Source organism: Methanosarcina sp. Kolksee, from assembly GCF_000969945.1.
In the GTDB taxonomy this organism is placed as follows: Archaea; Halobacteriota; Methanosarcinia; order Methanosarcinales; family Methanosarcinaceae; genus Methanosarcina; species Methanosarcina vacuolata.
On sequence record NZ_CP009524.1, the window covers coordinates 4,151,749 to 4,382,434 of the forward strand.

Annotated in this window: 201 protein-coding genes, 4 tRNA genes, 1 other RNA gene and 3 pseudogenes (1 of these 209 cut by a window edge); 100 read left to right on the forward strand and 109 right to left on the reverse strand. The window is 40.4% G+C overall.

Features of this window, described 5'->3' with window-relative positions; all coding sequences use genetic code 11:
* Positions 1–43 precede the first annotated feature (43 nt).
* Complete coding sequence (locus tag MSKOL_RS20550) at positions 44–220, reverse strand: hypothetical protein (RefSeq protein WP_156151133.1); 177 nt, start codon at positions 218–220, stop codon at positions 44–46.
* A 2,339-nt stretch (positions 221–2,559) separates the two neighbouring features.
* Between MSKOL_RS20550 and MSKOL_RS17065 the strand changes: the two genes are divergently transcribed.
* The 5 genes from MSKOL_RS17065 (at position 2,560) to MSKOL_RS17085 (ending at position 8,342) form a co-directional block, all read left to right on the forward strand.
* Positions 2,560–3,264 (forward strand): ABC transporter ATP-binding protein, encoded by a 705-nt coding sequence (locus MSKOL_RS17065; RefSeq protein ID WP_048157878.1) that lies wholly within the window; start codon positions 2,560–2,562, stop codon positions 3,262–3,264.
* A gap of 12 nt (positions 3,265–3,276) precedes the next feature.
* Positions 3,277–4,518: a COG1361 S-layer family protein gene (locus MSKOL_RS17070; protein WP_048157880.1), complete on the forward strand. Its 1,242-nt coding sequence runs from the start codon at positions 3,277–3,279 to the stop codon at positions 4,516–4,518.
* A 41-nt stretch (positions 4,519–4,559) separates the two neighbouring features.
* The gene (locus MSKOL_RS17075) at positions 4,560–5,774 is read left to right on the forward strand and encodes an ABC transporter permease (protein ID WP_048122968.1); all 1,215 of its coding nucleotides are present in this window, start codon (positions 4,560–4,562) and stop codon (positions 5,772–5,774) included.
* Positions 5,775–6,053: 279 nt separating this feature from the next.
* Positions 6,054–6,920 carry an ABC transporter ATP-binding protein gene (locus MSKOL_RS17080; protein WP_048157882.1) on the forward strand — a complete coding sequence of 289 codons (867 nt, stop codon included), beginning with the start codon at positions 6,054–6,056 and terminating at the stop codon, positions 6,918–6,920.
* A 165-nt stretch (positions 6,921–7,085) separates the two neighbouring features.
* The gene (locus tag MSKOL_RS17085) at positions 7,086–8,342 is read left to right on the forward strand and encodes a COG1361 S-layer family protein (protein WP_048157884.1); all 1,257 of its coding nucleotides are present in this window, start codon (positions 7,086–7,088) and stop codon (positions 8,340–8,342) included.
* A 201-nt stretch (positions 8,343–8,543) separates the two neighbouring features.
* Here the strand turns inward: MSKOL_RS17085 and MSKOL_RS17090 are convergent, their stop codons facing one another.
* The gene (locus tag MSKOL_RS17090; protein ID WP_231592673.1) at positions 8,544–9,866 is read right to left on the reverse strand and encodes an ATP-binding protein; all 1,323 of its coding nucleotides are present in this window, start codon (positions 9,864–9,866) and stop codon (positions 8,544–8,546) included.
* An 837-nt stretch (positions 9,867–10,703) separates the two neighbouring features.
* Between MSKOL_RS17090 and MSKOL_RS17095 the strand changes: the two genes are divergently transcribed.
* The 4 genes from MSKOL_RS17095 (at position 10,704) to MSKOL_RS20560 (ending at position 12,739) form a co-directional block, all read left to right on the forward strand.
* On the forward strand, positions 10,704–11,261 hold the full coding sequence (locus MSKOL_RS17095) for a flavin reductase family protein (RefSeq protein WP_048157886.1): 558 nt from the start codon (positions 10,704–10,706) through the stop codon (positions 11,259–11,261).
* 338 nt (positions 11,262–11,599) lie between these two features.
* Positions 11,600–12,325 (forward strand): flavodoxin family protein, encoded by a 726-nt coding sequence (locus tag MSKOL_RS17100; RefSeq protein WP_369799552.1) that lies wholly within the window; start codon positions 11,600–11,602, stop codon positions 12,323–12,325.
* 79 nt (positions 12,326–12,404) lie between these two features.
* Positions 12,405–12,563 carry a hypothetical protein gene (locus MSKOL_RS20555; protein WP_156151134.1) on the forward strand — a complete coding sequence of 53 codons (159 nt, stop codon included), beginning with the start codon at positions 12,405–12,407 and terminating at the stop codon, positions 12,561–12,563.
* Entirely contained in the window at positions 12,560–12,739 is a 180-nt protein-coding gene (locus MSKOL_RS20560; RefSeq protein ID WP_156151135.1) for a hypothetical protein, read from the forward strand. Before MSKOL_RS20555 ends, MSKOL_RS20560 begins: the two co-directional genes overlap by 4 nt.
* Positions 12,740–12,871: 132 nt before the next feature.
* On the opposite strand, the gene MSKOL_RS17105 is transcribed toward MSKOL_RS20560, so the two are convergent.
* From MSKOL_RS17105 to MSKOL_RS17115, 3 genes are all read right to left on the reverse strand, one after another.
* Entirely contained in the window at positions 12,872–14,626 is a 1,755-nt protein-coding gene (locus tag MSKOL_RS17105; RefSeq protein WP_048157890.1) for an ABC transporter ATP-binding protein, read from the reverse strand.
* Between the two features lie 483 nt (positions 14,627–15,109).
* Positions 15,110–15,853 (reverse strand): geranylgeranylglyceryl/heptaprenylglyceryl phosphate synthase, encoded by a 744-nt coding sequence (locus MSKOL_RS17110; protein ID WP_048157892.1) that lies wholly within the window; start codon positions 15,851–15,853, stop codon positions 15,110–15,112.
* Positions 15,854–15,859: 6 nt separating this feature from the next.
* The gene (locus MSKOL_RS17115) at positions 15,860–16,009 is read right to left on the reverse strand and encodes a 50S ribosomal protein L40e (protein ID WP_011305703.1); all 150 of its coding nucleotides are present in this window, start codon (positions 16,007–16,009) and stop codon (positions 15,860–15,862) included.
* A 597-nt stretch (positions 16,010–16,606) separates the two neighbouring features.
* Between MSKOL_RS17115 and purB the strand changes: the two genes are divergently transcribed.
* Positions 16,607–17,953, forward strand: a complete 1,347-nt coding sequence (gene purB, locus MSKOL_RS17120; protein ID WP_048122983.1) for an adenylosuccinate lyase — start codon at positions 16,607–16,609, stop codon at positions 17,951–17,953.
* Positions 17,954–18,208: 255 nt separating this feature from the next.
* Here the strand turns inward: purB and MSKOL_RS17125 are convergent, their stop codons facing one another.
* Positions 18,209–19,834 carry a methylamine methyltransferase corrinoid protein reductive activase gene (locus MSKOL_RS17125; RefSeq protein ID WP_048157894.1) on the reverse strand — a complete coding sequence of 542 codons (1,626 nt, stop codon included), beginning with the start codon at positions 19,832–19,834 and terminating at the stop codon, positions 18,209–18,211.
* Positions 19,835–20,148: 314 nt separating this feature from the next.
* Here MSKOL_RS17125 and ffs point away from each other — a divergent pair.
* Together ffs and MSKOL_RS17130 are read left to right on the forward strand one after the other, a co-directional pair.
* An RNA gene (ffs, locus tag MSKOL_RS19615) (signal recognition particle sRNA) lies at positions 20,149–20,463 on the forward strand.
* A 145-nt stretch (positions 20,464–20,608) separates the two neighbouring features.
* A tRNA-Ser gene (locus MSKOL_RS17130) sits at positions 20,609–20,693 on the forward strand.
* Positions 20,694–21,594: 901 nt separating this feature from the next.
* Here MSKOL_RS17130 and MSKOL_RS17135 read toward each other — a convergent pair.
* Complete coding sequence (locus tag MSKOL_RS17135; protein ID WP_048157896.1) at positions 21,595–23,496, reverse strand: tetratricopeptide repeat protein; 1,902 nt, start codon at positions 23,494–23,496, stop codon at positions 21,595–21,597.
* Positions 23,497–23,894: 398 nt separating this feature from the next.
* On the opposite strand from MSKOL_RS17135, the gene MSKOL_RS17140 reads away from it, so the two are divergent.
* Positions 23,895–25,886, forward strand: a complete 1,992-nt coding sequence (locus tag MSKOL_RS17140) for a cation:proton antiporter (protein WP_048157898.1) — start codon at positions 23,895–23,897, stop codon at positions 25,884–25,886.
* Between the two features lie 363 nt (positions 25,887–26,249).
* Entirely contained in the window at positions 26,250–26,507 is a 258-nt protein-coding gene (locus MSKOL_RS17145; RefSeq protein ID WP_156151136.1) for a hypothetical protein, read from the forward strand.
* A gap of 679 nt (positions 26,508–27,186) precedes the next feature.
* Here the strand turns inward: MSKOL_RS17145 and MSKOL_RS17150 are convergent.
* On the reverse strand, positions 27,187–29,262 hold the full coding sequence (locus MSKOL_RS17150) for a hypothetical protein (protein ID WP_048157902.1): 2,076 nt from the start codon (positions 29,260–29,262) through the stop codon (positions 27,187–27,189).
* Between the two features lie 466 nt (positions 29,263–29,728).
* Here MSKOL_RS17150 and MSKOL_RS17155 point away from each other — a divergent pair, with 466 nt between their 5' ends.
* The 6 genes from MSKOL_RS17155 (at position 29,729) to MSKOL_RS17175 (ending at position 31,950) form a co-directional block, all read left to right on the forward strand.
* Positions 29,729–30,112: a DUF2178 domain-containing protein gene (locus MSKOL_RS17155; RefSeq protein WP_048122995.1), complete on the forward strand. Its 384-nt coding sequence runs from the start codon at positions 29,729–29,731 to the stop codon at positions 30,110–30,112.
* A gap of 241 nt (positions 30,113–30,353) precedes the next feature.
* Complete coding sequence (locus MSKOL_RS17160; RefSeq protein ID WP_048122997.1) at positions 30,354–30,578, forward strand: helix-turn-helix transcriptional regulator; 225 nt, start codon at positions 30,354–30,356, stop codon at positions 30,576–30,578.
* A 94-nt stretch (positions 30,579–30,672) separates the two neighbouring features.
* Complete coding sequence (locus tag MSKOL_RS17165; RefSeq protein WP_048122999.1) at positions 30,673–30,891, forward strand: hypothetical protein; 219 nt, start codon at positions 30,673–30,675, stop codon at positions 30,889–30,891.
* A 198-nt stretch (positions 30,892–31,089) separates the two neighbouring features.
* Positions 31,090–31,269 (forward strand): MM0924 family protein, encoded by a 180-nt coding sequence (locus MSKOL_RS17170; protein ID WP_048123001.1) that lies wholly within the window; start codon positions 31,090–31,092, stop codon positions 31,267–31,269.
* 199 nt (positions 31,270–31,468) lie between these two features.
* Positions 31,469–31,645 carry an MM0924 family protein gene (locus MSKOL_RS20815; RefSeq protein ID WP_197078787.1) on the forward strand — a complete coding sequence of 59 codons (177 nt, stop codon included), beginning with the start codon at positions 31,469–31,471 and terminating at the stop codon, positions 31,643–31,645.
* A gap of 95 nt (positions 31,646–31,740) precedes the next feature.
* Positions 31,741–31,950 carry a hypothetical protein gene (locus tag MSKOL_RS17175; protein ID WP_156151138.1) on the forward strand — a complete coding sequence of 70 codons (210 nt, stop codon included), beginning with the start codon at positions 31,741–31,743 and terminating at the stop codon, positions 31,948–31,950.
* A gap of 51 nt (positions 31,951–32,001) precedes the next feature.
* Here the strand turns inward: MSKOL_RS17175 and speB are convergent, their stop codons facing one another.
* From speB to MSKOL_RS18970, 6 genes are all read right to left on the reverse strand, one after another.
* On the reverse strand, positions 32,002–32,877 hold the full coding sequence (gene speB, locus MSKOL_RS17180; RefSeq protein ID WP_048157905.1) for an agmatinase: 876 nt from the start codon (positions 32,875–32,877) through the stop codon (positions 32,002–32,004).
* An 82-nt stretch (positions 32,878–32,959) separates the two neighbouring features.
* On the reverse strand, positions 32,960–33,346 hold the full coding sequence (locus MSKOL_RS17185) for a translation initiation factor IF-5A (protein ID WP_048123005.1): 387 nt from the start codon (positions 33,344–33,346) through the stop codon (positions 32,960–32,962).
* Positions 33,347–33,999: 653 nt separating this feature from the next.
* Positions 34,000–35,787 (reverse strand): aldehyde ferredoxin oxidoreductase family protein, encoded by a 1,788-nt coding sequence (locus tag MSKOL_RS17190; protein WP_048158447.1) that lies wholly within the window; start codon positions 35,785–35,787, stop codon positions 34,000–34,002.
* A gap of 167 nt (positions 35,788–35,954) precedes the next feature.
* A complete protein-coding gene (locus tag MSKOL_RS17195; protein ID WP_048157907.1) occupies positions 35,955–36,305 on the reverse strand; it encodes a hypothetical protein in 351 nt (116 codons plus the stop codon).
* A gap of 118 nt (positions 36,306–36,423) precedes the next feature.
* A complete protein-coding gene (locus MSKOL_RS17200; protein WP_048123009.1) occupies positions 36,424–36,702 on the reverse strand; it encodes a PKD domain-containing protein in 279 nt (92 codons plus the stop codon).
* Positions 36,703–36,892: 190 nt separating this feature from the next.
* A complete protein-coding gene (locus MSKOL_RS18970) occupies positions 36,893–39,271 on the reverse strand; it encodes a hypothetical protein (RefSeq protein WP_052725589.1) in 2,379 nt (792 codons plus the stop codon).
* Positions 39,272–39,938: 667 nt separating this feature from the next.
* Between MSKOL_RS18970 and MSKOL_RS17210 the strand changes: the two genes are divergently transcribed.
* On the forward strand, positions 39,939–40,376 hold the full coding sequence (locus MSKOL_RS17210) for an NUDIX domain-containing protein (RefSeq protein ID WP_048123011.1): 438 nt from the start codon (positions 39,939–39,941) through the stop codon (positions 40,374–40,376).
* A 521-nt stretch (positions 40,377–40,897) separates the two neighbouring features.
* On the forward strand, positions 40,898–42,622 hold the full coding sequence (locus MSKOL_RS17215) for a PGF-pre-PGF domain-containing protein (RefSeq protein WP_052725592.1): 1,725 nt from the start codon (positions 40,898–40,900) through the stop codon (positions 42,620–42,622).
* A 316-nt stretch (positions 42,623–42,938) separates the two neighbouring features.
* On the opposite strand, the gene MSKOL_RS17220 is transcribed toward MSKOL_RS17215, so the two are convergent.
* The 11 genes from MSKOL_RS17220 to MSKOL_RS17270 form a co-directional block, all read right to left on the reverse strand.
* Complete coding sequence (locus MSKOL_RS17220; protein ID WP_231592306.1) at positions 42,939–43,592, reverse strand: matrixin family metalloprotease; 654 nt, start codon at positions 43,590–43,592, stop codon at positions 42,939–42,941.
* A 420-nt stretch (positions 43,593–44,012) separates the two neighbouring features.
* Positions 44,013–44,480, reverse strand: coding sequence for a carboxymuconolactone decarboxylase family protein (locus tag MSKOL_RS17225; RefSeq protein WP_048123015.1), 468 nt, complete (start codon positions 44,478–44,480; stop codon positions 44,013–44,015).
* Positions 44,481–44,622: 142 nt separating this feature from the next.
* Positions 44,623–45,555 (reverse strand): methanogenesis marker 7 protein, encoded by a 933-nt coding sequence (locus MSKOL_RS17230; RefSeq protein ID WP_048123018.1) that lies wholly within the window; start codon positions 45,553–45,555, stop codon positions 44,623–44,625.
* A 1-nt stretch (position 45,556) separates the two neighbouring features.
* Positions 45,557–46,156 (reverse strand): methanogenesis marker 17 protein, encoded by a 600-nt coding sequence (locus tag MSKOL_RS17235; RefSeq protein ID WP_048157912.1) that lies wholly within the window; start codon positions 46,154–46,156, stop codon positions 45,557–45,559.
* Between the two features lie 7 nt (positions 46,157–46,163).
* A complete protein-coding gene (locus MSKOL_RS17240; RefSeq protein WP_048123022.1) occupies positions 46,164–47,411 on the reverse strand; it encodes a methanogenesis marker 15 protein in 1,248 nt (415 codons plus the stop codon).
* Positions 47,408–47,920, reverse strand: coding sequence for a methanogenesis marker 5 protein (locus MSKOL_RS17245; protein ID WP_082091185.1), 513 nt, complete (start codon positions 47,918–47,920; stop codon positions 47,408–47,410). Before MSKOL_RS17245 ends, MSKOL_RS17240 begins: the two co-directional genes overlap by 4 nt.
* Positions 47,917–48,360: a methanogenesis marker 6 protein gene (locus MSKOL_RS17250; RefSeq protein ID WP_048123024.1), complete on the reverse strand. Its 444-nt coding sequence runs from the start codon at positions 48,358–48,360 to the stop codon at positions 47,917–47,919. The genes MSKOL_RS17245 and MSKOL_RS17250 overlap by 4 nt, the downstream gene beginning before the upstream one ends.
* A 281-nt stretch (positions 48,361–48,641) precedes the next feature.
* Positions 48,642–50,198: a methanogenesis marker 3 protein gene (locus tag MSKOL_RS17255; protein ID WP_048123026.1), complete on the reverse strand. Its 1,557-nt coding sequence runs from the start codon at positions 50,196–50,198 to the stop codon at positions 48,642–48,644.
* Between the two features lie 41 nt (positions 50,199–50,239).
* Complete coding sequence (gene atwA, locus MSKOL_RS17260) at positions 50,240–51,853, reverse strand: methyl coenzyme M reductase system, component A2 (protein WP_048123029.1); 1,614 nt, start codon at positions 51,851–51,853, stop codon at positions 50,240–50,242.
* Positions 51,854–52,229: 376 nt separating this feature from the next.
* Positions 52,230–53,030, reverse strand: coding sequence for an HAD family hydrolase (locus tag MSKOL_RS17265; protein WP_048123031.1), 801 nt, complete (start codon positions 53,028–53,030; stop codon positions 52,230–52,232).
* Between the two features lie 99 nt (positions 53,031–53,129).
* The gene (locus MSKOL_RS17270; protein WP_048123033.1) at positions 53,130–54,017 is read right to left on the reverse strand and encodes a presenilin family intramembrane aspartyl protease PSH; all 888 of its coding nucleotides are present in this window, start codon (positions 54,015–54,017) and stop codon (positions 53,130–53,132) included.
* Positions 54,018–54,774: 757 nt separating this feature from the next.
* Between MSKOL_RS17270 and MSKOL_RS17275 the strand changes: the two genes are divergently transcribed.
* The 4 genes from MSKOL_RS17275 to MSKOL_RS17290 all read left to right on the forward strand — a co-directional run bounded on the left by MSKOL_RS17275 (position 54,775) and on the right by MSKOL_RS17290 (position 57,793).
* Entirely contained in the window at positions 54,775–55,098 is a 324-nt protein-coding gene (locus tag MSKOL_RS17275; RefSeq protein WP_048123035.1) for a hypothetical protein, read from the forward strand.
* Positions 55,099–55,594: 496 nt separating this feature from the next.
* Positions 55,595–55,897, forward strand: coding sequence for a hypothetical protein (locus MSKOL_RS17280; RefSeq protein WP_048123036.1), 303 nt, complete (start codon positions 55,595–55,597; stop codon positions 55,895–55,897).
* A gap of 520 nt (positions 55,898–56,417) precedes the next feature.
* A complete protein-coding gene (gene fen, locus MSKOL_RS17285; protein WP_048157914.1) occupies positions 56,418–57,434 on the forward strand; it encodes a flap endonuclease-1 in 1,017 nt (338 codons plus the stop codon).
* A 149-nt stretch (positions 57,435–57,583) separates the two neighbouring features.
* Positions 57,584–57,793: a hypothetical protein gene (locus MSKOL_RS17290; RefSeq protein ID WP_048157916.1), complete on the forward strand. Its 210-nt coding sequence runs from the start codon at positions 57,584–57,586 to the stop codon at positions 57,791–57,793.
* Between the two features lie 291 nt (positions 57,794–58,084).
* On the opposite strand, the gene MSKOL_RS17295 is transcribed toward MSKOL_RS17290, so the two are convergent.
* Positions 58,085–59,041, reverse strand: a complete 957-nt coding sequence (locus tag MSKOL_RS17295; protein ID WP_048123044.1) for a beta-ribofuranosylaminobenzene 5'-phosphate synthase — start codon at positions 59,039–59,041, stop codon at positions 58,085–58,087.
* 119 nt (positions 59,042–59,160) lie between these two features.
* Here MSKOL_RS17295 and MSKOL_RS21450 point away from each other — a divergent pair, with 119 nt between their 5' ends.
* The gene (locus MSKOL_RS21450) at positions 59,161–59,283 is read left to right on the forward strand and encodes a hypothetical protein (RefSeq protein WP_255351946.1); all 123 of its coding nucleotides are present in this window, start codon (positions 59,161–59,163) and stop codon (positions 59,281–59,283) included.
* 138 nt (positions 59,284–59,421) lie between these two features.
* Here the strand turns inward: MSKOL_RS21450 and gpmI are convergent, their stop codons facing one another.
* Positions 59,422–60,966 carry a 2,3-bisphosphoglycerate-independent phosphoglycerate mutase gene (gene gpmI / locus MSKOL_RS17300; RefSeq protein ID WP_048157917.1) on the reverse strand — a complete coding sequence of 515 codons (1,545 nt, stop codon included), beginning with the start codon at positions 60,964–60,966 and terminating at the stop codon, positions 59,422–59,424.
* Positions 60,967–61,212: 246 nt separating this feature from the next.
* On the opposite strand from gpmI, the gene MSKOL_RS17305 reads away from it, so the two are divergent.
* Positions 61,213–61,815, forward strand: a complete 603-nt coding sequence (locus MSKOL_RS17305) for an acetate uptake transporter (RefSeq protein ID WP_048123048.1) — start codon at positions 61,213–61,215, stop codon at positions 61,813–61,815.
* 550 nt (positions 61,816–62,365) lie between these two features.
* Complete coding sequence (locus MSKOL_RS17310) at positions 62,366–63,289, forward strand: UbiA family prenyltransferase (protein WP_048157919.1); 924 nt, start codon at positions 62,366–62,368, stop codon at positions 63,287–63,289.
* A 171-nt stretch (positions 63,290–63,460) separates the two neighbouring features.
* Here MSKOL_RS17310 and MSKOL_RS17315 read toward each other — a convergent pair whose 3' ends face one another.
* The gene (locus MSKOL_RS17315; RefSeq protein WP_048123052.1) at positions 63,461–64,246 is read right to left on the reverse strand and encodes a winged helix-turn-helix domain-containing protein; all 786 of its coding nucleotides are present in this window, start codon (positions 64,244–64,246) and stop codon (positions 63,461–63,463) included.
* A gap of 1,295 nt (positions 64,247–65,541) precedes the next feature.
* Here MSKOL_RS17315 and MSKOL_RS17320 point away from each other — a divergent pair.
* The 5 genes from MSKOL_RS17320 (at position 65,542) to MSKOL_RS17340 (ending at position 71,179) form a co-directional block, all read left to right on the forward strand.
* Positions 65,542–65,614: transfer RNA gene (locus MSKOL_RS17320), tRNA-Gln, on the forward strand.
* 669 nt (positions 65,615–66,283) lie between these two features.
* Positions 66,284–67,141 (forward strand): DUF5803 family protein, encoded by an 858-nt coding sequence (locus MSKOL_RS17325; protein WP_231592674.1) that lies wholly within the window; start codon positions 66,284–66,286, stop codon positions 67,139–67,141.
* Positions 67,142–67,239: 98 nt separating this feature from the next.
* Positions 67,240–67,926 carry a type IV pilin gene (locus MSKOL_RS17330; protein WP_048124301.1) on the forward strand — a complete coding sequence of 229 codons (687 nt, stop codon included), beginning with the start codon at positions 67,240–67,242 and terminating at the stop codon, positions 67,924–67,926.
* A gap of 825 nt (positions 67,927–68,751) precedes the next feature.
* On the forward strand, positions 68,752–69,027 hold the full coding sequence (locus tag MSKOL_RS17335) for a hypothetical protein (protein WP_048123054.1): 276 nt from the start codon (positions 68,752–68,754) through the stop codon (positions 69,025–69,027).
* Positions 69,028–70,774: 1,747 nt separating this feature from the next.
* Positions 70,775–71,179 carry a hypothetical protein gene (locus MSKOL_RS17340; RefSeq protein WP_048123056.1) on the forward strand — a complete coding sequence of 135 codons (405 nt, stop codon included), beginning with the start codon at positions 70,775–70,777 and terminating at the stop codon, positions 71,177–71,179.
* Between the two features lie 523 nt (positions 71,180–71,702).
* On the opposite strand, the gene MSKOL_RS17345 is transcribed toward MSKOL_RS17340, so the two are convergent.
* From MSKOL_RS17345 to MSKOL_RS17380, 8 genes are all read right to left on the reverse strand, one after another.
* Positions 71,703–71,942, reverse strand: coding sequence for an MTH865 family protein (locus MSKOL_RS17345; RefSeq protein WP_048123058.1), 240 nt, complete (start codon positions 71,940–71,942; stop codon positions 71,703–71,705).
* Between the two features lie 108 nt (positions 71,943–72,050).
* A complete protein-coding gene (locus MSKOL_RS17350) occupies positions 72,051–72,812 on the reverse strand; it encodes a class I SAM-dependent methyltransferase (RefSeq protein ID WP_048157921.1) in 762 nt (253 codons plus the stop codon).
* The gene (locus tag MSKOL_RS17355) at positions 72,809–73,516 is read right to left on the reverse strand and encodes an ABC transporter ATP-binding protein (RefSeq protein ID WP_052725596.1); all 708 of its coding nucleotides are present in this window, start codon (positions 73,514–73,516) and stop codon (positions 72,809–72,811) included. The genes MSKOL_RS17350 and MSKOL_RS17355 overlap by 4 nt, the downstream gene beginning before the upstream one ends.
* On the reverse strand, positions 73,492–74,433 hold the full coding sequence (locus MSKOL_RS17360; RefSeq protein WP_048123062.1) for an ABC transporter ATP-binding protein: 942 nt from the start codon (positions 74,431–74,433) through the stop codon (positions 73,492–73,494). The genes MSKOL_RS17355 and MSKOL_RS17360 overlap by 25 nt, the downstream gene beginning before the upstream one ends.
* Positions 74,430–75,332 carry an ABC transporter permease gene (locus MSKOL_RS17365; protein ID WP_048157923.1) on the reverse strand — a complete coding sequence of 301 codons (903 nt, stop codon included), beginning with the start codon at positions 75,330–75,332 and terminating at the stop codon, positions 74,430–74,432. The genes MSKOL_RS17360 and MSKOL_RS17365 overlap by 4 nt, the downstream gene beginning before the upstream one ends.
* A gap of 4 nt (positions 75,333–75,336) precedes the next feature.
* The gene (locus MSKOL_RS17370; protein WP_048157924.1) at positions 75,337–76,278 is read right to left on the reverse strand and encodes an ABC transporter permease; all 942 of its coding nucleotides are present in this window, start codon (positions 76,276–76,278) and stop codon (positions 75,337–75,339) included.
* 111 nt (positions 76,279–76,389) lie between these two features.
* The gene (locus MSKOL_RS17375; protein ID WP_048157925.1) at positions 76,390–78,033 is read right to left on the reverse strand and encodes an ABC transporter substrate-binding protein; all 1,644 of its coding nucleotides are present in this window, start codon (positions 78,031–78,033) and stop codon (positions 76,390–76,392) included.
* Positions 78,034–78,061: 28 nt separating this feature from the next.
* A complete protein-coding gene (locus tag MSKOL_RS17380; RefSeq protein ID WP_048157926.1) occupies positions 78,062–78,829 on the reverse strand; it encodes a class I SAM-dependent methyltransferase in 768 nt (255 codons plus the stop codon).
* Positions 78,830–79,226: 397 nt separating this feature from the next.
* Here MSKOL_RS17380 and MSKOL_RS17385 point away from each other — a divergent pair, with 397 nt between their 5' ends.
* The 8 genes from MSKOL_RS17385 to MSKOL_RS17425 all read left to right on the forward strand — a co-directional run bounded on the left by MSKOL_RS17385 (position 79,227) and on the right by MSKOL_RS17425 (position 88,275).
* The gene (locus tag MSKOL_RS17385; RefSeq protein WP_048157927.1) at positions 79,227–80,339 is read left to right on the forward strand and encodes an iron ABC transporter substrate-binding protein; all 1,113 of its coding nucleotides are present in this window, start codon (positions 79,227–79,229) and stop codon (positions 80,337–80,339) included.
* A 728-nt stretch (positions 80,340–81,067) separates the two neighbouring features.
* A complete protein-coding gene (locus tag MSKOL_RS17390; RefSeq protein ID WP_231592675.1) occupies positions 81,068–81,679 on the forward strand; it encodes an FmdE family protein in 612 nt (203 codons plus the stop codon).
* 18 nt (positions 81,680–81,697) lie between these two features.
* Positions 81,698–82,738: a 4Fe-4S dicluster domain-containing protein gene (locus tag MSKOL_RS17395; RefSeq protein ID WP_048123074.1), complete on the forward strand. Its 1,041-nt coding sequence runs from the start codon at positions 81,698–81,700 to the stop codon at positions 82,736–82,738.
* Positions 82,739–84,493, forward strand: coding sequence for a formylmethanofuran dehydrogenase subunit A (locus MSKOL_RS17400; protein WP_048157928.1), 1,755 nt, complete (start codon positions 82,739–82,741; stop codon positions 84,491–84,493).
* A gap of 4 nt (positions 84,494–84,497) precedes the next feature.
* A complete protein-coding gene (locus MSKOL_RS17405; protein WP_048157929.1) occupies positions 84,498–85,403 on the forward strand; it encodes a formylmethanofuran dehydrogenase subunit C in 906 nt (301 codons plus the stop codon).
* A 10-nt stretch (positions 85,404–85,413) separates the two neighbouring features.
* The gene (locus MSKOL_RS17410) at positions 85,414–85,803 is read left to right on the forward strand and encodes a molybdopterin dinucleotide binding domain-containing protein (RefSeq protein ID WP_048123080.1); all 390 of its coding nucleotides are present in this window, start codon (positions 85,414–85,416) and stop codon (positions 85,801–85,803) included.
* A gap of 2 nt (positions 85,804–85,805) precedes the next feature.
* Positions 85,806–87,107 carry a formylmethanofuran dehydrogenase subunit B gene (locus MSKOL_RS17415; RefSeq protein WP_048123082.1) on the forward strand — a complete coding sequence of 434 codons (1,302 nt, stop codon included), beginning with the start codon at positions 85,806–85,808 and terminating at the stop codon, positions 87,105–87,107.
* Between the two features lie 415 nt (positions 87,108–87,522).
* The gene (locus MSKOL_RS17425) at positions 87,523–88,275 is read left to right on the forward strand and encodes an SIMPL domain-containing protein (RefSeq protein ID WP_048157931.1); all 753 of its coding nucleotides are present in this window, start codon (positions 87,523–87,525) and stop codon (positions 88,273–88,275) included.
* Positions 88,276–88,745: 470 nt separating this feature from the next.
* Here the strand turns inward: MSKOL_RS17425 and MSKOL_RS17430 are convergent, their stop codons facing one another.
* Positions 88,746–89,858, reverse strand: coding sequence for a phosphoserine transaminase (locus MSKOL_RS17430; protein ID WP_048124309.1), 1,113 nt, complete (start codon positions 89,856–89,858; stop codon positions 88,746–88,748).
* A 591-nt stretch (positions 89,859–90,449) separates the two neighbouring features.
* Here MSKOL_RS17430 and purN point away from each other — a divergent pair.
* On the forward strand, positions 90,450–91,064 hold the full coding sequence (gene purN, locus MSKOL_RS17440) for a phosphoribosylglycinamide formyltransferase (RefSeq protein ID WP_048123088.1): 615 nt from the start codon (positions 90,450–90,452) through the stop codon (positions 91,062–91,064).
* A gap of 109 nt (positions 91,065–91,173) precedes the next feature.
* Here the strand turns inward: purN and MSKOL_RS17445 are convergent, their stop codons facing one another.
* The 4 genes from MSKOL_RS17445 to MSKOL_RS17460 all read right to left on the reverse strand — a co-directional run bounded on the left by MSKOL_RS17445 (position 91,174) and on the right by MSKOL_RS17460 (position 94,553).
* Entirely contained in the window at positions 91,174–91,920 is a 747-nt protein-coding gene (locus MSKOL_RS17445; RefSeq protein ID WP_048157932.1) for a class I SAM-dependent methyltransferase, read from the reverse strand.
* A gap of 476 nt (positions 91,921–92,396) precedes the next feature.
* Entirely contained in the window at positions 92,397–92,900 is a 504-nt protein-coding gene (locus MSKOL_RS17450; RefSeq protein WP_231592307.1) for a cytochrome b5 domain-containing protein, read from the reverse strand.
* A gap of 369 nt (positions 92,901–93,269) precedes the next feature.
* Positions 93,270–93,779: a hypothetical protein gene (locus tag MSKOL_RS17455; RefSeq protein WP_048157933.1), complete on the reverse strand. Its 510-nt coding sequence runs from the start codon at positions 93,777–93,779 to the stop codon at positions 93,270–93,272.
* Between the two features lie 468 nt (positions 93,780–94,247).
* A complete protein-coding gene (locus MSKOL_RS17460) occupies positions 94,248–94,553 on the reverse strand; it encodes a DUF190 domain-containing protein (RefSeq protein WP_048123092.1) in 306 nt (101 codons plus the stop codon).
* A 419-nt stretch (positions 94,554–94,972) separates the two neighbouring features.
* Here MSKOL_RS17460 and MSKOL_RS17465 point away from each other — a divergent pair, with 419 nt between their 5' ends.
* Positions 94,973–95,986, forward strand: a complete 1,014-nt coding sequence (locus MSKOL_RS17465; RefSeq protein ID WP_048157934.1) for a hypothetical protein — start codon at positions 94,973–94,975, stop codon at positions 95,984–95,986.
* 133 nt (positions 95,987–96,119) lie between these two features.
* Here the strand turns inward: MSKOL_RS17465 and MSKOL_RS17470 are convergent, their stop codons facing one another.
* Positions 96,120–97,472 carry a right-handed parallel beta-helix repeat-containing protein gene (locus MSKOL_RS17470; RefSeq protein ID WP_048158450.1) on the reverse strand — a complete coding sequence of 451 codons (1,353 nt, stop codon included), beginning with the start codon at positions 97,470–97,472 and terminating at the stop codon, positions 96,120–96,122.
* Positions 97,473–98,010: 538 nt separating this feature from the next.
* On the opposite strand from MSKOL_RS17470, the gene MSKOL_RS21255 reads away from it, so the two are divergent.
* Positions 98,011–98,529, forward strand: a complete 519-nt coding sequence (locus MSKOL_RS21255) for an N-acetyltransferase (protein WP_048157935.1) — start codon at positions 98,011–98,013, stop codon at positions 98,527–98,529.
* 63 nt (positions 98,530–98,592) lie between these two features.
* Here MSKOL_RS21255 and MSKOL_RS21455 read toward each other — a convergent pair whose 3' ends face one another.
* The 10 genes from MSKOL_RS21455 to hisG all read right to left on the reverse strand — a co-directional run bounded on the left by MSKOL_RS21455 (position 98,593) and on the right by hisG (position 107,065).
* Positions 98,593–98,727: a hypothetical protein gene (locus tag MSKOL_RS21455; protein ID WP_255351948.1), complete on the reverse strand. Its 135-nt coding sequence runs from the start codon at positions 98,725–98,727 to the stop codon at positions 98,593–98,595.
* A gap of 17 nt (positions 98,728–98,744) precedes the next feature.
* A complete protein-coding gene (locus tag MSKOL_RS17480) occupies positions 98,745–99,659 on the reverse strand; it encodes a Rossmann-like domain-containing protein (protein WP_082091186.1) in 915 nt (304 codons plus the stop codon).
* Positions 99,660–99,699: 40 nt separating this feature from the next.
* On the reverse strand, positions 99,700–100,491 hold the full coding sequence (locus MSKOL_RS17485) for a nicotinate-nucleotide pyrophosphorylase (RefSeq protein WP_048157936.1): 792 nt from the start codon (positions 100,489–100,491) through the stop codon (positions 99,700–99,702).
* Between the two features lie 251 nt (positions 100,492–100,742).
* Positions 100,743–101,804 (reverse strand): ATP-binding cassette domain-containing protein, encoded by a 1,062-nt coding sequence (locus MSKOL_RS17490; RefSeq protein WP_048157937.1) that lies wholly within the window; start codon positions 101,802–101,804, stop codon positions 100,743–100,745.
* On the reverse strand, positions 101,801–102,607 hold the full coding sequence (locus MSKOL_RS17495) for an ABC transporter permease (RefSeq protein ID WP_197078789.1): 807 nt from the start codon (positions 102,605–102,607) through the stop codon (positions 101,801–101,803). The genes MSKOL_RS17490 and MSKOL_RS17495 overlap by 4 nt, the downstream gene beginning before the upstream one ends.
* Positions 102,595–103,413 carry a molybdate ABC transporter substrate-binding protein gene (gene modA / locus MSKOL_RS17500; RefSeq protein ID WP_048157938.1) on the reverse strand — a complete coding sequence of 273 codons (819 nt, stop codon included), beginning with the start codon at positions 103,411–103,413 and terminating at the stop codon, positions 102,595–102,597. Before modA ends, MSKOL_RS17495 begins: the two co-directional genes overlap by 13 nt.
* A gap of 163 nt (positions 103,414–103,576) precedes the next feature.
* Positions 103,577–104,218, reverse strand: coding sequence for an NAD(P)H-dependent oxidoreductase (locus MSKOL_RS17505; protein ID WP_048157939.1), 642 nt, complete (start codon positions 104,216–104,218; stop codon positions 103,577–103,579).
* A gap of 307 nt (positions 104,219–104,525) precedes the next feature.
* Entirely contained in the window at positions 104,526–105,101 is a 576-nt protein-coding gene (gene hisB / locus MSKOL_RS17510; RefSeq protein ID WP_048157940.1) for an imidazoleglycerol-phosphate dehydratase HisB, read from the reverse strand.
* Between the two features lie 136 nt (positions 105,102–105,237).
* Positions 105,238–105,975: a 1-(5-phosphoribosyl)-5-[(5-phosphoribosylamino)methylideneamino]imidazole-4-carboxamide isomerase gene (gene hisA, locus MSKOL_RS17515; protein ID WP_048157941.1), complete on the reverse strand. Its 738-nt coding sequence runs from the start codon at positions 105,973–105,975 to the stop codon at positions 105,238–105,240.
* 220 nt (positions 105,976–106,195) lie between these two features.
* Positions 106,196–107,065 (reverse strand): ATP phosphoribosyltransferase, encoded by an 870-nt coding sequence (gene hisG, locus MSKOL_RS17520; RefSeq protein ID WP_048123115.1) that lies wholly within the window; start codon positions 107,063–107,065, stop codon positions 106,196–106,198.
* A gap of 472 nt (positions 107,066–107,537) precedes the next feature.
* On the opposite strand from hisG, the gene MSKOL_RS17525 reads away from it, so the two are divergent.
* The 5 genes from MSKOL_RS17525 (at position 107,538) to MSKOL_RS17550 (ending at position 111,711) form a co-directional block, all read left to right on the forward strand.
* A complete protein-coding gene (locus MSKOL_RS17525) occupies positions 107,538–108,734 on the forward strand; it encodes a methionine adenosyltransferase (protein ID WP_048157942.1) in 1,197 nt (398 codons plus the stop codon).
* Positions 108,735–109,175: 441 nt separating this feature from the next.
* Positions 109,176–109,291 (forward strand) — tRNA-Tyr (locus MSKOL_RS17530).
* 112 nt (positions 109,292–109,403) lie between these two features.
* Positions 109,404–109,476, forward strand: a tRNA-Asp gene (locus MSKOL_RS17535).
* Between the two features lie 927 nt (positions 109,477–110,403).
* Positions 110,404–110,955 (forward strand): tyrosine-type recombinase/integrase, encoded by a 552-nt coding sequence (locus tag MSKOL_RS17545; RefSeq protein ID WP_048157944.1) that lies wholly within the window; start codon positions 110,404–110,406, stop codon positions 110,953–110,955.
* 510 nt (positions 110,956–111,465) lie between these two features.
* Complete coding sequence (locus MSKOL_RS17550) at positions 111,466–111,711, forward strand: hypothetical protein (protein ID WP_229394561.1); 246 nt, start codon at positions 111,466–111,468, stop codon at positions 111,709–111,711.
* A gap of 192 nt (positions 111,712–111,903) precedes the next feature.
* Here the strand turns inward: MSKOL_RS17550 and MSKOL_RS17555 are convergent, their stop codons facing one another.
* Positions 111,904–112,254 (reverse strand): hypothetical protein, encoded by a 351-nt coding sequence (locus tag MSKOL_RS17555; protein WP_048157945.1) that lies wholly within the window; start codon positions 112,252–112,254, stop codon positions 111,904–111,906.
* Positions 112,255–112,292: 38 nt separating this feature from the next.
* A complete protein-coding gene (locus tag MSKOL_RS17560) occupies positions 112,293–112,571 on the reverse strand; it encodes a hypothetical protein (protein WP_048157946.1) in 279 nt (92 codons plus the stop codon).
* A 296-nt stretch (positions 112,572–112,867) separates the two neighbouring features.
* Between MSKOL_RS17560 and MSKOL_RS17565 the strand changes: the two genes are divergently transcribed.
* Positions 112,868–114,562 (forward strand): hypothetical protein, encoded by a 1,695-nt coding sequence (locus MSKOL_RS17565; protein ID WP_052725598.1) that lies wholly within the window; start codon positions 112,868–112,870, stop codon positions 114,560–114,562.
* A gap of 510 nt (positions 114,563–115,072) precedes the next feature.
* Here MSKOL_RS17565 and MSKOL_RS17570 read toward each other — a convergent pair.
* The gene (locus MSKOL_RS17570; protein ID WP_048157947.1) at positions 115,073–115,582 is read right to left on the reverse strand and encodes a hypothetical protein; all 510 of its coding nucleotides are present in this window, start codon (positions 115,580–115,582) and stop codon (positions 115,073–115,075) included.
* An 864-nt stretch (positions 115,583–116,446) separates the two neighbouring features.
* On the opposite strand from MSKOL_RS17570, the gene MSKOL_RS17575 reads away from it, so the two are divergent.
* From MSKOL_RS17575 to MSKOL_RS17595, 5 genes are all read left to right on the forward strand, one after another.
* Positions 116,447–117,079 carry a hypothetical protein gene (locus tag MSKOL_RS17575; RefSeq protein WP_048157948.1) on the forward strand — a complete coding sequence of 211 codons (633 nt, stop codon included), beginning with the start codon at positions 116,447–116,449 and terminating at the stop codon, positions 117,077–117,079.
* Between the two features lie 38 nt (positions 117,080–117,117).
* On the forward strand, positions 117,118–118,287 hold the full coding sequence (locus MSKOL_RS17580) for a Xaa-Pro peptidase family protein (protein ID WP_048157949.1): 1,170 nt from the start codon (positions 117,118–117,120) through the stop codon (positions 118,285–118,287).
* A 277-nt stretch (positions 118,288–118,564) separates the two neighbouring features.
* Positions 118,565–119,455, forward strand: coding sequence for a type II methionyl aminopeptidase (gene map, locus MSKOL_RS17585; protein WP_048123126.1), 891 nt, complete (start codon positions 118,565–118,567; stop codon positions 119,453–119,455).
* Positions 119,456–119,651: 196 nt separating this feature from the next.
* Positions 119,652–120,467 (forward strand): hypothetical protein, encoded by an 816-nt coding sequence (locus tag MSKOL_RS17590; RefSeq protein ID WP_231592308.1) that lies wholly within the window; start codon positions 119,652–119,654, stop codon positions 120,465–120,467.
* Between the two features lie 16 nt (positions 120,468–120,483).
* Positions 120,484–120,771: a YunC family protein gene (locus MSKOL_RS17595; protein WP_048157950.1), complete on the forward strand. Its 288-nt coding sequence runs from the start codon at positions 120,484–120,486 to the stop codon at positions 120,769–120,771.
* 1,604 nt (positions 120,772–122,375) lie between these two features.
* Here the strand turns inward: MSKOL_RS17595 and MSKOL_RS17600 are convergent.
* Positions 122,376–122,630 (reverse strand): DUF2892 domain-containing protein, encoded by a 255-nt coding sequence (locus MSKOL_RS17600; protein ID WP_048123137.1) that lies wholly within the window; start codon positions 122,628–122,630, stop codon positions 122,376–122,378.
* Positions 122,631–122,895: 265 nt separating this feature from the next.
* On the opposite strand from MSKOL_RS17600, the gene MSKOL_RS17605 reads away from it, so the two are divergent.
* Together MSKOL_RS17605 and MSKOL_RS17610 are read left to right on the forward strand one after the other, a co-directional pair.
* Complete coding sequence (locus MSKOL_RS17605; RefSeq protein ID WP_048157951.1) at positions 122,896–124,170, forward strand: YcaO-related McrA-glycine thioamidation protein; 1,275 nt, start codon at positions 122,896–122,898, stop codon at positions 124,168–124,170.
* Positions 124,155–124,826: a TfuA-related McrA-glycine thioamidation protein gene (locus tag MSKOL_RS17610; RefSeq protein WP_048157952.1), complete on the forward strand. Its 672-nt coding sequence runs from the start codon at positions 124,155–124,157 to the stop codon at positions 124,824–124,826. The genes MSKOL_RS17605 and MSKOL_RS17610 overlap by 16 nt, the downstream gene beginning before the upstream one ends.
* 129 nt (positions 124,827–124,955) lie before the next feature.
* On the opposite strand, the gene MSKOL_RS17615 is transcribed toward MSKOL_RS17610, so the two are convergent.
* Both MSKOL_RS17615 and MSKOL_RS17620 read right to left on the reverse strand, forming a co-directional pair.
* Complete coding sequence (locus tag MSKOL_RS17615) at positions 124,956–125,213, reverse strand: hypothetical protein (protein ID WP_048123143.1); 258 nt, start codon at positions 125,211–125,213, stop codon at positions 124,956–124,958.
* Positions 125,210–126,193, reverse strand: coding sequence for a hypothetical protein (locus MSKOL_RS17620; protein ID WP_048157953.1), 984 nt, complete (start codon positions 126,191–126,193; stop codon positions 125,210–125,212). The genes MSKOL_RS17615 and MSKOL_RS17620 overlap by 4 nt, the downstream gene beginning before the upstream one ends.
* A gap of 293 nt (positions 126,194–126,486) precedes the next feature.
* On the opposite strand from MSKOL_RS17620, the gene MSKOL_RS17625 reads away from it, so the two are divergent.
* The 3 genes from MSKOL_RS17625 (at position 126,487) to MSKOL_RS17635 (ending at position 128,695) form a co-directional block, all read left to right on the forward strand.
* Entirely contained in the window at positions 126,487–126,981 is a 495-nt protein-coding gene (locus MSKOL_RS17625; RefSeq protein ID WP_048123147.1) for a universal stress protein, read from the forward strand.
* 677 nt (positions 126,982–127,658) lie between these two features.
* Entirely contained in the window at positions 127,659–128,153 is a 495-nt protein-coding gene (locus MSKOL_RS17630; RefSeq protein ID WP_255352013.1) for a universal stress protein, read from the forward strand.
* 44 nt (positions 128,154–128,197) lie between these two features.
* Entirely contained in the window at positions 128,198–128,695 is a 498-nt protein-coding gene (locus MSKOL_RS17635; RefSeq protein ID WP_048158454.1) for a ferritin, read from the forward strand.
* Between the two features lie 84 nt (positions 128,696–128,779).
* Here MSKOL_RS17635 and MSKOL_RS17640 read toward each other — a convergent pair whose 3' ends face one another.
* Positions 128,780–129,298, reverse strand: coding sequence for a DUF134 domain-containing protein (locus tag MSKOL_RS17640; protein WP_048157954.1), 519 nt, complete (start codon positions 129,296–129,298; stop codon positions 128,780–128,782).
* A gap of 106 nt (positions 129,299–129,404) precedes the next feature.
* Here MSKOL_RS17640 and MSKOL_RS17645 point away from each other — a divergent pair, with 106 nt between their 5' ends.
* Positions 129,405–130,148, forward strand: coding sequence for a terpene cyclase/mutase family protein (locus MSKOL_RS17645; RefSeq protein WP_048123153.1), 744 nt, complete (start codon positions 129,405–129,407; stop codon positions 130,146–130,148).
* 137 nt (positions 130,149–130,285) lie between these two features.
* On the opposite strand, the gene MSKOL_RS17650 is transcribed toward MSKOL_RS17645, so the two are convergent.
* From MSKOL_RS17650 to MSKOL_RS21705, 12 genes and pseudogenes are all read right to left on the reverse strand, one after another.
* Positions 130,286–131,254, reverse strand: a complete 969-nt coding sequence (locus MSKOL_RS17650) for a DUF1638 domain-containing protein (RefSeq protein ID WP_231592309.1) — start codon at positions 131,252–131,254, stop codon at positions 130,286–130,288.
* Between the two features lie 44 nt (positions 131,255–131,298).
* The gene (locus tag MSKOL_RS17655) at positions 131,299–132,096 is read right to left on the reverse strand and encodes a DUF1638 domain-containing protein (protein ID WP_048157956.1); all 798 of its coding nucleotides are present in this window, start codon (positions 132,094–132,096) and stop codon (positions 131,299–131,301) included.
* Positions 132,097–132,241: 145 nt separating this feature from the next.
* A complete protein-coding gene (locus MSKOL_RS17660) occupies positions 132,242–132,811 on the reverse strand; it encodes a TetR/AcrR family transcriptional regulator (RefSeq protein WP_048157957.1) in 570 nt (189 codons plus the stop codon).
* Positions 132,812–132,974: 163 nt separating this feature from the next.
* On the reverse strand, positions 132,975–133,604 hold the full coding sequence (locus MSKOL_RS17665) for a DUF3786 domain-containing protein (RefSeq protein WP_048157958.1): 630 nt from the start codon (positions 133,602–133,604) through the stop codon (positions 132,975–132,977).
* 276 nt (positions 133,605–133,880) lie between these two features.
* Positions 133,881–134,672 carry a 3-methylornithyl-N6-L-lysine dehydrogenase PylD gene (pylD, locus tag MSKOL_RS17670; RefSeq protein WP_156151140.1) on the reverse strand — a complete coding sequence of 264 codons (792 nt, stop codon included), beginning with the start codon at positions 134,670–134,672 and terminating at the stop codon, positions 133,881–133,883.
* 209 nt (positions 134,673–134,881) lie between these two features.
* Positions 134,882–135,973 (reverse strand): 3-methylornithine--L-lysine ligase PylC, encoded by a 1,092-nt coding sequence (pylC, locus tag MSKOL_RS17675; RefSeq protein WP_197078790.1) that lies wholly within the window; start codon positions 135,971–135,973, stop codon positions 134,882–134,884.
* A gap of 1 nt (position 135,974) precedes the next feature.
* Complete coding sequence (gene pylB, locus MSKOL_RS17680; protein WP_048157961.1) at positions 135,975–137,027, reverse strand: methylornithine synthase PylB; 1,053 nt, start codon at positions 137,025–137,027, stop codon at positions 135,975–135,977.
* A gap of 586 nt (positions 137,028–137,613) precedes the next feature.
* Positions 137,614–138,873 carry a pyrrolysine--tRNA(Pyl) ligase gene (pylS, locus tag MSKOL_RS17685; protein WP_048157962.1) on the reverse strand — a complete coding sequence of 420 codons (1,260 nt, stop codon included), beginning with the start codon at positions 138,871–138,873 and terminating at the stop codon, positions 137,614–137,616.
* A 709-nt stretch (positions 138,874–139,582) separates the two neighbouring features.
* Complete coding sequence (locus tag MSKOL_RS17690; RefSeq protein ID WP_048157963.1) at positions 139,583–141,205, reverse strand: methylamine methyltransferase corrinoid protein reductive activase; 1,623 nt, start codon at positions 141,203–141,205, stop codon at positions 139,583–139,585.
* 635 nt (positions 141,206–141,840) lie between these two features.
* Positions 141,841–142,527 (reverse strand): annotated as a pseudogene (locus tag MSKOL_RS17695) (IS630 family transposase); the annotation flags it as partial.
* 206 nt (positions 142,528–142,733) lie between these two features.
* A pseudogene (locus tag MSKOL_RS17700) lies at positions 142,734–143,138 on the reverse strand (helix-turn-helix domain-containing protein); the annotation flags it as partial.
* Between the two features lie 17 nt (positions 143,139–143,155).
* The gene (locus MSKOL_RS21705) at positions 143,156–143,491 is read right to left on the reverse strand and encodes an acyltransferase family protein (protein WP_369799553.1); all 336 of its coding nucleotides are present in this window, start codon (positions 143,489–143,491) and stop codon (positions 143,156–143,158) included.
* A 379-nt stretch (positions 143,492–143,870) separates the two neighbouring features.
* On the opposite strand from MSKOL_RS21705, the gene mtbA reads away from it, so the two are divergent.
* A complete protein-coding gene (mtbA, locus tag MSKOL_RS17710; protein WP_048157966.1) occupies positions 143,871–144,890 on the forward strand; it encodes a methylcobamide:CoM methyltransferase MtbA in 1,020 nt (339 codons plus the stop codon).
* A gap of 133 nt (positions 144,891–145,023) precedes the next feature.
* On the opposite strand, the gene MSKOL_RS19625 is transcribed toward mtbA, so the two are convergent.
* On the reverse strand, positions 145,024–145,227 hold the full coding sequence (locus tag MSKOL_RS19625) for a pentapeptide repeat-containing protein (RefSeq protein ID WP_082091188.1): 204 nt from the start codon (positions 145,225–145,227) through the stop codon (positions 145,024–145,026).
* Positions 145,228–146,031: 804 nt separating this feature from the next.
* Between MSKOL_RS19625 and MSKOL_RS17715 the strand changes: the two genes are divergently transcribed.
* The 6 genes and pseudogenes from MSKOL_RS17715 (at position 146,032) to MSKOL_RS20575 (ending at position 150,601) form a co-directional block, all read left to right on the forward strand.
* On the forward strand, positions 146,032–146,685 hold the full coding sequence (locus MSKOL_RS17715; protein ID WP_048158455.1) for a methyltransferase cognate corrinoid protein: 654 nt from the start codon (positions 146,032–146,034) through the stop codon (positions 146,683–146,685).
* A gap of 18 nt (positions 146,686–146,703) precedes the next feature.
* Positions 146,704–148,080, forward strand: a pseudogene (locus MSKOL_RS20570) (monomethylamine:corrinoid methyltransferase).
* 294 nt (positions 148,081–148,374) lie between these two features.
* Complete coding sequence (locus MSKOL_RS17730; protein WP_048157967.1) at positions 148,375–149,778, forward strand: APC family permease; 1,404 nt, start codon at positions 148,375–148,377, stop codon at positions 149,776–149,778.
* Entirely contained in the window at positions 149,765–150,034 is a 270-nt protein-coding gene (locus tag MSKOL_RS17735) for a hypothetical protein (protein ID WP_048123186.1), read from the forward strand. Before MSKOL_RS17730 ends, MSKOL_RS17735 begins: the two co-directional genes overlap by 14 nt.
* A gap of 12 nt (positions 150,035–150,046) precedes the next feature.
* Positions 150,047–150,283, forward strand: coding sequence for an efflux RND transporter permease subunit (locus MSKOL_RS17740; protein WP_048123188.1), 237 nt, complete (start codon positions 150,047–150,049; stop codon positions 150,281–150,283).
* A 174-nt stretch (positions 150,284–150,457) separates the two neighbouring features.
* Complete coding sequence (locus MSKOL_RS20575) at positions 150,458–150,601, forward strand: hypothetical protein (protein ID WP_156151141.1); 144 nt, start codon at positions 150,458–150,460, stop codon at positions 150,599–150,601.
* 333 nt (positions 150,602–150,934) lie between these two features.
* On the opposite strand, the gene MSKOL_RS17745 is transcribed toward MSKOL_RS20575, so the two are convergent.
* The 3 genes from MSKOL_RS17745 to MSKOL_RS17755 all read right to left on the reverse strand — a co-directional run bounded on the left by MSKOL_RS17745 (position 150,935) and on the right by MSKOL_RS17755 (position 154,632).
* Complete coding sequence (locus MSKOL_RS17745) at positions 150,935–151,957, reverse strand: AAA family ATPase (protein WP_048157968.1); 1,023 nt, start codon at positions 151,955–151,957, stop codon at positions 150,935–150,937.
* 69 nt (positions 151,958–152,026) lie between these two features.
* The gene (locus MSKOL_RS17750; protein ID WP_048123191.1) at positions 152,027–153,727 is read right to left on the reverse strand and encodes a preprotein translocase subunit SecD; all 1,701 of its coding nucleotides are present in this window, start codon (positions 153,725–153,727) and stop codon (positions 152,027–152,029) included.
* Positions 153,724–154,632 carry a protein translocase subunit SecF gene (locus tag MSKOL_RS17755; RefSeq protein WP_048123193.1) on the reverse strand — a complete coding sequence of 303 codons (909 nt, stop codon included), beginning with the start codon at positions 154,630–154,632 and terminating at the stop codon, positions 153,724–153,726. Before MSKOL_RS17755 ends, MSKOL_RS17750 begins: the two co-directional genes overlap by 4 nt.
* A 408-nt stretch (positions 154,633–155,040) precedes the next feature.
* On the opposite strand from MSKOL_RS17755, the gene MSKOL_RS17760 reads away from it, so the two are divergent.
* Positions 155,041–155,520 carry a cytidine/deoxycytidylate deaminase family protein gene (locus MSKOL_RS17760; RefSeq protein ID WP_048123195.1) on the forward strand — a complete coding sequence of 160 codons (480 nt, stop codon included), beginning with the start codon at positions 155,041–155,043 and terminating at the stop codon, positions 155,518–155,520.
* A 258-nt stretch (positions 155,521–155,778) separates the two neighbouring features.
* Entirely contained in the window at positions 155,779–156,102 is a 324-nt protein-coding gene (locus MSKOL_RS17765; protein ID WP_048157969.1) for a cupin domain-containing protein, read from the forward strand.
* 275 nt (positions 156,103–156,377) lie between these two features.
* On the opposite strand, the gene MSKOL_RS17770 is transcribed toward MSKOL_RS17765, so the two are convergent.
* The gene (locus MSKOL_RS17770; protein WP_048157970.1) at positions 156,378–157,145 is read right to left on the reverse strand and encodes a coenzyme F420-0:L-glutamate ligase; all 768 of its coding nucleotides are present in this window, start codon (positions 157,143–157,145) and stop codon (positions 156,378–156,380) included.
* Between the two features lie 504 nt (positions 157,146–157,649).
* Between MSKOL_RS17770 and MSKOL_RS17775 the strand changes: the two genes are divergently transcribed.
* Both MSKOL_RS17775 and MSKOL_RS17780 read left to right on the forward strand, forming a co-directional pair.
* Positions 157,650–158,045 (forward strand): hypothetical protein, encoded by a 396-nt coding sequence (locus MSKOL_RS17775; RefSeq protein ID WP_048157971.1) that lies wholly within the window; start codon positions 157,650–157,652, stop codon positions 158,043–158,045.
* Between the two features lie 258 nt (positions 158,046–158,303).
* A complete protein-coding gene (locus MSKOL_RS17780) occupies positions 158,304–159,299 on the forward strand; it encodes a cation diffusion facilitator family transporter (protein WP_048123202.1) in 996 nt (331 codons plus the stop codon).
* Positions 159,300–159,485: 186 nt separating this feature from the next.
* Here the strand turns inward: MSKOL_RS17780 and MSKOL_RS17785 are convergent, their stop codons facing one another.
* Both MSKOL_RS17785 and MSKOL_RS17790 read right to left on the reverse strand, forming a co-directional pair.
* Positions 159,486–159,947 (reverse strand): Hsp20/alpha crystallin family protein, encoded by a 462-nt coding sequence (locus MSKOL_RS17785; RefSeq protein ID WP_048157972.1) that lies wholly within the window; start codon positions 159,945–159,947, stop codon positions 159,486–159,488.
* A gap of 224 nt (positions 159,948–160,171) precedes the next feature.
* Entirely contained in the window at positions 160,172–161,368 is a 1,197-nt protein-coding gene (locus MSKOL_RS17790) for a cofactor-independent phosphoglycerate mutase (RefSeq protein ID WP_048158456.1), read from the reverse strand.
* Between the two features lie 402 nt (positions 161,369–161,770).
* On the opposite strand from MSKOL_RS17790, the gene MSKOL_RS17795 reads away from it, so the two are divergent.
* The gene (locus MSKOL_RS17795) at positions 161,771–163,189 is read left to right on the forward strand and encodes an aspartate kinase (RefSeq protein ID WP_048157973.1); all 1,419 of its coding nucleotides are present in this window, start codon (positions 161,771–161,773) and stop codon (positions 163,187–163,189) included.
* A 22-nt stretch (positions 163,190–163,211) separates the two neighbouring features.
* On the forward strand, positions 163,212–164,213 hold the full coding sequence (purM, locus tag MSKOL_RS17800) for a phosphoribosylformylglycinamidine cyclo-ligase (RefSeq protein WP_048124326.1): 1,002 nt from the start codon (positions 163,212–163,214) through the stop codon (positions 164,211–164,213).
* A gap of 92 nt (positions 164,214–164,305) precedes the next feature.
* On the opposite strand, the gene MSKOL_RS17805 is transcribed toward purM, so the two are convergent.
* Both MSKOL_RS17805 and MSKOL_RS17810 read right to left on the reverse strand, forming a co-directional pair.
* Complete coding sequence (locus MSKOL_RS17805) at positions 164,306–164,680, reverse strand: DUF1894 domain-containing protein (protein ID WP_048123209.1); 375 nt, start codon at positions 164,678–164,680, stop codon at positions 164,306–164,308.
* On the reverse strand, positions 164,677–165,135 hold the full coding sequence (locus MSKOL_RS17810; RefSeq protein ID WP_048123211.1) for a DUF1890 domain-containing protein: 459 nt from the start codon (positions 165,133–165,135) through the stop codon (positions 164,677–164,679). The genes MSKOL_RS17805 and MSKOL_RS17810 overlap by 4 nt, the downstream gene beginning before the upstream one ends.
* 757 nt (positions 165,136–165,892) lie before the next feature.
* Here MSKOL_RS17810 and MSKOL_RS17815 point away from each other — a divergent pair.
* Complete coding sequence (locus MSKOL_RS17815) at positions 165,893–166,195, forward strand: DUF1894 domain-containing protein (protein WP_048123213.1); 303 nt, start codon at positions 165,893–165,895, stop codon at positions 166,193–166,195.
* 142 nt (positions 166,196–166,337) lie between these two features.
* On the opposite strand, the gene MSKOL_RS17820 is transcribed toward MSKOL_RS17815, so the two are convergent.
* Complete coding sequence (locus MSKOL_RS17820) at positions 166,338–166,904, reverse strand: hypothetical protein (RefSeq protein WP_048157974.1); 567 nt, start codon at positions 166,902–166,904, stop codon at positions 166,338–166,340.
* A 111-nt stretch (positions 166,905–167,015) separates the two neighbouring features.
* Positions 167,016–168,110 (reverse strand): hypothetical protein, encoded by a 1,095-nt coding sequence (locus MSKOL_RS17825; RefSeq protein WP_048157975.1) that lies wholly within the window; start codon positions 168,108–168,110, stop codon positions 167,016–167,018.
* A gap of 354 nt (positions 168,111–168,464) precedes the next feature.
* On the opposite strand from MSKOL_RS17825, the gene MSKOL_RS17830 reads away from it, so the two are divergent.
* The 5 genes from MSKOL_RS17830 (at position 168,465) to hisC (ending at position 173,438) form a co-directional block, all read left to right on the forward strand.
* On the forward strand, positions 168,465–168,947 hold the full coding sequence (locus MSKOL_RS17830; protein ID WP_048157976.1) for a PUA domain-containing protein: 483 nt from the start codon (positions 168,465–168,467) through the stop codon (positions 168,945–168,947).
* Positions 168,948–169,278: 331 nt separating this feature from the next.
* Positions 169,279–170,481, forward strand: coding sequence for a polymer-forming cytoskeletal protein (locus MSKOL_RS17835; protein WP_082091190.1), 1,203 nt, complete (start codon positions 169,279–169,281; stop codon positions 170,479–170,481).
* Between the two features lie 7 nt (positions 170,482–170,488).
* Positions 170,489–170,761: a hypothetical protein gene (locus MSKOL_RS17840; RefSeq protein ID WP_048123221.1), complete on the forward strand. Its 273-nt coding sequence runs from the start codon at positions 170,489–170,491 to the stop codon at positions 170,759–170,761.
* Positions 170,762–171,247: 486 nt separating this feature from the next.
* The gene (locus MSKOL_RS17845) at positions 171,248–172,357 is read left to right on the forward strand and encodes an acetylornithine transaminase (protein WP_231592677.1); all 1,110 of its coding nucleotides are present in this window, start codon (positions 171,248–171,250) and stop codon (positions 172,355–172,357) included.
* On the forward strand, positions 172,338–173,438 hold the full coding sequence (gene hisC / locus MSKOL_RS17850; RefSeq protein WP_048157978.1) for a histidinol-phosphate transaminase: 1,101 nt from the start codon (positions 172,338–172,340) through the stop codon (positions 173,436–173,438). Before MSKOL_RS17845 ends, hisC begins: the two co-directional genes overlap by 20 nt.
* 141 nt (positions 173,439–173,579) lie before the next feature.
* Here the strand turns inward: hisC and MSKOL_RS17855 are convergent, their stop codons facing one another.
* From MSKOL_RS17855 to artA, 4 genes are read right to left on the reverse strand one after another with little or no spacing between them, the layout of a single operon-like run.
* Complete coding sequence (locus MSKOL_RS17855) at positions 173,580–173,975, reverse strand: dihydroneopterin aldolase family protein (RefSeq protein ID WP_197078792.1); 396 nt, start codon at positions 173,973–173,975, stop codon at positions 173,580–173,582.
* 26 nt (positions 173,976–174,001) lie between these two features.
* Entirely contained in the window at positions 174,002–174,793 is a 792-nt protein-coding gene (locus tag MSKOL_RS17860) for an archaetidylserine synthase (protein WP_048157979.1), read from the reverse strand.
* Positions 174,794–174,795: 2 nt separating this feature from the next.
* Positions 174,796–175,419, reverse strand: coding sequence for a phosphatidylserine decarboxylase (locus MSKOL_RS17865; RefSeq protein WP_048123232.1), 624 nt, complete (start codon positions 175,417–175,419; stop codon positions 174,796–174,798).
* Positions 175,420–175,424: 5 nt separating this feature from the next.
* A complete protein-coding gene (gene artA / locus MSKOL_RS17870) occupies positions 175,425–176,294 on the reverse strand; it encodes an archaeosortase A (protein ID WP_048123234.1) in 870 nt (289 codons plus the stop codon).
* A 630-nt stretch (positions 176,295–176,924) separates the two neighbouring features.
* Here artA and MSKOL_RS17875 point away from each other — a divergent pair.
* The 5 genes from MSKOL_RS17875 to MSKOL_RS17895 all read left to right on the forward strand — a co-directional run bounded on the left by MSKOL_RS17875 (position 176,925) and on the right by MSKOL_RS17895 (position 181,218).
* A complete protein-coding gene (locus MSKOL_RS17875) occupies positions 176,925–177,341 on the forward strand; it encodes an NUDIX hydrolase (protein ID WP_048157980.1) in 417 nt (138 codons plus the stop codon).
* Positions 177,319–177,633, forward strand: coding sequence for a transcription factor S (locus MSKOL_RS17880; protein ID WP_048108514.1), 315 nt, complete (start codon positions 177,319–177,321; stop codon positions 177,631–177,633). The genes MSKOL_RS17875 and MSKOL_RS17880 overlap by 23 nt, the downstream gene beginning before the upstream one ends.
* A 297-nt stretch (positions 177,634–177,930) precedes the next feature.
* Positions 177,931–178,668, forward strand: a complete 738-nt coding sequence (locus MSKOL_RS17885) for a DNA polymerase sliding clamp (RefSeq protein WP_048123238.1) — start codon at positions 177,931–177,933, stop codon at positions 178,666–178,668.
* A 1-nt stretch (position 178,669) separates the two neighbouring features.
* Positions 178,670–179,758 (forward strand): DNA primase regulatory subunit PriL, encoded by a 1,089-nt coding sequence (priL, locus tag MSKOL_RS17890; RefSeq protein WP_048157981.1) that lies wholly within the window; start codon positions 178,670–178,672, stop codon positions 179,756–179,758.
* Positions 179,759–180,054: 296 nt separating this feature from the next.
* Positions 180,055–181,218, forward strand: coding sequence for a Coenzyme F420 hydrogenase/dehydrogenase, beta subunit C-terminal domain (locus MSKOL_RS17895; RefSeq protein ID WP_048157982.1), 1,164 nt, complete (start codon positions 180,055–180,057; stop codon positions 181,216–181,218).
* A 213-nt stretch (positions 181,219–181,431) separates the two neighbouring features.
* Here the strand turns inward: MSKOL_RS17895 and MSKOL_RS17900 are convergent, their stop codons facing one another.
* The gene (locus MSKOL_RS17900) at positions 181,432–182,022 is read right to left on the reverse strand and encodes an OsmC family protein (protein WP_048123245.1); all 591 of its coding nucleotides are present in this window, start codon (positions 182,020–182,022) and stop codon (positions 181,432–181,434) included.
* A gap of 761 nt (positions 182,023–182,783) precedes the next feature.
* Here MSKOL_RS17900 and gatC point away from each other — a divergent pair.
* The 3 genes from gatC to gatB are packed head-to-tail and all read left to right on the forward strand — an operon-like array spanning position 182,784 to position 185,993.
* Positions 182,784–183,065: an Asp-tRNA(Asn)/Glu-tRNA(Gln) amidotransferase subunit GatC gene (gatC, locus tag MSKOL_RS17905; RefSeq protein ID WP_048123248.1), complete on the forward strand. Its 282-nt coding sequence runs from the start codon at positions 182,784–182,786 to the stop codon at positions 183,063–183,065.
* 12 nt (positions 183,066–183,077) lie between these two features.
* Positions 183,078–184,505: an Asp-tRNA(Asn)/Glu-tRNA(Gln) amidotransferase subunit GatA gene (gatA, locus tag MSKOL_RS17910; RefSeq protein ID WP_048157983.1), complete on the forward strand. Its 1,428-nt coding sequence runs from the start codon at positions 183,078–183,080 to the stop codon at positions 184,503–184,505.
* Positions 184,506–185,993, forward strand: coding sequence for an Asp-tRNA(Asn)/Glu-tRNA(Gln) amidotransferase subunit GatB (gene gatB / locus MSKOL_RS17915; protein ID WP_048157984.1), 1,488 nt, complete (start codon positions 184,506–184,508; stop codon positions 185,991–185,993).
* Between the two features lie 189 nt (positions 185,994–186,182).
* On the opposite strand, the gene MSKOL_RS17920 is transcribed toward gatB, so the two are convergent.
* Together MSKOL_RS17920 and MSKOL_RS21460 are read right to left on the reverse strand one after the other, a co-directional pair.
* On the reverse strand, positions 186,183–186,983 hold the full coding sequence (locus MSKOL_RS17920; protein WP_048157985.1) for a carbon-nitrogen hydrolase family protein: 801 nt from the start codon (positions 186,981–186,983) through the stop codon (positions 186,183–186,185).
* A 735-nt stretch (positions 186,984–187,718) separates the two neighbouring features.
* Positions 187,719–187,853 carry a hypothetical protein gene (locus MSKOL_RS21460; RefSeq protein WP_255351950.1) on the reverse strand — a complete coding sequence of 45 codons (135 nt, stop codon included), beginning with the start codon at positions 187,851–187,853 and terminating at the stop codon, positions 187,719–187,721.
* Between the two features lie 253 nt (positions 187,854–188,106).
* Between MSKOL_RS21460 and MSKOL_RS17925 the strand changes: the two genes are divergently transcribed.
* Complete coding sequence (locus MSKOL_RS17925; RefSeq protein ID WP_048123254.1) at positions 188,107–189,018, forward strand: nitroreductase family protein; 912 nt, start codon at positions 188,107–188,109, stop codon at positions 189,016–189,018.
* 43 nt (positions 189,019–189,061) lie between these two features.
* Here MSKOL_RS17925 and MSKOL_RS17930 read toward each other — a convergent pair whose 3' ends face one another.
* Positions 189,062–190,165, reverse strand: a complete 1,104-nt coding sequence (locus tag MSKOL_RS17930) for a hypothetical protein (protein ID WP_048157986.1) — start codon at positions 190,163–190,165, stop codon at positions 189,062–189,064.
* Positions 190,166–190,355: 190 nt separating this feature from the next.
* On the opposite strand from MSKOL_RS17930, the gene MSKOL_RS17935 reads away from it, so the two are divergent.
* The 7 genes from MSKOL_RS17935 (at position 190,356) to MSKOL_RS17965 (ending at position 200,936) form a co-directional block, all read left to right on the forward strand.
* Positions 190,356–191,270: a restriction endonuclease gene (locus MSKOL_RS17935; RefSeq protein ID WP_048123260.1), complete on the forward strand. Its 915-nt coding sequence runs from the start codon at positions 190,356–190,358 to the stop codon at positions 191,268–191,270.
* Between the two features lie 559 nt (positions 191,271–191,829).
* Complete coding sequence (locus MSKOL_RS17940; protein ID WP_048157987.1) at positions 191,830–192,687, forward strand: zinc metalloprotease HtpX; 858 nt, start codon at positions 191,830–191,832, stop codon at positions 192,685–192,687.
* Positions 192,688–193,223: 536 nt separating this feature from the next.
* On the forward strand, positions 193,224–193,877 hold the full coding sequence (locus MSKOL_RS17945) for a thymidylate synthase (RefSeq protein WP_048123264.1): 654 nt from the start codon (positions 193,224–193,226) through the stop codon (positions 193,875–193,877).
* Positions 193,878–194,179: 302 nt separating this feature from the next.
* Positions 194,180–195,472, forward strand: a complete 1,293-nt coding sequence (gene aroA / locus MSKOL_RS17950; RefSeq protein ID WP_048157988.1) for a 3-phosphoshikimate 1-carboxyvinyltransferase — start codon at positions 194,180–194,182, stop codon at positions 195,470–195,472.
* A 391-nt stretch (positions 195,473–195,863) separates the two neighbouring features.
* Positions 195,864–196,844, forward strand: coding sequence for a 50S ribosomal protein L11 methyltransferase (locus MSKOL_RS17955; protein WP_048157989.1), 981 nt, complete (start codon positions 195,864–195,866; stop codon positions 196,842–196,844).
* A 544-nt stretch (positions 196,845–197,388) separates the two neighbouring features.
* On the forward strand, positions 197,389–199,656 hold the full coding sequence (locus MSKOL_RS17960; protein ID WP_048157990.1) for a nitrogenase component 1: 2,268 nt from the start codon (positions 197,389–197,391) through the stop codon (positions 199,654–199,656).
* On the forward strand, positions 199,653–200,936 hold the full coding sequence (locus MSKOL_RS17965; RefSeq protein ID WP_048157991.1) for a nitrogenase component 1: 1,284 nt from the start codon (positions 199,653–199,655) through the stop codon (positions 200,934–200,936). Before MSKOL_RS17960 ends, MSKOL_RS17965 begins: the two co-directional genes overlap by 4 nt.
* 200 nt (positions 200,937–201,136) lie before the next feature.
* Here MSKOL_RS17965 and mcrA read toward each other — a convergent pair whose 3' ends face one another.
* Genes mcrA through mcrB form a run of 5 tightly spaced genes read right to left on the reverse strand, consistent with a single transcriptional unit; the run spans position 201,137 to position 206,081 of the window.
* A complete protein-coding gene (gene mcrA / locus MSKOL_RS17970) occupies positions 201,137–202,852 on the reverse strand; it encodes a coenzyme-B sulfoethylthiotransferase subunit alpha (RefSeq protein WP_048157992.1) in 1,716 nt (571 codons plus the stop codon).
* A 10-nt stretch (positions 202,853–202,862) separates the two neighbouring features.
* Entirely contained in the window at positions 202,863–203,609 is a 747-nt protein-coding gene (gene mcrG / locus MSKOL_RS17975; RefSeq protein WP_048123272.1) for a coenzyme-B sulfoethylthiotransferase subunit gamma, read from the reverse strand.
* A 1-nt stretch (position 203,610) separates the two neighbouring features.
* Entirely contained in the window at positions 203,611–204,231 is a 621-nt protein-coding gene (mcrC, locus tag MSKOL_RS17980) for a methyl-coenzyme M reductase I operon protein C (RefSeq protein ID WP_048124332.1), read from the reverse strand.
* A gap of 5 nt (positions 204,232–204,236) precedes the next feature.
* Positions 204,237–204,752, reverse strand: a complete 516-nt coding sequence (gene mcrD / locus MSKOL_RS17985) for a methyl-coenzyme M reductase operon protein D (protein ID WP_048123274.1) — start codon at positions 204,750–204,752, stop codon at positions 204,237–204,239.
* A gap of 24 nt (positions 204,753–204,776) precedes the next feature.
* Positions 204,777–206,081 carry a coenzyme-B sulfoethylthiotransferase subunit beta gene (gene mcrB / locus MSKOL_RS17990; protein ID WP_048123276.1) on the reverse strand — a complete coding sequence of 435 codons (1,305 nt, stop codon included), beginning with the start codon at positions 206,079–206,081 and terminating at the stop codon, positions 204,777–204,779.
* Positions 206,082–206,500: 419 nt separating this feature from the next.
* On the opposite strand from mcrB, the gene mmp10 reads away from it, so the two are divergent.
* Positions 206,501–207,736, forward strand: a complete 1,236-nt coding sequence (gene mmp10, locus MSKOL_RS17995) for a methyl coenzyme M reductase-arginine methyltransferase Mmp10 (protein WP_048157993.1) — start codon at positions 206,501–206,503, stop codon at positions 207,734–207,736.
* Positions 207,737–208,245: 509 nt separating this feature from the next.
* Here the strand turns inward: mmp10 and MSKOL_RS18000 are convergent.
* The 13 genes from MSKOL_RS18000 to MSKOL_RS18060 form a co-directional block, all read right to left on the reverse strand.
* Positions 208,246–211,686: a DNA polymerase II large subunit gene (locus tag MSKOL_RS18000; protein ID WP_048157994.1), complete on the reverse strand. Its 3,441-nt coding sequence runs from the start codon at positions 211,684–211,686 to the stop codon at positions 208,246–208,248.
* Between the two features lie 29 nt (positions 211,687–211,715).
* A complete protein-coding gene (locus MSKOL_RS18005; protein ID WP_048157995.1) occupies positions 211,716–211,946 on the reverse strand; it encodes a hypothetical protein in 231 nt (76 codons plus the stop codon).
* 148 nt (positions 211,947–212,094) lie between these two features.
* Positions 212,095–213,249 carry an L-threonylcarbamoyladenylate synthase gene (locus tag MSKOL_RS18010; RefSeq protein WP_332310031.1) on the reverse strand — a complete coding sequence of 385 codons (1,155 nt, stop codon included), beginning with the start codon at positions 213,247–213,249 and terminating at the stop codon, positions 212,095–212,097.
* A gap of 82 nt (positions 213,250–213,331) precedes the next feature.
* Complete coding sequence (rbcL, locus tag MSKOL_RS18015; protein WP_048157996.1) at positions 213,332–214,618, reverse strand: type III ribulose-bisphosphate carboxylase; 1,287 nt, start codon at positions 214,616–214,618, stop codon at positions 213,332–213,334.
* A 421-nt stretch (positions 214,619–215,039) separates the two neighbouring features.
* Positions 215,040–216,152, reverse strand: a complete 1,113-nt coding sequence (locus MSKOL_RS18020) for a DUF1646 family protein (protein WP_048157997.1) — start codon at positions 216,150–216,152, stop codon at positions 215,040–215,042.
* A gap of 1,001 nt (positions 216,153–217,153) precedes the next feature.
* Complete coding sequence (locus MSKOL_RS18025) at positions 217,154–218,266, reverse strand: DUF1646 family protein (RefSeq protein WP_048123286.1); 1,113 nt, start codon at positions 218,264–218,266, stop codon at positions 217,154–217,156.
* Positions 218,267–219,765: 1,499 nt separating this feature from the next.
* On the reverse strand, positions 219,766–220,263 hold the full coding sequence (locus MSKOL_RS18030; RefSeq protein WP_048123288.1) for an Hsp20/alpha crystallin family protein: 498 nt from the start codon (positions 220,261–220,263) through the stop codon (positions 219,766–219,768).
* A 56-nt stretch (positions 220,264–220,319) separates the two neighbouring features.
* A complete protein-coding gene (gene hsp20, locus MSKOL_RS18035; RefSeq protein ID WP_048157998.1) occupies positions 220,320–220,847 on the reverse strand; it encodes an archaeal heat shock protein Hsp20 in 528 nt (175 codons plus the stop codon).
* Between the two features lie 384 nt (positions 220,848–221,231).
* Positions 221,232–223,496, reverse strand: coding sequence for a CDC48 family AAA ATPase (locus MSKOL_RS18040; protein ID WP_048157999.1), 2,265 nt, complete (start codon positions 223,494–223,496; stop codon positions 221,232–221,234).
* A complete protein-coding gene (locus MSKOL_RS18045) occupies positions 223,493–224,179 on the reverse strand; it encodes an ArsR family transcriptional regulator (RefSeq protein ID WP_048158000.1) in 687 nt (228 codons plus the stop codon). Before MSKOL_RS18045 ends, MSKOL_RS18040 begins: the two co-directional genes overlap by 4 nt.
* Before the next feature lie 369 nt (positions 224,180–224,548).
* Positions 224,549–225,214 (reverse strand): hypothetical protein, encoded by a 666-nt coding sequence (locus MSKOL_RS18050; RefSeq protein ID WP_052725602.1) that lies wholly within the window; start codon positions 225,212–225,214, stop codon positions 224,549–224,551.
* A gap of 330 nt (positions 225,215–225,544) precedes the next feature.
* The gene (locus MSKOL_RS18055; protein ID WP_048123302.1) at positions 225,545–225,982 is read right to left on the reverse strand and encodes a Zn-ribbon domain-containing protein; all 438 of its coding nucleotides are present in this window, start codon (positions 225,980–225,982) and stop codon (positions 225,545–225,547) included.
* A gap of 613 nt (positions 225,983–226,595) precedes the next feature.
* Positions 226,596–227,270: a phosphoribosyltransferase gene (locus MSKOL_RS18060; protein ID WP_082091191.1), complete on the reverse strand. Its 675-nt coding sequence runs from the start codon at positions 227,268–227,270 to the stop codon at positions 226,596–226,598.
* Positions 227,271–227,781: 511 nt separating this feature from the next.
* On the opposite strand from MSKOL_RS18060, the gene MSKOL_RS18065 reads away from it, so the two are divergent.
* A complete protein-coding gene (locus tag MSKOL_RS18065; protein WP_231592311.1) occupies positions 227,782–228,528 on the forward strand; it encodes a winged helix-turn-helix domain-containing protein in 747 nt (248 codons plus the stop codon).
* Here the strand turns inward: MSKOL_RS18065 and MSKOL_RS18070 are convergent.
* The gene (locus MSKOL_RS18070; RefSeq protein WP_052725604.1) at positions 228,516–229,472 is read right to left on the reverse strand and encodes a methionyl-tRNA formyltransferase; all 957 of its coding nucleotides are present in this window, start codon (positions 229,470–229,472) and stop codon (positions 228,516–228,518) included. The genes MSKOL_RS18065 and MSKOL_RS18070 overlap by 13 nt on opposite strands.
* A gap of 845 nt (positions 229,473–230,317) precedes the next feature.
* Between MSKOL_RS18070 and MSKOL_RS18075 the strand changes: the two genes are divergently transcribed.
* Positions 230,318–230,686 carry the 5' end (the start) of a protease inhibitor I42 family protein gene (locus tag MSKOL_RS18075; protein ID WP_048123307.1) on the forward strand. Its footprint extends 498 nt past the window's final position, so the window shows 369 of its 867 coding nt (coding positions 1–369); it begins with the start codon at positions 230,318–230,320; its stop codon lies off the right edge, out of view.

Here is a 230,686-nt window from a genome sequence, read left to right on the forward strand (position 1 = left end):
ATCATTTAGAATGGTAACTGATTAATAAACACTGAGATCTACTTCACCTGGAGAACCTTCCAAAGCTACCAAAGCCCTGACCGCTAAAGTACATCATCTTAAACCTTATAATCTCTAGAAAAATGGTAATTTTAGTATAACTCAAATAAAACATTGACATTATAAGTCCCTCCACTTCTCTACTTTCAAAACTATCTCTTTTCAATTCATCTTCCTTCAATTAATTGAGTATCTTCTGCCAATTTAACTTGGTTCACGGACCACTCCAGATAGATGTGTTTTCGCCAAACCCCCTTAGACATCCATATTATATCATATTCCCAAGCTATACTCCCAGGAATTTACTTTTGGAACTACAGCTAAGTATAAACAATCTTGAAGATTTCCAGCTAAAACATTTAGGGATTTAAAGGATATTATGTTTGATAGCTGGGCCATATATCAATATATATTAATTAATAGTATCAAAATTGAGTATACTAAAAACCAATATTTCCAATAATAAATTACAAGGGAATATCAATACCAAAGTATACTTCAAATTTATATATAATGTGAAGAACGAAAACTCCTTACAAATAATAGTCTTTTAGTATTTAGAGATAGAATCTTTTGCTACAATAATTGCATAGGAGTCCCAAGCATCTCGTTTCTTTAATTTCCATTTCAACTTCCCGGAGGTGAATACCCTTTTAGGGAAAGTCACAATGTTCAAAAAAGATTATACTTTTTGGATTTTCGGCTTTTTAAAAACAATTTTAAATTATAGACTGTTTCTTATCTCATATTTTAAAAAGTATATTTGAAACGGTAGAAACCTTCGAAAGAATGAATATTAGGAAAATAAAAAAGAAGTAAAAAAATGTTAATATTGCGTTTCTTTTGTAAAGAAGAAGTTACCTGAAAAACAGGCAACTTCATATGTTAGTATTATCTCTTAATCAGCATTATTGCTTAATCACAGTAGAAGAATTTAAAGCATTCAGCTATATATGTATAGGAGACCTTTGAATAGAAAATGCTGAAGGTCATAATCGAACTTCCCCCAATATATCAGTTAGTTTGTTTATTTCCCGTTATACCCTGGCTTTCTGCGATCGGGAAATATAAGACTTTATGGCCATTCCCTGCAGAAACCGCCTAATTTACAGCTTAATTAGCATTCCTACTTAGTCGCAGTAGAAGAATTTGAAGCATTCGGCCACATAGGAATAGCAGATATTTGAATAGAAAATGCTAAAGGTCATAATATCAGTTCCTCCAATTTTTCTTGATTGTTCATCTCCCGTTATACCCTGGTTTTCTGCGATAGGGAATATAAGCCCTTATGGCCATTCCCTGCAGAAACCGCCTAATTTACAGCTTAATCAGCATTCCTGCGTAGTCGCCCTGCTTAGTCGCAATAGAAGAATTTGATGCATTCGGCCACATAGGAATAGCAGATATTTGAATAGAAAATGCTGAAAGTCATAATATCATTTCCTCCAATATTTTTCTGATTGTTCATCCCCCGTTATACCCAGGCTTCTGCAGTCTGGACATAGAATATCGTTGTCGTTCTCTGCAGAGACCTCTTCTATTTCTGCTTTAGAAACTCATTTAACAGAACTGGAAAAAGAAGCCAATGTTGTTTGTAAATGTAAAGAACTGGCCAAGGCTGAATCCAAAGACAATTGCTGGTAATGTCATGGTTATTTCCTCCATAGTTTGTATTTTCGAAATCGATACTTGCATACTGTAGATAGCAATTTTATTTGCAACCGCTGTTCAATTTTGATATAATTTTCGACTATCAAACCTCCAAATCACACGGCTACTGTCAGCCACTTAATAAGATTCATGGGGCGGATTTCCTCTTAGTTCAGGATTTACCGTTAAAAATTTTAGCTAACAGTGACTGTATATAGCTATATATACTAAATTATATAAACTCAATAGAAAATCATCTCCTTATAAATAATACTTCTAAAATGTTTAGAATAAATATTTCACATACATGTATATGTTTTTTTAACTTATATAATGTTTAGAAGTTTAAAATTTACTACCACTTAGATCTAAATATTAAATTGTCTTCACCGGTCCAAAGAAGAAATTCTCTAAAATGTCTGGTGCAACCATCTGAATTCTGCCATAGTCTTTTTAGAAAAGATGTAATATAAAAGCAGTATAAATTAATTAGAACAAATACTGGAAAAAGATTATAAATTTTCTAAGAAATGTCTCTAATCTCATTAAATAGTTACAGCTATCTGTTTTCACTGCTTCTATTTTAGTGGATTCCGGTTACAGAAATTTTTAGTAAAGAACAGCGCTTTATACTGAAAAATTTCGTCAAAATGTCCAAAATAACATATCGAACTTTTAGTTTGAAAATATAGTTTTAATCTCTTGTTTTCAAAGACAGAAATCAGCAGCTACATACCTTCAAATTGGCTCTTTAGGCGAAAATTAAGAAAGCATAAGTTAAAATGGACTGTTTTACATAATGAGTAAAAACGTTGAAATTATTCAATGTAATCCATTCATCACATTTCAGTAACTTTGGGGAAGGGGGATATGAATATTATCAAAAATAGTTTACCTGAGGATGGATTCCCGATTGTCGACGTTTCCAATGTCAGGGAAAGTTATGTACTTGGGAGTCTGGAAATTCCCGTGCTCTCAGACGTCAATCTCAAAACGGAGAGAAGAGAATTTCTGGCTATAATGGGCCCATCAGGTCCAGGAAAAAGTACTCTTGTGAACCTTATAGATTACCTTGACAGGCCTACTGCAGGTCAAGCTCTTGTAAAGGGTCATGACCTCAATAGAATGCCAGATCAAGAGCTTGCCCACCTGAAGGAGCTTGAAGTTGATTTTGTATTTCAGACTTTTAATCTTGTTCCGTGCCTGACTGCCCTGGAGAATGTTTTGCTCCCAACCTTTGCTAATTCGAGAATTAATATTGATCCAACAAGGCGTGCAAGGGAACTTTATGAAGTTATAGGAATTCATAACCACATGCATCACAGACCAGGAGAACTTTCAGGAAAGCAGTCCCAGTGGATTTCAATTGCACCGCATATTAATGATCCTGCAATCCGTCTTGCGGATGATCCTACTGGAAACCTTTACCTCAGAAAAGGGGCCGAAGTCCTTCGTATATTTAAGGGTTTGAATAACGAAGGGGGAACAGTAGTAATCGTCACACACGACCCCGAAATTGCAAAATATGCTAACAGAGTCATCCTGGTAAAAGATGAAATAATTCAATACAATTGAAGGTGAAAGTATATGGAAATGATTAAGAAGCTTACTGTAACAATTCTTTTTCCTTTGCTTTTGATTTCCTTGCTTTTTGCAGTTCCTGCCTCTGCAGCTGTTGGAGGAGCCAATCTGAAAGTTACAATAGTCGAAACAAATCCCTATCCTGCAAAAATAGGAGAATACCTGACTTTAACCGTTCAGGTAGAAAACATAGGAGGGGACAAAGCTGACAACGTTGATATCGAAGTGGTACCTCAATATCCTTTCTCTATTGATTCAGAGGCAAATGCCCTGCAGAATGTTGGAGTCCTCAATCCTGGTAGAACTGCTACAAAGGAATTTTACCTTTTTGTAGACAAAAATGCGCAGAAAGGAATCCGTTCCATTGATATCAGAACAAAAACAGGTAAAAACAGTCCCTGGAGTGAGAAAAGCTTTGACATACGAATAGGCACTGAGACATTTAACAGTAAAGGTACAGTTGAACTTAAAGAATTTGTCTCGGATCCCGAGGTTTTCATGCCCGGAGACAGGGGTACTGTCACGGTAACTCTTAAGAACACTGCAAGTAATCCTACTGTTACTATTGGTGGGAGTGACTTTGATACCAATGCCAGGATTCAGGCTGCAGTTTTAAGACCTTTATCTGATGGGATAATCGTCCTTGATGCTCCTTACGGAGATATGGGTCTTCTGGGGCCCGGAGATAGCATCAAATTGACTTTCAATGTTAAAGTTGCAGAAGACGCTCCGGAAGGAACTCACAACTTTGAACTTGCAATAGAGGGGAACTCCTTCGATTACAACAGCAGAAAGAATATTCCTCTCAAGGTCGATTCTTCAAACATAAGAGTGATTCCTTCAAAAGAACTTCAACTGACAAATGGTGAATCTACAATTGAGTTCGACGTAGCGAACACTCATCCGAACGAGTTTAGCTCGGTAAGTATAAAACCTGAAGCTGAGGGCATCACCTTTTACCCTGTAGAATATTTCATAGGGCCAATGAATCCGGACGAACTTTTTACGATTGAATTTAATGCCGTTGCAGACGATTCATGGAGTGCCAGTAAGGAAGGAGAGATAAACATGAACCTTACCGCAAACTACAACAACGGGATCAATAGACATGCAAATACGGTAGGGGACCTGAAATTTATAAATACTTCAGAGTCACCTGAGTCTAATTCAACAGCCGTACTGGCAGGTGGACTTATTATAATCTCTGTTCCTGCAGCTTTCTTGTTTTACAGAAGAAGGAAACAATAATTAAAGAAAGGTTAGCTGACATCATATTTGTGGGGGAAAATATGATAAAACTTACACAGGCAGCTCGTATAGCCGTTGGAAGTATAGGTAGTGCTAAGCTAAGGTCTGCACTTACAACACTGGGGATAGTAATTGGCATAGCTGCAGTAGTTGTTAATGCATCTCTTGGTGCCAGTTTTAACCAGTTTTTTACTGATGAGATCTCTTCTGTAGGCTCTAATTTTATAATTGCAGCTAGCGAACAGCCAAATCTCTTCTTTGATAACGAGTATAATCTAATAAAGAATACGCCGGGAATTTCCGGGGTATCTCCAAGAAAATCAATGAGTGGGGATCTCACATATCTTTCTGAAACTAAAAATGTGAATATTGCAGGAGTTAACAAAGATTTTCAGGAAATTCAGGGACTTCAAATGGAAGAGGGTACTTTCCTGACGGACAAAGATAGTGCTGCGGCTGTCCTTGGATATGACATTGCAAATGATGAGTTCAGTAAGAATATTTCCCACAGGAGCACTGTAGAGATCGCTTTTCGACAGGAAAACGGTACGGTTGTGACGAAGAGTTTTAAGGTAAAAGGAATATTGAAAAATTCCAAGCCAACTGTTGTGAGTGAGGACAGCGACTATGATTTGACAGTTTTCATTCCCGTTTCTACAATGAATGAAATGATCGGGGAAAAAGACTATGGGGCTTTCCTTGCGATGGCAGACAGTCCTGAGAAAATTCGTGATATTTCAGATGACGTGGATAGCAGATTAGCCAGGAACTTCGGAGTCCCGGAAAGAGATATTGATGAGGAGGATTTAAAACCCTATTACGTCTTTAACCAGGAGGAAGTTCTTGAACAGACTGGAAAAATTGGAGACGCTTTGAGTTCTTTCCTGCTCGTTCTTGCCCTAATATCTCTATTTGTGGGCTCGATAGGAATTATGAATATTATGCTTGTAACCGTAACTGAAAGAACCAGAGAAATTGGGATAATGAAATCCGTAGGCTATAGCAATTCTAATATTCTATCACTTTTCTTGCTGGAATCTGTAATGGTCAGTTCCTTTGGGGGGCTCGTAGGTACTGTAATCGGTGGTCTGGGAGCTTACGCTCTTGAAATCACCCTTAAGCTTCCTCCTGTTTTCCCCTTAGCATTGATTGAAATAGGGATTGCAGTTTCGGTTCTTGTGGGGATAACTGCTGGTCTTTATCCTGCAAGAAAAGCTGCACGCATGAATCCTGTTGATGCTTTAAGATATGAATAAGAATCTGTCCCTTTAATAGGGCTACTCTACCTGGAGAATGGCCCTTTTTCTTTTTCAATCCTTTCTTCGTGATCAGCTCGATTAGATATTGATTGGCTAAAAATAGTTTCAAAATACCTTCATAAAGAGTAGCTCCACGGATCCACTTAACAAATTTAGCGCAGTGGAAAATCACTCTACTGTTAATATTTAAAACATAAAAATCAGAATAGACTATATTTTAGGAAATAAAGAATATATAAGAATTAATTTGGATATTTGAAAAACAAGGGAGTAAATATGAAAACAAAGATTTCGATTAAAGACGTTTCTGTTCCCGGGGATTTACTCTTGGAGACAGAAACCGCAAATTCCACACTTGAGGTAGAACTGCCCTCTCGAGAAGGCCTCGTTAATCCAAATGAAGAATCGTTTAAATGTAAATTGGGCCATTCGAGATATCTACAAAGTGACGAAACACATAAGACAGCGACTCCCATCATTCAAGTTATTGATATCAAAAAGAGCTATATTCTTGGAGATCTGGAAGTTCCAGTTCTTCGTGATATCAACCTTAAAGTTCGGGAGGGAGAATTTCTTGCCATAATGGGGCCCTCTGGATCAGGTAAGAGCACACTTATGAATCTTATAGGTTTTCTTGATAGGCCTACTGAAGGGACAATCATAATTAAAGGCCTGGATATCAATAAACTATCTGACAAGGAAGTTGCCAGGCTCAGAGGGTTAGAAATAGGTTTTGTTTTTCAGACATTCAACCTGATCCCCAGGCTTACAGCTCTTGAAAATGTTGAGCTTCCCACCTATGCTAACACAAGAAGTGGAATCGATACTCATGAAAGAGCAAAGGAATTACTTAAACTCGTGGGTCTTGAGGATCGAATGCACCACAAGCCAGGTGAACTTTCAGGCGGTCAATCCCAGAGAGTTGCTATCGCCAGAGCTCTTATCAATGACCCTGCGATCCTCCTTGCAGATGAGCCCACTGGAAATCTGGACTCGAAAACAGGCTGTGAAATTCTAAATATATTTAGAAAACTCAACGAAGATGGAAGAACAATTGTAATGATTACTCATGATCCGGAAATTGCAGGATATGCAAACAGGATAGTGCTCGTAAAGGATGGAATAATTCAAAATACGGAATAATATAGGGTGTTATTACGGAATAATATAGGGTGTTATTACGGAATAATATAGGGTGTTATTACGGAATAATATAGGGTGTTATTACGGAATAATATAGGGTGTTATTACGGAATAATATAGGGTGTTATATCTCCAAACTCAAGCTAATCGGGGTGTGGAATTAGAATGATAAAAATCAAAAGTTTACTTGTCCCTCTCGTATTGTCTTTGCTTTTAGTTTCCTCTTTTTTTGTAGCCCCCGCCTCTGCATCTGTCAGGGGGGCCAATCTGAAAGTTACAATAGTCGAAACAAATCCCTATCCTGCAAAAATAGGAGAGTATCTGAATCTGACTGTTCAGGTGGAAAACATAGGAGGAGATAAAGCTGACAATGTCGACATCGAAGTTGTACCTCAATATCCTTTTTCTCTTGATTCAGAAGCAAATGCCCTGCGGAATGTGGGGGTTCTCAATCCTGGCAGGACCGCTACGAAGGAGTTTTACCTTTTTGTAGACAAAAATGCGCAGAAAGGAATCCGTTCCATTGATATCAGAACAAAAACAGGCAAAGACAGCCCCTGGAGTGAAAAAAGCTTTGATATACGAATAGGCACTGAAACATTTAACAGCAAAGGTACAGTTGAACTTAAGGAAGTTACTTCGGACCCAGAAGTTTTCATGCCGGGAGACAGGGGTACTGTCACGGTAACTCTTACAAACACTGCAAGTAATCCTACTATTACTATTGACGGAAGTGACTTTGATACCAATGCCCGAATTCAGGCTGCAGTTTTGAGACCATTATCTGATGGGATAATCGTTCTTGACGCTCCTTATGAAGATATGGGTATCCTGGGGCCTGGAGATAGTATCAAATTGACTTTCAATGTTAAAGTTGCAGAAGATACTCCAGAAGGAACTCATAACCTTGAACTTGCAATAGAGGGGAACTCCTTTGATTACAACAGCAGAAAGAATATTCCTCTTAAGGTTGATTCTTCAAATGTCAAGGTAATTCCCTCAAAAGAGCTCCAGATAGTAAATGGTGAATCTACTCTTGAATTCGATGTAGCCAATACACACCCGAACGAGTTTAGCTCGGTAAGCATAAAACCTGAAGCTGAAGGCATTAAATTTTACCCTGCTGAGTATTTCATAGGGCCAATGAATCAGGACGAGCTTTTTACGATCGAATTTAATGCAGTAACAGACAATTTATCTAATGCCAGAAGGGACTTCTACGAGCCTATAAATCTAACACTTTCCGCAAATTACGGCAACGGAATAAATAAGCATGAAAATATAGTAAGCAATATGTATATTCAGTCCATTGATGAAATTCAGGGGGATAGTTCGGGTATACTTGTTCCAGGCTTACTACTTGTTGTCATTGCCATTGCAGGTATGCTAGTTTACAGAAAGAAGAAACAGAACAGAAAATGAACATTTAGAGAAACAAAAACTTCCGGGAAATTAATGTTTAATATTTTAAAAAAGGGTGGAAGGTGGTGCAGATCAGATAGATCCCCTGAAACATATGGGCAGTTTCAGGCTGCACTCGACCTTTTTGGTTCTATCCGGATAAAGTGTGCAAACGATTACCAGTCCTGGTTTTAGCCACTCTCTTTTCAAAGTATGCCTTTACTATTTTATTGGAAGAGTAAAGATAAACGTGCTGCCTTTTTCTCCCTTTGATTCCACCCAGATTTTTCCTCCATGAAGATCTACGAAGTTTTTAGCAATATAAAGTCCAAGTCCAGTTCCACCGTATCCCCTAGTTGTGGAAGAATCTGTTTGAATAAAAGGCATAAGCATCCTTTCATGATCCTCCTTTGATAACCCTATTCCGCTATCAGAAACTTTAATCTCGAGCATCCCTCCTTTTTTGAGGGCGCTGACGGTAACCTTTTTCTTTTCAGGAGTGAGTTTTATAGCGTTATTCATTAGACTGTACAGGATCTGTCTCAGCTTTGTCCTGTCTGCCCGGATGTTCTCAAGAGAGGCATCAACCTTTACCTCTACACTGACTTTCTTACTTGAGGCAAATGAGAGGAGACTCATTCTTACCTCTCCTAAAAGGCTGGCAATATCCACATCTTCATAATTAAGGTTATTTTCCCCGGCTTCGAGCCTTGATATATCAAGTAGATTACTGATGATTTCTAGAAGGTTCTTCCCGCTTATGAGAATATTACTTACATATTTTGATTGCCTCGTGTTCAGGGACCCAAAAGCCCCTTCCAGCAGCAAATCGGAGAAACCTATTACCGAATTAAGAGGAGTCCGAAGCTCATGGTTCATATTAACTATCAGCCCACTCTTGGCCCAGTTTGAAACTTCTGTATCTTTTTTTTCTTTGAGAAAATTATTATTCAGCTCTATTTTTTCGTTCAGACTTTTCAAACTCTCCAATTTCCCTTTTCTTTTGGCAAAAAAGTTGCTTTCCTCCATTAATTCGAGCAGGACTCTACCTGAAAGTTCGTCAAGAGGAATGGTATAGAGAAGTGTGATGCTTTTATTCTTTTCCAAAGCCATTGTTTCAACGGCCTTTCCACACGTCTCAAGACAGGGCTTGATAGAATTTCCAGCGTTTTTAATCTCAAAATTTGTTCTAAACCCTGAAAATCCTCCAGAAAGAGTTTTTAGATATCCTTTTTCTGCGAGTTCTTTTACTGCTGAAGCAAGAAGAGTAAGATCTTCCGGGAGCGGATTAGCCGGCAGAAATTCTAACTGAGAGGAAGCGAGATAATGCTCAACATCCACTCCTGCCTTCATAAGTTCATTTTTTGCCCCTTCAGCGGCCATTTTATCCGGGGAAAACCATAAGCAATATTCTCCCCCTTCAAGTCCTTCCTTAAAATAGGTAACAAGTAATTCTATCAATCCTTCGGTATCTTCATACACGGCAGAGATCTGGTGACTCTGCGGAACTTTTAAAGAAGGTCCGGAGTCTTCAGCAATATTCATCCTCAAAATCTTTCCCCTCCATATTCTAATTGCGTTTCAGCATTATGCAACTGGGCTTGAATAGGGTATGAGATAGAGTCTAAAGAGGCAAATTTTAATGTTCAGCAATTTCAGGCAACTTAAGCGCTTTAAATCATTTAAAGAATTCAGGGCAACACAATCCTCTTTCTAAACTTATGATACTTATACATACTCTTCATTTTTTATAAGTATATTGCTATCATATATAAGAATCCGCGTTTATACTGTTCTTTTAAAAGCAGTTTATCGTATATTCGGGAATTAGTATTTACTGAGATTGCGGAAACCTTACAAAATGGAACCGGACAAAATGGAACCAGAAAAAATGGAACCAGAAAAAATGGAATCATACAATATGGGACCAGAAAAACGAAATCTGAAAAAATGAAAAACGAAGAAACACGTTTTTTAATTTAAACTATTCGCAACTATTCGCAATTGTTCGCAACTGTTCGCAAACGTATTCTGTATTTCCCTACTGCAGCTGAAGATTGAAGCTCGACTTGTGAAGTTTTAAACAGAGCTACGGCATCAAGGGTGGAAACTCCCCTTTCATAATTATTTCATCCAAAATTATACTGGGAATGTATTTCTCGGGAGAATTATGCCTTAATTAATATATTAATAAAAACCGGAATACTAATTATGTATCTTGGAAATAAATAAAGATAGGATTTTTAATTTAATTTTTCCGGCAGAATTCATACTATTAATTTAAGCCGGTGCTAAAAGATTTATCTGCGCAGCTTTGAGGAGGACTAAAATACGGAGATTGGAGAGAAAAGGGCTATTGGAGCCAGAAATTTTCTTTACCCTATGCCTACTACCCTCGTAGGGGCTCGTGTAAACGGAAAGCCGAATTACCTGACAGTCGCTTTTTGCGGAGTCGTACAGGCAAGCCCTCCCATGATCGCGGTGACCCTTGGGAAAATTCACCATACAAATGAAGGAATAAGAGAAAACCAGTGCTTCAGTGTAAATATTCCTTCTCAGGACATGGTGGAAGTTACGGACTACTGCGGCATAGTCTCTGGAAAAAAAACGGATAAATCCGAAATTTTCGAAACCTTCTACGGAAAACTTGAAAAAGCCCCAATGATCCGGGAATGCCCTGTAAATCTCGAGTGCAGGCTTATAGATATTCTGGATCTCAGAGGCGCAAGTGAGGTTTTCATAGGGGAGATTGTTGAAGGTTATGCAGAGGAAAAATATCTCTGTAATGAAATTCCTGATATCGAGAAGATCAAGCCTATAGTTTTTTCCATGTATGATAATAATTACTGGGGAATAGGTGAGCACCTGGGCAAGGCCTGGTCCATCGGGAAAAATTTTGCTGAAGGCGGTAAAGAAAAAAAAGCTGAAAACGATAGATGATATGCTGTAGTAAAACTCCAATACGAGCGAAAGGAAAATAAATCTTATTGCAAGCGTGACCGGAAGGAAATAAGTAAAAACGCATAACTGCACAATTAGCCTAATAAAGATATAGTTAGCCAAATAAATGCATAATTAGTTTAATAACTGTATAATTAGCCTAATAGCTGTATAATTAGCCTAATAGCTGTATAATTAGCTTAATAGCTGTATAATTAGCTTAATAGCTGTATAATTAGCCTTTCATTAGAAAAGCTATTGGAAATATTCTGTTCAGCTCAAAGGTTTTTCAGCTCAGAGGTTATTTATTCAATGGGAAAGGGGGATTACAAATAAAAATAACAGTATTCAGCGGGAGCCATAAGGGCAGGGAAGGAAACACTCTAATTATGGTAGAGGAATTCCTGAAAGGAGCAGAAGAAGTCGGGGCAGAAACCGAAAACATTTTCCTGATCGAAAAAAGAATTGGATATTGCAGGGGAAAATTCGAGTGCTGGCTCAAAACCCCTGGAAGTTGCACAATCAGGGACGATATGGATGCCCTGCTTCCCAAATTTGTAGCTTCAGATATTGCAGTATTCGCATGTCCCGTGTATTTCGATAATATTCCGGCTGTTATGAAAAACTTTATAGATAGACTTACTCCTGTGCTTGTGCCTCATTTTGAAGAAGACGAAATGGGAGAGTACAGGCACGCAAAACGCTATGAAAAACTTCCAAAACTTGCCGTGATATCAAACGCTGGGTTGCCGGGCCAGACTAACTTTGAGGTTGAAAGCCTTTTTTTCAAGCGGCTTGCAAGAACGTTTCACACTGAACTCGTTGCTGAAATTTACAGAGGAGAAGGAGAAATCTTCAGGGGCAAAAACAATATCATGCTAAAACCTCTCCTGGGGAAGTATAAAAAAGCTCTCAGACGCGCAGGAAGAGAACTTGTAGAGAACCAGACACTCTCAGAAAAAACCACAACAGAACTCGAAAAACCAATTGTACCTGAAAGCCTGTACATAAAATTCGGGAACGAAGAATGGGACCGGCTGTGCGAAGAAAATAAGGTTGACTGAACAGTGCTGCAAAGATATGAAGAAATTGCAGACCTATGGATACTAAACTGGATTAAAAACAAGCCTTTTCAAAAAAAGCTTGACCGCAACCCTTTTCAAAAAAGGTTTAACCGCAACCCTTTTCAAAAAAGGCTTGACCGAAAACCATGAGCCAATATTTGGGTTTGATGAACTTATCCCCAAACCCTATCGGCGTGATCACAACCCTTTTCAAAAAAGGCTTGACCGAAAACCATGAGCCAATATTTGGGTTTGATGAACTTATCCCCAAACCCTATCGGCGTGATCACAACCCTTTTCAAAAAAGGCTTGACCGAAAACCACGGACCAAAATTTGGGTTTGACGAACTTATCCCCAAACCCTATCGGCGTGATCACAACCCTTTTCAAAAAAGGCTTGACCGAAAACCATGAGCCAATATTTGGGTTTGATGAACTTATCCCCAAACCCTATCGGCGTGATCAACCGGCGCAACGGTTGCGGGTCAACGGTTGCGGGTCAACGGTTGCTAAAAAAGCCTTCTGGCTGTTCTTACTGGTTATTTATTACTTAGTTTCCAAACCGCCTTCCACAAGGTCTTCCAGGCTGTGTTCCATGTAAGGGGCATTGCTTCTGTTGATCAGTTCCTGACAGACTTCTGCCGGATCTCCATCCATTGCAAGGGCTCCGTTATCAATCAATATAGTCCTGTGAGCAACTTCCCGAACAAAGTCCATGTGATGGCTTACAAGCACAATGGTCGTGCCAAAGCGCTCGTTGATTCTTTTTAAAGAGTTTGTGACATCCCTGAGAGTTACAGGGTCAAGGTCTCCAAAGGGTTCATCAAGCATAAGATATTCGGGAGAGGTTGCAAGGCTTAAGGCAATGAAAGCCCTGACATGCTCGCCCCCGCTGATCTGGTAAGGAGTTTTGTCAAGAATTTCCATTGGCAGGTCAAGGGCTTCGAATACCGGCCTTGCATAGGTATCAACATCAGTTATCGGGATCTTCGGAAAGAGTTCAAAATAGATTGTGTCATTCAGATCGAGTTCCCGCAAAGCGGTTTCTTTCTCTTCTTCTGGCATGTCAGGCAGGCGGTATATAGTATCAAGGGTCTCATCCGACAGCCCTATTTCCCTAGCTTTACCCCTTGCGTGTTCAATTGCACCTTGCTTTTTCATGCTTAGCCTGAACCGAATCTGATCCCTTACCGTGGAATTCACAGACATAGAGAATTCCTGGTTCATAATACTCATGATCCTACGGAGTTCCATGCGTTTTTCGCTATACCTGGTGACATCTACCCAGTCTCCACTGCAGAGATATTCGACGGTTCCACTCTTTGGCTTTACAAGCCCTTCCATGAGTTTCATAAGGGTTGTTTTTCCAGCTCCCGAGGACCCGATGAAAGCCAGAATTTCTCCTCTGTAAATATCGAGAGAAAAATCTTTGATATTCAGGACTTCTCCCATCCTGATGAGGGAATAGCGTTTTGAAATGTCCTTAACTTTGATGCAGACCTCTTTCTTCTCGGGTTCCACAAGCTTTTCCTTTGGCTTCATATCCCTTAGGAAATTTTTAAGTACCAGAGAAGGTTCTCCGTCGGCTGCAATTTTCCCGTTTTCAAGGAAAATCAACCTGTCGGCAAGATAAGCGTGAATTTCCGGAAGGTGAGAAACTACTATAATTGGGATGTTCAACTTCTTTTTCAGGCTTTTTATTACATCAAGAACTTCCTGCTTTGTATCCGGCCCGGTCATTGTAACAGGTTCATCGAGAAGAAGGAGTCTCGGCTTTGCGGCAAGCTGCCTTGCCATTACAACTCTCTGTTTTTCTCCCCCGCTCAGGAGATTGGTGGAATGAAGCGCCTTATCCTCCAGGCCCACCAGTTTTAGATACTCCATTGCTTCTTTAAACAGCTCGTCGTAATCAGTATCTACACTATGCGGGAGATATTCATTCCGTGGAAGGGATTCATACCCCACTCGGAGGTAGTTCAGCTTTCTTATAACATTTTCAATCGCAGGCCCGTTCCAGAGCCCGAAGTTTCGCTGTAGGTGTATTGCGGTTACGCTCTTCAGAAATTTTTCCCCTTCAATCCCTGAAGCAGGCGTTATAATTTCTCCATCTACTTCCACAGTTCCCTCCTGAAAGGGCTCAACTCCCCGGACGATGCGCAACAATGTCGACTTTCCGCTTCCGCTTCGACCTGTTATCCCGAGGATTTCTCCATCCTCCACCGTGAAGTCGATATGGTCCAGCACTCTTATCTTTTCGGAACGTACCTCATAATCTTTAACCAGGTTGGAAACTCTGAGCATAATCATACCTTTTAGTGTTAATCGTGTAAGTTAATGCCTGACCCGAAATATATTCTGCAATTCTGCCAATTGCGCGTGATAACTTATCTTTATCACTGCAATTTTCGGATGCTTTTGCGCCAGTATAATTTATACTAAAATAGGAGTCAAATATTACCTTCTAACTATTTATTACAATCGGCTGCTGTAATTTAACACGAACAGTCTTAAAAACTAATTAGGAAAACTCAAAACTTTCTGAGACATACCACACATCAATTTAAAGCTAAAACCTTAGAGCTAAAACCTGCGCTCCGAAGAAAAGTACCCTGAAAAAAGAAGTAATTTAGAAGAGTAGTAGAACTAAATAAGTCTTAAATAATCTTAGACAAGATTTAATAATCATATATATAATTTAATAATCTTAAATAAGTTCTATAAGTCTTAAATAAGTTCTATTATACTTAAAAGCAGGCAGCATATCCTGAATCATTTTTTCAGGGTTCATCTTTTTATTGCTGATACAAGCTCAGCCACTTTTACAGTAACATCCCTTACTTCTTCAAGAACGGTGCCGGTAACTATCATATCCGCACCTGCCAATGCACAGAGTTTTGCAGCCTCTGCGTCTCTAATCCCACCGCCAACAATGAGTTTGTTTTCCCCTAGAACTTGCTTGACAGCTCCTATCATCTCAGGGTTGATGGGCTTGTCAGCTCCGGACCCGGCTTCAAGGTAGGTATAATGCATGCCAAGGTATTTGCCTGCAAGGGCATATACTGCGGCAAGTTCAGGTTTCTTTCTGGGAATCAGTTTTGCGTCCCCTACCCAACCAACAGTCCCTCCGGGTTCAACTATGAGGTATGCCATGGAGATAGGTTCTATCTGACTCTGGTATACAAGCGGAGCTCCCAGAACCTGGTTTGTGATCACATACCCTAGATCTCTTGAGTTCAGAAGACTCATGAAAAATACGGCATCTGCATACCTGCTAAGCCCGGCTGAACTTCCCGGGAAAAGAATGATTGGGACATCTACCTTTTCTTTGATCTTTATGACGGTTTCATCAAGCAGGGTTCCCGACGCTCCGGTTGAGCCCCCTATCATGATGGCATCAGTGCCCCCCTTGACTGCTGCAAGGGCGATTTCAGCGGCTCGTTCAGGTGTTTGGGAAGCGGGATCGATAAGGGTAAGATGAACTTTTCCTTCCTGATCAATGATTTTCTGAAGGTGTGCTTCCACCTGCAAAAAAGATCATGCTCCCTTGGATTCCTTGGATTTTACCCGAAGAGCACTGTAGCCGCATTTTCTGCAGCGGGTTGCCCTTATTGCATTCCTTGCATTGCATCGCATGCAAATTTTTTTATTTAATAATCTTTCTTCTGCTTCTGGAAAACGACCCATTTTTGTCACCTGCTATTATTTTTCAATATTGATAAGGTATATAGCCCGCTTAATGGATGTTAAGGGATATAACGTTTTTCATCAAAAAAGCCCGTCTTTTATTGAGTTTGCAAGCTTCCTTTCTTTTATTTTTAGAATAACCATCGTTTTTCTTATTCTGAGAACTCAAAGCTTATTTATTGCTTACGTTGTTTATTCTCTGCCCTGTGGCTTAACCAGGCTGAAGCTGTAATTAAGTTGACATTGGACTGTGTCAAAGTTAACATTGAAATTATATAACGATGATAATTAGTTACAGATAAAATCGGCATTTAATGCTAAAATCAGTATTTAAAGCTAAAATCGGTATTTAATGTTAAAATCGATATTTAAAGCTGAAATCGATATTTAAAGCTAAAATCGGCATTTAAAGCTAAAATCGGTATTTAAAGCTAAAATCGGCATTTAAAGCTAAAATCGGCATTTAAAGCTAAAATCGGTATTTAAAGCTAAAATCGGTATTTAAAGCTAAAACCCTCAGGTTTTAAGTATAACTCCATGTTTAATTTAACCTTTTAGGGTCTATTTAATTTCTTTGTCTTATAAATGGTGATTTATGTGTTGATTCATCCTATAGACTATCGGTATGGTACAGCAGAAATGAAACATGTGTGGAGCCAAAAAAATAGACTTAATAAGCTCCTTCAAGTCGAAGCGGCCCTTGCCCGCGCCGAAGCGGATATGGGTTTGATCCCTGCAGATTCGGCTGAGATTATATCTGAAAGTATCTCTTCCGTAAAAGCTGAAAGGGTTGACGAAATTGAAGCCGAAATTCATCATGACATGATGGCTGTGGTCACTGCGATTTCTGAACAGTGTAGAGATGATGCTGGAAAATGGGTACATTTCGGAGCCACTTCAAACGATATTCTAGATACGGCAACAGCTCTCCAGATTAAGGATGCAATCGACCTTATGGAAGATAAACTCAAAACTTTTCTCGGAGTTCTGCTTGACAAGGCCGAAGCCCACAAGAATACGGTCTGCTGTGGAAGAACCCACGGACAGATAGGGGTTCCGACAACATACGGCCTGCGTTTTGCCATATGGGCTTCGGAGATTTCAAGGCATCTGGACCGTCTCCATCAACTCACTCCAAGAGCAACTGTAGGGCAGATGACAGGAGCAGTAGGGACCCAGGCTGCGTTTGGAAAAGCCGGAATTCTTATCCAGAAACTTACAATGCAGCACCTTGGAATTGGCGCTGTTGATGTTTCCAACCAGATAATTCAGAGGGATAGGCACGCTGAATTTGTAATGTGGATGGCAAACACGGTCACGACTCTGGATAAGATAGGTATAGAAATAAGGACCCTCCAGCGCAGTGAAATTGCCGAGATTGAGGAAAGTTTTGGAAAAAAACAGGTCGGCTCATCTACTATGCCCCATAAACGTAATCCCATAAAGTCCGAGCAGATATGCGGACTTGCAAGAATTGTAAGGGCCATGGTTGAACCCGAACTCCTTAATAATACCCTGTGGGATGAAAGGGATCTGACCAATTCTTCTTCCGAGCGGGTAGTTTTCCCTGAAGCCTGTGTGCTTACAGACCATATCCTCAAACTAGGGATAAACGTAATTGAACACCTGAGATTCTATCCTGAAAATATCCGGAGGAATCTGGAACTGCTAAGAGGCCTTAATATGGGAGAGGCCGTAATGATTGAGCTTGCAAAAAGAGGAGTAGGCAGGCAGGAAGCCCATGAGCTTGTGCGGACTGCAGCGATGAAAGCCCACGATACGGGACAGCACTTCAAAACTGTGCTTCTGGAAACTCCTGATATTGCAAGATATTTAACTGCTACAGATATAGAAAATCTCGTAAATCCCGATAAATATATAGGAACTGCAGTGGAACAGGTTGAAGTACTTGTTGCAAAACTTCGTGAGGCTTATTCTCTCTAACGTACTTTATCTAACCTTTGTGAAGTTTTCTTCTAACCTTTGTTAAGGTTTTCTCTAATCTTTTTTAAGGTTTCCTCTAACCTTTTTAACTTTGTAATTATTTAAACAAGTGAACGATATTGTTTTCTCTAGCCAGCGTGATCTCTTTTTATTTCTTATAATTTCCTTGAAAATCTGCATAAGCTACTTATTGCCCTATATTTTTAGATATCATTGAGGATTTAGAAGCCGCCTGACCAGAGATCCTGAGCCATTTTATTCCTGCAGATTCTGTTTGAAAACCTCAAGATTTTCCCAGTTAAATTTTTCCGGAGGGCAGGCTCGGATACATTTCTGGCAATGGGCACCTTCACAGAGGTCAGTGCTTATCATAACCCTGTTTTCGTCGTCAATTGATATGGCGCCAGTTGGGCAGACTTTAATACACTTTTTGCACTCGGGGCAATCGACAACCATCGTCATGTAGGTTCCGACTCTTTCAAGTACATGAAGTCCTTCTTCTCCAAGAACTGGAATATCTCTCTCCACACGTTTATCAATAATGGGATTCTGTATCGGGTCTCCCAGACCTGGAAGCTCTTTCTTTTTGAGATATTTCTTGAACATTTTAAAGGGCATGCCTTCCTCCCAGTATGCAAGTTCAAGAACATATACGTCCCGGAATTCCGGAGAAGTCGCAAACATTATATGTGTACCTATTATCTGACTTGCAATATCCTGAAGTTCCCATAACCTCTTTTCCGACAGCAAAATTTCACGGGCTACTGCAAGTGAAGTGTTTCCAAGCTGGGAGATCTTTCCTGTTGCGTAAGGGATCAAACCGATTTTCTGGGCTTTTGCCGCATCCATATATGTACCGGCAGCACCTGCCATATAAGCCGCATCGATGTCTGCCATTTCGATACCTGCGGTGGAACAGAGAGTAATATGCCCTGCACGAATTGCGCCTATAGCTTTTCCGGCTTCCTTCAGGTCTTTTTCAGAGAAAGTCATCCGGTTTTGAAGATGAATATGCCCGTCTGGGGTTTTAATCCTCGGAAGCTCTATAAGGCCACGTTCAATTCCTTTCTCTATCAGAGCTATGACCCCGGTACCTGTGATTCCTTTGGCTTTGATCTGACCTTCCTCAAGGATTTTCCCAGTTGCCGGATCTATTATATCTCCGGGAACTGGTTTCATTTCTTCACTCAGGATATAGTTCCTTAGTCCCCCATTCTCGAATTCAAAATCTGATATGGTGTACGGAGATGCAAGGTTTCCATGCTTTATCTGCTGTCCTTCAAGGGCAGGACCAGCAGCTGCAGATCCCGTATAAATGATATCCTTCACTTTAAGGGCCATTTCTGCATTTGTTCCGTAATCCGTGGCAATTGAAATCGCATCACTATCTAGCATTCCGGATTTTATTATCAGAGCAAGGGCATCAGCCCCAACTTCATGCTTAATTGCAGGAGGAACTATGACTTCACAGTCGTACTCATCAAACCCGGGAATTTTGCTGCTATGAACGATTCTTGCGCTCCTATCCTGTTCCTGTATATTGTACTTCTTTTTCTTCCGTTCTCCTGCATAGGCGAGGTCTTCAATGCTTATCCCCTGGAAGATGGATAGCTGAATTGGATTTCCACAGATTGAAAGTCTTTCAAGTTCTTCGCTTTTCACATCAAGAGCCTGGAATAGGTTCTTTACTGCATTTATAGAAAGTCCGTGTGCGAGATCCTGGCCATAGTGAATTGCGAAATCCATATGATCCATCACGTTCGCTCCGGGAAGAGGATTCCTTAAAGTTATCACTGTTCTTCGGATCTCCTCTGTATCAAGATCGATTTTTTGAGCTCGATACCCACTTGTTCCAAGGTCAATTGCAACTCCACATCTCATAGAAATTCCCCAAATTCTCCCCATTTTATCGGTACTTTGGTATGCTAAGCTGTTTCAGATTTATTTACACATTATTTTGAAAAATAACGTATAAATAAATAGGGTGATTTATTCCTCCCTACATATTTTAAGCCTCTTTGAATTTATCTCACTACTTTTTTAAGCCATTTAAAAAATAATCTCACTAAATAGTCCCACTCTCTTTGCTTTTGTCTTTAAAGGTCGATTGAACATTCACGTCCCATTATGAAAAACAGACATCGGGAGGGATATGAATGGCATATCTTTATATATTACAAGTGACTTTGTATAGCTGATGAGCTAGTCCGGGTAGCCCGGCGTTACCTGTAACCCGAAATCGCCGATACGCGGGGGACGAAGCCAATGGAAGATGCGTCGAAGAGACTCCAGCCTGGAATCTCAACGGAGAAGCCCCGTCCTGCTGGGATGGTGCAGGTATGCGGGTTTGCTGGAGAGCAGGTCTTCATACCCTAACTGCAGAAACCGGTCGAGGCCCGGAAGGGAGCAGACTTACTGTGGGCAACTATCGCTTGCGGGGCTGCGGGGTGGAGAAGAGGTTCCAGTCTCCTGGTATCTCCAAGATTCAACGACCTGAGGTGTGCTCATCGCTTTACACAAAATGATTCAGAATAGATCAGGTGATTCAGTTTTATAGCATAACTATTATTGAATAGTTTCTGTGAAACCCTTTCCCTGGAAAAGATTAAATACATAAAATGCGTTTAAGGGGACGCGCTTCTTGAAGTCCTTTGTGACGAGATAGCCAAGCCCGGTATGGCGCGGGATTGCTAATCCCGTGATGTTCTGCATCCCGGGGGTTCGAGTCCCCCTCTCGTCGTTCTTTTTCTTAAAGTTTTGTCAACATAGAGTTTATTTCTTGTTACTATTCAGGTGCCTTAAATCGACATCAAAAGCCGTAATTTAGAATATTTGGCACTTACAATATATTTCAGTCGGTTTTGTAGACTGATGCCAAATGATATCATTTTTAATTTTGCTATAAATCCCTTATTAAACAGGTTCCTATGACCAAATTAGTTTAACGATGGTTTTTCAAAACATCATTAGGACAATCTTACTACCTAGATTCGGCAGATCAACATAAGGAATTTAAATAGTTTTTTTGATATCGTTTTTGAACATTTGATAAATACCCTAGGACTTACGCAGTTGAACTAAAGAATCAACAGCATTAAACCGTTAACTGTCTAGAACATGATTTTAATCCACAGTCTTTGATGTAATTGATTTTGGTTCTTAAGTGCGTAAGTCCTATACACATTAAATTTAAAACTGATTAATGTGTGGTTCAACTCCCACGACATATATAAACACTTAATCATTTTTCCATTAAAGTTTAGTATGAGAGATTATGTTTGGATCATATGTAAACCTCACAACTGAACACAATAAGGACCCATCATTTCAAAATCGCCATCAATAAAAAGTATCAAAAATAAAATGTCGACCTGCCGAACCTAGATTACTACCCAAGTTAATGACGAAATCGAGATTCAAAAAAGGGTAAGGTGAAAAGTACTTTTATTTATTTGTGCCTGTTATTCAAAGAATATCATGTGCGTATATTACATTTCATTCGTCATCGGTTAAAATATGATCTGTTAGAAACATGTTACTATATCATGTTTTTCTGTAAATCTGTAAAGTAAATCCAGATGCTTAGATAATTGTAGTAGTCATATTATGGTTAACTGATTCCTTAACCGAAGACGCATGTATTACGTTTTTCTTCCAAGATTTGTTTTCATGTAATTAAGTTCAGAAAGATATTTGAATTCAGCTTCTACAAATTTTGGTTTTGATTTTTGAACAGAAGCCAGATATTTTACTCCTTTTATGGGCCAGAATGACTTACATATAGCTCCAGGAGCAGCTCTTTTTTTCTTTTTAGTACAATAATAATCCTCATATTTAGCACACTTTACACAGCAGAAAGTAAAATCATTCAACTTTAACTGAATTTGTTCGATTAAGGAGTCTCTAAATCCCTGGTTTACCTGATACTTAAACAACCCGTAATTAATATTTTTGATCCTAGTATAGATAGTACTCGGAGCAGGGGGATCCCAATCATCATAAGGCTCAATTGGCAGATTTCTATGCTCAATTTTCTCAATTAAAGTCTTGGAGCAGACTGGACAGCAATGATAAATACTCGTGAATTCTTTTTTGCACTCCGGACAGATTCTCACTTTTTTCCTGTATTCTTCATAACAACTTCTAGCAGCTTCATGTTGTCTAATGTAGTCAAGAACAAGTCTTTTATTGTTCCAGAGAAGAGCATTTTCGGAGTCTAGAGTTAGAGCTTTATTAAAGCATTCAAGAGCGCTGTTATATTCTCCTTGTTCCTTATAGACAAGCCCTTTATAACATAAAATTTCTGGATTATTAGGGGATATACTAAGAGCCCATTCAAAGAAGAACAGTGCTTCTTCATATAATCTCAGATGTTTACAGGCAATTCCGCTGTGAATAAGTATTTCTTTGTTGTTTTTTGTAGCAGTGAGTATTTCTTTTCTATTTTTAGTGGCAATCTCTAGTGCTTTGTTAAAATAATCTATTGCATCATAATTTCTTCCGGCCTTGACAAGTGTAAAGCCTTTACTGTCAAGAGCATAGGTATTTTTTGGAGATGTTCCCAAGACTCGGTCTACGATATTAATCGAATCTCCATAACGGCCACTATTGGAAAGTGCATTAGCTTTATAGATTAGTACTTCATGGTTGTCTGGTTTGAGACTCAAACATTGGTCAAAATATTGAACTGCTTCGTTTGATCTTCCTACAGAATCAAGTGCGAGTCCCATATTGCTGAGAGCACTCAAGTTATTTGATCTGAGGCTTACAGCTTCTTTAAAGCAGTTAATTGCCTCATCATATTTGCGAAGTTTTACGAGAGCTTCACCTTTATGATTCCATAATTCTGCATTTGACGGCTCAAATCTCAAGCCCTTGTCAAAATTTTCTATTGCTTTGCGATACCTGCCCACTCTACTCAAAGTGAGCCCCATAAATTTTCGGAGTTCTGAGTCATCAGGAACAATTTTAAGGACTTCTTCATAACAAGATAATGCCTTCTGATGCTCTCCCTGCTGCTCTAGAACATTTCCTTTGAGTTTTAGAATATCAGTATCGTTAGGTTTTAACTCAAGGGCTTTTTCATAACACTTAAGGGCATCTACGTAGTCTCGAATAGCTACAAGAGAAACTCCTCTCTTTTTCCATGTATCAAAATGCTCAGGGTTGATCTCAAGTACCTTCTTGTAAATAAACAATGAGTCCGTATAATAACCAAGTTTAAACAGAGTTTCTCCTTTTCGACTCAACGCACTGACAAAATCAGGTTTAATTAATAAAGATCTTTCATAAATTTTTAAAGCTTCGTTGTATCTTTTAAGCCCAAAAAGAGCATTTCCTTTGTAAAAAAGGGCCTCAGCATCATTGGAAGTGGTTTCTAGAACCTTATCATAAGATTCTATAGCACTCTCAAACTCTCCAAGCTCTAAAAGAACACCTGCTTTATAGTACCAAGATTCAGTGTCTTTTGGATCTTCCCTAACCTTGCTTTCATACTTTTCTAGTTTGAGAATTAAATCTTCTATGTCTGAATCCATTTTCATAATTTTAGTAGCCTCTTCTGAGAAAACCTGGTTTAGATAGTTTAGTGGGTTAAAATATATAAACTGAGGACAATTTTTAAAAATAGATATGTTTTAATAGTTAAATTCTAGAGTTAATTATCCGATTTTTATATTAAATATTATCTTAAATGTATTTTAGAATTATAAGATGATTAAAGTGAAGCTGATTTTAAAAAAATGTCACATAAAAATAAAATAAAAAATAAATTTAACAAAAACTCACTTCGTTTTTTATATTGTTTAGAACCATTTTCTAAGATTATCTGAAACCCAGATTTTCTAATCTTAACTTCATTTAGCATCAGTTTCAGTCTCCGGTATTTTAGGCAGTTTACAATATAATAACATTTATATTATTTAAAAATTAATTTATATTGATGGCAACGAATCTTTTAACCGACCTTCTAATCATTTTCGGACTTTCTATTCCTGTAGTTTTTACTTTCTCAAAATTAAAAATAGCTCCACTAATTGGTTTTCTACTTGCAGGCATTCTTGCCGGACCTTTTGGTTTTGGACTTATTCGAGAGATCGAAAACATCGAATTTTTGGCTGAAATCGGAGTCGTACTCCTGCTTTTTACCATAGGTATAGAGTTTTCACTGCGCGACCTTTTACAGCTTCGCAGAATTGTAATTTTTGGAGGCGGTTTGCAGCTTTCCATAACTTCAGTTATCGTTGCTCTTATATTCCTCTGGTTTGGAAATTCAAGAGAATCTTCAATTTTCCTCGGGCTTTTAGTAGCGTTAAGCAGCACTGCAATTGTCCTTAAACTCTTACAGGAAAAAGGAGAAATCTATAGTCTTCACGGTCGGACTTCCTTAGGAATACTGATTTTTCAGGATATCGCAGCAGTGATAATTATTCTCTTAATCCCGGTCCTCGCAGGCACCCCAGGAACTGAAAAGTCCTTTTTAGAGCTTATCCTGCAGGGCCTCGGACTCATTGTGTTCACCTTTCTAAGCGCCAGGTATGTCGTTCCTTTTATCATGTACCATGTGGCAAAGACACGAAATAACGAGCTTTTTCTCCTATGCGTTATAGTGATAGGGCTTTCCGTCGCATGGTTGACTTCCATTGTAGGGCTATCTCTGGCACTGGGAGCTTTTCTTGCCGGCCTGATTATCTCGGAGTCTGAATATTCGGTTCAGGCTCTTGGGAATATAATTCCATTCAGGGACATGTTCATGAGTATTTTTTTCATTTCGATAGGAATGTTGCTTGATCTCGATATATTAAGAGAACACTTACTCTTGATCCTGGTTGCTACCCTGGCTGTGCTGCTCCTGAAAGTTTTAGTAAATAGTTTGAGCACCTTTCTCATAGGTTTTCCTTTGCATACAATGATTCTGGTTGGATTTTCTCTTTCACAGGTTGGGGAATTTTCCTTTATTCTTGCAAAAGTAGGTCTTGCAAATGGATTGGTTTCTTCTCTAATGTACCAGGAATTTCTGGATGTGGCAGTGCTTTCTATGGTACTTACCCCTCTACTTATGAGTATAGGGTATAGAACTACGACTTTTGTTGATTCGCTGCATTTCCCTCCCGTATTAAAACAGGGCTGGTACAGTAAATTTAAAGAAAAAGAATATGAAGAGAAACCTGAAAACCATGTAATTATAGTAGGATTTGGGATAAACGGTAAAAATGTCGTGACTGCTGCAAAGGAAGCTTCAATTCCCTACATAGTAATTGACATGAATCCTGAAGTAGTAAGGATAGAGAAACAGAGAGAAGAGCATATTTTTTACGGTGATGCTGCTCAGAGTGCTGTGCTGGAACATGCCGGCATTTATACTGCGAAATCCGTTGTTGTGACCGCAGGCGATCCTCCGAGCACCAAGAGGATAATTGAAGCTGCTCGCAGGCTGAACCCTCAAATTCACATTATTGCCAGAACACATTTCCTGCGTGAGCTGGATAAATTTTATGATTTTGGAGCAGATGAGGTCATTTCTGATGAATTTGAAAGTTCAATAGAGCTTTTCACAAGGGTACTTCACAGATATCTGGTGCCCAGCAGTGAAATCAATTCCCTGACTTCAACATTACGTGCAGACCATTATAAGATGCTTCGAAATCCTAGCATTCGCAGGAAAAAATTCTGCGACTTAGCTCTCGATTTTGCAGATGTAGAAATCCGGAGTATCAGGGTTGGAAAGCTCTCCAAAGGTGCAGGAGTTACTCTTGGAGAACTAAATCTTCGGAAGAATTATGGAGTGTCTGCACTTGCAATCTCACGTAGTCATAAAATCATTCCCGGGCCGGAAGCTGAAACTAAAATTCTTGCTGATGATATTCTGCTTGTGATCAGCCCACCGGAAAATTTCGATGAGGTTAGAAAGCTTTTTGAGAATAGTAAAGAATAACTATTCTCTTTTACTCCTTTTTTATATATCGGTTATAAAAATTCTCAAGTCTTTAGTTGGGAAATAAGCGTTAACTTATGCTTATAATTCCTTTGTAGTCGATATAGCAGTTGCTGTTAGAATGAAGGATCGTCTATAGAATTCCTTTCTGTAATTACAGGACAAATCATAAGCCATAATTTTAACAGTAAGCTTGATGAATAAGTAAAACAGTGGTTTCTATTAAGGGAGAAAGAATTATGAAAGACTTAATGGAAAAAAACTGATGAAAAACTCTTTGAGGAATTTAACCAAAAAACATACATGATATTCTTAGAATAACATGCCCCAAAAATAACAGATTTGAAGATGGGAGGCTCTAAAGTGTTTGAAATACTTCTTGACATTCCCGCTCAAGCCTTTTTGAAAATGACAGACGAAATGACTTATTTCAGAGTTAAAGAAATTCTTGACGAGCTTACCCTCGATCCAGTCCCACAACGAGCAAAAAGAATAATTGAGAGTAAGGAAAAGCTTTTCAGACTGCGGTCCAGGCATTTAAGGCTGCTTTATAGAATTAATTATGAGAACCAGACCCTTGTAGTCATAATGATTGAGCCTGTAAATCGTATGTATCATTGAAGAGAATAAGAATTTAAATTCTATAGCCATTAAGTGCTACAGCAGGAAATTAGAAAAAGTATGACCAGGCAAACACAAAATATAATTTCAAGATTTCTTATGAAATTATCTTTCATAGTTAATAATATGCAAGACTAGTATAAATTATTTTTCAGGTTTGCTTTATAATACATAGAGTTTTCTATAAAATATAAAAACTTTTTAATATTTCGATTGGATTTTTAAATTATAGATTAAAGTTTTAATTTTTAGATAAGATTTATAAATTTTAGATTAAATTCTTCAATTTTAGGTTAGATTCTTCAATTTTAGATTAGATTTTGGATTTTGAAAGTGTTCTTCTGATATAGCACGACAGCTTAGACTATAGATTATAAAAAAGTGGGACTAAAACATTGTGACCTATTAAAAACTTAGTTTGACTATTTTCCCACTTTCCACAAAGGTCCTTTCAATTTTCATAATTTTTCATGCTATCGTTTTTTCTGAAAATAGCCCTGGTTACTCAAACATGTATTTTTGAAATTTTCCAGAATTTTCGACCTTTTCGTCTTCATTGAAAACTTCTAACAAACATTTCCCGACGCTTCAGTTTAGATGACAACCGCAGGTTTTTGAATAATTCCCCAAAAAAATAAAGAGAAAGATATTATATAGTTATGAAGAGCTTTACGAAAAATTAGTGTAGCCGCCTTTTATTACTTCCTTTTATGCAGAATACAGCTAGCAGGCTAACAACCTCACAAATTATTTCAAATCCGGGAGTTTTTTTGCTTTCTTTTTCAGGAGTGCTTGTCTCATTTTTCTGCCCAGGCATCTGCTTAACATTTGCTACCGTCGTTCCATTTTCTTGTTTAAGGATCTGAGTGTTATTTTCGAGTTGTGTTACACTTAAATTCACAACAGAAGTTACTGGCTGTTCTAAGTCGAGTTTTAATATCTCAATACCATTATTGGAATTGGCTACATAGATACTATCGCCGGAAATTGAAACGTCCAAAATTCCCCAGGGAGACTCGAATCCTCCTTCTACAATTGGGGAAGAAGAATTGCTGATATTAACAATCACAAGACCAGAATTAGCAATATAGGCGTAATTACCTGAAACTGAAATGTCCTTACAAATGCCAATATGGCGGCTTTCGCTTCCTTTGCGAATTGGAGAAGAAGGATTATTGATATCAAAAATCACAAGACCATCGGAATCTTCGACTAAATAAACGTAATTGCCGGAAACTGCAACGCAGTCAGCATATCCAGTTTCGTACTTTCCTTTAAGGATCGGAGAAGAAGGATTGCTAATATCAAAAACCAAAAAACCATTATCACCATCAGCTACATAGGCATAATTGCCTGAAACTGCAACACTACGAGCACGTCCGGCGGTATTATACTTTCCTTTGATATTTGGAGAAAAGGGATGACTTATATCAACAATCTCAAGACCTTCTTCACCAACAGCTAAATAGACATAATTGCCTGAAACTGCAACATCTTCAGCAGATCCTTCAATAGTGCAACTTCCTTTTCGAATTGGAGAAGAAGGATTGCTGATATCAACAATCTCAAGATCACTAAATCCGGTTACATAGGCATAATTGCCTGAAACTGCAACATCCGTAGAAAAATCCTCAGGACCACAACTTCCCTTAAAAATAGGGGACGAAGGGTTGCTGATATCAATAATCGCAAGACCCATAATACCGGCAGCTACATAAGCGTAATTACCTGAAACTTCTATATTGTCAGCATATCCAACCGTATCGTAGCTTCCTTTAAGGATTGGAGAAGAGGGACGCTTTATATCAATAATTTCAAGACCACGATATACGGTTATGTAGGCGTAATTACCTGAAACTACTATACCATCAAGGTCTACATCATTGTAACTTCCTTTGAGAGCTGGAGAAGAGGGATTGCTAATATCAAAAACCAAAAGACCCTTAGTAAAATCGGCCGCATAGGCATACTTGCCTGAAACTGCAACACCATAAACACTTCCAGAGGTATAGTACTTTCCTTTAAATGTTGGAGAAGAAGGATTGCTAGTATCAACAATCACAAGACCATTATCCCCATCAGCGACGTAGGTGTAATTGCCTGAAACTGCAACACTACAAGCAATTCCACGAGTATCGCAGTTTCCTTTAAGGATTGGAGAAGAAGGATTGCTAATATCAACAACCAAGAGACCGTTATCACCAGCAGTTAAATAGGCGTAATTACCGGAAATTGCTACATTGCTAGCATATCCAGAAGTATTGTAATTTCCTTTAAGTATTGGAGAAGAAGAATTGCTAATATCGATAATGTCAAGACCATTATAGTCATCAGCTACATAGGCGTAATTGCCGGAAATTGCTAGATTGCTAGCGTATCCAGGCGTATCGTAGCTTCCTTTAAGGATTGGAGAAGAAGGATTGCTAACATCAACAATCACAAGACCATCATTACCAACAGCTACATAGGCATAATTGCCAGAAATTTTTACTCCAGATACTAAGTTTTTTGTCGTAACCCGGCCCACTGAAACAGGTGAAGAAGAATTAGCAATATCCAGTATCACAAGATCCTGGCCTTGCCCGATGTAAGCGTAATTGCCAACAACATCAACGGTTTCTATATATCCTCCGAAATGTCCCACAGGTTTCACTTTAACTTCAGGAACGGATGCTGCCCCAGCAATTGTGACTGTAATTGATATCAACAAAACAACAAATATAAATGGATAAATTATTTGTCTATTTATTCCCATTAATAATACTCCCTGCTCTCCAATCGATATTCCAGATATATACAAAAATACCACCCATTTTCTCAATAGGGCAGTAACTTAAACATGCATTCTGCTTTTAACGGATAATATTAGACAAACTGGTAAATAAATTCTACATCTGTGCACAATATCTACAAAAAGTGAATTTTTGTACGTTTTTAACTTGCTCTCTAATGACTCTCTACTTTCTACCCATCCAATCTTGAAATTTTATTTCTTTTACTTTTCTTACTTATCTAATTCTCTCCTCTATCAGCTCGTATTTTTTTGTTCTGAACTACTCTTCAATAACTTTATATAATGTAAGTATCTATTTACCATATGTAAAGATACTTTTACATATTGTATACAAATGAACTCAATTTGTTTCTAAAACTGTACATCAGAACGTTACGAATAAAATTTGGACTTAAACTGAAAAAATGTACTCAAGGGAGTTACGCAGATGAAGCAGAAACAATTTCGGATAATTATGTTCCTGATTGTAATGTTAATGGGATCAGGTTCAAGTATTTCTATTTTAGTAGGAAGTCCAGCACTTGCCATAAGCGTTTTCTTAGCAGGAATAACTGTGATATATCTTTTAAAAAACAGAGTGGAAGAGGTTGTGGAAGATGAACGTGTTCACCAAATTAGCCAGAAAGCCTCCTGGATTACCTTTCAAATAGTAATACTTAGTTTCGCTCTTGGAGGAACAACTCTTATAGCAATGAGAAACACTTATCCAGGCTATACTAATCTTGGTTTTTTCATGGCACACATAAGTTGTGCAATTATGGTGCTTTATGGTTTGCTTTATATGTATTACAACAGGGAATATGGTGGCTGAGCAGAAAGTCAAATTGCGTCTTGTAGGGACAATAAAACCAGGTTTTATACAGAGGGCTGGTGAGTAGAGCCTGGTAAAATGGGACTTCATTAATTTCAGAACCACCCATACTATCCCAAAACATACATACTGTCCCAAAAAGAAATATTTCAGTTACAGTTTCTCAACTGACTTATCTAAGTTGAGAAATCTTCGTGACGGACACCCTTTAAATTTTACTTAATAAAATATGGAGCCTGAGATGAAGAACAACATTAAAGTTTACAGGGCAATGAACGACCTTACTCAGGAAAGCCTGGCTGAAAAAGTAGGGGTGACAAGGCAAACCATACATGCAATTGAAAAAGGAAAATATGATCCCTCTCTTGAACTTGCATTCAAGCTTGCCGGGCTTTTTGGCGTCCGCATTGAGGATATTTTCCTCTATGAAAACCGTGAAGCCAGAAATTCAGAAAGAAAAGGTTGATTCGCTTAATTATGAGATAAAGGATTTACTGATTTAATATTGAGAAATTTTAAGGGAAAATTTCCCAGATAGTTTCGAATTTGATTCGTATAGCATGAAAATGCTGACATCTGCAAGCAGTTTCATTGGTTGTGCATGTTATTCAAAGAATATCATGTTTGTTTTCATTGAAAGCCAGGCTTATGAGATATTTCCAGATAAACTTAGCTTTCCCGGATTCCCTGAACAAGTAAACCCAGAGAAAAGAAGCCATATAACCATGTTTTTATTTCCGGAAAAACGAGAACTGAGAACTATACAGGCTCTGGGATAAGTAAGCTGATTTTCCTTGTATAAATTAACGGCACCGGACTCCAAAAAGCAATTTTAGTTTCTAAATATATTTATATGAAATGAAAAGATAGTTACAATTAACGGACATCTGTGGATGGACAGACCGCCAGTTTCTGTCATCAAAAAACTAACAAGTAAATAAACAAGTTACAAAGAAAATAAGAAGGAGCAAAAATCTATGATGCAATCGTTTATAGTGGAACACTATCTCAACAAGGATGTAGATGTTTACTGCGGCGGGCCTGACGTATTCAGAGGAAATGTAAAAGCCTGTGCCGATAACGTTTTGACACTCAACAGCCAGGGAAAACTTACCCATATAGCCATTGACAAAATAATAGCTCTCTGGGTCCAATAAGCTCAAAGTTTCATATTCCAATTACTCCTTATAGAGGACAAATCAACTAAGGAAAGATCTTGAGGATCTTCTCCTAAATCTGATTAAAACTGGAAAGCACTCTGGAAGCTGGATTAGTGTCCTGGTTTTCCGGGAAATAAAGGCCATTCAAATTAGCGACCAGAGTTTGATACGTGAAAAAATACCGAGGTGCAAAGAAATGCAGCCGTTTATAGTAGAACACCTTTTAGGCGAAGTCGTAGATGTTTACTGCGGGGGCCCTGATGTATTTAACGGAAGAGTAGAAGCCTGCGCAGACAATGTGCTCACTCTCGAGCAGAATGAAAAGTACACGCACATAGCAATCGACAAGATAATAGCCATTTGGCCCGCTTAACTGATACAAACAGTTCGTCAAATAAAAAGGGTACTGAATCCTGAGCATATCAGTATTGGACGTAATGAACCCTGGACGTAATGAGTCCTGAGGTATTGAATCCTGAGGTATTGAATCCTGAGGTATTGAATCCTGAGGTATTAAATCCTGAGGTATTGAATCTTGAGGTATTGAATCTTGAGGTATTGAATCTTGAGGTATTGAATCTTGAGGTATTGAATCCTGAGGTATTAAATCCTGAGGTATTGAATCTTGAGGTATTGAATCTTGAGGTATTGAACCCTGGGAAAGTTCCGAAGCTTTAATACTTCGCCTTTTCCAGCAGTTTTTTTGTTAAAAATTTCTGTTTTCTCAGCTTATGCTTTCCTGCAACTCTTTGCATGAGAAGCAATAAATTCCCTCATCAATTTTGCCCCAAGCATGGCGGTTTGCCCGGAATCGTATTCAGGGGCGATTTCTACGACATCAAAAGCCATTGAAAAAGGAGCAAGCGTCCTTATTGCAGTCCTTACATCTCGCGCACTCAGGCCAAAAGGCTCAGGCGTCCCGAGACCAGGGGCATAAGACGGGTCTATTGCATCCATATCAAGGGAAAGATAGATCTGGCTGCAGTCAAGCCACTCGAGGGCTTCTTTGAGGATCTCTACCATGCCAGTGGATTCCACATCATCAGCTGTATAATACTTCAGGTTATTTTCCCTGGCAAAAACCCATTCTTCTTCCGGGCCGCTTCTTATGCCTATGGAAACAAGATTCTTAGTAACCTCACGGAGGATATTTCGGGACACACAGGCATGGTTATGCTTAAAACCCCTGTATTCTTCCCTGAGGTCAAAATGGGCATCCAGGACAAGGACCCCGAAATCTTCTCCTGCAAGTTCGGCGCAGGCTTTCACCATAGCGAAGGTCAGCGAATGCTCTCCGCCAAGCATAATGGGAAGCTTTCCATCATTCAGGAGGTCTTTTGTAGCTTCGTAGAGGTTCTGCAGAGTCTCGTCAACAAAAGCTGAAGTTTCCAGGTTTCCGGCATCATAGATCGGAAGATCGACAAGGTCTATGTCGAAAGTCGGGTTGTAACTCTCAAAATTCGCAGAAGCCCGCCGCATAGCGTCAGGAGCCCAGCGGCTGCCTGCCCTGTAAGAAGAGGTATTATCAAAAGGCACGCCGAAGATAACATAACGTGCAGATTCATAGTCTGCAAGAGCGTCTATAAAGGAATTGGGTAAAAACATAATTTAGCCTGATATAAAATTATTTGCTTAAAAAAAGAACGACTCAGGTTCTTGACCTGAGTTTCACTTTAGTTTAGGAAGTTTATGTCCGTATATCGAGCTTGACCTTGCTAAGAGCTGTAATGTAAGAAATCTCTTCGCCCTCTTTGACCTTATCCTTGTATTCCTCAGGAACTACGATCTCAAAGGTTGAGAAGTCTCCCATGTCCATAAGCTGGGCAATGTCGCCGGTAATCGAGATTACCTGTGCAGTCTTTCTTTCCACAATCGGGACGTATACTTTGGTTGCAACTGAGCCTATGAAGGAGCGCTTCTGGCCGTCAAAGAGTCCGATAGCCTCTACTCTTGCCTTTGCAGCCCCGTGTTTTCCCGGTTTGGACTTGGTAATGCTTTTTATGACACATGCTTCGTCATCAATGATTACATATTTCCCTTCTTTGAGTTCCTTAACTTCTACCTGCTGTTTCATAATGATTCTCCCATACGTTTTTAGATGTTTATAAATAAGCTGTAAACGCCATTCCGGATTTGCCAGAAACTTTCCACGGCTCCGGTAAAGTAGTATAAGAAGGCTTTTCTAATTTTTAAGCCTGACTCTTATTTTACCAATACATTACTTAAGATCTGCATAGAAAAACTGGAAAATATTCCGAGCTTGGAGTGACTGCAGAGCTAATCTACAGATCGAGAACTAATACGATTAATTTATCCTTGACTATATAACGCTTGTGCGAGATTTTACGTCTTTTGACTGGATTTCGGGGAAAACTGACTGAAATCTCCGAAAAAATCCGGAAAAATCCAGATTAAAGGAATACTGGATTAAACGAAATACTGGATTAAACGAAATACTGGATTAAACGAAATACTGGATTAAACGAAATATTGGATTAAACGAAATACTGGATTAAACGAAATACTGGATTAAAGGTAATATTAGGTTTCAAAGAGAAGATTCTTTACTCAATAAGAGTTATTATTCTCTTGAAGCGTGCAGTATAGTAAATTTACCTGGAAATTTTTCCTTTTTTGGATTACAGGCGTTTTAGGACTCCGTTCTGCAATTCTTACGCCATCCACACTGCCTTTCCGACTTTCATCTTAAAAGCTGATCCCAAGCTCCTAAAAGTTGATCTCAAGCTCCTTTAACTTTTCCAATCCGGGAACTCCTTCTTCATTCCATCCGCGGTAGTGGTAATATTCCTGAAGTGCAGCTTCGAATTCCTGCCTGGGAAGCCCGTACCCTTCGTTTTCGCCCTCGTTTTCAAACAACCTTTCAGGAAGGGTATCGTCTTTTCGTGTAAATCCTGCTTTAAGGTTATACATTCTCTCCAGATTATAGATTCTTTCTCCGATTTTCAGAAGCTCAGCCGGTGATATCTCCATACCTGCACCCGAAAGCAGGAGAGACGAACCGAGCTCTTCGTTAAGGGCAAAACCCGAGTAGGGGCAGAATACAAAAGAATCCAGAACTGCAGTCAGGTTTTCAAATACCTGAAGGATGCCTGCTTTTCCTTTAAGGCTCAGACGGTTGAGACTTACAGGCTTTCCAAGTACTTCTGGCCCGACCATGAAAGCAGTCAGATAGTCCCCCCCGTGGCTGGAAGTAGCATAAGCCAGAGCCTGTCCCCTGATTCCTCGCGGATCAAAACCTCCGAGTTCTAGCCCCTTTACATCCATGCTCAGGTCTTTTCTCCCAAAGCCTGATAAGTATCGTCTGGCTCCATTTCCTAGTTTGCCGCCTTCCCCGATTTCAAAGAGCCTGGATTCCATTTCATTAGCCTCGGTTATTCGTTCTTTGAGTTCTGCATATGCCCCGAGTACGGAACCTGCCGAGATTGGATCAAGCCCGTAGTCCTTGCATATCCTGTCAGCCTTAAGCACGGAAGTGAGATCAGGGTTTTCAAGGTTAAACCCAAAGGCCCAGAAGGAATCATAATCAGGCAAAATCTGTCCTTCAGGTAAAATCGCCCCTTCAGGTAAAATCTGCCCTTTCTCTTTAAACATCTGCCCTGCTCCTTTAATTCTCTTCTTACAACCCAGAGGACAACCAGGGCAACTCTTATTTTCAAGCTCGAAAGTGGATTTGATACGCTCTCCTGAAAGCGCATCTGCAAATGGAGTTTTCTTTCCGGTAAAGTTCCTGCTGGGAATGAGATTCATATAATCCAGCAGTTTTACAAGCGCAGACGTGCCGTAATTTGCAAGGCCTTTTGAAAGCACAGGGCTTGCATCAAAGAGCTTTAGTAGTTTTACCTCAAGTTCCCGGAATCTCTCAGGATCGGAAGGAGAAAGTTCTTTTTCTCCTTTCGCAACCACGGCTTTGAGCATTTTTGAGCCGGCAACCGCACCCAGGCCTCCTCTTCCGCTATATATGGAATCAACAACAAAGGAGGAGATGAGGACCTGTTTTTCTCCTGCCCTGCCAATACAGGCCACACTACCTTTCACATTACCTTTGTTTCCGAGGGCTTCGGTACATTCTCTGACATTCTTTCCCCAGAGATGTTCTGCGGGCACAACTTCAATGTTTCCGTCCGTGATTTCCACATAGGAAGGCCTGTTTGCCTTTCCGGTAACTACCAGAGCATCAATTTCAGCTTTCTTCAGTTCGCTTCCAAAGCCCCCGGTCATGTTCCAGCTAAATATTGTGCCTGTTAGAGGCGATTTCGATGTGAGGACTGCACCTGAAGCCATCGGGGCAAGGCCTGAAAGCGGACCTGAGGTAAAAATGAGAGGATTGAGAGGGCTAAGAGGATCGATATCGGGGGCTGTCAGCTCAGAAAGAAGTTTTACTCCAAGTCCTCTGCCTCCAAGATATCTGAAAATTAACTTTTCATCAGTTTCGACGATATTAACTGATTCAGTGCCAAGGTCTACATATACTGTTTTTCCTGTCCAGCAAGTCATATTGAGTCCTTCATTTCTGCTCTGATCCAAGCTTTCAATCCTGTTTTTATAATCATTTCACTTATACCTTATTTAAGTTGATATTCCTTTTTTTCTTTGAAATATATACCATCAGGAAGAAAACTTCTTAGCCGGTAACCAATGAATATATTACGGACAGGTCAGAATTATTTACTTTCAGCCTGCCTGTCCAATAAACCGGATACAGAATCTATAGCCTCAATGACAATTATCCCTATAAACGCCGTAAGCATACCATAAAAAGTAGCCATTATATAAGGAACAAAAGGTGACGCAGCTACTATATCTATGCACGCAAGGTGCCATATAATAGACTCTCCATCCCTCAAAGGGATAACATATGCAAGCACGAAAGCAAGTGGCAGTCCGATAATCGACCCCACAATACTCAGTTTTTTATTTTTGAGGATTACGTATAAAAGAGCAAATGAGATGCTAACAGGTATTAACAAGTAAAATACCGGAAACATTAGAACAAATCCTAATCCTTCATCCAATTAATTCATCTCCTCAGTGATTGTTTCATACTGAACCTGAATTCTGGCTGTGCTGCTGGCTTCTCATATTTATTTTCAAATTGACTTTTTACACAAATAGAACACTATCATTGAAAAATTAAAAAATTGAATCCACAAGGGCATTATGGGAAAAACTTAGTATGTTTGTCTCGCTTATTTTCGTATCAGTTCCATTTGCATTGCTTGCTGTAAGCGTCACTGTATAATTTCCTGCTGCTGAACAGGTATGTGTCGGATTTTGCTCGGTTGACTTAGTTTCGTCTCCAAAATTCCTGTCACTATAGATAGAAAGGTTTACTTTAATTGATTCATTAGTGGTTATCCGGGTTTTCGTGAGAGTGAGTTGACCATCTACACACTGTGAAGAAGCTGCCAACGCTGCAGATGAAACGAAATTAAAAATACAAAGATGAAGGCTATTTCAAAAAGCATTTTTTTCTTTTTCATTTGTTTCATCCTTCTCCCTTTCATGCAATAATCTATCAAAAAAAATTAATGAATAAAAGTGGAGAATGTTATTGATTTTCTTTATCGCCTCCTGACGGCTGTAAACTTAATCCTCACTCTTAATTTGGTTCTATCTGCTCGATAATTTCCTTTGCTTTCCTGACCATGTAATCTGCTTCATCAGCCGAAACCTGTTCACATAGCTTCATTTTCTCAACGAGATGAATGAAGGAATTAAGCATGAAAACAGATTCTTTATTCTCACCCTTTTCATAGTAACATTTAGAAGTATCAAGCAGATCTATCAGGCCTGTTTTTGTTTTTACGTTGCACCTGTATGTAATTTCCACATACTCCTTAAGAGCCTGTATCCCGTCCAGAGGCATTAGCTCCGAAGAACAATTGTCAGAAGGCTGGGTTCCGTTTTCATATCCCTCATCCCCATCCGTATAGTTGTCATCCAGAGGAGGTACTTCAGCCGAAGAAAGAGTAAACATATAGATATCGGGGTTTCCATTGCGGGAATCATGCCAGACTATTCTGTCCCCATAAATATCAAGTACCCCAGAATTTCCTCCCCATTCATCATCATTATCGCCTGCAAATATCCAGACTGATCCACTGGTAGTAATTCGGGTTTCCTTAGAAGTGGAAAGGTTGTACATGTAAATATCGGGCCTGCCACTGCGATCATCTACCCATACAATTCTGTCTCCATAGATCGAAGGTGACCCTTGATTATATTCATTAGTAGTTATCTGAGTTTCCGTGGAAGTGGAAAGGTTATACATATAGATATCCCAGTTTCCATTTCGATAGTCTTCCCATACTATCCTGTCCTCATAGATATCAGGAACTCTTTGAATTGAGTTATTTGTGGTTATCTGGGTTTCCGTAGAAGTTGAAAGGTTATACATGTAAATATCCAGATTTCCGTCACGACTATCCGTCCACACAATATTGTCTCCGTAGATTGCAGGATAGTCCTGATATGACGTGTTGTTGCTTATCTGGACTTCCGTAGAAGTGGAAAGATTGTACATGTAGATGTCATTGATTGACCACACTATCCTATCCTTGTAGATACAAGGATTATTTATTACATCATCATGTATCTTGGTTTTATTAGAAGTAGAGATGTTATAAGTGTAGACCTCTGGGTTTCCATTCGGCCATTCATACCACACTATCCTGTCCCCGTAGATATCAGAAGATACTTGATCTGAACTATCATTGGTGATCTGAATTTCTTTGTGGGCGGAAAGATCGTACATATAGATGTCATAGCTGCCAGTAGGATATCCAGATTGATCAATGTTTTCTCTGTTGCGAGCATCCTGCCATATTATTTTATCATCGTAGATCGTCGGTTCGGTCTGAAATGATCCATTAGTGGTAATCTGTGTCTCAGTTCCATTTTCCCCGTTATCCACAGGCAATCCCGCAGAATCAAGAGTGAACATGTAAATACCACCATGCGAAGGTACCCATACAACCCTGTCCCCATAGATAGCAGGGTAACTTCCAGAACCCGCGTCGTATACTCCCTCGGCAGTCAACTCGGTTTCAGTAGAAGTGGAAATATTATACATTAAAACATGACTTCTGAAATCCCAGAAGTCTTGAGTCCACACTATTTTATCCTCATAAATATCGGGACTGCCAGTTCTTTCATAGGCTATAAGCTCTCCTGTGGAAGTGGAAAGATTATGCATTACAATCATTTCATTATTTCCTACATAATCTTCCTGCTCCCATACGACAACGTCCTTATAAATTGAAGGGTTCCAGCTCCTTAATCCCGCAGAAAGCGGGGTTTCCGTAGAAGTGGCAAGATCGTATACACATATATTATTATTTATAGAAAAATACGGATCTATGGCATCATCTATTTGCACTTCATCTACCCACACTATTTTGTCCCCATAAATCGCAGGATCACTCTGATTTGATTCATTAGTGGTTATTTGAGTTTCCGTGGAAGTCGATAGGTCGTACATGTAAACGTCCAGATTTCCATTTCGATCATCCTGCCATACTATTTTATCATCGTAAATAGCAGGTAAAGTCTGGTTAGAATTACTGGAAGTTATCCGGGTTTCCGCGGAAGTGGAGAGGTCGTACATGTAGATGTCCCAGTTTCCATTACGCAGATCCTGCCATACCATTTTATCATCGTAAATAGCAGGATTGGACTGTGTTGAGTTGTTACTGGTTATCTGTGTTTCCATGGAAGTGGAGAGGTCGTACATGTAGATATCCCAGTTTTCATCATGGTTGGAATAGAAGCTTAAGTTATCTACCTGATCTTCTTCATTCCGAGCATCGGCCCATACAATTCTGTCCCCATAGAAATCCAGAGACCTTACTTGTGCGTCACTGATGTTGATCCTGGTTCTCGTACCCTCTGCAGGAACTGCAGTTGCGTTCCCGATGGTCATTAAAAATATAACAAAAAATATTCCAAAAAAAATTGCTGCTCTTTTATCAACTTTCATCTAACTTACACCTCAACCTAAAATGAAATTTTTAATCCAGACTTTCTTTTTCCTAAACTTAGTCATTCGATATTCGATTATTAAACTAAACTCTAAATTTGAGGAAAGATCCATTTGTAATCGAATCAATATTCGAGACTATAGCTTTCAATTCAGAGGTAAATTTAGGGACTGCACTCTTCAAACTTTGTGGTTTTTAACCTGTATTAAGCACTGAGTTCTGGAGCCTACTCATGAGATTTAATTAAAAACAAGTCTCAAATTTCGACTTTCCCCAAAACCCAAACTTGAAGAATAAATGTTCAATTCCTACTTTATAAAATATATCCAAGAAAGAATATAAATATTTCTATAAGAACTAAAATAGAATAGTTTATTATATACTATTTCAGAAAAAGGATAAGATTAACATGTGTTAACTTTTTTGTTCAGATTTAATGATAATTATGTATCTTATATCATTATTTTGTTAATAGCGTTTTTTAAAGCCTTATTTTCAATAATTTCAGTATAGTTGATTCTTAACTCAAATCCGCGGTTCTTTAAAATATGTCATTGAAAATATGGTTTTTAAAAAGTGTTATTGAAAGATAGTTTTAAAAAGTTATATCCAGAAGATCTTAAAAGAGCCAGCCTTTAAGACAGAGAAATCTCACATATATATTGTATGAACCTGGAGAAACCTTACATCGTTTCTGTTTATGCCGTTCTACGGAACGAGAAAGGCGAATTCCTGCTTCTCAGACGGTCGGAAAATTCTCACAGCAATCCGGGAAAATGGGATCTTCCGGGTGGAAAGCTTGGCCTTGGAGAACTTCTAAAAGACGCGGTTGTTAGGGAGGTCTGGGAGGAAACCGGGATTTCAATTGCGCTCGGAGAGATTGCAGGGTATGCTACCTTTGAGCTTCCGGACAAAAAAGTAATTGCCATAATATATGACGGAGGATATATCATTGCTAATGTAAAGTTGAGCTATGAACATGTGGAATATGCATGGAGCTCTCTTGAGCATATTCTGGAAATGGATGCTCTTCCGGATCACTTTAAGGAATTCTTTAAAAGATTCGCTGCCGAAAATAAAGAACCTCCAGAGCTGCCGATTTAAAATATATCAGAAAATGGATTACCTGCTGAGCCTGTCACAAAACCAATTTTTATTTTCATAATTTATAAGAGTTATAGAATTACTTTCCTGGTCAGAATCTCAATTGATGATTTTAAAAATGAGTTTCAAAAAAGTAGATTTTGAGTTTTTGAATCAGCTCTTTAAGTAAAAATCCGAAAGAAAAATTAGTGACTTACACTAAGGCCATTTGTAAGCTGATAATAAAGAACTTTTTTGCCTTTTTTAAGAATGTTTTTAATGCATCTATAATTATGATCTCAAGAAGTATTCCCTTAGTTATCACCCTATTGTGGTTGTTTTCACGAAATTGCGGATTAACTGAACTTTTTTTACAAATTAACTTTACTAATAATTTCATTCAAAAAAGTAAGCTTATATCTAAGAACAAATTTTTTGGTCATTATCCAGTTAACAGAGTGAAAATAACTAGGACTTACGCGACTAAATTGAAGGATTGTAGAATTTACATCTTAATTGAATTTGTCCTAAGGAGGACTTACATGAAAAAATCTTTTTCATCTATGGTTTTATTAGTTATACTATTCTTGCAAGTAACTTTAGCTATTATACCATCAATTGGAGTGGTTTCAGCTTCAGGCAATGTAACAATTAATGATTTTACTTGTAACATTACTAAAGGGACTGTTCCTTTTGATTCAAGGCTAACTGGTAACGTGACTGGTCAAGTTACCAGCTGGAAATGGGAATTTTATAATCCGCAAATTAACCATTGGTCTTACAGCAGTAGAAAAGGAAACTCGGTAACTACATCTCATAGGTTTGGAAGAGCTAAAGCTTATGGAGTTTTTAATGTTACTTTGATTGTAGTTGGGCCTAATGGAAGTGATTCACTTAAAAAGATAGATTATGTTGTAGGAAATAAAAACACTACAGGTCTGCCAACTGCTAATTTCTCTGCATCGACCACTTCTGGATATGCACCATTGAATGTAACATTTACTGACAAGAGTAAAGATGCAACTACAGCTTTATGGTATTTTGGACTGACAAATACTTCAAAAGAAAAGAACTCAACATATACTTTCAATTCTCCCGGAACTTATAGAGTTGTTTTAGAAGTGAGCAATGGAAGAGGTTGGGATGCGACAGCTCAAGAAATAACTGTTCTGGGGCAACAGAAAATTCTTCCAGAAGCAGGTTTTGACGCCGATACTTCCAATGGCCTCGATGTGCAGTTTGCAGACACCTCACAAAACGCAAATGAATGGAACTGGGACTTTGGAGATGGAACTAATTCAACCGATCAGAATCCGTCACATACCTATTCAACAGCAGGAAACTATACTGTCAATCTTGCAGCAAACAATGAAAACGGAACAAGCTTAGCAAACAAAACAATATATGTGGAAGAAATGAGCAGCTCAAGTGGTGGAAGCGATAGTGAAGACAGTAGCAGCGGTGGAGATAGCGTGGGAACCGTTACTGTATCAGATAGCAGCGATAGTAGTAGCGATAGTAGTAGCGATAGTAGTAGCGGTAGCAGTGGCAGCAGTAGCAGTGGTAGCAGCGGAGGCGCCGGTGGTTCGCCCGAACTTCAAAGCAATGTCGCAGCTAAAGAAATCTCACAGACTTCTATTACATACGGGAACTCTGTAAATTTCAATTTCCCACAAAATGCCACTCCTGTAACTAATATAAGTTTTGATTCAAAAAAGACTGTTGGCAAAACTACAGCTATAGTTGAGATGCTAATAAATCAGTCCACTCTGGTTTCTGAACCACCTTCTGATGAAGTATATAAATTCGTAAACATCTGGGTAGGAAATAGTGGATTTGCAACGCCCGATAATATTGAAAATGCAACAGTATATTTCAAGGTTGAAAAATCCTGGTTACAAGATCAAAATATAGACAAGTCTTCTGTTACATTTAATAGGTACAATGATTCACAATGGAATCCTTTACAAACCACTCTTGCAGGAGAAGACAATGAGTACCTGTATTTCATAGCTGAAACCCCAGGATTATCTTCTCCTTTTGCGATAACTGGCAAGACAGCATCAAACGCAACTCTGAACGAAACAAAATCTGAAACTCAATCTGGATCTAATAGTAGTCTTGAAAACAACGCAAGTAATGCAACAGATGTTAAACAGACACAAAGTCCAACTACTTCTGGAAATGAAGACAAAAAATCTCCAGGTTTTGAATCAGTTTTTGGAATCGTTAGTTTGCTTGCTGTGTTTTTGTATAAAAGAAAGTAAGAATACGTAATTAAGAAAGAATATATGATGAGGATTCAATATCCTCATCTAAGTCTTTTACATACGTTTTCGGTTAAGTGAAGACTCATGATAAATTGCGTCAATTTTTAAACATGTATTAAATAATTTAATAGTTTGTGAGCTGGAACAGAGTATCGATTTCATGTAAATAGGCCAAAATTTAAGGCCGGCTTCTAATATAAAATCGATAATTTTCAGGCAAGAAAATTTCTTAACCGATGACCAATGAAACCAATTTTGATTTTTAGGATAGAGTTTCAACTTGGATTTACTCCGAGGCACTTTAAATAAATTTTTACTTGAAGTACTTATCCTCAAGTTTTTTTCTTTTTTTCCTGCTGCGCTGCCAGCTTACCCCGAGGTACAGGAGAACTGCAAAAGCTGCAAGAGCTGCCATACGCAGTATGGGCCCGTACTTGCTCAGGAGGAGAGGGTTTAGATCTTCTCTTTGCTCGTATTCAGGATACATGATATCCCTTCTGTTGCTGCTGTGCCCCAGGCCCAGGGCGTGCCCGAATTCATGTTTTGCAACAGAAAGCATTGTCCCGTCCCCATACTGGCGCCAGGCTTTTCCCTGATAATTTCCTACCTCAAGCACTATGTCGACCTTTACATATCGATCATCAGATACCATGGGACTTGCATAGCCAGCAACGCCTGGGGGAGCCCCTTCAACGATCTCCAGATTTTCAACCCATTTTATCCTGATATCAGCTTCTTTCGAATCCACAAGTTTGAAAACAGGCGTAAACTCAAGGTTTCCGTTTCCTCCCTCCTCCCAGTATTTCATAGCCTTTTCTATTTGTGCATAATAGGTAGGGCTGTAGTGCTCGGGAACATTGCTGTCATCAATATATACAGTAATAGGAGAGTGGTCCCATGGATAATCCAGAATTCTTTCCGGATTCGTTTCAGATGCAGCTGAGACAGTAGGTAAAATAAGTACCATCAGTAACAGCATAAAAGAAAATCTAACTCTGTACATATGGTCTCGACTTATATAAATCGGACTACCAAATAAATATTATTAACCCTGAAACCCAACGTAAAAGTATCTATCTCCTGCATCCAATATGCATCCCGCATATACTCTCCACACTTATCACACATGTTCGCATAAAACCAGTGCGAAAAGGCTGGTTTGTATCGGTGGATGGTTATTGATGGAAGAACTCTCAGAGATTAGCTTTTGGTCAGGTTTGGTCAGGGAATTAATTTTTCAAAATTAAATAAGGTCTTGATGAACTGAATTTATAATATCACAAAAACGAATTTTGATAGTGAATTTCTATGTGAATTTCTATGTGAATTTCTATGCGAATTTCTATGTGAATTTTTATAACGAATTTGGATCTACTGAATTATCTGTTTACTTAAAAGTGGCTTTGGAGATATTACATACCTCACAATTCGAGTCACAGCAGTATTCTTCTTCATTTCCTTCATCCGGAAATTCGGATGTAAGTGCTCTTGTGCTTTCAGCGAGTACCGCGGCATTGGAGATGGATGCTCCTATCATAATTGCATAAAATATTTTTTCTTTGCTAATTCCTTTCCGTTTTGCGACTCTAATATGCATTTTCAGGCAATGCTCGCAGCGAAGGGCAGAAGCTACACCTATCGCGATAAGTTCAACTGTCTCTGGGTCGAGGTTCTTGAATCCCCTCATTATAGAGTTTTCGTAAAGCGTTTTTGGGATGAAAATCTCCGGGAGATCTTTCATGAAGTTCATTATATATGGGACTTCACCATACTGATTCCGGACATCTTCAAGGAGTTCAGGAACAGCTTTCTCAGGGTCCTTTTTCAAAATTTCCACAATATCTTCAAGTTCCATACGAAACCACCAGCGTAGATTAACGTGGAAAAAGGATTCAGACTCCGTTTTCTGTGTCAGGCTTTACAATATAAAGGATAAGTGAAAAACACGCACCCAGTAAAATGTAAAGCAAATAACTCTTCATGCAACAGAACCCGGGTCAAATTGCAAAACCAACGTCAGACTTAGATTTGATTTTTATCAATATATAATTTTTCATTTTTGATTTTGAAATATTTGCAAGTTCGGAAAGAGTAACCCCTTCATCAAATTCCAGTTTTTCAAGTCTTTCATGGAATTCATCATAGGGTAACTTGACTCTGAGCCCATTAAGCTGGAGGGTCAGTGGAGCAGGCGAAAGTACAGTTCGGATTTCCGGGACCTGATTTTCAATCTCCTTCATAACTCTAGCAGGAAGCACTGCGAGGGGGTCTTTTGCTTGCTGTTTACGAATGTTATCAGCAATCTTTCCAACCTCTTCATTGAGTTTATCAAGGGCGCTAATCTCCTCGGTTTTCCTTAACCTGTGAGAAGTCCTTCCAATATTCCCAACATAAAGGTCTGCTCCGGGAACTTCCTCGGTCTTAAGGTCAGGTCCGCCTGTAACTACAATTGGAATTTCTACGCCTTCAAAAAGCTTTGGCTTCTTGTTTATTATGCAGTCACTGAAAGACCCAAATGTGAAAACTGCAATATCATGTTCGTTAATAAGTCTTCTTTCATAGTCCATGGACAGAGATACCCTTCGCCCCATTCCTCTTGCAAGTCCTATCATGTTTGTATTGGCTCCGGGGTGGCGGAGATACTCTGCAATGTCACATGCTGAATGCGGGAGGTGGTGAGAAGCAAGAGTCGGTGAAACAACTGCAATCTCAACTCCAGTCAGGGGAGCTTCTACCATAACTCCAAGCAGTTCATCAGATTGCTTTTTCACTATTGGGACATCTTTTTCCGGAATAAGCATAATAAGGTTGACTTCAGTCCCTGTAACTACTTTTTGGACTATGTAGCCTCCAAGGTCTTCCAGCAGCTCAATTAAAAGTCCATGCTTGTGGACGCCACCGGTATAAAGATAGGGTCGGAGTACAGCCATCTTAGTTTTTCCCTCCTTTCATCAGTTCTTCGAGCATCGCTCCTGCTTCTTCGATCCACTCATGTTTTAGTGCTTCCTCGGACGCCACAAAAATAAACTGGTTACCTTTATACAGGTGATACCGGACCCTGAAACCCTCAGGGGTGACACGGATTGCAAAATCAACAAGATTTTCGTGAAGCCTGTGCTTTGGATCTGCAACCATCATATCTTTAAGAAAAGCTGCTTCTTCCTTTGGGTTCTCCGTACTTATGGCTACAGTCCATCGGTCCGGCTGGCTGATATTTGCTTTCCCGTAGCGCTCCCAGAGTATTCCCAGTAATTCTGGAATATACTGCTCTTTTTTTATAGAAATTATTATCTCACGGGCAATCGGTTTTGCGTCCACATCGGCAATATCAGTTGTTGTAACCCTGGTGCCCACGTCCCTCAGGAGAATTGCCATCTGAAAAAGAGAATCTTCAGGTCTCAACACTACCTTTATTCTCCCTATTGCCGGGGCAAGCTTGAGACTTGAAAGATTGTCCTCGATAATCTTTCTATAAAATCCCTGCTCCGGAGCGATTGCGGACTCGACATCAAAGACTTCAAGCGAATCCATCTTTTCCTCACTCCTCCACAAAGCCCGAAGCAAGCAAAGCTGCTCCTACTGCTCCTATCAAGTGTGAGTTCTCGGGCACAAGGACATCGATCTTTAGAAGTTCTCCAAGGGCTTTTGGTACTCCTGCAATTAGGGAAGATCCGCCCACAAGAATCAGAGGCTCTTTAACATCTACTTCCTGCAACTGCTGCTCATAGATCTGTTCTACCACACTATAACAGGCTGCAGCAGCCACGTCTTCAGGAGTAGCACCTCTTGCAAGGGAATTTACAAGGGATTGAGTTCCGAAGACTATGCAGTAGCTGTTCATAGATACATGTTCATGCATCCCTTTAACTGCCAGGGCTCCGAGTTCGGTGATATCTACACCAAGCCGCTTTGAGATCATTTCAAAGAAACGTCCTGAAGCGCCTGCGCAAATCCCGCCCATTGTAAACATTCCGGGAATCCCGTCCTGAACCGAGATTGCCTTATTGTCCATACCGCCTATATCAATAACTGTTGCATTACCTTTCTGCTTGTCAGCAAGATAGACGGCTCCTTTTGAGTTAACAGTGATTTCTTCCTGGATAAGCTGAGCTTTAAAATGAGCACCTATAAGAAATCGTCCGTATCCGGTTGTACCCAGAGCCTGAACTTCTTCCCTGGAAACGCCGGCCTCTTTCAGGGCAATAGAGTAAGCTTCTTCAGCACTTTCAAGGACTTTTGTTGTGGGCACCCAGCCCTTGCCTATAATTTTGTTGTCCCTCATTACCACGGCTTTAGTGGTTGTTGACCCTGAATCTATTCCCGCGGTCAGTCCGGTCTGAACTTCCCTTGTAAGAAGGTGCCTGCGCCTGACAATTGTAGTAAGAGCTTCCAGGCGAGTAAGAAGTGTACCTGCACTGGTGCTTTCGGTAAAAGAATAACTGATTACCGGGATTTTGGAGTGCTCATGGATATATCTTCTGACCTCATTTCGTACAATAGCCCCTTCAGCACAGCGGAAACAGGTGGTAATGAAAACTCCATCCGCATTGGCGATACCTTCAACAACAGCTTTTGCCCGGGCCATCATAAGCCTCAGGTCTCCACTCGCAACCTCAAGCCCAAAATCTCTGCCTATAGTATCTATGGATGCAACATCAATTTCAGGGAAAATAAATTTTGCATTTACTTTGGCTGCGGCTTCTTCAAATTCGGGTTGAACTCCGGCATACTCAGAGCCGCAGGATACCAGTGCAATCTTGACAAGTGCAGATTCCTCTGTGCTCATTCCTTGTCCTCCTTGTCTGCCGATTCTGTCTCTTTCGCCTTTTCATCTTCCTCAGGCTTTTCCTTAGGCAACGACTCCAGAAATGCTACTATCTTGTTTACGAAGTCGCGGGCTTCGTCGTCGGATTTCGGGTATTCTACTTCAAGTACAGGGACACCTTTTGAGCGGACCAAATACTTCGTCAGCTCATTTGTACGGTTACAACCCACACAACCAAAGTCCGTGGGTGGGTTTTCAACTATAATTGCAGCTTCTGTCTGTTCGATAAGAGGGCCTATCAACGCCATCCTTCCCCTTACTCCAGCCGGCACTTCAATTGCAGCATACTTAAGACCCAATTTAGGGTCTTCAGGAGTAATATTTAGAGGAGGAGAATCAAGGCTGAGGCTTGTAACTTTTTCTCGGATCTGGTTCATCATGGTAAGGGGTTTGTGCCCGAAACGTTCAACCAGGTCGGCCAGAATAAGACTATTTATAGGGTAAATGAAAACCTTTGCCAAAAAACTCACCTCGCAAGCTCCTCTTCAATAACTTTTTCCAGATCCGAAGTTGTAAGCCTGCATTTCTTTTTGCGTTTTTCTGTTACACATTCCTTTGCTTCCAGTTCGTCAAGTGCAGCCCCTATGGCAGGAAGCATCTCCACTTCTTCCCTCAAAAAATGGAATCCCGGCCGTGGGCCTCCACCCCTGCTTGCGCGGCAGCGCCTTTCATCTCCTGGAGGGAATCCCCTATCCTTTACAAAAATATGATTTTTATCAAGCTGCCGGATTTGTTCAACGAGGATCTGGACATCGTCTTTGGCTCCTGATACGATAAGTCCAAAACAGGTCTCCTTTACCGTAACTGGAAACTCTGACTCATAGATCTTCATAGCTGCATCTGAAGGCAGCACTTTATCCGAACTGATTACAATGTACTTTGTAATCTCTTCTTTTTTCGTTTCCGTCATATTTCGTCTCTCCTTAGCCTCGGGAGACTTTAAATTTCGATAAATTAATGTGAATCCGCTTAAACATCTGGATTCATTAAAGCGGACACGTTATAATGAGCTGACTAATTCGTTAGCAAGATTTAATCTGACCCAGCAAGCTGAAAATCATCTTGAGCTACTAACCGGGTACTTATACGTCTATTTACTTATTATTGTGCTTATGTGTATTACTTTTTTTATATATTAAGAATAGTATGTACGCCCATTATCCAATTGTATTATAGTTTATACTTTTAAGTTTACTTGCGTACAATTTCAGTTACGTATATCACATCTCCTTCTTTGACAGCAAGGAGCTTTTCAGGATTTATTATCCGGCCAACAATATTGGTTGAGGAAAATCGTTCTCCTGTGGGGCCGAAAAGTTCGTCGTCTCCAAGTCTTATACCTATAGTCCCCATCCTCTTTGCAGACTGGTTTGTGATCCCTATTTCCCCTCCAAGTACTTTGTCCGTGGGGGTATTTTCTGGAAGGATTTCCTTGTACTTCACAACTTCCTTTTCTGTCTTAAAAAGGTAGGTGTCGTCATATATCATATAAACAGGCAGTTTCCCAACAGTTTTTGTTTTAAGTTCAAGACCATGGCGGAAGAAATCCACAGATTTCGGGGCTTTTTCAGAGTAAAGCTCAATCTCAATCAGTTTATCTATGGGTACTGCATACGCAGTCACCTTTGCTTCCCCAAGGATCTCAAGGGTTGTTGGAGGGTTCTGACTGACAATTACGGCATCCTTTCCGGTGTATCCGTCTTTTACCAGTTCAACCCCTATGGAAGAAAGTACAGGCTCGGCCTCCTCAAAGCTATGTCCCAGAAGCACTATCTGGGGAGGCAGACTCTCAACCGAAAGATTCTGTCCTTCTTCTGCGAGTTTAATGAGTTCGATGCCTTTCGTTACCTGCCCTACAACAGAATGAACAAGGCTTGAAGGACGCTCGTCTCTTGAGATATATATTCTGCCCAACCCATATCCGACTGTACGGACAGAAACTGCACCTTCTCGTCTTGGATCGAAATTTTCATAAGGAGCAGGTATTCCCTTCAGGTCATCATCTGAGATAAACGAACTGGTAGTAACATCTACATTGAGAGTTCCTTCACGAGTAAGGGCATAGAAATGTTCTGCTCCCCCTGGAGCATTCCTGGAAAGTTCAACTTCAAAATAAGTAAATATGCTGTCCCCATCTTCAAGCGGAACAGAAAGATCAGTTGTGCAGGTCTTTTCTGAGATTTGTTCCCATTCTATAATTGGCTCAATACCAAGAATTGTATCTTCTCTGGAAAGCCTGGACAAAATTTTTCTTCCGGTCACAACTTCTGCAAAGACCCCATCTTCAGGAGTCCCATATTCCGCAGTATGTCTTTTAAGTGAAAAAATAAGATGAGTGTTACGGGGATCAAAACCTCCTGCTCCAAACATCACCTCAAAAGCTTCAAAATTTCCTGTTTCGCGCGAAGGTTTAATTTCGGCTTCAAAAGGCCCGAAAGCTAGAGCTTCAGGACTTGCCCAGTGGATAGATTTTCCTTCGTACTCTTTAAAATGCTCAGCCCATAATTTTCCTGAAGGCGACTCAGGATTTCTTATTTCTATCCTGAATTCTCCTCTGGGAGTATTGATAGCGTATTCGGTGACTGTTTCGATCTTTTCCTCAGCGACCTCTTTCAGAATTCCGACCGCTGTACCGGCTATATAAGGGGCTCTGGAAACTTTAAGCGCATCTTCAAGGATAGAGCCTGCAGGTAAGGTATATTGTTGCCCATTCACCTCTACGCTGACCTCATTACTCGTAATCGGCACCTCATTTAGTATTTTTCTATACTACAGAGGTGGCAGCATATTTATATCTCTTCTGCAGCTTGGATCCTTTCATCTTCGGTGAGTTGAGATAGTATACTCTTCGGCTCACCTATGTCTACAATCTTACCATTGCGCATAAGTGCAACACGGTCACATATCTCGTTTACGAAGTCGATATCGTGAGAAACTACAACAAATGTTTCCCCTATCTCTTCTCTAGCTTTCAGGATGGAATTCGTCACCGAGACCTTGGTAATCGGGTCCATAGTCCCTGTTGGTTCATCCATAATGACGATTCTCGGTTCCTTGATCAGAACCTGTGCAAGTGCAATCCGGTGCCGCTCCCCTTCACTCAGCTCATCAGTCATTTTGGGCAAAATAGCTTTTGCCTTGTTTTCCTCAAAACCTGCAGCTTTGAGAGTAATTACAGCTTTTCTGACCCCGAGTTCAAAAGGCAAATCAAGACTAATAGACTCGGTAAGATTATCTATTACTGAGCTATGAGTGTAAAGGCCGTATTCCTGGTGCAAGAACCCCATATATTTGGTTGCTCTTCCTTTATTATCCACCCCCAGCTTTGTCATGTCAACCCATTCGTCTCCCACACGAACCTCAACTTCTCCGGATGTGGGTGGTAATATTCCCATTAAAATTTTGGAGGTTGTAGTCTTGCCTGCTCCGCTCACTCCGACTAGCCCGAAGATTTCTCCTTCATTTACATCAAAAGAAATCCCGTCTACAGCTCTAACCACGCCTCGGTCGACTGAAATATAACGCTTTGATAGGTCTCTTACCCTGATTATAGGTTCCCCTACCATGACATTCTTTTCCTGCCTCACAATGGATACACTTTGCATAAAGATTGCAGAAACCTCAAGTGGATCCCCTTCCTTGACTACCTCTCCGTTTTCAAGCAGGATAGCTTTGTTCGCCATCTGTTCAATAACTTCAGGCCAGTGCGAAGTCAGGACCATGCTCATATTATAATTCTTGACTGCCCTTATCATAGCATCGTGTACCAGCTTTGCAGTCATGGGATCAAGGGTACCTGTGGGCTCGTCAGCTAACAGGAGCAAAGGATTTCTCACAAGCTGCCTTGCAAGCACAACTCTCTGTTTTTCTCCGCCTGAAAGTTCTCTTGCAACATGCATCATGCGGTGACTCAGGTTTACTTCTTCCAGCAGTTCGATTGCTTTTCTCATGGAGTCTTGCCCGGCATATCCTATTTCATTCAGGGAGTTTATGACGTTTACAAGAACCCTTTCGTCTCCGTAAAGTGCAAAGGTGCGCTGAAGCATGATAGCTATACGCTTTGTAATATCTTTCCTTATAGGTTCATAAAGTGAAAGTTTTACAAAATCAGCTTCGAAAGCTTCCAGTACTTCTCCACAGACCGGACACTTCTGGCCTGTCTTGCTGGGGCGTTCTATGTATCCACATTTCGAGCAACGTGATAGATGATAAATTACTTCACCTGAAATGTTCTCAAAAGACTCTGTGCCGCGCAGTACATGCATCAGGATTGTTTTTCCGGACCCGCTTTTTCCCAGAATTCCAACTATTTCCCCTTCATTGATACTTAAGTTTACGTTTTTCAGGGCCTTATGACCGTCGAAATCTACGGTTAGATTTTTGACTTCAATAAATACTGGCATGGATTTTCCTCCGCAATTATGAGCTGCAATACTTTCTGGTGGCTTTTGCCTGCCTGAGCATATCGCTCAAGAGTGAAAAGCAATTACTATAAATGAATAACACAATAGTACAAACAACGAATTTCACACGCTTAATGAATTTCACACATTTGGGCAACAACTACATAAGAGTAAAGATTACATAAACATAACGCATTATTTTTTCACTGTTAACATTTAAAGCACATTTACAGTTAAGTCAAGTTCATCTGACGAACCTTGCTTAATCAGTACTTTTATCTTGTCCTGTATGTGACTCGATGTATTATATTGATTTGTCTTATTATCGCCGTCGTGTTATATAGATTCGTTTATATAATAATTCTCTTTACATCCTTTACAGCGCTTTTACCACATCTACAACTTTGATAATATCGTCAATAACCACGTCTGCTGCTTCTCTTAGTTCTTTGGGCCTTTTGTCGCCCTGCTGCGTTGTCATTACTCCTAGATCTGCTGCTCTGAATGCCAGTATGTCGTTAATCCCATCCCCTACCATAATTACTTTGTCATATTTTTGTTTTAGCTCAAGCACTACTTTTTCCTTCATCAGAGTGTTTGAAAAAGCAAAGACTCTTTCCTGAGGAATGTTTATGAACTCAGCCAGTTGCATGAGAGCAAATAAACTATCTCCGGATGCTATGTACGTATCTACTTTCATGGAATGGAGAGCCTGAACTGTTTGTAACGTGGTACTGAATACATGCCCTCCTGTACTCAGTACATATGGCACGCTTCTAGCTTGAGAGTCAACTATCAGGCCTGCTGCCAGATAAAAAACATTTGGACAGTGGGAGGTAACTGCTTCCAGCACATCATGTATATCACCCATTCTTGGGGACGTTCCCCTTATGATATCACATGCAATCTCCTGAGTAAAAAGTCCTTTTGAACAGCTTATACCTATTGAAACTCTGTACTCTTTTATAAACTCAAACAGAGGCATTTCTTTTCTTGAGCTCAGGAGTATATCACTTTCAGCGTTCAGAACGACAAGCCCGCATCCATTCTTTTGCGCGACAATAGCAGTGCTCTCTATGTTTTCAAGGATATCCCCGGTACTGACTTCCTTTGCAACCCTGTACATATGTAGAAGGGTTCCGGCACTGTCAAAGACCACTGCAATTCTTTTGGACATATCAAGTGATTAAGCTATTAAATAAAAAAATCTTTGCGAAAATCTGAAAACAAAAATAAGAATTTGTAAATAATAGAAGTTTGTGAAGAAAAGTTAACTTCACAGGATTGAGGCCCCTGAAATAAGGACACCAGCAAGGAACCCCAGGATTACTCCGGAATTCAAAAAGGGAAGGCCTGCCTGCGGGTTCCCTTTCATTACCTGGATGGAAAGTACGGCGTGACCTATAAGCGTGCCCAGTATGGCCCCAAGGACCGGATAGAAATTATTTGTCATGAAGACGTTTGCCGAGACTACCAGCAGGGTAGGCATAACCGCATCTCCGAGCCCCATGAAAAAAGCCTCATGCTTTTCTCCCTTTTTGAAGTCTTCTTTTAAGAAAGAATATTTCAGGTGTTTTGGAATTACAAACATGATTGGAAGTTTCAGATCCATTATCCCCTCGGCCATATCTACCATATGCTTTGTTTTGTACACTGAGATAGCGTCATATATTGCAAGAAGAACCAGAAGCACTATTACTGGGACAACTGAGAGGGAAATTCCTATCAGGGCACTGACCCCGGCTGCAATACAAACTCCCACAATGTCAACAACATACCATTCTGGATATTTATAGAGCAGCACTGTTATTACGATGGATAGCACAACTGAGGCAATGGACGCAAATCCTGAAAGAGAAGGAATGAGGACAAACAGAGCCAGGACTACGTAATATATAGTGCTTATTATGGCCAGATAAATAGTGAAGCTGATTACCCACTTCATATTTTTCTTTATTGCCAGAAGAACAAACAGGGTAAAAGCCAGGATCATTATAATATAATATATAGAATTGGACACCTGGGTTGGGTCCTCAAAAGCCTGCATTCCACTAACTTCCATTGGCGTGGACAAAAAGAGTGCAAGAACCTGCACTATAAGAATTAGTCCTCCCATGGAAATAATAGGTAAATAATCTTTAATTGATTGTTCGATGGAACTCAAGTGCTAAACTCCTTAATTCTTAACAGTATGCCTTTTCTATTCCTTTATTATACTTACTGTACTTTCATCTCCGACTTCTCCTGACTGTTTATATATAACTTTACCTGGGAAATATTATTTTTCTGATATTGTCTTTAAAATATAGTGTTTTTTCACGAAATGTCTCCAGGATACATCTCTCCTATACTGGCTCTTTTTTCATAGGAGCGATAATTAAAAGTAAAGGAATAAATCGATAAACATGTGTTTGTGAAAAATTAGAGATTACATCTCTTAAAAATAAAACTGCGGGCGTCCAACCTACCATAAAGACAAGGTATGTTTTGGGCCGCCCGCCCGGTTACTTAGAAACAGATGATTATGTATCCTTTAACAAGATTTCTTAACATAAGTGATTGAAATTTTGACCTCGGTTTCCTATCAGATTTGATGTATCTATAAAAGGAAGCTATGGTTTAGCATGAAAGTACGGAACAAAACTGACTCACGATGCTCCAAAACGAAGAGGTAAGGGTTCACTTCACCCCATCAAAAGAATGGGATATTCGTGACCTCTGCGCTTCCATTGTAATAAACAAAATAGAAAAAAGTAAAAAATAGAAAATCGTAAAGATAGAAAAGCAGTAAATACTTTAAGGAATAGTCCGCTTGATAATTTTGAAACAAGCTAGATTACATAACGCGTGTGTATGTGCTTGTGCTTGCGTGTATGTGCTTGTGTATGCGGAACAATTTTTACAGGTGTTAGAGGTATACGATGGAGACTAGAGATACAGTATTTCTTGTTGTGATGGTTCTGTCATCCTTTCTTCTATCCTTTGAGTGGCTTAGAAGATTTGCATATAAATCCACAAATCCCCTGATTATTCTTTCAGTTATGGTTCTGGTCGGAACATTAGCTGTTATGCTCATCTCTGTTAACAATAGGCTTCAGGAACTCGAAAACAAAATGGAGGCAAAAGATCGTACCCTCAAGGTCAACATGGAGAGTACAGAAACAAATATTGAAGAACGGATGAATGAGCTATCAAGCAAAATTGATAATGCAGTTTACGAATTCAACCGCAGAAAATACCACTAATCTCATCTATAACTTTTTATTTTAGGGCAAACATTTAATTTCTTATTTTTAAAAAGCATAGCTTGAATCCACGGTATTTGCTAACAATCATATTTAATTTTTTTACCCATGGGTACATAATATTTTATAAGTGTGTCCTTTATAGGGCAGGAATCTTCTATATATGCGGTGTTAATTGAAAGAAAAATGGCCCAAGTACTTTTTGAACGGATTCTCAGGCTTCACTCAGTTTTGAATTTAAGTTATTAACATTTATCCAAATTTTAATCCGAATGTATGTTAATTTTTCTAATCTAATTAATACCCGATCAGGACATTTCGGGCACAGAGTCCATGATTCAGTAAGTTATATATACTTGTTCTTCTGTAGAACAGAGAATATCTGAAGTTTAACAATTACAAAATAATGCATCAGATATTTTGTATCGCAAGTTATTATTACTCAGAGTTAGTATTATTTGATTACTTGTGTAAGCAGGTAAAGAAGGAAAGCTATATGCACCTTAGTCTGGAACCGATTGGAATTATTACAAAGGTTGCAAATAAGTCGGAAATTTTGATTTATTCTGATTTTGAACAGGTCATACGAAATATCGTGTCCAAAATAGGAGAAGGGGCTGAGAAAGGACAGAAGCTCCTGGTCGTCCATAAAAATAACAATCAGAAACAGGCGGATGGTCACCAGGTTCAGGTCACGAAAGCGACTTTACTGGAAAGAAAAGGTAATTTGCTGACAATATCCAAAATAGAAGCAAATGAAGATTCAGTAATCGATGTTCGACTTGACCTTACTGCTTGATTTTCTGAGGTGTATGTACAGGCTATAAAACCCATTAAATTCTCGTCTCTTTTCTATTCTCTTACTGGATAGCTTTGATTAGGCCTCAGGAAGAGCTAATGAGGTTAAATTCAAGATAATAGATAAAAAAATCGATATTCGCTATCTAAAGACTTGAATCACTAAGTTGTATAACACTGATAATAACCATTTACAAAGTCTAGTGATTTTGAATTTTACATTCATCACTAGATTTTGGTACTGAGCCGTAAAATCTCCTGATATGTCTTTTGATATTTACTTTCTATATAATAGTTTGAGGTTAAAAGAATAAGAAAAGACTAAGGAATGATTCAAATAGAATATCAAAGGTTTTTGTTGCCAAAAATGATTATTTCGGGGAATAGAACTATAGATAAATTCCCAAACTGAAAATTTGAAGTTATATTTTTATCATTTCTCAAAGGAAAGTAATAAAAGGGAAGAAAGGTAGTGAAAGCGCTGAAGCTTTCTGGTAAGTTTTAAACATTCGAGGGAAAATATGGGCACAGATATAGGCGACCTGCTCCAGAAAAGAAAAGTTGAGCTTTCGGATCTTACAAATCAGGTAGTTGCAATTGATGCGTTTAATACTTTACACCAGTTTTTGAGCATTATTCGCCAGCGGGATGGAAGTCCTCTGGTTGATTCTGCAGGGAGAGTGACCTCACATCTCTCAGGCCTGCTCTACCGGACAGCGAGCCTTGTAGAAGCCGGTGTCAAGCCTCTTTTTGTTTTTGACGGCAAACCTCCGGATCTCAAGTCCGAAACCCTGGACCGAAGAAAAGAAGTCAGGGAATCCTCCAGGGAAAAGTGGGAGAATGCAAAGGCTGTCGGGGATCTTGAATCGGCATATAAGTATGCTCAGGCTTCTTCGAAAGTAAACCAGGAAATTGTTGAGGACTCCAAATATCTCCTTGACATTATGGGAGTTCCCTTTGTTCAGGCACCCAGTGAGGGCGAAGCCCAGGCTGCACATATGGTCCTCAAAAAAGATGCAAACTGCGTTGCTTCTCAAGATTACGATTCATTTCTTTTCGGGGCTCCTATTGTTGTCCGGAATCTGGCCGTAACAGGAAAACGAAAGCTTCCGGGAAAAAACGTTTACGTTGACGTCGAACCCGAAAAAATCGAGCTGGATGAGACACTCAAAGCCCTAGAAATTACAAGGGAACAGCTCATAGATATCGCTATCTGTGTGGGCACGGATTATAACAAAGGGCTGGAGAAAGTAGGCCCCAAAACAGCCCTTAAACTAATAAAAAAGCATGGGGATATTTATGTCGTACTCCGCGAAAAAAAGGCAGAAATTGATGCTGTAGACCAGATAAGAGATATCTTTCTCCACCCTGAAGTAACGGATGATTACAAGATAAGATGGGGAAAACCTGATTCTGAAAAACTTCTTGAATTTCTCTGCGAGAGCCATGATTTCTCAATTGATAGGGTGGGAAAAGCTGCAGAACGGCTTAAAGCTGCCTCAGGAGCCAGACAAAAAACTCTTGACCAGTGGTTTTAAGAAATTTTTGTTCAAAATCCTTATTTTCCTAATTTTTTTATTTATGTTATATTTTATCCTTAACTATTCAGTCAAGGAAATCTGATACTGACAAGAACAGGCCTGAACTCTTCCCAGAAAGAACATTCACACGCCCTACGTATGGAGTTGTGGGTCCTGAACTTATCTCCACATCTGAGGGCTTTGTGCAATCAAATAGTATTTTGCCGGACTTATGGCCCACAGCTTTTTCAGACCCTCATTGCCTGGGCTTCGGAAAGTGTAGTCCTTTCGCTGATACAGTCCATAATTTTGGAGATGCCGCAACCGCAGTTCCTCTGGGTATAGCTTTTTTTATTTTCTGGAAAAAAACCAGATAAGCATTTCACTTATGTCTCGGGGCACCTGGGACCTGATTGGATTATCCGCTTGCAGATCTCCTAATATCTCCTAATAGAACTTTTTATGACTATCGTAATTCTCAGGATAATCCACGATACGGGAAAATCAGTACTCTTCTGTATTTGGTGGTGTGGCCCCAGGTATTGTTGACAAAATCCAACAGGTAGTCAATAAAATAAAAAAAGTAAAAAAGTTATTAAAGTAAGGATTCGCTTGTTAGGGCAAAGGCTGTATGCAGAATTCCGTCTCGCTCACTGAATATAAGGCTTTCAAACCCGGGATATTTCGGCACCGTGGTTTCTTGCCCTAGTAAGCATGACAGTCCCGCCAACTGAGTCGTCAAGCATTTTCTGGACTTCCGCTTGAAGCTGCCTGCCATCTGATTTGTTATCTACAAAAGAATATACTACAGGCCCAAAGGAACTTACCCCGGCTCCATAGCTCCGGCTGCGCATAAAAGAAGCAATATTTTTCACAAAGTCAGGCCAGATAAAGCTCTCCCTTTTGTTAAAGCCGACAGTCTGGACATGATTTACTGCGGCCCCGAAACTCACTATATCATTTTCTATCACGGCAGGCATCATCTGCATGAGCACGACATGGGAAATTTCTCTGACTTCTTCTACAGGGAGGGGACAGAATTTCTTGAAGGTCTCGACTTCCTCCTGGTCATACATTCCCTTGTCGTTGGGGATTGCTACCACCATGTCCCATTGAGGAAAATCCTCTCTGAAGAGCACTGGGCCAGGCGGTACTTTACTGGCAGCTGACGGCATAAAACCACCTTTATCTTTGAATCGGTGTCCTCCGTCAACTATAAACCCGCCTTTCTCAAAAGCAGTTACTCCGATACCCGAAGTTCCTCCTCTTTTTACTGCAAGTGCAAGTTCTCTAACGCTCTTCCCAAGTCCATACAGTTCATTAACAGCTGCTGCCGCGGCCAGAGAAGACTGGGTCCCTGATCCGAAACCTACATGGGCTGGGTACACTTCCTGTACGTTGATCCTGATCCCTTTACCCTCAGGAAGCAGGGATTCTGCAGCTCTTTTCATTCGATCGGCAAAACCCTGCAGACCTTCGATATTGACTCCATCGGCTTCTTCAGCCGTAATTCTGATATTGGGAGAGGAAAGGGTTAGTCCTGCTCCTCCATCGACTCTTCCGATCTCCGCATTCATATCAATAAGCGTCATATGAATGCGGCAAGGAGTGGTTATTTTGATCATTCCTGTTAAACTCCAAAAATATACACTTAAAGCTTTATGACTTCCGAAGTCCGGTGCTCCTTTTATTGTAGCTGCTGGTATTTAATCTTTTAAAAATTATCTTTTATAATCTCAATTTTATGGATGTAATAAAAATAACAACAGAAGTGAAGCATAAGGAGAGCAGGAACAGAATGGAAAAATTAAAAAGGAAAAATTTGAATGGAAAAATTAGAAAGGAAAAATTAGAAAGGAAAAATTAGAAAGGAAAAATTAGAAAGGAAAAATTTGAATGGAAAAATTAGGGTTTCTGGAATTTCCGGCTGCTTTTCCCGTTCGTGAGTAATTTTCAGATTATTTATCCTTCTGTAATAATTCCAGATTTTTTCCTTCTTAAATTATTATTTTATAATAAGAGATTCTCCTGTCATCTCCTCAGGTTTTTGGATCTTGAGAAGTTCCAGAAGGGTTGGTGCAAGATCACACAGTTTTCCGTTCTTAAGTGCTTTAACTTCATCATTTCCGAAGTAAATACACTTTACCGGATTTGAAGTATGTGCGGTATGCGGTTCTCCCGTTGTCGAATTTTCCATCTGTTCGGCGTTCCCGTGGTCTGCAGTTATAATTGCTACACCTCCTGCTTCTTTCAGAGCCACTGCAATTCTGCCCACGCAGCTATCTACGGTTTCCACTGCCTTTACTGCAGCCTCAAAAATTCCGGTGTGCCCGACCATATCCATATTTGCGAAGTTAAGGACAATCACATCATACTTTCCTGACCGAATCCTCCCTATTACTTCCTCCGTAACCTCATATGCACTCATTTCGGGCTGAAGGTCGTAGGTAGCAATCTTTGGTGATGGGATAAGGCAGCGGTCCTCTCCTTCATAACATTTTTCCTGCCCTCCATTCAGGAAAAAAGTCACATGGGCATACTTTTCGGTTTCGGCAATCCGAAGCTGAGTCAGTCCCTGCTTGCTCAGTACTTCTCCAAGCACATTTTCAAGTTCTTCCGGCGGGAAAGCTATAGGCAAATCCAGAGTTTCATCGTACTGAGCCATACAAACATAGTAAACTTTCGGATGTTTTTCTCGAGGGAAGTTCTCAAAGTCTTGATTTACAAAAGCCCAGGTAAGCTGCCGTGCTCTGTCAGGTCTGAAATTGAAAAAGATTACAGAATCATTATCCTTTATGACTGCCTCGGGCTTTCCTTCTGAATCTGTGATCACAGTCGGTTTTATAAACTCGTCCGTTTCTCCTCTTTCATAAGCTTCAGAAACTGCAGTTTCTGCATCAGGAGTTTTGTAAGGCGCAACTCCTATGGTAAGAGCATCATAGGCGAGTTTTGTTCTATCCCAGCGCTTATCTCTGTCCATTGCATAATAGCGCCCTGATATAGTTGCGATTTTAGCATTTCCATTCTCCTTACAAAAAGCATCAAGCTCCGTTATGTCTTTGAGGCCGGCTTTAGGAGGCACGTCTCTGCCGTCCAGAAAAGCATGTATATATACTTTTTTCAACCCTTCCTGCTGCGCGAGTTTGATAAGGGAATGAATATGGGTCATATAGCTGTGAACACCTCCATAGGAGACAAGTCCCATGAGATGAAGGCTGGAATCGTTGGCTTTGGCATTTGAAATCGCACTCAAAAAAGCCGGATTCTTGAAGAAGTCACCTTTCCTTATGGAGAGATTTATTCGGGTTAGATCCTGGTACACAATTCGCCCTGCTCCTATATTCAAGTGCCCGACTTCGGAGTTTCCCATCTGGCCTTCCGGGAGACCTACAGCTTCTCCTGAGGCTTCTAAGAAACACCAGGGATATTCTTCGATCAAGTGGTCAAGTTTTGGAGTTCTGGCTGCCAGGATAGCGTTTCCTTCTTTTGCTTCCCTGTAGCCCCATCCATCAAGAATAATGAGCATAAGAGGTTTTTTTGCCTGAGTCATATGAAGCAAATTCCACACCCGTTAATAAATAGCTTATTATGAAAATTCCTAACAGTTCTTATGAATTTTTATATTATACATTTATATTATATTGAAAATATATTTACTGTCCTTAATTATAAGTATTAACAATTACATATCTCCGAAATGTGAAAAATGGACCTTAAAAACAATTGATAATCTTAATGTGGTTTTTATTGGAAGTTCAGGTTATATTTCCGGTAACGGGAAGGAGGATTTAATTTTATGAGTCAAAATATTAAAGACATCACGAATATTCGTGATATAAAAATAACGGATTTATCCGCAAACCCTGCTCCTCTGGGTTTGATGGGCTTCGGAATGACAACTGTGCTTTTGAATATACACAATGCGGGTTTCTATCCGATGAATGCGATGATCCTTTCGATGGGTATCTTTTACGGCGGATTAGCTCAGGTCATTGCCGGACTCGAGGAATGGAAGAAAGGAAATACCTTTGGAGCCACGGCTTTTACCTCATTCGGGTTTTTCTGGCTCTCTCTGGTAGGGATTGTCCTTATTCCTAAGTCTCCAGACTACGCAGGGCTGGCCACAGAGTCACTCCCGTTTGCTGCATACCTGTTCATGTGGGGAGTTTTCACCCTTTTCATGTTCATAGGCACGCTCAAAGGTTCAAGGGCTCTCTCCGTTGTTTTCCTGACCCTTACAATTCTGTTCTTCTTGCTCGCAGCAGGAAATTATCTGGGAAGCGCCGGAATCCTGAAAATAGCTGGTTATGAAGGAATCCTTACAGGACTCTCCGCAATATACACAGCTCTTGGTCAGGTATTAAATGAAGCATATGGAAAGAAAGTGGTTCCTTTATAATATTTGTAATCTTTTTTTCTTGGGCTTTATTGCCCTCTATTTTTAATGGTTCTTCGTCATTTCCTGTGGATAAGATGATTTTCAATTCAGAGCTGTATTGTTTTTAATGAGTACATTATGAAAATATCCACACAAAACAACGAAGACCTCTGGCTCTTTGCTGTTTCGAGTGAGTATTTTATATCTATTTCTTACTACGAAAACCACATGGGTAACTCTAAAAGACGGTTATTGTTGAAAACACAGTCAAGCTCAATAGTTTTCATTTTGGCCAGCCAACTTTAAAAATAAAATTATAGATATCCATGGTAAAAACAAAGAAAATCCTCAATATTATTTTTAAGAACTGTAATTATTTAGATGCTTTCCATGATACACGCGAATCTTTTAAAGGATAGCGATAACATGATTCTCTTCTAAAATAATCGTTAGTTTACTCAACTAGTGTTCGTTTATTTCTCTAAAACATAGACGATTCCTTATATATTACAAACATTGTAAAATCTTATACAGAATAAATAATATTTAAAAGTGCTCCAATATTATTTTTATGAATTCCAATGTATTTTTCGGAAGTTTTGAACGTATTCTCAGGTACAGACGAAAGAATGCTCAAGAGTTTGGGAAAAAGAATGCCACACTAGAACTCTTAAAAAGTTCCATATTAGTTGCATTTTCAGGTGCACTAAGGATTCATATTGCTTTCCTCCTGCTTCAAATTCATTCAAGTATATTCACCTGTATTGCGGGAGGACTCGTAATTTACAGCGTATACACACTCGACAGGGCCCTTGGATCAGAAGAAGATGTTATAAACCGAAAAGAGTTAAGTGGATCAAGAAAGGAAATAGGACTTGCAGCCTCTATGATTACCTTCGTGATAGGAAGCTATATACTGGCAAAAGAAGGAATGCTAGCACTTGCATTCTTACCTCTCGTAACCGGCTTCCTTTATAGTAAAGGTATTAAAATCGGAAAATTCGCTCTAAAACTCAAAGGTGGGCTTGGAGTCAAAAATTTTGTTGTAGGACTCACCTGGGGGGCTTTCATTTCAGGGCTTGCAGGCAGTACCTGTAGAAGCATGCTCCCCATACTTTTAGTTTTTACTTTCTTTGGGGTTAAGCTCTTCATCAATTCTACTATATATGACTTCAAAGACATCAAAGGAGATACTCTCGCAGGTATCAAAACCCTTCCTGTAAGCCTTGGAGCACAAAATACCCGTAATTTCCTTCTCGGGTTGCACCTGCTCTCCCACTTAATTCTCGGAATTTCTCTAATTAATGGAATTATTGCTTTTGAACCTATTATTATCCTCTACAGCTTTATATGTGGGCTGCTCTGCATCCATAATTATACCAAAACTTGTGACGTAGAGTCTCGTTCCCGCAAGTTCGAAAGAACAATTCTTGTGGATGGCGAATCAACCTCAATTGTCGGACTGAAAACTATTGCAAGTGCCTTTCTGGCATAAAATAGAGTTAACATTAAATTTACGTGAATGTGTGAAAACAATGACAAAACAAGAGAAATATTAGGGAATAGTTGCCCGTCTATTCGGAGATTTATCGGGAAAAAACAAATTCTGCAATCCCGATTTCTCTCTCCAGTTTTAAGGTTTCTTTCAAGAAACCTTCAATAAATTTTAGAGATTCTTTATTTCAATAGAGTTATCTTTATAATACTTAAAAAGATCCTCACCCCATTTTATTGAAAACGAATCAAAACCTATCAGGTCATTTCGGGGATCAAAGGTTCCATTTTTAAAAAAGAGCGACAGGGATATGAAACGGTCTGTCACCACAAAGGCTATTTTTGCATTGTCATATACATAGAGACCCGTGTGCTTGAATTTAAGAAATTCTTCAATCTCAGCACTATGCTCACTTTTTATTTTAAAAAATACATTCGGTGTGAGAATTATTGAAATAGGAATATTCCTGCGGGCTAAATCTAAAAACATCGTGGGATGGCTTGGAAGAAAAATAGATGAAAAGCCCACAAAATGGGTAGAAGCCCGTACATTCTCCATAAATGCCTTATGAGTATCATAAATATGTTCCTGTTCATCTCTTACGACTCTGCAATCTTTAAGTTCCTGAATCCTGTTCAACAATATCTCAGGAATCGAAGCGAGGTCATGATCTTTCCAGAAAATTTCGTTTGCTTCTATAGCTGTAAGAGTATCCAGTAAGGGCTTGTAATGCATGGCTGAAACTTTTCCTATAGGTGTCAGCCGATACATTCCCTCTTGCCTGATAATCAAATTTGAGCCTTCCATTTCTTTAAGGCGAGGCAGGATTTCAGGTGACCTTACATCAAAATAATCTTTAATTTCGGAAAGAGTTCTTGGATTCTCCTGAAGTAAAAATAGAATATCCTTCCTTTTTTCTGAAAAGGTGAGAATACTTAAGAGTCCGCTAGCTTTCACTTTATCAACCCACTATTTTATTGCGTTTCGGGAGCTGATCGGGGATTAATATCCAAAGTAGGATTTTGCTTCTGGTTTACAATATATAAAATTTAAGTATATACCCCTCTCATTTTTTAACCAGATTAAAGATTAGCAGTTCTATTCAGATGTTATAGCATTGCTAAAATGTTATACGAATTCAATATATATTATCTTTTTCAAAAGTGTACAAGTAATTAATAATTTTTTTCATCTATTCCGGATTTTACGCAGCAGTATTTCGAAAACATAATATAACTTCCAAAATAACGTTTTTTAATATTGAAATAAATTTTATATGTTAATGATCTCAGATTATTTTATTAATATAAGCTCAGTATTGATTTCCCTGAAAATAGGACGAAAATCATAATTAAAAAATTAATAATTATTGGTAATAAAAGCCATAATTAATTTAAAAAAGTAAAAGCCATAATTAATTTAAAAAAGTACATAAGGACCTAAATAAGAAGTGCGTTCAATAGACTCAGTACCAAAATCTAGTGATGAATGTAAAATTCAAAATCACTAGATTTTGTAATTGGTCACAATCCTTGTAATACAACTTAGGGATTGACGTCTTTAGATACCGAATATTGATTTTAGTGAAAACCGAATTTTTCTTGCTAATTCAGATTTTCAATCAAAAAATGCAAAAATCACTGGATTTTGGACCAGAGTCGTTCAATACGAGGATAAATAAATATATTTGGGTTCTTCGTTGTTTTGTGCGGATATCCTCATAATATTCTCATAAAAATCAATGTGGTCTTGAATTGAAAATCGTCTTATCCATAGGGAATGGCGAAGAGCCTTGCATTATTTGGCCTCGTGACTATAAGTAAGAAGAAGCCCGAGAGCAATTCAATCCGTTTGCTGTATCCCCCAATACAGTCGCTTCAGGAGTATGTTCCCATCTAACATATTCTAAAGCAAGAACCCCCAGCTCCCGGGCAATTCTGTCACAATCCACTACTTCGCTATTCAACCATACCTTTTCTCTTCCAGCTCCACAATATAGTAATGAAATAAATTATTTTAAATTAATTATATGAAAAATTACCCATTAACGAAAAATAGTTTCATGGAAAATATTTCAAAGCCAAAAAAGGACTGTATCGAAAAATATAAAGATATATAAAGTCCTGACAAAAAATTATTGAAAATAGGATAGAGAAGAAAGGGATATTTCTGGAAAATTAACAAAAAATAATCTCTATCTGGCACAAAAATTAAGTACAAGAATTAATCTATTAGTAAAAGCTTTAACATGCAGTCCTGTAGGGTAGTGGTCAATCCTTCGGGCCTTTGGAGCCCGGGACAGCGGTTCGAATCCGCTCAGGACTATAAAAATATTGTTAATAGTTTAGGGAAATATTATTTTTAAACTCTGTTTTTTATGCCTTTCCAGATGGGGTTTATCTTAACTCATATTAGGCTTTTTTAACCTCTGGGCGCGCCCCTTGGTCATTTATTGAGTTAGGACTTACGTAAAGCACTATGGGAGGAAGTAAAAAGTTATGTCAAGCTTGAAGAAGGCTTTCTAATTGTTGACGATTCAATATTAGATTAGGATTTACGCGGTTGAACTGAGAAATCAATAGCGTTAAACCTTCAATTGTCTAAAGCACTAAACAAGGTACAATGTCCAGAGTGCTTGATTTTAAACTTCAAGTTCGTAAGTCCTATAAAAAACGCACATGAAATTTTCCAAATAGCAGGCACAAAAAATGAAAGTACTTGAAAGCACTTTCGTGCCAAAATAAATTACAGAATTTTTCCGGAAAGTTCAGTATCTGAACTTGTTACCTGCCGAGCCTACTCCTTTTATATGATAAAGTGATCTTTATGTCATACTTCTTAGAGACGCCTATCCGTGTTGTTTATTAAGAAGAGAGAGCATAAGGTAATGTTAACCTGTTCCAGACCCTGTATAGGCTTTACCTCGAAAGCGAAGGAAATTGCCGCAGGTTGAAAAGAGACCGCTTCGAGCTAAGGGAGAATTTGTCTGTGAAAATGAGAACGAAAATCGTGTTTATGCTCCTTGCCCTGATGGTGGTCTTGGTATCGGGCTGTATGGAGCAAAAAAAGGAAATTGTCATAGATAAACCTGGCAATATATCTAGTTATGAATTTGAAATTTTTCAGAATGAATCGAGCAATCAAACGCTTGCAAATACCACTACCTACTACCTGCTGGAAAACGATACAAAAGTACAGGTTGTCTATATTTTAGTAAATACTAGCAAGCTTGAAATCTATCCTCCTGACATCCTGAGCGGCAGTTCCGAGGAGAATCCGATTCAAAATTTCGTACAGCTTGTGGGCCCGGCAAACGAGACTGCAGCAAACACGAAAACATTTGAAGAACTTTCCAGCAGAAATGAAACTTCGGCTATTAATTATACTCTGACTCAGGAAGTTACTCAGGGTATGAAAGTTATAAACCTGGAGTTTAAGGAACCTGTTACAGGTTTTATCGCATATACGCTTGATAATTCGGGAGAGCAGAGTTTTACATTTGTTAAACCTGATTCCGAATTCATCCGTGTAGTACTTCCAGAAGGATATGTTACTGGCAACAGGGTATTCGGGATAGCAAGGCCTGAGCCTTTGAGTGTAACCTATGATGAAAAAGAAAGGCAAACGCTCCTGTGGATTTCCTCGAAGATGGGAGACCGAGAAGAGACCATTCAGGTGAAATACTATACCCAATCAGCACCCCTGCTATTCTCAGCCGCAATTATAGCCCTGCTCTGCGGAGTTGGCTTTGTACTTTTACATTATGTTAAAAGTAAAAGGGAACTTGAGGCTGTTAGAGGAATCCTCGATCTCGAAAAAGAATATGAGAAGAAACAACAAAAAAAGAAATAATCATAGGAGGGTATTTTTCCTCCAGATTTTATTCCTGAATAATAACTCTTTTTGAAGTTAATAAATTATTTATGACAGTTTGCCGTATTTCCTTATTGATGAAAACCTGGAGAAAAATACGAGCTAAAGAGTTCGTTTCATCAGAATCAGTATCTGATGCCGTAACTCCTATTATAGGTTCTCTTCTTATGTTGATTGTTCTGGTCGCACTTGCAGGTGTGGCTGTTATCAGTTTTTCCAATATTGCCAATGAAGGAGAAAGCACTCAACCACTGATGGCAAGGATTTCACTTGAATCATGCGAAGGAGGACTTTTTAATGATGGACCTGAAAATGAGAGGGCCACGCTTGAGAATAACACAATTGTGCTTTTGCATGAAGGAGGCAGTTCTCTTCCTGTTGACACCATTTCCATAAAGATCTCAGGATATGGGAACTCTTACCAAGGTGTTGCTGATGGAAATGGAACAAAGATTGTAGGAAACGCAGAGGTATTTTACCAGAACCTTAGCCCGACAGGAAAAAATCACAAGTATGAACCTCAGAATAAAGAAATCCTGAAAGATAATTTGTGGAGTGTTGGGGAGAAACTGGTACTCAATGGAAAGGACAGCATTGGGGGATCTACTGTTTCCACTGTAAAAGTAAGTGTCAATGAGAACAGTGACACCTCCAATAATTACGGATTCAAAGTAGGTTCTGAAATTACCCTTAAGATTATTGACACAAAAAGCAAAAACGTCATTGCTGAACAGAGAGCTATTGTAAAACATTATGAAGGCTAAAATTGAAAGAGAGAGTTCTCCTCTTTTAGAAAATCCCTTTTTAATTTTAAGTCGTTTTCATTACCGAATATTGGATTTTTAGTCGATTGATTTGACTTTTATGAGAACCATTTCTGAAATTCATTATTCCATAGGTTATAGAAATCTCCGGGTTACTGCCGATAACCTTGATATTTAGCATCAAGGAAACACTTGTTTTTAACTTAAAAAGGAGAATAAAGGATTAAAAAGACAAATTTAAAGGTAAAAATATAGATAACAGCTTATAATTTGATTTAATAGGTAAATGTAAGAGATTTTCATTAAATAATTTATTATAAACATTTATTTTCAAGATAAACAATAAAATTATAATTAAAGAGAAAGAACAATAGTTAATAATAGAAATATTCAGGGAATATATGGGCTAAATTTTATAAATTGAAAAATGAAAGCTAAACATAATTGTTTTTAATATATAACTCCCTTATGGCTTCTAATAAGTATTAAACACATAATTAGTATATTTTTTTGAGATTAAATATCAAATAAAGTGTGTTTAAAAATACGATTTCTATAAAGCTTTACATACACAAGTATGGTTATATTTTATTTAGCCTATTTAGAAGCTGTTGACACAGAGTCAACGGCACTATGTTGGTCAAAATAGAACTTATGCAATTGAACTAAAAAGAATTATTGGTGGCTGTATTTACTCTATCGCTTCAACTGCATAGTTCCAAACTGATCAACAAAAAATTTCGATAAAACTACAGCCGTTTATATAGAATATATAAACAACCAGCTGAAAAATGGAAATTTATCGAAATTTATAGAGGCTAAAAAATGTTACAAAAAATGAAAAAGGCATTAGCAATTCTACTTGCAGTCTGTTTTCTGGCTACAGTAACAGCTGGAGCAGTAAGTGCAAGTGAAAATAACAATGGAAATTGTGTAGTGCATGAAGATCATAACAAACAAGTTATCAAGAAAGTAATCAAACCAGTCCAGAAACCAGTAACTAAGAAAGTAGTTACACCAGTCCAGAAACCAGTAACCAAGAAGGTAGTTACACCAGTCCAGAAACCAGTAACCAAGCCTGTAACAAAGACCAGGCTATAACTGTCTTGAGTTACAAAATCGATAAAAACTTGATACATTCTTTACCTAAAAATATATGGTAAATTTCGGATATGGCTTATAGGACTTAAGAACCATTTTTTAGGTTCTATAAGGGTTCTATAAGCCATGTCTAATTCTTGAATAAACGGCAATATAACTAATAAACCAAAAAGCATTGAAACATCAAAGCATTGAAACATCAGTTCTCTAATTAAGTGTTATTAAACTAAAGATCGCATTTGATTTTACCCTCAAATCAAAAGCACAAAACCTTTGCCAGACAGCAATATTTTAACTTAAAATATTGCTATTTTTCTACTTTTCGATCTTGCTTCCTTCATTCTTTGATACCTGCGAAACTAATTATGAGCTCAACCCAAAACCAATTTTACTCTCAAAAATCAGTAAAGTTTCATACTATTTTCCTGATCTGAAACATAACTGCCCTAGTTACTCAAACGCTTATTGTTGAAATTTTTCAAAGTTTTGGCCTTTTGCCTTTATTGAAAACTTCCAGCAGGCCATTTTCCTAATCTTCGGTTGAGATAATAACTGCAAATATACGAATCATTTTCCAAAAACGATAACAGGAAAAAATGTTGTTTTTTGAAGGCATATACGAAAATCAGTTGATGGCAAAGGCTCATGAAATGTAGGGGCAAGGCTTGTTCTCTAAGGGCAGGACAGCCCTGAAGGATCTATTGTTTCCAGTGTTAAAGTAAAGAGGCAACGGGAAAAGCGACACTTCAGATAATTATGGCTTAAGGTCGGTTCCAACATTATTCTTAAGGTCATTGAAACTAAAAGCAGCAAGGCTATTGCTGAACAAAGAGCTTTGCTGAACAAAGAGCTACTGTAAAACATTATGAAAGCTAAAACTGGAAGAGATGGCTCTTCGTCATTCCCTGTGAATAAGACGATTTTCAATTTTAACCCGCATTGATTTTTATGAAAACATTACGAGGATATCCACACAAAACAACGAAGACCCAAAGAGATTTCTTTTCATACGTCTTCGGTGAAGGAATTTTCTTTCCAGAAAGCTATCGATTTTGCATTAGAAACCAGCTTTCAATTTTGGCCTTTTTACATGAAATCAATACCCTGTTCCATTTCACAAATTATTCAAATATTCCCAAATGTTGAGGAAATAGACTCAATTTATCACGATTTCTTACTTAACCGAAGACGCATGGATTTCTTTTTAATTTTAAGTAATTTCCATTACCGAATACTCTTTTCGCAGATCAAATAACACTGGTAGTTGAAAGCTACCGGTTCCCGGAAAAATTCTCTGTTTTTTAAATTACATGAGTTTTAAGGATTCTAATATGAATCAATCCTGAAATTAAAGGTTATATTTCAAATTAAATGCCTTATAAAGCTTCTTTTATAAATAAAAGTATTATAATATCTTGGAATATGTAAGTATTTTTATATTTTTCCCAGCTAATTCAAGACATGTCAACCGTTGATGGTTGGCAGGAAATAAGAAGACAATAAAACGATAGGACTTATGCTATTGAACTGAGAAAACAATAGCAGGAATCTTCTGTCATTCATAATAAAGTACATCTGACAGATTTATTCGCGCTTTATTTTGAACCTCATATGCATGAGTTCCGTAGGAAAAAACAAAATTGTATCAAAGTATATTGAAAATTATATTAAAAATCATATTAAAACGTATTAAAAATAAATCAAAATATATAAATTATTGAATTAAAACAAAAAGAGGATTCGTATTATGGGAATAAAAACATTTGACGGAATAAAAAAGCTCATGTGTATGTTTACACTTGTCTTTTTTGTAATGTCATTGACAGTTGCATCAGTAAGTGCAGGGTCAAATGATACATATAAAGTAGAGAAGGCAAAGTTAGATGCAGAGAAGACTAAATTGGAAAAAGAAAAAATAGTAATATTAAAAGAGAAGGCTACATTAGAAAAAGAAAAAAAGACATTGGAAGCACAGAAGAAGAAACTGAGCACGAAAAATAAAACTGACAAAGAATACCAGAACTGGCTCAAAAATTACAACAACTTTTTAACCAAATATAACAAATGTCTGAGCAAATATAAAACATGGGAAACAAAATACAACACCTGTGTAAAGAACTATAAAGTTCTGGAACAAAAATACAAGAAATAAAGGCAGTGAGAACCGGCTATAAAATAAAAATATAAAAGGTGGCTATAAAAGACAGTGCGCCAATTTTCTGTAAAATCATAAGTTTTTGGATGTTGTTGGATAGAAGATTCGATATGTGCAGATAAATTTCATCCATAGCGTACAAAAACTTAAGTTGAATTTACAGCAAACTTGCGACACTGCCAGGTAATTTCCTACCAGGATTTACGCACTTGAGGGACAAATAAAAGCATGTATTGATCTGTCAGGAATATTTATATTCAGGCATTTCAATGCTTCATGCTATTGATTTTTCAGTCCAGGTGCGTATTCCTGCCTAAATATAAGCTCTTTTATTATAAATATATTCACAATTTCTCATCATATTCCTGCTACGCACATCCACCATATTCCCGTTACACACATATTATTGGAGTTGTATTTTGGGTCTATCGTTCGTTTTGGATTTGGAAGACAGGAGCTTATTTCTATAGAGTTTATTCTCATTATCGATTTTTGCCTATTTGGACCTAAAGAAGTCAGGTCAAAGCCCGGCTCTTTCGATCAGCAGATCTGCCACATGTTTTGCATCTTTGAACGGAAAATCCTTTTCAGTAATCAGGCCTTCCGCCTCTCTTGCAGTAACCTCAACATCACCGATTCTGCCTGTAGTGTCAAGCCCTTCAGGCAAGGCAGCAATCAACTCATCCATTGTGTTTATGGGAAATTTTGCATCTTTAAGAATTTCAATGATCTGTTCGTAAACCTCTTCCTTTACGCCCATCTTTTCCCTCCGATACGGTTCTCTTTAGTTCTCACTTTAAAGAGCCTATAAGTATTGACTCCTGCCCATAAATCCTGTTTTCATTTTATTTCCACATTTCCTTCAGGTTCACTTTTCCCCATAGATTAAGTGGTACTTGTAATTATAAGCTATCCGTTTCCTGAACGGCATGTCCTCTTTCTGAAGGTCCATAATATCTTTCAGGTCGATGTCTTTTATATTATTGAATCCCGCAACCCTGAAGTATTCAAGCATTTTTTCAGGAGAGACTCCATGCCTGTTTGGAAGTTCACTGTCTATCTCTCTGGAGTAATGCCCTTTTCTGGGATTCCTTCTTTCAACAAGCAAAGTGCAGAAATCACTTACAAGCCTCCTTGCGTTTGTTTCTATTGAACCATCATTCCAGACTCCATCAATAACAATAAGCTTTCCTCCTTCCACAAGCACCTTTTTCCAGTTCTGGACCGCAGTATCAGGGTGAGGAAGGGTCCAGAGGAGATGTCGGTTGACAACTACATCAAATGAACCTGCCTCAAAAGGAGGAGCTTCAGCATCCCCTTTTTTGAAGACACTATTAAACCCTCTTCGGGAAGCTTTTTCCCTGGCTTTTGCAAGCATTTTTTCTGAAAGGTCAAGGCCTGTAACGTGATGCCCCATTTCAGCAAACAGCAACCCAATTTCGCAGGTCCCGCAACCTACGTCAAGCACCTTTAACCTGCCTGGAGGAAGAAGGTTTTTAAACACGTTTTTCCAGGCTTCTCTTTCGGCTTCACTCGTGATCCCATGCCCTTCATGGCTGTCATAGGTCTCGGACGAAACGTCCCATATGCGGGCAATATTCTGTTTGATCTGGTTTTCCTGAATGGTCATATATTAACAACTCTCTTTATATTTTCAATTGAGGTGATGGTTCCGTTATCGAGATAGGCAATCCTGTGGCAAACCTTCCTTAACACTTCAAGGTCATGGGAGATCAGCAAGTAGGAAACGCCTGTCTCCCTCTGAAGCTTCTGCATAAGGCGCAGGATCTGTGCCTGCACTGAAACATCAAGCATAGAAGTCGGCTCGTCAGCAACGATAAAATCAGGAGATAAAGCCATGATCCTTGCGAGCACTATCCTCTGGATCTCCCCTCCGCTGAGCTGAACCGGATAACGAGCAAGATGTTCAGGGCGCAGCCCTGTAAGTTCTGCCAGTTCCTCTCCCCGCTTCAGTAGAGCATCTTGTTTTAGCCCGGAATGAAGTTTGAGGGGCTCTATAAGGTTCTCAAAAGCTTTCATACGAGGGTCAAGAGAAGTCTCAGGATGCTGGAAAATCATCTGGATTTTAGGGCGCAGTTTCCTGAACTCTTTTTTACCCATATTCAGTATATTCGCTCCCTGAACCCGGATTTCTCCGCCTGTGGGTCTTTCAAGCCCTACAATACATTTGCCGATAGTGGTCTTTCCTGAACCGCTTTTTCCGAAAAGTCCAAGGGTTTCTCCGCGAGATACTGAAAAACTGACGTTTGTGAACACATCCAGAGTCCCAAAGTTCATTGCCAGTTCGTTTACTGAAAGGACTGGAAGTGACACCTGATCCAGCCTCCTTTATGGTTTTTCATCTCAGGATGTTTTCTGAAGCACTCAATACTCGAGTACCTGCACCTCTCATGGAAAAGACAGCCATCAGGAAGGCATATCCTGCTTGGGCTCTGCCCGCTCAGGGGAACAAGCCCGTTTCTGGGTTGAGCCCGGATAAGCCCTTTTGTATAAGGATGCAGGGGTGTGTTCAAAACTTTTGAAGCCTCATCCAGTTCCACAATCTCTCCTGCATACATCACGGCTATTCTGTCGCAAACCTCAAGAGCCAGATCAAGGTCATGAGTGATCAGGAGCATTGTCTTCCCATATTCTTTTTTTATTTTAGTAAAAAGCTCCACTGCCCCTTCCTTTGCTTCGGGGTCCAGCCCTTTTGTAGGTTCATCCGCAATCACAAGCTCGGGCTCAAAAGAAAGAGACATGCAAGCGATCAACCTCTGCCTCATGCCTCCAGACAACTGGTGCGGATAGAGGTCACAGAGTTTTTCGGGGTATTTCAAAAGGAGTTTTTTCATAAGCCTCAGCGATTTTTTCATCCCCTCCTTTTTGTCAACCCCTCTTTCTTCGAAAACTTCCTCTATCTGAAGCCGGTTTTTAAGAACAGGGTTCAGGGCTCCGGCAGGGTTCTGGGGCATGAGAGAAATGCGTTTTCCCCGGATTTTCCGGAGCTCTGAAAGTTTAAGGGAAAAAAGGTCCTGCCCACGAAAAAACACCGTTCCTGAAACATTCGCATTTGTCGGAAGAAGCCTCAGCAGGGAAAGGCCGATAACAGATTTTCCTGACCCGCTTTCCCCGATTATCCCGAAAGTTTCTCCTTCCCTGATCTCAAAGAAGACGTGAGAAACTGCTTTTACAGTATTCTCACCTGCAGGAAACTCAACCGAAAGGTCTCTTATTTCAAGCAGACTCAATCGATTTCGCCTCCTTCGTGATTTGGGTCAAGGATATCCCTCATACCGTCTCCAAGGATACTGAAGATAATCACAATGGAAGTTATGGCAAGCCCTGGAAAGATCGTCTGGTAAGGAGCTGTCCTCATGAATTCCTTTCCTGCGGAAAGCATTGCCCCCCATTCAGGCACATCGGCAGGCAGCCCTATTCCGAGAAAACTCAATGTGGCAATAGAGAGAATTACGTGTCCGAAATCTATTGTAGCCAGCACGAGGAGAGTGGCTATGGCATTGGGCACAATATGCTTGCGTATTATGTAAAAATCTCCGGCCCCACCCGTTATGGCAGAAAGGACAAATTCCTGTTTTTTGATTGAAAGGACCTGCCCCCGCATCATCCTGGCGTACTTTGCCCAGTGGACTATCGAGAGGGCAAGCATCAGGTTGAAAACCCCGGCCCCGAGTGCCCCCATAATAGTGAGGGCAAAGATAACCGAAGGAAAAGAAAGGAAGATATCTATAACCCTGGAGATACTTTCATCCACAAGGCCCCCATAATAGCCTGCTGCACAGCCCGCCGCAGTTCCCAGAAACAGGGAAATCAGCACTACTCCTGCTGCAATTGAAAGGGAAGTCCGGGCCCCTATAAGGATTCGGCTCAGGAGGTCCCTTCCAAGGTAATCCGTACCCAGGATGTGCTCCTCTGAAGGACTCAGATTCTTATTCTTCAGGTCAATTACATTGGGGTCGTAAGGGGAAAGCAGTGGAGCAAAAATGGCAAGCACGGCAAAAAGCAAAAGGACTGCCAGTGCAAAAAGCATATCTTTCCTTTGAAAAACTCTTTTTACAAATTGACTTCCGTAAGCTTCCGGAAGCGAGAAACTCTTTTTTCTTAACTTATTAGCAAATACATTGTCCATAATATCAGCCGTACCTTATCCGTGGGTCCAGATGCGTATAGAGCATGTCCACAAAGAAATGCACAAAGAGGAACATCGTAACGATTGCAAGCACACAGCCCTGGACCACAGGCAAATCCCTGGCAGAAATTGAGTCCACGAGCAGGCTTCCTATCCCTGGCCAGGCAAAGATCTTTTCAATCACAACAGCCCCTCCAAGCAAGCTTCCCATCTGAAAACCAATGACTGTGATAACAGGTAGCATTGCATTTTTAAGGGCATGCCTGCTTACGATTTTCCATAAAGGAAGTCCTTTGGCTTTTGCAAACCTGATGTATTCCTGTCCCAGGGTCTCAAGCATGCTTGTCCTCGTAACTCTCATAACCGCAGCAATGGAATGAAGAGAAAGGGCTGCGGCGGGCAAAAGCAGATTTTCCAGGCTCCCGTAACCCGTCACAGGAACGAGTTTCAGCTTCAGGGAAAATATCAGGATAAGAAGCAGGGCTACCCAGAAACCGGGCATTGAAACTCCAAAGAGAGTCACGATCCTGAGAATGTGATCCGAAATCTTGTTTTCCCGTAGGGATGAGTAAATTCCCAGGCTTACTCCCGCAAGTATTGCAATTAACATACTCACCAATGCGAGCTGGATAGTTGCTGGGAGGCGTAAAGCCAGAAGATAAAGGACTGGCTTTTTGAAAACATAGGAAGTTCCGATGTCCCCTTTAAATACTGCTTCTTTAATCCACCTGAAAAATTGCAGGTAAAGAGGGTCATCCAGGTCATATCTATCTGAAATCTGGTTAAGCTGTTCTTCGGTAACGCTTTCTTCCAGGCCCACAAATGTGTGCTTGAGGACTAAATTAGCCGTGCCTCCCGGAATTACGTTCATAAGGAAAAAAGTCAAAGCACAAACTGCAAAAAGCGTAAGTGCCATGAAACCTGCCCTTTTTATGAAATATTTCATGTTTTCGCCTCAACCCGGACAGAAAGAAAGCCTATCTATCCGTACTACTTTGAGTGAATATGGACCCAGGGTTAGAGTCTGAAAAATTCAGACCCTTCCCTGAAAATCCCTTCAGCTTTTATTTTCCAGATACATGTCCGCATTTATCCGGTAGTCATGGGCTGTCGGGTCGAAAACATATCCTTTTACATAATCTTTTTTCACGATTGCACAGCCGTAGTAAGCCACTATGATCATGGGCTGTTCATCATAAACGATAGATTCTACCTCATTGAACTTTTTATAGCGTTCATTCAGATCCGTGATTTTTCTGGCTTCCGTTATCAAAGCATCTACTTTCGAATTGGAATATCCAGGTCCATTATCAGTGCCATTTGTCATATACCAGTTCGTAAGAATATATTCCGGATCAGGAACCATTGCGATATTGTAAGCTGCAAGGTAGATGTCCCAGTCTCCTTTTTCTCTTCTGTCATCTATTGACCCCATTTCCATAACTTCTGTCTCTATGCCTATTCCTGCCTCCTTTAACTGGGCAGCCATAGCTTCAGCCATTGGAGGGAGACCAGGCCTTGCAGCATAAGTCATAAGGTTGAGCTTGAGGGGTTTTCCGTCCTTATCCCTTATTCCGTCCCCATCAGTGTCAACCCAGCCCGCAGCTGTCAGGAGCTCATCAGCTTTCTCAAGGTCCTGGCTGTAGGGCTTCAGGCTCTTGTTTGCCCAGACCATTGTGGGCAGGAAAGGACCTGCAGCAGCTTCTCCTACATTGTATAGCACATTTTCTGCGATATCAGACCTGTTTATGGCATAGGACATAGCCTGCCTGACTCTGACATCTTCAAGAGGTTCATGCTTCAGGTTAAGGTCAAGTTTGTAGACTCTGGGAGTTTTGTACTTCTCTACGTTAATGCCGTCTATGGCGTCAATCCTGTCAGTTTCACTATAGGGTACATCAACGGTGAAGTCAACTTCTCCATTTTCGATTGCCATTGCCCTTGTGTTTGGATCAGGTATCCCCTTAAGGATCATTTTATCAAGCCCTACTTCTCCTCCCCACCAGTTTTCGTTCTTAACGACTGTCAGAACTCTGGTCTGTTCGTCAAAGGATTCGAATTTATGCGGGCCCGTTCCAACAGGTTTTACAAATTCTCCGTTTTCATCATAAGAAGAGGGACTTATTATAGCAGTATCAGGATAATGGAGAACTCCAGGAAGGATAGGGTTGATTTCTTTGGTTTTGATTTTAAGAGTATAGTTGTCAACTATTTCTATAGAATCTATTTTTAGCATGGAAGCAACTTTCGCATTTTCTGAAATGACTTTTTCCAGAGTGAAATTTACGTCTTTTGCAGTCATTTTACTTCCGTCATGGAAGGTAACATTATCTCTTAGCTTAAATTCCCAGGTATTTTCATCAAGTTGTTCCCAGGAAGTTGCAAGCCCAGGCTTAAGCGAGAAATTTTCATTGGCACCAACAAGAGTTTCGGTTATTGCAGCTTTCTCGCAGATAAGGGTACCATCCCCATTAATTGGATCAATCGATTCGATATTCCACATCTCACCAAGTACAAGTGTATTAGTTTCAGAATCTCCTGCTGGTTGGGAAGCATTATCTGATCCTGAGTTAACCTCCGTCCCGGAGACTGCGTCTTTTGCTCCACTTTCTTCTGTACTGCTGCACCCGGAAGTAGTCAGGATGGCGCAGGTTAGCAGGAAAATTAATAATATAATCAAGGGGGAGTTTTTATTTTTCATTTTGGAACACCATCTTTTTTAATGAATTTTATTTTCGACCGCAGATGAGATAGTACTGATAACTGCGTACAACCCGTTCACCTAACGGCATCTTCTCTTTCTGGGCCGCTTTTACTTCTTTCAGGTCAAAGACCTGGATATTTTCAAAGCCCGAATTAGACAGATACTCCTTTACTTTTTCAAGCGGAGCTCCTCCGGAATGCGGGAGCCGGGCTTTGAGTTCATCTGAATAGTCAGAGTGTCCTTTTCGGGGGTCTTTTCTTTCAAGGAGCAGTGTCAAAAGAACACCTGCGTTTCTTCGAATCCTGGACTCCAGAGTCCCGCTGTCCCATACTCCATCGATAATCACAACTTTTCCATTTTTCCGCAGGAGCTTATTCCAGTTCTCCACGGCTGTTTTTGGATTAGGGAGTGTCCAGAGAAGATGACGGCTGAACACAATATCAAAAGAAGATGTATCAAAAGGAGGGTTTTCTGCATCTCCCTCCCTAAAAATTATTTCAGTTCCGCAGGACTCAGCCTTTGCTTTTGCGATTTTCAGCATTTGTCCGGAAATGTCAATTCCTGTAACCTCATGCCCCATTTCAGCAAACAGTAAGCTTAATTCTCCTGTCCCGCAGCCAACGTCAAGAATTTTCAAACTTTTTTCCGGAAAAACCTTCAAGAAAGCACGCTTCCAGGCGTCTCTTTCTTTTTGACTCTGTATCCCATGTCCTGCATGAGTATCAAAAGTCCCGGATGCAAGGTCCCATTTATGGGCTACCATCTCTTTTATCTGGATTTCTGAAGAAGACATTAACAGGTACTTAATTATCTTATGATTAATAATTTTCTATTTTGTAACACTATTTGTAATAAAGAGATTTTTTAATAACATTAAGTATAGTTGGAGTTTAAAAGAATACAAAAAAGAATATATTTTTGTTTATTTTTTACTTAACAGCAATCTTCTTAACTGAAGCCCAGGGGAAGAGATGGAGTAAATAGAAAATTATATATAGATGTACTAGGAAATAGGTAACCTCTTTCCATAGATATTTTTTAGTTCAAAATTAGAATAAGACCACAAGCGTTCTGCAATTATTAATTATACTTATCCTGCGACTGTGTATTTTTACGGGATAAAACCTCTATATGCATTATGTTTGTAGGAACATAACAACCAAATATTAAAAAGTGTGCCAGGCGTTTCTATGAATCAAAAAATATATAATATATTGCTTCTCCCCCTTCTGCTTCCAATTGTTATGCTCTCTGGATGTGTAGAAAATACGAATCAACAGGCGGTCCCAACCTCAAGCACTGAGCTTCAGAATTCAAGTACAGTGCAAATCACCGATATGATGGGAAGACAGTTAACTGTGCCTGCGGAAATATCCTCGGTTATAGGTACTTCTTCGCCTTCCGCCATCCTTGTGTATATGCTTGCGCCGGACAAACTTGCAGGCTGGAACTCCAAACAAAATTTCACCCAACCCTTCATGGATGAAAATTACTCAAATCTACCTGTAATAGGAAACTGGTTAGGAAGCAAGACCGGAAATTATGAAACTATAATTGAGATGCATCCTGACATTGTTATTGAAAGCACAGCCACGGATGGAGAAACTAATGAAGCCATAGAACGCAGGCAGGAAAATCTCGGCAGCATTCCGGTGGTGGCTATTAATGATTCTATTCTTTTTGTGACACAATCCGATTCTACTATCGAATATGTGGGCAAGCTGCTTAATTGCGAAGCCCAGGCAAAAAAACTGATTGAATTCCGCAGTTCAATTCTTAATGAAATCAACAGTACTGTAAAAGACATCCCCGAAAATGAAAAAGTACGGGTTTACTATGCCGAAGGCCCTGAAGGCCTGATGACCGACCCTTCGGGATCGCAACATTCCCAGGTAATTGATATCTGCGGAGGTATCAACGTTGCCGACTGTCCTCTCACGCCTGTAAGCGGCATGACCCAGGTCTCAATAGAACAGGTCATGAACTGGAACCCCCAGATAATTATCACTTCCAATCCACAGTTCTATGCAAGCGTATATTCAGACACTCTCTGGAAAAGCGTGGATGCCGTCCAGAACAAAAGGATATATCTCGCTCCTCAGAATCCTTTCTGCTGGATTGACAGACCTCAGGGCCCTCACCTTATCCTGGGAACTGCCTGGACTGCAAAAATGCTGTATCCTGATCTTTTCGCAGATATGGACCTCTCCGAACTGACCCGCAAGTTCTACTCGGAATTCTTCCACTATGACCTTAAGGATGAAGAACTTAACACGCTCCTTAACCCTGCAACTAAAACCTGAACATGGGTGAAAATTCCTCTCCAGTAATTGCATGAAATTTACATTTTTTAGTGGGGCAACGCGGACAAATTTCGATTTTTGCCCTCGTTTTCCTCTTATTAATTATTTGCCTCTGTCCCATATCTGCTTTAAATATGTACTCTTTAAAACATAATGTATATCGAGCACGTATTTTCTAAACTTTAAAAAAAGAATTTATCTATATTGTCTTTTTTTTAACAGGAGATTCCTATTTTCATCGATAATTTTATAAAATATATGTTTATATATATTGAGCGCGAAAGTCCTGTCTTCCGTATTTATAGATATGTTGAGCTTTACATATCTGGAAGCTGCATAGCTTTGGCTGGTGTTTTTTTCTGTGGCCGGCCAATATTAGGGTTCTCTCCCTTATATTGGAATTTCGCCCCGGTATAACATAAAAAATAAGTAAGTTCCTGTAAAAAAGTTACTTATAAAAAGTTACCTATAAATACGCTGTATCCTTCTGCGTTATATTGGAATTTAAAGAATTAGGACTTGTGCACCTGCAAGCAGAAGTCACACACAACAAAACTCATAATTATATGAAAGTTAGACAGTTTAAAGTTAACGCTATCCACATTTAAACCGCGTAAGTCCTGATAAAATAATTCCGCCAGATAACCTGACTGTCTTAAATTCATCCTGTTAATACTTGACATCTTTAGCGTTATGTTTATTTAAACATAACGGTGAAACCCACGGTGGTGTACAAATTGCACAAAAATTCAGATGAAGAAAAACACCAGATGGAGACGATTCTGAAGCAAGTAAAGGATCCAGAACTACTTTCACAGATCGAAAAAGTAGTCCCCTTTCACGGCTTCCTGACCTCTGGGGCATTAATCGGCATCCAGATGCTCAATATCGCAAGACGGGAGCTCGATGTCCGGGACGGGGAACGCATATACGTGACCTGCGAAACAAAAAGCTGTATGCCTGACCCATTCCAGATCCTTGCCGGAGCTACCATCGGAAACAATGGGTTGAAGATCATGAACTTTGGGAAGATGGCGGTCACGGTAAACAAACAGGCGCCTGAAGGAGCTAACAGCATAAAAGGGATACGAATCCTCCTCGACCCTGAGAAAACAAAGGATTATCCCAAACTTCACGCCTGGTTCCTGAACACCGAAAAACTTCCTCATACGGAGGTTTTACCAATCCTCCTGGCTGCAGGAGAAAAAGTGTATTCCTGGAAATTTGTGGACCTTGAAGTTCCGGTTCGAATGAAAAAGAGGATACAGTGCTGTAAAAATTGCGGTGAAATGTTCATTCAACATGATAACGAGCTGCTGTGCGGCGGTTGCACAGAATAACGTTGAGAGGTAAGCAAAATGCAAGAAGATATGCGATTGTCTGTCTTTGCCGAAAAAAAAGACAAGCAGCTGATCTATTCCCCCGAAAAATGCATTGGCTGCGGGACCTGCGTACAGGCATGCCCCAAAGGTAACCTGGCCATAGGGGCTGTTGGAGCTATAACAAGAGGGTTGGTAGATGCGGATTTCCTGGAAATGAAAGAAAGTGAAGCCTGCCTGGTCTGTGGAATTTGTGCGAAAGTTTGCCCCACAGGTGCTCTTGAAATGAAGCAGGAAGGAAAAACCCTCACTGACATTTCTTATCTTTTCAGGGCTATGAAACCGACGTCAGTAAACGAAAGCTGCGTCCACTGTGGGCTTTGTGAGGATATCTGCCCTCAAGGCTGTATTGAGGTAACACGGGATATTTCAGCGGATGGAAAACTGAAGCTTGTCGGAAAAACCAATATTGATACCGAATGCTGTGTCCACTGCGGCTGGTGTGCAGCAGTCTGTCCGGTTAATGCTATTTCTGTAGAAAAGCCCTTTGAAGGGCGCTGGACCAGGGATGAGGATGTCTGCCAGACCTGCCACACCTGTGTGGAAGTCTGTCCTGCAAATGCTATTTTCAATAAAAAAGCTAAACCTGGAGAAAGAGTCGAAAAGATCAGTCACCGCCCCGATGCCTGTATTTACTGTGGAGCCTGTGCAGTTGCCTGCCCTGTTAACGCCATAGATGTCAGAAAAACTGCAATTCTCCCGGAAATGGAGAAAAAGGGCGTTCTTGAGAAGAAGCTGCTTGAAACCCCTGCTCCAGAGGCTATGCTCCGTACTCGCCTGGAAACCGATGAAGCTGCATGTCTGGGCTGCGGAAACTGTGTAATTGTCTGTCCGGTAAATGCCTATTCTGACCGTGAACTTGCAGCCGGGCACCTGAACAACATGGACGAAAAAGCTCTTCTTGGGGTTAAGAACGGGAGAATTTCAGTCATAGACCAGGACCGCTGTGGAGCAGATGGAGCCTGCGCCATGATTTGTCCTGTTGACGCTATCAGGCTTGTAAAAAAAGAGGTGGAATAAATGGCAGGAACAATTGCAATTAAGAACGGATACGTCTTTGATCCCCTCAATGAAATAAATGGGGAAATTATGGATGTCTTCATCAAGGACGGAAAAGTTGTAAGAGAGCTTTCTGCAGCCGACCTAAAAGACGCAAAGGTTATTGATGCCTCTGGTATGACGGTTATGCCCGGAGGGGTTGACTCCCACTCTCACGTTGCAGGGGCAAAGGTTAACGCCGGCAGGTCGATGCGTCCTGAAGACCATTATAAAGCAAATCTCCAGAAGACTTCACTTACTCATTCAGGCTCAGGTTACACTGTTCCCTCTGTTTACAAACAGGGATACGATTACACAGCAATGGGTTATACAACTGTTTTTGAGGCTGCGATTCCCCCTCTTGAAGCACGTCACACTCATGAAGAGATGCGTGCTACTCCGCTCCTTGACATGGGTGGATATCTGATACTTGGAAACAACTTCTTTTTGATGCGCTACCTCAGAGATGGAGATATCGAAAAGGCTGCGGCTTATGTGGCCTGGATGATGAAAACTCACAAGTCCTATGGAATTAAGTGTGTCAACCCTGCAGGAGTCGAAAACTGGGGCTGGGGTAAAAACGTACACTCTCTTGATGAAGCCAACATCCATTTCGAAATTACCCCAAGAGAAACTATAAAAGGGCTTAGCGAGGTCAATGAACTTCTCGGCATGCCTGTACCTCTTCACCTGCACGCAAATAACCTGGGACATCCCGGCTGTTATACAATTACTAAAGATTCCCTCAAAATCCTCGACGGCATAAAACCCAGGCAGGATATGGATGTGGAATGGGCTGAAACCAAAATTGACCCTTCAAGGGACCGTTCCGTATACCTCGCCCACATGATGTTCAACAGTTTTGCAGGCACTACCTGGGGAGACTGTGAATCCGGGGTAAAAGATATTGCAGAATATATCAACAACAAAGACCATGTAGTAATCGATAGTGGATGCACGCCCTTCGGAGAAGCCACGGTTATGACAGGAGATGGGCCTGCCATCCAGGATATGTACAAGCTTACAGGAAACAAGTGGTCGAATACTGACGTTGAGATGGAGGGTGGGTCAGGTGTTATTCCCTTCACTTACTTAAAAGCTAATCCGGTACACAGCCTGCAGTGGGCAATGGGACTTGAATGTCTCCTGCTTATCAATGACCCCTGGAAGACAATTATGACCACTGACAGTCCCAACGGTGGGCCGTTTACGAAATATCCGGAAGTTATGACCTGGATCATGTCCGAAGCTTTCAGGAAACAGACCTTTAGCGAATGCCATAAATGGGCAAACGATAGGAGTGAACTCGGAAGCATAAACCGGGAACTTTCCCTCTATGACCTTGCAATCCTGACCAGGGCAAACCCGGCTAAAACAATTGGCATGGCCCACAGGAAAGGTTCTCTTGGATTGGGCGCTGATGGAGATGTCACAGTCTATAACATAAATCCACAGCAGCTTGACACAAACAACTATGAGGCTCTACTTCAGGCTTTCAGGAAGGCAGAATACACTGTAAAGGGTGGCGAAATTGTATCTGTTAAAGGAGATATTGTTTCCGTACCTGAAAAGCGGACCTATTATTCCGAAGTACATGTAGAAGACGAGCGGGAAAAGGAGATGCTGGTCGACGTGAAGGAATGGTTCAGGTACTACACCCTGGGCTTTGCTAACTATCCAACTCCAGAAAAGTATCTGAAAAATCCGACTCCCATACAGGTTAACGTGGTGAGGTGAGGTAATGACAGAGGGAGTTCTTATTAATAAAAATGAAGTTGAAAGTAAACTTGAGGCAGTTATAAAGCCGGGCTCATTTGCTGGCGAAAGCGCTGAAAAAATAGCAGAAGTAATGCTTATTCCTAAAAAAGAGATTGACATTAAACTGGAAGCCGACGTTATAACTCCTGACGCCTTTGCAGGCAAAAGTGCCGAAGAAATTGGAAACCTGGCAATCTGGCAGGGGCCAAAGACCTATCCTCTCTCCGAGTTTTTTGAAGTAATAGGCAACGGAGGAAGTTCTGCAGCCGAGACCCTCATCCGCATAAAAGGTGACGCAATAAGAGTAAAAAGAATTGGTGAAGGCATGAGCGCAGGAAAAATCGAAATTGAAGGTTCTGCTGGCATGCACGTAGGCACCGGGATGAAAGGGGGAGAGATCGTCGTTTACGGAGACGCAGATTCCTGGGCAGGTATGGAAATGACAGGCGGACTCCTGAACATAAAAGGCAATGCAGGAGACCACGTGGGCTGCGCTTACAGAGGAAAATGGCACGGTATGAAAGGTGGACGGATCGTTATTGAAGGCTCTGCTCGCCATCAGCTTGGAGGCGGCATGGACGGCGGAGAAATTCTTGTAGAAGGCAATGTTGAAAGCTTCTGCGGAATCCGTCAGAACGGTGGGCTAATCTTCGTAAAAGGAAACGCTCTTCGTGGAGTCGGTGCTGAAATGGCAGGAGGCACCATAGTAGTTGGAGGCAAAATCGAGCGCTTCTCCCCGGGTTTCGAATTTGTATCCATGGAAAACAGCGTCACATCCGGAGAGGTTGAACTAATAGGCGAATTCAAGAAATTTACAGGAGACTTTGCGATCAGCAAGCGGGCAAAAGGAGCGCTTTACGTGGTTGCAGATACAAACCCTGAACTCTGAGGTGAGAACTATGGAAGTAATACTCATTAGCGGAAGTACGATTAATGAAGGCAGGCTTGCCAAAGGCGGGGACAAGTTTACAGACGAGTACACTATAGAGTGTGCATCGTGCTGGATTTCACCTGTAGATTTTGCATCACTTTGCTCTCCTTCTAAAGTAAAAGTAACAAGCCGGAACGGAAAACATTCGATTGTTGTTTACACAAAATGTACGGATGCAGTCCAGCCAGGACAGGTGTTTATGCCAAGGGCCATCTGGTCGAATGTTATCATTGATCCTGATACTCTTTCCACGGGTTCTCCCCTCTATAAGGGTGCCCCGGTAACAATTGAGCCCACTGAAGAAGAGGTCCTTAGTGCCGAAGATGTAGTATTGAAAATTTATATCGGAGGGCAGTGAGTATGATTTACAAAAACATAGTCTGTCCGGTCTGCGGGGCATCCTGTGACGATATCCAGGTTGAATTCGGAGACGGAAAGATTGAAGCTAAAAACGCATGTAAGATGGGAAATGCCAAATTTCAGGAAGTTGTAAGTTCCCACAGGCTCAGGCAGCCCCTTATAAAGAGCGAAGGAAAATTAACCCCTGCCGCCTGGGATGAAGCTCTTGAAAGAGCAGCCGATATCCTTGTTTCGGCAAAGCGCCCCCTACTGTTCATGGGCAGTGAGACCTCCTGTGAAGCACATGAAATAGGGCTCAAGATAGGGGAATACCTTGGTGCAATTGTTGATTCCAATGCCACTATCTGCCACGGGCCAACAGCTATGGGAATTCAGGAATCCGGGAAAGTCGGTGCAACTGAAGGTCAAAAGAAAAACAGGGCAGACCTCCTGGTTTACTGGGGAACCAATCCTCTTGAATCCATGCCGAGACAGATGTCAAGGTACGCAGTTTTCCCGAGAGGTTACTGGACAAAACGCGGACGTTTCGACAGGACAGTTATCACTATAGACCCGAGAAAAACTCCAACTGCTGAAGCATCCGACCTTCACGTACAGCTAAAACCCGGCTCGGATTACGAACTGATTAGCGCACTTATGACCCTTCTTCACGGAAAAACTCCCCATCCGTCGGTAGAAGAGATCACAGGAGTTCCCATTCCCGTCATGGAAGAAATGCTCGATATGATGAAGAACTGCACCTTCGGAGCCATCTCAGTGGGGCTCGGGCTTTCCTCATCCATCGGAAAACACAGGAATGCCGAAATTGCCATGAATTTTGTAAAGGAGCTGAATAATTTCTCCAAGTTTACCCTCGGAGCTCTACGTGGCCACTGTAACGTTGCAGGTTTTAACCAGGTTGCTTCCTACATGTACGGGTACCCCTTCGGGCTTGACTTCATGCGTGGACATCCACGTTACAACCCTGGAGAATTCACAACCGTAGATTTGCTTAGAGAAAAGGACGTGGATGCAGCTCTTGTAATGTGTGCTGACCTTGTCTGTCACATCCCTGCAGATTGCGCTTCTTTACTCGCTGAGATGCCCATGATCTGCCTTGATATCGCTCCCTGCCCGACCGTGGCTGCTTCGGATATTGTACTTCCGGGAGTCATTGACGCTATGGAATGCGATGGGACTTTCTACAGGCTCGACGACGTTGCTGTGCACTTCGAACCTTTCACAAGCTCGCCTTTCGAGTTTACGAAGAGCAATGAAGATACCCTGAAGCAGCTCTTTGAGAAAATCAAGGCACGAAAATAAGTTAAACCTGTTTTCACGGATTCTTTTAAAGGATAGTGCAAAACAAATAGATGGTGTGAGAGTGATTAAAGCTCTCACTTTTTTTCTTTTCATTTTCCTGTGGGCAGAAGGCCAAAATTTGGCGATAAAGGTCAAATTAAAAATCATTTTATTTTGAATATTTTGAAGAGTGTCAAAATTTTTTAATATTGCCTGCTGTTTGATGCCGTAAGGTCTCAACTTCTTATTTTTCAACCCTTTCCCTTTCTTCTTTCCATTACTTTAGTATATTTTTTTCTTCAATATCGGGAAGCTTTCATAACTGCGACCGTAGTTGAAGTTTAAGTAATTATTTAATATGTGCGGGTACATCTATGACTTGCTAGAATTGTCTGAATAGCCAGTGAACAAAGTATTGAAAAAGGAGTAGGTGAAAATGTCACAGGAAAATAAAAACGATAAGCTTTATTACGTTATCGTTGCGCTATCCGTTGTTCTGGTGTTGATGTCAGCAACGATATACGCCATTTCACAGAGTGGGTCCGAAGATAATACGGAAAATACTATTTCCATTAGTGGATATGCTGAACAGAAAGTTATCCCTGACACGACAACAATGAACATCGGTGTTGTAATTCAATCTGAAACTGCAAAGGAAGCGACAGATAAAAACGCAGCCCTTATGAACGCTGTAATAGCAGAACTCAAAGCAATGGGATTGCAGGACAAGGAAATACAGACATCGTATGTTTCCGTATACCCAGTATACAACTATGATGCAAATGATACGCAAACAATCAAAGGTTACTCTGCATCCAATAGTGTGCAGGTCACAACCAAAAATCTCGACAACCTGAGTGAGATCATTGATAGGTCCACAGCCGCAGGCGCTAATAATATTGGAAGCGTTTCATTCTCAGTATCAGATGACAAGCAAAAACAGCTTCGTGAAGACCTGATGAATAAGGCAGTAGCAGATGCATCCTCTAAAGCCACTACGCTTGCTAAGAGCCTGGGTGTTGAGATAAACGGCGTGCAGACGTCATCTGTAAGTGAAACCGGCGTCTCCGGAGTAGATTCCAAATACGACATGCAAACCGAAACAGCAGCAGGAGCAGTGTCCACTCCAATTCAGCCAGGCGAGTCTACCGTCTCAATGTCAGTACAGGTCACTTACTACATTGAATAAGGATTTAGACAAGTGGTTTGAGCACTGAAGTATATAAATGATCAGGAGTTGCAGATAAAGAAGGTTATTTGCAACTTCTCAGATCAATGCGTCTTCTTGTATAATCTATCGATTGACGCCTATGGGCTTCTTTTTTTACTTTTTATATGTGATTTTATGGGAGCTGGAATGTATTTTATCCTGAAATTTATCCTGAAATAATTTCGCCTTAAAACTCTCTTTGATATACACGGATTTGTAGTAAAACCTGTATATTTTTCCTATTCAATATACGAACTTTTAGTTCAAAAGATTCGTATTTTGAAGATACGAGAATACAAGTCTTGTAAGAAAATCTAAATATTATTAGATAGTGGCGTATATCTTTAAAAAGTAAAATTATTTTGGATAAAACATTCTCTTGCTATCAGCAAAAAAGATATTAACGATCTCTCACGAACCCTTCTTTGCTGATAACAAAAAGGATTTTATTATTTAACCAGATTGTAAGCCCATTCGATCCATTCACAGAGGCATTGTAAATCCTCTTTCTCGACGGTAGCACCGCACCAGATGCGCAAACCCGAAGGGGCATCACGGTAAGAACCGATGTCATAAGCAACTTTTTCTTTTTCAAGCGTTTTAATCAGTTCTTTAAGCTTTTCATCGGATAAATCAACTTTAAAGCAGACACTGGTACTGGACCTTATCTCTTTTGTTTCCGCTAAGAAATGAATCCAGTTGTTTTTAGCAACAAATGCCTCAAAGACCGCCAGATTATCATTTGTCCGCTGGATAAGTGGCTTAAGCCCTCCGACAGACTCTGCCCATTTTAGTGTTGCCAGCCAATCTTCATTAGCCAGCATAGATGGGGTGTTAATAGTAGAGCCTTCAAAAATCTCCTTATTCAGTTTATCACCTTTGGTCAGTCGGAAAATCTTGGGTAATGGCCAGGCAGGAGTATAGCTTTCTAACCGCTGAACAGCCCGCGGGGATAAAATCAGCATCCCGTGTGCACCTTCCCCACCTAAAACCTTCTGCCATGAGAAGGTAATGACATCCAGTTTATGGTAAGGTATATCCATAGCAAATATAGCAGATGTGGCATCGCAAAGCGTGAGCCCTTCCCGGTCATCAGGAATCCAATCGCCATTGGGTACTTTGACTCCGCTAGTAGTTCCATTCCAGACAAAGACGACATCATTCTTGAAATCGACCTTCTTTAAATCTGGTAATTTCCCGTATTCTGCCTCAAAAACTCTGACATCTTTTAATTTTAACTGCTTAGTGATGTCGGTTGCCCATCCTTTACTGAAAGATTCCCAAACAAGGACATCAACCCCGCGGCACCCTAGCATGGACCACAAGCACATTTCAAAAGCGCCTGTATCGGAAGCCGGTACAATACCTACCAGATAATCATCAGGAAGTCCAAGCATATCTCTTGTTCTTTTAATTGCTTCAGCTAATTTTTCCTTACCAGGTTTGCTCCGGTGTGACCGGCCAAAAGGTGTATCCTTCAACTCTTCAACAGAATAACCTGGATGTTTGGCACAAGGCCCAGACGAAAAACAAGGATTATTAGGAACTCGTGTTGGTTTCATTTTATCATTTCCTTTTTTGGTACTGTTAAGTCTTAGGGGGATAAGACATTTTCTAGCTATATGTGAACATGCAATTATAACCATCCCCCTAAGACTTAACAGTACCGCTTTTCGGATAAGAACTAAGAACACATCGAGTTAGAAAACCAACCATTCCTATTTACATTCTCCATGTTTTTAGAATTGGATTCCTTAACACCCCAGGCCCTCTACTATTTAAAGACGTTTTTATTTATCTTTTCGTGCTACTTTTGCACGGTCAAAACCGATGTTCTTAACCACCAAGCCTGTTGAAAACAAAGGATTCTTCGAGGGACGGAAGGATTTACCTGCTAGAGTTCACCGATAAAGGAAAAAAGGTGGTTGAGATCGGAAACTGGGTAGATATGAAGTTTTTTGAGAAGATTTAGTAAATTCTGAACGAAGAAGAACTTGAAGTTATGGAGAGAATCTGTAAAAAAAATCGCTGCTGGGCTTGAAGAGAAAAAAGATGATTGATGAACGACGAATTAGACACATATATGATACCTGCCGCAAATATGACCGTAATGTCCTGACAATAATTAAATTTCACCGCCGGAGTTACAGATTATGGAAAGTGAAAATACAAAGAAATTACATATCGCAATATTTGCTTCCCACAGAGGAACTAATATGCAAGCGATTATTGATGCTTGCAAAATAGGAGATTTGAACGGGGAAATATGTGCTGTTATAAGCAATAACTCAAATTCGCAAGCCCTGGAAAAAGCAAGAATAGCAGGGATTCCTGAATATCACCTAAGTAATAAAACACATCCAGAAGAAGAAGAATTAGATGAAGCAATATGTAAAGTCCTAACTGAAAGTGGCGCAGATATAGTCGCCCTTGCAGGATATATGAAAAAACTAGGACCTAAGGTTTTAAAACAGTACAAAGGCCGTATACTTAACATTCATCCTTCACTCTTGCCCAAATATGGTGGCAAAGGAATGTATGGAATCCACGTACACAGAGCGGTTATTGATGCAGGAGAGAATACAACGGGGGTTACAATTCATTTGGTAGAGGAGGAATATGATGCAGGGAAGATAATTCGGCAATGTGAAATTGAAGTTCTGGAGGGCGATACAATAGATACATTGTCAAAAAAGGTACTTGAAAAAGAAAACTCCTTCTATGTGGAGACCTTGAGATTAATAAGCGAAGGTGTAATTAAATTGTAATGGCAGAGACGGCAACGACAATATAGAATAGAGTATATAACGGAATTTAAAGCGGTGACATGGACATATCCTGTTGCTTGAAGCAGACTGCGCCAGAGCGAGATGATCATTAAAATTCCTGAGCCTCTGAAGTTCGAAATATTATTGCATGATATTTGTATTCGTAATACATTGATTTTACAAAAGTAGTTTCAAAATTATATTTATCGGCTATTTTTTTAATTGCACTTGGATTATGAGAAAATCCGAGAATATCTCTTGGGTGACTATTCAAGCTTGCCGATAATATAACTTTAAATTCAAAAGCGATTTTGCGCAAAATACTTAAGAAGTTTGCGTCTTGTGAAAACAGTCCTATTTTCCATAATGGATATAATCGAGGGTCCAGTATGTCGAATAACACTATTTTACCCCCTTTATTAAGATAATTTGATGCATTAAAGATAAAGCTATCAATTTCTTGCAATGTCAAATACTGAATCACTCCAGCTGCAGTTATTCGATCAAAGGAGTATTCCAGTTTGTCCCAGACAGTTTTATCATCAGCCTGAATTAACAATATATTCCCATATTTTTTTCCCCTGATTTTTTTGCTTGCTTCATCAAGCATGGATGCGGAAAAATCAACTCCTACAAGCTGTTCATATTCCGGCGCATAGTAAACCAGGAGCTCGCCTGCACCGCATCCAAAGTCAAGCAGGGTTTTGCCCCCACCAAGGTGGAATAGTTTTTCCCTGGCTTCCATGGAAATAAATTCATCATCTGAAAATCTGTGGCCACCGTCTCTCCGATCTGCAAAAAATTCTACCCAAAACTCCTTTAGTTTGGATACGTTTTTTTCACTCTCCCCAAACATTCTTCCTCTACCCCAAATCCCACTTTTTTCTATATATTCCCATAATATCAAAAATGAGTTATTATTTAAGAGCTTATATGCATTTGGCGGCTTAAATATATCCTTATTGATTTCCTACTAAAAAGACAATATTTCAATCAGTGATATCTTATTTAAATTATTAATGACATTTAATTTTTATGTTTACCAGTTTATATTCCTTATTTTTCTGTGTTCGACCTAAAATCTTAAAAATATAACCCTATTTATTTCTTTATTTGGGAAAGGCTTATGATTCCCTCTTAAATACCATAGTAATTTACAGCCATCTCTACAATTATTGGCCTAAATCGAAATTTAGGTCTAAATTAAGATATAATTCAGATATAATTCTTTTAGAGAACTTATTCACCTTAATTAATGGAAAAAAAGAAATAATGTCTAGTTTGATAGTAAGTCTAATAGAACCCTGGTTATACTCAGATTCCAGGATTAGGTTATTTTTTCAAAGTCCCGACAACAGGATAACCCTTTAATATTTTAGCCCCGTGAGGCGTCTTGTCCATTTTTCCAGTGAGGTCTGTCCCAGCATCGCATCCTTTATGAGTGCCATTTTTCCAAATATCACTATCAGATACATTATAGACCTGGCCTTGATAGGCAACGTATACCGTCCCATTTTTACCGTTGTACTCTGCAAGTTCTTTAAGTGTATATTCTTTTAGTTCCGATACTCCTGTCACATTCTGCATTTCAGTTGCATTCTGTCTTTCAGTTGTATTTTTTAGAGTTGAAGTAACTGCTTCAGCAGGACTTATTTCTGTAACAGGAGTTTCCTTTACGACTTCAGTTCCAGTTACTACTTCGGCTGAAGTTACAGCCCGTTCAGAGGTTCCTGTTTCATTTGGAGTTACCGGTTTATTTCCTGCACATCCTATTGCAAGGAATATGCCGAACAACACTACCAATACAATCAGCGCTTTTCTCACTATTTCACCCATACAACATAAGTGTTGTATCCTGAAATGATTTTGCAGATTCAAAACCAGTTGAAAGTTTACATAAAATACAACAGCAGGCAAAGAAAAAGTTAAACGTTGAATAAATTCCAGTTACCTCTTGACACTGTAGATTATTTTGTAAATTCCATGTAATTACATATCACCGTTATGATTACGTATCACCGTTATGATTACGTATCACCGTTATGATTACGTATCACCGTTATGATTACATATCACCGTCATGTGGTGTATGTCCAGAACTGCTGATCCCTGCATCTTTATTCCTTCGATATCGAAAGCCAGATAGGAGGCTTACTTAGTTGCTAAGCCTCCAAAGAAATTTCTGTGACTTTTTGTTCCTTATCCTTAGATTTCGCCCCAAAGCTCACGTTCCGTTTCATGTTCATAAACTATCTCTATCCACTTTTCACGCAGCATACTGATCCAGTTGGGATGTTCAACGCCTTCATATTCGAATCCTAAAAACTTGTCTTTGCCAAAATGACTAAACGAAAGTGAAGCGACCTGTTCGAGTGAGAGGTCATCAAGAGGCATTAATCCAAAAATTCCATATGTTGGACATGTAGCTGGCACAACACCAATTACAGTTTCCTCATCTTTGATGTGGGTATCCACACCGTAGATATCACTACCTGAGCCATCCTGATAAACTGGATTTGATTTAACAAACTTCTTCGTGATTTCCCTGTTGTCTAACCCCTTTTCTGTGACTGTATACTGGACAATTGCATATCCAACTAAAACGCTCTTCGTAATGTACTCAGAAATTCCATCTATGCCCTCAAAGCCAATCTTCATCGGAATAGCATTAACAGCTTCCCTGATTTCATTATACAATTGCTCATTCTCTACCATGCTAATCACTCCCCTGAATAAGCGTTAATATTGCCTTTAGTTATTATATGGTCTTTTTTATTCATAACCGTGAGTACATATTCTCCATTGGATTAGCCATGTGGAGAGCAACAGGACAGAAAATACTAGAGAACAGGCAAAAAATAACAAAAAGCAGGACAGAAAATGACAAAGAGCAGGACAGAAAATGCAGTCGTTTTTCCCGTAAAAAGGTTGGCAAGAACTAAAATATTTTTCCGACTGCTGAATCTACGAAATTTCTAGCCCTCGTCAACTCGATAAAAGTAAATATAAGTGATGAGCTCATCCCAAAACCAATTCTAATTTCAAAAATTAACAAATTGTTGGAATTATTTTCCAAATTATTATCCATAATCGGAAGCTCGATTAACTGTTTAGAATATGGAATTCAGAGAAATAAATTTGAGTTTTGGTCAGCTCCATTCATATTTCATTTTATGAATCCGATCAAACAATTTCTACTTTTTGAATCGTCATAAGCTCGTTTCCAACAATCTCTCGCAGTTGAGGAATTAAGGATCTTAGTTTTTCTTCATCGTCAATTACTTCCATAACTACCGGAAGGTCATGGCTTAGCTGTAAGACCTTTATGGTATGGATCTTTTTATCCGCTCCATAACCTTCAATTCCTCTGAGAAGAGTTGCGCCATTAATACCTGAATCAAGTAAAAATTCGATAACCTTCTCATAAATGGATTTGTCATGAAAGGTTGCGTTTTGCTTTAGATATATGCGAAGAAGTGCGGAAGGCATGAAATCACCTGGTATTCTTTAATTAAGTGTAATTTTATAGGTTATACAGCCAGCATGGAAAATCAAAGTTGCGCTAGCGTACCCCACTGTAAGAACAGGGTATTTTCGTACCAACGCTCCAAATTTCCATTCCCGCAGCAAGCTAGTGGGGTATTTGACTTAGCAGGGGATTCAACTGAAAAAATATTTTTAAAATTCTCGTTTTACGCTGCGTCATATAAAATTTGAAAAGTATTTTATGCTCTGACACTATCTTAGTTAAAGAAATAGTGCAGTTGAGCTATGAGACCAGTCGCATAAAAGCTCTGTCTACTGATTTAGATTTCACTTTGCACAAACTCGAAGCTGCTCGATTTTAAGACTAATTTAAGACAATAATAGAAGTTACGATTATAAGTAACTGATAAGGTCTGATTAAAATGCCCAAAAGAAGGAATATTTGTAAATGGCTAATGCTTATCACTTTTGTTTCTCTTTTTGTATATAGTTCTGCAAGTGCAGATGATAGCGGGTTTAACGATTCCAAATCTAATGAGATCTCTGAGCCTTCTATAAAGGAATTTGCAAGTGATCCCTCGTTTATAGCATACAGAGGAACCTTACCAGAAACAATTGATCAGAAGTGGGAAAATTCAATTGTAAATTGCTGGTCAAATCTTACACGAATAGGACCGTCATATTCCGAATTTGACAACTCTATAAAAAGCGTCGCTTCCAATAACGAAATGCTGATAATTGAATTGGGCTCCGTCTATAAAGAAGAAGTAAATGACTCCAGAATTGACGAGATCTATCAGAAAATTGAGGATTACTGCGAACAGCAGGGAGGCGTAAGTGAGGTTCCTGTGGTCTTTATGTGGGCACAGGATGAGGAGGATCTCCCATTACCGGATTATGGCCCTCAGATTTTCGACGAAGTTAAAAATGAACCCGGATTCATAGCTAGTCGGGGAACAATGCCTGTTATTACAGACGCTAATAAAAAAGTGGGATGGGAAGAAACAGCAGGGAATTGTATTCATAGCTTCAGAGCTGAACTTGGTCATTATATGCTAGAAAATGGTGGACCAGTTGTTAGTTATGGTTATGACTATAGGGGATACATATTTGTGGAGTTTGATAAAAAATCTCCTGAAAACGTTAATGAGTCAATAATTGATGAAATTTACCTAATAATTGACGACCACTGTAAACAAGAAGGCGTAAGTGAAGCGCCAGTAGTTTTTGAATGGGGAGAAGTGCCAACAGTATGTGAAGAACTTTTACCAGCAGATGAGATACCAGATGTGAATGAAAGTAATGACATCAACTCCTCAGGTAATGAAGAAGAGACTGCTGGTAATAAAACAACCAATCAAATACCTGGCTTTACTTCAATAATGGTTATTTTAGGGCTTTTATCATTACTGGTTTTCAAGCGTTCATATAAATAAGCAAGGTCATCATTCCCACCATACAAAGGTTTCCTCAAAATATAAGAACAGTAACCAAAGAACTGTGGAAATTGGATTAGTCCAGAAAAAAGTGTAGCCTTTTAAGGCTACAAGAATAGTTTTTATTCAGGCATTACTGCGAAACTGTCACAGGAGTTAGCTGACCTCCATCAGTCAGGGTGTAAGTTTTGCCTTCAAGCCAGCTATTTGTGCTGGAATTTGAGTCATAATATATGGTATTTCCATTGTCCTTGATATTAGACAATGTGGAATCTTCATCTGTGAAACTTGTCAGGTATGAAGTTCCTGTCACATTCCAGGTACTGGTTGAATCCAGGGTCATGTTCATCGAGCTTGCCGTATTGTTTGCATTAATTGCTCCGGTCAGGGTAGTGTTATTCTGCAACATGGCTGTGACTGAACTGATATTATCGCAGGTAATATTACCATTGAGAGTCTCATTTTCTGCCTTAAAGGTTACAACACCGCCGTTTGATCCTGTATTGCCCCACCTGTCAGCGCTGGCTGTCAAAAGTGTACCAGATGCTGCACTCAAGTTAGCATCTTTTAGCTCTATTATGGATTCTGTATTTGTAATATAGAATAGAGGACCTACTGTCGCATTGAGTGAGCCTCCGTTCATCGTAAAGCTGCTGGTACCTACTTCGGCATCACCTGAGAAACTCTGGTAGAGCATAGCTCCACATTTTTTCTCACCTGAAATGGTGACATTCGTCAAAGATATGGAGTTCTTTCCTTCTATTACGACAGCTTCCGATCCTGTAGCTGTAATAACGGAATCAGAAACTGTAATATTGCCTGTAGAATAGATTCCTGGAGAACCGTCTCCGGCTGTGTTCATAGTCCCGCCTGTAACATTAATATTTCCGTTTCCACGGTCTGTTGCAATGGCTGCACAGTATTGCCCGACTGTGGTGATATTTACATCCGTACAGGTTATGTTACCGGTCTGGGTTGCATCCACACCACGGGAGCCGTCGGCAGAAGTATTGATCGTAACATTGGACAGAGTTACTGAAGAACCCGATCCCGTAGCAAAGACACCATTGGCGCCATTGGCGTTTGTAGTTACTGTACAATTGGTGAGCTCTATTGCACTTCCGGACTCTGCCAGTACACCAGCATTGAGGCCGTAAAAGTCGCTATTATCATTCGAAGAGGTGTCTCCTGTTTTTGTCACCGTCGAATTTGAAAGAGTGAAAGTACCACCATTAGTAACTTTGATTCCGTTTTCATCGGTATTAGAGGCAATAAAAGCCTGATTTGAGCTGGTTTCAGTTCCTCCGCTCTGCGTGTACGCTTCACTTGCCGTAGAAGTAGTATTGGTATTATTAGTCGTATCGGTGGTTGTACTCGTCGTAGCTTCGCTCGAAGTTTCCGATCCGGACACGCACCCACAAACTGCCAGGGTAACCAGACTGGCTAACAGTACCAGTGTGGCTATGCCTCGAAATTTAAAGTGCATATTCATTTTATCTCCTTTATTCAAGCCTATAGCTGTGTGCCCGCTAAATTGCCAGAAAAAGAAATAAAGATACTTGCAGGATAAGAGGGAAAAAACGAATTTATTTTAAATTTAAAGATCAATTATACAATTTTCATAGAAATAAAGCTTAATTTTTATATATAAGCCTTAATAGCTTTGTTTTAAAGCTTTATTTTGCAGGATATATTCGAGAACGTACCGAAAGTTCTGGAAATAATATTACTCCCTTTATATACAGTTTTAATGGTAATGGAGATTGCTTATATTATGAACAAGTTGCAAATGAAGGATAGAATGATACGTAAACAGCGGGATGAGGGCAAACGATTAAAGAAAGCGATTCTATGAGACACACTTACTGATAATGTTGCATGCTTTACTGTTGTGGATAAGCTAGATAATTTGCTTGAGCTAAGAATTCAGACGACATGTAGCGTTATAAGTATTGATATCTGGTATTGATATCTGGTATTGATATCTGGTATTGTTTAAATTGAATGGTTAAGCCGGTATTTTTATGATCACTGCAGAACAAAGCAATACTGATAATATATATATCCGAGAAGTCTCTTCTGAAAGTGATTTAGAAGAAAGCTTGCGGACTGTAAAGACTTCTTTCATAACGGTCGCAAAGGATTTTAACCTTACAGAAAAGGATAATCCTTCAAACCCTGCCTTTACTAATATTACTAAGCTTAAAGAAATGAAAGTAAATGGCGTAAAGATGTACGGTTTATACGCTGGAATTAAACAGGAAGGTTTTGTGGCAATTGAGAAAGCAAACGATGAGATTTTTTATATGGAGAGATTAGCAGTTCATCCGACTTCGCGACACAAAGGCTACGGAAGAAAACTGATAGACTTTGTAGTTGAATATGCTAAACAAAGTGGGGGAAAGAAAGTCTCAATTGGAATCATAAATGAGAATGAAAAGCTAAAGAACTGGTATAAGAGATATGGGTTTGAGGAAACGGGATTAAAAAAGTTTGAACATATGTTTTTTACTGTTTGTTTTATGGAGAAAGTTCTTCTATAAATATACGGGATCACTTGCTATTCAATACATTGGTGTTTCCCTTCCCGCTTCGCTCAAAAGGACTCATTCTTGTTCGTTTCTTCTGAACGCTACCTTTTCCCCACAATACTTGTGAAGTTTTTTCGTTCCTCCTGCTTCGCTGCCAGAGTTTCGCTTCGGGAGCACGGTGTCTGTTTCGCTACGCTTTGCTTCGCTCAAGCAGACTTATTTTTGATTTATTTGTTTTTTTTAAATGCCACTTTCTCTCCACAGTACTTGTGAAGTTTTTTCGTACCTCCTGCTTCGCTGACAATGGTAAGCATAGTTATAGGATCAAAGATTCGGGTTCCCATTACTGCAGTAATTCCTCTCTCAAAAAACGGGGCAGGGTAAAGAGGAGAGCTTGGGCCTAGCAGGACAACTTCCCTTGCTGCGCCCCCCAGAGACAGTAGTTCATCAAAAGTCCTGTTGGCGAGAGTACTTGCACTGAGAATGATTACATCCGATACAGGGAGAACTTCTCTGGCTTTTTCCGATGGCAGAGTCAGGGTTTTCGGAGATTCGATTTCACGCTTTTCGAGGATCGTAAGTTTCTCGGTTATTTTCAGGATTTTAGGGACAAGGGGACCAAAATATCCTACCATTGCAACCCTGTCTTCGGGTTTTATGAGGTCAAGGATATCCACGTTTGATGTCGGGAAGTTTTCAGGTTTTGTATCCAGCAGCATGTGAGAAAGAGCATTTGCAGTTGCAATTCCTACCGCAGCTTCAAGAGGATTTTTGGAAAGGGCAAGTTCAAGCACTTTATCCGCAGTTTTACCTTTCAGAGAGCCCGCAAACCCGAGAGCAGGACAGCCTGAAAACTCGTAAAGCGGGGTACAGGCAACGCCCCCATAGTTTTCAGAAAGCAGGACTCCGATATAAGCGAGCCCTATCCTTACATCCTTTACTTCTATGTCCTTAAGAGCAGAGCCCAGGTCATTTTTGAGAGCATTCACCAGGGTGGGCAGAATTTCAGTTTCTTCTTTTTTTCTTTCCCCTTTATTTACTTCCCCTGTTTTTCCTTTTCCTATTCCTTTCAGTCCATTTTTTTCCTTTTTTTCTTCAGTTTCCGGGAATTTTCTTTTTTCGGGATATTCTGTTTCTGGCATGCTGCCACCTTTTTACCTTTTTATCTCTATAAATCTCTGTTCAAATTCTTTCGATTTTTGTTGAAAAGTCAAGTGGATTTGCGTAATAGGGAGCGCTTATAACGATAATATCTACAAAAGGAGCATATTCAGGAATCATGGGCCCTTTAATTCCTCCCACTGCAAGTTCAAGCTTTGAATTTAGTTTCTTAAGTTCGGGCCCGAGTTCCCGCAGTTCTTCCGGAGAAATGTGGTCAAGGAGCATAATATCCGACATTCCGGCATATTTGAACGCTTCTTCTCTCGTTCTGGGTTCTATTTCTATCTTTTTAATAGCCTTGAGCTTTCCCAGTTCGCCTGCAACTTCCAGATGGTTCTGGCTTAACTGAATGGAATCGCTGAGGGAGTTTCTATGAATGTCTCCTCCGCCTGCTCGCACGGCTTTAATCTCAAATATCCTCGATCCGGGGTGGGTCTTACGACTTGTTGCAATAATAAGGTCAGGGTTTGCCTTTCGTCCTGCACTAACGAGAGATGCCGTCTTCGTGGCAATTGCACACATGATGGTGAGGAAAGTCTGGGAAACCCTCCAGTACCTGAACAGGAGTTTAAGGTCTCCTTCGGCTTCGAAAATTGCCTCCCCGGGCTTGAAAGTATCTCCATCTCGAAGGTAATTCAGGGTCTTCAGGTTTTTTCTTTCATAATACTCTGCCAGGTCGCCGGCACAGGCACATATCCCGTTTTCTCTTGAAACAATCCTCATTTTTCCCCTGCCTTCAAGCCTGAGCAGTTCTGCGCTTTCATCCTGATAAGGACAGTCTTCATAAAAATACAGATCAAAAAGGTCTATCATGTTTTACCTCAGAGATTTTCGTTATAAATTCCTTGCTTTTATGGTTCAATGTTCTTCGCTGCCGGTTTTTATATTAATCTCGTATCGACCTCGTATCAATTTCTTTGCTACCGGCGTATTTTCATTTTACTTCTGACTCTGTTAATCTTGTTTCCAATATGCGTTAGTTCATTCCGACTTCAAATTTTCCTTGTCCTGTGAATTTTCTTGTGAATTTTCCTGTGAATTTTCCTGTGAATTTTCCTGTAAATTCACCTTATTATCCTGGCATTTGAAGCTTTGAACACAGCATATATTTCCCTGCCTGGTTCGAGCCCGAGCATTTCACATGAAGTCGGCGTAACCACGACTTTAATTTCTGCATGTCCCATATCCATCTCGACCACGACAAGATGTTCCTTTTTGAAAACTCCTGAAACTTTTCCCTTCAAAGTGTTTCGGGCCGAACTTTCCATAACCCCTCTGGCAAGAATAACCTCTTCCGGGCGGATAGAGACAGCAACCTCTTCTCCGGGTTCGGCAGGGTCTGATGAATAGATTTTCAGTCCTTCGGCTTCAATCACTGTAAGTTTTCCTTCGAGAGCCTTTACCTTTCCCTTAAGCACATTGGTGCCCAGAAACTCGGCCACGAAATCAGGAGAAGGTCGCCTGAAAACCGATTCAGGGTCACCTGACTGCATAACTTTCCCTTTCCTTAATACGACCACGCGGTTCGCCAGAGCCCAGACATCTTCAAAATCGTGGGTCACATGCAAAACAGTAGTACTGTACTCACTGATCGCTTTTTTCAGCATCTTCCTGAGCTTTTCTTTTGTTCTTGCATCAAGGGCGCTGAAGGGTTCGTCCAGAAGGAGCAGTTTTGGTCTGACTATAAGGCTCCTTGCAATGGCTGCCCTTTGCTTTTCTCCTCCGCTCAAAGTAGCTGGTTTTCTGTATAGCAGCTCACCTATCCCGAGGACTCCGGCAATCTGACTTACTTCAGCTTCGATCTGCTTTTTGTCTCTGAGCTTTTTTCGAATTGCATATGCTATATTTTCGAAAACGTTCATGTGAGGAAAAAGCATGTGGTCCTGATACACTATACTTATCTGCCTCATATCAGGAGGAAGATCGGTAATATCTTTTCCTTCGAGGATAATCCTGCCTTTTTCAGGACCGTAAAACCCTATTATCGTTTCAAGGAGAAGGGACTTCCCGCTTCCAGTAGGACCTATCAAAGTCAGATAATCTCCTTTTTCGGCTTTGAGCCCTATCCTGTCGAGTTCAAAACCCCCTACATCAAGGCAGAGGTCCCTGACTTCAAGAAAACTCACAGCCTCCCTCCTTCAAACCTTTCAAAGCTGAGGATTGCAAGAAAAGCAATTCCCATGAGCAAAATTCCACTTGTGATTGCCATTTCCAGATTTCCATAGGAAATGTTCAGGTAAAGGGTCACAGGCAGAACTTCGGTATACATATATGATCCCCCTGCCAGCACCAGCACTGCTCCAAAAGCCCCTATACAGCGGGCAAAAGTGATCACTCCTGAAGCAAAAAGCCCACTCTTTGCCATTGGAAGAGTCACGTGCCTGAAGGTTTCGAATTCCCCGTACCCAAAGCTCCTTGAGACCAGTTCGTATCTTGGGTTGATGTCTTCAAAGGTAGAGTAAATAATCCTTATAGCATAGGGAAAGGCTACAAAAAACTGGGCAATTATTATCCCGAGCTTGCTGAAGGTTACCTTTATCCCCACAGCTTCAAGCGCAGGCCCGAGAAAGCTCTGCCCGAAAAGAAGCAGGAGGGCAAGGCCCATTACCAGTTCAGGAAATGCCATAGGAAGCCCGAGTACGGTTTTTATAATGCTTTTTCCTGGAAAGGAGAAACGTGAAAGGGCATAAGCTGTCGGAATTGAACAGCACATTACAGAAAATGTTGAGATTGAAGAGGTCAGCACGGAAAGTTTCATTGAATAAAGCATTTCTTCCGAAAGCAGGGCTGAAAAGATTTCTGATGGACTAAGGACGAAGAACAAGGTTCCTATGGATAAGAAAAGCAAAAAAGTGAAGAACAGGGCAATGCCCACTGTGAGTTTCCTGAACCAAGAGTATTTCATACCCGGGTATTTTAAGAACTGCATGGCTCAAAGCCCCATTTTTCCCAGGTGGCCTTCGCTTCATCTCCTGCAATGTAAGTGTTAAATGCTTCTGCCAGTTCAGGGTCTTCTGTATATGTGGAAACTGCTGTGGGTATGGTCTGTATTTTATTCTGTTTTTCAGGGATAGAGATTACTTTGAGTTTTCCACTGGCTTCACTCCAGTTTGCCATATCTTCCCATATAATTGCTGCATCCGCATCTCCGGACGTGAGGTAAATAAGGAGCTGATTTACTGTTGCAGTCTTGACAATTGTGTTATTCTGTACTTCAGGAAGGATTCCTGCCTGTGTACAGATCTTTTCCGAGACCCTGCCTATTGCAGGCCCATTCGGGTCTCCAAGAGCCAGCTTTACTCCGGGTTTTGCCAGGTCCTCGAGTTTGCTTATGTTTGCAGGATTTCCCGCAGGTACTGCGATAACCGGGATATGTCGGGTCAGGTTTTCCACACTGTCATTGAAAACATAATTCCTTTCCATAGCCTGTTCAGTGTAGTGATAGTCTCCGGGAATGAAGACATCGCACTCCTTAGAGGTCAGAAATCCGAAGATTTCAGCACTTCCTCCATAACGAACCTCGATATCTGCTCCAGTTTCGTTTTCAAAATTCCCAATCAATTCATTCATGGGCTTTATAAGTCCTGCTCCGGCACAAACAGTGAGCTTCTGTCCCTCAAATTCATTTTCCGAATTATTAGAAGCAGGACCAGGAGACATTTTTTCAGTACATCCGGAGCCAGCCATAACCATAGCCAACAACATGATAATTATGAATGCGCAGACCTTTTTCATGCAAAACCCTCACATGGAATTTAGACGATATGTCTGAATATGCATAACGATTAATAGGACTTATTATAAAAACATTTTATATAAATATAATTGGAGAGTGGTAAAAAATATTATTGTTCTCCGGACCAAGAGATAAAAAAGTAAAGAAGTATATTTTTTTTATTTAAAGGTCAAGTATTCGATGCCTGTAATCTTCTAATTCTTCAGCTCCCCTTTCCCTGGACATAAGGCTCACTTCGTAAATGATATGAGATGGAAGCACGTTCATCCCCATATATTCAAAAATGCAATGGGTTATTGACTCCAGATGCTTATTCAGGTCTCCGTGGGCTCCTCCCTCAGAATACATTGCTTTTGGAGCTCCGGTAGTTGCAACAATCATTGCGGATTTTCCTTTAAAGAGCCCGGTATCGTAGGCATTATTCGTAACCGGGTTGAACCCAAACCCAGGAGCCAGAACGCGGTCGATCCATCCTTTCATTATAGCTGGCATGAAAGTGAAATAAATAGGGAACTGGAAAATCAGAAGGTCTGCCCACTTTACTTTTTCCATTTCCTCTTTAATATCAGGCGCAAAAGCCCCTGTTTTAGAGGCCTGTATCGCTTCAAAGAAAGGCTTGAAAACGTCCTGCTTTTTTCGTTCAGGAAAATCCGAAGCTTTCAGGACAGGATGAAACTTCATTGCATAAAGGTCCGAAAGCTTTACTTCATGCCCTTTCTCCTGCAGGGCAGCAAGTGCTGTTTCCTTTAAAGAGCCGTTAAAAGACTTCGGTTCCGGGTGTGCGTAAACATAAAGAACTTTCATTTCATTCCCCCAAATTATATATTAAATTCATTTTCCGGAATAAAAAAGTAAGGTTACTTAACTTTTGAAGCGACAGGAAACGAAAAACTACGCATCTGAACCTGCGGAATCAGATAAGATTCAAACGAATCTCATCATCCTGGGTTGAGTGCAACTGTTGACCCTCAATAGTTACGCCGGTTGATCATGCTGACCACCTTGTTGCTTGAACGCCTGGGTTTTCGGTCAAGCCTTTTTTGAAAAGGGTTGAGGGCAAGCAGTTTTTTGAAAAGGGTTGAGGGCGAGCAGTTATTTCAAAAGGCTTGCCTCACAGAGTACCTTTAGTGCTTTTTACCTCATTACCCTCGATTTTTACAGCACGTTTCATTGCATAGGCAAAAGCCTTGAAAAGAGCCTCGATTTTGTGATGGTCATTATCGCCATAGACACTCGCATGGATGGTAATTTTTGCATTTGAGGCAAGCGTTTCAAAGAAGTGCTTGACAAGCTGGGTACTGAATTGGCCTACCTGAGGAGATGAAAACTCGGCTTTCAGGACAAGATAGCTGCGTCCGCCTATATCCAGGGCGACCTCGGCAAGGGCTTCGTCCATTGGAATTCTGGCCTCCCCAAAACGGGCAATTCCTGCCATATCTCCAAGCGCCTCTGCAAGCACTTTTCCGAGAACTATTCCTGTGTCTTCCACAAGGTGATGCTCGTCCACGTACAGGTCGCCGTCCGCACGTACTTTGAGGTCAAACTCTGCATGCCTTGCAAAAGAAGTAAGCATATGGTCAAAAAACCCGATCCCTGTGTTAATATCGGCAATCCCAGTGCCGTCAAGGTTCAGCTCAAGCTGGATATCGGTCTCTTTTGTTTTGCGAGACAATTTACCTGTTCTCATACAGCATCACATTCTCTTTAAATTTATAAATACTTTTTATCTGGCTACCGTGAATTCCTTTCTATGTTTTTCCGGAAGATTGAAAAAGTGGAATTATGCCTAAGGTCTCTGCCAGGAAGTAAAAATAAGGTTCAGATCACTCATGCCGGATTATTTCAATCGCTGCTTCAAGTGTGAACCTGCCTGTATAGAGAGCACTACCTACCACCACTCCTGCTGCTCCGGTTTTCTTCAGGACCTGAAGGTCTTGAAGGGAACTTACTCCTCCAGATGCAATTACCGGAATGCTGACAGATTCCACAAGTTCTTTTGTAGGGACAGGATTTACGCCCTGCATAAGGCCTTCGGTATCGATATTTGTAAAAAGCAGGCTGCCTGCACCCAGTTCTTCAAACTTCCTTCCCATTTCTACAGGAGTTTGTGAGCATTCCTCAGTCCAACCTTTGATGGATATTTTTCCGTTTTTTGCATCCAGGGCAACGGTCACACGTTCGCTTCCAAAGGCATTTGAGAGCTGTTTTACAAGGTCCGGGTTCTGAAGCGCAGCCGTTCCGAGAATCGCCCTCGAGACTCCCAGTTCAAGCAGAGAAGCTGCGTCCTCAAAACTCCGAATGCCTCCTCCAACCTGAATCTGTACTCCTTTTTCCTGGCATTCACTCACTATTTTTTCGATTATAGGGGCGTTTTTACGCTCTCCTTCAATTGCTCCGTCCAGATCTACCAGATGCAGGGTCTTTGCCCCTTTTCGAACCCAATCAAGAGCAGCTTCAACAGGATCGTCAAGGGACACAATCTCACTGCCAGGCACTCCCTGCACAAGCTGAACGCACTTTCCGCCCCTCATATCCACTGCAGGAATTACTTCAAAAACCAAAGTCACATCTCCGACACGTCTTTGAGAAATCTCATTCTATCTTTGAGAAATCTCATTCTATCTTTGAGAAATCTCATCCTATCTTTGAGAAATCTCATTCTATCTTTGAGAAATCTCATTCTATCTTTGAGAAATCTCATTCTATCTTTGAGAAATCTCATTCTGTTAAATCTCATTCTGTTTGTCTTGCCTGAAAACCCATTTTCCGGATTTTTTCCTTTCAGGGCATTATTCTTTCGATAGGTACGACAAGAACGTCACGCGCACCAACCTTCTTCAACTTATTTACAATGGTAAAAATCAGGTCTGCGTCCACAACAGCATGAACTGCAAGGATGGATTCTCCGGGCAATTTGCTGGACTCGACCTTCATAACCGTCGGGCCTGACATTCCTGGAAGGACTTCTTTTACTGCTTTGAGGGAAGACTCGGGAACATTCATCATAAGATAACGCCGATGCTTTGCATTTAGCACGCTTTCCAGTGCAGTTTTGATGTCCAGAATTTTTTCCTTTTTCTTGAGGCTTTCCTTATTTGCGATCAGATAGACTGTGGAAGAAAAAACGGTGTCAATAGGCTTTAAATGATTAATCAACAGAGTGGTTCCGGAACTTGAGATGTCCACGATTGCATCCGCTATTCCCACATGTGGAGTCATTTCACAGGCTCCACTAACCTTTATAACCTCAACATTGATTCCAAGATTGTTGAAGTACTGGCGTGTGATTTCCGGGAACTCGGTTGCAATCTTTCGGCCTTCAAGATCCTCAGCTTTCTGGAAATCAGAGTCCTCAGGGACAGCCAGAACAAGGCTAGCCTTTCCGAATTTAAGGTCCAGAAGAGTTTCAACCTTTGCTCCTCTTTCCGTAATCAGATCTATGCCTGTAATACCTACGTCTGCAGCCCCATCCTGTACGTACTCAGGAATGTCAGCAGCCCTGGCAAAGAGGATATGGATATCCGGATCGGTAGTTTTTGCAAAAAGTTTTCGACTTTCGGCCCCTCCACTTATTGGGAGCCCTGCATCTTTGAAAATAGAGATTGTGGGTTCGTAAAGGCGCCCTTTATTGGGTATTGCAATGCGAATCATCTGTTATGTCCTCTATAAATAATCTGCCGGGAGGTGTTTTCCCGGGTAAGCTCATCAAAGTAAAAACATTTATCCAGAATACTCTAGTATAATATAGACTTCACGGTAAGATCTCATAGAAGTTTTCCTTTAAGAAAGGCAAGTCCATAGATAAAAAGCCTACTCATTACGAATTAATTTTGATGACAAATCAGTAAACTTCCAGAATTGAAGGTAAAAAATCGTTTTTAGAGTAATTATTACCTTTAGTAATTAAGGAGGGGGAAAAATTATATAGTCATAGTAATTTAATAGGGAAATGAGTTTTGAAGTATATATTAGAAATTATTAATGTCAGAGTAACAAAAGAATTAATCACAACAGAGTGCTAAGTATAGCAGACTGATGGTACAACTGACCGAAAAATAGTAAATCAATAACATTCCCATTTAATAATAAAAACTATTATCGATTTTGAAAAAAGAGGATCTAAATGGCCCGAAATATCAAAGTGGAGGAGCTCTTCCAAACTCCTATTGAGAAACAGAGGATAGAGCTTGTAGAACGCAAAGGGATAGGGCATCCTGATAGTATATCAGACGGACTGGCCGAAGCCGTAAGTCGCGCACTATGCAGGGAATACATAAGCAAATGTGGAGCCGTACTCCACCATAATACTGACGAAACCCAGATTGTAGCCGGGAGGTCCAGCCCAAAGTTCGGGGGCGGAGAAATACTGCAGCCTATATATATTCTACTGGTAGGCAGGGCAACAAAGGAGTTTGAGGGGGTAGATCTTGCTACCGAGTCTGTAGCTCTACAAGCTGCCAGACGCTATCTTAAGAATACCCTTGTAAACATGGATCTCGAAAGAGATGTCATAATGGACTGCAAACTCGGGACAGGGTCTTCAGACTTGAGAGATGTCTTCAAAAGAGACAGGATTCCGGTTGCAAATGATACCTCATTCGGGGTTGGACATGCTCCATTTTCCGAGCTTGAAAACCTCGTATATAACACCGAAAGGCAACTGCTCACAGACCTTAAGTCACGCATGCCTGGAATCGGAGAAGATATGAAGGTCATGGGACTCAGGGATGGAGAGGACATAACTCTTACAATATGCAGCGGCATGATCGGGAGATATATTGACGACCTTGACAGCTACATAAATATGACCCAGGAAATGCAGACTTATGTTGAGGAGATGGCAACCAGGTATACTGAGCGCAATGTAAAGGTCTGCATCAACACAGGAGATGACCTGAAAACCAGCTCTGTTTTCCTCACAGTTACAGGCACTTCAGCTGAAATGGGGGATGACGGCTCGGTAGGGCGCGGAAACCGCTGCAATGGGCTGATCACGCCAAACAGGCCTATGAGTATGGAGGCAACCAGCGGAAAGAACCCGATTAACCACATCGGTAAAATCTACAACCTCCTCTCGACCCAGATGGCCCGTGATATTGTAAAGCAGGTTCCGGAAGTCCAGGACGTTTACATAAGGCTGCTTTCCCAGATCGGAAAACCAATTGACCAGCCACTCGTAGCAAGTGCGCAGATTATCCCCAGAGAAGGCACTTCTTTTGCAAAGGTCAAAGCCGAAGCCGAAGTTGTCATGGATGACTGGCTTTCCAATGTGACAAAGATTACCGAAATGGTAATTAAAGGAGAATTGAACACTTTCTAAACAAGGAAAATATTATCGAGAAGAACCTTTGGGTTCTTTTCATAATACTTTTATTAGGACTATTTTTAATATTAGCTTATAAATTAATGAGAATTTGCTCATTTTTAATGTAAAATTTGGTGCTTTAAGTTTAAAGCCGATTGTTTTTATGCATAATCAGGTTATTTTTAGGTCAAGCGTGGGCATTTATTGGAAAAATAGGTTTATTTTTAAGAACTGGAGAGTAACATCGAGTTATGAAAACACTCCAGAGAACTCGTAAGAGAGCTCATGAGAAAACTCTTAAGAGTTAGGAGTAAAGTAGGCTATAGAATGAGTTTACATGCTCAAAATATTCATAAAAATGCCCCTATAGCCCATATATAGCGTAAAACATATATATCATCACCATATATGAGATGGTGCACTCAAGCAGTGCAACAGTGGAACAATAAACATTGTCCCGCCTTAACTCAGTGGTAGAGTGCGCGGCTGTAGTTCGGCTCGTGCGGGTAAAATTACCCGTACATTTCCGCGCAGGCACCGCGATGTCCCCGGTTCGAGTCTGGGAGGCGGGACCTAAACAATTTCCAGAATCGAAAAGCTTCAACGGGAACATTTATATATTAAAAAAGCGTTTATGTTTTGCTCGCAACGCGGGTGAAAAACAATAGCAAAAGACACCGAAGTGTCCGGATAGTGTAGAGGCCTATCATGGAGCCCTGTCGAGGCTCCGACTCGGGTTCGAATCCCGGTCCGGGCGTTATTGACTAAATTAAAGCTCGATTGTCACTAATCGAGCGAAAACTTTTTTATAATTCTTTTCTTAAAATTAATTCATTTTATACAACTTTTTTCATAAAATTAATTTTTAGGCAGCGCCTTCAACACAAGTAAAAAAGCTTTTCAAAACTATTTCATATTAACATTATGAATATTTTATTTTCAGTTTTTGACGCTTCTCTTCGAACTCTTCATTACGATCAGCGAAACGAACAGGAGAAAAAAAGATTGAATGAAGTCAATGATTTGATTCGCACATTTATTTTGATTTTGATATTTTAGGAATACAAAATTAAGCCGTTTCCATTTTGTGGACTCACCTGAATCATCCACCAAACCCCTATTATTTAGCACTCTGGAAATATCATTACCATTTCCACATCCTCCAAGCAATTGCGCCAATGCTTGAATTTGACCTTCTTGAAAGGAAGGAAAAGTACTCATATCATATTTCTAAGAGGAATTAAAAATATATTGAACTGTATATTTGTAGTAACTCATACTGATACACTATTCATGTAAATTTGTGGAAAAGGGAAAAGTATCATATTTTTCTACAAATTCTTTTCTCATTTCTAATATCTCAGAATAAGTGGAGGTAATAGTATTACTTTTAATATATTTTTTTAATTTTTTAGCTACATTATACACCGCTAGTTCTGTTGAAATCATGCGTGGAGGTTTTCGAAATGTCTCGGTGACTTATTAAACTTGCTTTATATTTCTGCGATCAACACTTAGAAAAAGAAGTTATTTGAAAATTCGATAGCAGAATGCCTGAAAAAAGGATTTAAGCAAAATTTGCTTAATCTTTACGGTGAGCCTTCACATACTGTTTTTGAATTTTATACTTTAAAAGTAGAGCCTATCCCAAAAGCTCATTTACTCTAATTATTGCTGCTACTATTTGGAAAATGGTTTGGTTACAGCTGATGGTACGAAGGTGTTAATAGTTGCTGAATATGATAAGTTTGTAAATTTTATTCCTATAAAGTTCAAGCCTATTTTTGAAGTGAATACCATTACAGGTCTCAGGTATGTAGAGCTTCAAAGGCTACACGATCACGAGGAATGGTATTACACAGAAAGAAACCAGATTATACTTCCAAAGGAGGCACAAAGGAAAGTAAAGCAAAAACTAGTGAAACGTACCATTGACAAACTGCCTGCAACTTTCCCTTATATCTTCAAGGTCTTTGTTGAGGGGAGAAGACCGCCAGAGCGTACAACATGGTTTGAGAACTTAGAAAGATGGAGCAAGAAAGCAGGAATAAGCCCAAAGGTTAATCCAAAGACTCCTAGGAAAACAATTGAATCATGGATGTTGAAGGCAGGGATTCCAGAGATTGAGATTTACTCTCGTCAGGGACATGCCCACATTACAAGTCTTAGGCATTATCAGAGCTTGTCTTTTACTGATTACGAAATGAGATATATAGAAAAGAGACTCATTGAATGAGGAATTCTTAAAAGGAGAATTTGAGTGAATGTTGCCCCATAACATTAGCCCTAAGTCGGGTACTGTAAAGTCTTGGGGAGCTATGAATATCTCTCAATTAGCATTGAACCTATGAAATATCATCTTCCTAAGACTTTACAGTGCCTGTTTTGTGAGGAACTTTAAAATACGAACATTCTATAGTAAAACCAGTGTAGTAATAAAACGAATTCACAGAAGATTATACACTACTTTAATATCTAACAGAACAAAACAAACACCAGGGACAACTAAAGCTTAATGGAAAGAAATCAATTCCTAAACCACTGTGTCCAAAGCATAGTGAATATCTGAAAAGAATCTATAAAAGAGAGAGAATAAACAGTAAGTGGCGATATTCCCCGTATGGATGGGCTTGCCCTTCGTCATCCTGCGATTACATAATAAAAGATTTTGTGGTGCTAAAAGAAGAAACCGAATCCACGAACGAGCTAGAAAACTATTGAATTACGGAAAAGGATGAATAAAAGCATGACTGAAATGACAATAATTGAAGCACTTGAAAAACTCGCAGAGCTCAACAACTACGAAGAAATTTTAGTAAAAATCAAAGATGATGAACCTACTTTAATTGATTTAGAAATTGATGATATCCGAAAGTTCGCGGATGATCCGGACCAAACTTTTAATTTGATAGTCACAGAGTACACGATACGAGAGCTAGATGAAAACGGAAATGAAAAGTTAGGAGAACCTCTGTATAGAGTGGTTAAATAATCTATTCTTTTTTCTTTCCTTTTTGTGCCATAATAGAATGCCTGCAGCTGTCAGGCATTGATGTGTTGGCAGTGCATTGAGTTTTCTGTAAATTTGCTTCGTAGTTTATTCATATGTTTCATGGTAAAACCTGTCCATCAATGAAAATGTGAATTGACAAGTTTACAAAACAGAATTATTTTGATAAAACATTTAATTCTTGTATCCGAATATCTTATTATATTTTCGATGATTGACCAAATCGACTACAATTACTAAAGTTTCGTCACCTGAATTCCCATCCATGACCGTGTAAAGCATTCTCCAATAAAGTGGAAGTTCTACACGAAAAAGGTTTGTAATCCCATACTTCGTTCTATAATCAGGAGGAATGAGATTTTTTGCAATTGGTTGCCCGTACTGAAAATTTCTTTTTAGTAATTCCACTTTTTGAAGGAATGCGTTAAGGAGTGTTTCTTCCTGTTTTGAGTCTGGAGCCTTAATTTTAAGAAATTGATAGACCTCTTCCGCTTCCGGAGTCAATCTTATAACTACTCGCTTCATACTGAACCTGGATCAAAGTAAGTTTAACGTCTAAGGTATCACAGTTCAAGCCCATGAATCGCCACGTTTCTTAAATTTTTATTATCGTTTTTTATCCAGGTTATACCTCTTAACCCCACAGCAATTTTATTACTTTTTTCAAGATATTCCAAAATAGTCATTAAAGTATTGTGATTTACCTGCTTTGGAAGTGCTCTTTTTAGCTCCGCTATGGTTATTACACTGTTTTGGGAATTTTGGATAGTATCTTCTACCATGAGAATAGTATTGAGTGTCGGAGAAGGTTTTGTTTTATCGCAATGTAGGGCTTCTGTCATGACTCCACGTCCATATTTTTAATGAAAACGTAATAAATAGTTATTAGTTAATAAACTATTGTTATTCATACATAAATATCTTTTCTTACCAATTATCTAATACAAAACAGAAACAAGGGATTGAATAAAAAAGAAAAAAGACAAAGACATTACTTAAGTTTGAAGATAGTAACATTTTAGGATTATACACAGTTTCCATTTAAATCTGTGTATTTCAAATAAAAGAGAATACTTTAATGTTTACTAAAAACATTCATACATCACTAAATAAATCACCTTAAGTCTCAAGGGATCTTATGCTACAAATAATTACAGGAAAATTCTTTAAAAAAGATGTCCCTCTTCGTACTTATGATGGAAAAGGAATTACATATTCAAATTATTCATGGATGGAGCCTATAAAAACAAGTGTTGCAACTCTTGAACCAGTCGAGATATATAGTACATCGGTTTCCTCGTTTGTAATAAGCTATGTGAACAAAATAGAAAAAATGGAGGGACCTGGTTCTATTGTTAGGATTGGGGACTACGAAATTGTTCACCAGTTCGAGCTTCTTTCTTTTTTTGGACTAAAGTCTTTTTTTTCAAATGATAGGCCCACTGTTGAAATAAATTGTAGAAACCAGCCTAAGACATTTGGGGATCAATTTCTGCCTTCTAAATTTGTATATCGATTTTTCCAATCCAATATAAGTGGAAGCATGGATGAGATTCAATATTTTATGACTTTCGTGGATAAAGTTGTAGGGTTACCTAGGAAAGAATATTCAGCATTTATTAACTGTTTAGAAAACTTTTATAATGCTTTGCAAGTACTTAATTATAATATAGACTTATCATATTCAATGCTGGTTTTTTGTCTGGAATCGCTAAGTCAAAATTTTGAGAACTTTGAACCGACTTGGGATGATTATGATCCAAAAATAAGAACAAAATTAAATGATTATTTTTTTCAGATAGAACCAGAAGTTGCAAACGGTATTCAAAAGGTACTAGTTGAATCACAAAATTTGAAGTTGCAGAAAAGATTTGTAGATTTTTGTGAAAAGTACATTTCTGATAGTTATTTTTTTAAAGAAGCAAAAGGTGTAAGAAATGCAACAAGGAAATCTCAATTAAATAGAGCCTTAAAAAATGCATATAGTACAAGATCTCTATATGCACATCAATTGAAACCGATTAGGGAACAATTAAAAATTCCTTATATTGCAGAAGCTGACATATTCGTTTGGGAAAAAGAACCATATTTCACCTTTAATGGTTTAGTTCGATTGACTCATCATATTCTCACTAATTTTGTGCATATTCAAAACAATCTAGACACTGAAGAATTTGCATGGAAATATGATTTACCTGGAATTGTTGAAGGAGAAGTAGCCCCTCAATACTGGGTTCACATTTCAGAAAATTTTGAACCAGCGATGGCAATTAAACGGCTTTCTGGGTTTCTAGAAATATTACAGAGCGGAATCATTGAAAATCAACCAATTCCAAATTTAAACGAATTGCTGGAAAAATACGAATGTTTGATTCCTACAAGTAAAGTAGATAATAGAATCCCTATGTTGGCTCTCTATTATTTATATAATTATTTTATTGAAGAGAAAGACAGGATAACAAACTATTCCAGATTTACTCAAAAATATTCAACTGATTTCCAATGTTGCTGTATTGAGATGATGGTTGTTAGCTCATTTGAAGATGAAAACTGGCCGTGGGAACTTGAAAAATGTGTCTCTGTATACAGAGAATACGACAAAAAAAGATTTTCGAAAAATAATCTCAAAATACCCTTGTTTATAGAAATAAGAATAATATTAAAAATAGCGAATGCTTATCTGTATAGAAAAATGATTGAGGAATACGAGGAATGGATGGATATAGCTTTTTTTGAATTGGCTGGAAGAGATGATATTCAAATATTAATTAATGATCATAAACTCCAGAGAGAACCCATAAATTTAAATTTAATTATGAAGACAGTAATCTAATAATCACAATTATAGCACAAATACTAATATTTTTGAATGATATGCGAGTGTTTATTTTCAATAGTTATTGATTTTTGTTTACTCTTTTCAGAATGTCAGCTTTTATCCTAAAGCCTTACTGTGGATACGAACGTATTATATCATAAAGTTCGGACATCAAACATTCTGAAAAATTAAATTTAGTAAATCTCATTCATAATATTTTTGCAACAGAACCATAAAAGTTTCTTAATTATATTTTCATGGCAAGAAACCTGATTAATCATTCATAATTTGAGATTATGGAAACCAATTTTGAGTTTTGGGATCGGCTCGTAGATAATAAAAATTCGATACCAAGATACCCGAAAAATGGTTTAAACAAAATTTGCTTAATCTTTACGCTGAAACTCCTCATACTGTTTTTGAATTTTATATTTTAAAAGTCGATAATAAAAATTCAATAAAAAGAAACGAAACGCATCACATTCTGATGAATGTCATGCTCTTTTTAAAGGTTAGACGGTACAGTTATCCACGCCTATATTTTCGGAAACTGATGCCTTTTGCATAGAGTTTCCTGGCAATATCATCAACCGATGCAGGATAGACCTCAAAGAGCAGCTCACTCTGGGAGAGCTTAACCCTGACATGCTCCAGCTCTATGCCCCAGTACTGCATGACAAGATCCTTGTAGAATTCCCTGGCCTGCTCTGTGAAGTCCCGCAAGGCCTGCACAAGGCCAAGGACAGTGAGCTTTGAGTCAATAGGCAGAAAATTGTCGTCATAAATGACGTTTGTTGGCCTGATGTCGTGCAGACTTTGCAAATAATGAATCACGTTGACATGGAAGTACATTGTCCTTGAACCGCGCAGCTGCAGCTCCCAGGCCGAGTACTCAGATTCTTTCCTGAGGACCTGTTCAAACCTGCCTTTTTTTATCCTTGAACGTTTGACGTGCTGGATGAAACGGTCTCTGAGTTCTTTGTCAAAAAAATGGTCCTCAAGCGCATATTCTTCATCATAGACAACAAAAAACACCTTGTCTATGCAGATACGTTCCAGGTCAAAAGTCTCAAAATACGTTTCATCCAGAAGATGACCTTTTTTCCGGTATCGACCTGTTTTCTTGTGTCACTTTGTTATCTTGACTCCTAATACCCTAGATAGCAATAATCCGACACGTTTTTAACCGGATAAAAAATAGATTTTGATGGCTTCTTTGACAGTTTTTTACTCATAAAATTTCAATCTGTCTTTAATTATTTCAATATATCGTCTTCAAGCAGAACCTTGAGATCGAGCATAAAAGGAGTACTTTTTGTACCCTTTTATTCGATTTATTTAAAGTTATGAGCTTGTCGTTTCTAAATCTATGCCATACTTTCTTCAAATAATCTGTAGTATTCATCGTCTGTGAGGTTTCCGACTTCCTTGCCTCATCCATTCCATACTTTCTTCATATAATCTGTGGTATTCGTTGCCTTTGGGACTTCCGCCTTTATTCAAGCATATTCGGATAACGCTAAACACAACCCGAAATGTTACCTCACATAAAAAAAGAAAGAAAATTAAGTTTCCAAAGTAAAGTATATCTTCTATCATTTTCTTAATACTTCCTCTTTTTTCACATACTCTGTACCCTTACCAGTAAACTGGATAAATAAAAAAGATATAGGCATTCCACATCTAATAGTAGAGTTTATTAGGGTCACCTTGATTCTTACAAGCTCTCTTTTGCCTTAACAGGTATATTAAACTTATCTGAGTTTATATAAATTCTCATATTATACGAGCAGTATTTAAAGTAAACGTAACATATAAAAAAATAGAACTAGTGATTACTGCGAAAAAATGTAGAGTTGGAAAGATAGAGTTGGAAAGGTAGAGCTGGAAGAATGAAAGATGGAAATTGAAGCTGTCAAGTCTGACGATACTCAGGAAGAGCTGGATACCATACAGGAAAAATTCGAAACTACCAGGGAAAAAATGGAGCTTGAAACCCTCGATTTTATTGAAGCTACCAAAAAATTCACCTCCGAATGGATTCAAAGAGAAATTGAAATAGCTGCACACTCTCCAGAAAATGCAGCTTTTCCTGAGAACTTAAGATTTCATAACAAAAAACCCGGGGAATCAAACTTAGACCTGAAGGAGCTGGCCCTCAAAATTTCAGATATTGTAGAAACTCATCTTAACCACGGCGATTACTGGATCCATAGAAACGCACTGTTGCAGCCTGATATTTCCAGAGACTACATGGAGTTTAAAAAGGAAAAAATTCGAAAGGAACTGACCTCAAGCATTCGAAGAATTCTTGGCTGCGCTACCGAGCTTTTCTGGAAAATCGAAAAAGGAGAAACTGAGAATAAAGCCTGGGTAAATGAGCTGGGGAGAAGAAAATATGTGTGTTTTCTCAGGTTTTCGGATGAAATGACAGCCTCTCTTAATCGTTATTTTGGGATGCTTGAGGAGCTTTTTGTTCTGAAATATGAAATTAAAGAAGAAATCTTACGGATGGAAGGAAAAAAGCTCTGACAATAAGACCTTTATGCACAAAGCTAGAATTACCCTTCATGACCGAACCAGAGTTCAGTATAAAGAAGGCCCTTGAAGAGGCAGGCACCGATGCCTATCTTATGACAGGGAATCTTCACAATTCAGATATTTATTACGTAACCCGCTTCCTGGCTTCCGACGATTTTGCATACCTGCAAACCGACGAAGGAAAAGAGATACTTTTTATTTCGGATATGGAAAAAGGGAGAGCTGAGATCGAGTCAAGGGTTTCGACAATAAAAACATTGCAGGATCTGGGTTACAGAGAGAAGATGAAGGAGAAAAAAGATCCATCTATTGCCTATGCAGCCTGCATATCCGAGCTGCTTGCGAGAGAAGGAATTAAGAAAGTCGCAGTGCCATACGATTTCCCGGTATTTGAATCAAATTACCTTAAAGAAGCGGGCTTTTCCGTAGTCCCAATAAAAAGCCCGTTTCGAAAAATCAGGAGTTTGAAGAGGCCGGAAGAACTTGAAGCCATAAAGTATGCCCAGATGGCCGGAGAAAAGGCTATGGAAGCCGCTATAGCCTTGATATCAGAAGCAGAAGAAAGGGACGGCCTTCTCTATCACTCAGGGGAAGTACTGACAGGAGCTACAGTGCTTTCGGTTATAGATCATACCCTTCTGGACTATGGATGCGAGGCAGAAGAAACTATTGTTTCATGTGGCAAGGATACAGCAAATCCCCATGGAACGACTGACGGCCCTCTGAGGGCAAACGCCCCAATTATCCTGGACATTTTCCCGAGAAGCAAGAAAAAACGATATTTTGCGGACATGACGCGCACAGTCCTGCATGGAAAAGCTTCGGAAGAGCTCAAAAAGATGTATGAAACTGTACTTGCAGCCCAGAAAAAAGGCTTTGAAATGGTTAAGCCAGGAGTAAAGGCATCTGATGTGCATAATGCTGTCTGCGATTTCTTCGAAGCGCAAGGTTATGACACATACCGAAGTGGTGCAAAGGTAGGTTTTATCCACTCAACAGGACATGGGGTAGGGCTCGACATACATGAACTCCCAGGAGTCGGAGAAAATGGGGTTTTACTTGAGGTAGGCAATGTGATCACTCTCGAGCCTGGCCTGTACTACCCTGAAATCGGTGGAATACGAATTGAGGATATGGTCCTGGTCACCGAAAATGGATGTCAGAACTTTACAGGGCTGGAAAAGAGATTTGTAGTATAAAAGAATTACAATTGAAAGGATTTGTTATATATTTATATTTAAATGACAATATTTAATTTGCTCAAATCGAAGATAGTCTGTTAAAAGAAAAGATTATCCACAACACACTCAGGAAAGCTGTTAAAGTTCCAGTACTTTCAGATAAAATTGCAATAAGACTTTAATAATTCAAGTATGTTTCAGTAAAATTACAATTTATCAATAATTCTAATAAGATTTCAACAAGATTTCAATAAAACTCCAATAAATTACAATAACAATATTCACAAGGGGTAATATGACCGATAATGTGCACAATAAGCAAGATATCCTTGAGAAATATAGGGAAGCAGGCAGGATTCTGAAAATTGTCAGGGCCGAAGCCGTGGAAATGGTCAAGGTAGGAAACACTCTGCTGCAAGTTGCAGATTTTGTGGAAAACCGGACTATAGAGCTAGGAGGCAAGCCTGCTTTCCCATGCAATATTTCAAGAAACCAGGAGGCTGCACATGCAACCCCTAAGATAGGCGATACTGACGTTTTTGGGAAGGATATGGTTAAACTGGACCTCGGGGTCCACGTAGACGGATATATTGCAGACTCGGCCGTAACTGTTGACTTATCAGGAAATTCCGACATTACGAAAGCCGCAGAGGAGGCTCTTGCCGCAGCCATTGACCTTGCAAAGCCAGGAATCTCTACCGGGGAATTAGGAGCTGCAATCGAGAACAGCATTCGCGGTTACGGACTGAACCCGATAATGAACCTGACAGGTCACGGGCTTTCCCAGTATGAAGCCCACGATGATCCTGCAGTCCCCAACCGACATGTGGAAGGGGGAGTGATTCTAAAAGAAGGAGACGTGCTCGCTATCGAGCCCTTTGCAACGGACGGAGGCGGTGCTGTCCATGACGGAAACTGGGCCGAGATATACAGCCTTATAAGGAAAAAACCTGTCCGTTTGCCTGCAGTCCGGAATGTCCTGAAACAGGTTGAAGAATACAGGGAATTGCCTTTTGCAAAGCGCTGGCTTGAATCCGATAAACTGGATTTCGTATTACTCCAGCTCGAAAAGACAGGAATTATTCACTCTTATCCTGTACTTCTCGAAAGTTCAGGAGGGCTTGTAGCCCAGGCAGAACACACTATAATAATAACCCAGGACGGCTGCGAGGTTACAACAAAGTAAAACCCGAAAAATGAAGAGAAAATGAAATTGAAAATAGAGAGAAAACTAGATAGAGAATAAATTAGAATAAGTTGTGAATAAGTTGTGAATAAGTTGTAAATAAATTGAAAATGAACCGGGACTAAAAAGATGAAGAGAGTAGAGGTTAGCAAAAAGCCAGAAAACTAAAAAACTAAAAAAACATGAGTTGAGCGCCTTGAAAGGATACAATCTTTTTTTAACCGGTTTTCTGATAATAACCCTTTTTATGCCTGCCTTTCTGGCAGAGCCCTGTACCGCTGCCTTTGTACCCAGCAATAATATTACGCTGGAAAGGGGAGGAATGACCTGGGAATATCAAGAACAAATTACGGGCAATGAATCTATTGTCTTCAGGAGTTTCATAGACCTGGAAGCAGGAAACAGTGATAGATTTGTTAATGCATGGGAAATCCTGAAAGCAGGATCTATTCTCAGAGATAAAATGGAAGAATCTATAAAAACAAAACCTGATGTGAAACTCAATGGCACTTCAGAGCCAGTTAAAGTAACAGATGTTGACTTCGTACTCTCAACAGAAGCTCTGGGCAAGATTCAAAAAACCTCATCAATTACTAATTCTGCAACTGTAAGTTATATTTTTGAGAAACCTATTGATCGGGAAGCGAATATCTGGCTGATGGGCACCCCGACATCGAGTGTCACAATCAACCTGCCTGCCGGCTTTGATGTCGAAAGGACAGAAGGGCTAAATAGCAAAAGTCAGGAATATGAGAACAACACCACAGTTCTTAAAGGCACTTTCAGCTCGGAAAAAAATATAACTCTCTGGATTTCTGAAAATGAAACCTACAAAGCCGAGATGCAGGAAAGAGAAAGAATCATTGAGCAGAACGCAGAAAACAAAACCAATGCAACCGTAAATAAAACCGGAGCTGCCGGAAAAGCCGTAGAAGTCAGTAAATCCTCTGGATTTTTCAAAGACATCTTTATATGGTTTTATCAGGTAGTCCAAAAAGTTAATCTGGTTTAAAACTATTCTGAAAAATATGCTTATTGAACAGGTTCAGCTTGAAAAAGGGTGTGCTCTTGGCCTCCGCTTTGAGATGCAAAAATACCCTCTTCTGGTTATAAGGGCAGAGAAAGGCTTTCTGATGTGCGGATACCTGAATGTAAATGCTGCAGAGGCACTTGGGGACACGGCAGCGAAGGTTAAAGGCGTACAGAGTTTTGAAGATATGCTCAAAGCCCAGGTCGTTGAAGTAACCCAGTTTGCCAGGGAACTCGGGGTCGAACCCGGAATGACTGGCAGGGAAGCTCTGGAAAGGATGTTTTGAAGGAAAGTTGTTTTTAACTGAAAAAATTATTTTTATCCAGTAAATTATATTTAACTGGAAGAATCCCTTTTTAAAAGAGTTATTTTTAGCTGAGAGGACGTTAGCTAAAAGAATAATTTTAACTTATGAGCCTGTCTCAAAACTTAGAATTATGCTGTTAAATTTCCAATTTAGAGTAATTAATCGGTCTTCTGACCAGGAAAATAGTTCTTATTAATGTGGAATCATTGGTCATCGGTTAAGAAATTCTCATACCTGAAAGCTATCGATTTTGCATTAGAGGTCGGCTTTAAATTTTGGCCTGTTTATATGAAATCGGTTCTCTATTCCACCTCATAATTTAGAGAAATATTTGACAAATGTTGTGGAAATGGAGACAATTTATCACAATTCCTCAATTAGCCAAAAACACATGAGAAACAATCAGGTATTATGGCCTTCAATGCATCACTTTGTGCTTAAGAGCCTTTATCTTTCTTCTGTTGTTTTATTACGTATCCTATAAGAAAAACGCCCAAAATCCAGGATGATGCTAATAATCGACCATCACGTAGAGATATAAAATCTAATGTTCCGAAGATAAGACATAAAACTCCAAAAAGAAAAATTAAACCATATATTGACTTCAATAAAAATCACCCATATCATTTACTTAGATTACATGTTTTAACCTTTGTACAGTAATCTCAAAACATAGTAATCAGAATGCAGATCATCACCATATAAGCATGTGGCACTTAAAAAAATACTTAACTTTTAGTAACGTATAAAGCAGCATGAATAATGAAACTGCAATCTATGGCTCTAGTGCTGCAGAAAAAACGGTTTCTAGTCATGTTGTAACAGTATATGGGATACCTGTTATATACATTGTAATTGGCGCCTTAGTAATATTAGCTATTTTATATCTATTCGGTAGGGTGAAAAGAAAGGATTGCCACCATTTGATGAAAAAATCGAACTACCTGAAATTGTTTATTGCTTTCTTTGTCCCGTTGTTCTTATATAACATATATAATATGTATAACAGTTTTTGGCATTACGATATTTACAACAAATCATGGCATAATAGTTTCTGGTTTACTGATCCTATTTTTATTGTTATAACTACAAGCACTATATCGTTACTGGAAGCTATCATCCCATATTTATTCATAACTCTGAGTATACTTACAATAAAATGTTATCGTAAATCGTCTTAAGACGATCTTAAAGATTCATTGCAAAAATATCAGAATAAGCATGTAAGAGCCTATTCGAAAAGTCAGTAAAAAAATGTTGAAAACATCGGTTAAGGAATTTTCTTGCCTGAAAGCTATCGATTTTGCACTGGAAACCGGCCTTAAATTTTGGACGATTTACATGAAATCGATATCCTTTTCCAGCTTTTAATTTATAAAGATATATGAGATGTGAGAAGATTAACTCAATTTGTCATGATTTCTCACTTAACCGAAGACGCATGAATGAAAATTTAAAACTTAGAGAAAAAGCAAACATTGTATAGAATTCTGAGAAAAACCGATCTGAACTTAGAAATTTAATTTTGATATTGGTATTTGTTGAAAAATAAAATGGAGAATTAATATCTCCTGAAGTACTGTTTATTGACAAGCTTCCTGTATAGAAGCTTCCTTTTTCTTTGCGGTACTGATCCCAAGAATGGAATAGAGAGTGCAGTGCCTCAGAATTGAACTGCAAAGCCCCGTAAAAGCCATCACTACAACAATCCACTTCCAGGGAAATCTTTTTACAAGACCTGTTGACAGTGCAAGAGTTGAAAGTACCCCATACATAGTTCGAAACAGGAGATCAAAGCCTCCTACATTCTCTTCCAGAAACAATTTTTTGATACTCATCGGACAAAACCCCCTTATAAGCCCTCTTACATACTTATAGATCCTTCAATATATAGAATTATTCTGTTTGTACTCTATTTGTATTAGGTTCATAGATGCTTGCAGATGTCCGCAGCATTGTATTAAATTTGCAGTATGTTTGCGCCGTGTTTGCATTACGTTTATCTTTCCAAAGTCTTTAAGAGAAATTACATAAAATCCCCTGAAAAGACTCTATACCCGAAAAATCAAAAAATATATAACAAGAGACGGAAGGTTTCTAATTATGCCTGAAATAAAACTTGACAGATCGATCTCATATCTCGAAGGTACACAGCGAGTATATGACGAAGCCACAACCCTGGAAAACACTAAAGATGAGGTAAAAAAGATAGGAGTTACCCGAATTGCAGATATTACAAACCTTGATCGGCTCGGAATCCCTATTTTTTCGGCAATCCGCCCCAGTGCCGCAAAGGGAGCGATCAGTATATACTCAGGCAAGGGCTCAACCGAGCAGCGGGCCCGAATTTCAGCGATAATGGAGAGCTTTGAGCGCTGCCTTGCAGAAAGGCCTGGCCTGAACGCAAATATTAAAGGTGAGATTTCCGCCCCGGCTTTTGTGGAATCCTATATCAGAGCCACAGAAAGATGCACAGTGCTCGACCCGGAAACACTACTGCTACCCCAGCCTTATCTACCCCAGTCTTTGCTTGAATGGGTTGAAGCATACGATTTGATGAACAATGAAGAAGTGCTCGTAAGCTCTAACTCGGTTTACCATCCGTACGACTCGCCCGGACAATGCCAGAAACTCTTCCTGAGCAATACCAATGGGCTGGCGTCCGGAAACGTGATTGAAGAAGCTATTCTCCACGGAATGCTCGAGGTTATAGAAAGGGATGCAATCAGCATAGCACAGTTTTCCCGCAATCTCGGAAAAGAAATCGTGCTGACTGAGGAAAACGGATATTTGTACGAACTTGCCAGCAAATTTAAAGATGCAGGAATAGAGCTCAAAATCTGGCTGGTTCCGAGCGATACCGGCATTCCGACAGTAATTGCGGTAACTGACGACGTAAAACTCAAAGATCCTGCGCTTCTTGTCATGGGGGCAGGCTCCCACCTGAAACCCGAAATTGCAGTTTCACGGGCCATAACCGAAGCTGCCCAGTCGCGAGTAGTTCAAATCCAGGGAGCAAGGGAAGATACGGATAGAGAAGGCTTTATTCGAAGTGTAGGATACGACCGCATGAAACGTTTGAACCGGTTCTGGTTCGAAGAAGGAGAAAAAATTTCTCTTTCTGAAGTGCAGGACCTGTCCAGAAAAAGCCCTGCAGAAAATATCGATGTGATCCTCGAAAAACTTAAGGGCCTTGCCGAAAGAGTGCTGGTGGTAGACCTCTCAAGAGAGGAGATTAAAGTGCCGGTTATCCGAGTAATAATTCCCGGATTCGAACTTTTCACTATTGACAGAGATCGGAAAGGAAAAAGGATCGGTTCTCAAAGGAAGAAAGAATTCTCCAGAAACAAAAATGAAAAGCCATGGAAGAGACGATGAAAACAAAAGCGGTAATCTTTACAGGCAACAGCATCAGCCATGAGGACGCAAGAAAAATCCTCAAGGCAAATTACCAGCCTCCTGTACGCAGATTCCAGCTTGAAAAATTCGTCCAGGAAGGGTATAAGGTTATAGGAATAATAGATGGCATCTTTTTTGACAGGGCGGCTGTAGGGCACAGGGAGATTCTATCTGCGCTTAATTCAGGAGTAAAAGTAGTAGGAGGCGCAAGCATGGGAGCCCTCAGAGCTTCGGAACTGGACACCCATGGGATGATAGGTGTAGGAAAGGTTTACGAATGGTATAGAGACGGTGTAATTGAATCCGATGATGAAGTTGCAGTAAGCACAAATCCTGACACATTCGAGCCCATTTCCGTGCCTCTTGTCAATATAAGAGAAACGCTGAAAGCCGCACTCGCATCAGGACTTGTGAGTGAGGAAGAACATGATGGTCTTCTGAAACTTGCAATTGACACTTATTACCCCGACCGGAGCTATTTCGGGCTTGTAAAAGAAGGGGCGAAAAGGGGACTGATCCCGGAAGAAAAGAAAAAATCCGTTCTGGATTTTTGTACAGGCAATGAAGTTGACGTAAAAAGAGGAGATGCCGTCTTAGTGCTTGAAACCGTAAAAAAGCTGATTGAAGAGGCCTGAGATTTCAAACCTTCAAACCTCTCCTTTCAGACCTCTCTCAATTAGCAGTTTTTAATTTTCAAACTTATCCAGCATTTTATTGATTCAGTATTTTCTTTTTCCAGTATTTTCTTTTTCCAGTATTTTCTTTCAGCGCTTTACAATGTACAGCCTGATGATGTACAGACTTGCAATCAAGACAAGGAAGTTGTAAACCGCCCTGAAAATTGGAATATATTGATACTCAAACCAGATTTCAATTATCCTCTCTATGGAGAAATAGAGCTGGAAAGTGGCTACAAGAAGAAGCAGCATTGAAATAAGGAAGGCCCCTTTTTTGAAATTCTCCCTCATATCTGACACTTTTTCCGCTTTTGGCTCTGGTTTCATGTCTAAGTTTTCACTCATGCAAACCGCCTCCTCAGAATTACTGCCGAACAGAACAGGACCGCGGATAAAAATAAGCTGAATCCTGGTGCAGCTTCTTTTTCACTTGTATATCCCTCTTCAGGAATTTCTTCGGCTTCCACCAAATTTTCAAATTCACTTGTCTGAATTTCCCGAGCTTTAGTGGTACTTTTATCTTTAACCTCGACTATGGGGTTGAGCTGAATATAGTCTTCTCCACGCTCGACAATAGTATCATTGTTCCAGATCAGGACTTCTACAACGTAATTGTATTTGTCAGGCATTGTCAGATTGACAGTCTGGATAACTGTGGCTTCAGGTTTGATTTCTCCTGTGTGCGCCCAGACTTTATCCGCAAGCAGTCCGGCATCCATTTCACGGACCTTAACAAGCATACGAAAATCTTTGCTGGTTTCCCTACCTTCATTTGTCAGATAGATATCATTTTCAACAAGGACTTTTCCGTCTTCCACTTTTTTCACCCGGAAATCCATTTCGGGAATCCCAAGACCTGTTTCCTGTACATCGGCAGGCAGAGCATCCAGGTTGTAAACTTTGATTTTGCCATTGCCTTTCTGCACATCGTCCTCAAAAAGGACACTCTGAAGATCGTATCCTCCAGCTTTCGAAAGTGTCAGGACCTGACTCACTGATTTCGTAGTTCCTTTCTTTAGCACTCCGAGTTCTATCTTCTTCTGAGTTTCAAGCAGCCCGCTTTCCCGGCTATAGGCTTTAAGGAGAAGCGAGGTGTTCTTCGCACTGTCCCCCTGAACTTTTTCGACATACGTTGTGACGTTCAGGTCTATGAAAGCCGCTCCTATACGGTCTGCTGAGATGTCCATATCCCTAACATTGTAGTAGCTTTCTTCTTCAAAACTTTTAATACAGCCGCTCCCGAAGGCGAAAATCGTAATAAAGAATATTAAAAAGAAATTTCTTAAAAATAATACTTGAGTAGGCCTGGTTCCCAATTTTCTCAAGATCTGCCCTCCTCTTTAGTAATTATATTCCAATGTATATACTTTTTGCCTTCATAGACAACTCTTTCTTTTCTTTGGGAAACAATTGAATGAAAATTATTAATATGAACACATCAATATTCAGATAGAGGGTAAAATGTGGTGGTCAGAACATCGAATGCAAGTTTGAAGGATTCTGATTGCGGCCTGTGTATTTGAACATACTGAAAAGTCTCAAACCTGTAAAAAGGATGGGAATCCGGAATGTGAGAATACAAATTCAGAAACACAAATAGAGAACATGAGGGGTAATTATGGAAGGAGATATTGAAATTAAATCTAAACCGAGAAGGCAGATAATAATCGCTACCGATGGCTCAGAAACTGCAAACGAAGCCGCAGATTTTGGAATCGAAATGGTTGGGTGCAGTGGAGCAAAAATATATGCTGTTTATGTCATCGACACGACACCTTATCGCTCAGTTCCACTGGATAAAATCTGGTCAGACAAAGTACTTGAAGAATTTGAAAAAGAAGGCCGTGAAGCAACCTCTTATATAGAAAAGATTGGAAAAGCTGCAGGAGTGGAAGTGGAAGTCAGGGTGCTTAGAGGTAATCCGGCTGAGAAAATTGTCACTTTTGCAGAGGATAATAATATCGATATGATCATAATGGGTTCGCTTGGGAAAAGTGGATATGAGCGCGTACTACTTGGAAGCGTATCTGAAAAAGTTATAAGGCATGCAAAAATTCCGGTTCTGGTTGTTCGAGAACGGCATAAAAGTGAGAAAAAATTGATACAGGAATAACCAGTTCTGAGTAGGTGACAGCTCCCACGAATAAAGATTCGTGTCTCGCGTCCACCGTTTCAAGTTTTACCTTTGAAACTTCTTCAAAGAACCTTATACTCGGAGTTTCAGAGCAAAGTCAAACGGTTTCTGTAGCATTTACAGCTTCCGAACAAAACTTGACAATCTAGTATATACTCGAAAATGCAAAAACATTATCAGTGAAGGTATTATAAGAGAGTTGACGGCTGTATCCCAAAAATAAAGTCGCGGGAATGAGCCTTAGACACTCCTAAATTAAACGATCTAGCCAACTTGGCAATCTAGCCAACTTAGATAATCTAATCTTTTTAGTGAGTCGATCTCAAATTCAAATTTTTTTATTTTGAAGCTTATCCTGGAACTGATCTTTTGAATAATCAAGTTTCCGATCATGAAAGCAATTTAAAAATATAAATTAGTAAACAATAAGATGAATTCCGGTATTGTCTCAATAATAATAGATCTAATAGATCTAATTAATAGATCCGTACTCTAAGAGGAGTAAGTATAGAGGAAAGTAAGTACGGATGAGGGGAGTAAGTACAGAGGAAAGTAAGTACGGATGAGGGGAGTAAGTACAGAGGAAAGTAAGTACGGGGGGAGTAGGTATAGAGGAAAGCAGTGAACTTGAATCCAAACCGCAAAAACGAATTCTGATCGCTACTGACGGCTCAAAAGCTTCTGAAAACGTAGCGGATTTCGGGATAGAAATTGCGAAGAACAGTGGGGCAAAGGTCTATGCTGTATATGTCATCGATGTAACTTTTCTTGACTCAATTCTGATGGATGAAACGTCGGTAAAAAATGTCTACGCAGAGTTTGAGATAATTGGTAGTGAAGCAATAAGTCTCATAGAAGAAAATGCAAAAGCTGCCGGAATAGAAGCTGCACCCATACTGCTTAAAGGAAATCCGGCTGAAAAAATCCTGGATTTTGCTGAGAATCATAAAGTTGACATGATTGTCATAGGGTCTACTGGAAAAAGCGGGACTGAACGTTTTATGCTTGGAAGCGTATCAGAAAAAGTTGTAAGGCATGCAAAGGTCCCGGTACTTGTCGTACGTGCGAGATTTAAACCTGAAAGAGTCTTCAGTTACGGTAAAAGGGATAAAAAAGTCTCAGAAAATATCGTATACGAAGAGACGCAATGAAAAGCCGGAGGAAAATTTTTCAAAAAAGGAATGGGGGGAAATCAATGCTGAGTGAAAAGATGGAAGAAGCACTGAATGAACAGATCAATAAAGAACTGTACTCGTCTTATCTGTACCTTGCGATGTCAGCTTATAGTTCATCAGTTGGGCTTACGGGCTTTGCCCACTGGTTTAGAGTCCAGGTTGAAGAAGAAAACATTCATGCAATGAAGCTCTTTGATTACGTAAACAACCAGGGTGGGAGGGTTAAACTTAAGGAGATCAAAGAGCCACCTATGGAATTCGGAACAGCTATGAATATGTTCCAGCAGACATTGAAGCATGAACAGTTCATCACTCGCTCAATTCATGAACTGGTAGAGCTTGCCCATGCTGAAAAGGATGAAGCTACAGCTTCTTTCCTGCAATGGTACGTTGAAGAGCAGGTCGAAGAAGAGGAAAATGACAACGAAATTATTGCCAAACTAAGAGGTGTCGATAAAAACGAATATGTCATTCCCTCAGTTGACCAAGATCTGGCAAAAAGACTTCCACCCAGATAATTATTTTAAATCTTGATTCGATTCAAAAAATATTATCCGGGAAGCTATTTCTTTCAATTCTCTTATTTTTGTCCGCTTCAAAAGTCACTTCCTGACCATTGGAGTGCCACACTTTTCACACTTGACCTCAATGCAGGGAACACCCGGTTTATGAGGCAACTCATATCCGCATTCAGGGCATATGCACATTCCTTCGGGACCTCCAGAACCTTTTCCACGGTTACTGCACCTTCCATTGCCTCCTCCACCTATGCCCATTCCAGGTCCCCTACCTTCAGGACCACTACCGTCTCCTCCTGGCATCCTATAGTCTCCTCCTTCGATTCGTACTGATTTTCCATAAACAAGTGCTTCGGTTATCTTTACAAGTGCTCTTTTAAGTGTCCTCTGGAAAGTAGATTGGTGAATATCCATGCAAGTTGCACCCTCTGTTTGGGATAAATTTTCCAGGAAACTTAATCTCATGGTTTCAAGTTCATCAACTGTCAGGATTACTTCTTTCAGAGAATCCTTTTCTAAATTATCCTCTTCTAAATCCCCAGGTTTGAAGTGCCTCATTTGATGCTCGAAATTCACCAATTTTCGTTTCCTTGGGCGCACCATTATGCATAATAATGCGTAATTTTAGATATAATTTATCATTCTGTGCAATACCTAAGAAAGAAAGTTTAGAAATTGAGTAAAGGATTATGCAGTCAGGTATTAATATATGAAGCCTGAAAAGCACAATAAAATGTCAAGCAACCTGGAACTCGATATTGTGAAAAACAGTTTTGAATGGCTCTCTGCCCAGCAAATTCAGTCCGTAAAGGAACTTTCAAGTACCTTATCCGCACACGCCCTCTGGGCACTCCCAAACCCTTACATAACCCGCCTGATTCTTGAACAGGATAATAACGGTTCCTGGAACTCTTCAATCAGGGACACCGCAAGGGCCTGCTCAGCCCTTTCAACAGAAGGAATCGTATTCATGGCTTCAGCAAGATGGCTGCTTGCCAGAAAAAAAGAAAATTCCTGGAATGGGGACGTTTACGATACAGCCTACGCCATTGCAGCTCTTGCAGACATGGGAACTCGGGATAAAGACGGATGCAACTGGCTATCCGAAAACTATTGCCCTGCCTGGGAACAGGTCGGCACCACATCCCTCATAATTACAGCTCTCAAAAAGCAGGATAATCTGGCAAAAACCAGAACGTTTGAGACTTTTATCCAGGAAAAAGCCAGATGGATCCTTTCAAAAAAAGAGCCGGACGGTGGCTGGAAACATATTTCCACAAGCAATCTTGCAATCCAGGCCCTGCTTCTTGCAGGTTTTAAAGATGAAGTTGAAGATTCAGTCCACTGGCTCCTTGAAAATGTCCACGAAAACGGAGCCTGGGGAAATAAAGACGATGATATCAATGCCACTGCACTGACTCTAAGTACCCTGGGACTTTATAGAAAAAATTGAGAGTCTAACGGGATTTGTCTTTGGGATTTGTCTTTAGGATTTGTCTTCAGGATTTGTCTTCAGGATTTGTCTTCAGGATTTGTCTTCAGGATTTTGTTTTTCCTTCTTTTATTTTCAGCATACCACTTCAATTGTTTTTAATCTGACACTGCTTTTTTGCAGACATCATTTTTGGCACTTAGATAGGACTTACTTGCTATTTCCATACTGCCTTCCATTTCAGTAATACTCATATCAAAAGTCCGGGCATAATTTAAGACATTTTTATTGAATTCACTTCCCATAGAAATCTCATTACTGATTTTGACGACCCTTTTATAATGCTTTTTCAAAAAACTGTCATTAAAGTCAGAAGTGTTGTTGGACTCCATTCTCATTTCTTTCCAGCTGGAAGCCCACATAGGAGTCAAGTATATCATACCTATACCTTTCCCGCTCTGCATAACTTCAGCATAATTATCATTGCCCCCAAGAGCTACGCTGATACAGTCATCCACAATCTCTCCTTTTTCATCTTTGAGAAAATAAAGAGAGCAGGGAAGATCTTTAAAATCCGCTACCGTGTTCCTTAAAGAGTGCCCACAATTTCCATAGAAAATAAGAATACCATCTGAAAAAGCTGCCATTTTCCTGATATTCTGGTAGATTTCAGACCTTAAGAGTTCACTATCTGCGTGCAGACCAAGCTTCAGAGTATTTACAACGACAATAGGCTTTTCCCCGTTCTTTTCTTTACTCTTTCCTCCGGTATTATGAGGTATTTTCTTAAAAAACGGAAATTTCAAAAAAAGTTTCGAAATATTCACAGATACAGAGTTATATACAGAGTTATATACAGAGTTATATACAGAGTTATATACAGAGTTATATACAGAGTTATATACAGAGTTATTTGCCTCTTTTAAAAAAATAGGTACTTTTTCCAGAGGAAAAAGTTTTGGCTGGCAATTTATGGATTTAAGCTTTCGAACAAACCTGATACTTTGCCTGTTTTCAACTACAATCAATTGATTTAAGTCATGGTCTTCTGAGAGGACATATGCCAGTTCGTCTTCAAGCATTTCACAGGCAATTATGCTAAGTACAGGCATCTGCTCACCATTCAATTACAAATATAAAATTTTAAAATTTTTCAACATTTTGATTTTTCCTAAATCTCCATTTTGAGTTCGTTATAGCAATCTTTAAAAATTTCCTGATTACCATCATCGAATTCCAAAATTTCGAAATCAAACAAATCTGCAAATTCCCGAATAGAAGCGTCAAAATTTTCAGTATATTTAAGGCCGGTATTAATCTTGGCGACTCTTTTGTAACCAATCATTTCGTGGGTTTTTTTCATTAATTTCAATGCTTTGGCTGGATCTTTGTTTAGCTTATTCAGGTCGAGTATTTCCCTCCAGCCTTTGCTGTACATGGGAGTAAAAAGGTATGTTCCAGCATCACTAACACTTTTAAGTATCCTTAGATAGTTCTGGACTCCCCCCACAGTAGCCCCTATGCAGTCATCTACAATCCTGTGATCTTTGTCTTTAAGAATACGGACCGGACACGAGATTGAGCTACGTTGGAAATCTTTTTCAACGTCCCCCAGTACATTACCACATAAACCGTAAAAGAGCAAAATCCCAGATGAAAAAGGAGCAAGAGTCTGTATAGTCTCATATACCTTAATTTTCAACTCTTTAGGACTTCTATGAAGACCCAGTTCCATCAGATGAATCAGAACCGTATATTTCTTGCATTCGCTTTTGATTTCGGGAAGTGAGGAAATGTCTTCCAGAGAGAAAACTTTATAATGAAGGTTTACTTTATCCAGCTTTTCTACAAATTCCCGAATATTTTCATTATCAACTACGAGGACTTCATCAATGGAAGAGTCATTTTCAAGAATCCAGATAATTTCGTCCTGCATTATCTTGCATGAAATAATACTCATAATGGGCATTGAAGCATCTCCACAGAAGTTATGCCAGAAAACCTAATTTTTTAGCAAACATAATTTTTTTAGCAATAGATCGATTAAGCAATAGATCGATTGTAATAGTAGAATATACTTACTTACATATAAGTAAGTGCCGGTTAGGAAAAAATCAGTCCTTCCACCCAAGGTCAGCTTTAATTAGAGAAATAGATCTAACAAGCGTTTTTCTTCCTCTTATACTGGAGAATTGTCTGGCACCCATCAAGGCTTCAGCTACTAATTCTGCACGTGCTTCTACAGAACCAGAGAAATTAAACTCCCCCTGTTCCAGACCCACTTTAAGAACTCTGGAAATCCAGGTCAGGATGTCATCCATCAACAAAAGGTTTTGTTTTTTAACTTTCTCCGGAAGTTCTTCAAAATCGAGAATTACCGAGCCTGGAGGGCAGATTCTTTTGCCTTCATCAAACTCTTTCAGTGCGTAATCAAAGTAGTATTGAAGCTGGTCACGGGCTGAGCCTCCAGATTCCACTATTTGAGCAATATTTGCAGCTAAATTCTTTCTGCTGTCTTCGAGCAAAGCTGCAACTAGATCCTCTTTTTTGGGGTAATAATTATGAATTGCTGCATTCTTTATTCCCAGTTTCTGAGAAATATCTTTGTAACTAAATCCATTATAACCCCGACATTGCAAAAAATTCCTTGCGTAATATAGTATTTGCTGATTAGTCTCGTTCATATCTATTCATAAAAAACATTTATACTCGTTAATAAGTTAATTGAATAGTGTTTTTATTCATATAAACTTAGTTCTCCGATTTATTAGATGAGAAACATCTTGCATTTCACATTATATACACAAGTATTACACTATCCGGTTGTATCACACCCATCCGGTTGTATCACACCCACCCGGTTGTATCTTCTGTTTTGGTTGTCATAATCATCGCTCTTATAAGGCATCCCTCTAAAAAAGCCAGACATTCAAATTCCAGAAAGCATGAAGCATTTTTATCAAACAGAACCTGAACTTCACAAGGAAATTCATCGTCTCCATCATAATAAACGATTTGGAGAAGGATTTTAGGCAATGCTTTCAGAAGCCATGAATAGCCGCCCGATTTCAGCTTGCCATTAAAAACCCCACCTAATTTGCACATGGTTTCACTGAATGTTGCATAATCTTCACTGAATGTTTTACCAAGCGGATCAGTCATCCATTTTGTATTTGTGCCGGATGTTATTCCTTTGCCGGCAAAATTAGAAATAGGCACATATGAAAATGCAGGTTCACCCACACCTTTGGACAATGAATAGTAAGCCAGAACACTGAGATTGTTGACATCAACCGGCTTACCGTCTGTCGGATTAATACCGTGAGAACTTATCTCATACTCTCGGCCAAGAAAATTGACAGATAGAGCACCGTCCGGCTGAAGAGACAGGCCAAGCCGTTCGGCAACTTCTAAAAAATCGCATTTTCTCAATTTGGGTATGAGGCTTTCATAAATTTGTTCATAACCACTACTCATAAAATACTCCCTTCAGTGCGCACCGAAGGTGCTGATTAGCTCTTATTTGGGTTATTAGAAATCCATTTTGAATATATCCTCAATACAGAAGATAGTTACTTACATATAAGTAAGTACTGGTTAAACAAACGATAAAATAAAAAATTTTGTTGTGGAAGGAATATCCAAAACGCTTAGAATTAAAAACAATAATACATAGGGTTTAAACTAATTAATAGCGAAAAGGGCAGCAGACTGCCGAAATGCTGCAACCGGCTGCCAAGCGAAATTAAGGTATTAAAGCACAGAATACAGCATTGATGCCGTTCCTATTCCAAGGGGCTCAGCTACAAGTTGAACGTCGTATTTCTTTCGAAGCTCTTCAGAAATTGCGCAGGGAATTCCTGGAGTTGAAAGCACGCAATTCTCCGAAAGTACGGTTTCAGGAATCGTGTTTGCACATGGGGTCGCCTCGAAAATAATGGAAAACTTTTTCGGATTTGCAGGATCGAGTGGGATAACCCCGAGGTCTGAAACAGCTCTCTTAAGGAGTCTTGCATCAGGATCATACCCGTAAACCCTGAAGCCTTTCTGCACAAGTTGGGCTGCTCCGGGAAAACCTACCTTTCCAAGCCCCATAACAAGTACGTCCTTTGAGTCGGCTTTCAGGTATCTGGAAGCGATCTCAGCATAAATTACACCTGTGCAGGGTTGATTATTGGCCATTTTTCCATTTTTGATGTTATGGGCAAGGAAAGTGTGGTCGTCTGCCATAAGGATGATCTCGGCTCCGTTCTGCACAGCTTCATAATAGCCGCTAACATCCGGCATATCCGTAACAAAACTGTCAAATCCGAAATACTGCGTAATTGCATGCAGGGAAGCAGAAAAGTTTCCTATTATCCCATTTCCTGAAGTTACAGGCACGATACCTACTTTTTCGGAGAGCGGGGAAGTACCGTAGAGAGCTTGACAGACGCCTTTTATATCAAGCCCTGTTACTTTTTGCACGACAGAGTCGGCTTCCTGAAGTTTTCTATTAATATTTATCAAATCATTTGGGGTTAAAAGTGCCATTTTTATCGCCATTTCCTATTTAGGAGAATTTAAATTTTATATTCATTAAACCTGGGGATTATAAATTATAATTTTCATGAATATAAGTTTTTAATACCCATTTATTGAAATTTGAGTTTTTTAGACATCAAATTCGTTAAATCTAAGTTTTAGAGCTTTAATTTCTTAAAATCTAAGTTTTTAATCCTTTTTATTATTTTTTTGTCCTCAAATTTATTCATTCATAAAATCGCTCCGAAACGCTCCTTTAGAACCGAAAGTCCTTTGCATTTTTTTGCGCCGGTTTCTTCCCTGTCCTTACCCCAGAAGATCAGGGTAAATACCGGATTTTCTCCTTTGCAAAGAAAAATCTCAATGCCGGGTTCTTCGTAGAATTTTCCATAGTCGCTACCCATGGAAAGTACCTGTTCTCCAACAGGAACAAGAACACCGTTTTCTCCGAGCAGTAGGTGCTCGTAAATGCAGTATTTTTTTTCTGGAAGAGATTTGATTTCCTCAACACCGTCAGTAAAGGCGTGGAAAAGAAGTTCTATCAGGTTGATTCCTGAAGAATAGTAAACTGCTGTCGGGGTCTGGCTTGGGAAACGGGCATCGATTTCGATTACCCTGAGACCTTTTGGGCTGAAGATTGCTTCCACGTCCATAATACCCTTCAAGGGAAGATTTGCTGCAAGAGCATGGGAGATCTGCCTGAATAAAGAATTCGCAGGAAGTGGAGTTACCATGTGGCAGTCATAAGTTTCGTCTATATGGACCAGGGTCTCTTTTACCACGGCGAAATGACTTCCATCCCCGACAACTTCGAGAGAAACAACTTCGCCTTCCACATATTCCTCAACCAGCATGTCAGGTTCAAGGGCCTCAAGCTCTTTGTCCTCATAAATTATCCTGGCTCCCACACTGCTGCTTTCACAGGGAGGTTTTACAAAATAAGGAGGGCTGGAGGGCCTGTCCTGCGGAGTTGGGACTCCTATGGACTTAAAATAATCTTTTGAGCGTTTTTTATCCCTGCTTATCCGATAAGCTTCAAAATCGAAAAGTACCGGGCAGGAGAATTTTTCTTTTATTGAATTCAGAAATTCGATGCAGGCCAGATTTTCGTGTACAGGAAGTACAGCATCAACCTTTTTTGAGAGCTCAAGGAGTTTTTCAGGTTCCTTTATTACATCAAAACAGTAAAATTCATCCGCATAATTACGGATGAGAGCCTGCGGATTTTTATCCACCAGAACTACTTTCATTCCGGCTTTTTTAGATAGATACGCAGCTTCGAAGCCCTGGAGTTTCCCGCCTACAAGACAGATCGTTTTCAAGCTAGCACCCCAGGACTGCCTCAAAGTCAGCCTGTCGAGCAGGTTTCATTCCCATGGTTTCAAGCCTTTGGATCACGCTTTTTATGTCCCGATCCCGTTCTTTAAGTCCACGGTCATAGTTTGCAACGCCTTCCAGCTGGGAATCGGGAGGGAGGATAGAAGTAACAATATTTGCCCCTGCATTTAAGCGGCGAACCATGCCGTCAATGCCTTCCAGGTCAAGGGAGGCAGGGATAAGGCGTTTGGGAAACATTAACCTGAGAACCGAGATGATTTTCAGTTCCGAGAGATTTGATTTATCCCTGAAATCTTCAAGCGGGGTTCCTTCCTGGGGCAGGAAAGTCATAACTCTGACCATATCAGGATCGTTTGTGCTCATTCCCCTTAAGGACAGAATGGTAGATTCGATATCGTTTCCAACGCCGGTGAGTATTCCGTCTTCTACACAATACCCCTGCTTTTTAGCAAAACGGCGTGCATTGACACGCCCATCGAATGACTGCCCAACTCTAAGTTTCCGGTAGAGTTCGGTGTCATATGTTTCCTGATAAAGTGCCAGGAAGTTTGCTCCTTTTTCCCTGGCTTTGAGAAGAGTAGCGTTATCCATCAAGCCTGGAGAAATCATAATGGGAAGCCCAAGTTCCTCTTTTACTACCTGGACAAGCTCAACGAAACGGTTCGGGTCTTCATAGTAATAGGGGTCTTCCCCCATGGTCAGGTCAACCATATGAAAACCTGCTCCTTTCAGGGTTTTGCAGGTTTCTTTTATCTCTTCCATGGTCAGTCGATAGCGGTTGATCTCGTTTCGACAGTTATAGTAGCAAAAGGAGCATTGATTTTTACAGTAAGTGGAGAAATAAATGAAACAATTAAGAAATACCCTGTTGCCAAAATAATGATCTCTTACTTTTCGGGCTGCAGAATAAAGCCTTTCCAGATCTTCTCTGGACTCAAGGGAAAGAAGAGCCCTCAGGTCGTTATCAGTTAATTGATGCCCTTCAATGACTTTTTCTCCCAAACTGTCAAATTCATCAAGTGCCATTTTTTGGATCAAAATTTCACTCTCTCATAGATTCTTCAGATATTTTACGGCCCTATCAGAGCCGATTATCAATTTAATCTCACCATTTAGCTTATTTTGCCGTATTGAGTTTTTACCATCCCGTTTTTGAATCAATATTGCCATTCAATGTTGCCATTCGATATTGCCATTCAATGTTGCCATTGATATTGTCAGTCAATGTTGCCATTGATATTGTCAGTCAATGTTGCCATTGATATTGTCAGTCAATTTTGCCATTGATATTGTCAGTCAATATTGCCATTCAATGTTGTCAGTCAATGTTGCCATTGATATTGTCAGTCAATATTGCCATTCAATATTGTCAGTCAATATTGCCATTGATATTGCCATTTTACTTTTTGCCATTAATACTGCTATTTTGCCTTTTGCCATTTGATATTGCCATTAAGTATCGCAATTTTTTTTGCCTTTCAGAGCTGCAATTAATTTTGCCATTTAGTACTGCAACTCTTTTTGACATCCAGTATCGCAATTACTTTTTGCCATTTAATACAGTGTTTTAATATCTTCGACCGGTGTTTAGCGATTTTTAGTTACTTTGGGCGGACTTTCCAGCTTACAGGCTGGTTGAAATCCCATTATAGTAAGATTCGGACCTTGATGCTCTCTTAATGTTTTTAAAGCCGTGCATAACCTTGAGCAAACGCTCAAGTCCAAAACCTGCACCTATCCATGGTTTGTCAATACCCCATTCTCTATCAAGAGGAACTGGCCCGACGACTGCCGAACAAAGCTCCAGGTCCCCGTGCATTATATCAAGGGTATCCCCATAGACCATACAGGAATCTCCTACGATTTCGAAGTCAATTTCCAGATAGTCCAGAAACTCTTTGATGAGAGCTTCAAGATTTTCCCGAGTACATCCCGAACCCATCTGACAGAAGTTCACCATGGTAAATTCTTCCAGGTGCTCTTTGCCGTCGGATTCTTTCCGGTAACAGGGCCCGATTTCGAAAATCTTTATTGGATCTGGTAAAATCCTATCGAGTTTTCGCAGATAGTTGTAAAGAGTTGGGGCAAGCATTGGCCTCAAGCAGAGGTTTTTATCCACCCTGAAGACCTGTTTTGAAAGTTCAGTATCACTGTTAATACCCATTCTCTCCACATATTCTGCCGGAATAAGGATAGGAGACTTGATCTCCAGAAAACCCCGGTCTACGAAAAATTTCGTAATATCACGTTCGAGTTTGCCGAGGTAGTCTTCTCTATCATTGACATAGAGCCGCTGAAAATCGTTTTTTCTTCTTGCCACAAGTTCGGACTCAAGTTCCCTGAAAGGCTTTGCAATATTCAGAGAAATTTTATCCTCTGGACTTAAGAGAGCCTCAACCCTATCAAGCTGGCTTCTTGTAAGTGAAGGAGCAGGAGCTGATGCGGGAATAGACGAATTTGGAGCTGATTTTTCAGGCAAAGGTACAGGTCTGGATGTGTTCGTTGATGCCTGTGCAGACACAGGATTTTCCAGAGGCTTCGGAGCCCTTGAAACTGATTTCGGCATGGCTTTTTTGACCTTTGGAGCAGAAACTACCTTAACCTTCACACTGGTTTTGCTTTCGGTTGATCTTGTGAGGAAATTATTGATATCCTCGTCCGAAACCCTACATCGTTTGCAGGTTTTCCTGTATTTGTGATGTCTGAATGCTCTGGCTGTTCTACAACTCCTGGAATTATTCACAACAAGATGCTCTCCACACGCCATTTCAATAGATATCTTACTTCTTGAGACTTCATAGTGCTTGATTTTGTGGAGCATTCCAGTCCTGGACATCCAGAGCCCGGTTGCAGATATTAAAACATCTAATGGTTTTTTGTCCATAGTGTCACCCCTGGTGAATTAAAAGCCCGGATGATTTCCAAGAAATAGTATTTCAAAATCCCGGCTTACGGAGTATAAGCACGGAGCCAGCAATTTGCTGACAGCTACCCGGAAAATAGAAGCGATCCACACAACAGAAACAATTTATATAGTCTGGAAAAAAATCTCCAGCTTTTATAAAAGATTTCGGCGGAATGTTCTGAATGTATCTAGAATGTTATTGTATTACCATTCCGGGATTCAGAAATATGGCGGAAACCCCGGGAATCTAACCCGGCTGAACGGATTTAGAGTCCATTCGATCTACATGATCAGGTTTCCTCCTCGGCAAAATAGGTTGAACAAAGCGTTTTGCTTCCTGTATGGTGGTCTTAATAATAATATAAAATAATATTATTTAGTATATATGATTATTGGTGGAAATCTAAGAAAAACAGGTTCTTATTTATAAATTTTTTGTAAGCCTTTTAAAAAAAGGTTGACCGAAAAACCGAGCAACGTTTGAATTTGAGGAAATTATCCCCGAACCATATCGGCGCGATCACAACCCTTTTCAAAAAAGGCTTGACCGAAAACCTCAGCAACATTTGAATTTGATGAACTTGTCCCAAAACACTATCGGCGTGATCACAACCCTTTTCAAGCCTGGTGAAGAAAAGGTAAAATAAAAGAAAGTGGGTGAAAATTTAGCCCACCATAAGTTATTTCGTTACTTCGCTGTGATTTTCAGTTTCGTTATATCAATAGCGTCTTCGGGACAGATGCCAACACAACGGCGGCAGCTTGTACCAAGGCATTTCTGGCTGTCGTATTTTGCGATTCTCTGGCCGTCTCTTTCTACTATTTCAAGGGCTGCTTCTGGGCATTCTTTTACGCATTTTTTGCAGTATACGCACTTTTCCACCGGAACTTCGAGTATTATGCCAATTTCTTTGAGGATGGAAAGCCCACCTGACCCGACCTCTTCGATGTCTTTGCTGACTCGCTTTTCGATGCTTACATGTTCGAGAGTTTTCGGGAGGGGGGGCAGGCCGTAGAGTTCAAGCATCTGGTCATACGTCTCAAGTGGCATGCCCTGGGTCCAGTAGGAAAGCTCGCATAGGTAGAAATTATTGAAAGTCTCGCTGGTCGCCATCATAAGGTGATCGGCAGTAATTTTCTTAGCAATCTCAATTACGTCATCCAGCCTTGATTTTTCCAGCACAAGTTCCCGAGCAAGCGCAAGCGAGGTATTTCCGAACTGAACAATTTTTTTTGCATAACCCGGTGCGGCTCCGAGTCTGCGGGCGTCTTCAGCGTCCACATAGGCTCCAGAGGCTCCTGACATATATGCGTACTCCAGGTCTTCATACTTGATTCCGGATTCAACGATCAGGGTCATATGGGCAGCCCGGATTGCTCCGATAGCTTTTCCGGCTTCTTCTACATCCTTTTCATTGATCTCAATCCCGGAACCCAGGATCAGCTTTCCATTCGGAAGTTTAGGAAGTTTTTCAATCAACCCGATTCTCAGTGCTAGAGCAAAAGCCGAGATAACTCCTGTGCCTGTGATTCCTACGGCTTCGAATCCATAGGACTCCTTTATCTCCCCTGTAATTGGATCGATAAGATAAGCGTCCTGTTTTTCCATTTCCCTGTCAAGAACCATAATTCTCCAGTACTGTCCTTCAGGTTTTACATCACATATCGCGCCAGGACTTGCGAGCATGCCTGAACTTATACCCTGCCCTTCAATCGCAGGTCCTGCTGCTGCGCTTGCAGTGATAATTCGACCCCCGATTTTCAGAGCCATTTCGGCATTTGTTCCGTAATCCGTGACAAGAGAAGGTTCGGGCTGGATAAGAAAATCGGTTTCAAGCATCATAGCCAGGGCGTCAGCTCCAATCTCGTGCTTGATTGCAGGGGGGACGATAACTTCACAGTTAGGCAGGTCTTTTTTCCCGAAAATTTCCGACGCAGGAAACACACGGGCATCTCTTTTTACATTCCTGACTCCAAGCATCTTCTGTTTGTTTTCTCCTGCATAGGCAAGGTCCCTTATTTCAGTATTCTGGAAAAGGGAAAGCTGGATAGGGTTTCCACAGACTGCCAGCCTTTCCACCCTGGAAAGATCAACATCGAACCGCAGGAACATTCTCCTTATGGTCTCGATAATTACCTCATGAGCCACATCTTCACCTGTTGTGATTGCAAAGTCCAGGTGATCCATAACATTTCCACCAGGAAGGGGATGACCCATGGTTATAACTGTCTTTAAGGTTTTCTTCGTTTCAAGATCAATAAGCTGGGCTCTAAAACCGCTGGTACCCAGATCAAGTGCTATTCCATACATTTTTCAGGTCCTCCGGGAGCATATAATATGTTGAGGCGTCCGGCAGTATGAACTACCTCATACAGGGGATGGGATATGAGGACTGTAATTTTAGTGAAGTTTCTAATTCGGCATCAATAAGGGAAAGGATATAATAATTTTAGAATTTTAATTATATAGATATAGTTAGGAATTATATAAACTATGTATCCTCTGCAAATTCAAGGACGAATTTTCCAACTATAAGAACATGGAAATCATTTTATTACACATTTATAAAGTTGAATGCCCCTTTTGAGCATGGTTTTCATATTTGGCTAAATTTTTGAATATTCAGCATAATTGTGAAATTACTTTTACCTGTATGATTATGGAGAGGATGTAAACTATTACTAATTGTTTCTAGAGGGATTAGCGACTGGCTATTAAGAGCCGGTCTGAAAAATGTTAGAATTTACTGAAGAGTTAATAATGGTTAGGACTTACGCACTTGAGAAGCAAAATCAATTAAGGCAAAAACTGTGGATTAAAGTCGGCTTTTAAACAGTTAACGGTCTGATGCTATTGATTCTTCATTTCAACTGCGTAAGTCCTATAATGGTGTTGAATATGTAGGAGCCAGTAGCATTTGCATACCTAGTGTCTTGGCATCTTAATTATGGTGCATAGTATTTTGACATTTTTTCATCAGCAATTTTTCGAGTAAACTTCCAGTTGATCTTACTTTCATGTTCGTTTCTCCTCTTAGTCCATGAATCTACTTCATGAACCAACGTACCCATGTCACCAATCCGCCTTCCAGTGCATTCTATATTCATGACATTAATCTCTATTTCTGCTGCATTCAGCCAACTCGCATGTTTAGGAGTATAATGGAATTCTACATTTTTTAGAATCTTTTCTGCTTCTTCTTTTCCGAAAGCTTCTTCAAGCGACTTTTCTTTGTGGGTGTTGAGATTGTCCATGACCAAACGGGTAGTTTTTGTTTTCGAATTCCTTTCTACAAGTGCCTTAACAAAATGTGCAAAATCTATCTTAGTCCTTCTATTGGTAACCAAAGTCATCCTTTTTCCTGCTTTAAATTCTACTGCCATGAATATGTTTGCAGTTCCATTCCTAACATATTCGTAATCATATTTTTCTGGGCTTCCAGGTTTCATTGGAATGGACTTTCTCTTATCTCCAAGAATTTGCTTTGGTTTTTCGTCAATACATATTAGAGGTTTTTCCGGATCATAGTCTTCTTCATAAAAACTGAGAACGTCATACATTCTTTCCCTATATTCTGTGTCTATAGTTTGGATGCACCACATTCTCCTCAACCAAGGCTTAGTTTTGCTTTTTTGTAACTATTCAGCCTATCAAAACATGTCTATTGATATTGATTCTAGTGAAAGTAAGAAATCAAAGAAATAACCTATATAAGAGGACGAAACGCAGTCAGTTGCCAACAGTTCCATAAAATCAATTTGCAGAAATTTGTCTATTTAATTTTAACAAAGATGGCTATTGATTCTGTTTTGTATAGGCTGAATAGTTACGCTTTTTTTAAAACAAGCCTTATGCTCTCTTTGTTTATTGTCTCAAAACCTTCTTTTTTCTGCAATTCTTCAGTAAGCAGTGCAAGTGTCCACTTTTTTCTTCCAGCAGGAGGTGTAGTACATGCTTGAGCTATGATTTCTGCAACGTGTTTCTCTGTATATTTTAGGGGTTGACCAGTTCTTGGCTTATCTTGAATAGCTCTTTGGAGACCTTCCTTCAAGTATTTCTTCTTGGTTCTCCCAACGGTATTTCTGCCGACATTCAGTATTTCAGCGATTTCTATATTCTTTTTATTCTTGTTTGCAAGTAATAGAATTCGTGCTCTAATCAATTCTCTTGCATTTTTCTGTCCTTTTTTAACAAAGTCTTGAAGGTATTGCTCTTCGTGATCTTTAAGTTTGATTTTCACCATTAAGAGTTATATAGCATTTAAGGTATATAAAAAACACCAAATTTAAATTGTCTTGACACTAGTAGGTGTATTAAGAGATTATGGAAGCTAAACAACGTACTCGCATTTGACATAGTGAATTGCGAGGAAAGAATGCCGAAATAATCATAAAAAACGAAAGTAAAAACCGCAAGAGCAGCCCAGTAAAGTGGAAAAATCCGTAAAATACGTTTTTTATAAAAAAGCAATACATCTTTGATGGATGAAATTTTGCTGTTATTATAATGTATAAGATATCCGTTTATGAATATAAAAAGTGACAATCCGATTTTGGCAAAAAAGGAGTAAATACTAAAATCGTATACCTTAGGTATTTATATCCCAGGTAGGCAGTACTGTGTGTTAAGAGTATAGCTAATATGGCAATTGCTCTCAATCAAAGGCTAGTATTTTTTCTTTCACGGTAGCTCATAAGATTTCGAATGTTATATATCATTTGATATAATATTAGGCAATTCTTTAATTTAAAATGTCAGTCAAAGCCTCAAATTTCCCAGCTATTTTAAGTATTTCGTCCACCGAATGTAAATAAAACAAATTTACTTGTTTTGAAGGATTTTTCGGCTTGTTCCGGCTGTTCAATTGATAAGTTTTTATAACATAATCCGTAATTAAAGGATATAAATACATATTTATTAAATAGTATGTATTTTTCATAATCTTATGCACCTATAAACATAAGAGGGATTATAAATGGCAGAATATACCCCAAAAGAAAGATTGTACCGTGCATTAAGGAAACAGCAGGTGGACAGGATGCCAGCTGTCTGTTTCACTCAGACTGCAACTGTCGAACAGATGGAAGCTTGCGGAGCCTACTGGCCAGAAGCCCATGCCGACGCAGAGAAAATGGCGACTCTTGCGGAAGCAGCGCATACCGTAGTAGGTTTTGAAGCTGTGAGAGTTCCCTTTGACATTACAGCTGAAGCTGAATTTTTTGGTTGCGGTATAAAGGCTGGCGACCTGAAGCAGCAGCCTTCAGTGATTAAACCCAGTGTTAAGAACCTGGAAGATCTGGAGAAATTAAAGAATTACAACCTGAAAGAAGGCAGAATTGCAGTAATCCTTGAAGCTGTCAAGATTCTCTCCGAAAAATACGGGAAAGAGCTCCCGATTATAGGGTCTATGATTGGTCCTTTCTCTCTTGCCCAGCATATTAATGGAGATGCCTGGTTCGGAAACCTTTTCACAGGAGAAGAGATTGTCCCCGCGCTTCTGGACTTCTGCTCGGACTTCAATGTAGCATATGCAAAAGCAATGGTTGAAAACGGTGCAGACACCATAGCCATCATTGACCCGACAGCAAGCTATGAGCTCATTGGTGGAGAGTTCTACGAGAAGTATGCCCTGCCCTATCAGAAGAAGATAGTTGATGCAATGAAGGAACTCGATGTGGCTACAGTGCTTCACATTTGCGGAAACACAACCAACGGCCTTGGAATTATGGATAAGACCGGCGTAAACGGGATCAGCGTAGACCAGAAGGTAGACATCAAGACCGCAACCGGTAATGTGAAAAATGCAATCGTTGTCGGAAACCTTGACCCTGTAGCCGTGCTCTGGAACGGAACTCCTGAGGAGATTGAAGAAGCCTCAAAGAAGGCACTTGACGCAGGCGTTGGGTTACTCACCGTTGGCTGCGGGACTGTCAGTATGACCCCAACAGTCAATCTTCAAAAGATGATTGAGTGCACAAAAAGCCACACATACTAAAAACATTGCTAAATAGATTCAGATACTGAATATATCGGACACTGATGGTGTGCCGTATTAATGGAATCTAAAAACGGATAAGCCGGCCTTAAGCCGGCCTTATTTTTAATAATTTTCCAAAAAAATTACTTTATCAGGCTTGTTTTCTTTCATCTAATCTAGTATTCTTCAATCTAGCATTTTTTAATCTAGCATTTTTCAAGCTAGCATTCTTCAATTTAGCATATTTCAATTTAGCATTCATCAAGCTAGCATTTTTCAATCTAGCATATTTCAATTTATCATTCTTCAATCCAGCATTCTTCAAGCTAGAATACTTCAATCTAGCATTTTTCAGAAGAAACCATTATTCAGCCCGCAAGTATGAAATTATTAGTTAAAGACCTCTTTTTAAAAAATATACCGCATAGGATCTTGCGGCAGAAGATTGAAGATCTCGAAAAAGAATACCGCGACCTCAAATTATAGTATTTATACTTTTTGCTTTTGGGGTTAATAATATTGAAGATCAGATATAAAAACAGATTTGAAGCACAGGACTTTGAAGCTGGAGATTGCATATATAAAAGAGATTGCAATGGCTTGAAATTCCAGTATTTATATTTTTTCTTTAATGCTCATATTTTAAAATTTAAGAGAAAAAAATAATGGGAATATAGTATTCGTTTATATAGTATAATTTTAATCTTTATTTAGGGATTGAGTCTTGAATGTTCAGGACAATTCCAGGCAGTTCCAACAGGCATACTGTTGGGAAATTCGGGATATAAAGCTAATTCGACTGGGAAACAAATTTGCAGTTTCCGGCAAGTAAATTCCCCGGTAACAATGTCATAAGAGAAGAAATTATTCACAACGGACCCGAACCTGTTCGGGCAAAATGGCAAATGACAGTGAATAATTTTGAATATAAATAATTAGAAATTCGTAAAGTAACATCCTCGCGCCTAATGGCTGAAAAATATAAGGCAGCAGAGGGATCTGAACCTAAAATAAGAACCCCATGCAAATGCTCTTTTTTAGCTAGCGGAGCTTGGGTCTGTGTTCAAGCATAAAGCCTTTGCGAGAAAATGACTCTGGAGACATTTTACTGCCCAACGATGCTGCAAAGAACTACGAATCTCAGTGGAGGTTTATAAAAATGGCAAATCAAGAGATTTTTGATAAGTTACGCGACGCAATTGTAAATCAAAACGTTGCAGGTACCGCACAGCTATGCAAGGAGGCTCTGGCTTCAGGAATTTCGGCACTTGACATTATTACAAAGGGCCTTTCCGTTGGAATGAAAATTGTAGGTGATAAGTTTGAAGCCGCCGAGATTTTCCTGCCTCAGATCATGATGTCTGGAAAAGCGATGAGCAATGCAATGGAAGTTCTTACCCCTGAACTTGAAAAGAACAAGAAAGAAGGAGAAGAAGCTGGACTTGCCATCACCTTTGTTGCAGAAGGAGATATTCACGACATTGGTCACAGGCTTGTTACCACTATGCTCGGAGCAAATGGATTCCAGATCGTTGACCTTGGAGTTGATGTGCTTAATGAAAACGTTGTAGAAGAGGCTGCAAAACACAAAGGGCAAAAGGTTCTTCTTGTTGGTTCTGCCCTTATGACCACCTCCATGCTCGGCCAGAAAGACCTTATGGACAGGCTCAGAGAAGAAAACCTCAGAGACAGTGTAAAGTGCATGTTCGGAGGAGCTCCTGTATCTGATAAATGGATTGCCGAAATCGGAGCAGATGCAACTGCAGAAAACGCTGCAGAAGCCGCAAAAGTAGCACTTGAGGTAATGAAATAATCCTGGAGGCAAAAGACGATGACATTTAAAAAATCATTTGACTGCTATGATTTCTACGACAGAGCTAAAGTAGGAGAAAAGTGTACCCAGGATGACTGGGACCTTATGAAGATCCCTATGAAAGCAATGGAACTCAAGCAGAAGTACGGGCTTGACTTCAAAGGAGAGTTTATCCCAACAGACAAGGACATGATGGAAAAACTCTTCAAGGCCGGCTTTGAGATGCTCCTTGAGTGCGGAATTTACTGTACCGATACCCACAGGATCGTAAAATACACTGAAGACGAAATCTGGGATGCAATTAACAACGTGCAGAAAGAATTCGTGCTCGGAACTGGCAGGGATGCCGTTAATGTCAGAAAGAGAAGTGTTGGTGACAAGGCAAAGCCAATCGTGCAGGGTGGGCCTACTGGTTCTCCAATTTCAGAAGACGTATTTATGCCTGTTCACATGAGCTATGCCCTGGAAAAAGAAGTAGACACCATCGTTAACGGTGTCATGACCTCGGTACGCGGAAAAGCTCCTATTCCAAAAAGCCCTTACGAAGTCCTTGCTGCAAAGACCGAAACAAGGCTCATTAAGAACGCGTGCGCCATGGCCGGTAGGCCTGGCATGGCTGTCTAGGGCCCAGAGACCTCCCTGTCCGCTCAGGGAAACATTTCCGCTGACTGTGCCGGCGGAATGACCTGTACGGACAGCCACGAGGTCTCGCAACTCAATGAACTCAAGATCGACCTTGATGCAATTTCAGTTATTGCTCACTACAAAGGGAACAGCGACATCATTATGGATGAACAGATGCCCATCTTTGGAGGGTATGCAGGCGGAATTGAAGAAACCACAATTGTAGATGTTGCAACCCACATTAACGCTGTTCTCATGAGCAGTGCAAGCTGGCACCTTGACGGCCCAGTCCACATCCGCTGGGGTTCAACCAACACCAGGGAAACCCTTATGATTGCAGGATGGGCATGTGCAACAATTTCCGAATTTACGGACATACTGTCAGGTAACCAGTATTACCCATGTGCAGGCCCATGTACTGAGATGTGTCTGCTCGAAGCTTCAGCCCAGTCAATAACAGACACAGCATCAGGCAGAGAAATCCTCTCAGGAGTAGCCGCAGCAAAGGGTGTCGTTACCGACAAGACCACAGGTATGGAAGCCAGGATGATGGGAGAAGTAGCAAGGGCAACGGCAGGCGTAGAAATCTCCGAAGTAAATGTAATCCTTGACAAGCTTGTAGCACTCTATGAGAAGAATTATGCAAGCGCACCAGCAGGAAAGACCTTCCAGGAATGTTACGACGTAAAGACCGTAACACCAACTGACGAGTACATGCAGGTCTACGACGGAGCAAGGAAGAAGCTCGAAGACCTGGGACTTGTATTCTAAGTTGAAAGTCCAGAGCCTGAAATATATACTGACGGAAACGAAAAGCCAGCGGGTTAGCTCGCTGGCTAATTTTTTTAACAACATTCAGGCGAAACAATTATATAGACATGTTGCAAATGCTAAGGATTTTTTGAAAAATAACTAAAAAAATATAATAACTTAGTATTAAAAAGGGGATATTAAAATGGATATCTGGACTTTAATAAACGGACTTATATATCTCCTGGCTTTCGGATTGATGGGCTGGGTCTTACTGGATGCCAGTAAGGTTTCAAAAAGAAGAGGCTGATAGACATGTCTGAACATGAGTCTGCCAGCTTAGTGAAAACTCTGAGGCCTTTCCATGTATGGGCTCTAGGAGTTGGTATCGTGCTGGTCGGAGAATACATGGGCTGGAACTTTACCGTTGCAAAAGGAGGCGTTCTCGGGTCTTTGCTTGCCATGCTGGTTGCAGGAACAATGTATGTCATAATCTCCCTCTGTGCCAGTGAACTTGGATCAGCAACCAAACTTGCAGGAGGACCCTATGACTGGGCAAGATTATTTATCGGGCCCGGGGCGGCTGCCAGTGTGGGACTTGCGGTGTATATGGAGTATATAGCCCTTGAAGCGGCAGATGCTATTGTTGTTGCATCCATTTCACAGAGTATCTTCCCGGAGCTGCAGGTTTATCCAGTAACTCTGCTTGTTATTGCACTTCTAACCTTCATTAATTACCGTGGCGTTGTTGCGGCATTAACTCTGAACTTTGTCCTGACCATGATCGCTTTCATTGCAATATTGGCCTTCTTCTTTTCAACTGCCTTTGGGATAGGGGATATTCACCCTGAGTACCTTTTGCAGGGTGCTCTACCAAACGGCATGATAGGCCTCTTTGCAGCTTTACAATTCGGGCCATGGTTCTACTTAGGGATAGAAGGAGCGGCAATGTGCGCAGAAGAGTGCAAACACCCATCAAGGGCAGTGCCTCTTGGACAGCAGGCTGGAATGATTACTCTGCTCATAGGAGCAGCAATGACCCTCTACTTATGTGCAGTGCTGATCCCCGCCGATCTACTTGGAGTTTCAGTTTATCCGCTTTTTGAGGCTGCACAGAACAGTGGGATCTTTATCTTTGTTGCCCTGCTGGGGCTTGGAACATTTCTGACATGTGTTGCCAGTGCAAACGGCTGCGTTTGTGACTCCTCACGCTCCTGGTTTGCGCTCTCAAGAGACAATTACGTGTCTTCCTGGTTCTCAGCAGTGCATCCGAAGTATAACACTCCATACAGAGCAGTAATCTTCACGATGCCTGTTGCAATCGGCTTTGCATTCAGCGGTTATCTTGACCAGGTAATTACTTTCTCAATTGTTTCGGGGCTGCTTTGCTACGTTTTGATTCCTTTCTCCCTGATACGCTTCAGAAAACTCTTCCCGGAGACTACAAGTAAAGTCAGGCCTTTTGTAGGTCCTCTTCAGCCGTATATTGCATATTTTGCAATTTCAATCGCAATTACGATTCTTTCAACGCTGTTCTGGGGCTACAAGTATAACCTGATCTTCGCTTTTGTATTCTACGGTATTGCGTACTTCTATTTCAGCCACAAACACAAGAAATCAAACATTGAAAATAACTGGGCTGAAATGGGCTGGCCCTCACCCAAAGGATCGGAAAATAGAAGAATTAAGAAGGAGGCGACGGGCATTGGAGACGAATGATCAGGCACTGGAAAGCAAATATCACAGCAAACTTACCGGAGATACGTCTCTCGTAGTAGGCATGCTTGTTTTGCTCATATGTGTGGAAGGATTTCTAGCATACAGGATTCTCTCCGAGACATGGGAGATTGCTTCAGGTTTCTTCTACCTCTACGTAATCTTCATAGGACTGATCATTTTGATCGAGACCATAGGGTGCCTGAAGGTGAGAGAATCAATCAAAACCCACATGTTCGAGTTCAAATATTATGATTGAGGAGACAGAAGTATGGCAGAAAAGAGCATTATGGCAGAAGTCTTTGACATCTTATTTATCTTCGTGCTTGCCTTTGCCTGTGTGGTAATTCCTACAGAAATCCAGGGAGCAGTACTCGTTTCCTGGGAAGAAGGAGGATCTGGGATAGGCTTTGTCTGGGACCCTGTTGGTTTCTTCAGCCTCTTGCTGGTGATAGTTGCTTTCTTTGTTGTGATTTTATATCATTCAGTAAAGCACTATAAATACTGAAAAAAAAGTTTAATAGAATGACTGCCTGAAGGAATCGTTCAGGCAGACAACCTTTTTTAAAATTAAGGCCGAATATCATCTTTTTCAATCGTACTTCATGATTCTATTCTGCCATGTGAGCATGACCTCCCTGAAAAGAGGGAGTTCTTCAGGGAGTAATGGAGGGATTTATTTGTGGATTTTAGAAAAGGCCCGATCTGGCATATACTCAAGGAAGTCCAGGCTCTGAACCACCTTCAGGAAGTACAGCACATCACACTGGATGTTCTGAACCCTAAGGTCCATACCTCGTTTAAAAAGTGTAACGGAGCCCCTTAACTCCTTAGAAGCTTGAGATTCTGGCCTATCTACAATAAAAAATAAAAGCTAATTGTATATATAATTTACCATGTTAATTTTGATTAAATGGTTAAAATATAAGTAGTTTTTTATTTTATGATAACTCTAAAGAGAAGCATATATATAGTATTTTAAAAAGGAAGGAAAGTAGAGATAAAAACAGGATTCTCGACCACAAAATCAGTAGAGAGTCGAGCTTTCACAGACACATAAGACACAAAAAGGCAGAAAAAGCAGTAAAAAGCAGTAAAAATTGACAAAAAGCAGTAAAAAGACAGCGAAAGAAAGCAGAAGGAAAAACGACCCTAAAAATTAGGAAAGAGAAGAGATCAGTTTCTCAAGCTGGATTCTCTCATTGGCAGCATCCTTAAGATGGGCATCGGCTTCGGAAATTTTCACAATAATCCGGGCAATGTCTGTATCCGCTTCTCCCGAATCTGCGAGAGCTTCGGAAAGCCTTTCAAGAATCTCGACTCCTAAAAGCCCTTTTTCAACTATCATCTCATCAAGGAGCTTCCTTCCTCTGGAAAAATCTCCAGCAAGAGCCGCAGAAAGCAAATTGTCAATATTTTCATCCCTGCCCAGAGTAACCTCATACACCATCTCTTCAGTAATAACAGGATCTTGTGCAACCAAAGAAGCAAGCTGTAGAGTCTGCACTGCCTTTGCAACATTTCCCTTCGCAGAATAAAGGATTGCATCAAATGCGCCTTCCGAAAGCTGTAACTTTTCAGCACAGCAGATTTTCTCAAGATGAGTTTTCAGAACCGTGTCCAGAACATATGTGAAAAAAATTTGAAGACCTCTTGAGCGGAGCGGAGCAATAAGTTTGGAAGGTTTGGTAGTGGAAAGAATAAACCGGCATGTTGCACTGTACTTTTCCATAATTCGCCTTAGAGCATGCTGTGAATCAGAATTCAGGGACTCAGCATTGTCGATGTAGATTAACTTGTAATCGGCATCCAGCGATGCCATTCCAGCATATTCATTGATAATTTCCTTGAAAATATCAATGACACTTTTATAGATTTTCTTTGGGTCATCAGTACCCAGAAAACGCACGAAACGCTTGTCTCGGACAAGATAGCGCTTTCCCTGGTCAAAAAAATCTGAAGCATTGAAGTATGCAAAATTGTTTTTCCAGGTACGCCCATAGAGCTGTCTGGCAAGAGCAAGAGCTGCTGTCGTTTTTCCGGAATTTTCAGGGCCGTAGAAAATAAGGTGGGGAAGAGTCCCGGACTGGGCAAGTTCGGAAAGCGTGGCTACAGCATGTTCGTTTCCAAGCATTTCCTTCAGGGTACCCGCCCTGTATTTCAAAGTCCAGAGATCCTGCATACATTCCACCTTGATTTTTGACTCCTGGATACCAATCAACCTCAAAGAACTTTACTTTTCGCTCAATACTTATTCAGTTATGCTTGCAGTTCCGTTTTCATCTACGTTCAAAAGTTCCTTTATTACTATACCATAAACCGGCCTTGCGATAACCACACCAATTAAGACCCCAATGATGGTAGTAATTGCAAAGCCCTTCAAAGTACCAAAGCCCATTACAACCAGAGGGGACAGGGCAATTATGTTTGTGGCGGCTGCTCCTAAAATGATTGTAAAAGCCTTTGTTATCCTGGATTTAAAAACCCTTGTTGGAGGGAGTTTGCCTTCGGAAAGCACTTCATCTGTGATAATCACAAGGTGGTCAATCCCAGTACCTATGGAAGCTATAACACCTGCAATTGACGCCAGGTCAAGCTGCCACCCTATCAGTGCTGCAACTCCGAGGATCATGATAACTTCACTGGTAGAAGTTCCAACCATGGGTATCAGAATTTCAGGCCTCCTGTACTTGAAGTAAACCACGGCTGCCACCCCAATCAGGGAAATCAAACCTATAATCAGGGCTGCAGTCTTGAACTGCGCTCCGAGACCTGCATCCACATGTCCTGAACCTACAAGCTCTACATTGACAGGAAGAGCTCCTGCTCGAAGGTGAACCTGAAGTGCTGTAGCTTCGGTTTTTGCAGCATCATCAGTACCCGTGGAAGCTTCCCAGGAATAAATTGGACCTTCTCGCAGTTTTTCGGCTGCAGAGTAACTTAAAGGAGCTCCATAAATTTCAACTCCATCAAGATACATCATCAGGTAATGAGAATCAGGATCGTCAATTGCTCCGGTTTCGAGTGCAACTTTCTGGAGTGTCCGAGCTCCGTCATCATCCAGGGTGAAAGGAGTATGCCACTGTTCATCATGGAAGCTTGGAACTCCCACACTTACAATCGAATCGCCGTAAAGGACATGTTCGGTTTCATTTCCAGTTGTCTGAATCCGGATCTCAAACTTCCCAGGTTTTTCAGCTATTTCCTTAGCAGTTGCCAAGTCAATGCCTGCAAAATCAATAAGGATGTATTTGTCCCCTACGGTTCTTACAGGAATATCTTTGATACCCAGAGAGTTCAGCTTATCACTTAGGATCTCCTTTGTCAGGTCTCTGGTATCGGTGCTTACTCCTTCTTCGTAGGTTGAAGTCCCATCTTCGTTCTTGTGGATCGAACCTCCAACCTTTTCCAGTAGAGACTCAAGCTTTTGTTCCGTGACTGCAGTCCTGATTTCATAGACAGTTCCGTCCTCATCACTCTGGGCCATTACTTCTGCATCAAGGGCTTTTGACAGGTACGACTGGATGAGACCTTCCTTGCTGGTATCAGAGATAGTTACCTGAGTTGTGCTCCCACTCAGCTTGTCCACACTTATCGTGCCAAGATACTCAAGCTGGGATGCGCTGACAGTCCCAGATGTTGTAAAGGTGACAGATTTATTGGCAGAGCCGCCGGCATCAAGGGTATTTTTTGTGATCTCAATAGGGGCTCCAATTATAGGCTCTACAATTCCGCTGACTAATTTTCCGGAATCTACATCTACCTGGGCAAGTGCTCCTTCCAGTTGTATCTGGAGCCAGGACCCACCTTCCAGATCAAGTCCAAAATTAAGATTAGAAGTTGTCCCTTTTCCGGGGGTATAGCCTGGGTGAATAGCCACTATAGAGCCAAGAAGGATTAAAATAAAGATAATGACTCTTGGATTTTTAAGAAGGCTTTTTTTGTCGCTCATCTGTTATACCTCCCTCTGAATTCGGGTTTCATCGCATACCATCGTAAAATTCCCGTATTCAGGAGCCAGGTATTCATCATGTCTGCAATAAGTCCCGCAATCAGCACAATTGAGATCTGCGAAAGCAGAGTAATCTGTGTGAATGAGGAAATGACAAGATAGGAGAAAGTTGAGACTATGTACATGGACACAAGCGCTGCAAGGGTTGTAGTAGTCATGGTGATACCTGTATGCATCGCCTTGGAAACTTTCTCTTCTACCGTACCCCGGCGTTTAATTACCCTGTTTGTGAGCAGGATATCACTGTCTACAGAATAACCGATAAGCATAAGCAACGCCGCAAGTGTTCCCAGGGAAAGTTCAATCCCTGCAACTCTCATGAAAGCAGCTGCAATAGCAATATCTGAAAATGCAGAAAGTATCACTGCACAGGAAGGAACAAAAGTCCTGAAGAGCAGGAATACCACAATTCCCATTCCTATAAAGGAAATAATTAGGGCTTCTAGGGCCTGTACCTGCAGAGTCTTGCCGTAAATAGGCCCAACTTGCTGAATCTGCACATTGGAATATTTGTGACTCGTAATATCCTTTTCAAGCTGACGCTGCTGCTCATCATCCATGATCCCAAACTGCATGATAACCCTGCTTCCGGTCTGCCGGACATCGGTGATGGGGTAAGAAGAATACGTTTTTTCAAGTACAGCAGGAGAATCAGTCGTTTCTATCGAAATCTGAGTACCGCCCTGGAAATCCATTCCCAGTTTTACCGGCGATCCGCTACTCACAAAGGAAACTAGCAGTATTGCTAAAGAAACTGCGAGTATCGCAAGGGGGAGGGCCAGCAACTGGCGGTCATCATGACTTTTCACGAAATTATCTAAAATTTCGGCCAAACCTGTTGCCATAATTTAATACTCCGGATGCGTGTATCTATTATTTTATTGAACCTATCCGAACAGCTCATTACATCCAGATATATAATCCTGATGTATAATTCAGAACACGAAGTTTATAATCAAGTTTATTGAAAATCTTGAATTTACTCTGCTATTCGGGTTCAGGTAACGGGGGATAACGTTCTGGATGTTTTAATATTATAAATAAGTATATATAAACAAGCATGTTAGAAACAAATTAGTGTTATAAATAAGTTAATTTGTTTTACCTCTGTATTCTCACAGATTATATTAACTCTTCCTCTAGCAATTCTTCTCTATATACCGTTTAATTTATTCCACTTAAAAGTAACTCTTAAAAATGGTACAGACTTTAACGTCACAGCTATATATACCAGTTACTGTTCATTAAAAATAATGACCCAAAGACCTTCAATTGATGAGTACTTTCTTGAAATCGCCTTTGTAGTAGGCAAACGGGCCACATGCCTCCGAAAGAATGTGGGAGCTGTTATCGTACGAGATAAAAGAATCCTCGCAACCGGATATAATGGGGCACCTAGCGGCATGGACCACTGTCTTGAAATTGGGTGTATCAGGGATCTGGAAAAGATTCCTTCAGGCACAAGACAGGAAAAGTGCAGGGCAGTGCATGCAGAACAGAATGCAATTATCCAGGCTGCAATCCATGGGGTAAGCATAGCAGGCGCAACCATTTACTGTACACACCAGCCCTGTATCCTTTGCGCAAAAATGCTTATCAACTCGAACATCAAAAGAGTAGTATACGCAACTTACTATCCCGACAACGATTCACTTGAGTTTTTTAGGGACGCGGGTGTGAAAGTGGAATATATACCTTTTGAACTAAAAAGCGAGACTTCAAGCGTGAACTGAACTTACTGAGTTTAAGAATCTCCTGCTCTCACGCTTGCAGAAGAATATTTATATAATGAGTTTAAAAATAGTTTAACTGTTTATGGTTCAGTTATTTAAGATCTTGATATAAAAGAACGTAAAAACACTTTAGGGAGATACCTTACCTAGAAATCATAAAAGATCGAAAGTCTGGCGTGACTAGATTTTATCCGCTCAAAAATTTGTCAGATGGCTAGATAGGCTATATGGACTTATAGAAGAGTAAGAGGTGGAACAATGTCTGAAGAATTAAAAGCCAGAGTATTAAGGATAGAAACTTTGATTGATTATCAGGAAGGAGCCGTTGTAAGCAGAGAAATTATCCTTAAGAATACCGGAACCGTAACTATATTTGCCTTCGATAAAGGTGAGGGACTGAGCGAGCATACTGCTCCTTTTGACGCCATGGTTCAAATAACAGCTGGAAAGGCAGAAATCACAATCTCGGGAAATAAAAATGTTCTGGAGAAAGGGGACATGATTATAATGCCTGCCAACGAACCCCATTCACTCCATGCCCTGGAAAGGTTCAAAATGATTCTAACTATGATCCGCTCTTAATACTATTGAGTCCCATTTCACATTGCAGCAAGTTGTTTTTCATCCAGGTAAGTCGAGACACGGAATCAAACTCCCGAGACTCTAACATTATATAAAATTGAAGTTATGATATTTCTAACTCAATATCTAAGCTCTGAAGTTTACTTTTTTAATTAGGTTCTTTTCATTCAGCTATTTTCATTCAGCTATTTTCATTCAGCTATTTTCATTCAGCTATTTTCATTCAGCTATTTTCATTCAGCTATTTTCATTCAGCTATTTTCATTCAGCTATTTTCATTCAACTTTTTTTTGAAGGCAGCGAAGTCCTTTTTTAATTACGTCCAGTTCTTCAGGACGATACATTTCCTTTATAAAGGTCTCTTCTTCACAATAATAATCAAAACCACGAATTAAAACTACGGGAGTTCCGCCTGCCCCTTCGCCCATCAGAAGATTTGCGGCACCTGCAAGTTCATCGGCAACTGCTTCCTCTGTAACCTCAAGGACTTTTCCGAAGAGATCTTTTTCTCCAATCCAGTGCTTTACAGGCTTCATCTTGTAAATTCCTATGGCAGCGCCGGTCTGCCCTATTTTAAAAGCTCTCCCGTTTGTATCTGTGACAATCACACTTAACTTTTTCCCGCTCAACTTTTCAAGCTCCTGCCCGAGCCTTGAAGCACTGGCATCTGGATTTACCGGAGGATAGAGCAAAAATCCGTCTTCAATATTTGATTCGTCAACCCCTGCATTTACGCAGGTATGCCCTGCTAGAGTTGTCACAAGCATAAATGGCTTTTCCACAAGCACCTCCCTGCTCCGGGAAAGTACGGCCTGGATAAACCTCGCATCTTTTCCGTTTCGGGATGCCATCTCAAGTGCTATTTTCCCTGGAGTAATATCTTCTAGCCTGAAGACCTCCCCTTCAGCTTTAGCAACGATGGTCGAGGCAACGATAACAATGTCACTGTCCTGAAGTTCCAGATTATCACAAATGATCGAGGGCAGATTGTCCCCAGTATGTATAAGGGGGATATTCTCAACGGTTATGGCTTCGAATTTCAAGTCTTTTCCTCAGAAAGCTTTGAGTTAATAAGAGTACCTGAATTTTGTGCAATTAGATACAGAAGATAGGGGCATAATTCATTGAATGAATAATTTGCAGCAGTAAAGGCAGTAACCATAAATAAGACCACCGATATACTTTATCTTGCGGCGATGATGAGAGTTACCCCAACTGAGCAAAAGATGATGAGAACAATTTCCTGATGCCGCGCTTTTCACCTATTAGCATGAAAATACTGCTATCTGCAAGCACTTTCATTGATTGTGCATGTTATTCAAAGAATATCATGTTTGTTTTCGGCAGACCTTAGTTTTTCAGTTTACTTTATTTTTCCAACTTACTTTATTTCCCAACTTACTTTATTTCCCAACTTACTTTATTTCTCAACTTACTTTATTTTCGATCTTGTTTAGTTATCAATAATATGTTTCTCTAGGGAGCAAAGTTAAGAGCTTTTAAAAGCTTTTATCTGCTTGCAAATTGTTTTTTATAAGGGTGTTAAAATGGACCAGTATGACCTGAACGAAATTATAGAAAAAATAAAGGAAAAAATCCCTTTCGAGTTAAAGGACAACGAACGAAGCAGAATCTGGAGTTTAAGAGTAATTATAAGTAAGCTGTACTACGCCCTGGAATATGAGAAAGACCCTCAAGCCACCAGGCAAAAGGTAACTCAGCTTCTTCTTTATCACGGGCAGTTTAGTAAAGAAGAAATCGACAAGACATTTCAAGCATCAGCAAAAGAAACTACTAAATATTCAATAGAATTTCTAAAACAGCACCCTGAGGTTGCACAGGCTGAAGCCAGAAAAAGTAAAGAATTTCCTGAAGAAGGAGAAGAAGGAGAGAAAGAAGAGAAAATAAAGGAAATAAAATATATTTTTCCGCATTACTGCTGAGAGCCTATGGTGTTTTTCAATTCTGTATTTTATAAGAGTGATAATTATATAAGTGTCCGAAATATTAAAGTTGAGTAAACCTGCAAAAACCGATTCTAAGCCATATAAGCTCCTTAACCAGGTGATAGATACCCTTATATCTCTTGATTGCTAATTTATATGCTCTGGTTTAATAGTATAACAATATATATTGAAATATAAGATCTCAAAGAATAATATCTCAAATATATTCAAATAGTAAAGACAATATGAGAAATTATGGAAAGTGCTGGAGATACAAATAAAGAGACTCTTTTTAGTTATGAGGATAATGACGATACACGGTACTCCCGAGCGTCTCATGTAACAAAAGTCTCGATGCTTTTAAACTTTTTATTGACAACTTTTAAGTTTGCAGCTGGGATCCTTGGTAATAGTTCAGCAATGATAGCGGATGCAGCTCATTCACTATCAGACTTTATAACTGATATCGCAGTGATTGTAGGTTTAAAAATCGCTAAAAAACCAAGGGACAGCACACATAATTATGGACATGGGAAAATTGAGACTTTAGCTGCCGCATTTATTGGCCTTGTACTTATTGCGGCTGCTTTTGGAATATTCTGGGGCGGTCTTCAGAAAGTTATTACTTTTTATCAGGGAGAGAGTCTGCCAGAGCCAAGTAAAATCGCTCTTGCTGCAGCAGCCATTTCAATTGTGTTAAAAGAATGGCTATACCGCTACACTATAGAATGCGGTCGAGAACTTAAGAGTGATGCGGTAATTGCAAATGCCTGGGATCACCGTTCGGATGCTCTCTCCTCTGTAGGAACCATGCTAGGAATAGGAGGCGCGATCTTTCTTGGAGGCAAGTGGGTAGTGCTTGATCCACTAGCTGCAATTGTATTAAGTTTCTTTATCTTTAAAGTGGCATTTGATGTTTCTTACAAAAACCTCAATGAACTGCTGGAAGCTTCGCTTGATTCGGAGACTTACAGAAATATTGAACGAGTCCTTGATTCGACTGAAGGTGTCTTAGGCTTCCATGAGCTAAAAACCCGAAAAATAGGGAATGCCATGGCTGCAGATGTCCATATTGAGGTAGACCGGGATTTAAATATCGTAGATGCACATGAAATCTCAACGCAGATAGAAAACAGGCTAAAAGAGGTCTGCGGCAGTAACGGTCACTTTTCGATTCATGTGGAGCCATGTCCTGACTCCAAATACTATGATAAGAACACATCCAGAACAAATAATAGAACCAGATTATGAAAATTAAGAGTCGGATTGATTGAAAATCAGAGTGAGTAAAAATCAGAGTGAGTGAAAATCAGAATGAGTGAAAATCAGAATGAGTGAAGTTGGAAAATCAACAAGAAAAATTCAAAATAGACAGGCTGCGGTTTTCTTTCGCAGTCTGAAATTAAATTTAATATTATACTTTTCGCTTCGAAAAGCTTACTCAATAGCTATTTTCTTTGTCGGCTCTTCCAATTGCATTTTCGGCAGCGTTATTTTCAGGACACCATTTTCCATTTTTGCAGTGCTTCCCTCTTCCTTAACGCTCGCAGGCAAGCGAACAGTCCTATAAAATTGAGTATATGCTCTCTCCCGGCGCAGGTACCCTTCTTCCTCAGTCTCTTTTTCCTTCCCGGTCTTTGCACTGATCTCAAGCATGTCTTCTTTAAGGTTAATCTGAACATCCTCTTTATTAATGCCAGGCAGGTCGGTAGTAACTACAAGTTTGTCGTCTTCTTCCTTAATGTCGATAGCAGGAGTGTATACTTTTCCGCCTCCCCATTCTTCCATCGGCATAAAGTCTTCAAACAACTGATTGAGGCGCTCTTGTGTCCTTCTTATTTCTTCAAAAGGATCCCAGCGTGCAGGTCCTGATAATGATCTTCTCATAGGCCATCTCATACAAAAATCCCCCTTAGTTAAAATGATAACACAGCTTTTATGTGCTATTCTGAATATATTGAGAAAGGATATATATGTTTTCCTGAGCAATTTCACACAAACTTAGTACAAAAAAGAGCCAGTATGATAAAAGAAAAAAAATCCGAAAATCCAGAGCAGAGGATTTTCTGGAAATTAGGATGCTGAACAAATAGAAGCATCGAATGGAAAACGAGAAAAAGCAGTTATTTAGCCTTCACAAGTATTCCTATAAGATCCGAAGCTTTTACAAGGCCAAGAGAACCTTTTTTAGCCGATTCCTCATCGAAAGTCTCTGCGCTATCAGATTCCGTATTATCAGTTCTGTAGACTGCAAAAGGAACCGGATCTCGAGCATGAGTTTTTATGGAAATAGGAGTTGGATGATCAGGCAGTACGAGAATTGTAAAAGGCTCGTCTGAAGCCATCGCATGCTTAAGAATAGGAACTACAATTCGGCTATCGAAATCTTCAACAGCTTTTAACTTTTTATCAATGCTCCCTTCATGCCCGGCTTCATCCGGAGCTTCCACATGGACAAAAACAAGGTCCCTGGTTTTCAGAACCTCGATTGCAGCACTGGCTTTTCCTTCATAATTGGTATCCAGATAACCGGTTGCTCCCTGAACTTCAATTATATCCATTCCTGCATAAACTCCAATGCCTTTCAGAAGATCGACTGCCGAAATAACTGCTCCAGTTTTTCCATATAGTTCTTGAAATGGCGTAAACTTCGGAGCATATCCCTGGCCCCAGACCCAGATTGAATTTGCGGGATTCTTACCCTCTTCAATCCTTTTCAGATTAACCGGATGCAGTTCAAGAACGATCATAGATTTTTTCATCAGATCGGAAAAGAAATCTCCGTCTTTTCCTCCTGGCAGATATTCCTCAATTTTCTTTCCAGTAATATCATGCGGGGGAGTGCACTCTGTTTCAGCTCCCAGATTATTTTTGGCGACCAGAAGATGCCTGTAGCTGATTCCCGGATTAAAGCTCAGTTCTTCATTACCGAGTTCCGCATCAAGGGTTTCAATGAGAATTCTAGCTTCTTCACTACTGATATGCCCTGCGCTGTAGTCTTTTATTCTCCTATGCTCAATAGTCACAAGATTGCATCTGAAAGCCACATCATCAGATGCAAGAGCAACACCCATACTGGCAGCCTCCAGAGGAGCCCTACCAGAGTAATATACTGCTGGATCGTACCCGAGAATAGACATGTTTGCGACATCACTCCCGGGGTGAAGTTCATCAGGTATCGTTTTTGCAAGCCCTATTTTTCCATGGGCTGCGATATAATCCATAGCAGGGGTTCGGGCTGCCTGGAGAATGGTCTTTCCACCCAGTTTCTCTATTGGGTAATCAGCCATTCCGTCTCCTATAAGTACAGCGTATTTCATTGCTTCATCTCTTTCCAAATATCTTAGTCTTTCATCTCGGGAATTAAATATAATATTTTCTACCAGATCCAGATTACTTAGATTTATCGGGTATTTGCCAGCAGGTTTTTGTGCTGATCTGGAGATTAATTTCTAATCCATTTTACACAAACGTTATAATATAGTATCCATATCCTATACAGAACAGGTTCTCAGCATAAAATGTATTAAGTGACGAAAGAGCCGATATATATCTTTCTCTACAAAAAAATCATGCTATTGAAAGCAATCTGCAAACCCGCAGAAATTTTGGAGAACTATTAATTCCAATCTGAATAATCAGTGAAGATAACCAAAACTATTATCAACAGTTTAAGTAAATGGTGTGAGAATAATCAGTTAACGACAAAACGTGATCCGATCATGAAAATTGTAATGAAATTTGGAGGAACTTCCGTTGGGGACGGAAAAAAAATCCGTCATGTTGCCCAGCTTCTAAAGGGGTACCGTGAAGAAGGCAACCAGATCGTGGTAGTAACCTCAGCGCTCGGTGGAGTAACCGATGAGCTTCTGGAAAATGCACTCTTTGCCTCAACAAAAGGCAAAGTCGCCCTTGTGAAAGAATTTAAAACAGAAATCACAAACAAACACCACGAGGCCGTGAAGGATGCCATTGATGATCCAACAGTCGCTAAAGAAGTTATCCAGACACTTGACCTTCGCATTGACGAGCTCGAAAAAGCCCTGATCGGAATCTGCTATCTTGGTGAGCTTACTTCAAGGTCAATTGACTACATTTGCTCTTATGGAGAGCGCCTGGCTGCTCCGATTGTGTCAGGGGCTATCCGTTCCCTTGGAATTTCATCAACTGAATTCACAGGTGGAGAAGCAGGGATTATAACATCATCGGATTACGGGAATGCAAGGCCTCTTGAGAAAACTTACGAACTTGTGAATAAGAGGCTTGGATGCAGACTCGAGACACAGATTCTTGTAGTTACGGGATTTATCGGAGAAAACGAAGAAGGAATTATTACCACTCTGGGAAGAAGCGGCTCTGACTTTACAGCTTCTATTCTGGGCGCAGCTTTGAAAGCCGACGAGATCTGGCTCTGGAAAGAAGTAAACGGTATCATGACTACCGATCCGCGAATAGTGCCAGAGGCAAAAACTATCCCGCAAATCTCTTATGCCGAAGCCATGGAACTTTCTTACTTCGGGGCAAACGTACTGCACCCGCGCACGATTGAGCCGGCTATGCGCGAACACATTCCTGTGCGTGTCAAGAATACATTTGAGCCTGAGCTACCTGGCACGCTCGTAGTTGCGGAAAAGTTCCAGTGCAAGAATGTAGTAAAAGCCGTAAGCCTGATCAAAAACGTGGCTCTCATCAATATTTCAGGCGCAGAGATGGTAGGATCTGTCGGAACTGTAGCAAGACTCTTCACAGTACTTGCAAAGTCAGGCGTTAATGTTATTATGATAAGCCAGGGCTCGTCCGAATCAAATATCTCTTTCGTGATCAGTGAAGCACATGTGGAAACTGCATTAAAAGCCCTGCATGAAGAGTTCAACCGCGGAATCGTAAAAGAAATCACGTCAGACAAAGATGTCTGTGTAGTTGCAGTCGTGGGTGCAGGTATGGCAGGGACTCCAGGCGTAGCAAAACGGGTATTCGGAGCGCTTGGGAACTCACTGATTAATATCATCATGATCAGCCAGGGCTCTTCCCAGTACAATATCTCTTTCGTAGTGCGGGAAGATGATGCATTTGCTGCAGTCAAGACCCTGCACGATGAATTTGAACTATATAACGGAAACGGAATTGAAAAAAAGCTATAAAGCAGGCAGGGAGGGGCAAAAGATGAGTGAAAAACACTTAACGTACGCGGATTCAGGCGTAGATATTACAAAGGAAGAAAAAACCGTCAAGACCCTTATCGAAAAACTGAGCTATGTTCGAAAAGGTATAGGAGCCCCCCTTACAGGAATAGGGCATTATGCAGGGCTTCTGGACTTCGGAGAATATGCCCTTGCCCTGACAACTGATGGGGTAGGCTCAAAAGTTCTTATTGCAAACGAAATGCAGCGGTGGAATACAGTAGGCATAGACTGTATCGCAATGAATGTGAATGACCTTCTAGCCATAGGGGCCGAACCTGTAGCCTTTGTAGATTATCTTGCCCTGGAAAAGCATGAAGAAGGCTTTGCCGCCCAGATCGGGGAAGGACTGGTTAATGGCGCGGAAATATCCAGGATGTCCATCGTTGGTGGAGAAACTGCAACCCTGCCCGAGATAATTAAAGGTTTTGACCTTGCAGGTACATGCCTTGGAATTGTCCGGAAAGAACAGATTGTTGAGGGAGAGAAAGTAAGGGTAGGTGACGTGATTGTAGGTGTCCCAAGCACAGGCGTTCACAGCAACGGCTATACCCTTGTAAGGAAAATCATTGAGGAATCCAGGTACTCTTATCACGACCCCTGTCCCTATGACAATTCAAAAACGATCGGAAACGAGCTCCTAACCCCAACAAGAATTTATATTGAGATTCTTGATGTCCTGAAGGCATGTGAAGTCCATGGGCTTGCCCACATAACAGGCAGCGGACTTTTGAAACTGAGAAGAGTGACAAAACTCGGTTTTGATTTTTACGATCCTCTTGAACCACAGGAAATTTTCAAATTCTTGCAGAAGGAAGGCGGAGTCGAGGATCTTGAAATGTACAGAACCTTCAATATGGGTATGGGTTTTCTTGTTATCTTGCCGGAAAAAGATGCTGCAAAAGCTGCAGAAATTACCGGTGGAAAAATCGTAGGAAAAATTGTGGAAAGCGGTATCAGGGTAAAAGACCTGGTAATAGAGTGAAAAATGTATAAGATTCTATAAAGGATTCGATTTTGAAAGCCAATTTAGAGGAAGAGTAAGATTTTCTTCCTCTATGGTCAACTTTTCAGATTTTAGTTTTTCCACATATCTCCATAGCTGGATAAAGATGTCCTGGAACTTTCAGCAGGTTTACTTTTCTTCGCTGAAGGCGTTACTTTTTCTTTCTCTGCATCCCTGAGCCGATTGATCTCTTTTATGCTGTCTTCGTCGTCTATGCTCAGGACAAAGCTACCATGGCACGGCTTTGTATAGGGGAAGACCAGAGCATTGCCTTTTACACCCATTGCAATGGGCGGTATTCCGATTATATAATAATCTTTGAAGATTTTATATCCAGGAGATACATAGTAAACCTCGTCCGAGTTTTTCTCAATATACTCTCTGGCCTCCTTGAAGCTTGTTTTTTGCAGGTGGATTGTGTACTTCATTTGCTCAATACAGCTCATTTAACGATCTCCTCCATAACCTTATCCAGCTTGTTCTTGAGACGAACGGGGTTGTGAACGTCCTGTGCGACAATCTTTTCACAGTCGAACTCTATGGTTTCGGCCAGAACCTCGGCATTTCTGCCAAAGACTATTGAATACATTCTGGCCTGGGAAATGGAGCTCATGGTCGTTGCATAAGTCATTCCTGCATCGTTATGCATAAAGGCAAAGCACATATCGAAATCCGTTCTTTTTTCAATGACGTCTACTATAGTTTTGTCGAGATCTACCAGCTTTTTTACATAATAGCCGTCGGAATCGGAGACTTTCAAAAGCTTGCTTGCGGCAGTTGTCCCGGCAACGGTTACATCAAATCCCAGTTTAGTCAGTTTATGGGAAAGATATAATGCAATGCTGGTTTGAATCGGAACCTCTGGACATCCCATCATGAGGAGCACTTTTGCGCCGGTCATAATATTTCATCTCTTAGGTATTTTATCTGTAAGATTAGGGTTTATCCTGAATTTTAATCTTTGCAATCAATATTTGAATTGAAATTCTTGAAATCGAGACAGTATTGATAGTTTAAGAACTCTTCCCAAAATCAACCATATTCGTAAAAAAATGAGAATATTTTAGAAACAATTTTTATAATCTGAAGCTCAATTATTATTCAGAATATAGGATTCTGAGAAATTGTCTTGAGTTTTTAGATCAGCTTCAATACATCTTCCAACTTTCTATTCCCAATATATCTAAAGCATTATTTAACAAGCCTATTTAGACCTAAAGCATTGTTTAACAAGCCTATTAGATCTAAAGCATTATTTAACAAGCCTATATTGTCAAATTTATATTAAATTGTCAATAGAGGTTAAAACTGTTTAGTCAAGACGAATATGCATTCGCCTGCAAGCATTCCAAAAATTATAAAAGAACAATTATATAAATAATATGAATCAAGTTTATAGTGTTTGTACAGAACTCTCTTTGGTATGAAAGTCCTTTGGCACGAAAGCCCTGTCAAGTACTTTTGACCGCAGATTGAAACGATAATAGTTTGTTTGTGCCTGTTATTCATAGAATTTAAAATTCGCTTTTCAAAATGAGTTGCCTCTTATACCATCGACTCATATTTTAACATGAGTTAAACTAACGGCCATTTGAAGCATGGACAGCTATCAGAATATTCCTGGATATATCTAGAAAAAAACAATAAAGGGTACAAAAATGGTATGTTTAAGCGGATATAACTATGAGGTTCTCCTGAAGAATACAACCCTCGAAGAGTGTGAAAAACTCATTATGGAGAATTCAGAGGATGTATACCTCGTACCTGGCGGGTACAAAGTAAGAGATCTCATGCTCATGGGTACAGTTTCCCCTGTTGGCTTTTCAGGAAGCGATATTATATTTCAGTTCACAAAGCCCTGCTTCGGCTTATTTGTGCTCAAACTGAAAAACGAAACCGAAGAAATAGAGAGGCTTAGGAACCAGTACAAAATAGATAAAAATGTAAAAAAGATTAAATGAGGAGACCTTTTATTATTTTCGGGGTTTTTAATTGATTGCAGTCAATTGCTAGCGGAATTAATGGTAAATTTTGGCGATTCCAGAAGATATTAAAAGTGTCAATCTTTATGTTTAATTCTGATTTTTTAATTTAAATTTTATTTTAGGGTTTTACCTTTTTTGTACATGCGACCCTGCATTCAAAGAATTCGGATGAAGGAAGCTCGTGTATTGTGGTTGCAACGACCATACCTTCTCCAACTTCTTTTACGACCATTATCGGCCTGCTCCTGTCATCAGTTAATACCACATCACCGTCGGTTTCCGTGAAGTAACCGTCACATCCTACAGGAGGATCGATATTTTCCACCAGCTTTTGGGCTTCGTGCTGACCCACAGGCTGAGGCGTGCATGGGTTTTCTTCCATTACGTATTTTAGAGAAAAAGGAAGCCACTCGTATTCGTATTTTGGGACAAGAGGGCTGAAAACAAGAAGAGTCCCTCCTTTTGTCACAAACTTTTCAAGGGAACGTTTACCGCGTTCAAGTCCTGCGCCTGTTTTCGTATACTGTTTATTTGCAAAACCTGTCGGCAAAACCAGAACCTTGCAGGCAGGAAGATAAGGAGTACCAAGGGACGTTGAGAGTGCACGAGTGCATTCAAGCCCATATTCCACAAACAGTTTTTCAAAGAGAAGAGGGCCGTCCCAGAGCAAAATTACGTCACTCATGAAAAAGGATAGGAGAATCCCACATATGAATTTATCTATCTTACTGAATATCAGAGAATTATGGAAGTTAAGGTGAATATTCAGCAGCAGAGATCCAGGGTTCGAGATCCATTATTCCACAGAAAAGTCGGCTGAACTAAGGTTTTTTCCGAACTCGAACAAAATCATATGTGGGCTGGTGGTGACTTTAAAAGAGTAGTTAATTGACGTGAAAACAGTAGAGTAATATTTTGTAAGAGAGTCACATACTTTTCTATCAGAATAGTCGTGAATAAGTTTCACATATTCTTTGCCCTTTTCCGTGCAAATTTCTATATCACTTCCGATACCATCCGTGAGATAAATTTCTTTGAAAATAACAATATGCTCGGCAAGGGTGAAGGCTGTCGGGGGATTTCCTGTAATCAACTCAAAATTTCTTTTCAATTCAGCTACGGATGGAAGATCTCCTGAAACAAAAGCCTCGAAAGTTTTTCTTTGCATGCTAAGCCGCTGATAATTCTGCTGCCTGTAGGTTTTGATAAGATTCTTCCAGAACTCCGGCTTTTTTTGAATTTCCCGGAAAGTACTTTCCATACATCCAAAGTTTTCCTCAAGCCCTTTAGGAACTTTTTGAAAATCAAGAAACTCGAACCTTTTAAAGTAGACCTTTGTTACGTTTGATTTGCAGAATAGACCCTGAACATCCAGTTTCATCTGTTTTGCCAGATAAAGAGCCAGGCTATGGGCCATAATTTCCCTGAAGCAGGGGTTTCCGTTTGAGAGAGTCAGACTTGCAGTTTCAGGCTCAGGGCCCTGACTGTACTCTGCATCGACCTTAATTTTCCAGCCCATTTTCTCGTTGAGCAAATTTATATAACTGACAACATCAGGGATTCGTTTAATTTTATAAGGGTTAATTATTTCATATACAGTTGATTCGTCGATTAATAACCCTGAAGTGTTTTTAACAAGCCATTCAAAAAGAGTATGATGAACAAGCAGGAATTCTTCTTCCTCAATCAGTCCATTACGAAATTCTGCATTCTGTGAGCCCTTACGTGAAGATTTTTCCTCATTTTCATCGTTTTTCCCAGCCAGGGTGAGAGAGGCAGTTTCGATAGTATCCCTTATTGCCGCACTTAAGTTTCCATTATTTTTTTCCAGAAAGGGCTTTAATTTATCCACATAACACTGGTCAATAGAGATATTCTTTCGGACTATCAAGCGGATTCCCTCTCTTGCCTTCTTGAGACTGTAAGCAGCTCAAAGTTCTTGATATACGCATGTTTTCATTTTCGTAAACCCGATAATAGATTGTTGCTTATACTTCTTAATATTTTTGCTAGATTAGGGAGCAAAAAAACAGACAGTAAAATAAAAAAATTTACAGTGTCAAAAGAAAAAAACAATTTCATTAGGCCAAAAAATTAAATTATTTAGAGAAAGACAGAAAGCTCAAATGTAATAATAATAGACTAAAAATATAGAATATGTAATAAATAAAGAACGTAGAATTACGGTCACAAAATATCAGGATAACCGGAACGGCTTTAAGGTCTGCATATATTACGTACTCTCATGAATAATGACACCGAAAGACTTGCTAGAGTCCGTATGATAGCAGACTACCAGTTTGGGAAAGGCATCGGAAAAGAACTTTTTCCTGATGGTTCAACGTTCCAGTTATCCAGGACAAAAAGAGTGCGCCAGGTCTTACACTCTGGAAAACGTATGGCTACAGCAAGAGCAAAGGATGGGTTTTTTACCCTCAGTATTGAAGGAGCTTCCATCGTTCACAGGCTTTTGCCAGGAAAGAAGCTCAGGGTCGTCATCTCAGAGGAAGCTGCTCCTTTTGTGGAGAAAGGTAAAACCGCTTTTATAAAACACGTCGTTGAAATTGATCCTGAACTGAGGGCCGGAGAAGAAGTACTTGTGACAGATGAGACTAACAGGCTGCTTGCAACAGGGCAACTGCTTCTGTCTCCTGCGGAGATTCTGGCTCTCAACAGTGGTGCAGCTGTGGATGTAAGAGTAGGAGTGGCTTCGAAAAAAGAAAGGTGAATCCAGGAATTAGAAAAACTTATGAGATATAAAAGAGACATTGGAAAAGAGAATAGAGAAAAAGTGTTAAGTTTTATGCTAAATATCGACGCTTTTTAAATTTTACACAAATTTACATATAGTTAAATATGATATAAAATGCTACTTATATTGCTCAAATATTCTTATAATGAGCGGATAAAATGAATAAGAATATATCATAGATAGTAATTTTTGAATGAATGCCATTTAAAAAAACGGATTTTAAAAGGCAGCTTCAATCCTGAAGTCTAAGTATATAAAGAAATAAGATTTTCAAGAAATAAAGCCAAAGATAACAGTTTCCCGGAGAGTGAGCACTATTTCAGAGTCAGAAGAGATTCTAAAATACTTCCTGGTTCCAGATAACACCAGAATCGAAGCAAACAAAATTACAGTCGAGGGAGACGTTATTGTCGGCAATCACTCTAATATTGAATACAATATAATCGGCGATACTGTCATTATGGGAGAAGGAGTGGTCGTCTCAGGGGATATTGCGGCCAGTAACGATATCAGGATTGACATGTGGTCAAAACTGGGTAACCGGGTAGAGGTTGGAGGAAACGCCTACCTGGGAGAATTTGTAACCATTGACGGGAAACTGCTCGTACAGGGAGACCTGGACGTAGGAAAAGAAGTTAAAATCCGGGGAGGGTTTGAAGCCAAGGGATGGATATTGGTAAGAAATCCGATCCCTGTAATTATCTTTCTATTTCTTTACATAAAGGAAATGATGCGTCTCGGCAAAGGCGAAGAGATTGAAAAAGCCGTAGAAGAACTTTTTGAGGATTCTGAGGACATACAGAGCTTTGAAAGGAAAGAGCCCGCTGAAAAAGTACTGATTGTACCAGCTGACTCAAAGCTTTCCCATGAAACTATTGAGATTGATGGGGAAGCCATTATAGGAAAAAACTGCCTGATAACAGGAAATATTCGAGCACAGGCTGTCTCTACAGGGGAAAACCTGACCTTTAAGGGAAGTATTTACTCAGAAGGCAAGATCTTCATCGGTGAAAATTGCACTGTCTATGGCAATCTTTCTTCAAAAGGAGATGTGCAGATTGGCAGGAACAGTCGAGTTTTCGGTGGAGTAAAAGCCAACTCGGTCTTACTGCTTGAAAACGCGAGGGTAGACGGTACTATAAAAGCCCCTTCGGGAGTATCTTTCTTAAGGGATGCTGCAGAAATGCCTGTTCTTGCAGAGGTCAATGCTTTAGGGAAATTAATTATGGGCAAGACTCATGAATTGCCCGAAAATGAGACTCAGGACAAACCTGAAAAGGAACCTCAGGACGAACCTGAAAAGGAACCTCAGGACAAAATCAAAAAAGAGTCCCGGGATGAACCCGTAAAGCCCCTGAATGTGATGGAAATTGGTTCACCTGCCAAATTGAGTGCGAATGTTTTTGTACCTGGCAGAAAAAGAAAAACGGCCAGAACAAGGGCCCTGGAAAGAACCAGACACTTCACAGGAGCCAGGACTCACAGAAAGGAACAAAAGTCCGAAGAGTAATCTGAGAGTGATTAATCCGACCCGAGTCCTTTCGTATGTCCTTGACACCCAGGAAAATTCCGAATTTCCTCTGACCAAAGTCTTCAGCTTAATTTTCGTTAAAGATATGGCAAATCTTACCCTGCGAGGGTGTGAGCTAATGCTTTTGGGAAAAAGAATTGCGGAAAAAATGTCTTCGGAAAAAATTTCTTTTTTGAGAAAGAGCAGTAACATTCATAGGGAATCAGGGAATTATCTGGGCTTTGGAGATGAAAGAGCAGAACTCAACTCTGAAATTTAACTGTAAACTTTTTGAACCCTCAAAAGAAAATGCTCTCAAAAATCTTAATATCTTAATATCTTAATAATACATTCATTTTGAGCTAGTTGGGCTCCAGATTTAGATATAACTCTAAAATAACCATAATTAGTTTGAAACAACCAGAATTAGTTCGAAATAACTAGAATTTGGTCAAAATAACCATAATTAGGTTAAAATAACCAGAATTAGGTTAAAATAACCAGAATTAATTCGAAATAACCAGAATTAGATTAAAATAACCAGAATTAATTCGAAATAACTAGAATTCGTTTAAAAGAAGTAGAATTAGGTAAAAATATTCCAGACTTTACTCGTTAAACTTTCCGATCAGTTTAAAGGAACAAATTTCATGAAGGGATCCAATTGACAGAGAACGTTGCAGAGCCTGAAAATCTACAGGTTACAGAGCCTGAGAATTTACAGGCAAAATACGATTCAATTATAGAAAAAGATTCAAAATATGTAATGCAGACTTATGGTCGTCAGCCCCTTGTACTTTCAGAAGGAAAGGGAGCGGTTGTCCGGGATATTTACGGAAAAGAGTATATTGACTGTGTAGCAGGAATTGCAGTAAACAATGTTGGACACTGCCACCCGGCTGTTGTCAGGGCAATCCAGGCCCAGGCTGAAAAGCTGCTGCACGTTTCTAATATTTATTACACTGAGATTCAGGCTGAACTTGCAGAAGCCCTTGTTTCGGTTACAGGAATGGAACGCGTTTTTTTCTGTAATTCAGGAGCTGAAGCCGTAGAGGCTGCGATGAAACTGGCCCGTATGGCTTCCGGAAAAAGTGCCTTTGTAGCTGCTGAACACTCCTTCCACGGAAGGACTATAGGGGCACTCAGCGTAACCCACAAGAGCATTTACAGGGACCCTTTCATGCCGCCTGTAAGTTCCGAAACTACTTTTGTCCCGTACTCCGATGCTGACGCTATCAGGAAGGCTATTTCGGAAAACACGGCAGCCGTGATCCTTGAACCCATTCAAGGAGAAGGCGGAGTTAATATTCCGGATCCCGGATACCTTAAAGAGGTCAGGGAAATCTGTGACGAAACCGGAACTTTCCTTATCTTTGATGAAGTGCAGACAGGCTTTGGAAGGACAGGTACATGGTTCTGTAAAGATCAGTTCGGAGTAGAACCCGATATCATGAGCATGGCAAAAGCAATAGGTGGAGGCTTTCCGATGGGCGCGATCACAGCAAGGGAGGGGCTAAGCTTTGGGCGCGGACAGCACGCTTCTACTTTCGGAGGCGGGCCGCTTGCCTGTGCAGCTGCACTCGCTTCAATTGAGGCAATAAAGGAAGAAGGACTCCTTAAGCGCTCAAAAGAGAACGGGGCTTATTTCATGGGAAAGCTCAGGAATATGGAAAGGGAAGATGTTGTAGAAGTCCGTGGAAAAGGGCTCATGATAGGAGTAGAGGTAAACCATCCCTGCAGCAATTTCGTGGACTTTGCAAGGGAACATGGAGTGCTTGTAAATTGCACATCGGAATCGGTGCTCCGTCTGGTTCCCCCACTTGTGATTACAAAAGAACAGATCGATAAGGTAGTTGATGTTCTTGAGCAGGCCTGAATTGATAAAAAAAGAAATATTTGATATCGCAGAGTACGTTCCAGGGAAATCCATTGAAGAAATCGCTTCTGCCTATGGGCTTGACCCGGCTTCAATTATTAAACTCGGCTCAAATGAAAACCCGCTTGGGCCCTCTCCAAAAGCTGTTCAGGCCCTAGTAGACACAGCTCCCTCAGCAAACATTTACCCCTCAGCAGACGCGATTGAACTAAGGGAGGCCCTCTCGAAATACACAGGTTTCCCGGTTTCAAACCTCGTAGCCTCAGGGCCGGGAATGGACGGGCTACTTGACGGGCTTTGTAGGCTGGTTATTGAAAAAGGAGACGAAGTCATTGTTCCTACTCCTACTTTTGCCTATTACGAACTTCCGGCACGGGCATGCGGAGGAAAGCCGGTCTTTGTCAGGAGAAGCCAGGACTTCTCGATAGATCCTGAAAAGATTCTGGAAGCTACATCCAGCAGGACAAAGATAATCTTCCTCTGCTCTCCCAATAATCCCTCAGGCAACCTCCTTCCCGAAAATGATCTGAGGAAAATACTTGAAAATACCAGAGCTCTTGTGTTCGTTGACGAGGCATATGTCGAATTTGCGGACAGGAACCTTGCAGGGCTTGTAAGGGAATACGATAATCTTGTTGTGGGCAGAACCTTTTCCAAGGTATTTGGGCTCGCAGGCTTGCGCCTGGGCTATGGAATCATGCCCGAATGGCTGGCAAAAGAGTATATAAGAGCAGCAACACCGTTTTCAGTAAGTCTTCCGGCTTTAAAAGCAGGAATAGCTGCCCTTTCAGATGCCGAACACCACAAAAGAAGCGTAGAAATCGCAAGAGAAGGCAGGAAATACCTGAAAGAAAAAATTCCCTTTAAGGTTTATCCTTCCCAGGCAAACTTCGTACTTGTGGATGTTTCTCCTATGAAAGCAAAAACCGTTACACAGAATCTCATGAAAAAGGGAATTATTGTACGTTCCTGTGATTCTTTCAGGGAGGCTGGAGATACGCTTATAAGGGTAACAGCTGGAACTCCGGAACAGAATGAAAAAGTTATCAGGGCTTTTGAAACTGTAAAGAAAGAGGGTTAAAAGCCTTAATTTCTTTACTTTAAGTTCTATTTTTACGTTGAGTTATGTTTTATGTTAAGATCTGTTTTTTTACTTTAATCCGTTTTCTACTTTACTCCGTTTTCTATTTTAATCCGTTTTCTATTTTAGAGGCTATCTATTTCAAACGTTTATCTCTTCGATTTCTAGAATTTTCATCAGCGGATAATTCAACTCGGAGTTATATTCCATTCCGACTTTTATCTTTGAAGAGCCGTATCTTACAGTTATTTTTACATTAAGCATAGGCCCCTGAAGCTCAGAATAACCGAATTCATCATTCAACTTGCCTTTCAACATATCTCTATCAATTTTTACGGAAATTTCTTCCACGTAGGGCTGGACTGAAATGCTTTCCTGGATAGCCTGTTCAAGGCTTGAAACAGTATTTAAATTTACAGGAGAACCCGTAAATTGATGGTAAAGGGCTCCTAGTTTTATTCCTGCCTCAAAAAGTGCGTTATCTCTATCAGTTGCTTTTTCTTGGACCAAACAAATCACTTCCTTCTTGGAATTCATTAATTGACGTTTCGGACAAATTGGTTTTATTGTTTTTCTTTCCCGATTCTCAGTCCTTTATTTCGATATTCCTTATTACCCAGGTTGCTTAAGACAGGGACTTTAAAAAAAGGAGAAAAGATGTAGATCAACATCAGGATAAAAGGCAGGATCGAGAAAATTCGCATATATTCGATATTATACAGGTAGAGAAGCATAGTTATTCCAAAAATGGAAGCTATGAAAACGAGAACCCTGACATTCTTGATCTTCGGATAATTTACCGAACTCACCATAAGAATAGAGAGACAAAGGGTAAGTGCTAGAAGAAAGTCTATCTTGACAAGGTTTTCGCTTAACAACATGTATGTAACAAGCATAACGCAGCCTGCAGTTATGGGAAGGCCTTCAAATCCAGTTTTACTGGCAGCTATGGAATTGAAGCGTGCGAGCCTGAGCACACCGCAGATAGCATAGAAAACCGGAAATACCGCAACAAGAGGGTCTGGATCTCCCACAAGAGGGTTTATTTGTCCAAACTGCAAGTATATGAGAAGAGCAGGAGCTACCCCAAAAGAAACTGCATCTGCCAGGGAATCAAGTTGTTCCCCGAGTTCTCCTCCTTTAAACCTCCTGGCAATGTACCCATCCGCCCCATCTGCAATTGCTGCAACAAGAAGTAAGATCAAAGCCAGGACAAAACCATTATGGTTTGCCCCAGTTTGAAGTGTGGCAGCCTGGACTGTAGCCTGAGCAGCTACTGCAATTGAGCCGATTCCACAGATAAGGTTCAAAAGAGAGACCAGGTCCGGGAGTCTTAACATTTGAAATACGTTCATGTTCAAAAGTCCCTATCATTTTTTATTGTTGCTATAATAGTCTTGCCTGCAAGTACCCGTTCCCCTTTCCGTACTGTAATTTCAAAATCATGAGGAATCGTTACATCAACCCTTGATCCGAAGCGAATCATTCCAATTCGCTGTCCCTGCTCGATCATATCATTTACTTGAGAATAAGAGACAATTCGCCTGGCAATAGTGCCTGCAATCTGCGTGACACTAACATCCCCATACTTGCTGTGAATAATAAACTCGTTTCTTTCGTTTCTTTCAGAGTCTTTCCAGTAAGCAGGAAGATATCCGCCTTTCTTGTAAGTGATTTCCCTGATAGTCCCCGAAATCGGAGCTCTATTTACATGTACATTCTGGAGAAACATGAAAATACAGATTTTCCGGCCTCGAATATCTATGACAGTTCCATCAGCCGGGGAAATCATATAAGTATCCGAAACTTCAACCTTTCTTTCTGGATCTCTAAAAAAAAGGACCATAAAGAAAGTCAGTGACATTGCTAAGTAAGCAGCGTGGTTTAAGTGGGAGCTGTTCATTGCCTTAGAGAGAATTGCAAATAATGCAGTAATAGACGCAGCTGTAAAAAGCCAGGGTTCCGAACCTTTTGCAAGCATTTCTCTTAATCCCCCTCGGACCTTAGCAGAAGAGATTTCAATTCATTAGAAAGAATGACCCAGAGGCCATCAATCATTCCGAACAGCTCGGGCAGAATCCGGAGTACTGCATATGAAATTACAAAGAGAGCAATGCCTGAACCCGCTTTTGCAATATAGTTATGCGCAATTATAAAACTATCAGCACCAAACCATTGCTCTCCATAAGCAACTACCACGAAAATGTCCCTGATAAGATTAAGGATATAGATCACGGGCACTGACACAATAAACGCCATAGCCAGTCGACTAAGGGGAGCTCTTACTGCACATATAAGCCCCATAAAGAGAGCAATACTTTCAATCGCCGTACAGGCGAGAATGATTTCCACTGTATACCCATTAAGTGATATCATATTCCAGGCTTTCATATACGCAGGAATGTCTAGATACTGAAGAACCCAGGTAACCTGAGAAGTAACCCCTCCTATAATCAAGGTATTCAGAGAGGCGAAATTCGCAAACGGGAAATAAACAAGAGCTCCGAGTGCACTGGCACTTGTAAGCATCGAGGTTATGTCAAGGGAATCAGCCTCACTCTGATCTGAAAATTTGGAGTGCAACACTTCTCTATTATTAATTATCTTTAGAGGACCTTTTCTGTACTCCAGAAACATGATATACGCTACAAGTAGACAAAACAGGGCTACTACTATTGTTAGGAGCACATTAGCATAGTCCATAATTTTGAGATAATGAAGAGGCTGATAACTCCAGTGGATGGAAAATACACCCCATCCAATCCCTCCAATAAGTTTACGAACCCTTGAAGTTCTGGGGATGACGGATGACGCAACCATTAACCCGACTGCGAGCCAGAGTATACTTTCTATCATTTTTCACGCACCTTTTTTGCCAGAGGTAAGGTTTAGTTTTGAATATTATTTATCTTGTTTCTGAAAGCTCAGAAAACCTCAGGCAAGTTATGAAATTTCCGGGAAGCGGCAAATAAACTTATCTAAATAATTGATAAATATTCATATAAGTTTCCAATAAGTCCAATTAGTTCATAATCGTTAGTATTTAGGAATTCAAAGCTTATGGATTTTACTTTTCGTATTGATCAGGAGATGCAGAATTATTACCTCTATCAAGATAACGATACCGAGTAATTGAGCCTGCAAATAAGATAATAGATTCCTATTATAGAAGAATAACGTTACAAATAGAACATTACCAACATGTTCTCGTTTGTATAAAAAATATAGAGATTGAAGAATTTCAGGAACAGGAAAACTTTTGTTTCGATAAAAGGGAAACATTTAAGAGAAACAACTACATAAGAGATTTTTCTGCTTGACAGGAACTTGACTTATAATGTCAAAATTGAAATAAGATGAAGAATTTCTACGTTATGCATAATAATAATATTATTTCATTCTGGCGTTCCTGCTGGAAAAGCTGATTCAGAAAGGGATTGGTGGCGGAAAAAGAGATCTCCCGGAAAGGAAATATGAAGGCGTTTTATGAAACCCAAAACTCCTAGTTTAACCGTTGATACCGTAATCCTCTTTAAAAACAAGCTTGTGCTTGTGAAGAGAAAAAATCCCCCATATCAGGGAAAATTTGCCCTTCCAGGAGGTTTCGTAGAAATCGGGGAAACTACAGAAAAAGCAGCAATTAGGGAAGCTTTTGAAGAAACAGGCCTTTCTGTAGAGCTTATCAAACTTGTAGGAGTCTACTCTGATCCTGACCGCGACCCCAGAGGACATACGGTTTCAGTATGTTACCTTGCAAAGGGATTTGGAGAGCTGAAATCCGGGTCTGATGCCGCTTCTGCCGATCTTTTTGAGCTTGAGTCCGTTCCTGAACTGGCTTTTGACCACAATAAAATTATAAATGATGCAAAAAGTGATATTAATGCAATTCTGCCCCAAATGTAAAAGTATGATGTTTCCTAAAAATGGGAATTTTGAGTGTAGAAAATGTGGAAACATAATACCTATAAAAAGTGATGAAAAAAGTTTTGTATCCAGAGCCAAGATAGATGATCACGAAATAGTGGTTCTGGAAGGTGAGCAGACTTCAGGCCTGCCGACAACAAGTGCAAAATGCCCAGAATGTGGGAACAATACTGCAGCCTGGTGGCTCAGACAACTGAGGTCTGCCGATGAATCCGAAACCCGCTTCTTCAAGTGTACGAAATGCGGATTTACCTGGAGAGAATACGACTGAGATTTAATTGCCCTTCTATTCCCCCTTGAAAAGTACATTTCCCGGAAAACTAGACCCATCAGGCTACAGCTTCCTTTCTGCTTTAAGCAGAGCCTGAAGCCGCCCTGTTTTCTGACCAAGATTTATATAGTTGCCGGGAGTTTGAATCTAATGGTTTTTCCGATTCCAGAACCCTGTTTGATCACATTTGGAGAATTAATTCTTCAGATGAGCTGGAATTTAGGAATCTGTAAAGAAATTTATATATCTCAAGGGTAATAAATAGTTTAGACTTAAATTTATTATTGGAGAAGAAATATGTTTAAGGCAGCAATTAATGCAGAGCTTCTGAAAGACGCGGTTGCCGCACTAGCTGTAATTGTAGATGAGGTCAGATTCAAGATAAACCCGGAAGGTATTTCGGTAAAAGCCGTTGATCCTGCCAACGTTGCAATGGGAATTTTCGAGCTTGGGTCATCTGCTTTCGACGAGTATAACGCTGATGAATGTGAAATCGGAGTTGATCTGAACAAGATTATGGACCTGCTGGGAATCGCAGATAAGAACGACACAGTCCGGATGGAACTTGAAGAAGGGAATCACAAACTTCTGATTGATGTCGGAGGACTGTCTTATACACTCTCTCTTCTCGATCCTTCTACAATTCGGGCAGAGCCAAGAGTTCCACAACTTGAATTGCCTGCTAAAGTCGTCCTTAACGGTACAGACCTCAGACGTGCTGTTAAAGCTGCCGAAAAAATAAGCGACCATATGCTCATGGGAGTTTCGGACGACACATTCTATATGGAAGCAAAAGGCGATACCGACAAGGTTCGTCTCGAGATGGGCAGGGATCAGCTAATCGACCTGAAGGCAGGAGAAGCATGTTCTCTTTTCTCTCTGGATTATCTGACCGATATAGTCAAACCCACGAATAAAATCAATGAAGTTACTCTTTCCCTTGGAAAAGACTTCCCAATACTCATAGATTTCGAAATTGCGAACGGTGCAGGAAGGATTTCGTACCTCCTGGCTCCAAGAATTGAGTCGGACTGAAATGGACGAGGAACATATCGCTCTTTACCCATTTGCTTCAGAAGTATCTGCTTATGTAGAAAGCCTTAGAGTCTCGCTAGAGAGTTTGCTTAATTCTCCAGCTTTTCGGAGATCTCGAGTTCGCGGGATGGAAAGAGTAATGCAATCCATCGAAGGAGAGATTGAAAAATCGCTCATAAAAGATGAAAGCTGGCTTCTTTCCGAAACTCTCTCTTATCCTTTTGCTCAAATTCTGGTCGCTTGCGTAGATGACCAGTTATTCACCAAACGATACGCACTAAAAGAAGCAGAAGCAGCCTCAAAATGGCTCGAAAAAGAAAGTACTGATTTTTTGCTTGAATTCGGGGAGGATTTTGGGATTCAAGCAGAAGCTGAAGAGTTACAGTTCAGTATGCATTTTGCAGATTATATACGCTTTTCTTCTTCGATAAGGGAACCAATATGGAAATTAACAAATCGGCAGCTTCGATCCGGAATGGTCGTAGTTACGAAAAAAGACTTTGTAAGACTCCTTCAAGAAGCGATCAAAGAAAGAATAGAAAAATCATTCCCCATTCCCAAAATCCCTTCTGAAGTATCAAGTTTCTGCGCCCCTTATGTTGCTGAAATAAAAGATAAGTTTGAGGTCCACAAGAAAAAATTCGGGACAACGGACTTTGGTGTAGTGGAACCCGAGCTCTTTCCCCCCTGTATATCCCATGCCCTTGCAAACGTACAGGGCGGAGTGAATCTTGCCCATTCTATGCGTTTTGCCATGACTTCCTTCCTGCTCAGCGTGGGAATGTCAGTGGATGAAATTCTTAACCTTTTCAATGTCTCTCCTGATTTTAACGCGGAATTAACCCTTTATCAGATAGAACATATTGCAGGCGCAACAGGAAACGTATACAAGCCTCCTGCATGTGACACTATGAGAACATATGGGAACTGCATAGGTAAAGACCGATTGTGTGAAAAAATCAGTCATCCTCTGGCATACTACGAGAAGAAAATATATCTGAGAAATAAAGAAAAAGAAATGGAAAAAGAGAAGGAAAAACAAGAAGAAAAAGGGAAGGGAAAGGAAATAGAAAAAGAGAAGAAAAAATAAGAAGAAAAGAGGAAGGAAATACAAAAAGAGAAGGAAAAACAAGAAGAAAAGAGGAAAGAAAGGAAAAAGGCATAAAATTAGAAATATTATTAGAAAGATTATTAGAAGTATTATTAAAAATATTATAATTATAAAAAGATTTATATTAATTATAGGCTATTTTTATTAATTATTGATTTGATTGGACAAGATCAATATTCTTTAAGGATAACATCAAATTCGTTTGGGAGTTACGCATTTGATTGCACTTATGGTATTTCCTGAAGTTTTCGTGTAACTTGCATCGGAGGCTTTCAATGCCGCTGGATCCTATTTGTAAAAAAATAATATCTGACAATACTGAGTATTTCTCAGATTATGGGGGAAAGAGCTATTATTTCTGCAGTCCCGAATGCAAACAGAAATTCGATGCTCTAGAAAAAAGTGTAATCCGGCTCAAACGGAATCTTAGTGAGAAAGAGAGGATTTCCTTTGGAAAATTAAAAAAGGACATTATAAAACCAGGAATATGTACTCTATGTGGAGCCTGCGCAGCAAGTTGCGAGTATATTACGATAGAGGACGGCGCACCAAAATTGGTAGGCCCCTGTAAAGCCTGTGGGGTCTGCTACTACCAGTGTCCGAGAACCATCACCACAGAAGAGGGACTTATAGGGAGCTTCCGCTTCGCATATGCAGCAAGATCTGCTATTCCCGAAATAAGGGGACAGGATGGAGGAGTTGTGACATCTCTGCTTTTGTATGCCCTTGATGAGGGTTTAATTGACTCTGCCGTGGTTACTACTCGCTCAAAGGAAGAGCCCTGGAAACCTGTACCAGTAGTTGCAAAGACAAGGGAAGAGGTCCTTGAGAGTAGCGGCAGCATCTATTCTCACTCAATGACGCTTGAAGCTCTTATGAGTGCAATTAAACAGGGGATGAACAGCATTGCGTTCGTAGGGACGAGCTGTAATATTGATGCAGTCACTAAAATGCAGAAAAGTTCCTATGGATTTCTACATCTCTTCATGAGAGCAAAGGTTCTCAAACTCGGGCTCTTTTGTATGGATACCTTCTCCTATGAAGGAATTAAGGCAGTACTGGAAAGTTATGGAATTACGCTGGAAAATGTAGATGCCATGAAAATTCGGAAAGGGAAGTTTGAGATTACTCTGAAGAACGGAAAACAACAAATCTTCGACCTCAGCGAATTTGATGAATACAGAAGCTCTTCCTGTCGTTTTTGTACGGACCTTACTGCCGAAAACTCAGATATATCTTTTGGCGGAGTTGGCAGCCCCAGAGGCTGGACTACAGTCCTTACCCGTTCAGCCCTGGGATACGAAATATTCAATGAAGCCGTAGACAACGGTTACATCGAAGCCCGACACCTTACCGACGACGAACTTGAAAGAGTACTCAACCTCGCCAAAATGAAGAAAGTCCAAATGTATGACCTCAACAGAAGGCAAAAAAAGTAAAGACCCTAAAAATATATTCGGCAGCCAGTAAAAACCTACCTCGTTAAACCCACGAAATCAAAGTTAAAAATCAGCTTATCTTGACCATAATTCAGCCCTCTTGAGCGAACGAAGTGAGCGAAAAGGGCACCGTCCTCCCGAGACGGGACTCGGGTGACGGAATGCGGACTGCAGTTCAGAGCCTTCAAAAGGAAAAAACTTTACTCAGCTGTTCTAATTAGCTTCAACTAACTCCTCAGGATGAAGAGACTCGGCTAAAGGTTCCTGATCTTCCTTCTTGAACACAATTTCAGGAATGATTGCTGTGGTCAAACAGTAATAACATGGACAACGCCGCTTTGTAATCTCATTAAATTTTTCAATTTCTTCCTTGTCCATTTCCGAATCAATTGTTATCTCGAATTTAATATGCTCATAGATAGGAATTACAGGTTCCTGGAAAAACCCAAAACTTGCACTCATGTCCATATCAGCTTTGACCTTTACTTTGAACTGATTGAGTTCTATACCCTCCATTGCAGTCCATTTGGCAAAAGTAGCTGCAAAACAGGATGCTATCCCATACAGACCATACTGTACGGGATTGGGGGCAGTCCCTCCACCTCCTAAAGCTATTGTTTCATCCGATTGAATTAAAAATTCTCCTCCTTTTTCGGTATTTATTTTTACGGAGAATTGAGGCCCTGTTTTGCCTATCTCCCAATTTCCTTCAAACTCAACTATTTTTTTGGTTTTTGAAAGATCATTTTCTGCTTTTTGAAGAGTCTCACCAAATTTATCAACATCTACTCTATTAACTATCAATTGTTCACCTCTTTTGACAGTATCTCAAATTTGCTGTAAATTTGAAGTCAAGTTTTTGCGTACTATGGAGAAAATTAATCTTCCGAGACGTAATTTTTTACACAGTAACTTTTTGATATTTGTGACTTTACAGAAAAATTGACACACTGCCCCTCTTTTCTAAGATAACTTTTATAAATACCAGAATTTTAAGATAATTTCAAGAGACTTTTAAAATAATTTAGAATAACGCCAACAAAATTTAGAATTATAATTTAGAATTATAAACATGTAGATCATTAATGCAAAAGTATACTTTCAGTTAATGTGGGAATAATCTGCATTGAACACGATAGAAAAAGTCAGAATCAAAGGCATTTAACATTAAAAGCACCTTAATTGTTATTATACTTCAATCCAATCTGGAAAAAGAAAAACACTGATAATTTTACGATAGTTCGATCTCAATTACTCCAGATACATGAGTTTCAGTTAAAAAAATGCCTCCTAGTTCTCACTGTTACTACCACTTTCAAATTTAATCTAAAGTATAAAGATTTATCGATATAATCACAAAAATTTAATATTGATTAAACATGAGAGACCATGAATGATGTTTAATAAATAAGATTTCTCAATTTTTACGAGAAGCTATGTTGAAAGCTTCCTCCTCCCCTGGTCTTTGAAAATACGAAGAATATATATTTATCACATAAACCTATTTGTATTATGCAGCAACCAACGGCATTTATTCGGAATTATTCTATTTTTGAGGGACTTTCATGATCACAAAAGAAGATGTAGAACATATCGGCTGGCTTGCTCGCATTGATATTAGCGAACAGGAAACAGTTGAATACATGGAAAAACTTAATTCAGTGCTGGGGTATTTCGGACAGCTTGACGAGTTGCCGACTGAAGATGTAGCTCCCACATACCACGTGGCTAAGATTTATAACGTGTTCAGGGATGATGTGGTGGAAGAATGTCTCCCGCAGGAAGTTGTTCTTGAAAACACCGAACACAAACAGGATGGAGCCTTCAGGGTTCCGAAGATAGGCTGAGGAGTGGTTTTAATGGCAAAATGGATGAGTGTTGCACAGGTAAAAGAGAAAATTGAGGAAAGCTCAGCCGAAGAAGTAACAGCTCAGTACCTCGAAGCTATAGGAAAGAGCAAAATTAATGGTTATATAACGGTCTCTGAAAAAGCTCTTGAGCAGGCGAAGAAAATTGATGTCGAGGGGCACGATGGCCCGCTTGCAGGCGTTCCAATTGCAATAAAAGATAATATTTCCGTAGTTGGACTGCCAAACAGTTGCGGTTCGAAAATTCTTGAGGACTATATCCCGCCATTCAATGCTCATGTTATTGAAAAGCTTCTCGCTGCAGGCGCAGTGATTCTAGGAAAGACCAACATGGATGAGTTTGCAATGGGTTCTTCTACTGAAACCAGCTACTTTGGGCCGACTGCAAACCCATGGGACCTTGAAAGAGTACCTGGTGGGTCTTCAGGTGGCAGTGCAGCAGCTGTTGCAGCAGGAGAAGCTCCTTTTGCCCTCGGTTCTGATACCGGAGGATCTGTACGCTGCCCTGCAGCTTTCTGTGGAGTTGTTGGACTTAAACCGACGTACGGAGCCGTGTCCAGATATGGAGTAGTGGCTTATGCAAACTCTCTTGAACAGGTCGGACCTCTTGCAAACAATGTGACAGACATTGCAGTGCTTATGGATGTTATAGCCGGCTATGACCGTAAGGATTCGACTTCAATTGACAGTAAAACCGAATATCAGAAAGCTCTTGTCGATGATGTAAAAGGACTTAAAATAGGGGTCCCGAAAGAGTTTTTCGGGGAAGGCATCCATCCAGATGTTGAAAAAGCTGTCTGGAATGCCATACACAAATGCGAAGATCTCGGGGCGTCCTGGGAAGAGGTTTCTATGCCTCATATAAAATATGCCCTTGCTTCATATTATATCATTGCAATGAGTGAAGCATCCTCAAACCTTGCAAGATTTGACGGAACACGCTACGGATATAGAGCAAGCGGAGAAAACTGGCATGCTATGGTTTCAAAAACAAGAGCTGAGGGTTTTGGGACAGAAGTGAAAAGAAGAATTCTCCTTGGAACCTATGCCCTTTCAGCAGGATATCACGACAAGTATTATTTAAAAGCCCTGAAGGTCAGAACTCTTGTGAAGCAGGACTTTGATAAGGCTCTCTCAAAAGTTAATGTGCTTATGGCTCCAACTATGCCAAACCCCGCTTTTAAGATAGGAGAAAAGATAGAAGATCCACTTACCCTTTATCTCTCGGATGTGAACACCTGCCCGATCAATCTTGCAGGCGTACCCTCACTTTCCGTGCCCTGCGGTTTCACTGACGGTCTTCCGATAGGGCTTCAGATAATGGGCAAGCCATTTGACGAGCCTGCTGTGCTGCGTACAGCATATACTTTCGAGCAAAATACTGATTATCACACAAAGAGACCTCCGGAGGTGGCATAAATGGTCTATGAAAATCCTGACGGAGTAAGAATCGGGCTTGAGATCCATATCCAGCTTAATAAACTTAAGACCAAGATGTTTTGCGGTTGCTCTACAGACTATCATAATGCAGCCCCAAACACTCACACCTGTCCAATCTGTCTGGGCCTTCCGGGAACACTTCCGGTTCTGAACAAAAAAACAGTTGAAGCCGCAATTAAAGTAGGGCTTGCCCTTGAAGGAGAGATTGCAGAAGAGACACAGTTCCACAGGAAGAACTATTTCTATCCTGATCTCCCCAAAGGTTTCCAGATTACGCAGTATGATTTTCCAATCGTAAGCAATGGAAAAGTCGTAATTGAAGGAGAAGACGGAGAACATACGGTAGGGATTACAAGAGCCCACATGGAAGAAGACCCAGGCAAACTTGTGCACATCGGAAGTATAGAGAAGTCAAAAGGTGTCCTTATCGATTATAACAGATCAGGTGTGCCTCTGATTGAGACTGTTACAGAACCTGATATGCGCAGCCCCAAAGAAGCTAGAAGGTTCCTTGATAAGTTCAGGAATATCCTTGAGTATCTGGATGTTTTTGACGGCAATCTTGAAGGAGCAATGCGTGTGGATGCAAACGTTTCAGTCCACTGGGGTACCCGTGTTGAGGTTAAGAACATCTCCTCGCATAAAGGAGTTGAAAAAGCTCTTCTCTATGAGATTATGCGACAGAAGAATGTAATCCGTCGTGGAGGAAAAATCTCACAGGAGACTCGCCACTTCGATGAAGGTAGAGGTGTAACGCTCTCAATGAGGACAAAAGAGGAAGCTGAAGACTATCGTTACTTCCGAGAACCTGACCTTATGCCTATGCGCATTACCGATTGGATCCCTGAAATTAAGGAAACTCTCCCTGAACTTCCGGATGCAAAACGTGCTCGTTTCATAGATCAGTACGGAATTACAGATATGCATGCAAAGTCTCTTACATCAAAGATTATGCTTGCTGACTTCTATGAAGGCGTCTGTGCAAAAGGAGTGGACTCGAAGATTGCAGCTACCTGGACGGCTGATGTCTTCCTTGGGGAATTAAATTACCGTGACCTTGTAATCTCTTCTTATGACGGGGAGAGAATAGGTTTTATCCATGCAAAAGACCCGGAGATAAAGAATTCTATCAAGGTTTCGGCTATGGTAGAACTGGTTAATATTTTTGCCGAAGGTAAAATCAGTGATCGGGCTGCCGTTGAAGTCATTCGAACTATGCTGGACACTGTGGAGGAAAAGACCCCGTCCCAGATTATCGAAGAAAAAGGCCTTTTCAAAGCTGAAGACAACCTGGTGACTAAAGCAATTGCCGAAGCAATCGCCGAAAACGAAGCTGCAGTACAGGACTATCTTGGAGGCACGGAGAAATCCCTGAACTTCCTTGTGGGACAGGTCATGAAAAAGACAAAAGGTACGGCAGACGCAAAAACTGCACGCGAACTGATAATTAAAGAACTGAAAGGGTAACCCTAAAGGGTTCACCTTTTTAGTACATTTTAACTTATCTTACGTTTCTTAATAAAGTATTCAGTTGATTTCATAACCTGAGCTCTTCTAATCCTCAGTCTAACCCTCATTCTAATCCTCATTCTAACCCTAATTCAGGATTTATTCTTCAAAATGGGTCTTCTAAATGTGTATTAACTCAATCCTGAATTAATAAATCTCAGGCCTCCGATCCTCTATGATGGAACCAGTTTGTCTGATCTCTTTTAACTCTTCGAGATCGATTTCCCCTATTAGAGCACACTCTTCCTTTCCGGCTTCTGCCAGAATCCGGCCCCATCCGTCGGCAATAAAAGATCTGCCTGGATAAGTTGAGAACCTATCATTTCCCGCTCTGTTACAGGCGATATGTAGCAGTTGGTTTTCAATTGCTCGAGAAAGGGACATAATGCGCCAGGGATATATATAAAAATCAGGCATGTCAGAAGCTGAAACCAGAAAATCCGCTCCTTCAAGGGCAAGTTTTCGGGAAACTTCCGGATACCGGATTTCATTACAGACCATAAGCCCCATGGAGAGATCATACTTTTTCAGCCGAATAGGATGTATATCTTCTCCAAGTGCAAAATATTCTTTTTCAAGACCATAAAGCTGGGTTTTTCGGTGGATGCCAGCTAGCTTTCCGGACTCAATGCAGAACCCCAGGTTGAACTGAGGAGGAATATTCATTTCATTACTGAATTCTGAGCCTACTCTCTGTTCTATCATCGACCCTGCAAGGATACAATCATATTCCTTTGAAAAATCACATAAGGCTCCAATGGTAGGACCGGAAGCAGTTTCAGCTAGCTCAGATATGTGGTCATAACAAAAACCGGTGGAGAAAACTTCCGGAAATGCAAGCAGTTCAGCTTCTTTCGAAACCGCTTCTTCTGCCAGGGAGAGGGCACGCTCAAGGTTTTCCTTTTTTGAACAAAGGGAGATATTCATCTGGATGCAGGCAACTTTCATGGTTTTCACTCTTTCCTTGCACGAATTATAAGTTATTTTACTTCATAAAGTTACTCCATTTCATAGTGTTAGATTGGAGGCGCGATAAAAGCTGAAAAAAATTTGAAAGACCACAAACAAGGTTTTACAGGCGAAGTACACCCCGGGAACATGTAAACTTCAAACTTATATGATTCTCCTAACAAGGAAACATTGCAAAAGAAAGATTGCAAAAGAGAGATTGCAAAAGAGAGATTGCTAAAGAGAGATTACTAAAGAGAGATTACTAAAGAGAGATTACTAAAGAGAAATCGATAAAAGGAGATAGTGAAAAACTTCAACCGGAAAGGACAGAAGAGAACAGGCAAATAGGATCTATCAGTAAATTATTCAATCCGTTTTTCTGGTCTCGTTGACTAGGAGTCCACGTTTTTTGAGTGAATTAGCTTATGGAGGAAATCAATATTATTTACAACTTCTCCAGCTTTTTATAGACTTGTGCAGGGATTGGAGGTTTCGCTGATTTATGGGAGTCACTTTTGTTTGGTTTTTAAAGGGTGTTCTTCTGAGGTTTTTTGAATTTTTACATTACTTAACAGATCGAGACTTTTGTAGAGTTACTGAGGGAATCGAAACTTTTTAAGGCATTATTACAGATTGTTTCCGAAAAGTTATTTGGCCTGTCCAAACATATGTCTTTTTCCGGTTTATTTCTGGGTTTATTTCTGGGTTTATTTCTGGGTTTATTTCTGGAATTCAGATTTTTGTTGACCGGACAACCCCAAGGCTTTCCATAATTTTCATTTCCGCTGGTGTGATAAACATTCCGTTACTTAACAAAAACCCATGCAAAACGGGTTTGGAAGAAGTCTTATGGGTTGCGTCTTTCATTTCTGAAACTCCATTTGTTTTGTGGTAGTCCGTGATTTGACACTTGAACTACGGAAATAAATTACCGTGTTATAGTATAAATAAATTTCCCTCAGACTGGATAAGTTAATTTAAAAAAGGTTTCACACTTTATGCAACTAACATATTTCCCAAATCTTTGAAGTAGACATCCAAACCGACGGGAAAAAACTTTCATTTCCAGTCAACTTCATTTAACCAAAGATTTTTATAACCGTTGTTCAGAAAAAAATATATGGCCATCCCTACAGCCAGGTACTCTGAAACCGCAACTGTCAAGATAGATTATGAAAAGTGTAAGGCCTGCGGCCTCTGTGTTAAAGTCTGCAAAGGAGCCCCTCTCTACCTTGAAAATAACAAAGTAAAGATCGACCAAACCCGCTATTTCGGCTGCATCGGCTGTGGGCACTGTGTTGCAGTTTGCCCAACAGGAGCCATTGCGGTTGAAGGAAGAGACATAACCCAGACTTCCTTTATAGATATTCCAGTGGAAGAGACCCGCGCCGGGTACGGAGAACTTATGGCTCTCATGCTTTCCAGGCGCAGCGTCCGGGAATTCGAGGACAGAGGAGTTGAACAGGAAAAAATAGACAAGATCCTGGCAGCAGCAAGCACGGCGCCCATGGGAATTCCACCTTCAGATGTTGAGGTCCTGGTTATAAAAGGAAAAGAAAAAGTAAGGGAATTTTCCGATGACATGTTAAAGCTTATAAAAAGCCAGAAATGGATATTTTCGAAACCCGTACTTCTCCTGATGCGGCCTTTCATGAAGAGAGAAGAGTATGAAGTTGTTGACAAATTCATGTATCCGGCTATTGAAGCCTTTGAAGAAATGAGAAAAGAAAACACTGATTACCTGCTCTATGAAGCACCCCTTGCGATGTACTTCCATGTTTCTCCTTATGCTGATCCCGCAGATCCACTTATCACAGCCACCTATGCAATGCTTGCTGCCGAAACCCTGGGCCTTGGAAGCTGCATGATAGGAACCATTGGTCCAATGCTGAAAAGTGGGGGCAAGGAAGTAAAAGAAAAGTACGGAATCAATATCCGAAACCAACCGGGAATAGTGGTCATTTTCGGTTACCCTGCAGTAAAGTACAGACGCGCTATCCGGAGAAACCTGGCTCAAGTCCATTATTATTAACAAAGAATTTTTTTAAATTGCTATCTGACCTTCTTCCTCAACCTTACAATTTAATATTCTTCAAACTCGCACTCAACTCTCTTATCCTCTCGAATTCATTCTTCACTTCAGCCGAAACCCTGTTAAAAGGACATCCAAAATAGATACAGCGGCAGCACTCATACCTCCAAATCGTTAGCAAGAAAATCGAAATCGAAACCAGGTAAGCACCCAATAAAAACGGTTCTTTCAAAAGCCAGGGAAGCGGAAAGATAATCACGGCCATGAACCCAAGACTCGTAATGGCGAGATCGAATTTTCCTGGAGGATACGGCCTTGGCCTGAAATGTTTCGGCCAACCCCAATTCATCATGCATCTCACTTTTTTCTCACTCATTGCATAGTAAGGGCAATGGGTGCAGAAAAAACGCTGTTCCAGGACATAAAAGTGAAAGAAGACTAAGAAAAGATAGGCAAGTACCCACCCTGTTGAGTAAATACCAATTGCAAGTCCCGCCGAAAATAGAAGAACCAGGGTTACGAAGTACCAGTAGAGAAAGTCCTTAAATTTATGTTTTATTTTAAGGGAAACGCATCTGTTTGAATCTGATACCCGAAATACATTGCCAGAGAGATCAAAATTATCTGAGAGGCCACCTCTCTTTTTAAAATCTTTTTTTATCTCGGCTGGCACCCGATTCACAGGACACTCAAAGTTAATGCATCTTACACATTCATACCGATGGGCTGTCAGAAAAAACAGTATCCAGGCAACAATATAAGCTCCCAGAAGTAGAGGGTCACTAATAAGCCAGTAAACCGGAAAAAGAAACACGGACAAAGCCCCAAGAACAGTAATAATCTTTTCAAAAAGGCTGTGAGGTCCGGGACGATCTTTAAAAAGTTTTGGTACTCCAGGAAGCATCATGCACTTTACGCAGCCTTTGCTCCGGATATAGTAAAAACAATGAGTACATGCGAACCGGAGTTCGATAACCAGGAAGAAAAAAAGGGCTATTCCTATGTAAACCGCTACCCACTTGAGCGAATCTCTGCCGATCCCTATTGAACCGATCAGAAAAGGTATCACGTTTAAGAAATTCCAGTAGAGACGGTCTTTAATAGAATGTTCCGTTTTGAGAGGAAGCATGATGCCTGAAGAGGACATGAAGAGTTTTTGGGAAAGGAAAAGGTATAAAGGTTTGGATTTTACGGTGTTTTACTGGAAAGCGGTCTTTTGAGGAGGAGCAATTTCTGAAATCGAATCAGGGCCACGTAAATAGATACAAAATAATAAACTATAAAAAGATACATACTCAAAGTTCTAAGTAGGACTAACATATTTTTTGAGTGATCTAATGGCAGTTCCAGATTATCAATCCTTAATGCTTCCTCTGCTTAAATATGCAGGAGATGGAGAAGAGCATAAAATTCGCAATGCTATTGAGCATCTTGCAGAAGAGTTAAGATTAAGCGAAGAAGAAAGAAGAGAACTTTTGCCAAGTGGCCAGCAAGCTGTATTTAATAACCGTATTGGATGGGCACGTACTTACCTGAAAAAAGCTGGTTTGCTTGCTTCGGGAAGAAAAGGATATTTTTCTATTACCCAGAGAGGACTGAATGTCCTTAAAGATAATCCTGCATATATTGATGTTAATTTTTTAACTCGATACAAAGAATTTAACGAGTTTCGTCGAGGAAAACAAGTCGAGAATATTGAGTTAGGCAAAGCCCAAAATAAAACTGAGCAATTAGACCCATGGGAATCTCTTGAACTCTCATACCAACAACTTCACAATGAGCTTGTCTTAGAAATACTCTCGGCAGTAAAGAAGTGTTCTCCCACTTTCTTTGAATCTACAGTAATCGATGTCCTGACAAAAATGGGATATGGAGGTTCAAGAGCAGATGCAGGAAAAGCAGTCGGTAGAAGCCACGACGGTGGGATCGATGGAATCATAAAGGAAGATAGGCTTGGACTTGATGTAATTTATATTCAGGCAAAACGCTGGGAAGGCACTGTCCCAAGACCTGAAATCCAGAAATTTGCAGGCGCTCTGATAGGAAAGAAAGCAAAGAAAGGAGTCTTTATAACAACCTCTACTTTTTCAAGAGAAGCTCTTGAATATGCCAATTTCACAGGGAACATTGTATTGATTGATGGAGAAACGCTTGCAAGACTAATGATTGAGTATGATGTGGGAGTTTCAAAAGTAAAATCTTATGATGTTAAAAAGATTGACACGGATTATTTTGATGACGGATTAACGTAACTATATTTTTATTTTTTTCTTTGTTTACTGAATGAGTCCGTCCCAAAACTAATTTTACCCTCAAATAAATAAAGTTTCAAAACTATTTTTGTGATGAAAAAACAATTGATTATTTTGAATATGGGATTCAAAGAAATAATTTTGAGTTTTGGAAACAGTTCTTCAATAGATACATATACTTGAAGTCACAATAATAGTTTGATTTCAAACTAAATATTTGAAACATGCAAATGTAAATATATCAAAAAAGAGATATTAGTTATTGATGTAAGCTTTGAGAGGGGGAGATTCCAGAGGAAAATATAATTTCTTGAATGAGATTTCCCAATTTGAAGATAAAGTTGCCTTTTAAGAGAATTTTAAATTGATTCAGGATAAATAAGGAAATCGAAATAACACAAATGTGATAACCTGCGCTTGCAGGAGAATAAATATATATCTATATTCAGGTGATATAAAACTGATTCTAATCTGCTTAATTTATAAAAATAAGTTCAGAAACAAGAATCAAAGACCGAAAACCCAGACATTAGCCTGGGAGGACGTCGTGTGAGAAGTCATGAAGAACATGCTTAGAACTACAATTTTGCTTGCCGCCCTTACAGGTCTCCTGGTTCTGATAGGAAGCCACTGGGGTACAGGCGGAATGATTATTGCGTTCCTGTTTGCAATAATTATGAATCTTGGAAGTTACTGGTACAGCGACAAAATAGTACTCAAAATGTACAGGGCAAAGGAAGTTTCACCTGCGGAAGCTCCAAACCTGCACAAGATCGTCGATGGACTGGCCATGAAAGCAGGAATCCCAAAGCCTAAAGTGTATATCGTAGAGTCCGGAATGCCAAACGCCTTTGCAACCGGGAGAAACCCAGAGCATGCGGCTGTGGCTGCTACAACCGGAATTCTTCATCTACTCTCTTATGAAGAAATGGAAGGTGTGCTGGCACACGAGCTTGCACATGTGAAGAACAGGGATACCCTGATAAGTGCTATAGCTGCAACCCTTGCAGGTGTTGTCACAATGCTTGCCCACTGGGCACAGATAGCTGCAATTTTCGGTGGCTTGGGCGGCAGGGATGATGACAACGGAGGAATCATAGGCCTCATTGTAATGATCTTTGTAGCGCCTATTGCTGCAACTTTGATTCAGCTTGCAATCTCAAGGTCAAGAGAATATGCAGCCGATGCGGAAGGAGCCAGCATATCCAGAAAACCCTGGGCTCTTGCCAGTGCCCTTGAAAAACTCGAATATGGGAACTCTCACTACAGTCCGAGAGTTTCAGACGTGCAGGCACAAGAAAGCAGCGCCCATATGTTTATTGTCAATCCATTAAAAGGAGGAGCAATTCAGTCTCTCTTTAGCACTCACCCAGCAACCGATGAAAGGGTAAGGCGTCTTAAGGCGATGAGGTTCTGAGAATATTTCTCAGACCTTTATTTTTTAATTCTTTTATTCATACTTTTTTTATTTAGTTTTCCAGGTTTTTCATCTTGATCCTTTTATCCAGATTTTGTTTTATCCGGATTTTAATTCAGTTTATATCCAACTGCTTATTTTTCATTAGATTTTATTTACTCTCCTTTCCATATTTTTTGTCCGAAATTTCCATGTTCTTTATTTGCCTGTAATTTCCATGTCCTTTATTTACCCGGAATTTCCATATCCTTTTTTGCCCGGAATTTTTTTAAATCTGGTATGATATATGCTATCAATATACACAGTGAGAATTTGAATTAGATCTTAGAGAAAGCACTTATAAAAGAAAGTGGTGAATAAAGAAAAAAGAATAAATAACTACCTATGTAGAATATTGTGCCATATTTAGCTATGGGAAAATGTTGTCCGAAAAATCCCAAAAATTAGAGACATTGATCAAAGTGCTGGATTTGAGATATTTCGGATCAGGATATCAATTGTGCACACCCTATTCTGATTTTATCGGGGAATTTTCAATGGAAGACAGATTCGAAATTGGCAGGATTATCAGAGCAAAAACTATCTCTGACGCATGGTACCGCGGGCTTAACATCATCCAGAATCACGGACAGGTTATTACGGATGAAAGAGGAAGCCAGATCAGGGAATTTATGGATTTGATGATCATAATTGAAGATCCCTACACTGACAGAATCCCGCATGAGACTGCCTGGAATGAAGAAAGGCTTGAAGAGTATGCAAAACAACTGATCTCAGGAGAAAATACACAGGACTTTGAATACACATACGGGCAGCGCCTTAGGAACTGGCATGGAAAAGTAGATCAAATAGATTATGTGATCGAAAAGCTACAGCAAAATCCTACTTCCAGACGAGCAATCGCAGTTACCTGGATTCCTCCTGTAGATACAAAAGTTAATGAAGTTCCCTGCATGATGCTCGACGACTTTAAAATAAGAGATGGAAAGATACACCTCACAACTCTCTTCAGAAGCCACGACTTTGGGGGAGCCTATCCGGCAAACCTTTACGGGCTCTCGAAACTCCTGGAGTACGTGGCTGATAGGGTAGGAACAAAACCCGGAACGATCACAACTATCAGCATCTCAGCACATATCTATGATCATGACTGGGATATGGCAGAAAATATCGTAAAAGGGGTTAACTGAGTTCTAAATTGAGCTTTAAACTAAGTTTTAAATTGAGCTTTAAACTAAGTTTTAAATTGAACTCTAAACTGAGTTCTAAATTGAACTTTAAACTGAGTTCTAAATTGAACTTTAAACTAAGTTTTAAATTGAGTTCTAAACTGAGTTTTAAATTGAGTTCTAAACCGCCTTTAAATCATATTCAAAATATTCAATTCTGTTCAAGTTATTAGCAGCGTTGTAAAAAGGTTATTCAGAAGCTAGAAGTAAGCACCTGAATCTCATGAAAAAACCAAATAAGAAATAGAAGAGATCTGGTACATATGCGTGTTTCTATTGACAAATCCTCGATCAAAGGGGAAGTCTTTGCCCCACCTTCAAAGAGCTACACTCACAGGGCTGTAACCCTGGCAGCTCTTTCAAAAGAATCAACCGTCAGGCGTCCCCTGATTTCGGCCGATACACTTGCCACAGTCCGGGCTTCCGAGATGTTTGGGGCCTCAGTTGAGAGGGAAGAAGACAGGCTTATTATCCACGGAATTAATGGGAAACCCAATGTCCCGGATGATGTAATTAATGCTGCAAATTCAGGGACAACTCTTCGCTTTATGACCGCAGTAGCAGCACTTACTGATGGAATTACAGTGCTAACCGGAGACGCCTCCCTTCGTACCCGGCCAAACGGCCCTCTTCTTGAAGTTCTTAATCAATTGGGAGTAAAAGCCTGTTCCACTCGAGGAAACGAGAGAGCTCCACTTGTCGTAAAAGGCGGACTTAAAGGACAGGATGCGAGCATTGACGGCTCTATCAGTTCCCAGTTTATCTCAGCCCTTCTAATAACCTGCCCGCTTGCCGAAAACAGTACCACCCTTTATATTACAGGAAAACTTAAGTCCAGACCTTATGTGGATGTAACCCTTGAAATGCTTGAACTGGCAGGCATTAAAGTTCATGTCGATGACAGTAATGGCACCAGATTCATAATCCCGGGAAAACAGAAGTATGACTTCAAAGATTATACTGTTCCCGGCGACTTTTCCTCTGCATCCTACCTCCTTGCAGCCGCAGCTATGACGAGTGAGTCTGAGGTTACAGTCAAGAACCTCTTTCCCTCAAAACAGGGGGATAAGGTAATCATTGAAATCCTGAGACAGATGGGAGCAGATATTACCTGGGATAAAGAAGCAGGCAATGTGACCGTCAGAGGAGGAAGACAATTAAAAGCTATAACTTTTGATGCCGGAGCAACTCCTGACCTTGTCCCTACAGTTGCTGTTCTGGCTGCAGTTGCCGAAGGAACTAGCAGGATTGTAAATGCCGAACATGTCCGATATAAGGAAACGGACCGCCTGCGAGCCCTCGCAACCGAACTTCCGAAGCTAGGGGTAGACCTTAAAGAGGAAAGAGACAGCCTGACCATTACCGGCGGAAAACTGCGTGGAGCATCAGTGCATGGCTGGGATGACCACAGAATAGTTATGGCTCTTTCAATAGCAGGAATAGTTGCAGGAAATACAACAGTTGACACAACAGAGTCTGTATCGATTTCTTACCCGGACTTCTTTAAAGATATGTGCAGCCTTGGAGCAAAAATGGAGGAAGTCTCGGAAGAATAAGTTGCAAGTACAGATTTCTAAGTGCGGATTAGCAGATTAGAAGAATATTAAATGAAGACCAGATGCAGATTTAATATGAGTTTGATAACCTATTGTTAAAGGTATCCTCATATTTTCAATGTTTTTCTTGTTAATGTTTTCTTGTTAATGTTTTCTTGTTAATGTTTTTTTGATGTTTTTTTGTTAATGTTTTCTTGTTAATGTTTTTTTACTGTTTTTACTGTTTTTACTGTTTTTACTGTTTTTTTGTAATGTTTTCTTGCAATGTTTTCTTTTTTGATAACCTCCGAGAGGTCAAAAAATTAGTTATTTTCTAAGTGAATCTGAAATGAAATACAGAATTGATAAAAAATAACATAGTACTTATACAAAATATTCTATATTTTAGTATATGGAAATGAGGTGTAGGTGTGGAGATAGATGCATAAAGCCTATTTCGGAAGCGCTAAAAGACATTGAATTATTCTACAAACCATGCAAAGATTGCAAAACCGAAAAAATAAAGAAATTCTCGCCTCTAGCAGAACAGATTAATTTAGATGAAATAGATAACTATTTTGGAAGTTGTAAATGCGGGAAGAGGCAACTTGATATTGTAATGGCTCACGTGCTAAAAATAATGATCGATGAAGGAATAAAAGATAAAAAAGCCAATTTAAGGAACTCATGTGTTCCTCTTGTGACTCCTGGCTATCCAAATGATACTGTTCCCTATTTGCCTAAGGGTTGTTTAGTAATATTATCTAATGAAGTGGATAAAAAATGTGCTGAAAGAATTATAAAGGAAGTTGAGGAAGTTAGAGGGGTTTTAAAGGGAGATATAAGAAAAACTGTGGGCGTAAAAGATTCTGATTCTAACCCTCATGTATATGAACTTCTTGCCGGATGCGATCTGAGATGTGATATTGTACAGACTCCTTACGGTGCTTTAGGAACATACAAATATCAGCGTGAAATTCACATAGAGTTCCCACAGATAAAATCACCCAAAATAGAGATACTTGAAAAAGCTTTGAAAGATTATGATAAGCCTAATGTTCTTGATTGTACATGTGGCCCTGGTACTTTAGGAATCGCATGCCTTAAAGCAGGTGCACGAAAGGTTGTTTTTAATGATATATGGAACCCTGCAATAGAAACTACTTTGGTTAATTTAGAAGCTAATGGATTTCCAGTCAAACTTTCAGGCAGTGAAGGTGAATTAATAGCATCTGGAGACAAGTTTGAAGTTTATAGTATGGACGTAAGAGAATTAGCGAATTATTTAGATAAAAAATTTGATATTTGTATTATAGATACATTTCCTGGTGTGGATACAAAGGAATTTGTTGAAGCTGCGGGCAAATTAGGCAAAAAAGTTGTCGTGATTTGAAAAAGAATTATATCTCCTTTAATTTACATTTCGACCCCCTCCAAAAAAACACAACTTGATTTTTTATTCACACAGTTTACTACTAATTTTGCTCTTGCTTCCATATTAATTACATATACTTCTCTATTTCTCTTTATATATGACTAAATTTTTAATTTATTTTCCAAATTTAAACTGTTTTTTTGAACATTGTGGAATTCAAGTTAAAATCATTGATTTTGTTGAGCATGTGCTCACATCTGGTTTAATAAGTTTAGCCAGTTGTTACAAAAATCACCTTATTTTTGAGAGGGGGGTCGAAATGTAAACTTTAACTGAATTTGAAGCGATAACGCAGACATACCCCCGTTGCTTGTAGCGAAAACACCAGCACAACTTTGATTATATACCAGTAAGTGATAATTCCGGCATGATTACCAAACATATCATTAATTACATACTAATAAGTGATAATTCAGGTATGACCGCCAAAACAGGGAAAACAATTTCTCTTTTCCCATGTTTTTGCTCTTTTAAGTTCAGGAAGTCATAAGGAGGAAAAAAAGTGATCCAGATTGCCCTCTATGGGAAGGGAGGCATAGGCAAGTCCACGGTTTCTGCAAACCTCTCGGCTGCCCTTGCCAATTTGAAAAAGCGGGTTCTGCAGGTCGGCTGCGACCCTAAACATGATTCCACCCGCCTGCTTCTCGGAGGGGCTGGCATACCCACAGTGCTGGACTATATGCGCGAAACTCCTTTGGAAGCGCAGCAGCTTGAAGCTCTGGTCTTTGAAGGCTACGGAGGTACTGCCTGCGTGGAAGCAGGGGGCCCAAAACCCGGGATTGGCTGTGCGGGTCGGGGGATCCTGAGCAGTTTTGAGGTCTTAAAACGCCTGGGGCTCAGGGCTTCTTCCTTTGACGTCGTCCTCTATGACGTGCTCGGGGACGTGGTCTGCGGCGGGTTTGCAGTTCCCCTCAGGAAAGAATATGCTGATGCGGTTTTTCTGGTGACCTCCGGGGAATATATGGCCCTGTATGCAGCTAACAACATCCTCCGGGGGATCAGGAATTTTGAGGATGCAGCCCCCAGGGTTGCAGGCATCATCTTCAACAGGCGAGGGCTTTTTGCTGAAGAAGAAAGGGTCTTTGCCTTTGCCCGGGCGGTAGGGCTGCCTGTGCTTGCCTCCATCCCCAGGGATGAAGTCTTTTCTCAGGCTGAAAAAGCCGGAAAAAACCTGGCCGAAGTTTTCCCTGACTCTGCTCCTGCAGGTATATTCAGGGAGCTGGCCGCGTATGTTGAAACCCTGGAAAAAGACCGGAGCTTGCTTCACCCTGCCAACCCCCTCGGTGACCTTGAGCTTGAAGCCCTGGTGCTGGGAAAAAGAGAACCTGCCTGCATAAAGCCATTCGGCACGGGTCCTGTACCCGATGAAAAAACCGGTACAGAGCCTTATTCCCTCGGCCAGGGAAACGTACGTTCCACAGAAACCCCCTCCGGAATTCCCGAAACAAAGTCTACAGGAACTCCCGAAGAAGTGTCTACACAGTCCCCTAATGCCCTTCCCTCCAGGCCACCCCTTTACGGCTGTTCTTTTTCAGGGGCTGTAACTGCGACTTTTCAGGTTAATGATGCCGCCACGGTCCTGCACGGGCCGAGGAGCTGCACCCATATCACAACCGATGCCCTTGCCTGCTCGTTTTTAAGGGGAGGGGGAATAAATGCAGGTGAGGTAAAGCAGATCCCTGGACTCCTGACGACAGATATGGAGGAGAAAGATGTAATATTTGGGGGACTTGAAAAGCTTGAGAGTAAAATCGAAGAAGCCCTTTCAGCAGGCTGGAAAACGGTCTTTGTGGTGAACACCTGTCCAGGAGGGATCATAGGAGACGACATAAAGGAGGCAACTTCAAGAGCCAGAGTCCGTTTTCCCGGAGCAAGGGTCATCCCGGTCCCTGTGGAAGGGGTACTTACGGGAGACTTTTCTACCGGGCTACTTGAGGGCTACAAACGGGTTGCTGACCTGATTGACCCTTCCGTAAAGCCCAAAAAAGGCCTGGTCAATATTATTGGAGAAAGGAGTTTTTCCCTGCGGGAAGAGGAACACTTCCATACGATAGAAGGGCTGCTCAAAAGGATGGGGTACAGGGTCAACTGCAGGTTTTTAAAAAGGGCAGACACCATTTCCATTCGCTCTTTTAAAAAAGCGGAAATCAACCTGATAGCCTGCGAAGACCCCGAGACCAGGGACTTGCAGGCATACCTTTCCGGGCGTTTCGGGCTTGAATTTTTTGAGCTTCCCTTTCCTGTGGGTTTCCGGGAAAGTTCCCTCTGGGTAAAAGCCCTGGCAGCACGCCTGCTTCCTGGAAAGGATCTCTCTTCCCTGCTGCAGGAACAGGAAGAGGTGTACAAAGCAGGGATTAGGAAATATACCTCTCATCTCTCGGGAAAGAGCGTACTCCTAGTGAGCTACACCGAGGATATCGGCTGGATACTGGACACGATCCGCGAGCTGGGAATGGAAATAGTCAAGGTTGGGGTTTCGCCCTCGTTTTTTGGAAAGGAAAACTTGGAAATCCTGTCCTGCGAAGACTTCCCGGTTGAGAGGAACTATACGGATGAAAAGAGGGCAAGGGATGTCAGGAGCCTTATGCCGGACCTGGTCCTTTCGAATTATGCCCCTTCGGTCCCCGAAGACGGAGTACATTACGATACTATCCCCTTCTCCCCTCAGGTAGGGTTCCTGAGCGGGCTTGAACTTGCAAAACGCTGGAGTACACTTCTCAGGCTGCCAGTTGTGGAGGGGTGGAAGTACGATGGAGGTGATGAAAGTTGATTTTTTCCCCTGACGCTTTTACGGGTTCTATCCTAGCGGTCGAAGGGATCAGGGACGCGGCCGTGATCCTGAACGGACCTACAGGCTGTAAGTTATACCACAGTTTTCTCTCGGACAGGCAGTTTCCCAGGGAAAGTTCCCATGACCCCCTGGCGTTCCAGGACGAGTTCTATTTCGGGCAACCCAGGATTCCCTGCACCTGCCTGGACGGGGAAGACTACATCCGGGGTTCACTTGAAAAGTTCGAAAGGGCGCTTGCAGCAATAGCCGCAAAAGAAAAAGGCTTGCTTATGGTGATTAATTCCCCCGGAGCAAGCCTTGTGGGAGACGACCTGGAAAGTGTAATCAAAAAGGCGGGGATGCAGGACCGCTGTTTTGTGGTGGAAAACCCGGGTTTTTCCCTTCCTGCAGCTCGGGGTTTTGAAAATGTTGCCCTTGCCCTGCTCGAACACCTGAAAATCCAGTCCTCCCATTGCCCGGGCTCCCCGAAAAAAGTGAACTTGATAGGGCTTTCCCTGCTCCACAAGTACTGGGAAGGATCAGTTGCAGAAATGAAACGGCTCCTTGCTTTCCTGGGCCTGGAAGTCGGAGCCATTTTCCTTGCCGGAACTTCCCTCGAAGAAATCCGGGAGTCAGGCGATGCAGCCTGTAATATCGTCCTTTTCCCCGAATACGGTAGAAGGATTGCGGAATGGTACAAACAACGCTTCGGAACCCCTGCCGTATTTTCTTCACTTGGGGCTCCCATCGGGTTTGATGCGAATGAAAGCCTGCTGAGGGAAGTTGCAGCTGTCCTGAATATCGATCCCACACCGGCCCTTGCAGAAGTCCGGAAAGCCAGGCAGGCCAGTTACCGACAGATTTCGCGCTTCCATTCATTCTCAGGGCTTCCCAAAGGAGCCAGTTTTTCAATCCGGGCTGAAAGCTCCCTTGCCTTCCCCCTTACACACTGGCTTTACTCCTACCTCGGTATGGCCCCCCTTGCAGTAAAACTGCTCCCCGGAAGCGACCCCGAAGCAGCAGAATCTCTCCGGGCTTTTCTGGAGGCAAAGGGCTTTTGTGAAGTCTGGGACAGGGACCCTTCCCTTGAATCGGCTGATATTGCCTTTGCTAACGGCCCTACCCTTCAGCTTTTAAAAGCAAAAGGCTGCTGCAAAGCCGGCATCGAAATCACCCTTCCGGAAGAAGGATACATCCACTTTCTCCCGAAAACATATCTGGGAGTTTCAGGTGCACTTCTCCTCCTGGAAGAAATCATTAACGGACTGCGCTCCACCTGAACATCCATGTATGGAGGGCAGGAAAGAGGAGAAAAGAAAGCGATTGAGGTGCCGGAGAAAATAACATTTGAAGCAATGGGACTTTTCAGATAGTCTCTAAGTTCTTTCTGGAATAACCGCACGAGAAATGAGTATGGAAAAAAGAGAGAAAAAGTAGGCCAGAAGGCCTACTCTGTTTTAAATTGTTGAATTTATTGAGTTTATTTTGCTGCTGGAATGACGAGGGATCTCTCACCGGCAGGCACGAACTCTCTGATTGCACCGCGGCCGAACTCTCTCCTGGGCTCTGCAAAGTTGAAGGGCATGAGGTCGTCAGCGAAGCAGACCTTGATGAGTGGGTTGACGGTGAATGCGTCTCCACGGCCTGAGTGGGCTGCCTGAGCGATACCTGCGTATCCACCCTGGTGACCGACGTTCATTGCATAGTTGGGGTAGTTTGGACCACGGAGTTCGTCTGGGAGACCTTCGTCGCCCTGGTAGGACAGAACGTTTGTGGCACCACACTGGTCCTGCAGGTCGTATCCGAAGAATCCGAGTCTGCCCCATGCTTCCTTGTGCAGGTACATGGAAAGGTACCAGCCGGAGAGACCAGCGTTGGCGTTTGCAGTACCGAGGGCACATGCAACACCGGCTGCAGCTGCGAGCACAGTTGCTCTCTGGGAACCACCGAAGTGGTCTTCAAGGGCAGTTGGGAACTTCTCGTAGGTCTCGATACCGTAGAGTGTGGACTCGGTTGCGATGTCCTTTACAACGTCGAGGCTTGCCTTTACCTTGTTGTCCTTGCCGACATTTGCAGCACCGTTGTACTTGTCGTTGATGTAGTCAACGTCGTAGTACACGTTGTTGTCGAGGATATCATCGGTGTATGCAGCTGTTGCATACTGTGTGAATCCGACACCACCGGACATGTAAGATCCGAGCCAGATCTGGTCGTAGAGCATACAGCCTGCACCGACGACTTCAAGAGCGATCTTTGCTGGGTCCTGGGAGGTGCGGCTTGTCTGGACGATGTCTGACAGGTGACCGAAGGAAAGTCCACCGGGCTCGTTAGGTCCACGTGCACGCCTTGCTGGGAGCATTTCACCCATGGAGACCAGAGCTGCGTGCTTTGCAGCGAAGGACAGGTCAGCGACGGCTGCTTCACCGGCACACATTGCGTATGCGGAGATGAAAGACATACCGATCTGCATGGCTGCCCACCTGGAGGTCTGAGCACCGTCTGTTGTTCTGGAGACAATTGTTGGGATGTGGATTGCCTGCCAGGAAGTCTTGCCGATGGAGGCCTTAATCTGGGCTGCCTGTTCTTCTGAGAATTCCTTGTTGATGTCAATAAGGAACTGCTTGTCGATTTCGTCTGCAAGGGCGTCGTCGCCTGTGAAGACTTTCACGTAACAGTCGTCAACAAGGGCAGGGTGGGTTTCAACCATCATTTCCTGAACCACTGCTGCACCGGGCATGGCGTGGTTAAGGACTTCAAGGTAGTGGTTGATGGTTTCAGGAGTGACTTCCTTACCCAGCCTCTTCTCGAGGGTCTCGTGAGCCATGTCAAGACCGACAATACAGGTCCTTCTGATGTCATCCCACATCTGCTGCATTGCAGCGTTGTTTACGTAGTGGAGGTCATCAGGTTCACAAACAATATCAGTGCCAGAAATGACGTAAGGAGTAATTGCACGCTGACCAAGGGGAGCACCGGAGTGCATCATTGGGTTGTAGAATGCAATACCTCTCTTCTCAGCAATTTCTTTACCGGCTTTAATCATTTCGACTTTTCTGGGGTCCTGCTCAGGGCCTAACCTCAGGAACTTTTTAGTCTTGCCGGTGATGTCGACACCTGTCTGCTTGTTTGAACCAAATTCCTGTGCGAACTTGACTTCCATTGAATTTTTAAATTTTGAGAAAATGTCTGCTGCCATTGTGGTCACCTCATTTCGGCTGGAAACCGAATTTTGTCCTCTGATCGAATATCCTGTGTACCCATTCAACGACTTCTGCATCGTCCCTGAAGGCTACATTGTCCACACGGTAAATGGTGGTTCTCTTTGCGGCTTCTTCGCTGGACATGGGCTTGCCGAGGTCTACTTTCCTGTCGAGTGGAATTGCAACCTGGTCCTTGTCCATGATGATGGTGCCGTTTTCAAGTCTTCTCCTGTCGAGCATGTCGAACATTACACCGTCTTCCTGGAGACGGACAGAGTGACCGTGCACAGTTGCACCACGCACACCTGCGAGTGCATGGTCAGTGATTTCGGTTTCCATCTGAACCTTTGCGCACTGTTCCATATCTCTTTCACGGGCTTCAACGATCTGACGACCGGAAAGGGTACCTGGGTCTACACCTCTGAAGTTGATTGCTGCAAAATAGGATCTGAAATATGGGGTTGCAGGCGCGTTGTACATTGAGTCAGCAAACTGAATGTACCTTACTCTGTCTCCTGCTGCTGCACCGGGTGTAGCTGCAACATTTTCACGGGTCGAGCATGCAGGCTCTCCCATCTCTGCAAGTGGTGGGTGGGTGCTTGGATAGTCGCTTCCTGGGGCGCGGTGCCCGAGAACTGCAGTTAAGTCTTCGTCTGAAATTTCCCTGAGTTTCTCAAGTTTTCCAGACATGTGTTTTCTTCTGTTAGCGGCAACTGATGTTGCGCCTGGATAAAATTGTCTTTCGTAAGCCATCTCATGCAACTCCTTTATGATCTTCTAACTGGTCTAATGTAGTCTTGACGTATTTAATGATAAGATTTAGCTTGTCCCTGGGACAGGAATCACCGCGTGTAACTCCACTCACCATATCCATCACAATTCCTTTTGTAAGAATATTTTCATCCCTTGGCATTACTAATCTCGTCTTTATCCCTGCCTCTGCAAAATCCTCAAAATCTACCGGGATCTGGCTGACTACAATCGCCGGAATATTAGCCTGACTCAGGATTTCCCTGGTCTTTCTAACCACATGATCCTTGATATTTCCGAGGTGAATCACGGCCAGCTTGTGCATTTCAATCTGTGCTACTTCTACTGGACTCAGTACAAAAGATCCGGTTCTCATACCTGATTCAGGGATTCCGGAGCCTGAGTAGAGTACCAGCACACTGACCTGAATGTTTTCTTTCCTCATTCCATATGTGATCTCACATACCGGTTTTGTGATATGCCTCTGGCCGGGACTCATGGCAATAGCTACAACCTCAGCACGGCCGGCTTCTGAGAGAGTGCCTCGTTGGGCAAGTCCTCCTCCTCTGCCAAGTCCCGCACCGCATCGGCAGTCAACTACCTGTGTTTCCCGATCGATCATCATATTTTTCACTCATCTTTGTCCTTTATCTCTTCTTGCTCCTTTTGTTTCTCGATAAAGATGAGCTGATCTATCTTAGTTCTAGGATCTACCATACCAAGCAACCTAGGGTCTGCTTCAGGACCAAGTTTGGCATAGTCAGTTACAGTAGGCTTTTTCCTGAGGAAATGTCCTTCCCTGAATTCAAAGGGGAACGGAAGCAATTTTTCGCACACTTCCCTTATCTGTTCTTTAGCTTCGGCGCTTGAAAGTTCAACCCTGATCCTGCCTACACAGATCTTCAATTCAATAACCTGATCTCCAATCTGAATAGGCTTTCTCAGTGGATGTTCTACTTTTTCCCCAGTACCGGGACCGGCAGACACCTTATCGGGTAGTCTGTTTCCCTGCACCATGACGCGAATTACTCCGTCCACCTTGTAGATTTCAGCAATGAGATTCTGAGCTGTTTCAGGGGACAGGATTCTACTGGGAAAAATTTCGATTTGAATAGAATCTTCCGTATTTGAAGCAGAGTCTGACATCTTTAGACCTTTTGAATTATATGTTTAGAGCACTCCTGCAACTGCCTTAATTGGCTCGCGGAATTCTGGTATTGCACCAAACACGTCACCTATCAGGCCGGATGTTGATTCGATTGTGAACATCTGGGTACCTGCATCAAGAGCTACTGCTGCGCATACACAGGGGATTGCGAACCCTCTGGAGTGTCTGGTAACGACGTGGTTACCGTTGAAGACACCAGGCCCACCGCCACCATAGATGGAGTGACTGAAGAATGAGAACCCTACCGCGGTACCTTCTACTTTACCGTAGTCGCATCCTGGAAGACCAGTTTCCTTCTCAAGGATATCGTTGAAGTAGAGAAGTGTTGAGGAAACGTTCTGAGCTGCACGGCCTGCACCACAGTTCACGAGGGTGGCTGCAAGGGTACCAACTGCTGCACAGGCATTCCACTTTGGAACGTCGTTTGCTTTATAGAAGTTGTATCCAGAAGGAGCGGTCTTGTCAACTGAGATAATACCAGCTTCAATTGCCCTGCGGACAACAGATTCGATAACGGTTCCAATGGTTCCGTCCTTACCGTTTTCCTTTACAATTTCATATAAGAGGTTGTTGGCGTTGAGACCCTGGTATGCAAGACCGAGGAGCTGATGCCTCTCGAACATACCGACTGCTCCACCCATCTCGAAGATACCAGACTGCTCGTAGATGGAAGAGAGAGCGGATGCGTTCATTGCATTCCTGTTGGAGATTGCTGCAACGTGGTTGGCCATAATGTTCCTGAGGGAGAAGCCAAGACCTTCATTGTTCTGGGGGATGCTGAGAATACCCTGAACCTGACCGCCCATGAGATCCATTGTCTGTGGGTAGCTTCCCCAGACAGCTGATTTTACGATAGGAGCATCATAAGGATCAGTTCCAAACATGTCCATAATAGTCTGAGTGACTGCTGCTGCACCAACTGTTGTTGCGGACATGAAGTCGGCACCTGCAATAATCCTGGATTTTGGGGACTGGATCAGGAGGCTCTTTCCGCCTTTGACTTTAATGACATTGGTATCGTCGCCTTCATCGACCTGGACGAGTTTTTTAACATTTTCTGCAATTGCATCAGCATTGCCTACAATGTCATAGTTAAGTCCGCGGCCTAAGATCTGACGGCCCTTTCCGCCCATCTTGCCGCTGGCAAGTGCACCCTGAATACCTGCGAGGTTGACTGCAACTGACCTCTTAGTGTCCATGATGATCGATTGAATTGCTGCGTTTCTTGTTGGAGCAAGGGACATAATGTCGACATTGCTCTCGAGCAGTTTTCCTCTGTCGTCGTAGATGTCTACTGTGTCAGACACTTTAATTTCCTCCTTAATTTATTAAAATCATTTTGGGATTGGTCACCTATTCGAGTGCTTTTGCACTCAATAAATCAAGTACCGCTTTGTTTTTAAGTGTCCACTATTCCCAATGAAATCTCATTCGTTTAGAAGGTACTTAAATCTTTTGTGTTCTCCGATAAATTAATTTATGTATTTTTTTAAAATATAATATATTAATTTGTAATCTATTTTTATAAAAATATATAAAAAAGCGGCATCGATAGAAAAATAAAATTTTAATATACTTAAAGCTCGTCAAAAATATACCAGATGACTTATAAAAAATAGTTAGTTAGAAAACGGAGAATAGATGTTAAATTTATTAAGATGTTGTTTTATACCTGAGAGTCATACCAAAAAGATTTATTAATACCTTGATAATACGAAAGTTTAATATGGAAGTCGTTGTCGATGTAGGCGGAAATCCAGGGGTAGACTGTAGAGGCTTTTGCAAATACTGTTATTTCAAAAAGGTTAAAGACATTCAGCCTCTGGGCTGCAAGTATTGTCTTCCTTTCAAGAAAGGGTGTGACTACTGCACACGCAGTGTAAAGGAATCATATTCGGGTTTCAAGCCTCTTCAGGTAGTACTGGAGGAAACTTCAAGAAAACTCTATTTCGCAAGTGGAGAGATTAAAAAATTCACTATTAGCGGAGGAGGAGATTTAAGCTGTTATCCTGAACTGAAGAATCTTGTCGCTTTCTTATCTCAGTTCAAGACCCAGATACATCTGGGGTATACAAGCGGAAAAGGTTTCAGCAAGCCTGATGACGCTCTTTTCTACATAGACCATGGTGTCACAGAGGTAAGTTTTACAGTCTTTGCGACTGATCCGGTTCTAAGAGCAGAATACATGAAAGACCCGGAACCCGAAGCTTCTATACAGGTTCTCCGGGACTTCTGTGCCCATTGTGATGTATATGGGGCAATTGTGCTCATTCCGGGAGTAAATGATGGAGAGGTCCTTGATAAGACTCTCAGTGATCTTGAAACGATGGGTGCAAAAGGAGCTATTCTGATGAGATTTGCAAACTTTTCGGAAAACGGGCTTATCCTGAATAATGCTCCTATCATTCCGGGCATAATCCCACATAACATTGAGGAATTCACGGAGCTGGTACGTAATTCTGCAGCAAAGCACCCTTCTATGAGGATCACAGGAACTCCGCTTGAAGATCCCTTAATTGGCTCTCCTTTTGCGATCAGGAATGTACCCGAAGCCCTTGAAAAACTTCCGAGGACAACAAAAAGAGCCACCATTATTACAGGCCAGATAGCAGCTCCAAGACTAAGGGAAATCTTTGAAGCTCTTGGAGGTTCCGTGAATGTTGTATCTCCAAAAAAAGATATTGGATGCCTCATTACTATTGAAGATCTCAAAAATATGGACCTATCTGAAGTAAGTGAGACTGTTTTCATCCCTGGGAGGGCTTTTGTTCATGATATGGAAGTTAAGGAGATCTTTAAAAGAGATGGAGTGGACAGGCTTGTTCGCAGAGGTCCGGAACTTCTTTCTGTAGACGGCGAAATGTCAATAGGCATGAAAAAAGAAGAAGTTTTGGAACTGGAAATTAAAAACTTTACCGAGCTTATAGGGCAGATTAATTCCCTTGGGTTACCCCTAAGCTAAACAAGCTGTCCGACAATTACTTCGGTAATAAAAGAATTCCTTCTTTTTTTATTTAAAGGCCTTATTTGCTTTTTTTAGCACTTTTTTATTACTACCAATAATTGCCGGACAGCCTGTAAAGACTCAGGGGTTTTACGCTTCGTCATATAAACCATATTATCAAAACCAGCCTAAATCGGAGTAAAAAAGCAGTGAGAGTATTAAAAAAATTGCCCTGTTAAAGATACAGATAATCAAACAGATAGTATATAAATAGCATATTAATTATATAAATACGTGAAAAATATATAGAAAAAAATATCAACTTTAAGAGAGTGGACTTATCCCTGTAAGAAACAGTCAAAACCTAAAAAGAGTCTCTTTTCGAAAGGAGGACAAGACTGTTTACAGTAAAATTAGAGAACTAGTTAATAAACACTTCTGTATTTTAGGACTCTCAAAATGCCCTGCCTCCTTTCAAACAAATAGAATAATTTATTTTAAGTGTTAAGATTTCTTGCTATTCGTTTTCAGCGCGCAGATCCAGACATGAAATCTGAAAGTCCCAGTTGTTTAACCCTGTGATTCTCGAATAGAGAACATATATCTTTATCCAAAAGTTCAATTCTCTGTTGGGTATAGCTAGAAACTCCGTACCGTTCCCCAATTTCTTTTGAAATCTCAAGATATTTACGGACAGCTCCTTCGTGCACGGTCAGTATTACATTACCTCCACACTTAGGGCAGGCTCCAGTTAGCGGAGGGCGCCTGAACTTCTCCCCGCATTTTATACAGCGCATCCGCTGCCTGGAAAAGGCACGGAGATTTCCTAGAAGATCAGGAAGGAAATGAGACTTGAGCACCCTTTCAGCTACATCCGGAGCATCTACTGCCCTTATTTTATTAGCAAGGGAAAGTTGTGCCTCCATTTTTTCGATCATGCTTCCGAGAGTCTTATACGAAGAATTGAGAGGGCCTGCAGCAATATCAGAAGTATCATGTGTGAACATAAAATGCTCATATTGTTCCGGAGTTCCAAGTCGACTACTCACCAGATCCATAATACCTTCAAGCTCTGTAGGATTTTTGATCTCCTGAGTAGCCCTGTAAAATTCCAGAGGATATCTTGCAGGCACATCTATATTATGTGCCTCCTTGTCCACTTCTTTGGGATCGATTCTCGTAGTAAGTACAAGAGGAGCATCCATTTTTCCACCCCTTTTCTCCGGGAGATAAGCCCTTGAGAAATTAAGGATCCCATCCATGAGAAGCATTATGCAATCTTCGTCTCCATCGCAGTTCCTGCGTTTTGAAGCATGAAAGAAAGGATGAGCATAGCCGACTGAAGCTCTCGTAAACCCTATTAAACGCCCCAGTACGCCTGCGGAGGTGTGTGGAGCAAGTCCTATGAGCAGTACGCCTACAAGATCCTGAATTGTTTTGGCATTGTAATAGGGTTCAACCCCGTAATATTTCACAAGCAGGTCATCCACATATTGTGCGGTACGCAGCATATACTCGCCCCCGTCATAAGAAATCACAAGGTCCTGAACCTTCAGGCAGACGACCTGATCATCTCTTTCAAGAGGATTTCCGTAAACGTCTTCCACATAACCAAGTTCCCGGAGTTTAGCTGCTGTTATCCCGATTTCATCAGCCCTGATATGTGTAAGGGGAATATCTGACATGTCATAGCGGACAGTCCCATCCTTAAAAATATAGACATCATGTTTTGCCCTCAAGATTCCCTTTTCCAGGGGCTCAGGAGTCATCTGCCCGTTCATTAGCCGTTTTACACCTTTAATGAGGTCCGCTTTTTCTCTTTCCCCTACATTCTCAAAAGCCTGCTTGTAAATAGAATGAAAATCCAATTTGACATTTGCAACAGAAGTTAGCTTTCTACCGCATTTAGGACAGGTTTCAGAGTTTCGAACCTCAATTTTACAGCGAAGACAGAAGAGTTTGGGACGGGTATACTCTCCGCAATCACAGCGCCAGAAATAAGTCTCTTTTCCACAGGCAGGACACTCCCTGATTCCCATCTCCACTTCAATTTCGCCTATTTTCCCATTCATGGAGGCCGAATAATTTGAAGCGACTGCAAGATTCCGCGTAAGTCCTCCAGCATTACCTATAGGAAAAAGAACCTGAGCTGCAGGAGACATCTTTCTCAGGTTGGCTTTTTCCGGTCTTCCCATTCTTGCCCCTATTCTTGAAGGAGCCCTCGGAAGAACTTTAAATCCACTTAAAAGAGCCGCAGCATTTACCATGTCATCGGTATCAGGTATCTGGGCTTTCTCTTTCAGATGGCAGTCAAGCCCGAGACAAAGAATAAAAGGAAGAGCTTCTTTAATCAGGATTGTGTCAGCTTTTACCCTGTGAAGTACAAGGAGTTTTTCAAGTACGAGTTTGACACCATTTTCCATACAGGCTTTCAGAGGTAACCTGAGGATTCCATCTTCAACCGAGAAATTTCCTCTCTCGGCCACGAATTTCCTTAAAGCCTCAAACTCAGTCCGATTTATGTCATGCCATAAATACGTAAACTTCGGATGTAGAGGGACATCGTATTCTTCCGCAAGCCTGAGAACCAGAGCCGACGATGGATCTTTCAACTCGTCTTCAGGTATTTTCTCAGAGCAAGCTGCTTCATAGTCATAACGCCACCATTCGAAAACATAAGGTGAAGGCATGAGAGGATGGTTGTTTTCCAGGAAATCCCCGTAATTAATCAGGATCTCTCCAATATCGACTAGTACCTCGACCTGCGAGCGAAGCTCATAAGCTTCCTTTATGTCATCTATACGGACGAGGTCTCCTGAATGAAGGCGCACAGTTGGTCCTTCTATCGAGTCTACAGCAGACATAGCTGCAGCCTTTCCAGGCCTTTCAACCTTGAGCTGAGTCCCGTTAGTAACAAAATCATCAAGCAGAACCATAGTAGCCGGATTGATCCCGGCGGCCGCAAAAGAAGTATTTCTGGAACGCCCGTAGCGGAGCCTGAACCCTCCTGGCCTTGAAGGATGGGAGAAAACCGGCCTGCCTGCAATCAGGTCTCTTATGTACTTATCCTTCGGCTTGATCTTGTTTTTCTGTTCATCTTCTTCATCGCCTCCGGTTTTTGTACCCCCTATGAGGATATCCAGCCAGTCCCATCCGTCCATATGCAATTTATTAACGTGTTTCTTGACTTTGGGGGCTTTAAGGGCGAGCCCTTCGGCAAGCACAAGGCACATTCCCCCTCTGATGCGGTTTGTCCCTATTCTTTCGAGATCTCTGTGCCCTTCAACCTCAGCTTCCTCGGTTGGGTCTCCATCAATACAGACAGGGCAATTTTTGACTATCAGGCGAATCTCGTCTTCCGAGGGCATATACTGCAAGCTTGCGACTCTTTTATAAAGAACGACCTCTTCCACATAACGCTCTACTTCCTCAGGTCTTGGCTTATAGCGGTCAATCCCTATCCCACGCCTTACGTAATCGCCAACGAGCACGGAAAGAGCCTGAGCTGTTCCACCTGCACTCCGGATAGGCCCGGAATAAAAAATCCGGATATACTCGGAACCATCATCGTTCTTTCCCAGTTCGACCTTATTAATCCCTTCAATCGGAGCTGCAACCACTCCTTCTGTAATGACGGCCATGGAAACCCGGATCGCAGCTTCAACAGCATCCTTTTTTGTTGTGAAGTTTCCCACTTCTCCTTCTGCGACCTGACGCCCGATTTCAAGAGCACATTCTTCTCTTGACATTTTTTCTTCAAGCACCCTAATCTTTGCAGCGACTCCCTCCACACCTATAAGGTTCTCAACCCTATCCGCAAGATCTTTGGCCAGAGGAATTTCTACAACGGGCTTTGGGTCACCTCCACGAGCTCGAGCTGCATTTGCAATCTTGATAGCCTCTTTGAGTCTTGCTTCGAGTTCGTCAAAATATTCGTGCATTTCCGTACTTGCAATCGTTTCACCCATTTGAAAGCCCCTTTAAAAAAAATTGGTATTTACCTCTTGCGAAGAGATCCAGATGCAAAAATACTTGAAATTGAGGTTATAAAAAGGACAAAAATACCTACCCAGATAAGATAGCTCCCTTCCTTCTCCAGGCCCAGAACTGTTAAAAGTAGGCCTACAGCCAGCACTACAAGATTAATCTTGTTTATTTTTTTATTCTGATCTACGACTTTTTTGTAAGCCCGCTTTTTTTCCAGATTTTCCTTTTTCTCGGCGTTCAAAGTTCTTCCCTCTCAAACACTAACTAAATCTTCAATTTTGTATCACAATTAAGCTCAAACACGGTATTACAATTGGCTTAAACACGTATTACAATTGAGCTTAAGCACGGTATTACAATTGAGCTTAAACACGGTATTACAATTGAGCTTAAGCAACAATCTTCATAGAGGACGCTTCCCTCAGCCGGTTGATGAGAGCTTCACCAAGCCCGGAACGGCTGAAGGACCCATCAGCCACGATTACATCCAGCCCTTTCTTATCCAGCTTTCTGAGCCCTTCAAAGAGTTTCCTGGCAGCTACGCCCGGATCTGCCCTGGGCCCCAGCAAAAGGCACTCATCTGGACTCAGGTTTTTTAAAGCAAAGAAAGGTGCAGTCTCCTTACTGGTTTCCTCACTGAGAAGAAGCCCAACTTTCTGCCCTTCGCTCCTGTAACTTTCAAGTAATTTGACAAGCTTTTCCGAAACAGATTTTCCTTCTCCTTCGACAAGCACAACCTTTGTATCAGGAATATAATGCCCATATTTCTGACCTGCCTTCTTTTCCGACAGATCCGGTTTATCCCCTGATTCGCCGCTTTTGTATCCGGACTTAACTTTTCCTATAATGCTTTCAAGCTCTTCGAGACTTACGGCTCCGGGCCTTAGCACAACAGGTGGCTCAACAGTCATATCAATTACAGTTGACTCAAGCCCTATGGCAGCCTCCCCTCCGTCAAGAATTGCATCAATCCTGCCTGTAAGATCCGAGATGACATGGGCTGCAAGACTGGGACTGGGCTTTCCTGACAGGTTGGCACTGGGAGCAGCAAGAGGGGTGCCTGCTCTCTTTATTAATTCAAGAGGAACTCTATGGTCAGGCATGCGAACTCCTATTGATTTTAGTCTTCCTGAAGTAATATCGGGGACAATCTCGTTTTTCTCCAGGATAATCGTAAGAGGGCCAGGCCAGAAAGCATCCATTAGCTTGAAAGCGCTTTCGGGAATATTTTTAGACACTTTCTCAACATCTTCTCTTGAATGAACAAGCAGGCTAAGGGGATTTCCCGGAGGGCGCTTTTTTGCCTCGAAAATCTTCAGGACTGCCTCTGAGTTCAGGCCGTCAGCTCCAAGGCCGTAGACCGTTTCCGTGGGGAAGGCTACAGTCCCACCACGCTTGATAATCGCTGACGCTCTTTCAAGGACGGAATCAAAATTTTCTTCGGAAACCCGAAAAACCAGAGTATTTACTTTACTTCCGTTTTCTGCCTGCACAGGGGTAAACTCCTTTTCAATTATAATTTTCTGTAGTGTCGAGTCAATCATCAAGGATTCAATAATTCCGAATAATTGCAATCGATTTTATACGACATTTTGTTATTGACTCAATAGTAGTTCTTTCTCCGGCTTATTTCTTCAGCCACTTATCGATGGCAAGTTCAAGTTCTCTGTGGTTTTTCGCATATTCCTGCAGGCTAACTCCCTCAAGGGCTGCTTCGAGTGCCTGCCTGCAAGCAGTGGCTCCGGCTGCCGTACCCATTGGATGGGCGTGAATTCCGCCACCGAATTGCATAATAACATCCCTTCCGAAGATAGTGTACAGGTCAGGAATCATAGTAGGGGCAAGCCCTCCGGAAGCAACCGGGAACATAGGCTTCAACCCTCCCCAGTCCTGGGCAAGTACATGCTGGCTTTCATCCGCAGGCACATTGTCTAACACACACTCATCACGGAGAGATAGAACCTCGTGTTTTTCTCCGTGCATTTTCCCTACTACAGTACCGATGTGAAGCTGATCAAGCCCGACCAGTCTGCAGAGCTTGGCAACGACAAGCATGCTTATCCCATGGTGTGGGTTCCTGGTATAGGCTGAATGCATGCATCGGTGGGCATGGAGAGCAAGCCCTGCATCGTCTGCTTCTTCCCTTAAGGTCTGAAGTGCAGTCCAGCCCACAGGTACGATGTCGATCATCGCATAGCTGGCACCCAGGTCTTTAAGAATGTTCATGCGACGGATCATTTCCTTACAGGTAGGAGCAGTAATGTTGCAGAGATACATTTTACGCTCTCCGGTCTCAGATTCTGCTTTTTCTGCAAGCTTCAGAGTAAGTTCAGCTCTTTTTTCAAATCTGTTAAATTTCTGATCCGTAAGGTTCTCGTCATCTTTAACAAGGTCGCAGCCTCCTGCAAATGAATTGTAAGCGACCTCAGCATGTTTTTCAGAGGTTAATCCAACTTTCGGCTTGACAATAGTTCCTATGAGAGGCCTGTCCTGCACACCTGTAAGTTCCTTGATTCCTGGCAACCCGAATCCAGGACCTTTGAATTCGGAGAGCATTGACTTCGGGAAAGCTATATCCTGCAGTCTGAGATTGTCAACGATTTTCATACTAAAGATATTTCCTGCAACCGCACTGAGTACCTGCGGGACAGAACCAAGTTCAAAGAGTTCTTCCGAGTAAGCTACCCTTACAGTCTGTGCATCCTCATCTACGTAAAAAACATGGGGTTTTAGCCTGGCTGCAAGTTCGGGACTGAGTGTGGCGATTTCAGTCCAGGAATCTATAGAGCTTTCCCCTGCCATATGGGTTGCAGCTTCCTCAAAATTCACTCCTGCTGACGGTTCGATATGGAACTCACATACCAGATCAGTATCCTTCGGGCTATAGTCCATGTCTATATAATCTCTTCGCATTGTTTTCCTCCTGACTGAACAAGTTAATCTCCAGAATAAAATACGTTAGAATATACTAAATAGAATTATAGTTCTGATTGAAGGAAGTAACGGAACATAGATAAAAACTTGTTTACTTAAATTGAGTGAGCCTTGATCAAAAAGAAAAAAGGTAAAGGAAGAGAGTAAAATAAGGGAGTTCCTGAGAAACAAAAGAAAAAAGGAAAAAGAAATAAATAGAATATTTCAGGGAATAAGAGCCAAAAAGATCCTCTCCGAATCGTGTGGAAATTTTCCATTTGATTCGAAGAGAATACGAGAAAATTGCAATCTTTTTTTCAATTAATGGACTTATTAGATCCTGTTCCAGAATCCGGGAATTTTCAATCTTGTATTCACTGGATTCTGGAACTGAATACGTATGAGCATGGGGATTTTAAGTTTAGAACCCAAGCACAAATATAACGACGAAGTAGATAGCCATTGAGATAAGCCCAAGAGGCAATCCAAGCCTTGCCCATTCTTTACTATTAATACCAAGTTTTCCTGCAGAGATGATGTTCGGGATATTTCCCGGGATCAGCATCCCACCTGCAATTAAGAGACCCATAAGTATACTCTTTATCTGGACTTCGCTAAGAGCAGGTCCTATCTCAGCAGCTGCAAGGGTAGCGTTATCAAGGATGGCCGAAACCATGTTCACCCAGTAAAGAATACCTGACGGGATTTTTATGAAGTATTCAAGTATAAGAGGTTTGAAACCATCTCCGAGAAATGTAAGAGCCATGATAAACACATAAACTTTTACAGCTCTCATTACAACATCTTTTACAGTCTCGTTATACTCGGATGCTTTCATTCCCTGGTCTTTTGGATCAACTTTTCCAAGGAAGAACATTCCAATAATACCATATACAAGAATACCAGGAACAATGTATTTGCCCAGCATATTGAATAAGAACATGAAGTCGGCATGGTAAGGTGCACCGGATAATTTTGAGATAGCAATTGTTGAAAGCGGTTCTCCAAGGGGGGTCAGTGCAGCACCAAGGCCGATGGAGAAACACGCAATAATTGTAAGGTCTATCTTTGACTTTCGAGATAGAGGCATTGCATTAACTACCTCAACGAGAATAATTGACGCAAGAATAGCCGACATCACACTGGAAAACATACCAAGAATAACAATGAGAAGAAAACCTAAAACTTTTACAGAAAGCATATCAGTTAATTTTCTAATTACTTTGTGAATCGGAGCATGCCATTTATAAATAATCAAGCCGACGACAAGCACTATCTGGAATATGCCGATTGGAATGCCGAATATGTCTCCAACATGCAGCGGTGCAGTAAATGCTTCTTCGATAATTTCCATTCGCCAGCCAGTCTCATTACCCGGGATTTCGACAAAACCTGAAAGAGTCATTGCTGCTATTCCACACACAAGCAGAAATGGTTCCAGATTTTCCTCAATAACGTGTATTTTAAAAGGGCCGAGTAACACGGCTAAGAATATTACAAGAAACCCAGCTAAAATTCCTGGTTCAAGAGCCATTACTTTTTTCCTCCTTTAATATATTTAGACCACAACGTCTGAATAACCTACTGTGAAACAGTGTTAGAGCCTAGAATGTTTTAGTCTTATAAAGACTTGCTCTATTTATTCTTTGGTAATATATTAGTCTTTAATATTCAATTTAATTTTTATATTTTTTACAAATAAAGGTTGTTTACTTATTGAAAATGGGCTTTACCCATAATGCATTTTTTTATATACAGAAATTACTTTCGGTCCAAAATTCGGATTAATCATATAGCTTCGCACCATTTCATTTAATAAGTAAACCTGTTAAATTGTTTTATATATAAAAGTAGACATTAAGTACAAAAATTTTAGTTCAAATAGATCCAGAACTCATAATTTGTAAAATGAGCACAAATGTAGAATTTATTTGCCTAATTGTCCTATATTATTTTTTTAAAGACAAAATGAATATTTAAACTGCTGTCGAGTTGAGATAATATGTGTCATTTTTGTGCATATATATGGAAACATAGGAGAAAATAAAAAACAATGTATATTTTTTAACATGCACATAGTAATTATCACAAAACTGAGTATCCAAAATTATCATACAGTTAACTTTTAACTGGTGATAATGCTCTTGAAAATAAAGACATCAAATCGGAACCTGTGAATAGTTTGTTCTGTGACGACTCATTAGAATTAAAGCTTAAGATCATTTTTCACGCTTTGAAACAGACCTTAATCTCACACTTCGAAAAGCTATTTTAGGTGTCTGGTGAAGAGCAAAAGCTTTTTCTTTGTTTTTATTTGCATTTGGGAAGCTTTTAGCAGGATTATGAACTGCGGGCTTCTTAAAACGAAGAAAAAGTTCTGCTAATTTAAAAGAAAAAAGAAATTAAAGCCTGGATGATATTCCAGGAAAAATATAAAAAACTCAAATTAAGGATTCAGTTTCAAAATCCAGTGATCTAACCTATAATTTCTCCACCATTTTGAAACTGAATCTTATTAACTATGGGCAATTTAGTTTAGAGTTTCAGCACAAAGATGACGACGAAATAGATAGCCATTGAGACAAGCCCAACAGGCACTCCAAGCTTCGCCCATTCTTTGCTTGTTATACCCAGTTTGCCTGCAGAAATAATATTTGGAATATTTCCTGGGATCAGCATTCCGCCAGCAATTAAAAGTCCCATAAGGATACCTTTTATCTGGGCTTCAGTAAGTGTGGGTCCTATTTGAGCTGCTGCTAAAGTAGCATTATCAAGAATAGCAGAAACCATGTTAACCCAGTACAGTATTGCTGGAGGTATTTGTGCAAAATATTCAAAGATAATAGGCTTGAAACCATCTCCCAGTAATGTGAGAGCCATGATAAACAAGTAGACTTTAACAGCCCTCATTACGACATCTTTTACAGTTTCGCTGTATTCTTCGGCTTTCATTCCAGGGTCGTTCATACCAGCTTTTCCAAGGACGAACATCCCAAAAAGCCCGTAAATAAAGATACCTGGAACGATATACATGCCAAGCATTTTCATTAAGAAATTGAACTGAGCATGGTAAGGTGCACCGGATAATTTAGAGATAGCGATTGTGGAGAGAGGTTCTCCAAGAGGAGTAAGCGCTGCACCAAGTCCAATTGAAAAACATGCGATAATTGTAAGATCTATTTTGGATTTTCGTGACAAAGGCATTGCATTAACCACCTCAACGAGAATGATTGATGCAAGGATAGCCGACATCACACTGGAAAACAGACCAAGAATAACAATGAGAATGAAAGCCAGAACCTTAACAGACAGCGCTGAGGCAATTTTTCCTATTGCTTTTTGAATCGGCTCATGCCATTTATAGATAATTAAACCAACTATAAGAACTACCTGGAATATGCCGATTGGAATTCCAGCAATATGTAAAGAGTTCAGCGGTGAAGTCAACGCTTCTTTGATTATCTCCGGCCTCCAGCCTGTTTCTGTACCCGGGAGTTCGACAAAACCTGAAATTGTCATTGTCGCAACTCCGCATAGGAACAAAAATACTTCCAGATTCTCCTCAATAATCTTGACTTTAAAAGGGCCGAGCAGTACGGCAAGGAATATTACAAGAAATCCAGCTAAAATTCCTGGTTCTAGACCCATAAATTTTTCCTCCTTTACTATTTAGTCTATAGTAGTCTATAGTGTTCACAGTAAAGTAAGCCTGTAGACTATGCTGTATACATTTGAGCCCTCTAAACAGCCTAAAAAGCTCTTTTTAGGGGGATAAAATAGTTGATCAATAAGTGAATGTAACAAGTATACTGTTTATTGATAAGGAAAATCATTAATTGTGAGCACTGTAGATTACAAAATGATTGGAAATTAACTAATAAATTGACTAATAAACTAACTAATGTTAAACACTGAAAAGCCCCGAATTCTTTAGCTTTATAAAGACCTTCTATATTTTTCCATAGATTAATTCAATATCTGTCTTATAAGAAAGATCTTCAATCTGCTTCCCAATGGGGAAGCCTTATCTAACATGTTTTTTGGCTCTTGAATAGGATATTTTTGATCTTAGCTTTATGAGATAATATTTTATCACCTCATAAAAGGCAACAAATATTTTGTCACTTTTATCTTTCTTACTCGCATAATATTGAGCTTTTCTATTGAGAAGCCCTCTACATTTTCGAACTATACACGGTTATCCAGTACCTTACGCACAAGACTGATTCCGGCCTTAAGATTAGAGGAGTCAAGTTCCTCTAGCCAGATAATGACTTGAGCTTTTGTCCTCGACTATACATGCTTCGGATTATTTCGGGACTACAGATTCCCTGTTAAGCAATCATGCGTATATATTTTTTGCTTTTGTTCATGCCAAAAGTACAACTAATTATACAAAAGTCTATAATTATAAAATTTGTGACATAAAGCCACAAATTTTTTAGTTTTATTATTTGAAATCAATCGAATCATTTTTATACTATTTTAGGAGATGTTTTATTTTATTAGATATATATTTGTTAAATTATAATATGCCATAATAATAGATCGATTACTGTTGAAAGCCTCAATATCCAGGTTAAAAAAAGGGTATTGATATGGAGTATGAAAAGATATTACAAAAGCGCACTATAATAATATTGCAAATTCAAAATAAGGGCGACTCATAAAATAAGACACAAAATAGTAAAGTGAAGGTAAAAAATAGGAAGGTAAAAATAAGAAGGTAAGAAATAGAGAGGTAAGAAATAAAGAGGTAAGAAAGAGGGAGGGAAAAAATAGGAAGGAAAGAAATAAAGAGGTAAGAAAGAGGGAGGGAAGAAATAGAGAGGGAAAAATAGGTAGGGAGAAATAGAGATAAAATAGGGCGGTAAAAAATATTAAAGTTATTAAAAGGGCGTGCACATAAATAGGATATACAAATAGCATGCGTTTAAGAGTTCAACTTCGCCTTGACAACAAAGTTATTTTTTTGTCTATAGAGAGTTCTGCACACTATCTGTTTTCAACTACTATTCGACGTGTGATTATCAGGACTTAGGACTAAGTATTTCCAACTACAATTTTCAAACCGTTTTTCAGTATATTTTTGCACTTAATTCTCCAATTCGATCTTCAACTCGCTCAACTCTTCAAGGCCGTTTGCGTCAGTTAATTTCGATTTCAACGGGCCTTTCTTCAGTACAACGCTTGAAAGTAACCTCAAGTACTCCGTTTTTATAGCTGGCTTGTGCACTCTTAGGATCCACACGGGCAGGAAGCTCTATGTCCTGAGAGTATTCGGAAGCTCCAAGAATCCTGATTTCAAGATTTTGAGCAGTCGCATGCAGAAGGAGATCTTCCTTTTCGATTTCCGGAATTTCTGCAAGTACGTGTACTAGTTCTTCACTTTCAAAGATATCAACTAAAGGGTCTCTTATTTCGGAGGGGAATAGATTTTCTTCATCCTCAGAACTTTCCGAAACATTTCCAAACTCTCGGAGTTCGGGGTCTTCCCCCGGGCGACGAATGATAGAAAATCCGTATACGAAGGGGACGGACTCTCCCATATCTTCCAGGAGGGCTTCGATCATTTCTTCCAGGTTGTCAAAAAGTTCAGATCCAAACTCTTCAAAGAAATCCTTTCTTTTTCTTATGCCCACCATTTTATTACCTCTGCTTTTCCTCGTGCTGTTACACCTGCAGTGCAATTCCCGGGAAGTCACTCAATATTTATTGAGGTTCGGGAAATGGATTCCAGCCTCTTAAAGGTAACTTCCAGCACACCGTTTTTATATGTAGCTTTGGCACTCTGGGGGTCAACCTTTACCGGCAGTTCCACACGTTCGGAATATTTTGGATTCCCATCTATTGTTTCGATGTCAAGTATTAAATCAGTTGCGTTTAATCTAATATTTTCTTTCTCAATGCCCGGAATCTCGGCAATCACATGAACCGTCTCTTCGGTTTCCAGTACATCAATCAGGGGTTTTCTTGTGTCAAGATAACAATGTTCTTCGTTCTCAGTATGCTCAAACATAGGAATATTCCCGAATTCACGGATTTCAGGTTCTTCCCCTGGTCTCTGAGTTAACGAAAATCCATAGATGAAAGGGTCCTGCCCGAAATTTTCCGTACTCATACCCATTGCCCTGCTAAGACGTTCAAACATTTCATCCACGTCCTTAACCGGGTCAATTCCGAAGATTTCATCGAAAAAATTTCTCCTTTTTTTACTATCTCTTTCCATATAATTACCCCGTTATTAATTTACCCATTGATAACTCGTTATTAATTTACCCATTGATAACTCGTTATTAACTTACCATTGATAACTCGTTATTAATTTACCCATTGATAACTCGTTATTAATTTACCCATTGATAACTCGTTATTAACTTACCATTGATAACTCGTTATTAATTTACCCATTGATAACTCGTTATTAATTTACCCATTGATAACTCGTTATTAACTTACCATTGATAACTCGTTATTAATTCATCCATTGATAACTCGTTATTAAGCGAATTTATCAAATCAGCCAGTATAAATCAGTCATTGTTTCTTTTCAGTAGTTCCTGAGTTTTTGATAATAAAAAGCCGGGAGTTGCCGGCTTATAAGGACGTGGGCTTACTGAGCCTGAAAGAAACCCGGGACATTTTCGTGTTCTATTTCTTTTTCCTGTTCTTCAGACTCGGGAGCTTCTTCTTCAAATTCAGTTGCGTATTTAGCAAAGAGTTCAGCACTCCGTTCATAAGCCACGAGGTTTTCCCTGGATGTTGTAGGCTTCACACGGCGGATTGCGCGTTCAAAGTGCTTCTTTGAAATCCTGACTTCTCCTGCCCGTTTCGCGAGGTCCTTTCTGCCAGCTCCTGGAGTGACGATTTCTCTCAGGGCCAGCATCGCAGCCTCCCTGCAAATACCCTGGATGTCTGCACCTACGTACCCTTCGGTCATATCAGCAAGCTCGGCGAGATTTACATCTTCTGCAAGAGGTTTTCCCTGCGTATGGATCTCAAAGATCTTTTCCCTGCTTGTGTTATCAGGTGGCTTAATATAGATGAGCCTATCAAAGCGGCCAGGCCTGAGGAGCGCAGGATCTACCATATCAGGCCGATTTGTGGCCGCAACAATAATTACATCCTTGAGTTCCTCGACTCCATCCAGTTCGGTGAGGATCTGGCTAACAACTCTTTCGGACACGTGCGTATCTGAAACAGAACTTCTTTGGGGTGCGATTGAATCGATTTCATCAAAGAAGACAACCGTCGGTGCAGCCTGTTTGGCTTTCCTGAAGGTTTCCCTAACCGCACGCTCGGATTCTCCTACATACTTGCTGAGAAGTTCTGGACCTTTAATGCTGATGAAATTGGCTTCGCTTTCACTTGCAACGGCCTTTGCAAGCAAGGTTTTACCTGTACCAGGAGGCCCAAACAGTAACACTCCTCTGGGAGGTTTTATATTGATAGTGCTGAAGAGTTCAGGATACTTCAGGGGCCACTCAACAGCCTCAATAAGTTCCTGCTTTGCATTTTCAAGTCCTCCGATATCATCCCATCCTACATGCGGAACCTCAACATAAACTTCTCTCATTGCAGACGGCTCGATATTCTTCAGGGCTTCCTTGAAATCATCTCTGGTGACTACGAGTTTATCAAGAATTTCCTGTGGAATTTCTTCCTCTTCGATATCGATTTCGGGAGTTATCCTTCTGAGAGCATGCATTGCTGCTTCTTTACAGAGGGAAGACAGATCAGCGCCTACAAACCCATGAGTTACATCTGCAATTTCACTAAGGCTTACATCCTGAATAGGCATACCTCTGGTATGAATGAGAAGAATCTGCTTCCTGCCGTTCCGATCGGGAATTCCGATTTCTATTTCCCGATCAAATCTTCCACCACGGCGGAGAGCTTCATCTATTGAGTTCGGGCGGTTTGTGGCAGCAATTACAACTACCTCGCCCCTGGACTTTAGACCGTCCATAAGGGAGAGCAACTGGGCAACTACCCTGCGTTCCAATTCTCCTGTTACTTCGCCGCGCTTGGGAGCGATGGAATCAATCTCATCTATGAAGATAATAGAAGGCGCTTCCTTTTCGGCTTCCTCGAAAATCTCGCGAAGCTTCTGCTCGCTTTCTCCATAATACTTGGAAACGATTTCAGGGCCGCTAATAGTAATGAAATTTGCATCGGTTTCACTTGCGACTGCCTTTGCGATCAGTGTTTTACCCGTGCCTGGAGGCCCGTGAAGCAACACTCCTTTTGGGGGCTCAATTCCAAGTTTCTGGAAGAGTTCAGGATGTCTCAACGGCAACTCAATCATTTCTCTGACAAGTTGAATTTCCCGTTTAAGCCCACCGATATCCTCATAAGAAATACCTTCTGGAACCCGGGCCTCCTCAACTGATTTCTCCTTAATCACTATATCAGTGTCTTTAGTAACAACAACAGGTCCTGCAGGTCTTGTAGATGCAACTACGAAAGTCAAAGGGTTATTTACAGTTTCCACCCTGATCTGCTGACCTTTGTTCAAAGGTCTTCCCTCGATAATTCTAAGGATGTAGTGAGCCCCTCCAACAAGTCTTACAGGCTGAGAAGGAGCAAGGGTAACTCTCTGGGCGTGTTTTGCCTGGACTTTCTGGATTGTAACCCTATCATCAATCCCAACTTTGGCATTACTGCGGAGGTTACCGTCAATCCGGATCCGATTTTCCTGTTCACGTTCTACATTTGGCCAGACAATTGCGTAGGTCTTAGCTTTCCCTGAGATCTCAATTATATCCCCGCTTACAAGTTCCATCTGCTGCATCAAGCGGGTGTCAATTCTTGCAATTCCCCTACCCACATCCTTATGATAAGCTTCAGCAACTCTCAAATTAATTTCTTCAATCATTCGTTCTCAACTCCGGTCTCACGGACTTTCCAGTAATACTGGTTATTTTTGATACCATACTCAATAAACCCCCTCTTTGTAAGGCCTATCAGGTTAGCGTTAACAATACTCGGGTGCAAGCGCAGGTTGTAACATAGGGTAGCGAGAGTGGTTTCATTTTTCAGAAGTTCAAACAGGAGCTCACACTCTACAGGATTCCTGGCTATTTCTTCAATTGAGTCAAGACAATGGTCCATAGCTTCTGTGTACTCAACCTGAAGCTGCTGCTGCATCTGTGCAAGCTCTTCTTGCCTTTTTTTGAGTTCCTTAAGCCTGCTGCTCAATTTAAGAAATAAAGTAGAAGATTCTTCCCCTGGTGGGATCTCCTTTTCCACAGGATCTTCTTCATTTTTCCCCCTATCAAAAGTAACATCATGGAGTGTTACCGTATAGGAATATGGGGATACTGACACTTCAAGCCGCATGTTGTTTGCGATATTGAAGTATTTACGCCTCTGTTCATCCACACTGCATTCTATAAGTCCTGCCTGCTCAAGCAGACCTAGATGACTTATTATGGCTTTTGGCCCTACTCCCAACCTGCTAGAGATCTCACTGACATAGCAGGGACGGTTTGCAAGAAGTTGAATAATCTTCCTGCGGTTTTCATTCCCCAGAATGTCAAGTAATTTTGCCGGGTCCATTATTTTCCTCTGATAATAATCTAAATTTGTGAGATAGTAGGCAATAGTGCCAGAATTTTTTCATTTTATATTTTGTGATTGTATATTTTTGATTATAAGTATCTAGCCTTGAGTAAATTAGAACAGGAAACCCTGCATGAAACTTTACCCGGAAGACTAGCTGGAAAGGAGAATGTTCATGATAGTAACCTATAGTTATCATTAATAATATATAAATGTTTCCATAGTTATTTGTTTTCTTTTGTAACCAAAAAAAGAACGCTCGGATATGAAGCTTTAAATAACAGCAAAATTGGATTGAAGTGTAAGAAGCACAAAGCTGGACTTGAGTGTAAGCTAACAAAACAATAATAGTTGCCATTCATGAATCTAGAGGATGAGCTGCTTATTGCTTTCAACAACTCCTGGCCAATTCTTTGTTGAACCTGAACCACGAAGGAAACTTAGAGGATTCAATAAACCTTCCATTTTCTTTTTTTCATTTTTCCAGTTTATCAAAAATACCGCGTGAACTGTTTTTCCATTATATTCTTCTGAAGTTACCGCAATGGTGTACGTCAAATTGCAAAACTCAATAGAACCACAAAAAACCTCGCCATAAACATAAAATTCAGCTCTACTGTAAGGTACCCCTTTAACGTGCCCGGAGTAATGACACGAGTCTCCCTTGTTGAGAACTGAAACCTCATCGAATTCTATGTCAAAATTTCTGTCCAGTAATCTAAGATTAATGTTTCCACTTTCAGCCGATTCCTTGAACTTTTTAATATCTACAACAAAAGTTTCAGAGTCGTCCCAGTAATCCTGAGAATTAACAGGGTTATCCTGAAGATTTACTTTCTGAACAATATCATTCTCGTGAAAGTCTGTAGCTTCCGTTATTGAGCTTTCGTTAGAAACGGTTTCAACAAGCTGTTTTCTGGAATATTCAGAAATAGTTTCTTCGTTGTTAACTAGAAGAAAACTTCCTGAGAAAACAACAAGTCCAAGAAAGACTGCAAGTATGAGTATTTTACAGAAAATGTTGATTTTCATTAAGACCCCAGCTCAAAGATAAAAGTTACAAGTTTTAATATCTAGTATAAATTTAGACTCTTTATAGAATAATCTTTCGAAAGAAAAGCTAACAAATTTAGAAACAAACGAATCAGAATGTAAAATGTAAGCTGCGGTACAATGAGGAATAATTAAAAAAAGAGTTTACAATTGAAAATAACAAAAATAGGATAAGCTAACCATATACTTCAAGCTAAAAGCACAGGCTTTTAAGCTTTGTTCTATAAGATTATTCGGAAATTATTCCTCAAAAACACCCAGGCAAGAAATTTCTGGGAAATTTTGAAAAATCTAAGTTATTTCTGCTTTTTAGTTTTTCTTTTTGTTTTCCTTTTGCTGGCTGAAAACCGAGGGCAGGTGTAGAGCATAAGACCCTTCTTCCCGGATTGCCATAACGAGTTCTTTTCTTTCAAGAAGGGAGTCCAGGTTAAGTTCATAGGAGCCAGGCCCAAGGATTCTTACGGACTCTACTCTATCTTCATCTGTTTCCCTCTCGGCTTCTGGTTCCTGCTTTACGCTTTCCCGCTCAGAAGCAAGAGCCTCGTCAATATTCCTGACAACTTCATCCAGAGAGGATTCCAGATCCAGCTTTTGTCCTTCCAGAGCAAGCTTTTCCTGATTTTCCGAATCTTCACATTCTGTTTTTACATAAAGGAATTTATTCCAACCGCAATTTGGGCAGCCGCTCAGGATGACAGAATCTCCGTCTTCAAAAATGGTTCCGCATCTGGTACATCTGTGGGGCATGAATTCACCGGTAATAGATAGTGGGTTAATTTGATGTTAATGAATTAATTTATTGTAAATGAATTAATTTATTGTAAATGAATTAATTTATTGTAAATGAATTAATTTATTGTAAATGATGTAATTATAGTCACGCCTGTAATTGTTGCAACAAAAAACTTCATTGTACCTCATTGGGCAATTGCATTATTTAGCCTAGTGACTACAATTTAGCCTAGTGACTATATGTACTCAGTTTTTTAAATCAATCTGGTATTCTGAATTTTAGACCAGTCATGTATCCTGAATCCGATCAGTTTGGCATACTGGATTTCAGACCAATCTGGTGTTCTAGATCAAGATTTTAAATGATATACAGAGTGCTATAGTGATATCCTTATGGGTACTTAAAATATAGATACACTGAATAGATATGTATATTTGTATTTTACAGCTTGACGCTTACAACTTAACGCTTACAACTTAACGCTTACAACTTAACGCCTTCATTTAAACGAAAGATAGATCGGCCCAGCAAAAGTAAAAATATTCTCTTCGGTTGTAGGCCCCTCCGCTTTCCAGTTAGAAGCGTAAATTATTAGCCCACTTAGGAAGAAATTTATAATAATGTTTTTTATAACAATCTCCAGTACTTCTTTCCATTGATTATTTCAGAATTGACCTTGCGCACTCTCTCCATCTCCTCCAGAACTTCTGGAAGCCTTCCTGGCTGGGTGATTTCAAAGACAATAGAGTCAAGATCATGGTTTATGTAAAGGCTGTGTTTAAGATCTTCAAGATTCCAGAGTTTTGCAGGGTCTTTTCTCATGCATTTAGTCAAGATACTTGTCATATCTTCTATGAAGTTCCAGGGATAAACAATCCAGGCCCAACCCTCAAGCCGTTCGCCAATATAATCGGGGTCGATTTTAGAACTCCCCAGGTATTGTAATGAAGCGGTTCTGACTTCCATAGGCTTGTGATTTTCCACATAAGCCCTGGCACTAAGCATACTTTCTCCAGTATCAACAATATCATCTACAATAAGTACCTTTTTTCCTTCCATCACGTTGTTTGAAAGAGGATATCGAATATAAGGCTCACCGGTATCGATAGCTGTGTCTCCGATGTAGTGCTCGATTTTCAGACTGGATAGGTCATCAAGCCCCAGGAAATCGCAGAGCACTCTCCCGGCAAACCAGCCTCCCCTTGCAAGCGCAATAATTACGTCCGGTTCATATCCAGAATGTTTGATTTCCGCAGATATGTTTCGGCACAAACTATAAATGTAATCCCAATTCGTAAGCACACACTTGAATGATTTTATGCAAAGTCCTCCATGATATGGAAATCGCGATACGCAGTCAGGATACTAGCAGATAAGAAGTATCACTTTCCAAGCTCTATATTCGACTTATATAATCCGGATTATAGACTTTAAGTTTTCTTATCTTGTCAAAGGATAACTCGGATAAGAGGAAAAAGAAGAGGATAAGAGGAAAAATAGGAAAATAAGAGGAAAAAGAAGAAGGCAAGAGAAAAAAGAAGAAGAGGAGAGTAAAAAGAGTATTATAGGATTAAAAAACGAACATTTGAAGGTAGGTTATAAACTCTTGCCATACTAAAAGGACGCAATAGAAAGGAAGCGACAGAAAGGACGTGATTGAAGTTAATTTCAAATATCTTTGGGTATTTCTCGTAGAAATGAAAAGTTCTTTCAATAAATCTTTCTGAAAACCAAAGACAAAAAGAATCTTTCGCAAAAGTGCACGATCCGGAAAGTGAAATCAATGGAAAAAACCTTGATAGACCTGATTTTTATGTCCCAAAAGAGAAAAGACCTTTTGCTCCTTCTCAAAAACGGAGGTAAGCCGATAGAGGAAATAGTAAAAGGTCTGAACGTTAACCCGACGGGCATGCTTCCCCAAATCAAAAAACTGAAGGATGAAAATCTGGTTTTTCAGGAAGATCGGGAGTACAGGCTAACGCCTCTTGCAAAAATTTTGGTTGAGAAGATGGAGCCTTTGCTTGATACTCTGCAGGTCATTGAGGAGAATGCGGAATATTGGCAGGATCGTGATCTCTCCGAATTACCCAGGACATTTCTGGAAAGGCTTAATGAACTGAAGTTCTGCTTCCTTGTTAGACCTGATCCTGATAATATTTTTGAGCCTTCTTCCGTATTCCTGGATAACATAAGAAAATCAAAAAAGATACTCTGCTTTTCATCAATATTTCACCCGGTCTTTTCTGAAATATTTCTGGCAAATAAAGACAACGATACCAGAATAACCCTTGTAGTAACAGAAAAAATCTGTGAAAGACTGAAAACTGATTTCAAAGAAGAACTGAAACTTTATTTGGCCAGAGAGAAAAGAAGGCTTTTTATCTGTAAGAACGAGATAAAGATTGCTATGCTGGTTAAGACCGAATACTTCATGGCTGCTGATTTTCTTACGTCAAATGGGATTTTTGACCAGGAAACTATTATGGGTTTCGAGCCTGCAGCTCTGAGATGGACTGAAGACCTTGTTTTGCATTACAAAGAGCAGGCTCAACATATATAAGGGTAAATTCGGGCAAGAAAACTCGCAGGTGAAAATATAACATCAACATATATTTTTCCGTTTTTGCAAACTAAAAAGTGTTTTGAATTTTCTTTACAAAGCTCCCCTACTTTATATCCGGAAGTATTACATTTTTCTGTATTCAGAATTTTAATCGTGAACCCTAGTTTATGCAAACTGGGTTTTTTCATCAGAGTGTAATGATACTTCGGAGTACCACTTAAAAAATGAAATACTCTTTCAACACCCCAATCATCCCATTTTATGAGCTCACTATATTCACCAGGTTTAATCTTTCTGGCTCTCACAGTTGGAGTAGTTGCAGACTGCTTTATTCGGGGAACATCTCCACTCTCAATCATATCCATTGTTTTTAGAAGAAATTTTATTCCTGTTAAAGATAACTTCTTAACAACTTCCTCGAGTTTGTCACCTGAACTTATAAGAATCCTTTCCTGGAAAATTATATCGCCGGTATCCTCGCCTTTGTTTATATAATGAAGAGTGACTCCTGGATTAAGTATATAATCGTAATATTCCCAGAAAAGGGGAGATGGCCCTCTGTATTCTGGAAGATGTGAATAATGAAGATTAATAGTCCCAAGTTTCGGGATAGTAAATATATTCTCCTTCAAGAGATGAGACATAGAATACACAACTATAATATCGGGCTGTAAATGCTTCATCCATTTTTGAAAGGTTTCGTTGTCTCCTTTCCTTAAGTAGTAATAAGGAATTTTCAGTTTTTTAGAGAAGTTTTTTAAATTTAAAGGCCTGGAGGTGAATGAATAATATACGTCTGTAAAAGCCCCTCCTATAGATTTAAGGAATGAGTTAGGTTCTCTTGTCCGGGAGCACTCAACAATTCCCACTACCTCATGTCCTGATTCAATAATGGATTCAAAAACGTTAGAAACTCCCTGTGTAATAACTGCAATTCTCAATTGAAATCCCACCTATCTTTATTTGAGACGAGACAAGAAAAAATCTGCTATAATCACTTCTTTTAACATACATACTGAATTTATTTTAGGTATTTTCCAGGAATTCAAGATGGGACCTCCTTAAATAGTAATTCAAAGTATTATTTTCCGCTGAGAAAAACTGTCTCTCTAAGTAAAAAGTACAAACTCTATGCTTGCTAGCAAAAAGCACAGAGTTAACACTGTTATTAGTGGTTACATGAGGTTGGCATAGTAGATAGAACTTACGCATTTGAGCAACAGAATCAATTACGGCAAAGACTGTGAATTAGAGTCATATTTTAGACAGTTTACGGTCTGATGCTGTTGGTTTTTCAGATAAACTGTGTAAGTTTTAGTATATTTTTATGAAACTGTGATAAAAATCAAAAGTTGACTTTAGAATGGGGTTTTTAAGAATCGGACTTTAATATTGAGTTTTATCTATTTATATCCAAATATATTAAGTTTTATAAAGACATAATATTATAAAAGCTTGTTTAAAAGTGTATATCAAGCTTTTGGAAAGCTAAAATTAAAGTTTTCAAACGGCTAAAATTAAATATTTTAGACATCTAAAATTCAAAAATTTTGATTAGATTTAATCTAAAGCTTTTGAGTTATTGAAGTTTGAAGTTTTTGAACTAGTTTGATTGATAAATTCACTATTAAACTAATTTCCAATACAATTTAAATCAACAAAAAAGAGAACTGACCTGTAAAGCTGCAAACAGAGCTGAAGTTTAAGCAAAGGATAAATCCAAACAGACTTATCTTTCCATAAACGAATCAGAGAGAATAAGAGTAGATAGAAAAAGAGGGGAAAAATGAAAACAGGAACAAATAATAAGTTTTGGAAGTATACAAAAGTTACAACGTTTCTGCTTATGGCCTTTGTGATTATTCTTTCCGGCTGTGTTGGCAACGGACAGAACGAAACCGAATCAGAAAATGTAACAAATGATAGTCAGGGGATTATTGGAACAAACAGTAGTCACGGAACCACTGGAGGAGATTACATATACGGTACTGCAAAGGTAGAGAGCATACAGATTGTGACCCTTGAGTCATTTCCCGTACAGATACAGGTAATAGCGAAAGGCTACCTCCCAGATGGATGTACTGAAATCAACGAAATAAAGAATGAAAGCGAAGGAAATGCCTTTAATATCACTATAAGTACAAAACGCCCTAAA

Bases quoted from the DNA above. Each gene is read 5' to 3' on its own strand.
- MSKOL_RS17065 (WP_048157878.1), top strand. From the start codon at position 2,560: ATGAATATTATCAAAAATAGTTTACCTGAGGATGGATTCCCGATTGTC.
- MSKOL_RS17070 (WP_048157880.1), top strand. From the start codon at position 3,277: ATGGAAATGATTAAGAAGCTTACTGTAACAATTCTTTTTCCTTTGCTT.
- MSKOL_RS17075 (WP_048122968.1), top strand. From the start codon at position 4,560: ATGATAAAACTTACACAGGCAGCTCGTATAGCCGTTGGAAGTATAGGT.
- MSKOL_RS17080 (WP_048157882.1), top strand. From the start codon at position 6,054: ATGAAAACAAAGATTTCGATTAAAGACGTTTCTGTTCCCGGGGATTTA.
- MSKOL_RS17085 (WP_048157884.1), top strand. From the start codon at position 7,086: ATGATAAAAATCAAAAGTTTACTTGTCCCTCTCGTATTGTCTTTGCTT.
- MSKOL_RS17090 (WP_231592673.1), bottom strand. From the start codon at position 9,866: ATGAATATTGCTGAAGACTCCGGACCTTCTTTAAAAGTTCCGCAGAGT.
- MSKOL_RS17095 (WP_048157886.1), top strand. From the start codon at position 10,704: ATGCCTACTACCCTCGTAGGGGCTCGTGTAAACGGAAAGCCGAATTAC.
- MSKOL_RS20560 (WP_156151135.1), top strand. From the start codon at position 12,560: ATGAGCCAATATTTGGGTTTGATGAACTTATCCCCAAACCCTATCGGC.
- MSKOL_RS17105 (WP_048157890.1), bottom strand. From the start codon at position 14,626: ATGCTCAGAGTTTCCAACCTGGTTAAAGATTATGAGGTACGTTCCGAA.
- MSKOL_RS17115 (WP_011305703.1), bottom strand. From the start codon at position 16,009: ATGGGTCGTTTTCCAGAAGCAGAAGAAAGATTATTAAATAAAAAAATT.
- MSKOL_RS17125 (WP_048157894.1), bottom strand. From the start codon at position 19,834: ATGAGATGTGGAGTTGCAATTGACCTTGGAACAAGTGGGTATCGAGCT.
- MSKOL_RS17135 (WP_048157896.1), bottom strand. From the start codon at position 23,496: ATGAAAATGGATTCAGACATAGAAGATTTAATTCTCAAACTAGAAAAG.
- MSKOL_RS17140 (WP_048157898.1), top strand. From the start codon at position 23,895: ATGGCAACGAATCTTTTAACCGACCTTCTAATCATTTTCGGACTTTCT.
- MSKOL_RS17150 (WP_048157902.1), bottom strand. From the start codon at position 29,262: ATGGGAATAAATAGACAAATAATTTATCCATTTATATTTGTTGTTTTG.
- MSKOL_RS17155 (WP_048122995.1), top strand. From the start codon at position 29,729: ATGAAGCAGAAACAATTTCGGATAATTATGTTCCTGATTGTAATGTTA.
- MSKOL_RS17160 (WP_048122997.1), top strand. From the start codon at position 30,354: ATGAAGAACAACATTAAAGTTTACAGGGCAATGAACGACCTTACTCAG.
- MSKOL_RS17165 (WP_048122999.1), top strand. From the start codon at position 30,673: ATGAAAATGCTGACATCTGCAAGCAGTTTCATTGGTTGTGCATGTTAT.
- MSKOL_RS17170 (WP_048123001.1), top strand. From the start codon at position 31,090: ATGATGCAATCGTTTATAGTGGAACACTATCTCAACAAGGATGTAGAT.
- MSKOL_RS20815 (WP_197078787.1), top strand. From the start codon at position 31,469: ATGCAGCCGTTTATAGTAGAACACCTTTTAGGCGAAGTCGTAGATGTT.
- speB (WP_048157905.1), bottom strand. From the start codon at position 32,877: ATGTTTTTACCCAATTCCTTTATAGACGCTCTTGCAGACTATGAATCT.
- MSKOL_RS17185 (WP_048123005.1), bottom strand. From the start codon at position 33,346: ATGAAACAGCAGGTAGAAGTTAAGGAACTCAAAGAAGGGAAATATGTA.
- MSKOL_RS17190 (WP_048158447.1), bottom strand. From the start codon at position 35,787: ATGACTTGCTGGACAGGAAAAACAGTATATGTAGACCTTGGCACTGAA.
- MSKOL_RS18970 (WP_052725589.1), bottom strand. From the start codon at position 39,271: ATGAAAGTTGATAAAAGAGCAGCAATTTTTTTTGGAATATTTTTTGTT.
- MSKOL_RS17210 (WP_048123011.1), top strand. From the start codon at position 39,939: ATGAACCTGGAGAAACCTTACATCGTTTCTGTTTATGCCGTTCTACGG.
- MSKOL_RS17215 (WP_052725592.1), top strand. From the start codon at position 40,898: ATGAAAAAATCTTTTTCATCTATGGTTTTATTAGTTATACTATTCTTG.
- MSKOL_RS17220 (WP_231592306.1), bottom strand. From the start codon at position 43,592: ATGGTACTTATTTTACCTACTGTCTCAGCTGCATCTGAAACGAATCCG.
- MSKOL_RS17225 (WP_048123015.1), bottom strand. From the start codon at position 44,480: ATGGAACTTGAAGATATTGTGGAAATTTTGAAAAAGGACCCTGAGAAA.
- MSKOL_RS17230 (WP_048123018.1), bottom strand. From the start codon at position 45,555: ATGGCTGTACTCCGACCCTATCTTTATACCGGTGGCGTCCACAAGCAT.
- MSKOL_RS17235 (WP_048157912.1), bottom strand. From the start codon at position 46,156: ATGGATTCGCTTGAAGTCTTTGATGTCGAGTCCGCAATCGCTCCGGAG.
- MSKOL_RS17240 (WP_048123022.1), bottom strand. From the start codon at position 47,411: ATGAGCACAGAGGAATCTGCACTTGTCAAGATTGCACTGGTATCCTGC.
- MSKOL_RS17250 (WP_048123024.1), bottom strand. From the start codon at position 48,360: ATGACGGAAACGAAAAAAGAAGAGATTACAAAGTACATTGTAATCAGT.
- atwA (WP_048123029.1), bottom strand. From the start codon at position 51,853: ATGCCAGTATTTATTGAAGTCAAAAATCTAACCGTAGATTTCGACGGT.
- MSKOL_RS17265 (WP_048123031.1), bottom strand. From the start codon at position 53,030: ATGTCCAAAAGAATTGCAGTGGTCTTTGACAGTGCCGGAACCCTTCTA.
- MSKOL_RS17275 (WP_048123035.1), top strand. From the start codon at position 54,775: ATGGAGACTAGAGATACAGTATTTCTTGTTGTGATGGTTCTGTCATCC.
- MSKOL_RS17280 (WP_048123036.1), top strand. From the start codon at position 55,595: ATGCACCTTAGTCTGGAACCGATTGGAATTATTACAAAGGTTGCAAAT.
- fen (WP_048157914.1), top strand. From the start codon at position 56,418: ATGGGCACAGATATAGGCGACCTGCTCCAGAAAAGAAAAGTTGAGCTT.
- MSKOL_RS17295 (WP_048123044.1), bottom strand. From the start codon at position 59,041: ATGATCAAAATAACCACTCCTTGCCGCATTCATATGACGCTTATTGAT.
- MSKOL_RS21450 (WP_255351946.1), top strand. From the start codon at position 59,161: ATGGATGTAATAAAAATAACAACAGAAGTGAAGCATAAGGAGAGCAGG.
- gpmI (WP_048157917.1), bottom strand. From the start codon at position 60,966: ATGACTCAGGCAAAAAAACCTCTTATGCTCATTATTCTTGATGGATGG.
- MSKOL_RS17305 (WP_048123048.1), top strand. From the start codon at position 61,213: ATGAGTCAAAATATTAAAGACATCACGAATATTCGTGATATAAAAATA.
- MSKOL_RS17310 (WP_048157919.1), top strand. From the start codon at position 62,366: ATGAATTCCAATGTATTTTTCGGAAGTTTTGAACGTATTCTCAGGTAC.
- MSKOL_RS17325 (WP_231592674.1), top strand. From the start codon at position 66,284: ATGAGAACGAAAATCGTGTTTATGCTCCTTGCCCTGATGGTGGTCTTG.
- MSKOL_RS17330 (WP_048124301.1), top strand. From the start codon at position 67,240: ATGAAAACCTGGAGAAAAATACGAGCTAAAGAGTTCGTTTCATCAGAA.
- MSKOL_RS17335 (WP_048123054.1), top strand. From the start codon at position 68,752: ATGTTACAAAAAATGAAAAAGGCATTAGCAATTCTACTTGCAGTCTGT.
- MSKOL_RS17340 (WP_048123056.1), top strand. From the start codon at position 70,775: ATGGGAATAAAAACATTTGACGGAATAAAAAAGCTCATGTGTATGTTT.
- MSKOL_RS17345 (WP_048123058.1), bottom strand. From the start codon at position 71,942: ATGGGCGTAAAGGAAGAGGTTTACGAACAGATCATTGAAATTCTTAAA.
- MSKOL_RS17350 (WP_048157921.1), bottom strand. From the start codon at position 72,812: ATGACCATTCAGGAAAACCAGATCAAACAGAATATTGCCCGCATATGG.
- MSKOL_RS17365 (WP_048157923.1), bottom strand. From the start codon at position 75,332: ATGGACAATGTATTTGCTAATAAGTTAAGAAAAAAGAGTTTCTCGCTT.
- MSKOL_RS17370 (WP_048157924.1), bottom strand. From the start codon at position 76,278: ATGAAATATTTCATAAAAAGGGCAGGTTTCATGGCACTTACGCTTTTT.
- MSKOL_RS17375 (WP_048157925.1), bottom strand. From the start codon at position 78,033: ATGAAAAATAAAAACTCCCCCTTGATTATATTATTAATTTTCCTGCTA.
- MSKOL_RS17380 (WP_048157926.1), bottom strand. From the start codon at position 78,829: ATGTCTTCTTCAGAAATCCAGATAAAAGAGATGGTAGCCCATAAATGG.
- MSKOL_RS17385 (WP_048157927.1), top strand. From the start codon at position 79,227: ATGAATCAAAAAATATATAATATATTGCTTCTCCCCCTTCTGCTTCCA.
- MSKOL_RS17395 (WP_048123074.1), top strand. From the start codon at position 81,698: ATGCAAGAAGATATGCGATTGTCTGTCTTTGCCGAAAAAAAAGACAAG.
- MSKOL_RS17400 (WP_048157928.1), top strand. From the start codon at position 82,739: ATGGCAGGAACAATTGCAATTAAGAACGGATACGTCTTTGATCCCCTC.
- MSKOL_RS17405 (WP_048157929.1), top strand. From the start codon at position 84,498: ATGACAGAGGGAGTTCTTATTAATAAAAATGAAGTTGAAAGTAAACTT.
- MSKOL_RS17410 (WP_048123080.1), top strand. From the start codon at position 85,414: ATGGAAGTAATACTCATTAGCGGAAGTACGATTAATGAAGGCAGGCTT.
- MSKOL_RS17415 (WP_048123082.1), top strand. From the start codon at position 85,806: ATGATTTACAAAAACATAGTCTGTCCGGTCTGCGGGGCATCCTGTGAC.
- MSKOL_RS17425 (WP_048157931.1), top strand. From the start codon at position 87,523: ATGTCACAGGAAAATAAAAACGATAAGCTTTATTACGTTATCGTTGCG.
- MSKOL_RS17430 (WP_048124309.1), bottom strand. From the start codon at position 89,858: ATGAAACCAACACGAGTTCCTAATAATCCTTGTTTTTCGTCTGGGCCT.
- purN (WP_048123088.1), top strand. From the start codon at position 90,450: ATGGAAAGTGAAAATACAAAGAAATTACATATCGCAATATTTGCTTCC.
- MSKOL_RS17445 (WP_048157932.1), bottom strand. From the start codon at position 91,920: ATGTTTGGGGAGAGTGAAAAAAACGTATCCAAACTAAAGGAGTTTTGG.
- MSKOL_RS17450 (WP_231592307.1), bottom strand. From the start codon at position 92,900: ATGGGTGAAATAGTGAGAAAAGCGCTGATTGTATTGGTAGTGTTGTTC.
- MSKOL_RS17455 (WP_048157933.1), bottom strand. From the start codon at position 93,779: ATGGTAGAGAATGAGCAATTGTATAATGAAATCAGGGAAGCTGTTAAT.
- MSKOL_RS17460 (WP_048123092.1), bottom strand. From the start codon at position 94,553: ATGCCTTCCGCACTTCTTCGCATATATCTAAAGCAAAACGCAACCTTT.
- MSKOL_RS17465 (WP_048157934.1), top strand. From the start codon at position 94,973: ATGCCCAAAAGAAGGAATATTTGTAAATGGCTAATGCTTATCACTTTT.
- MSKOL_RS17470 (WP_048158450.1), bottom strand. From the start codon at position 97,472: ATGCACTTTAAATTTCGAGGCATAGCCACACTGGTACTGTTAGCCAGT.
- MSKOL_RS21255 (WP_048157935.1), top strand. From the start codon at position 98,011: ATGATCACTGCAGAACAAAGCAATACTGATAATATATATATCCGAGAA.
- MSKOL_RS17480 (WP_082091186.1), bottom strand. From the start codon at position 99,659: ATGCCAGAAACAGAATATCCCGAAAAAAGAAAATTCCCGGAAACTGAA.
- MSKOL_RS17485 (WP_048157936.1), bottom strand. From the start codon at position 100,491: ATGATAGACCTTTTTGATCTGTATTTTTATGAAGACTGTCCTTATCAG.
- MSKOL_RS17495 (WP_197078789.1), bottom strand. From the start codon at position 102,607: ATGCAGTTCTTAAAATACCCGGGTATGAAATACTCTTGGTTCAGGAAA.
- modA (WP_048157938.1), bottom strand. From the start codon at position 103,413: ATGAAAAAGGTCTGCGCATTCATAATTATCATGTTGTTGGCTATGGTT.
- MSKOL_RS17505 (WP_048157939.1), bottom strand. From the start codon at position 104,218: ATGAAAGTTCTTTATGTTTACGCACACCCGGAACCGAAGTCTTTTAAC.
- hisB (WP_048157940.1), bottom strand. From the start codon at position 105,101: ATGAGAACAGGTAAATTGTCTCGCAAAACAAAAGAGACCGATATCCAG.
- hisG (WP_048123115.1), bottom strand. From the start codon at position 107,065: ATGATTCGCATTGCAATACCCAATAAAGGGCGCCTTTACGAACCCACA.
- MSKOL_RS17525 (WP_048157942.1), top strand. From the start codon at position 107,538: ATGGCCCGAAATATCAAAGTGGAGGAGCTCTTCCAAACTCCTATTGAG.
- MSKOL_RS17550 (WP_229394561.1), top strand. From the start codon at position 111,466: ATGACTGAAATGACAATAATTGAAGCACTTGAAAAACTCGCAGAGCTC.
- MSKOL_RS17555 (WP_048157945.1), bottom strand. From the start codon at position 112,254: ATGAAGCGAGTAGTTATAAGATTGACTCCGGAAGCGGAAGAGGTCTAT.
- MSKOL_RS17560 (WP_048157946.1), bottom strand. From the start codon at position 112,571: ATGACAGAAGCCCTACATTGCGATAAAACAAAACCTTCTCCGACACTC.
- MSKOL_RS17565 (WP_052725598.1), top strand. From the start codon at position 112,868: ATGCTACAAATAATTACAGGAAAATTCTTTAAAAAAGATGTCCCTCTT.
- MSKOL_RS17575 (WP_048157948.1), top strand. From the start codon at position 116,447: ATGGAAATTGAAGCTGTCAAGTCTGACGATACTCAGGAAGAGCTGGAT.
- MSKOL_RS17580 (WP_048157949.1), top strand. From the start codon at position 117,118: ATGACCGAACCAGAGTTCAGTATAAAGAAGGCCCTTGAAGAGGCAGGC.
- map (WP_048123126.1), top strand. From the start codon at position 118,565: ATGACCGATAATGTGCACAATAAGCAAGATATCCTTGAGAAATATAGG.
- MSKOL_RS17595 (WP_048157950.1), top strand. From the start codon at position 120,484: ATGCTTATTGAACAGGTTCAGCTTGAAAAAGGGTGTGCTCTTGGCCTC.
- MSKOL_RS17600 (WP_048123137.1), bottom strand. From the start codon at position 122,630: ATGAGTATCAAAAAATTGTTTCTGGAAGAGAATGTAGGAGGCTTTGAT.
- MSKOL_RS17605 (WP_048157951.1), top strand. From the start codon at position 122,896: ATGCCTGAAATAAAACTTGACAGATCGATCTCATATCTCGAAGGTACA.
- MSKOL_RS17610 (WP_048157952.1), top strand. From the start codon at position 124,155: ATGGAAGAGACGATGAAAACAAAAGCGGTAATCTTTACAGGCAACAGC.
- MSKOL_RS17615 (WP_048123143.1), bottom strand. From the start codon at position 125,213: ATGAGTGAAAACTTAGACATGAAACCAGAGCCAAAAGCGGAAAAAGTG.
- MSKOL_RS17625 (WP_048123147.1), top strand. From the start codon at position 126,487: ATGGAAGGAGATATTGAAATTAAATCTAAACCGAGAAGGCAGATAATA.
- MSKOL_RS17635 (WP_048158454.1), top strand. From the start codon at position 128,198: ATGCTGAGTGAAAAGATGGAAGAAGCACTGAATGAACAGATCAATAAA.
- MSKOL_RS17640 (WP_048157954.1), bottom strand. From the start codon at position 129,298: ATGGTGCGCCCAAGGAAACGAAAATTGGTGAATTTCGAGCATCAAATG.
- MSKOL_RS17645 (WP_048123153.1), top strand. From the start codon at position 129,405: ATGAAGCCTGAAAAGCACAATAAAATGTCAAGCAACCTGGAACTCGAT.
- MSKOL_RS17655 (WP_048157956.1), bottom strand. From the start codon at position 132,096: ATGCCCATTATGAGTATTATTTCATGCAAGATAATGCAGGACGAAATT.
- MSKOL_RS17660 (WP_048157957.1), bottom strand. From the start codon at position 132,811: ATGAACGAGACTAATCAGCAAATACTATATTACGCAAGGAATTTTTTG.
- MSKOL_RS17665 (WP_048157958.1), bottom strand. From the start codon at position 133,604: ATGAGTAGTGGTTATGAACAAATTTATGAAAGCCTCATACCCAAATTG.
- pylD (WP_156151140.1), bottom strand. From the start codon at position 134,672: ATGGCGATAAAAATGGCACTTTTAACCCCAAATGATTTGATAAATATT.
- pylS (WP_048157962.1), bottom strand. From the start codon at position 138,873: ATGGACAAAAAACCATTAGATGTTTTAATATCTGCAACCGGGCTCTGG.
- MSKOL_RS17690 (WP_048157963.1), bottom strand. From the start codon at position 141,205: ATGTATGGAATAGCACTTGATCTGGGTACCAGCGGTTTTAGAGCCCAG.
- mtbA (WP_048157966.1), top strand. From the start codon at position 143,871: ATGGCAGAATATACCCCAAAAGAAAGATTGTACCGTGCATTAAGGAAA.
- MSKOL_RS17715 (WP_048158455.1), top strand. From the start codon at position 146,032: ATGGCAAATCAAGAGATTTTTGATAAGTTACGCGACGCAATTGTAAAT.
- MSKOL_RS17730 (WP_048157967.1), top strand. From the start codon at position 148,375: ATGTCTGAACATGAGTCTGCCAGCTTAGTGAAAACTCTGAGGCCTTTC.
- MSKOL_RS17740 (WP_048123188.1), top strand. From the start codon at position 150,047: ATGGCAGAAAAGAGCATTATGGCAGAAGTCTTTGACATCTTATTTATC.
- MSKOL_RS17745 (WP_048157968.1), bottom strand. From the start codon at position 151,957: ATGCAGGATCTCTGGACTTTGAAATACAGGGCGGGTACCCTGAAGGAA.
- MSKOL_RS17750 (WP_048123191.1), bottom strand. From the start codon at position 153,727: ATGAGCGACAAAAAAAGCCTTCTTAAAAATCCAAGAGTCATTATCTTT.
- MSKOL_RS17755 (WP_048123193.1), bottom strand. From the start codon at position 154,632: ATGGCAACAGGTTTGGCCGAAATTTTAGATAATTTCGTGAAAAGTCAT.
- MSKOL_RS17760 (WP_048123195.1), top strand. From the start codon at position 155,041: ATGACCCAAAGACCTTCAATTGATGAGTACTTTCTTGAAATCGCCTTT.
- MSKOL_RS17765 (WP_048157969.1), top strand. From the start codon at position 155,779: ATGTCTGAAGAATTAAAAGCCAGAGTATTAAGGATAGAAACTTTGATT.
- MSKOL_RS17775 (WP_048157971.1), top strand. From the start codon at position 157,650: ATGGACCAGTATGACCTGAACGAAATTATAGAAAAAATAAAGGAAAAA.
- MSKOL_RS17780 (WP_048123202.1), top strand. From the start codon at position 158,304: ATGGAAAGTGCTGGAGATACAAATAAAGAGACTCTTTTTAGTTATGAG.
- MSKOL_RS17785 (WP_048157972.1), bottom strand. From the start codon at position 159,947: ATGAGATGGCCTATGAGAAGATCATTATCAGGACCTGCACGCTGGGAT.
- MSKOL_RS17790 (WP_048158456.1), bottom strand. From the start codon at position 161,368: ATGAAATACGCTGTACTTATAGGAGACGGAATGGCTGATTACCCAATA.
- MSKOL_RS17795 (WP_048157973.1), top strand. From the start codon at position 161,771: ATGAAAATTGTAATGAAATTTGGAGGAACTTCCGTTGGGGACGGAAAA.
- purM (WP_048124326.1), top strand. From the start codon at position 163,212: ATGAGTGAAAAACACTTAACGTACGCGGATTCAGGCGTAGATATTACA.
- MSKOL_RS17805 (WP_048123209.1), bottom strand. From the start codon at position 164,680: ATGAGCTGTATTGAGCAAATGAAGTACACAATCCACCTGCAAAAAACA.
- MSKOL_RS17810 (WP_048123211.1), bottom strand. From the start codon at position 165,135: ATGACCGGCGCAAAAGTGCTCCTCATGATGGGATGTCCAGAGGTTCCG.
- MSKOL_RS17815 (WP_048123213.1), top strand. From the start codon at position 165,893: ATGGTATGTTTAAGCGGATATAACTATGAGGTTCTCCTGAAGAATACA.
- MSKOL_RS17820 (WP_048157974.1), bottom strand. From the start codon at position 166,904: ATGAGTGACGTAATTTTGCTCTGGGACGGCCCTCTTCTCTTTGAAAAA.
- MSKOL_RS17830 (WP_048157976.1), top strand. From the start codon at position 168,465: ATGAATAATGACACCGAAAGACTTGCTAGAGTCCGTATGATAGCAGAC.
- MSKOL_RS17845 (WP_231592677.1), top strand. From the start codon at position 171,248: ATGCAGACTTATGGTCGTCAGCCCCTTGTACTTTCAGAAGGAAAGGGA.
- hisC (WP_048157978.1), top strand. From the start codon at position 172,338: ATGTTCTTGAGCAGGCCTGAATTGATAAAAAAAGAAATATTTGATATC.
- MSKOL_RS17855 (WP_197078792.1), bottom strand. From the start codon at position 173,975: ATGAATTCCAAGAAGGAAGTGATTTGTTTGGTCCAAGAAAAAGCAACT.
- MSKOL_RS17860 (WP_048157979.1), bottom strand. From the start codon at position 174,793: ATGAACGTATTTCAAATGTTAAGACTCCCGGACCTGGTCTCTCTTTTG.
- MSKOL_RS17865 (WP_048123232.1), bottom strand. From the start codon at position 175,419: ATGCTTGCAAAAGGTTCGGAACCCTGGCTTTTTACAGCTGCGTCTATT.
- artA (WP_048123234.1), bottom strand. From the start codon at position 176,294: ATGATAGAAAGTATACTCTGGCTCGCAGTCGGGTTAATGGTTGCGTCA.
- MSKOL_RS17875 (WP_048157980.1), top strand. From the start codon at position 176,925: ATGAAACCCAAAACTCCTAGTTTAACCGTTGATACCGTAATCCTCTTT.
- MSKOL_RS17880 (WP_048108514.1), top strand. From the start codon at position 177,319: ATGCAATTCTGCCCCAAATGTAAAAGTATGATGTTTCCTAAAAATGGG.
- MSKOL_RS17885 (WP_048123238.1), top strand. From the start codon at position 177,931: ATGTTTAAGGCAGCAATTAATGCAGAGCTTCTGAAAGACGCGGTTGCC.
- priL (WP_048157981.1), top strand. From the start codon at position 178,670: ATGGACGAGGAACATATCGCTCTTTACCCATTTGCTTCAGAAGTATCT.
- MSKOL_RS17895 (WP_048157982.1), top strand. From the start codon at position 180,055: ATGCCGCTGGATCCTATTTGTAAAAAAATAATATCTGACAATACTGAG.
- gatC (WP_048123248.1), top strand. From the start codon at position 182,784: ATGATCACAAAAGAAGATGTAGAACATATCGGCTGGCTTGCTCGCATT.
- gatA (WP_048157983.1), top strand. From the start codon at position 183,078: ATGGCAAAATGGATGAGTGTTGCACAGGTAAAAGAGAAAATTGAGGAA.
- gatB (WP_048157984.1), top strand. From the start codon at position 184,506: ATGGTCTATGAAAATCCTGACGGAGTAAGAATCGGGCTTGAGATCCAT.
- MSKOL_RS17920 (WP_048157985.1), bottom strand. From the start codon at position 186,983: ATGAAAGTTGCCTGCATCCAGATGAATATCTCCCTTTGTTCAAAAAAG.
- MSKOL_RS21460 (WP_255351950.1), bottom strand. From the start codon at position 187,853: ATGAAAGACGCAACCCATAAGACTTCTTCCAAACCCGTTTTGCATGGG.
- MSKOL_RS17925 (WP_048123254.1), top strand. From the start codon at position 188,107: ATGGCCATCCCTACAGCCAGGTACTCTGAAACCGCAACTGTCAAGATA.
- MSKOL_RS17930 (WP_048157986.1), bottom strand. From the start codon at position 190,165: ATGTCCTCTTCAGGCATCATGCTTCCTCTCAAAACGGAACATTCTATT.
- MSKOL_RS17935 (WP_048123260.1), top strand. From the start codon at position 190,356: ATGGCAGTTCCAGATTATCAATCCTTAATGCTTCCTCTGCTTAAATAT.
- MSKOL_RS17940 (WP_048157987.1), top strand. From the start codon at position 191,830: ATGAAGAACATGCTTAGAACTACAATTTTGCTTGCCGCCCTTACAGGT.
- MSKOL_RS17945 (WP_048123264.1), top strand. From the start codon at position 193,224: ATGGAAGACAGATTCGAAATTGGCAGGATTATCAGAGCAAAAACTATC.
- aroA (WP_048157988.1), top strand. From the start codon at position 194,180: ATGCGTGTTTCTATTGACAAATCCTCGATCAAAGGGGAAGTCTTTGCC.
- MSKOL_RS17955 (WP_048157989.1), top strand. From the start codon at position 195,864: ATGGAAATGAGGTGTAGGTGTGGAGATAGATGCATAAAGCCTATTTCG.
- mcrA (WP_048157992.1), bottom strand. From the start codon at position 202,852: ATGGCAGCAGACATTTTCTCAAAATTTAAAAATTCAATGGAAGTCAAG.
- mcrG (WP_048123272.1), bottom strand. From the start codon at position 203,609: ATGGCTTACGAAAGACAATTTTATCCAGGCGCAACATCAGTTGCCGCT.
- mcrC (WP_048124332.1), bottom strand. From the start codon at position 204,231: ATGATGATCGATCGGGAAACACAGGTAGTTGACTGCCGATGCGGTGCG.
- mcrD (WP_048123274.1), bottom strand. From the start codon at position 204,752: ATGTCAGACTCTGCTTCAAATACGGAAGATTCTATTCAAATCGAAATT.
- mmp10 (WP_048157993.1), top strand. From the start codon at position 206,501: ATGGAAGTCGTTGTCGATGTAGGCGGAAATCCAGGGGTAGACTGTAGA.
- MSKOL_RS18000 (WP_048157994.1), bottom strand. From the start codon at position 211,686: ATGGGTGAAACGATTGCAAGTACGGAAATGCACGAATATTTTGACGAA.
- MSKOL_RS18010 (WP_332310031.1), bottom strand. From the start codon at position 213,249: ATGATTGACTCGACACTACAGAAAATTATAATTGAAAAGGAGTTTACC.
- rbcL (WP_048157996.1), bottom strand. From the start codon at position 214,618: ATGCGAAGAGATTATATAGACATGGACTATAGCCCGAAGGATACTGAT.
- MSKOL_RS18020 (WP_048157997.1), bottom strand. From the start codon at position 216,152: ATGGCTCTTGAACCAGGAATTTTAGCTGGGTTTCTTGTAATATTCTTA.
- MSKOL_RS18025 (WP_048123286.1), bottom strand. From the start codon at position 218,266: ATGGGTCTAGAACCAGGAATTTTAGCTGGATTTCTTGTAATATTCCTT.
- MSKOL_RS18030 (WP_048123288.1), bottom strand. From the start codon at position 220,263: ATGGTGGGCATAAGAAAAAGAAAGGATTTCTTTGAAGAGTTTGGATCT.
- hsp20 (WP_048157998.1), bottom strand. From the start codon at position 220,847: ATGGAAAGAGATAGTAAAAAAAGGAGAAATTTTTTCGATGAAATCTTC.
- MSKOL_RS18040 (WP_048157999.1), bottom strand. From the start codon at position 223,496: ATGATTGAAGAAATTAATTTGAGAGTTGCTGAAGCTTATCATAAGGAT.
- MSKOL_RS18045 (WP_048158000.1), bottom strand. From the start codon at position 224,179: ATGGACCCGGCAAAATTACTTGACATTCTGGGGAATGAAAACCGCAGG.
- MSKOL_RS18050 (WP_052725602.1), bottom strand. From the start codon at position 225,214: ATGAAAATCAACATTTTCTGTAAAATACTCATACTTGCAGTCTTTCTT.
- MSKOL_RS18055 (WP_048123302.1), bottom strand. From the start codon at position 225,982: ATGCCCCACAGATGTACCAGATGCGGAACCATTTTTGAAGACGGAGAT.
- MSKOL_RS18065 (WP_231592311.1), top strand. From the start codon at position 227,782: ATGTCCCAAAAGAGAAAAGACCTTTTGCTCCTTCTCAAAAACGGAGGT.